Source organism: Pseudomonas sp. 20-5 (genome assembly GCF_056782835.1).
In genome coordinates this window covers 1,743,196-1,967,446 of sequence record NZ_CM165584.1, presented here as the reverse complement: position 1 = coordinate 1,967,446, position 224,251 = coordinate 1,743,196, and the positions used below count along the sequence as shown (strand labels likewise).

The window sequence follows — 224,251 nt, the reverse complement described above, 5'->3', positions numbered from 1 at the left end:
GGCGATATGTACCTGGAAACCAGCCTGCTGGGCTCCGACAGCGACCGGTAAACGGTGAGACATGAAGAAAGCCGGGTCGTTCACTATCATCAACAATACCGGCTTCATGCAAACTCCTCGATGCGTTTTACAAACATAACCTTCAAGCTCGTCAAGCTTTTCTTTTTACAAGAATGTCGCGATACAGACTCATGAAACGCTGAGAGGCACTGGCCATCGTGAAGTTCGAGTAAATCCTCTGTCTTGCAGCCTCACCAAGTGCCCGACGACCCTCGACATCCAACGCAATGAGATCCTCGATACCTTTGCCGAGCGCATTCGGATCCAAGGCCGGAACGACGACACCGTCGTTACCTAGCAAATAAGCCGCATCCCCCACATCAGTGGTAATACAAGGCAATCCCATGGCCATGGCTTCACCAAGAACATTGGGGAATCCCTCCGTGCGAGAATGCAGACAGAAGATATCCATGGCTTTCAGACACGAAGCTACATCTTGCCGCTCTCCAAGCAGGATGAAGCGCTCCGCATACCCGGTAGCTTCGATGAGGCGCTGCAATTCAGCATTGGAAGACAGCAGCTCCCGTCCCACCAAAAGAAACTTCAAGCGCGAATAACGTGGAGCCAGCAGACCGGCAGCTGCGACAAAGGAAGCATGATCCTTTACCGGGTGGAATCTGCCTAGACTGCCAATCACGATATCGCTGGCCTCTATACCAGATTCACTCCTGATAGCGGACCGCTGTTCGTCGGTCGCCTGCAGGCGAGTGAGATCGAAACCGTTGGGAATGACCAGCATCCTGCTTGCGTTGTAGCCAACAGCAATGTGTGAGCGCCTTGAGGCCTCGGCGGCGCAAACAATATATTTTGGCAAGAATCCGGATAGCCAGGCACACACCTTCCGTACCAGAACAGTCGTACTCTTGCCGCCCTCTTGAAGGTCGGTCGTGCGGACTCCCCATATAATCCCGCCAATACCGGCCATTCTGGCAGCCAATCCACCAAGAAGATCGGAATGATACATCCATGTTTGGACTATATCGGGCCTCCTTTCACGAAATATCCCTATCAGACGAAGGAGCACCCGAGGCATATCCCTCATCGAGGTCATGCCAAGCACATCAACAGATATACCAGCCTCAATCAGACCCTGCCCAAACTCACCAAGATCAGACAGTGAAATAATCGAATGTTCGAATTCACTGCCGCCATTTTGAGTCTCGATCAACCGCTTGAGCATTAGCTCAGCACCGCCGACTTTCTTCAGGCCGGCTATCACGTGGATAACTTTTACTGTGGTCATGACTCCAACCACGCTTGGAACATGAGAACACTCCAGAGGCGTCTTGAGTGGTCCCGCCTTCCCGCCAAGTGGTCGTTCCAGATCCTGCGTATCAACCTACTATCCAAATAACCTTCTTGCTGAAGGCGTCGCTCATCAAGCAGCGATTCAGCCCACTCTTTCAGAGGGCCTCTCAGCCAATCGGAGACAGGAACGGAAAACCCCTTCTTGGGCCGCTCTATGAGCTCTCGCGAAACATGCCTATACAAGACTTCACGAAGCAACCACTTTCCTTTTCCATTGCGAATCTTCATATGCAACGGCATGCGCCAAGCCAGTTCGAACACGCGATGGTCTATCAGTGGAACCCGGGTTTCCAGGCTGTTAGCCATCGCTGCTCTGTCTACCTTCACCAGAATGTCGTCAGGCATGTAGCCCTGAACATCCATGGCCATCATCCAGTGCTGGAACGAGTCCACCCTTGGCCATCTTTCTGGAGTATCCAATAGTGCCGTGTGACCCTTTGCACCTATGACCGGGTATTCGTGATTTCTCCAGTGACTGTTCAATCGATAGAAAAGCTCCTCGGCCGTCCTCGAAGCAAATACGTCACGCAGCTTCCCCAACTTGTCAGGTAAAGGTAAGTCCTGAGCAAAAGCCGATGCGAAACGCCGCATGGAATGAGGAAATCGCTCCAGCATGCGCCAGACACGGGGAGTAAACTGATAGGGATTGTAGCCGCCAAACAGTTCATCACCACCATCTCCACTCAGCGCAACAGTAACTTGCTGCCTGGCCAATCCACTGACAATCAAGGTTGGTATCTGCGAACTGTCACCAAATGGCTCACAGTAGATCTTTGGCAAAGATGGAATTACATCTAGAGCATCTTTTGAATTGACATAGAGCTCTGTATGATCGGTACCGATATGTTCTGCAACCGCCTTTGCGTAAACAGCCTCATCATACCCAGGCTCATCAAAGCCAATAGAGAATGTCCGTATAGGGCGTGAGGACTGCTGCTGCATCAGCGCCACGACCGTACTACTATCCACCCCACCGCTCAGAAAAGCTCCCAAAGGAACATCAGAGACCATCTGATCCGATATGCTAGTTCTCAACTGGCTTTCCAGAAGATCAACTGCCTCGGCATCCGTTCCCTGGAATGGATTGGAGAGAGCCTCTTCTATCGCGGCGTTCGCACTCCAATAGGCAGCAGGTTCGCAGGTCTCGTTCAATGAACGTTCCGATAGGACCAAATAGCTCCCTGCCCTTAGCTTCCCGATACCTTTATAAATACTATAGGGAGCCGGGACATAACCATATCGTAGAAATAGGGCCAAGGCATCTCTATCAATATCCCCCCTAAAAAGCGGATGTTCTTTCAGGGCCTTCAGTTCGGATGCAAAAAAAAGCACGCCATTCTGCCAGCCCCAATAGAGAGGCTTTTCGCCCATTCGATCACGAGCCAGAGTAATTGTTTTCTCCTGTCGATCCCACAAGGCCAGAGCGAACATACCCACGGTGAGCTTGAGGGTACTCTCCACGCCCCATTGGGCAAAGCATGCCAATAAGGTTTCGGTGTCCGATCCGCCACGCCAGGAATGTGTTACACCTGCCTCGCTCAGGCGAGCCCTAAGAGCCAGATGGTTGTATATCTCGCCATTGTAAATCAGCACATACCGACCACAGTCGGAGTGCATGGGCTGGCTGCCTGCGGGGGAAAGCTCCAGAACCGCAAGACGCGCATGGACAAGTATCGGGGCGCGCGGAGCCTCGTACCAAATCCCCGACTCATCCGGTCCACGATGATGTATGGCGGCAGCCATCTGCCGGGCCACACGTGCATTATCCCCTAGGAGAGTTCCCGTAATATTCCAGAAGCCAGCGATACCACACATCAAATCACCTCGTTCCCTTTCCAGGCGCTACCGAGCCAATGACCATTGCCCACAGGTCACAAACGACATCGAGAGAATAGTGCCTTTCGATAATATCTCTTCCATTTTGCCCTGCACGCACACGGGCTTCCGGATCTTTGACCAAAGCCGCAAGTGACTCATACCAGCCCTCGTCGTCCACCGCACCATATCCGATGAAGCCTCGGGCTAGAACATCGCGGTTCATACCATACTCGGAAACCACTACCGGCAAGCCACAGGCCATATAAAGCAACATTTTGTAGCTACACTTCCCCCTCGACCATAGATCATCGGCAAGAGGCATTATACCGATATCCATTCCGGCAATCGTTTCGACCTCATTGGTCTCTGTCCAGCGAATGAACTCAACCTTTTCGGCTGGAATGACCTTGAACTCGGGAGGACGGTCCGAAACGATCCTCAATTTCCATTCGGGGTGATCTCTGAACAGGTGGGACAGCGGGATTTCTATGTCATAAAGAAAGCGGTAGCCACCCGACGTGCCGGACCAGCCGATCACTCTATTCTCCCTGCGTTCCCTTCTGGGTGAAAAACGAAGAGTATCGACGCCCGTCGGAATGATCGTAGTCGGCCTACCGAACTGACCGAAGTAATCGGCCAGGTATTGATTGCCACACACGATATGGTCGACACGACGAGCAATCGAATTCGCGGCGATCCCCCTACGATGCAGCCATATTGCATCATCGACATCCAGAATTCTGGGCGCCTTGGTAAGAAACTCAAGAGTTGGAATTGTCGAGAGAAGCTCTCGTTGAAGGATCACAACGTCACTTCCGTAAGAGCCGATTACCTGAGGAAGGCGGTGAAGCAGTTCTCTCAGCAACCAAAGCGGGCGATCCAGTCGACGAGGCGGAGGATAGGCAGAGACCAGCGCTTCCGACATATGCATGTCGATACCTCGCGTGCCAAGCCCTTCGAGCAGAGCCTTCACGCGAAATCTCGAACTGGGAACGGATCTACCTTGGGTAAAAGCCCGAACCCGCACTGCTGGGAGCTCCGCTATCATGATTTACCCCTCCTTGATTCCTGGACACGCCTGTCCAACGGGAGATCGCAGTGCTCTGGGCACTCCCCACCAAACCGGGACCCATCCCCTCCAAACAGAAAGCAAGTCGGCATACTGCTTATCATCGAATTAGCTTGCTCTTCAGGAAAGTACGCATGCCAGATACATCAAGAGCAATCATTGCCGCCAAATAGACCCCTCCCCCCAAGACAACTTTCACAACCAGGCCAAAAAAAGCACTCTCCAAACTGAAGGATGCAACTGACACCGCCATCAACAGCACAGACAACGCAATTTTCATAGCATCTTTCCCCGGAAGGGCGGGCATTGGGAAAACACGTCGCCCCAAGAAGATACTAATTAGTATTGCAGAGGAAAACGCCATAACAGAAGATACCGCCGCGCCAACTACCCCAAACTCCGGAATAAGGATTAAATTAAACACAACATCAACCACTGCCGACACCGCCACTGTCACAACCTGCACTCGTGTAGCACTAGCCAATTGGAAAGAGTAGTCAAAGTAAAAAGATTTCAAGGCCCCCAGAAAAGCCGAAAGGGATATCAACGGAATTATCTTTAGGGCACCCTCACGAAACTCTTCGCCCATAATAGATCCTGAAATTTCCGGAGCCACCATGGCCAGGCCACAGGCAGCAGGCGAGACTACTGCAAAGATAAAAATAAAGGTCTTCCGCAGTTGGTCCTGTGTCTGTGGCAAGCCGCTCTTGGAAAGTTTCTCCATTACCAGCGGAAAAGCCGCCAGGTGAACGACAGAAGCCACTGTACCAACACTATATTGCGCTAGGTCATATGACACCGAGTAGACACCTACCGCGGCATCCCCCAGAAATGCCCCAATAAAGAAGCGATCAGACGCATTGACTATGAATGCAAAAAGGAAAGTAAGCGTCAGTGGTGCACCATAGGCAAACAACCTGGTTAACTGCTCCTTGTCTACCAACGCCCAACTGACTCCCCGCCACGCATCTTGGAAGAAAACGGTCGCCAGTACCAGAGACACAAGCGTACCCAGCAGCAAACCATCAACGCCAAACCCGAAATAAACAAGGAGAACACCGATAAAGAAGCTTCCAGCCCCTTTGATCAACAACATTTTCCCGTAGGTCAGCGGCTGCAAGATCGCATTTTGAATCTTCAGATTCAAATCATGCCAAGCCTGTGCCAGGCAAAGAAAACCGACCATATAATAAAGAATAGAGAAACCTATCTCTTCACGCCACTCCCAAAGCAGGAACGTGACGAATATGATAACGAGTGAAACAAGGAAGCTAATGGCCCTAGCCGTGCCAAGAAGCCTCGCCCGAGCTTGGTCATCACTACACTCAGGCAGATAACGACCAACCCCCAGCGCCACCCATTGCAAGAAAACCGTATTGAGGAAGCCAACAACTATAATTGTCAGCGAATAGACTCCATACTCACCCGGACTCAACAGACGAGTAAAAACGGAAAGACCGACAAGAGTCAATATTGCCGGAAAAGACTTGAACAAAAAATAAACCAGACTATGTTTTCCCAGCATACTTTTCTAAACCATAAAAAAGAGAAAACAATGAGTAAAAAATAAAAAAACAATCATAGAAAAAGTGCTCCGCGATGAAAATAGAGAATCACACGCCCCTAATATTGAGCACTTGGAGCACCAGGCGACTCTCAAAAGCAAAAATAGCGCCGCTCTTGGAAACGACGCTACTTTCATCCAAACGCACCAGAGTGAATATCATTTCAAAAACATGATGTACCAAGGCATGGCCAACGCCACACCTGCAGACACATCATATTTCGGCGCATACCCCAGCAGTTTGGCAGCCTTGCTGATATCAGCGAGAGAGTGACGTACATCCCCCTCCCTAAAATCACGATAAACAGGTTCCCGGTGATAGGACACACCGTTTTCGGCAAGGCCGTCGCGAAGCGCAAAGAACAACTGATTCAAACTCGTCCGCCCGCCAACAGCAATATTGTAAACTTGATTACGAGCATCAAGCCCCGCGGTTGCAGCAAGCAGATTGGCCTGAACGGTGTTTTCAATATAACAAAAATCCCGACTGGTCTCGCCATCACCGTTAATATAGACGTCATCACCCTGGATCATCGAAGAGGTCCATTTTGGTATGACTGCCGCATAGGCACCATTGGGATCCTGTCGACGACCGAACACATTGAAATAACGAAGCCCAATGGTCGAAAAGCCGTAGCAGCGCGAAAACACATCGGCATAAAGCTCATTCACATATTTGGTAACCGCATAAGGGGAAAGAGGCTTACCTATAGTATCCTCCACCTTCGGTAAACCGGGATGATCTCCATAGGTAGAGCTACTTGCCGCATAAGTGAAACTCTGCACCTTGGCATCTCTGGCTGCAATCAGCATATTCAAGAAACCATCGATGTTCGTTGCATTGGAGGTGATCGGATCGTTAATAGAACGCGGCACCGAACCCAAGGCAGCTTGATGTAAAACGTAATCAACACCTGCACAGGCGTTATTGCAATCATCCAGATTGCGAATATCACCTTGAATAAGTTTAAAATTTGACCATTGCTTCTCGCTAACCAAGGACCGCACTTCGTCCAGGTTCCGCTGATGACCAGTAGCAAAATTATCCAGGCCGACAACCTTCTGATCAAGTTTTAGCAAAGTTTCAAGAAGATTAGAGCCAATAAAGCCCGCCACACCTGTAATCAGCCAGACTTTCGGCTGCGCCGGCAATTCCTTTCTTAGCTCTTCATAACGACTCATCATATTCCCTCTCGTCTACTCACAAAGCTTACAACTGATCTTACAGGCGTAGATCAGACTGATCTTCATCGAGCAGATATTTCAGATCATAGAGAACATGCTCAGCCTTCCCTAACTTTCGTATATTTTCTGCGCCCATATTTTTGAATTCACTGTGCGCGACCGCAAGGATAATTCCATCATAAGCGCCATGGGATGGCGTACCGACTGGAGTAATCCCATACTCATGCATGGCATCTTCGGCGCTCACCCAAGGATCAAAAACATCAACCTGTATGTTGTATTCCGCCAACTCACGGACAATATCGACGACTTTGGTATTGCGGAGGTCTGGACAATTTTCCTTGAATGTAAGCCCCATAAGCAGAACGCGAGCACCGTCCACGTGGATACGACGCTTGAGCATAGCCTTGACCAGTTGCGAAACGACGTAGGCACCCATACCGTCATTCAAACGGCGGCCAGCCAGGATGATCTCTGGATGATAGCCAATACTCTGGGCTTTATGAGTCAGATAATATGGATCGACTCCGATGCAATGACCGCCGACTAGGCCCGGGCGGAACGGCATGAAATTCCATTTCGTGCCGGCAGCCTTGAGGACCGCCTCGGTATCGATACCCATTCGATTGAAAATGATGGCGAGTTCGTTGATCAGAGCAATATTGAGATCTCGCTGCGTATTTTCGATCACCTTGGCAGCCTCAGCGACTTTAATGCTGCTCGCCTTGTGAGTACCGGCAGTGATGATTTCTCTATACAGGGAGTCAACCAACTCCGCGATCTCCGGCGTAGAGCCGGAAGTGACCTTCTTGATCGAAGAGACCCGATGTTCCTTATCGCCGGGATTGATGCGCTCGGGGCTATAACCGGCGAAGAAGTCCTCGTTAAACCTCAGCCCGGAAAATTTTTCCAGAACAGGTACGCAGTCTTCTTCCGTCGCTCCCGGGTAAACGGTAGACTCATAAATTACAATATCGCCCTTCTTCAGAACCTTTCCGATGCTCTCCGAGGCCTTTACAAGAGGGGTGAGGTCGGGTTGCTTATGTTCATCAATAGGTGTAGGAACCGTCACAATGAAAACATTGCACTTTTGCAAGTCCTGAAGATTGAAAGTAAAGCTCAGTTCGGACGCTTCTTTCAACTCAGCCGCATCTACTTCAAGAGTAGAGTCAATGCCTTGCCGCAGTTCAGCGATTCGCCCCTGATTGATATCGAAACCGACAACGGTTCGTTTTTTACCAAATTCAACAGCAAGCGGAAGACCAACATAGCCTAGCCCAACAACTGCAACCTTCAGATCCTTCATTTAACGCGCACCTCACTTCATGTAAAACAGTTCTCAACCAAAATCCGATGGATTGAAAACTGAAAATCCCATTGACTATAAACTTCTGCCGACCCTACAAGCAAAAAACTCATGCAGCATCGACCGTGCGCCTAAACCCACCTCTCACCATAAGGATGGCTAGAGCCACCGCAACCCCCAAAAAACCACCAGCAAGCATGCTTAGGATAAGCACTATGCCTTTTCTTGGACGGACGGGATCATCTGGCACCTCTATCGTACCATCCTGACGAAAAACAGCGACTTTATCGAGATTCAGCGTCAGCCCCTCCAGAAGAGCATACTTCTCCTGCAAGCCTCGTAATGCGGGAATGAAAGGATCATCGGAGACACGATCTTGCAGCGTTTTTATTTCTGCCCGAATAGCCTTGGCACCACGCATGTACATCAGTCCGCCTTCCATGATGGAGGAAAGCTGTTGATCAACCTGCCCTTCTATCAACGGAGGATTTTCCAGCTTCAAGGCCTCCGCAACGCGCAACGCCTCTTTCAGTCGAGAGATACGATCTTCACGGCGAGCCTTCGCAGTTTCACGCAAGATGTCGATCTGTTGCTGTATATTGCGATTCTTCACTTGAAACTCGCGGCGTACTCCTTCTTGCATTTCCTGCATGGAACGCTTGACTGCAATTCCTATATATTTCTCGCCCCACTCCGCCGCCTGCAAAGGATCATGCCGCTCGATGACGACAGTGTAGCGCTCGCTATCCTCTTTGCTAGGCTTCTGAATAGTTACCGAATTCATGAGAAGCGCATAAAGCTGATCCCGCGAACCAACAGAAGCCCCCTCCTCCAAGGAAGGAATATATACATCTCGAAAGAACTGACGGCGAGTCTCTTCGGACTGGAGATTTCGCACGAAGATTGAATAGACACCATTTGCCGAAAACGCGGGAAGCCCGTTTTCCGATCTTCCCAAGTTGAAACCAGCTATATCGCTGAGTGAAGGAGGCAGCGTCGAGACACGAGCCTCATAGACGGGCTTGGTGATGAATAGATAAACAATAGCCAACAACACCGGCAACACTGCCAGCAAAGCAATCAGCCATCTCAGGGACCACAACCCACTCATAATCTCTATCAGATCGAACTCGCCGCTCTTGGCTTTATAGGAGGGAAAATTTTTTTCTGTCACAACGGATCCAATTCTTGGGTTAAGGAGTCATCATGCGGCAGCCCCCCTCCTGACGTGGAGATGCATCAGGAAGCTGCTGCATTTTGACAGCATGCTACGAGATTACAAGCCGCACGGTCGCGACCATCGACTCCAGGAGATAGGGATACGACGCAAACACCTTCAGCGCACCAATCGCTGATAACAGAGCCTAGCTCGCGATTCAGGATGCACGGACGTATGTTAGACAAGACAGTCAGAGATTAGTGCCCACAGCAGAAAAATGGGGTCAAGCAGGCCAGAGGATACCTTCCACGAGAGGTTACGACCCGCCGGCAGCAACCCTTTTCAGCAAGAAGAGACCCACTGCGGAGCTGGCACGCAATTAGTTCGGAAGGGACGAACTTATAGAGAGGTTGATTCAGAGCGAAGAGATTTTTGTCGACGCCCCCTCAAACGAAGCAATGCCCCACTCAACAACCCACCGAGCCCACCGAGGATGAAAGCCAGAGACACGAAGAGAGAAAGCGGACCGTCAGGAGTGTGCCACCCAAGGAAGGCAAGGCTGACGCTATTCTGATTTTCCAATACGAAAACCAGGACCACCAGCGCAACCACCAACACAAACACAGCAGTCAAAATCCGCCCGAGCCATTGCATTGAAAAAACCTCGTATCTGCCAGAGTCACTCCGGCTCGTTGACCCGATCCCGCAACTCCTTGCCCGGCTTGAAGTGCGGCACGAACTTGCCGTCGAGTCGTACCGACTCCCCGGTCTTGGGGTTGCGACCGACGCGCGGGGCGCGGTAGTGCAAGGAAAAGCTGCCGAAACCACGGATCTCGATCCGGTCCCCGGTCGCCAGGGCCTGGGACATTTGCTCCAGCATGGTCTTGATTGCCAACTCGACATCCTTCGCGGACAGTTGCCCCTGATGGGTAACGATCCGTTCGATCAACTCCGACTTGGTCATGGTTTTCCCTTCTTTTTCAAGCGGCTAGATCAGCTCAGGTCTCTTTTAGCATGCTGATCAGTCTTTGAACAGGTCCAAGAAGGGGAAAACGAAAAAGGGCGGCCTAGGCCGCCCTTTTTCATGATGGATCAGAGACTTAGCCCTGATTCTCCATCTGAGCACGGATCAGATCACCGATGGTGGTCGGACCAGCGCTTTCTACTTCCTGCTTACGCAGTTCTTTCATTGCGTCCTTCTCGTCGTCGACGTCCTTGGACTTGACGGAGAGGCTGATGACGCGGCTCTTGCGGTCGATGCTGATGATCTTGGCTTCGACTTCCTCGCCTTCCTTCAGGACGTTGCGCGCGTCTTCGACACGGTCACGGCTGATTTCGGAAGCCTTCAGGATACCTTCGATGTCGTCGCCCAGGCTGATGACAGCGCCCTTGGCGTCGACTTCCTTCACGGTACCGCGGACGATGCTGCCTTTCTCGTGCAGGGACGCGTAGTTGGAGAACGGATCGTCTTCCAGCTGCTTGATGCCCAGGGAGATGCGCTCGCGCTCCGGGTCGACCGACAGGATGACGGTTTCCAGCTCGTCGCCCTTCTTGAAGCGACGTACGGCTTCTTCGCCGACTTCGTTCCAGGAGATGTCGGACAGGTGGACCAGGCCGTCGATGCCGCCGTCCAGACCGATGAAGATACCGAAGTCGGTGATCGACTTGATGGTACCGGAGATACGGTCACCCTTGTTGAACTGGCTGGAGAAGTCTTCCCACGGGTTGGATTTGCACTGCTTGATACCCAGGGAGATACGACGACGCTCTTCGTCGATGTCCAGAACCTGAACTTCCACTTCGTCGCCAACCTGGACGACTTTCGACGGATGGATGTTCTTGTTGGTCCAGTCCATTTCGGAGACGTGTACCAGGCCTTCCACGCCCTCTTCCAGCTCGGCGAAGCAGCCGTAGTCGGTGAGGTTGGTGACGCGGGCCATGACGCGGGTGCCTTCCGGGTAACGCGCCTTGATGGCAACCCACGGGTCTTCGCCCAGTTGCTTCAGGCCCAGGGATACACGGTTGCGCTCGCGGTCGAACTTCAGGACCTTGACGTCGATCTCGTCGCCAACGTTGACGATCTCGGACGGATGCTTGATGCGCTTCCAGGCCATGTCGGTGATGTGCAGCAGGCCGTCTACGCCGCCCAGGTCCACGAACGCGCCGTAGTCGGTGAGGTTCTTGACGATACCCTTGACCTGCTGGCCTTCCTGCAGCGATTCCAGCAGAGCTTCACGCTCGGCGCTGTTCTCGGCTTCCAGGACGCTGCGGCGGGAAACGACAACGTTGTTGCGCTTCTGGTCGAGCTTGATGACCTTGAACTCGAGCTCTTTGCCTTCCAGGTGGGTGGTGTCGCGAACCGGACGCACGTCGACCAGCGAACCCGGCAGGAACGCGCGGATGCCGTTGACGTCGACGGTGAAACCGCCCTTGACCTTGCCGTTGATGACGCCCTTGACCACTTCGTCGGCAGCGAAAGCCGCTTCCAGAACAATCCAGCTCTCGGCGCGCTTGGCTTTCTCGCGGGACAGCTTGGTCTCGCCAAAGCCGTCTTCTACCGCGTCCAGTGCGACGTGGACTTCGTCACCCACCTTGATGGTCAGTTCGCCCTGTTCGTTGTAGAACTGCTCGACCGGGATGACGCCCTCGGATTTCAGACCGGCATGGACGGTGACCCAGTCACCATCGATGTCGACCACGATGCCGGTGATGATGGCACCCGGCTGCATGTCGAGGGATTTCAGACTTTCTTCAAAGAGTTCTGCGAAGCTTTCGCTCATGTTCATACCTGTAGTCAAAGGCCCGGAAGGGCCCGATTCCGCATCACCAGCCAATGCGGTCAAGTCATTAAATGAAGCCGCAGGACAATTTGCTGGTTTCCTGCTAGCTTCTGATTGCACTCCCGAATGGGAATGCCCAGTTGGGTTGTTCTGCGATGGCGCCAGGCAAGTCGGGAGGCAACCCTCGCCGCACCTGCAAAACGCCACAACATAAGGTCTGGAATATTAGCAACCAGGCCCTGTATCGTCAATTCCCGCGCCAAAACCTCAGACGTCCCAGCCCTGCCGCTCGCAGTGCCGGATGATCGTCTCGACCACCGCCTCGATGCTCATTTCGGTGGAGTCCAGCAGGATCGCGTCATCGGCCGGTTTCAGCGGCGCGACCGCGCGCTGGCTGTCGCGCTCGTCGCGCTCGCGGATTTCTTCCAGCAAGGCAGACTGGTCGACATCCGCGCCCTTCGCCTTCAACTGTAGGTAGCGTCGACGCGCACGCTCCTCCGCCGAGGCGGTGAGGAATATCTTCAGAGGCGCATCGGGAAATACCACGGTGCCCATGTCGCGGCCGTCGGCCACCAACCCCGGCGCTTCGAGGAACGCCCGCTGGCGCTGCAGCAACGCATCGCGCACGGCCGGTAAGGCGGCGACCTGTGAGGCGCCGGCACCGACCTGCTCGGTACGGATCACATCGGTCACTTCCTCGCCTTCGAGAATGATGCGCTGCCCATGGCTGCCATCGGCAGCGACGAACTGCACATCGAGGTGCGCAGCCAGGACCTTCAGCGCCTCTTCATTGGTCAGGTCGACACCATGGTTGACCGCGGCGAACGCCAACAGCCGATAAAGCGCCCCGGAATCCAGCAGGTTCCAGCCCAGGCGCCGGGCGAGCAGCCCGGCGACCGTGCCCTTGCCGGCGCCACTGGGGCCATCGATGGCGAGCATCGGTACAGCGCCGTTCATCAATTGTTCTCCACGGCGACCCGGATACCGGTCTGGGCACACAGGGCGAGGAAGTTGGGGAAGGAGGTGGCGACGTTGGCGCAGTCGTGGATGCGGATCGGCCCGCTGGCGCGCAGCGAAGCGACGCTGAAGGACATGGCGATACGGTGGTCGCCGTGCGCCCAGACTTCGCCGCCACCGAACGCACCACCCTCGATGACGATGCCATCCGGGGTCGGCTCGGCCTTCACGCCCAGGGCCTTCAGGCCGTCAGCCATGACCTGGATACGGTCCGACTCCTTGACCCGCAGCTCTTCGGCGCCACGCAGGACCGTGCGCCCCTCGGCGCAGGCGGCAGCCACGAAGAGTACCGGGAACTCGTCGATAGCCAGTGGCACCAGGTCCTCGGGAATGTCGATGCCCTTGAGCCGCGCGGAGCGCACGCGGATGTCGGCGACCGGCTCGCCGCCGACCTCGCGCTGGTTTTCCAGGCTCAGGTCACCACCCATCAGGCGCAGGATCTCGATGACGCCGACGCGCGTCGGGTTGATGCCGACGTGCTGCAGGACCAGTTCCGAACCTTCGGCGATACTGGCGGCAACCAGGAAGAAGGCCGCCGAGGAAATGTCGGCCGGGACCTCGATATGGGTGGCGCTCAACTTATGCCCGGATTCGACCTTGGCGGTGCTGCCCTCGACCTCCACCGGATAGCCGAAGCCGCACAGCATGCGCTCGGTGTGGTCGCGGGTCGGCGCCGGCTCGGTGACCGAGGTCTCACCCGCGGCGTAGAGCCCGGCGAGCAACAGGCAGGACTTCACCTGGGCGCTGGCCATCGGCATGTCGTAATGCATACCGGTGAGGCGCTGGCCGCCGCGAATGGTCATCGGCGGACGGCCTTCCGGCCCCGTCTCGATTACCGCGCCCATCTCGCGCAGCGGCTTGGCTACGCGATTCATCGGCCGCTTGGAAAGGGAAGCGTCGCCGGTCAGGGTGCTGTCGAACGGCTGGGCCGCCAGCAGACCGCTGAGCAGACGCATGGAAGTACCGGAGTTACCCAGGTAGATCGGCCCAGGCGGCGCCTTGAGGCCGTGCAGGCCAACGCCATGGACGGTGACGCGGCCGTTCTGCGGCCCCTCGATCACCACTCCCATGTCGCGGAACGCCTGGATGGTTGCCAGTGCGTCCTCGCCCTCGAGGAAGCCCTCCACTTCGGTGGTGCCTTCGGCCAGGGAGCCGAGCATGATCGAGCGATGGGAAATCGACTTGTCGCCCGGTACCCGGATGGTTCCGGACAGGCTGCCGCCCGGCTGGGCCAGATAAATCAGGTCGTTGTTGTGCATGGCGTCCACATAGGCCCGACGGGCCAGGATTTTGCTGAAATGCTCACGGGCTACCCGGGCGCGCGTGAAAACGCCCAACAACTGGTGCCCGTCCCCAGTGTCGACGGCCTCGCGCAGCGCGTCGAGGTCGTCACGAAAAACATCCAGTGTACGCAGCACCGCCTCGCGATTGGCGAGAAAGATGTCGTGCCACATCACCGGGTCGCTGCCGGCGATCCGCGTGAAATCACGGAAACCGCCGGCGGCATAGCGGAAGATCTCCAGGTTCTCGCTGCGCTTGGCCAGGGAGTCGACCAGGGTGAAGGCCAGCAGGTGAGGCAGGTGGCTGGTGGCCGCCAGAACCTCGTCGTGATGCTCGACCTCCATGTGCTCGACGTCCGCGCCCAGCGCGCGCCACAGGCTGTCGACCAGCGCCAGCGCGTCGGCATCGGTCTCCGCGGAGGGCGTGAGAATCACCTTGTGCCGGCGGAACAGGGTCGCCTTCGCCGCGGTCACTCCGCTCTGCTCGGAACCCGCGATCGGATGCCCCGGTACCAGGTACCGCGGCATCCCGCCGAACGCGACACGCGCGGCACGCACGATATTGCCCTTGGCGCTGCCAACGTCGGTCAATACAGCCTTGCCCAGGTCGAGCTTCGCCAGGTCAGCCAGCACCCGCTCCATCGCCAGGATCGGCACCGCCAACTGGATCACGTCGGCGCCGACGCAGGCGCGGCCAAGATCCTCCTCGCAACGGTCGACCACGCCGAGCTCCACCGCCAGGCGGCAAGACTCGGCATCCCGATCCACGCCGACCACTTCCCGGAACAACCCTTTGCTCCGCAACCCCTTGGCGAAGGAGCCGCCGATCAGGCCCAGCCCCACCACCACCAGGCGGCCCAGCTTAGGGGTCGACTGTTGCAGCGGCGTGACCTCAGTCATGCGCCAGCACCTTGCCCAGCGCCTGGAGGAAACGATCGTTCTCTTCCGGTAGCCCGATGGAGACGCGCAGGAAGGTCGGCATCCCGTAGCCAGCCACCGGACGCACGATCACACCTTCGCGCAGCAGCGCCTGGTAGACCGGACCGGCATCGCGAGCCAGATCCACGGCGATGAAGTTGCCCTTCGAGGGAATCCAGGACAGGCCCAACGCGTGGAAGCCATCCTCCAGCTGCGCCATGCCGGAATCGTTTAGGCGGCGACTCTGCGCCAGGTAGTCATGGTCGTCCAGCGCCGCGCAGGCAGCCGCCAGTGCCAGGCTATTGACATTGAACGGCTGGCGCACGCGGTTGAGCACATCGGCCACCGCCTTGCTCGAAAGCGCGTAGCCGACCCGCAGCGAAGCCAGGCCATAGGCCTTGGAGAAGGTCCGCGAGACCAGCAGGTTGGGGTGCCGCGCCAGGTAGTCCAGGCCATCGGGCAGCTCATCTCCCTCGGCGTATTCGATATAGGCCTCGTCCAGCACCACCAGCACCTCCGCCGGCACCTGGGCGAGGAACCGCTCCAGGGCGTCCGCACCGAACCAGGTCCCGGTCGGGTTGTTCGGGTTGGCGACGAACACCACGCGAGTTTGCCCATCGATGGCGGCGAGCATCGCTTCCAGGTCATGCCCCCAGGCGCGCGCCTTGACCGCCCGCCCCTCGGCGCCCACGGCCTGGGTGGCGATCGGGTAGACGGCGAAGGCATGTTCGCTGAACACGGCGTTCAGACCAGGCGCGAGGTAGGCACGGGCGACCAGGTCGAGAATGTCGTTGGAGCCGTTGCCCAGGGTCACCTGCGCCGCATCCACCGCGCAACGCTCGGCCAGCTTGCGCTTGAGTTCGAAACCGTTGCCGTCAGGATAACGGGTCAGTTCCGCCAGTTCGGCGCGGATAGCCTCCAGCGCCTTTGGGCTCGCACCCAGCGGGTTCTCGTTGCTGGCGAGCTTGACGATCGCCGCAGGGTCGATGCCCAGCTCGCGGGCCAGTTCGTCCACCGGCTTGCCAGGGACGTAGGGCGACAGCTTTTGCACCCCCGGCTGGGCCAGGGCAAGGAAATCGGACATGGATAGTTCAGCCTCGACGCGGGACGGGGCATTCATCGATGACCCGTCTCTTCGGAATGACAGCGCGCTCAGAGCACCGCTTTCGGATAGGAGCCCAGGACCTTCAGGGCGACGGCTTCCTGGCCGATCTTCTCCAGGACGTCCTTGATCAGCGGTTCTTTATGGTGGCCGACGAAATCGATGAAGAACACGTAGGTCCATTTGCCGCTGCGCGACGGGCGGGTTTCGATGCGGGTCAGGTCGATACCATTGTTGTGGAACGGTACCAGCAGCTCGTGCAGGGCCCCCGGCTTGTTGCGCATGGAAACGATGATCGAGGTCTTGTCGTCGCCGGTCGGCGGCACCTCCTGGTTGCCGATGATCAGGAAGCGCGTGGAGTTGTCCGGGCGGTCCTCGATCTTCTCGTGCAGCTTGCTCAGGTCGTACAGGCTGGCCGCCATGTCGCCGGCGATCGCCGCCGAATTCCACTCGCTCTTCACCCGCTTGGCCGCGTCGGCGTTGCTCGACACCGCCACCCGCTCGACGCTCGGGTAGTGCGAGTCCAGCCACTTGCGACATTGCGCGAGGGATTGGGCATGGGAATAGATCCGGGTGATGTTGTCGGTCTTGGTGGTTTCGCCGACCAGCAGGTGATGGTGGATACGCAACTCGACTTCGCCGCAGATCACCATGTCGTGCTCAAGGAAGCTGTCGAGGGTATGGTTGACCGCCCCCTCGGTGGAGTTTTCCACAGGCACCACGCCGAAGTTCACCGCGCCGGCAGCGACCTCGCGGAACACCTCGTCGATCGCCGCCATCGGCGTGCTGATCACCGCATTGCCGAAATGCTTGAGTGCCGCGGCCTGGGTAAAGGTGCCCTCGGGTCCGAGATAGGCCACTTTCAGCGGCTGCTCAAGCGCCAGGCAGGACGACATGATCTCGCGGAACAGCCGCGCGACCTCTTCGTTGTCCAGCGGCCCCTTGTTCAATTGCATGATGTGCTTGAGCACCCAGGCTTCGCGCTCGGGACGGTAGAACACCGGCGCCTCGCCCTCGCCCAGGGTCTGGGTCTTGACTCGCGCCACATCCTGGGCGCAACGGGCACGCTCGCTGATCAGCTCGAGCAACTTCTCGTCGAGGCTGTCGATGCGCAGGCGCAAGGCCTTGAGCTGGTCCTGGTCCGCCATCAGCCGTGCTCCTTCTCGAACTCCGCCATGTATGCGACCAGCGCCTCGACCGCGTCCAGGCCAAGGGCGTTGTAGATGGAAGCGCGCATGCCGCCGACCGAGCGGTGGCCTTTCAGGTTGAGCAGCCCGCGCGCCTCGGCGCCTTCCAGGAACGGCTTGTCGAGACGCTCGTCGGCCAGGCGGAACGGCACGTTCATCCAAGAGCGGGCGCTCGGCTGGATCGGGTTGGTGTAGAAGTCGCTGGCATCGATGGTCTTGTACAGCAGGTCCTTCTTGGCGCGGTTGCGCTGCTCCATCGCGGTCACCCCGCCCTGCTCCTTCAGCCATTCGAAGACCAGGCCGGACAGGTACCAGGAGTAAGTCGCCGGGGTGTTGTACATGGAACCGTTGTCCGCGGCGATCTTGTAGTTGAGCATGGTCGGACAGACGCTGCGGGCGCGGCCGAGCAGGTCTTCGCGAACGATCACCACCACCAGGCCGGACGGGCCGATGTTCTTCTGCGCCCCGGCATAGATCAGGCCGAAGCGGGACACGTCGAGCGGGCGCGAGAGGATGTCGGAGGACATGTCGGTGACCAGCGGCACGTCGCCGGTCTCGGGAATCCAGTCGAACTCGAGGCCGCCGATGGTCTCGTTGGAGGCGTAGTGCACATAGGCCGCGTCCTTGGTCAGCGTCCACTCGTTCTGACCCGGAATGGCGAAGTAGTCGTACTCCTTGGCGCTGGCCGCGACATTCACGGTGCCATAGCGACGAGCCTCCTCGATGGCCTTCTTCGACCAGATACCGGTATCGATATAGTCGGCGACGCCATCTTCGGGCAGCAGGTTCAGCGGAATCTCGGCGAACTGCTGGCTGGCGCCGCCCTGCAGGAACAGCACCTTGTAGTCCGAGGGAATGTCGAGCAGGTCGCGCAGGTCCTGCTCGGCCTTGCTGGCGATGGCCACGTAGTCATCACTACGGTGGCTCATTTCCATGACCGAAAGGCCCTTGCCCCGCCAGTCGAGAAGCTCGGCCTGGGCACGTTGCAGAACTGCGTCGGGAAGCGCCGCGGGACCGGCGCAGAAATTGAAGGCTCGCTTGCTCACATCCACTCTCGCTATAGGTAGGGCGGATAGCCGTGAGTTATCCGCCGAGGTCATCGGCCGGGCGGGCGCAGGCGCCCGCCCCGAGCCTTACTCTTCGTTGCCTTCCGCTTCCGCCGCGGGCTCGGACTCGGACTCGGCCGACTCGCCCAGAGATTCGGCAGCTTCCTCGCCCTCGGGCAGGTCCTCGTCATCTCCGCCCGACGGCTCCTGGACACGCTCCAGACCGACCAGTACCTCGTCGCTGGCGAGCTTGATCAGGGTTACGCCCTGGGTATTGCGGCCGGACAGGGAGACTTCGTCGACACGCGTCCGCACCAGGGTGCCCTGGTCGGAAATCAGCATGATCTCCTCGCCTTCCTGGACCTGTACCGCGGCGATCAGCGCGCCGTTGCGCTCGTTGGTGACCATGGCGATCACCCCCTGGCCGCCGCGGCCGCGACGCGGGAACTTGCTCAGCGGGGTACGCTTGCCGAAGCCGCGCTCGGAGGCGGTGAGGATCTGCGCCCCGGACTCCGGAATCAGCATGGAGATCAGCTGCTGCCCCTTGCCCAGGCGCATGCCACGTACGCCGCGGGCGTTGCGGCCCATGATGCGCACCACGCTCTCGGCGAAGCGGATCACCTTGCCGGCGCTGGAGAACAGCATGACTTCCTTGGCGCCATCGGTGATCGCGGCGGCGATCAGGGTGTCGCCCTCTTCCAGCTTGAGCGCGATCAGGCCGCTGCTGCGCGGACGGCTGAACTGCACCAGCGGGGTCTTCTTCACGGTACCGAAGGCGGTGGCCATGAAGATGTAGGCGCCGGTCGGCTCGGCCACCAGCTCGGCGGTCTCGCCCTCGACTTCCTCGACCTCGGCGGCCTCGACCACCTCGCCCTCGAGCACCGCGCCTTCGGCTTCGTCGAGGTCGTCATCGGCGCCGCCGTTCTGCTGCAGCGCCTCCAGGTCGATCTGCAACATCGCGGTGATCCGCTCGCCCTCGTCCAGCGGCAGCAGGTTCACCAGCGGCCGGCCACGCGCGGTACGCGAGGCTTCCGGAATCTCGAAGGTACGCAGCCAGTAGACCTTGCCCTTGCTGGAGAACAGCAGGAGGGTCGCATGGCTGTTGGCCACCAGCAGGTGTTCGATGTAGTCCTCGTCCTTCATCCCGGTGGCGGACTTGCCTTTGCCGCCGCGACGCTGCGCCTGGTAGGCGGCCAGCGGCTGGGACTTGGCGTAGCCGCCGTGGGAGATGGTCACCACACGGTCTTCCTCGGTGATCAGGTCGGCGATGGTCAGGTCGACCTGGGAAGCCACGATCTCGGTGCGGCGAGCATCGCCGAATTCGGCCTTGACCGCTTCCAGCTCCTCACGGATCACCTCCATCAGGCGCGCCGGGTTGGTCAGGATGCGGATCAACTCGCCGATCAGGTTGAGGATTTCCTGGTATTCGGAGAGCAGCTTCTCGTGCTCCAGGCCGGTCAGGCGATGCAGGCGCAGCTCGAGGATCGCCTGGGCCTGTTCCGGCGACAGGTAGTACTTGCCGTCGCGCAGGCCGTACTGCGGATCCAGGTCTTCCGGGCGACAGGCGTCGGCGCCGGCACGCTCGACCATCGCTTCCACCGCGCTGGACTCCCAGGCAGTGGCGATCAGGCGTTCCTTGGCCTCGGCCGGGGTCGGCGAACTCTTGATCAGCTCGATCACCGGGTCGATGTTCGACAGGGCGACCGCCTGGCCTTCCAGGATGTGCCCGCGCTCGCGGGCCTTGCGCAGCTCGTAGACGGTACGCCGGGTCACCACTTCGCGGCGGTGGCGGACGAACACCTCGAGCATGTCCTTCAGGTTCAGCGTGCGCGGCTGGCCGTCGACCAGGGCCACCACGTTGATGCCGAACACGCTCTGCAGCTGGGTCTGGGCATAGAGGTTGTTGAGGACCACCTCGCCCACCTCGCCGCGACGCAGCTCGATGACCACGCGCATGCCGTCCTTGTCGGACTCGTCGCGCAGCTCGGAAATACCCTCGATCTTCTTCTCTTTCACCAGCTCGGCGATCTTCTCGATCAACCGCGCCTTGTTCAACTGGTACGGCAGCTCGGTGATGATGATCTGCTCGCGACCGCCGCCCTTCTCCATCTCCTCGACGACGGCGCGGGCACGGATGTAGATGCGCCCGCGACCGGTGCGGTAGGCCTCGATGATCCCGGCGCGGCCGTTGATGATGCCGGCGGTGGGGAAGTCCGGACCGGGGATGTACTGCATCAGCTCATCGACGGTCAGGTCGGGGTTGTCCATCAGCGCCAGGCAGCCGTCGATCACTTCGCCGAGGTTGTGCGGCGGGATGTTGGTCGCCATACCCACGGCGATACCGCTGGAACCGTTGACCAGCAGGTTGGGAATCTTGGTCGGCATGACCGCCGGGATCTGCTCGGTGCCATCGTAGTTGGGCACCCAGTCGACGGTTTCCTTTTCCAGGTCAGCCAGCAGTTCATGGGCCAGCTTGGCCATGCGCACTTCGGTGTATCGCATGGCTGCGGCGTTGTCGCCGTCCACCGAACCGAAGTTGCCCTGGCCGTCTACCAGCATGTAGCGCAGCGAGAACGGCTGCGCCATGCGCACGATGGTGTCGTAGACCGCGGTGTCGCCGTGCGGGTGGTACTTACCGATCACGTCGCCGACCACACGGGCGGATTTCTTGTAGGGCTTGTTCCAGTCGTTGCCCAGCTCGCTCATGGCATAAAGCACACGGCGGTGCACCGGCTTCAGGCCGTCACGTGCATCCGGCAGGGCCCGCCCGACGATCACGCTCATCGCGTAGTCGAGATAGGACTGTTTCAGCTCGTCTTCGATATTGACCGGGAGAATTTCTTTGGCCAGTTCGCCCATGAGAAGCCTGGTTCCTTTTTCTGGTGGAACTTCGCCGCCTCGATCCTGAGGCAAACGAAGTAGGTCGGCGCATGCCCGAGCAGCGCCAACTCACTACAAATCAACGACTTGAGTCAAGGATTCGCGCACTCTCGAGGCCCCTCCGCGGGGCGCTCGAATAACCGTCGGAGCTTACCACAGCCCACGCCCCAGCCCAAGGCAAAGGCCCTGGCGGGGACGACCTCCAGTCGCCTCGTTCAATGCAGGCGCTTGCGGCTCATCAGGGCGGCCATGCGCTCGGCGTCGGGACGCTCGACGACGCCACGCTCGGTCACGATGGCATCGATAAGGTCCGCCGGGGTCACGTCGAATACCGGATTGTAGGCATCGACCTCGGCCGCCACCCGTCGCCCGCCGATTTCCAGCAGTTCGCGACCGTCGCGCTCTTCGATCGGGATGTCCTCGCCGCTCTCCAGGTTCATGTCGATGGTCGAACTCGGCGCCACCACCATGAAGCGCACGCCGTGGTGCATGGCGTTGACCGCCAGCTGGTAGGTGCCGATCTTGTTGGCGACATCGCCATTGGCGGTGATGCGGTCGGCGCCGACGATGACCCAGGTGATGTTTTCGGTCTTCATCAGGTGCGCGGCGGCCGAATCCACGTTCAGGCTGACCGGGATGCCTTCGTTGGCCAGCTCCCAGGCGGTCAGTCGCGAGCCCTGGAGCCAGGGCCGGGTTTCGTCGGCGTAGATGCGATTGACCAGGCCTTCCAGGTGCGCGGCGCGGATCACCCCCAGCGCGGTGCCGAACCCGCCGGTCGCCAGGGCGCCGGTATTGCAGTGGGTGAGGATGTTCTGCGGGCTGCCCTGCTGCTTGCGGATCAGCTCCATGCCCAACTGGGCCATGGTCAGGTTGGCCTCGCGGTCGCTTTCATGGATGGAGATCGCCTCGGCTTCCAGCACCGCCAGCGGCTGGTCGCCCTCTTTCATTCGCTCCAGACGGTCGCGCATGCGGTTCAGCGCCCAGAACAGGTTGACCGCCGTGGGTCGCGAGTCGGCCAGCAGGCGGAAGTCCTCCTCCAGCGCGGCGCGCCAGTCGCCGCCCTGCGCCAGGCGCGCGCGGGCGCCAAGGACGATGCCGTAGGCGGCGCTGATGCCGATGGCCGGCGCGCCGCGCACGACCATATCGCGAATGGCCTTGGCCACCTCGGCCGCCGACTCGTGTTCGAGCCAGACCTCCTCCTGGGGCAGCAGGCGCTGATCCAGCAACCGCAGCGTACCGTCCCGCCACTCGATCGCCTTGACCCGCTCGGCCGCCAGCAGTCGCTCTCGCATGCACACACCTCTCGCTGAATCACGGAAAAGCTGCGGATTATAACGAGCCCCAGCCGCGGACGCTCGGGTATACTTCCGGCTTCCCGCTCTGCGCCCAGGATGCGCCGCCATGCCCAACGTCCGTAACCCCTTCGACCTCCTCCTGCTGCCGACCTGGATCGTCCCCGTGGAGCCCGCCGGGGTGGTGCTGCGCGACCACGCGCTAGGCATCCGCGACGGCCAGATAGCCCTGGTCGCGCCGCGCGAGCAGGCCATGCGCCATGGCGCCACGGAAATCCGCGAATTGCCGGGCATGCTGCTCGCCCCCGGTCTGGTCAACGCCCACGGCCATTCGGCGATGAGTCTGTTCCGCGGTCTCGCCGACGACCTGCCGCTGATGACCTGGCTGCAGGACCACATCTGGCCGGCCGAAGGCCAATGGGTCAGCGAGGATTTCATCCGCGACGGCACGGAGCTGGCCATCGCCGAACAGGTAAAGGGCGGCATCACCTGTTTCTCCGACATGTACTTCTATCCACAGGCCATCTGCGGCGTGGTCCATGACAGCGGGGTACGCGCCCAGGTGGCGATCCCGGTACTGGACTTCCCGATCCCCGGCGCCCGCGACAGCGCCGAGGCGATCCGCCAGGGCATGGCGCTGTTCGACGACCTCAAGCACCACCCGCGCATCCGCATCGCGTTCGGCCCGCACGCACCTTATACGGTGAGCGACGACAAGCTGGAGCAGATCCTGGTGCTCACCGAGGAACTCGACGCCAGCATCCAGATGCACGTCCACGAGACCGCCTTCGAGGTGGAGCAGGCCATGGAGCGCAACGGCGAGCGCCCGTTGGCCCGCCTGCACCGCCTCGGCCTGCTCGGCCCGCGCTTCCAGGCGGTGCACATGACCCAGGTGGACGACGACGACCTGGCGATGCTGGTGGAAACCAACAGCTCGGTGATCCACTGCCCGGAATCCAACCTCAAGCTGGCCAGCGGCTTCTGCCCGGTGGAAAAGCTCTGGCAGGCCGGGGTCAACGTGGCCATCGGCACCGACGGCGCGGCGAGCAACAACGATCTCGACCTGCTCGGCGAGACCCGCACCGCGGCGCTGCTGGCCAAGGCCGTGTACGGCCAGGCCACCGCCCTCGACGCCCACCGCGCGCTGCGCATGGCCACCCTGAACGGCGCCCGCGCGCTTGGCCTGGAGCGCCTGATCGGCTCCCTGGAAGCCGGCAAGGCCGCCGACCTGGTGGCCTTCGATCTGTCCGGCCTGGCCCAGCAACCGGTCTACGACCCGGTTTCGCAACTTATCTATGCCAGCGGCCGCGACTGCGTGCGGCACGTCTGGGTCGGCGGCAGGCAACTCCTCGACGACGGCCGCCTGCTCCGTCACGACGAACAGCGCCTGATCGCCAGGGCCCGCGAATGGGGGGCGAAGATCGCCGCCAGCGACAGGTCCTGAACCGCGGCGGGCCGCCCCGCTGCGACAAACTGACATAGGAAGGCGAACCGCCGCCGGCCCCATCCCTCCGCCAAAGCTGGCAACATGAAGGATTGGATTCCGCCGCCGCGGCCCTTCCCCCAAAGGCTTCACTCTTCAACGGGAACGATTATGAGCAACGTCGACCACGCCGAGATCGCCAAATTCGAGGCACTGGCCCATCGCTGGTGGGACCGCGAGAGCGAGTTCAAGCCGCTCCACGACATCAACCCGCTGCGCGTCAACTGGATCGACGAGCGCGCCGGCCTGGCCGGCAAGAAGGTGCTCGACATCGGTTGCGGCGGCGGCATCCTCAGCGAAGCCATGGCCCAGCGCGGCGCCAGCGTCACCGGCATCGACATGGGCGAAGCGCCGCTCGCGGTGGCGCGCCTGCACCAGCTGGAATCCGGCGTCGCCGTCGACTACCGGCAGATCACCGCCGAGCAGATGGCCGAGGAAATGCCCGGGCAATTCGACGTGGTCACCTGCCTGGAGATGCTCGAACACGTGCCGGACCCGGCCTCGGTGATCCGCGCCTGCCACCGCCTGGTCAAGCCGGGCGGACAGGTATTCCTCTCGACCATCAACCGCAATCCCAAGGCCTACCTGTTCGCGGTGATCGGCGCGGAATACATCCTCCAGTTGCTGCCGCGCGGGACCCACGATTTCCGCAAGTTCATCCGTCCGTCGGAACTCGGCGCCTGGTCGCGCGAGGCCGGTCTCGAGGTCAAGGACATCATCGGCCTGACCTACAACCCGCTGACCAAGCACTACAAGCTGGCCAACGACGTCGACGTCAACTACATGGTCCAGACCCAGCGGGAGGCGTGAAGCGCATGCGGCTCAAAGCGGTACTGTTCGACATGGATGGCACCCTGCTCGACACGGCGCCGGACTTCATCGCCATCACCCAGGCCATGCGTGCCGCCCACGGCCTGCCGCCGGTGGACGAGCAACGGGTGCGCGACGTGGTCTCCGGCGGCGCGCGCGCGATGGTTGCCGCGGCCTTCGGCCTGTCGCTGGACAGCCCGGAAGTGGAACCCCTGCGCCAGGAGTTCCTCGACCGCTACCAGGAGCATTGCGCGGTTCTCAGCCGGCCCTACGACGGCATCCCCGAACTGCTCGCGGCGATCGAGAAAGCCGGGTTGATCTGGGGCGTGGTGACCAACAAGCCGGTGCGCTTCGCCGAACCGATCATGCAGCGCCTGGGCTACGCCGAGCGTTCCAGGGTGCTGGTCTGTCCGGACCACGTGACCCGCAGCAAGCCCGATCCCGAGCCGCTGCTACTGGCCTGTAGCCAGCTCGGCATCGATCCGTCGAGGGTGCTGTTCATCGGCGACGACCTGCGCGACATCGAATCCGGCCGCGACGCCGGGACCAAGACCGCGGCGGTGCGCTACGGCTACATCCACCCCGAAGACAACCCCGCGCACTGGGGCGCCGACGTGATCGTCGACCACCCGCGCGAACTCATCGACGTTCTCGACCGCGCGCTCTGCGACTGCTGATCCGCAGCGCCGCCGACAGACAACGACCCGCCGCCAGGCGGGTCATGCATTCAAAGGATTCGACATGTTCCAGTACTCCGCCCGCCCCGACCTGCTGAAAGACCGCGTGATCCTGGTCACCGGCGCCGGCCGCGGCATCGGCGCCGCCGCCGCCAAGACCTTCGCCGCCCACGGCGCCACCGTGCTGCTGCTGGGCAAGACCGAGGAGTACCTGAACGAGGTCTACGACGCCATCGAGGCCGCCGGCCATCCGCAGGCCGCCGTGATCCCGTTCAACCTGGAGACCGCCCAGCCGCACCAGTTCGAGGAACTGGCGGCAACCCTGGAGAACGAGTTCGGCCGCATCGACGGCCTGCTGCACAACGCTTCGATCCTCGGTCCGCGCTCGCCGATGCAGCAGATTTCCGGGGAGAACTTCATGCGCGTGATGCAGGTGAACGTCAATGCCATGTTCATGCTGACCACCGCCATGCTGCCGCTGATGAAGCTCTCCAGCGACGCCTCGATCATCTTCACCTCGAGCAGCGTGGGCCGGAAGGGCCGCGCCTACTGGGGCGCCTATTCGGTATCGAAGTTCGCCACCGAGGGCCTGATGCAGACCCTTGCCGACGAACTCGACGGTACCAGCGCGATCCGCGCCAACAGCGTCAACCCCGGCGCCACCCGCACCAGCATGCGCGCCCTCGCCTACCCTGGGGAAAACCCGCTGAACAACCCCACCGGCGAGGAGATCATGCCGGTCTACCTGTACCTCATGGGGCCGGACAGCGCCGGCGTCAACGGCCAGGCCTTCGACGCCCAGTGATTCCCCGGCAGCCTCGCCGCCCGGCGAGACTGCCCTGTCCTTCCCTTCCCTCTTCCCGTCCGGAACTTCCCATTCTTTTTGCATATTTTTCCCACTGAGTGGGAAAGTGGTTTCATTTTCCGGGAAATCGCCTTCACCCTGTGGGTCAAGGAGTTCCCATGTCGAAGCATTCCCCCACCGATCGCCTGCTGCAGATCCTCATTGCCCTCGGCCAGGCTCCCGAAGCCCTGTCTGCCAAGGAGCTGTCGCGGACCCTGGAGCAGCCGCTGAGCAGCACCTACCGGCACCTGAAGACCCTGTTGCGCTGGGGCCTGGCCGAAGAACAGGCCGGCCAGGGCCGCTACCTGCCCGGCCCGGCCTGCCTGCAACTGGCGAAGAAATTCGATCGCGAGGCCTCGCTGATCGGTCTCGCCAAACCGGAACTCAAGCGCCTGGCCGACCTGAGCCAGGAGAGCGTGGCGCTGATGGTGGCCAGCAATCAGCAGGCGATCTGCCTGGAACTGTTCGACAGTCCGCAGCCGCTGCGCTGCTGCTACCAGAAAGGGCTGGCGCAGCCGCTGTTGCATGGCGCCTCGGCCAAAGCCCTGCTGGCGCACCTGGAGGACGAACGGCGCGAGGAGCTGTACCTCGCCCAGGAACTCTCCGCCGAGCGTATCGACAAGCTGGAGCAGGAACTCCGGCTGATCCGCGAACAGGGCTACGCCGTCAGCCAGGGCGAGATCGACGAAGGCGTCTGGGGCATCAGCGTACCGCTGCTGGACAGCCGCCAGCGCCTGCACGGCGCCCTCAGCCTGATGGCCCCCGCCTTGCGCGCCCAGTCGCGCAGCGAACGCTTGCGGCAATGGACCCTCGACGCCGCCGCGCGACTTTCCGCGCGGCTGGACTGACCGACAGGAGTTTCGATGTACCCCGCCCCCGACATGAGCCTCTGGCAAGGCCGGATCGATAGCCAGGAAGGCGCCGACGCGCGGCGCTGGCACCAATGGATGCGTCCCTACACAGACGACGCCGAAGCGGCCAGCGTGCTGCTCGGTTTCGCCAGCGACGAAGGCGTGCGCCGCAACCAGGGTCGCCAGGGCGCGCGCCACGGACCGCCAGCCTTGCGTCGCGCGCTGGCCAACCTGGCCTGGCACGGCGAGCAAGCGATCTACGATGCCGGCGACATCGTCGCCGGCGACGATCTGGAAGCCGCCCAGGAATGCTACGCGCAACGCGTCGCCGACCTGCTAGCGCGCGGCCACCGGGTGGTCGGACTGGGCGGCGGCCACGAAATCGCCTACGCCAGCTTCGCCGGCCTCGCCCGCCACTTGAGTCGGCATGAGCGCCTGCCGCGCATCGGTATCCTCAATTTCGACGCGCATTTCGACCTGCGCCACGCCGAACGGGCCAGCTCCGGCACGCCGTTCCGCCAGATCGCCGAACTCTGCCAGGCCAGCGACTGGCCGTTCGCTTACTGCTGCCTGGGCATCAGCCGCCTGAGCAACACCGCGGCGCTGTTCGACCAGGCCCAGCGCCTGGGTGTGCGCTACCTGCTGGACCGTCAGTTGCAGCCGTGGAACCTGGAACGCAGCGAAGCCTTCCTCGACGGCTTCCTGCACTCCGTCGACCACCTCTACCTGACCGTTTGCCTCGACGTACTCCCGGCCGCCCAGGCGCCCGGCGTCAGCGCGCCCTCGGCGCACGGCGTGGAGATGCCGGTGGTGGAGCACCTGGTCCGCCGCGCCAAGGCCAGCGGCAAGCTGCGCCTGGCTGACATCGCCGAACTCAACCCGCAACTCGATAGCGACCAGCGCACCGCCCGGATCGCCGCGCGCCTGGTCGACAGCCTGGTCAACTGATCGCCCTTTCGCCCACACAACAACAATAGAGCCACGCCATGCCGACATTGCACCTGGACGCCCTGTCCACCACCGCCCTCGCCCTGCTCCTGCTCGCCCTCGGCAGCCAATTGAAGAAGCGCAGCCGCTGGCTGACACGTCTGTGCGTACCGTCGCCGGTGATCGCCGGCTTCGGCTTCGCCTTCCTGGTCTGGCTGCTCAGGGATCGCGGCTGGCTCGACATCGGCCTCGACACCAGCCTGCAGACACCCCTGATGGTGGCGTTCTTCACCACCGTCGGCCTCGGTGGCAGCCTCGGCCTGCTGCGCAAGGGCGGCAAGACCCTGCTGGTCTACCTGTCGGCCTGCTGGGCGCTGGCGATACTGCAGAACCTGATCGGCGTCGGCAGCGCCGGACTGCTCGGCCTCGACCCGTTGCTCGGGATCATGGCCGGCGCGGTGTCGCTGGAAGGCGGCTTCGGCGCGGCGGCGGCCTTCGGCCCGGTTGCGGAAGGGCTCGGCGCCCAGGGCGCGACCACCGTGGCGCTGGCCTCGGCCACCTTCGGCATGGTCGCTGGCGGGCTGCTCGGCAGCCCGGTGGCGCGCTGGCTGATCGAACGCAACCGCCTGCCGGTGCAGGCGGAAAGCGACAATCGGCTGGAAGCCCTCGGCCAGCAGGAGCGACGCCAGCATGCGGCGGCCACGCTGGACGGCAATCTCCTGCTGCGCCTGCTGACCTGCGTGCTGCTGGTGATGGTGCTCGGCTTCTGGCTCGGCGACGCGCTCGAGGAACGCCTGGGCCTGGTGCTGCCCAGTTATGTCGGGGCGATGTTCATCGCCATCGTCCTGCGCAACCTCGACGACCGTCTCGGCTGGCTGCGCATTCCGGACCACGCCGTCGGCACCCTGGGCGACGTCTGCCTGGGCATCTTCCTGACCATGGCGATGATGAGCCTGAAGTTCTGGGAGCTGGAGAACCTCGGCCTGCCGCTGCTCGGCGTACTGTTCATCCAGGTCGCGGTGCTGTTGCTGCTGACGATCTTCGTGCTGTTCCGCCTGCTCGGCCGCAACTACGACGCCGCGGTGCTCTGCGCCGGCTTCCTCGGCCACGGCCTGGGCGCCACGCCCAACGCGGTGGCCAACATGGGCGCGGTCTGCGAGCACTATCGGGTGTTCTCGCACAAGGCCTTCATCATCGTGCCCCTGTGCGGCGCGGTACTGATCGATCTCGTCGCCATCCCGGCGATCACCTGGTTCATCAACGCCTTCAGTTGAACCATGGCGGCGCTCCGCTAGCGGAGCGCCAGCTTTCCGACGAGCGCCTCGGCCACTCGCCAGCAAAACGCCATTATTCCGTCGAAATCTCTCCGAAATTCCTACAGAATGTGGAAACCATTCCTAGGAAAACCTGTCTGTGCCTCTGATTTCTCCGTTCTTCAGTTGGCTGGCACGAAACTCGCCTTAGCCCTACTGTCGCCGTCTTTCGCGCCAGAGGTTCCGCGCATGGCTCCTCCCAAGCAGTCCAATACCATCGATTTCGACGCCGCCAAGCAGAAGCGCGGCCCCCAGCCCGGCGGCAACGCCAGCGGGCCGCGCGCCAACAACCTGACGGAGTTGCGCCAGCAACTGACCCTACAGTTGCAGAGCAGCCTGGAGGCAGAGCGGATTCTCGGCCTGTTCTTCGAGGAAGTCCGCCAACTGATCCCGCTGGACGCCCTTGGCTACCGCCATCCGGGCTCCGACCTGCGCCTGGAGTTCGGCAGCAGCGCCAAGCATTCGGTGAGCTATCGCCTGAGCCATGACAGCGACTACCTCGGCGAACTGATCTTCCGTCGCCGCCAGCGCCTCGGCGAAGACGAACAACGGCAACTGGAGAGCCTGCTCGGCACCCTGCTGTTCCCGCTGCGCAACGCCCTGCTCTATCGCGCCGCGATCCAGACCGCCCTGCGCGACGCCCTGACCGGCACCGGCAACCGCATCGCCATGGACCAGGCGCTCGGCCGCGAACTGGAGCTGGCCCGGCGCAACCTGCAACCGCTCTCGGTGCTGATGCTCGATATCGACCACTTCAAGCGGGTCAACGACCACCACGGTCACGCGGTCGGCGACGAAGCCCTCAAGGCCGTGGCGGAAACCATCAAGGACCACCTGCGCAATGTCGACATGGTGTTCCGCTTCGGCGGCGAGGAATTCCTCGTCCTGCTGTCCAGCACGCCACTGCAGGCTGCCTGCATGGTCGGCGAACGCCTGCGCCAGGCGGTGGAGGAACTGGACTACCGGCACGCCGGCGAACCGCTGAAGCTGTCGATCAGCCTCGGTTGCGCCGACCTGCGGCCCGGCGAAGGCAGCGACGACCTGCTGCGACGGGTCGACGAGGCGCTCTACGAAGCCAAGCGCGACGGCCGCAACCGCCTGCGCTGCGCCTGAGGCTTGCCGACTCGCACACCCCGAAGCGCGGAGCGGGCGCATCGGGCGACGGCAGTAGCAACGGCTCTCACCGGCGCAGTCACGGTTTCCGCCAAGGTCCTGCCTCTTATGGCTGCGCCGGCTCGTCCGGGCCGCCATAGGCCTGGCGCAAGCGGACGCGCTTCTCCAGCAGCCAGCCGCTGGTTTCCTTGCCGTCTCGAGCCACGTACATGACGTTCAGCCACTCGCCGCTCGGCTTGTAGACAGTGATGAAGTCGCCGGGAATCACGAAGACCCCGGTGACACAGTCGGCACGCGGCGCGCTGTGGAAATAGGCGCGCCCCTTGTCGATCACCTCGCCCTCCAGCGGCGGACGGAAGTTGTCCTCGGGGCCGGCCGTCGCCTCGCCAAGGCTTGCGCAGCTCTGCGCCGCCATCGCCGCATCCGCGGCCAGCCCGGCGACGCTCCATAGCATGCAGAGCGCGATAGCCAGGATCCTGTGCATTTCACCACCTCCTTGTGTGCGGGCGACCATTAGACACCGATTCCCAGGCATGAAAAAGGCCCCCGAAGGGGCCTTTCCAGGGCGCTTTCCGCTCAGCGGCGGAAGCCCGGACGCATACCGTCGCCGGCCGGTTTCGGCCGCCGCTTGACCTGCGGCTTGCGGGCCGCCGGCTTGTCGCCCGGCGCGCTGGCCGGACGCTCGTCGCGCGGCTTGCTCGGGCGCGGCTTGCGGTTGCTCTCGCGGGGCCGCTCGGCAACCGGAGTGCCCTGCTCGCGCCCCTTGCGCTCGGCGCTCGGCTGCGGACCGCGCGCGGGACGCGAAGCCGGCGCGCGACGAGCGGCATTTTCGCCGTCCTCGCGCCGCGGCGCACGCTTGCGCCCGGCTTCCGGACGCTCGCTGCGCGCCAGCGGACGGGCCTGCTTGCGCTGCTGGCGTTCGGCCTTCTCGCGCGCCTTGGTGGTCATGCCCGGCAGGGCCACCGGCTTGAGGCCGACTTCCTCGCTGAGGATGTCGATCTCGCGCTGGTCCATTTCGCGGTAGCGGCCCATGGTCAGCTCGGAGGTCAGGAACACCGGGCCGAAACGCACCCGCTTCAGGCGGCTGACCACCAACCCCTGGGATTCCCACAACCGGCGCACCTCGCGGTTGCGGCCCTCCATCACTACGCAGTGGTACCAGTGGTTGAAGCCTTCGCCGCCCGGCGCCTGCTGGATATCGCTGAACTTGGCCGGGCCGTCCTCGAGCATCACGCCGTTGAGCAGGCGCTCGATCATCTCTTCGGTGACCTCGCCGCGCACCCGTACCGCGTATTCACGGTCCATCTCATAGGAAGGATGCATCAGGCGGTTGGCCAGTTCGCCATCGGTGGTGAACAGCAGCAGGCCGGTGGTATTGATGTCCAGGCGACCGACATTGATCCAGCGACCGGTGCGCAGGCGCGGCAGGCGGTCGAAGATGGTCGGGCGGCCTTCCGGATCGTCGCGGGTGCAGACCTCGCCTTCCGGCTTGTTGTAGATCAGCACGCGACGGACACTCTCGGCGGCCTCTTCGCGGCGGATCAGGTGGCCATCGACGGTGATAGCATCGTGGCTGTCGACCCGCTGGCCGAGGCTGGCCACGCTGCCATTGACGTTGACCCGGCCTTCGGCGATCCACACTTCTACGTCGCGCCGGGAACCGACGCCGAGACGGGCGAGGACTTTCTGCAATTTTTCCCCGACCGGTACGTGGGGATTCTCTGGGGTATCGTTCATCTGGGCACCTCCCGGTGTGGCTGGCAACGAATCGAAGGGCGCGCATCATACGCGCTTCGTCAGGACAAAGCACCGTCCCCGGGCGGAAACCCGGACAATCCCGCTAGACTAGGCCGGGTTCACCCACCCCGCCACCCGGAGGCCCCGGTGCACGACATCCCTCCCTTCAGCGGCGCCAAGCTGGCGCTGTTCCATGGCGACCACCTGGTCGTCTACAAACGCGACGAAAAACCCGGCATTCCCTTCCCCGGCTACTGGGACTTTCCCGGCGGCGGCCGTGAGGGCCTGGAGACGCCTGCCGAATGCGCCCTGCGCGAACTCGAGGAAGAGTTCTCCATCCGCCTGGAAGAACCTCGTATCGAATGGCAGCGACAGTATCCGAGCACCAGCGGCAGCGCGCCCTTCGCCTACTTCCTGGTGGCGCGCCTGGAGGACCGCGAGTTCGAGGCCATCCGCTTCGGCGACGAAGGACAATACTGGCGATTGATGGAGGTGGACGCCTACCTCGCGCATGCCATGGCCGTACCCTACCTGCAGAGCCGGCTCGGCGACTATCTGCGGGAACGCCGGCGCATCGGCGAATAACGCCGATGACGTTAGCCGTTCCATGCCCCGGATAATCCGGACGGCATAAAAAAACCCGGCCGAAGCCGGGCATGCCCAGGCGGGCAGTCTCAGTGTCTGCGGTGCTCGGCGAAGCGCTCCAGGGCTTCGCGGCTGAGGCGCTCGACCTGGGCCCAGTCGCCGCGGTCGACCACGGCCTTGGGCAGCATCCAGGTGCCGCCGACGCACATCACGTTGGGTACCGCCAGGTAGTCGGCGAGATTGTTCAGGCTGACGCCTCCGGTGGGGCAGAAGCGGATATCGGGGAATGGTCCCGAGAACGCCTTCAGCGCCGCCGGGCCGCCGCTGACTTCGGCGGGAAACAGCTTGAAGCGGCGGTAGCCATGGCGGTAGGCGAGCATGATCTCGGAAGCGCTGGCCACGCCGGGCAACAGCGGGACTTCGCTGTCCAGGGCGAAGCGCAGCAACTCGTCGGTGCAACCCGGGGTGACCACGAAGCTCGCCCCGGCCTTTTCCGCGGCGGCGAAGGTCTGCGGGTCGAGCACGGTGCCGGCGCCGATACGCAGGTGCGGGCGCTCCTCGCTGAGGCGCCGGATGGCGGTCAGCCCGTGCGTCGTGCGCAGGGTGATCTCCAGGGCGGTCAGGCCGCCGGCGGCGAGGGCATCGGCCATCGGCAGGATGTCCGCCTCGCGGTCGATGGTGATCACCGGGAGGATGCGCGCCTCCCGGCACAGCGTGTCGATGCGGGCGGTCTTCTGTTCAAGGTTGTGCATGGCTACAGCTCCGCCACTCAGGGGTACCAATGGATCGTCAGCGGCGCGCGGAGGAAGGCGCGAACCGGCATCCGCCGTTCGTCCTCGACCGCCAGCGCGGCGTTCAGGGTGGCCAGCTTGGACTGGCCCTGGATCGCCAGCAGCTGCACCTTCGCCGCCGCCAGCACGGCGCGCGGCAGGGTCAGGCGCTGGTGCGGCACGCTCGGCGCCCACATCGGCAGGCAACGGCGCGTCCCCTGGGGATCCATCGCCAGGTCCAGGCCAGGGCTGTTCGGGAACAGCGAGGCGGTATGGCCGTCGTCGCCCATGCCGAGGACCAGCACGTCGATCGGCAATGGCAGCTCGTGCAGGTGATGGTCGGCCAGCTCGGCCGCTTCCTCCAGGCTCGCCGCCGGCTGGTAGAGGCCGATGAAGCGCGCCTTCGCCGCCTCGCCACGGAGCAGGTGGCGGCGAACCAGGCCGGCGTTGCTATCGGCATGCGACTCCGGCACCCAGCGCTCGTCGGCCAGGCTGACGGTGATCCGCGACCAGTCCAGCGGCTCCTCGCTCAAGGCTTCGAGGAAGGCCACCGGACTGCGCCCACCGGACACCACCAGCAGCGCCTGGCCCTGCTCGGCCAGCGCCGAGCGCAACCGGCCGGCGACCTCGGCGGCCAGGCCGCGGGCCTGCTCGGCGGCGCTGCCCCAGACCTGCAGGCCGACGCCGGCCGGCAGCTTCAACTCAGAAATCGCCATACCAACTCCTCCCATCGCGGGCCACCAGGGCCACCGAGGCCACCGGCCCCCAACTCCCCGCCGGATACGGCTTGGGCGCTTCGCTCAGGCGTTCCCAGCCAGCGATCAGCTGGTCGCACCACTTCCAGGCGAACTCCACCTCGTCCTTGCGCACGAACAGGTACTGGTTGCCCTGGGTGACCTCCAGCAGCAGACGCTCGTAGGCATCGGGAATCCGCGCCGCGTGGTAGGTCTCGGAAAAACTCAGTTGCAGCGGGCCGGTACGCAATTGCATGCCCTTGCCCAGGCCCTGGTCCTTGGTCATCACTTGCAGGGAGATACCTTCGTCCGGCTGCAGGCGGATGATCAGCCGGTTGCTGATCAGCGAACGCTGCTCGGGAGCGAAGATGTAGTGCGGCGGCTCCTTGAAGTGGATGACGATCTGCGACAGCTTCTGCGGCATGCGCTTGCCGGTGCGCAGGTAGAACGGCACGCCCGACCAGCGCCAGTTGCGGATGTCCACGCGCAGGGCGACGAAGGTTTCCGCGTCGCTGTCGCGATTCGCATGTTCCTCCTCCAGGTAGCCCGGCACTGCCTTGCCGTCGCTGAAACCGGCGGTGTACTGCCCACGCACCACGCGCGAAGCCAGTTGTTCGGCGGGAATCGGCTCGAGGGCGCGGAGGACCTTGACCTTCTCGTCGCGAATGCTGTCCGCCGAAAGGTCGCTGGGCGGATCCATGGCGATCAGGCAGAGCAGTTGCAGCAGGTGGTTCTGCACCATGTCGCGCAGTTGCCCGGCCTGGTCGAAGTAGCCCCAGCGGCCTTCGATGCCGACCTTCTCGGCTACGGTGATCTCCACGTGGGAGATGTGGTTCTGGTTCCACTGGGTCTCGAAGAGGCTGTTGGCGAAGCGCAGGGCGATCAGGTTCTGCACCGTCTCCTTGCCCAGGTAATGGTCGATCCGGTAGATGCGGCTTTCCGGGAAGAACCGGGCGACTGCCTCGTTGACCTCGCGGGACGACTCCAGGTCATGACCGATAGGCTTCTCCAGCACCACCCGGGTGCGCTCGGCGAGACCGGCGGCGGCGAGGTTCTCGCAGATGCCGCCGAACACCGAGGCCGGCGTGGCGAAGTAGGCGACCAGCGGCAGTTCGTCATCCACCGCCTCGCGCAAGCCGACATAGGCCTGCGGGTCGAGGAAGTCCATGCTCAGGTAGTCGAGGCGTTCGCGGAAACGCTGCCAGACCACGTCGTCCCACTCCTTCGCCGGCACTGCCAGGCGCAGGCGCTGCTCCAGCGTCGCCAGGTGTTCGGCGGCAGCACCTTCGTCACGGGCCAGGGCCAGGACGCGGGTATCGCGGTGCAGCAGGTTCTCACGATCGAGTTGGTAGAGCGCCGGGAACAGCTTGCGCAAGGCGAGATCGCCCAGCGCACCGAACAGCGCTAACGTGCAAGGCAGAACGCGGACATCAGGCATTTGTTGTTACCAACCAAATATTGAGTGATATTGAGCCATCCACTGCGCAATTAAGACAAATATGTAGTAATTAAACAACATATTTTTCCCAGCCCGCCACGCTGTTGGTCGCATGGCGGCCTGACGTTAGGATAGGCGCCGCCGCCGGCCCTTCCCCGCCGGGCCGACAGAACACGAGGAACCCGGATGAAAAACCTGCTGGAGCAGATCCAGAGCCGCCTGGACGAACTGAACAAGGCGGAGCGCAAAGTCGCCGAGGTCATCCTGCAGAACCCGCAGCAGGCCACCCGCTTCAGCATCGCCGCCCTGGCCCAGGCGGCAGCGGTCAGCGAACCGACGGTGAACCGCTTCTGTCGCTCCTTCGGCATGAGCGGCTATCCGGAACTGAAGATCCAGCTGGCCCAGAGCCTGGCCAGCGGCGCTGCCTTCGTAACCCAGGCGGTAGCCGAGGACGACGGGCCGGAAGCCTATACGCGGAAGATCTTCAGCAACACCATCGCCTCCCTCGACAGCGCCCACAAGTTGCTCGACCCACGCGTCATCGACCGCGCCGTGGACCTGTTGATCCAGGCCCGGCAGATCCACTTCTTCGGTCTCGGCGCCTCGGCCTCGGTAGCGCTCGACGCGCAGCACAAGTTCTTCCGCTTCAACCTGGCGGTGAGCGCCCAGGCCGACGTGCTGATGCAACGGATGATCGCCTCGGTGGCGCATACCGGCGACCTGTTCGTGGTGATTTCCTATACCGGACGCACCCGCGAGCTGGTGGAGGTGGCGCACCTTGCGCGGGAGAACGGCGCCTCGGTGCTCGGCCTGACCGCCGCCGGCTCGCCGCTGGCCAGGGCCAGCACCCTGTGCCTGGACATCCCGTTGCCGGAAGACACCGACATCTACATGCCGATGACTTCGCGGATCGTCCAGCTCACCGTGCTCGACGTGCTGGCCACCGGAGTGACCCTGCGCCGCGGCGTGGACTTCCAGCCGCACCTGCGGCGGATCAAGGAAAGCCTGGTGCCGACCCGCTATCCCCTCGACGAGGACAACTGACCGCCCGCCTATTGCAGGCCGGCGGCGAGACTCAGGCGCATGCGTTCGCCGGGCGCCAGGATCAGCCCACCCGGGCGGTAGCCAGCAGCGCCGATACAGAGGAAGCGTTCCGCTTCGCCCGGCTCGACCTGCTCCACCGGGCGGCTGCCGGGGTGCCAGATCACGCTGCCGGCGCTGACGTTCTTGTCGATCCGCAAGCGGCGGTTCCAGCCGCCGTCCTCCAGCACCAGCGATCCGGGATGGTAGAGCACCTGCTTGACCGCGCCGCGCGGTATCCAGGTTCCCGGAATCCGCGAAGCGCCGCGCTGGCCGCGAGCCGACTCCAGCTCCATGCCGTGCACCACCACCCGGCTCAGCGCGCCGACCCGCCAGTAGGGCTGCAGGGCGAAGCTGAACAGGCAATCGTCGTCTTCCTCATGGTAGCTGCACAGCTCCAGCTCCAGGCGCTGGCCAAGGCGCGCATCGAGGCGCACGTGCCAGTCCTCCAGGTCCAGTTGCCAGCTCACCACCACCTTGCTTTCGTCGGCGTAGGCATCCAGCAGGCGCCATTCGCGTTGCCGCGCCCAGCCCTGCTGCGGCCATTCGCTGCCGTTCGGATGGCTGCCGAACCACGGCCAGCAGACCGGGATGCCGCCGCGCACCGGCGCACTGCTGAGGGCCGGCCATTCGCTGGCGCACCACAGCAACGGGCGTTCGCCCTGCGGCTGGAAATGCAGGAGCTGCGCCCCTTGCCGACTGAATACGGCCTGGCACAGCGGATGGTCGATCAACAGCAGATCGCGACGTTGGAAGCGTACCCAGTCGAACGGTCGCTTGGCCCGCATGGAATGAAAGAAACGCTGCAGCGGATGCTCAAGCATGTCCGATTGTCCTACCCTCTCCCCTTCCCGGAAAGCCCGGGCGTGCATCCGTGTAGTTTTACTACATTTCGCACGCAAGCCCCAAATGATCGGCACAGGAAAAGCGTAGTCGGTTTGTAACAGGCAGCCGGGAAGAGCGGTCGCCGGAAAAAAACGGCCCGCCCGAAACGCTCGGGCGGGCCCAGGCACAACACCGGAGCAGGCAACGCGACGGTCAGAACACCGTCTGGATCTTGATCCCCGCCACCAGCGCGTTGTCGACCTCGTCGACCCCGCCCGGCTGCTTGATGTATTGCAGGTTCGGCCGCACCGTCAGCCAGTCGGTCACATGCACCCCGTAGTACAGCTCGGCGTTGTACTCGGTGTCCTGCAGCGGCTGGTACAGCGGGTTGTCGTAATCGTCGATGCCGTTCACCTGGTTCACCAGGCGCTGGCGCTTCTTCACATCGTCGTTGACGTGGATGCGCGCGATGCCCAGGCCGATGTCGTCCTTCGGCCGCGCATCGAACGGACCCTTGTAGACCACCCCGAGCTGCTGATAGTTGTCCACCACGTTGGTCGCCTTGTCGTGGACCGTCAGGTTGGCGAACAGGCTCAACCCGCGCGAAGCATCGCCGTTGTGCGAAGTGACCTGCTGCTGCGCCACCACCCACCAGCCATGCTTGCTGCCGCGCGACTTGAAGTCGTTGCCGGTCAGCCCCTGCGGCTGGCCGTCGACGTCGTCGTAGACGTCATCGGCCTTCGCCGTGCTGTAGTAGTAGCCCAGCCGGTACTCGCCCGGCAGTTGCTCGGCGCCGACCTTCGGCTGCCAGATCAGCTCCACCGGCAGCAGCGCGCCCTTGGTCCCGCTGCCGCTCATCTTGAAGCCGTTGCCGGTCTCCAGGTTCGACGGGTTCTGCTCGTAGGCGCCGACCTGCACGTACCAGTCCGGCGCGAAGTTGTACTTCACCCGCAACGCCCACTGGCTGACCGGCCAGTTGTACCAGATGCTCCCCGCCCAGTTGCCCACCTGCGAGCCGCAGAAGGCCAGGTTCTGGAAATCGCAGGGGAAGCTGTTGAAGTCCTCGCCCTCGCCGAAACGGCCGAATTTCACGTCCAGCGCGCCGTCGAAGTACTGCTGCTTGAGCCACAGCTGGGTCAGCCGCCAGGTCTGCCCGCGGCCCCAGACCTCCTGCACCGAGCTGATGTGCCCGGCACGCGGGTCGCCGATGCGGTCGTTGGAAAGGTTCTTGCCATTGCGCTCGGTGACGGTGAACTGGAACTCGGTGGCCTTCCAGCCGAGGATCTTCTCCAGGTCCATGTGCACGCCCAGGGCGAACTGGTCGGTGTAGCGCCCGGTCTTGTCGTCGTCATAGCCGCCGTCGAGGTTGGCCGCCGCCTCGCCGACGTACTCCAGCTTGAAGTCGTAGCCCTTCTCCAGCAGCTCGGTGCGCTTGCCGCCCCAGTCGCCGAGCATCCATTTCGAGTTCGGGGAGAACGCCTCGGCGGCGTGCGCCGCGCTCCCCAAGCCCAGCGCTCCAAGGGCAAACAGGCAGCCAACGGTCCTGGCGGCCGGTCTGGTTTTCTTGTTCTTGTACATTTCCAGCGTCCTCGTGGTTGTGGTCTAGGCAGTACGAAAGGATTCAGGAGTTCTTCTGACGATTGCCGTTCAACGCGGTGACCTTCTCCGCTGCCGCGCCCGCCGTGCGCACGGCCACGCGCTCGCCGCTCTGCGCGTCGAACAGCAGGACCCGCGCGGGATCGAAGCGCAGGCTCATGCCGCTGCCCGCGGCCGGCGCGACGTCCGGCGCCAGGCGGCAACAGACCTTGACCTGGTTGACGGTGACGAAGACCAGGGTGTCCGGCCCGGTCGGTTCGAGCACCTCGACCTCGGTACGCAGGTCATGGGCAGCGCTGCCATCGCCCAGGGCGATCTGCTCCGGTCGTACGCCGAGGATCAGCTCGCGCCCCTCCTCCAGGCCGGGCTCCAGGCTCAGCGGCAGTTCGATACGGTCCTGGCCGCTATCGAGCAGGCCGGTCCAGCGTCCGTCCCGGCGCTGCAGGCGCAACGGAATGAAATTCATCGGCGGCGAACCGATGAAGCTGGCGACGAACAGGTTGGCCGGGTCGTTGTAGATCTGCTGCGGCGTGCCGAACTGCTGGATGACGCCGTCCTTCATCACCGCCACCTTGTCGCCGAGGGTCATGGCCTCGATCTGGTCGTGGGTGACATACACGGTCGTGGTCTTCAGCCGCTGGTGCATCAGCTTCAGCTCGGTGCGCATTTCCACCCGCAGCTTGGCATCGAGGTTGGACAGCGGCTCGTCGAACAGGTAGACCTTGGGCCGCCGCGCCAGCGCCCGGCCCATGGCCACCCGCTGCTGCTGGCCGCCGGAGAGCTGCGAGGGCTTGCGTTCGAGCAGGTGCTCGATCTGCAACAGCCTGGCCACCCGCGCCACCTCCTCGTCGATGGCGGCCTGGGGCATCTTGCGGATCTTCAGACCGAAGGCGATGTTCTCGCGCACGCTCATGGTCGGGTACAGGGCGTAGGACTGGAAGACCATGGCGATGTCGCGGTCCTTGGGGCTCATGCCGCTGATGTCCTGGCCGTCCACCAGGATCGCACCGCCGGTGATGCTCTCCAGCCCGGCGATGCAGTTCATCAGGGTCGACTTGCCGCAACCCGAGGGCCCGACGAGGATCAGGAATTCGCCGGAGTCGATCTTCAGCCGGATGTCCCTGAGGGTATCCGCCAGGCCGCTGCCGTAGCTCTTGTGCAGGTTGCGCAGTTCGAGGGTTGCCATGTTTCGTTCGTCTCCGGGGTCAGCGACCCGTCTCAGCCTTTCACGGCGCCGGCGGTGAGGCCGCGCACGAAGTACTTGCCGGCCAGTACGTAGACCACCAGCGTGGGCAGCGCGGCGATCATCGCCGCGGCCATGTCGACGTTGTATTCCTTGACCCCGGTGGTGATGTTCACCAGGTTGTTCAGGGCCACGGTGATCGGTTGCGAATCGCCGCTGGCGAACACCACGCCGAACAGGAAGTCGTTCCAGATCTGGGTGAACTGCCAGATCAGGCAGACCATCACGATGGGCGTGGACATCGGCAGCAGGATGCGCAGGAAGATGGTGAAGAAGCCGGCGCCGTCCAGGCGCGCGGCCTTGACCAGGGCATCCGGGATCGCCACGAAATAGTTGCGGAAGAACAGCGTGGTGAAGGCCAGGCCGTAGATCACGTGGACCAGCACCAGGCCACTGGTGGTATTGGCCAGGCCGAGCTTGCCGAGGGTGAAGGACATCGGCAGGAGGATCACCTGGAACGGCAGGAAGCAGCCGAACAACAGCGCGCCGAAGAACAACTGGGAACCGCGGAAGCGCCACATCGACAGCACGTAGCCGTTCAACGCGCCGATGAAGGTGGAGATCAGCACGCCGGGCACGGTGATCAGCACCGAGTTCCAGAAGAACGCGCCGACGCTGTCCCAGGCCTTGAGCCAGCCGATGACGGTGAAGGTGTCGGGCAGCGACAGCAGGTTGCCGGTGCGGATGTCGTCCGGCGTCTTGAAGCTGGTCAGCAGCATCACCAGCAGCGGCACCAGGTAAAGCACGCAGGCGCCCCAGAGGGTCAGGTGCACGGCCAGGCGGCTGACGCTGAAGCTCGGGTTCAGGGACGCGTCACGCATGGCGCTTGCCTCGCAGTTCGGAATACAGGTAAGGCACCACGATCGCCAGTACAGCGCCGAGCATCAGCATCGCGCTCGCCGCGCCGAGCCCCATCTGACCACGGGTGAAGGTATGCGCATACATGAACATCGCCGGCAGGTCGGAGGAATAACCCGGGCCGCCGGCGGTCATCGCCGCCACCAGGTCGAAGCTCTTGATCGCGATATGGGCGAGGATCATCAGCGCGCTGAAGAACACCGGGCGCAGGCTCGGCAGGACGATGCGCAGGTAGATGGTCGGCAGGCTCGCACCGTCGACCTGGGCGGCGCGCACGATGGCCGGGTCGACCCCGCGCAGGCCGGCGAGGAACAGCGCCATGACGAAGCCGGAGGCCTGCCACACGGCGGCGATCACCAGGCAGTAGACGACCCGCTCCGGGTCCACCAGCCAGTCGAAGCGGAAACCTTCCCAGCCCCAGTCGCGGAGCAGCTTGTCCAGGCCCAGGCCCGGATTGAGCAGCCACTTCCAGGCGGTGCCGGTGACGATCATCGACAACGCCATGGGATACAGGTAGAGGGTGCGGATGAAGCCTTCGCGGCGGATGCGCTGGTCCAGCAGCACTGCGAGGAACACTCCGAGCACCAGGCAGATGGCGATGAACGAGCCGCCGAAGAGCAGCAGGTTCTTGCTCGCCACCCACCAGCGGTCGTTGTCCCACAGGCGCTGGTACTGGCTCAGCCCGGCCCACTTGTAGCTGGGCATGAAGCGCGAGTTGGTGAAGGACAGCAGCAGCGTCCAGCCAATGTAGCCATACATGCAGAACAGCACCACGACCACGCTTGGCGCCAGCACCAGCTTCGGCAGCCAGCCTTGCAGGCGATCGAGTGGCGAGACGCGACGAGGCGCTACCGGAGCCGTGGGATAGACAGGGGAATTGGTCGCCATGCGTTTTCTCGCGTGCGAAGGAACCCACCCGTGCCGCTCGGCGGCACGGAGCCAGTCGGGAGGATCGAGCGGAGCCCTGGCCGGGATCCGCGCCAGGGACTTACTGCGCCGCCGCCTCGATGGCGGCCGCCAGTTGCTGGGCGGCCTTCTGCGGATCCGCGGCGGGGTCGTTGAAGAAGTTGGTCACCACGTCGAAGATCGCCCCCTGCACGTAGCTGGAAGCGGCCATGCTGTGGGCCATGCTCGGCACCAGGTTGCCGTCCTGGGAAGCCTGCTTGAAGTCCTTCATCGACTGCTGGGCGCAACTGTCGAACGGCGCCATGTCGGCGTCCAGGCGAACCGGGATGGAGCCCTTGTTGAGGTTGAAGTCCTTCTGGAAGGACGGGTCGAGCACGCTGCGCGCCAGGTCTTCCTGGGCCTTGCGGTTCTCCGCGTTGCTCAGCTTGAACATCACCAGCGAGTCGATGTTGTAGTCGAAGGCTTTCTGCGTGCCGGGGAACGGCAGGCACTGGTAGTCCTTGCCCGGCACCTTGCCGGCGGCGGTGAACTCGCTCTTCGCCCAGTCGCCCATGATCTGCATCCCGGCCTTGCCGTTGATCACCATCGCCGTGGCGGCGCTCCATTCGCGACCGGCGGCGTCGGCATCGACGTAGCCGCGGAGCTTCTTCAGCGCGGCGAACACCTCGACCATCTGCGCTCCGGTGAGGGTCGCCTTGTCCTGTTCGACGAAGGCCTTGCGATAGCCTTCCGGACCCATCTTGCTCAGCACCAGGTTCTCGAACACGGTGCCGTCCTGCCACGGTTGGCTGCCATGGGCCAGCGGCGTGAAACCGGCGGCCTTGAGCTTGTCGGCGGCGACGAACAGTTCGTCGAGGGTGGTCGGCGGGGTGGCGCCGGCCTTCTTGAACACTTCCGGGTTGATGTAGAGCCAGTTCACCCGGTGTACGTTGATCGGCACTGCTACGTAGTCGCCGTCGTACTTCATGATCTGCGCCACCTGCTTCGGCAGCAGGCTGTCCCACTTGCCTTCGGCGGCCACCGCGTTGAGGTCGGCGAGCAGGCCCAGTTCGCCCCACTCCTGGATATCCGGCCCCTTGATCTGCGCCGCGGCCGGCGGATTGCCGGACACCGCGCGGGTCTTCAGCACGGTCATCGCCGCCTCGCCGCCACCGCCGGCCACGGCGAAGTCCTTCCAGGTGTGGCCCTTGGCTTCGACCAGCTTCTTCAGGGTTTCGGCGGCGCGCTTCTCGCCGGCGGAGGTCCACCAGTGCAGCACTTCGACTTCGCCGGCCTGGGCCAGCAGCGGGGAGAGACAGAGGGAGGAAAGACAGATGACGGCAGAGAGGCGACGGATCGCATTCATGAGGAAAACCTTCTTCTTGTTATTCGGAGCAAGTCTGCGCTTGCAATGCTTCGAGTCTATTCAAGCGTTCCGCGTCGCGGGTAACGAAGCGATCCGGGTTTGTCACGGAGTGGTTACATTGGGATTGAGGCAGAGCAGGAAAATCTGGACTCGAACTCGGCAAGGCGGTTTCGCGACAGAAACCTCCTACAACACGAAAATGACCTCCAGCAGCACCTCCCTGCGCGGCAGCACCTTGTCGTTCCAGAAACGCAGTACCCTGGACCCCGGCTCTCCAGCCAGGCATCGGCCGGCGAACCCACATGCTGCCCACCATCCAGTTCGATCACCAGCATCCGCTCATGACAGACGAAATCGACGATGTACGGCCCGAGAACCTTCTGCCGACGAAACTTCAGCCCGAGCAATCGATGCCCGCGCAAACACTGCCATAGCGCCCGCTCCGCCTCTGTCTGCGGCTGCCGCAGAACACGGGAGAACCTCGTGCCTGCCCGCCTCGTTCAAGGGCCCGACAGGCCAGCCCATCACTCCAGCCCCAGGCGTGGCAAGCGCAGGCTGACCCGCAGGCCGCCCTCGCGACGGTTCTGCAAACTGACTTCGCCGCCATGGGTGTGCGCGATGTTGCGCGCAATGCCCAGGCCCAGCCCGTAGCCCTGCCCTCGCGGAGACAGGCGGAAGCGCGGCTCGAAGATCTGTTCCAGGCGCTGCTCGGGCACGCCGGGGCCGTCGTCGTCGACGTGCAGCACCACCGCTTCCGGCCCGTCCTCCAGGCTCAGGCGGGCGCGTTCGCCGTATTTCAGCGCATTGTCCAGCAGGTTGCCGATACAGCGCTTGAGCGCCAGGGGCTTGCCCGGATAAGGCTCCGCGGCGCGACCGACGACCTCCACCCGGCCATCGGCCAGGTAGGGCTCGGCGATGTGCTGGAGCAACAGGTTGAGGTCGACCGGCTCGACGTTCTCGTGGATATCGGTGTCCTTCACGCACTGCAGCGCACCCTTCACCAGCAGTTCCAGCTCGTCCAGGTCGCGCCCGAACTTCTCCTGCAAGCGCTCGTCCTCGAGGAGTTCTACCCGCAGGCGCAGGCGGGTGATCGGCGTGCGCAGGTCGTGGGAGATGGCGCTGAACAACTGCCCGCGCTCGTTCAGGTAGCGGTCGATGCGCTCATGCATGGTGTTGAAGGCGCGCGCCACCTCCACCAGTTCGCTGGCGCCGCGCTCCTCCAGCGCTGCCGACGGACGGCCCAGGGCCAGGTCGCGGGCGGCGCGCGCCAGGCGCTTGAGCGGACGGCTCTGCCAATGCATCAGCAAACCGGTGAAAAGCAGCAGCAACAGGCTGGTGAAAACGATCGAGAGCACCTGCTGCGGTTGCAGTCCCTCGGGTTCCAGGCTGACGTACGGCGCCGGCATCAGGCTGGCGATGTACAGCCACTCGCTGTCGCCGATGCGGATCTGGGTCACCAGCACCGGCGGGTTCACCGGCTCCAGGGTCAGCGCGTAGTGCGCCCAGGAACGCGGCAGCTCGTCGAGCTTCAGCGCGCCGTTGAACAGGCGCAGCTCGTCGGGACTGACGAATTCGACCTGCAGCTCGACCTCCTTGCCCAGGCGTTGGTGCAACACGTCCTGGACGATCTCCAGCACCGCCTGCTTGTTCGGCGTGTCCGGCAGGGCACGCATCTCCAGCGGCCGGTCGTTCAGCGAGACGAAGAAGCGCGTACCGCCCATGCTGCGCAACTGGTCGAGCACCAGCGGACGGTAGCCGAGCGGCAGGGAACGGAAGTAGCTGACGCTGGCCGCCATCGAGTAGGCCAGGCTGCGCGAGCTGGTGAGCAGGCCCTCGCGCTGGCTGGAGCGCAGGTGCGACAGCCAGAACAGGCTGGAAAGCCCTTGCGCGACCAGCACCGCGAGCAGGGTCAGGAGCAGCATGCGCCCGAGCAGCGAGCGCGGCACCGGCGACCAGCGCCGCCGTTCGCTCATGGCTGCAGGTGCGGCCGCACCTGCGCCGCCAGCAGGTAGCCACTGCCGCGCACGGTCTGGATCAGCCGCGGCGCCTTGCCGGTGTCGCGCAGGCGCTGGCGCAGGCGGCTGACCGCCATGTCGACGATGCGCTCCAGCGGCAGCACCTCGCGGCCGCGGGTGGCGTTGGCGATGGTGTCGCGGTCGAGGATCTGCTGCGGATGGTCGAGGAACAGCTTGAGCAGGGCGAAATCCGCGCCGCTGAGGAAGAACTCCTCGCCGTCCTCGTGGAACAGTCGGTGGCTGACCGTGTCCAGCCGCCAGTCCTCGAAAGCCAGTACGTCGCCACCGCGCACCTGGGTGAACTGCGCGCGGCGCAGCAGGGCCTTGATCCGCGCCAGCAGCTCGCGCGGGCTGAACGGCTTGCCCAGGTAGTCGTCGGCACCCAGTTCCAGGCCGATCACCCGGTCGGCCTCGTCGGAACTGGCGGTGAGCATGATGATCGGCATGCAGGCCAGGCGCTGGTGGGAGCGAATCCAGCGACAGAGGCTGAAGCCGTCCTCGTCCGGCAGCATCACGTCGAGGATCGCCAGGCTCGCCTCCTCCTCGCACAGCGCCTGGCGGAAGTCGGCGCCCCGCGAGACGCTGCGGACCTGGAAGCCGGCGCGGCTCAGGTAGGTCTCCAGCAATTCGCGGATTTCCTGGTCATCGTCCACCAGCAGGATCGATCGTCCGTTCGCGCTCACGAGGCTCCTCCTTATGCGGTTGCTCGACGCCGACTCAACCCTCGGCGTCCAGGGCCTGCTGCAGGGCGACCCCGGCGCCGAGCAGGCCCGGATGTTCGGCGGTCATGACCCACACCGGTACGTCCTGCAGGTAAGCGCCGCTAGTCTTGCCACGGCTGGCGAAGGCCTCGGCGAAGCCGCTGGCGATGAAACGCTCGAGGAAACGCGGGACGATGCCGCCGGTAATGTAGACGCCACCGAGCGCGCCGACGGTGAGCACCGCGTTGCCGGCGACCCGCGCCAGCCACAGGAAGAAGTGCTCCAGCACGGCGTCCGCCTGGGCGTCGCCGGCCATGGCCAGGGCACCGACTTCCGCCGCACTGCTCGCGCGTACGGCGACCCCGTCCAGGGCACAGCTGATTTCATAGAGGGCGAGCAGGCCGTTGCCGGACAGTGCGCGCTCGGCGGAGACATGTCCGTAGCGCGCCTGCAGGCCCTGCCAGAGCGCGAAGTCGCGCGGCGAAGTGACCGGCAGGTCGACGTGCCCGCCCTCGCAGGGCAGCACTTCCCAACGTCCCCCGCCCAGCGGCAGCAGGCTGCCGACGCCAAGGCCGGTGCCGGGACCGATGATCAGCCGGGCGCGATCCGCCTGGGCACTGCCGGCGCGGACCTGCACCAGCTCGTCCGCACCTAGCCGCGAGGCGGCCCAGGCCATGGTGCTGAAGTCGTTGACCAGCAGCAGGTGATCCAGCCCCAGCTCCTCGCGGAACGCGGCACGATTGATCACCCAGTGGTTGTTGGTGAAACGGAAATCGGCCGCCCCGACCGGACCGGCGCAGGCCAGGCAGACCGAGTCGATGTTCGCCACCGATTCGCCGATCCGCGCCAGGTAGTCGCGCACGGCCAGTTCAGGCCGCGGGTAGTCGGCGCAGGCGAGCACCTCGATGGATTCCAGGCGCTGCCCGCGCCAGAGCGCGAAACGCGCATTGGTGCCGCCGATATCGCCGACCAGGCCGAGGCCGCCGGCGCTTCTCTTGTTGTCGTTATTCATCGTCGTTGAACCGCAATGCCCCGCGCCAGGGCGGGACGGTCGGCAGATGTTGCCGGAGAGACAGCCGCCAGCCAAGCGCCGGCGGATATCGACCTATCAGAATCAGCGCCAGCCGTTGAGGCTCTCGGTAAAGCTGCAGGCGCCCTCTTCCGCGCTGCTCATGGCGTTGCGCATGAAGGCGAACAGCTCGCGGCCGCAACCGAGATTGCCGTCCTGCGGCGCCGGCTCCAGGCTGCGCGCCTGCCATTCGGCGTCGTCGACCAGCACCCGCAACTCGCCGTTCACCCCATCCACCCGCACCCGGTCGCCGTCGCGCAGGCGCGCCAGCGGACCGCCGGCGATGGCTTCCGGACTCACATGGATGGCCGCGGGCACCTTGCCCGACGCCCCGGACATGCGCCCGTCGGTGACCAGCGCCACCTTGAAGCCACGATCCTGCAGGACCCCGAGGAACGGCGTGAGCTTGTGCAGCTCCGGCATGCCGTTCGCCCGCGGGCCCTGGAAACGCACCACGGCGACCAGGTCGCGCTCCAGCTCGCCGGCCTTGAAAGCCGCGGCCAGGCTGGCCTGGTCGTGGAAGATCCGTACCGGCGCCTCGACCACCTGGTGTTCCGGCGCCACCGCCGAGACCTTCATCACGCCGCGACCGAGGTTGCCCTCCATCAGGCGCAAGCCGCCTTCGGCGGAGAACGGCTTGTCCAGCGGACGCAGGATGGCTTCGTCGAGACTCCGTTCCGGCCCTTCGCGCCAGACCAGCCGGCCATCCTCGAGGAACGGCTCGCGGGTGTAGCGGCGCAGGCCGGGGCCGGCGACGGTCTGTACGTCCTCGTGAAGCAGCCCGCCGTCGAGCAGTTGGCGGATCAGGAAGGACATGCCGCCGGCCGCCTGGAAGTGGTTGATGTCGGCCTGGCCGTTCGGATAGATGCGCGCCAGGGTCGGCACCACATGGGACAGCTCGGACATGTCCTGCCAGGTCAACTGGATGCCCGCCGCCTGGGCGATCGCCAGCAGGTGCAGGGTGTGGTTGGTCGAGCCGCCGGTGGCGAGCAGCGCCACCACCGAGTTGACGATGGCCTTCTCGTCGACGATCTCCGCCATCGGCACGTAGTTGCCGTTCTCGGGGGTCAGCCGGCTGGCCTGGCGTGCCGCTTCGCGGGTGAGTTCGTCGCGCAGGGGGGTGTTCGGGTTGACGAAGGAGGCACCGGGCAAGTGCAGGCCCATCACCTCCACCAGCAACTGGTTGGTATTGGCGGTGCCATAGAAGGTGCAGGTGCCGGGTGCATGGTAGGAGGCCATTTCCGAGGCCAGCAGCTCTTCGCGAGTGGCCTTGCCCTCGGCGAACAGTTGGCGCACCGCGGCCTTTTCCTTGTTGGAGATGCCGGTCGGCATCGGCCCGGCCGGGACGAACACGGTGGGCAGGTGGCCGAAGCGCAGCGAGCCGATCAGCAGGCCCGGCACGATCTTGTCGCAAACACCCAGGCACAGCGCTGCATCGAACATGTTGTGAGACAGCGCGATGGCGGTGGACATGGCGATCACGTCGCGGCTGGCCAGCGACAGTTCCATGCCCGGCTCGCCCTGGGTCACCCCGTCGCACATGGCCGGCACGCCGCCGGCGAACTGGCCGACCGAACCGATCTCGTGCAGCGCCTGCTTGATCAGCCCCGGAAAGCGCTCGAACGGCTGGTGCGCCGAGAGCATGTCGTTGTAGGCGGAAACGATGGCCACGTTGGCCTGGTTCATCAGCCGCAGGGTCTGCTTGTCGCTTTCGCCACAGGCCGCGACCCCGTGGGCGAGGTTGCCGCACGGCAGGGTGCCGCGGTGCGGCCCCTTGCTGGCCGCAGCCCGGACCATCTCGAGGTAGCGCTGGCGAGTGGCCGCGCTACGGGCCTGGATGCGGCGGGTGACTTCGAGCACACGAGGGTGCATGGCAGATTCTCCTACAGACTATCAATTGTTGTTTTTACAACATAATCATCGGTTGAAGGATGTTTACTTTTCTTTCTGGACGAAATGTAATGGTTTTTACCACAACAATAGAAAAGAGACGACCTCATTATGACTATCCGCCTGGCCATCAACGGCTTCGGTCGCATCGGCCGAAACGTTCTTCGCGCCCTGTATACCGGCCACTACCGCGAACAGTTGCAGGTAGTGGCGATCAATGACCTCGGCGACGCCGCGGTCAACGCCCACCTGTTCCAGTACGACAGCGTCCATGGACGCTTTCCCGGCGAGGTCGAGCACGATGCCGAAAGCCTGCGGGTGATGGGCGACCGCATCGCCGTCAGTGCCATCCGCAACCCGGCGGAACTGCCCTGGAAGAGCCTCGGCGTGGACATCGTGCTCGAGTGCACGGGGCTCTTCACCAGCCGCGACAAAGCCGCTGCCCACCTGCAGGCTGGCGCCGGCAAGGTGCTGATCTCGGCGCCCGGCAAGGACGTCGACGCCACCGTGGTCTACGGCGTCAACCACGAGGTGCTGCGCGCCTCCCATCGGATCGTCTCGAACGCCTCCTGCACCACCAACTGCCTGGCACCGGTGGCCCAGGTGCTGCATCGCGAGCTGGGCATCGAGCACGGCCTGATGACCACCATCCATGCCTACACCAACGACCAGAACCTCTCCGACGTGTACCACCCGGACCTGTACCGCGCACGTTCGGCGACCCAGTCGATGATCCCCACCAAGACCGGCGCCGCCGAGGCGGTCGGCCTGGTCCTGCCGGAACTCGCCGGCAAGCTTACCGGGCTGGCGGTGCGGGTGCCGGTGATCAACGTGTCGCTGGTCGATCTCACCGTGCAGGTGGCCCGGGATACCAGCGTAGACGAGGTCAACCGCCTGCTGCGCGAGGCCAGCGAGGGCTCTCCGGTGCTCGGCTACAACACCCAGCCGCTGGTGTCGGTGGATTTCAATCATGACCCGCGCTCGTCGATCTTCGACGCCAACCACACCAAGGTCAGCGGCCGGCTGGTCAAGGCGATGGCCTGGTACGACAACGAGTGGGGCTTCTCCAACCGCATGCTGGACAGCGCCCTGGCGCTGGCCGCCGCCCGCGACTGACGCGCCTCAGCGGAACTTGCGCCGACCGCGCGCCTGCAACGCCAGCAGGCGCAGGTCGGCCTCGGCGAGGATCAGTCGCTGCTCGGCCTTGTCCGCGCGCTTCCAGGCACGGATTTCCTGGCGCGTACGCCCGCAGCCACGGCACACGTCGGCATCGAACTCACAGATATTGATGCAAGGACTTTTCAAGCGTTCCCCCTTTTTCGGCGCGGACCGCAACCGGTCCTCGCCCGTCACTTCACGACAGGCGGCGGACCGGCGTCCAGGAGGGAATGACTATCGGGCCGATCGAGCGGCCCGCGGTCACTCGGCCTCGGCGTCGCGCAGGCTTTCGTAGGCAGGCGCGGCATAGATGCCGGCCTCGACGCAGAGCGCCATGACCCGCGGCAGGTCCTGGGTATAGACCAGCACCGCCTGCAACTCGTCGTCCAGCGGCTCGCTGAAATCCACCAGCACGTAGCCGCCCTTTTCCGGATACATGCTGCTCAGTTGCACCTGGATACGGTTGAGGGCGACCAGCGGCTCGGTCTTGAGCAACTGCTTCGGCTTGATGTTGAACGCCACGTCCTTGCCGAAGGAGGCGACGATCCGGGCGAACAGCTCGGCATAGGTATCGGCCTGGAACAGCACGATATCCGGCAGGCTACCGACCACCACCCACTCGCCGAGCGGGATCGGGAAGCTGTCGTCGTAGTTGATGTCCGGGTTGGCGGCGAGGAACCCTGCCGGATCGGAGTAGGCCTGGGCCGCCTCGTCGGCGATCCGCCGGATCTCCTCGGCGCCCATGCAGCCGGTGCTGATGAGGGTGATCAGTTCGTTCAGGGTCTCTTTCATGGGGAGTTCCAGGGTCGATGAAACGGAGCGGGCCAGCCTCGCCGGCGCGGCCGGATGAATTCTACAGGGTGGAACGACGGTCAGCGGCGCGGCCAGTCGTCGTCGGCGTCCAGTGCCTCGCGCTCCTCGCGCATGGCCTCCGCCAGGGCGCGCTCTTCGTCATCGGGATCGGCGCCCGCGACAGCCTCCGCGACGGCAGGCTCGACGGCTTGCTCCGCGACCACGGGAATCGGCCCAGCCGCTGGCTCGGCGGACTCGTCGCCCTGCTCCGAGGGCTCCGGAGGGTCGAGCAGGTCGTCGAAGTCGGTCTTCAGGCCCTGCTCCATCTCGTCCAGTTCCAGCAGCAGGCTGCGGAAGCTGGTTTCCTCGCGCGGTTTCTCCGGCTCGCCGGCCTCGCCCTCGATCTCCTCGAGGCTTTCCCCGGCCTCGGCGATGGCGCGATCGGCCAGGGCCTGGATCGAGGCGGGAATCGCATCCTCGTCGAGATCGTCGCGCGGCGGCTGCGCCGCGGGCGCCACTTCGACCGGCGGTTCCGGCTCGGGCTCCATCTCGCGCAGCGCCGACAGCGGCGGCAGCTCGTCGAGGCTCTTCAGGTTGAAATAATCGAGGAACGCCTTGGTGGTCGCCAGCATCGCCGGGCGCCCCGGCACCTCGCGGTAGCCAACGATGCGGATCCACTCCCGCTCCATCAGCGTCTTGACGATCTGGGTGTTCACCGCCACGCCGCGGATCTCCTCGATCTCGCCACGGGTGATCGGCTGGCGGTAGGCGATCAGCACCAGGGTTTCCAGGAGCGCGCGCGAATAGCGCTGCGGACGCTCCTCCCAGAGGCGGCCGACCCACGGCGAGAAACGCTCGCGAATCTGCAGGCGATACCCGGACGCGACTTCCTTCAGCTCGAAGGAGCGCCCCGCGCAGGACAGTGCCAGGATCGCCAGGGCGTCGCGGAACTGCCCCGGCTCCGGCCGCTCTGCCTCGTCGAACAGCTCGGCCAGGCGTTCCAGCGACAGCGGCTTGCCGGCCGCGAGGAGGATGCCTTCGAGCAGGGTGGCGAGTTCGTGGGGATCGGACAGGTTCATCGTCGCAACGGATACCGGAGCCAGGAAGAGGGAAAGATAGCGGAATCGGGCATGCAGCTTAACAGGCCACGGCAGGGAGCGAAGCCGGAAGCTCGGAAAAGGCGACCGTCCGCAGGGGGACGAACGGCCAGCGGCGCGGCGCGCTCACTCGAAATCGTCTTCCAGGGCTTCCTCCAGGGTTTCGCCTTCCTCCGCTTCGCGGGCTATCCGCAGGCGCACATGGATGGCGCCGAAAGCCTCGTTCTGCACCAGTTCCACCATCTGCTCCTTGACCAGTTCGAGGATCGCCATGAAGGTGACCACCACGCCGAGCTTGCCCTCCTCCAGGGTGAACAACTGGATGAAGGGCACGAAGGCGCCGCCTTTCAGGCGCTCCAGCACTTCGCTCATGCGTTCGCGGGTGGACAGTACCTCGCGGGTCACCTGGTGGCTCTCGAACAGGTCGGCGCGGCGCAGCATCTCGCCCATCACCAGCATCAGCTCCTGCAGCGCCAGCTCCGGCAGCAGCTTGCGCGCCCGCGCCTCGGGAGCAGCCACCGCCGGCACCAGCACGTCGCGGCCGACCCGGGGCAGTTCGTCGAGGTCTTCGGCGGCCTTCTTGAACCGTTCGTACTCCTGCAGGCGGCGGATCAGCTCGGCCCGTGGATCGTCCTCTTCCTCCTCGGCTTCCGCCGAGCGCGGCAGCAACATGCGCGACTTGATCTCCGCCAGCATCGCCGCCATCACCAGGTACTCGGCGGCCAGCTCCAGGCGCACCGCCTTCATCAGCTCGACATAGCCCATGTACTGGCGGGTGATTTCCGCCACCGGGATATCCAGGATGTCGATGTTCTGCTTGCGGATCAGGTACAGCAGCAGGTCGAGCGGGCCCTCGAAGGCCTCGAGGAAGACCTCCAGCGCGTCCGGCGGGATATAGAGGTCCTGCGGCAGCTCGGTGACCGCCTCGCCGTAGACCAGCGCCAGTTGCAGCGGCACCCGCTCGGCGGCGGGTTCGGCTGGAGGGGTGTCGGCGTTGGCCGGGTTATCGTCCTGCATCGCTAGGCTCGTGGTGGGCGGATTCGGGCGGCGCTCAGGCCGGCTGCATGAACGGCGCCGGATCGCCGCAACCCACGCGGATCACTTCGGGATCGGTGTCGGTCAGGCTGATCACGGTGGAAGCCTCGCCGCCGCCATAGCCCCCGTCCACGATCAGGTCGACCTGGTGTTCCAGCACCTGGCGCATTTCATAGGGATCGTTCAGCGGCTCGCCGCTGCCGGGCATGATCAGGCTCACGCTCATCAGCGGCTCGCCCAGCTCTTCCAGCAGCGCCCGGGCGATCGGGCAGTTCGGCACGCGCAAGCCGATGGTGCGGCGCTTGGGGTGCAGGAGCATGCGCGGCACCTCGCGGGTGGCGCTGAGGATGAAGGTGTAGGGACCGGGGGTGTGCGCCTTGAGCAGGCGGAACAGGCCGGTGTCGACCTTGGCATAGACGCCCAGCTCGGAAAGGTCGCGGCAGACCAGGGTGAAGTTGTGCTTGTCGTCCAGTTGGCGGATGCGGCGGATGCGATCCACCGCGGTCTTTTCGCCGATGCGGCAGCCCAGGGCATAGGACGAGTCGGTGGGATAGACGATCACCCCACCCTGGCGGACGATTTCCACCGCCTGCTTGACCAGCCGCGGCTGGGGATTTTCCGGATGGATCTGGAAGAACTGGCTCATTCGGCCCCCTTGGCTTCGGAATGACGTTCAGTATCGCGAAAATGCCTGGCGAAACGCGGCCACATGGCCGGAAGGTCCTCTGGAACCGCACGGTACATGCCCAGTTCGGACCAGTCGCCCGGCGCGTGGAAATCGCTGCCGGCGGTGACCATCAGGCCGAACTCGCGGGCCAGGATCGACAGGGTACCGACCTGTTCGGCCGGCTGCACGCCATTGACCACCTCGATGGCGTGTCCGCCGGCCTGGAGAAAGTCGGCGACCAGGCGCCGGCGCTTGGTCCGGGTGAAATCATAATGATACGGGTGCGCCAGGCTGATCCAGGCGCGCGCCTCGCGCAGGCAGCCGACCACTTCCTCCAGGGTCGGCCAGTGCTGCTTGACGTCTCCCAGCTTGCCGGCCCCCAGCCACTTGCGGAACGCGTCGGCGCGATCCTTGACCCAGCCGCCCTGGACCAGGAACTCGGCGAAATGCGGCCGCGCCGGCGCGTTGCCGCTGTCGCCCAGGGCCTGCTGGATCGCCCGCGCGCCCTCCAGCGCACCGGGCATACCCTTGGCCGCAAGCCGCCGGTCGATTTCCTCGGCGCGCGCCCAGCGGCCCCGGTGCAGGGCTTCGGTCGCCTGGCGCAGGGGAGCGGCGTCGAGGTCGAAACCGTAGCCCAGCACATGAATGGTGGCACCGCCCCAGGTGCAGGACAGCTCGACACCGTTGACCAGTTCGATACCGAGTCGAGCGGCCGCCTGGTGGGCTTCCGGCAGGCCTTCCAGGGTGTCGTGGTCGGTCAGCGCCAGCAGCCCGACGCCTTTCTCGTGGGCCCGCTGCACCAGGGCGGCGGGCGCGAGCACGCCATCGGAGGCGGTACTGTGGCAATGCAGATCGACACGCATGGCTGAATCCTGATTCCAGTGAAGAATGGTGATGAAGCAACGCCGATTCGCTGCCTCGCGGTATCGAGACGTACCGTTCATGGGTCCGGGGAGCCTGCTCCACCTGGCGAATGCGCCTGCGGCACAGGCCTGACGCATTCGGAAAGACAGGATGACTGTTTCAGAACATCCAGAGGTTGCTATTATGCCGTTTCAACCGTGTCCTGACTGCCACCATGAAGCAATTCATCGATTTCATCCCACTGATCCTGTTCTTCATCGTCTACAAGATAGACCCTCAGAACGTCGAGTTCGCCGGGTTCAATCTGAGTGGCATCTACGGCGCGACCGCGACCCTGATCCTCGCCTCGGTGATCGTCTACGGCGCCCTCTGGCTCAAGCACCGCCACCTGGAAAAGAGCCAGTGGTTCACCCTCGGCGCCTGCCTGGTCCTCGGCGGCCTGACCCTGGCCTTCCACGAGGACACCTTCCTCAAGTGGAAGGCGCCGCTGGTCAACTGGCTGTTCGCCCTGGCCTTCGCCGGCAGTCACTTCATCGGCGACAAGCCGATGATCCAGCGCATCATGGGCCATGCCATCCAGTTGCCGCAGGGCCTCTGGGTGCGCCTGAACATCGCCTGGGTGGTGTTCTTCCTGGTGTGCGGCTTCGCCAACCTGTACGTGGTCTTCACCTATCCGAACTTCTGGGTGGACTTCAAGGTGTTCGGCAGCCTCGGCATGACCTTGCTGTTCCTGATCGGCCAGGGCCTGTTCCTGGCTCGCCACCTGCACGACGCCGATACCGGCGAAAAGCCCAAGGACTGACATGCTCTACGCGATCATCGCCCGTGACATCCCCGCTTCCCAGGAACGCCGCCTGGCCAGCCGCCCGGCCCACCTGGCCCGTCTCGAACAGCTGAAGGAAGAAGGCCGCCTGGTACTCGCCGGCCCGCACCCGGCGATCGACAGCAACGACCCGGGCGCCGCCGGCTTCACCGGCAGCCTGATCGTCGCCGAATTCGATTCGCTGGCCGCGGCGCAGAGCTGGGCCGAGGCCGATCCCTACCGGGCCGCCGGGGTGTACGCCGAGGTGGTGGTCAAGCCGTTCAAGAAAGTCCTGCCCTGAGGCAGTCGCCGGGTACCGGCGGCCGGCCCGGTCGCCCTCCCGGCAAACGTTTTCGCACCGGACGCCGCTTTCCGGTGCCCGCCGCAGCGCAACCAGGCCGACCCGGCGCTTTCGCCAAGCCGGAAGGGCGAACCGGAAGACAGTGCAATCCGTCGCTTCATCGGTACAAGGAGTCATGATGCGTCCATCCGCTGCCCATTGCCTGCTGCTGAGCCTGGGAGCTTCCCTGGCCCTGGCCGAGGAACCCGCGCCGGCACCGATTCCAGCCGCGCAGCCTTCCATTACGCAGGCTACCGCCGAACTGGAGCGCCGCCTGGTGGAAACGGAACGCCAGCGCGACGAACTGGTCAGTCGTATGCGCCAGGAGAACCGCCAGTTGCGCGAGCAGCTGCAGGCGGCCCAGGCGCAGCGGCAACCGCCGCTGCTCACGGAAGAGCAGACCTGGTATGTCGCCGGCGCCGCCACGGCCCTGCTCGCGTTCGTCCTCGGTGCCCTGAGCCGCGGCCGCCGGCGACAGCGACGCGAATGGATCAATTGAGCGACACTCGATGAGCGAACTGCTGTTGATCGACGATGACCGGGAGCTCTGCGAGCTGCTCGGTACCTGGCTGGTCCAGGAAGGTTTCTCCGTGCGTGCCAGCCACGACGGCGCCCAGGCCCGTCGCGCCCTCGCCGAGCAGACACCGGATGCCGTGGTGCTCGACGTGATGCTGCCGGACGGTAGCGGCCTGGAACTGCTCAAGCAACTGCGCGGCGACCATCCCGACCTGCCGGTGCTGATGCTGTCCGCCCGCGGCGAGCCGCTGGACCGCATCCTCGGTCTGGAACTGGGCGCCGACGACTACCTGGCCAAGCCCTGCGACCCGCGCGAACTCACCGCACGGCTGCGCGCCGTGCTGCGGCGAACCCACCCGGCGCAACCCAGCGCGCAGATGCAACTGGGCGACCTGTCGCTGAACCTGACGCGCGGCGTGGCGCAGATCGACGGCCAGGAGATCAGCCTGACCCTTTCCGAAAGCCGCATCCTCGAAGCGCTCCTGCGCCAGCCCGGCGAGCCGCTGGACAAGCAGGCCCTGGCGCAACTGGCGCTGGGCCGCAAGCTGACCCTCTACGACCGCAGCCTGGACATGCACGTCAGCAACCTGCGCAAGAAGCTCGGCAGCCACCCCGACGGCAGCCCGCGCATCCTCGCCCTGCGCGGCCGCGGCTACTACTACAGCCACTGAGCGGGTTTCGTCAGCCCGCCGACACAAGGTCTTTACCCAAGCTTTACCCAGGGCTGACCGCGCTTGACCTTGACCTCCCTAGACTGGGCTCATCCGGTAAATGGCCGGACCCAGAAAGGAGAAACACCATGCGCAAGACGCTAACCGCCCTGTTCATCGCCGCCGCCCTGCCGACCTTCGCCATGGCCGCGCCCGCCGCCAACGACCTGCCCCCCCCGCCGATGGAAGGCGGCCACATGATGGGCCAGCACGGTCCCCGGCATGGCGGCCCGATGAAGGAACTGGACCTGACCCGCGAACAGCGCCAGCAGATGGGCAAACTGATGGGCGAACAAATGAAGGCCCGCCACGAGATCACCCAGCGCTACCTGGCCAAGCTGCCGGCGGCCGAGCAGAAGGCCCTGAAGGACGAACTCAAGGCCAGCCACGAGAAGACCCAGAAGGACATCCGCGCCCTGCTCACCCCCGAGCAGCAGAAGAAGTTCGACGAACTGCAGAAGAAGCGCGAGCAGCGCAAGGCAGAGTGGGCCGAATTCCAGCAATGGAAGGCCGACAAGAAGTCCAACTGACGTCCGAGCCACCGCTACCGGGTCCTCCGGTAGCGGTCTTCCGACCAGCCGGAATCGCATATCCTAGGGGTTTACCCTCGCGGCCGGCCCGACATGCGATTCAACAGGAAAACCATGCGTTCACTCTTCTGGCGAATCCTCGCCGCCTTCTGGCTGGCCCTGCTGCTGGTCGCCGGGCTGTCCATCCTGCTGGGTCGTGCGCTGAACCAGGACACCTGGATCATCGCCCGCCATCCTGGCCTGAAGGATCTCGCCGAGCAGTGGACCGCCCTCTACGAAGAACAGGGCAGCTACGCGGCCCAGGGCTTGCTGGAGCAACGCCGTCGCGACTACGGGATTTCCATCCAGGTGCTCGATGAAAGCGGCCAGCGCCTGGTCGACGGCACCTACCTGCCGCGCCCCCACCACCGCCCGCCGCGCACCAGCGACCGCAACCTGCCGCGCTTCCCCTGGCGCCAGCTGAGCCAGGAATACGTCAGCCCGCAGAGCAACCATACCTATCTGTTCATCTACCGCATCCCGCACCCGGAGCTGGAGGCCTGGCACCGCGGCAGCCTGCTCTGGCCGCTCAGCGCGCTGGGCATCGCACTGGTGGTGCTGACCCTGTTCAGCCTGCTGCTGACGCTGTCCATCACCCGTCCGCTGAACCGTCTGCGGCGCGCCGTGCACGACCTCGGCCAGACCGCCTACCAGAAGGACAGCCTGGCCCGCCTGGCGCGGCGCGGCGATGAACTGGGCACCCTGGCGCGCGATTTCAACCGCATGGGCGAACGCCTGCAAAGCCTGATCGGCAGCCAGCGTCAGTTGCTCCGCGACGTATCCCACGAACTGCGCTCGCCGCTGGCTCGCCTGCGCATCGCCCTGGCCCTGGCCGAACGCGCCGAACCGGAAGCGCGGGCGCAGATGTGGCCGCGCCTGGAACAGGAATGCGACCGCCTGGAAGCGCTGATCGGCGAGATCCTCGCCCTCGCCCGGCTCGACGCCGAACCCGGCGCGAGCCAACGGATCGCCCTGCTACCGCTGCTCCAGCGGCTGCGCGAAGACGCCCTGCTGCTGGCTCCGGAACAGGATATCCGCCTGGAGGTGGCGCCTGACCTGAGCATCGACGGCTGGCCGGACATGTTCGAACGCGCGGTAGACAACCTGCTGCGCAACGCCGTGCGCTTCAACCCCGTCGGCCAACCCCTGGAGGTGCGTGCCAGCAGCGCCGGCGACTACCTGCGCCTGAGCGTCCGCGACCATGGGCCAGGCATCGCCGCCGAACTGCAGGAGCAGTTGGGCGAGCCGTTCTTCCGCGCACCCAACCAGAGCAGCCCGGGACACGGCCTGGGCCTGGCCATCGCCCGCCGCGCCATCGAGCGCCACGGCGGGCACCTGCGCCTGGGCAACCATCCCGACGGCGGCTTCATCGCCACCCTCAGCCTGCCGCTACGGCGCAAGGCGACCGAATGACGCCGCGCCCAGATGAACAATTCCCCAGGAGCATCCGGCATGACTCTTCCCGCTTCGTTGTTCCTCGATGAACGCCCGCTCGCCCAGGCCATCGCGCCGCCGCCGGAACCTCCCGGCGACGAGCCGCAATCGCTGGTCCTGGCGGTCGAGCTGGGACAGGTCGCCCAGCAACTGCGGCATCGCTGGGCGCGCCTCGACCTGAACCTGCCGGAACGCGGCACCTGGCCGCTGGAAAGCTGGCGCCCGGCCTTGCACGAGGCGCTCTACGGCCTGCTCGGCGGCGCCGCGCAGGCCCGCCCGTGGCAGCGCATCACACTGAATCCGGCGCTGGACGCACGCCACGGCCGGCTGCGCCTGGACATCCTCGGCCAGGCGGAAGAAGGCTGGCGCTGGCTGCCGGCGGCCGTGGAAGCCGCCCGACGACTGGCCGGCTGGCAGGGCGGACGACTGCTCTGGCACGCCCAGGGCGCGTATTGGTGCGTACGCCTGCTGTTGCCGCTCAGCCCGGCCAGGCGCTGACGAAGGCCGTCGGGTCGAGTTCCGCCGGCGTGCGCAACTCGCCCATCGGCGTACCCAGGTAGACGAAGCCGATGATCCGCTCCTGCTCGCCGAGCCCCAGGCCGGCGTGCACCACCGGATCGGTGGCCATCTCGCCGGTCCGCCACATCGCCCCCAGTCCCTGGGCATAGGCGCCCAGCACCAGGCCGTGGGCGGCGCAGCCGGCAGCCAGCAGTTGCTCAGCGTGCGGCACCTTCGGGTGGTCCTGCAGGCAAGCGACCGCCACGACCAGCAGCGGTGCGCGCAGCGGCATGTTGCGGGCCTTGGCCAGCGCTTCCTCGGCGGCGTCCGGCTGGCGGCTCGCCAGGGCGCGGGCGTAGAGGTCGCCCAGGGCCCGGCGGCCTTCGCCCTCTACCAGGATGAAGCGCCAGGGCCGCAGTTGCCCGTGGTCCGGGGCACGCAAGGCGACCCGGAACAGCCGGTCGAGCTGCTCCGGCGAGGGCGCGGGATCGCTCAGGCGGGCGTGGGAAACGCGAGTGAGCAAGGCGTCGAGAGCCTCCATGGGCGAACTCCTGTCAGAAACGAAATCGCCATTGTAGACGCAATCACCAGGCTCACGCCCGCTCTCAGGCGACCCGTCCCGGCGCCAGGTGCGGCTGCAGCGGCGGGGTCAGCGGCGGCAGGCCGTAGGCGGCGCGCGCGGCATCGCAGGCCGGGTTGGGCTGGCCGTTGGCCCAGGCCGCCTCGAACTCGCGGCAGGTACTCGAGCGCTGCTCGTAGACGGTGCAGCGAACGCCGCAACCGACCTCGCCGAGCAGCCCGACGCAGCGTGCCGGCTTGTTCTCGGTACCGCTCATGGCAACCATCTGCGGGCTGATGCGGACGGTCAGTTCGTCGGGTACGACGCCACCTGCGGAACGGCACTCGCCCCAATAGAAAGACACACGAAAATGCGCACAGCAGGCGCCGCAGGTAAGACACGGATTGTCAGTGGACATGGTTGGCAGAACACCAGAGAAACCGGCGAGCGCCGGCGGGCGAAGCGAGATTCTAGCGATTTCGCGGCAGCTGTGAAGAGGGGTGCAGCGGCAGATTTACTCTCCGCGGACGGCTGGTAGAATGGCCGGTCCGCCACAGCCCAGAGCCCCACGATCCATGGCCTTGCCGACCCTACGTATCCTCGGTTTCATCATCGGCATCTTCCTGATCACTCTGGCCGCCAGCATGCTGGTCCCGATCCTGACCATGCTCGCCTTCGACCGTACCGAAGGCATCCAGGCATTCATCTGGTCCAGCGTCGCCACCTTCGTCACCGGCCTCGGCCTGGTCCTGCCGGGACGTCCCGAGCATGTCCACCTGCGCCCGCGGGACATGTACATGCTCACCGTATCGAGCTGGGTGCTGGTATGCATCTTCGCCGCCCTGCCGTTCGTCCTGCAGCAGCACATCAGCTACACCGATGCCTTCTTCGAAAGCATGTCGGGAATCACCGCCACCGGCTCCACCGTGCTCAGCGGGCTGGACGACATGTCCCCGGGCATCCTCATCTGGCGCTCTCTGCTGCACTGGCTGGGCGGCATCGGCTTCATCGCCATGGCCGTGGCGATCCTGCCGATGCTGCGGATCGGCGGCATGCGCCTGTTCCAGACCGAATCCTCGGACCGCTCGGAAAAAGTCCTGCCACGCTCGCACATGGTCGCCAAGTACATCGTCGCCACCTATGTCGGCATCACCCTGCTCGGCAGCCTGGCCTTCTGGGGCGCGGGCATGAGCCCGTTCGACGCGGTCAACCACGCCATGTCGGCGATTTCCACCGGCGGTTTCTCCACCTCCGACCAATCCCTGGCCAAGTGGAAGCAGCCAGCGGTGCACTGGACCGCGGTAGTGGTGATGATCCTCGGCAGCCTGCCATTCGCGCTCTACGTCGCCACCCTGCGCGGACACCGCAAGGCGCTGATCAAGGACCAGCAGGTCCGCGGCCTGCTCGGCCTGCTGCTGGTGACCTGGCTGCTGATGGGCACCTGGTACGCGGTAAACTCCAAGCTGCCCTGGATGGATGCTTTCCGCATCGTCGCAGTGAACGTCACCTCGGTGGTCACCACCACCGGCTTCGCCCTCGGCGACTACAGCATGTGGGGGCACTTCTCGATCATGCTGTTCTTCTACCTCGGCTTCATCGGCGGTTGCTCCGGTTCTACCGCCGGCGGTATCAAGATCTTCCGCTTCCAGGTCGCCTATACCCTGCTCAAGGCCAACCTCTACCAGTTGATCCATCCGCGCGCAGTGCTCAAGCAGAACTACAACGGCCATCGCCTGGACGAGGAAATCGTCCGCTCGATCCTGACCTTCTCGTTCTTCTTCGCGATCGTCGTCTGCCTGCTCGCCCTCGGCCTGTCGCTGATCGGCCTGGACTGGATGACCGCGCTCACCGGCGCCGCCAGTACCGTGGCCGGCGTAGGCCCGGGGATGGGGCCCATCATCGGCCCCTCGGGCAACTTCGCCAGCCTGCCGGACGCCGCCAAGTGGCTGCTGGCCGCCGGCATGCTGCTCGGTCGCCTGGAGATCATCACCGTGCTGGTCCTGCTGACCCCGGCGTTCTGGCGCCACTGAGCGCTCACGGGCCTGTCTGCAATGGCTCTACTCAGGGACTGAAAAGCCGGTGTAAGCTTCTGCACCATGACGACACAGCCGCAACCCGGCCACGTGAGCCTGGATAGCTCCACCCAGCCCGCCCGCGTCAGAGCCATAGGTGATTGGACGCTCGCCCACTACACGGCTCTGGAGCGCGAGGTGACGCGCCTGCGCAGCGAAGTGGCGGCCAACGCCAGCTTCGACCTGAGCCAACTGGGCGCCCTGGATACCGCCGGCGCCGCCCTGCTCGCCGAATTGCTCGGCGCCGAGCGCCTGGCCGACCTCGCCGAGCTGGAGCCCGGCCTGCCGCGCGAGCGCCAGGCCCTGCTGAAGACCGTCGGCCACGCCCTGCACGACTTCTGCGAGCCGGAGAAACCCAAGCCGCCAACCACCGCCATCGAACTGCTGGCTCGCATCGGTTGTGCCATGGAGACCTTCTGGCTGCACCTCAAGGCACTCCTCGGCTTCATCGGCCTGACCCTGGAGACCCTGTTCCGCAGCCTGGTCCGCCCGGCCAGTTGGCGGGTCACGCCGCTGGTGGCGAACATCGAGAAGAGCGGCCTGGACGCGGTGCCGATCATCGCCCTGCTGACCTTCCTGGTCGGCGCGGTGATCGCCTTCCTCGGCGCCACGGTGCTGGCCAACTTCGGCGCGACCATCTACACGGTCAACCTGGTGGTGTTCTCCTTCCTCCGCGAGTTCGCCGTGCTGCTCACCGCGATCCTCATGGCCGGCCGCACCGCCAGCGCCTTCACCGCGCAGATCGGCTCGATGAAGGCCAACGAGGAGATCGACGCGATCCGCGCCCTCGGCCTCAACCCCATCGAGCTGCTGGTGCTGCCGCGGGTGCTGGCGCTGCTGGTATCGCTACCGATGCTGACCTTCGTCGGCATGCTCTGCGGCATCGTCGGCGGCATGACCGTCTGCGCCTGGACCCTGGACATCCCGCCGGCGATGTTCCTGTCGATCATGGAGGACGGAATCGGCGTACAGCATTTCCTGGTCGGTATCAGCAAGGCCCCGCTGTTCGCCTTCCTGATCGCCGTGATCGGCTGCCTGGAAGGCTTCAAGGTCAGCGGCAGCGCCCAGTCGGTGGGCGAGCACACCACCACCAGCGTGGTCCACTCGATCTTCGTGGTGATCCTGCTCGACGCCCTCGCCGCGCTGTTCTTCATGGAGATGGGCTGGTGAACCAGGACAACCCGCAGGCGATCATCCAGGTCCGCGACCTGTGCAACCGTTTCGGCGCCCAGGCGGTCCACGAGCACCTCGACCTCGACGTCCGTCGCGGCGAGATCCTCGGCGTGGTCGGCGGCTCCGGCACCGGCAAGTCGGTGCTGCTGCGCAGCATCGTCGGCCTGCGCCGGCCGACCTCCGGCAGCGTGCGGGTGTTCGGCGAAGACCTGCTGCAACTGCCAGAGGAGCGCCGCTCCCTGGTCGAACGGCGCTTCGGCGTGCTGTTCCAGCAGGGCGCGCTGTTTTCCTCGCTTACCGTGGTGGAGAACGTCGCCCTGCCGCTGATCGAGAACGCCGGCCTGCCGCGCGCCGACGCCGAGCACCTGGCCCAGGTCAAGCTGGCCCTGGCCGGGCTACCGGCCAACGCCGGCGACAAGTATCCGGCCTCGCTTTCCGGCGGCATGATCAAGCGCGCCGCCCTGGCCCGCGCCCTGGCGCTGGACCCGGACATCCTGTTCCTCGACGAGCCCACCGCCGGCCTCGACCCGATCGGCGCGGCGGCCTTCGACAACCTGATCCGTACCCTGCGCGACGCCCTCGGCCTGACCGTGTTCCTGGTCACCCATGACCTGGACACCCTGTACACCATCTGCGACCGGGTCGCCGTGCTGTCGCAGAAGAAGGTCCTGGTGGTCGACACCCTGGAACGGGTCGCCGCCACCGACGACGCCTGGGTTCGCGAATACTTCCACGGGCCGCGCGGGCGCGCCGCCCACCAAGCCGCCGCCGTGCCGGAGAATCACTGAGATGGAAACCCGAGCCCACCATGTGTTGATCGGCCTGTTCAGCGTGATCGTGATCGGTGCCGCCCTGCTCTTCGGCCTGTGGCTGGCCAAGTCCGGCTCGGAGGGCAAGTTCAACTACTACGACATCGTCTTCAACGAAGCGGTCAGCGGCCTTTCCCAGGGCAGCTCGGTGCAGTACAGCGGGATCAAGGTCGGCGACGTGGCCTTCCTCCGCCTCGATCCGAAGGACCCGCGCAAGGTCTGGGCACGCATCCGCGTGGTGGCCAGCGCGCCGATCAAGCAGGACACCACCGCCAAGCTGGCGCTCACCGGGATCACCGGCACCTCGATCATCCAGCTCAGCAGCGGCACGCCCGCCAGCCCGATGCTGGAGGGCAAGGACGGGAAGATCCCGGTGATCGTCGCCACGCCCTCGCCGCTGACCCAGTTACTGAGCAACGGCGAAGACCTGATGGGCAACATCAACCAGCTCATCGCGCGCTTCAGCAACCTGCTCTCCGAGGAAAACACAGCGCGCATCAGCCGCACCCTCGACCATCTCGACCAGGCCACCGGCGCGCTCTCCGCCGAGCGCGAGAACGTCAGCGCGGTGATGCAGCAGTTGGCCCAGGCGAGCAGGCAGGCCAACGCCGCCCTGGCCCAGGCCAGCGAGTTGATGCGCAGCGCCAACGGCCTGCTCAACGAGCAAGGCAAGGGGATGCTGGAAAACGCCAACAAGACCATGGCTTCGCTGGAGCGCACCAGCGCCACCCTCGACCAGTTGATCAGCGAGAATCGCCACTCGCTGGACGGCGGCATCCAGGGACTCGCCGAGCTGGGCCCGGCGGTCAGCGAACTGCGCGATACCCTGGCGGCACTGCGCGGAATCAGCCGGCGCCTGGAAGAGAACCCGGCGAACTACCTGCTGGGCCGGGAAAAAACCAAGGAGTTCACCCCATGAGGCTCGCCCTTCGCCCGCTGCGTCGCCTGTCCCTGGCCGCCGGCCTGGCCGCGCTCGCCACCCTCGGCGCCTGCTCGATCCTGCCGGAGGCGCAGGTCCTCCAGGTCTACCTGCTACCGGTGCACAACCCTCCGGCCAGCGCCGCCGCGCGGCCGGTCGACTGGTCGCTGCGGATCGCCCGGCCGCGTACCAGCCTGGTGCTGGAGAGCCCGCGCATCGCGGTGCGCCCACACGGCGACGAAATCAGCGTGTACCAGGGCGCGCGCTGGAGCGATCCGGCGCCGTCGCTGCTGCGCGACCGTCTGATGCAGGCGTTCCAGGCCGACGGCCGGGTCCGCGGCCTGAGCAGCGACGACAGCAACCTGCAGGCCGATTTCGAACTGGGCGGCGACCTTCGCGCCTTCCAGACCGAGTACCCGAACGGCCAGGCCAGCGCGCTGATCCGCTACGACGCGCGCCTGGTGCGTACCGACGACAAGCGCGTGGTCGCCAGCCGGCGTTTCGAGGTCAGCCAGCCGGTGGATGGCAAGAAGGTCGCGGCGGTGGTCAGCGCCTTCGGCAAGGCCGGCGATACGCTGTCGGCCCAGGTTCTCGACTGGACCCTGCGCCAGGCCTCGGCGCAACCCGCCGTGCAACCCTGAAGCGTCCCGCCTGGCCTGGCGACTAGCCCGGGCGCTCCTGGCGGCGCGCCCGGTATTCGTTGGGCGTGCAGCCGAACCAGCGGCGGAATGCCCGGAAGAAATTGCTCGGATCGGCGAAACCCAGCAGGTAGGCGACTTCCAGCAAGGTCAGGCCGGGCTGCTGGAGATACTGTTCGGCCATATCCCGGCGCGTGTCGTCGAGCAGTTGCTGGTAGCTGGTGCCTTCTTCCTGGAGGCGCCGTTGCAAGGTGCGCTGCGACAGGTGCAGCGCCTGGGCCACCCGTTCGCGCTTGGGTTCTCCCTGCGGCAGCAGCCGGCACAAGGTCTGCCGGGTCAGATGGGTAATGCGGCTGGTACTGAAACGCGCCAGGTATTCGCCGGCGAAGCGATCGTGCAACTGGGCCAGCGCCTCGTTGGCCGAGGGTAGCGGCGTCTCGAGGTCGACGCGGGAAAACACCAGCGCGAACTCCTCGGCGTGAAAGCGCAGCGGCGCGCGGAACAGATCGACATAGGGTGCCAGCGGCTCGCGGGGCGCGCCGGGCAGCTCCACCGCCAGCGGGTCCAGCGACCGGCCGGTGATCCAGCGGACCATGTCCACCAGGTAGGCCAGCGAGCATTCGGCACTCTGCGGTGGCGCCGGCAGGCGATCGCCATGCACCGTGACGCCGATTCGATAGCCCTGCGGCGTGCGGCGGAAAGTCAGGTCGGACGCTTCCGCGATGATCCGCTGGTAGCGCTCCAGGCGCGCGAAGCCTTCCGCCAGGTTGCGGCTCGACATCAGCGCATAGCCGACGACGTGGAAAGCCGGGCGCCGGACCCGGGCGATGTTCAGGGCGATCGCCGGGTTGCCGCTGAGCGCCACCGCACGCTGCCACAGACGGCTCATGGCGTCCTGCGGGAAGCGCGCGTCGGGGTCCTGCAAGGCCTGGTAGTCGAGGCCCAGCTCGGCGAACAGCTGGCGTCCGTCGAGGCCTTCCAGCTCCAGGGCGAGGACGATGCCCTGGACCCAGCTGGACAAGGTTGTACGTTCCGGCATCGGTCTCTTCTTGTTCTGGCGGGAGGCACGCCGACCGTCGTCCGGCCTGGCGGCCCAAGGATACTAAACTGGCCCTGTATGTCATCCGCGACATCGTGCGGCCCGCACTACACTGCGCGGACACAACGAGAGGAGGCATTCCATGAGCAGCCCTGATGACGAGCGTTTCCACAGTTTCGCCGAGTTCTACCCCTACTACCTGCAGGAACACAGCAACGCGGTGTGCCGCCGCCTGCACTACGTCGGCAGCCTGCTGGTGCTGGCGGTGCTCTTCCACGCCGTGGCCAGCCAGCAGTGGCTATGGCTGCTGGCGCTGCCGCTGGTGGGCTACGGCTTCGCCTGGGTCGGCCACTTCGTCTTCGAGAAGAACCGCCCGGCCACCTTCAAGTACCCGCTGTGGTCGTTCATGGGCGACTGGGTGATGCTCAAGGACGCTTTCACCGGCCGCATCCGCTTCTGACCCATCCGCGCGGCTGGCCCCCGGGCCGGTCGCTCCCCCGGGACGACCGTCGGTCCCGGATCGGCGCGCTTTCCTGAACTATCGATCAGCTGTCACTGGCCGCCGCGCAAACGCTTGGTTAAGATTCCGCCAGCAACCTGGCCACCCGCCATTCCCCAGGCGGAAAGCTCACGAGGCCGAGCCGGGACGAAAATACACAGGGATCCTCTCCAGCGCATGAAGCCTACCCTCCCCGACCGCTCGCCGACGAGCCGGTCCGTCGCGTCCATGCGTGAATACTATTCGCGCGTGCTGGCCTATATCGCCTGTGGCGCCAGCATCGCGGCGGGAACCTACACCCAGTATTTCAGCTACGGCATCCTCTGGATGGTGCCCTATGCGCTGCTCTACCCGCACCTGGCGTACCACCTCGGCCAGCGCTTCCGCCAGCACGACCCGCGCAAGGTGACCCGCGCCCTGCTCGCGGTCGACGCCGTGCACTGTGGCCTGGGCATGGCGCTGCTCGGCTTCTCCGTGGTGCCCAGCCTGATGTTCCTGCTGGTGCTGAGCTTCACCGCGCTGGTCATCGGCGGCCTGCGCCTGCTCGGCATGGCCTTGCTGGTATCGGCCAGCAGCGCCCTGCTGGTCGCCGTGCTCGTCGCCCCGCCGCTGCTGGGCAATACCCCGGTCGAGGTGGCCGCGGTCAGCATCCTGTTCTGCGGACTGTACATCTGCATCACCGCCTTCTTCGGCCACCAGCAGGGCCTGCGCCTGGCCCAGGTGCGCCAGGAGATCGCCCGCGAGCAGGAAAAGGCCGCGCGGCTCGCGCGCAACCTGGCCAAGTACCTGTCGCCGCAGGTCTGGGAAATGATCTTCAGCGGCAAGAAGAGCGTGCGCCTGGAAACCCAGCGCAAGAAGCTCACCGTGTTCTTCTCCGACATCCGCGGCTTCACCGAGCTATCCGAGGAACTGGAAGCCGAGGCCCTGACCGACCTGCTCAACAACTACCTCAACGAAATGTCGAAGATCGCCCTCAAGTACGGCGGCACCATCGACAAGTTCGTCGGCGACTGCGTCATGGTGTTCTTCGGCGACCCCAGCACCCAGGGCGCGAAGAAGGACGCCGTGGCTGCGGTATCGATGGGCATCGCCATGCGCAAGCACATGAAGGTGCTACGCCAGCAGTGGCGGGCCCAGGGCATCACCAAGCCGCTGGAAATCCGCATGGGCATCAACACCGGCTATTGCACGGTGGGCAACTTCGGCGCCGACACGCGCATGGACTACACCATCATCGGCCGCGAGGTGAACCTCGCCAGCCGCCTGGAAAGCGCCTCGGAAGCCGGCGAAATCCTCATTTCCCACGAGACCTACTCGCTGATCAAGGACGTGATCATGTGCCGCGACAAGGGCCAGATCGCGGTCAAGGGCTTCAGCCGCCCGGTGCAGATCTACCAGGTGGTGGACTCGCGCCGCGACCTCGGCGCCGCGCCCAGCTACGTCGAGCACGAATTGCCCGGCTTCTCCATGTACCTGGACACCAACAACATCCAGAACTACGACAAGGAACGGGTCATCCAGGCCCTGCAACAGGCCGCCGAACGCCTGCGCGACAAGGTCATCCTCTAAGTTCGTCGAACGCCGCCGGCAGTTCGTCGCGCCATTCCGGCGCAGTCCGTGGGCCGCTCGCCTGCAGCGCCAGGAACTCCTCCGCCGAAACCCGCCAGGACTGCTCCCGCGCCCAGCGCCCGCAGGCCTGGCGATCCAGCGCCAGCGCCTGGCGGCAGGCTTCGCCAAGATCCTCGTGCATGACCCCGGTCACGCCCTGCTGCAATACATCCAGCGGCCCCGGCACGGCGAAGGCCGCCACCGGCACGCCACAGGCCAGGGCTTCGAGCATCACCAGGCCATAGGTATCGGTCAGCGAGGGGAACACCAGCACCGAGGCCGCCCGGTAGGCGTCGGCCAGCGCGCGGCCATGGCGGTAGCCGAGAAAACGCGCCTGTGGATAGCGCTGCTCCAGCGCCGCCCGCTGCGGGCCGTCGCCCACCAGCCATTTTTCGCCCGGCAGTTCGAGATCGAGGAACGCCTCCAGGTTCTTTTCCGTCGCCAGCCGCCCGACATACAGGAACACCGGCGGCCGCTCTTTCGCCGGAGGTGTCTCGGCGGGATGGAACAGTTCGGTATCGACGCCCTTGCGCCACAGCCGCAGGTGCTGGAAGCGCCAGGCGCAGAACTCGTCGCGCAGGCGCGGGGTGCTCACCAGCACCGCCCGGCTCGGCCGATGGAAGGTGCGCAGGAAGGCATAGCCCCAGGACAACGGCAGCCACGGACAGCGGTCACGCAGGTATTCGGGAAAGCGCGTATGGATCGCCGAGGTGAAGTCCAGGCCGCGCTTGCCCAGCCAGCGCCGCGCGGCCCAGCCGAGCGGCCCCTCGGTGGCCAGGTGCACGGCATCCGGGGCGAAGGCCTCGATCAACCCGCCGAGGCGCCAGAGGTTCCAGGCCAGGGGGATTTCCGGATAGCTGGGACAGGGCAGGCAGCGGAAGTCGGCGGGCGACAGCACCCGTACCTGGTGGCCCAGCAGTTCCAGCTCGCGCTGCAGGGCCAGCAGGCTGGTGACGACTCCGTTGACTTGCGGTAACCAGGCGTCGCTGACGATCAATAGCCTCATGCCGCCGGCTCGACCGCCGCGGCCTGCGCCGCCAGCCGCGCCTGCTCCTCGGCCAGGCGGTAGAGCTGGATGCTGCCGTCCCAGTGTTCGATCAGCGCCGTGCAGGACTCCACCCAGTCGCCGCAGTTGAGGTAATCGACGCCCTCGATGCGGCGGATCTCGGCATGGTGGATGTGCCCGCAGACCACCCCGTCGAGCCCGCGCTTGTGGCACTCGTGGGCGATGGCTTCCTCGAAGTCGCTGATGAAGTTCACCGCGGTCTTGACCTTGTGCTTGAGGTACGCCGACAGCGACCAGTAGCCGTAGCCCCAGCGCCGCCGCCAGTGGTTCAGCCAACGGTTGAGGAGCAGGGTGAACTCGTAGGCGGAATCGCCGAGGAACGCCAGCCAGCGGTGGTAGCGGGTGATCACGTCGAACTGGTCGCCGTGTATCACCAGCAGCTTGCGGCCGTCGGCGGTACTGTGCACCGCCTCGTCGACCAGGCGGATGTTGCCGAGGATCAGGCTCGAATAGCGGCGCAGGAATTCGTCATGGTTGCCGGTGACGTAGATCACCTCGGTGCCGCGCTTGCTCAGGGTGAGCAGGCGGCGGATCACGTTGGTGTGCGCCTGCGGCCAGTAGATGCCGCCGCGCAGCTTCCAGCCGTCGATGATGTCGCCCACCAGGTAGATGCGATCGGCGTGGTAGCGCTTGAGGAACGCCGCCAGGTGTTCGGCCTGGCAATCCCGCGTCCCCAGGTGGACATCCGAGATCCACAGGGTCCGGACCCGCTGCTTGCGGTTCGAGGTGAAGCGTTGCGCGGTGCTCATCGGCGGGTCTCCGACGGTGTTTTTCCGATCTTGGCCGGCGCCGGTGAAACGACTGTGACAGGCCGGCGACCGTTGCGTGACAGGGCCCGGCTGTCTGTCGCCGGCGCCAGCGGGTAGACTGGGCGCCTGCCTCCGGGAGCTTCGCCATGGGTTCGATCCTTTCCCTGCGCCACTACAGCCACGACCAGATCGTCCACAGCCATGACCATGCCCAATTGGTCCTGGGCCTCAGCGGCTGCCTCGACTTCGAGGTCGAGGGGCGCGGCAGCCGCGTGTTGCGGCAGACCTTCGCGGTGGTTCCGGCGCAAGCCCGGCATGCCTGCTCGAGTCCCTCCGGCAGCCGCTGCCTGGTCCTCGACCTGCCCTGCGACGGCAGCCTGCTGCTGGGCCTGGGCGAACACGCCGAAGCCGGCAGGCGGCTGTTCGAGCGACCGCAGGCGCTGTCGCTGACACCCGCCCAGGGCCAACTGGTGAACTGGCTGGCCAGCGGCCCGATCAACGACCCGGTGATCGCCCACCAGGGCGCCGGCCTGCTCCTCGCCAGCCTGGCCAGCGAGCGCCAGCCGCCGCGCCAGCAGCCCCGCCTGCCACTGGCCAGCCTCGACGCCTACCTCGACCGCCATGCCGCCCATCCGCTACAGGTAGCCGACCTGGCGCGGCTGGCCGGTCTTTCGGTGGCGCGCTTCCACAGCCTGTTCCTCGCCGAGACCGGACAGACGCCCATGGACTACGCGCGCAGCCGACGCCTGCACCAGGCCCACGAACTGTTGCTGGAGAGCAGCCTGGCGGTGGGCGAGATCGCCGCCCGGGTCGGCTACGCCTCGCAGAGCGCCTTCACCGCAGCGCTGGTCCGCGAGTTCGGCGTCACCCCGCGACAACTGCGTCGCGAGTCCCGCGACAAAACCGGCTAGCCGCACGACAGACAAATCCGTCACGACTCCTTACTCTCTGCCCATCGACAGAACAGGAGTCAGCATGGACATCATCGAATGGCAGGATTTCGAACGCGTCGAACTGCGCGTCGGCACCATCCTCAGCGCCGCTCCCAACCCCAAGGCACGCAAACCCGCCTATGTCCTCGAGGTCGACCTCGGACCGCTCGGCCTGCGCACCTCCAGCGCGCAACTGACCGCACACTACCAGGCCGAGCAACTGGTCGGACGCCAGGTCCTCTGCGTCTGCAACTTCGCTCCGAAGCAGATCGCCGGGGTGCGCTCGGAGGTCCTGGTCACCGGGGTCTACGATAGCGAGGACAAGGTGGTCCTGGCCGGCTTCGACAAGCCCCTGCCCAACGGTGCGCGCCTGGCCTGAAGGATCCCCATGAATCGACGTTCCGCCCTCGCCGCCCTGCACGGCGGCGCCCTCCTCTTCGGCCTGACCGGGGTGTTCGGCAAGCTGGCCAGCGCCTCCCCCGGGGTGATCGTGTTCGGTCGTGCGCTGTTCGCGGTGCTCGCCCTCGGCCTCTTCGCCCGCCTCGCGGGCCAGGCCTGGCGCGCCCTGGGACCCGCGCAATGGCTGCGCCTGGCGCTCTGCGGCCTGCTCCTGGCCGGCCACTGGGTGAGTTTCTTCATCGCCGTGAAGACCGCCGGCGTGGCCATCGCCACCCTCGGCTTCGCCAGCTTCCCGGCCTTCACGGTAATCCTCGAAGGGCTGCTCTTCCGCGAGCGCATTCATCTCGCGGAAGGACTGCTGGTGGTCCTGGTCAGCCTTGGCCTGGTGCTGGTCACGCCGAACTTCGACCTCGCCAGCGGCGCCACCCTCGGCCTGCTCTGGGCGATCCTTTCCGGCCTGCTGTTCGCCCTGCTGTCGCTGGCCAACCGTAGCAACAGCGGGCAGGTCGGCCCGGTGCAGGCGGCGCTCTGGCAGAACCTGGTAGTCGCCCTGTGCCTGCTGCCATTCGCGGTCGGCGAACTACCGGCGCTACCCGCTCTCGACTGGCTCTGGCTGGCCCTGCTGGGCGTCTTCTGCACCGGCCTGGCGCACAGCCTGTTCGTGGCCAGCCTGGCGGTGGTCAAGGCCCGCACCGCGGCACTGGTATTCGCCCTGGAGCCGGTCTACGGGATCGCCTTCGCCTGGCTGCTGTTCCATGAGACGCCGGGGCCGCGGATGTTCCTCGGCGGTGCCCTGATCATCCTCGCCATCGTGCTGTCGGCGCGCCTCGGTGCACGGGGCAGGAAAACCGCAGTCGGCGACGAACGAGGCGATCCCGAGCGCGCCTGAATCCGCCCCGGCCGTCACACCGGCAACCATCGAAAGTCCGCAGGGAATAAAAAAACCCGGTAGAACACGCGGGGGAAGGGGTTCGACCGGGTGCTGCGTCCAATCACCGGAGCGTTGGCAGAGGGACGCAAAGGGAGGTGTCGGTTTCCAGCGCCTGCCGCATCCGCTCACGGGCTCGCGCCAGGCCTTTCTCACGGAATTCCGGGCCCATGTTCATGCCCTCCGCGTGGATGAAGGTGACGTCGTGGATGCCGACGAAGCCCAGCACCTGGCGTAGATAGGGTTCCTGGTGATCGAGACCACCGCCGGCGTAGATCCCGCCGCGGGCGGTGAGAACGAAGGCGCGCTTGCCCTGTAGCAGGCCTTCCGGCCCTTGCTCGGCGTAACGGAAGGTCAGGCCGGCGCGCAGCACATGGTCGAACCAGCTCTTCAGGCTGCTGGGAATGGCGAAGTTGTACATCGGTGCCGCCAGCACCAGCACGTCCGCCATCCGCAACTCCTCGGTCAGGCGATTGGAACGCTCGAGGGCGCGCCTTTCCGCAGCGCTATGGCCATCACAGGGGGTGGTCCAGGCTCCCAGCAATAATTCATCGAGGTGCGGCAGCGGCTCGCGCGCCAGGTCGCGAACCTGGAAGCGATCAGCGGGATGCGCGATTTTCCAGTGGGAGATGAATTCCGCCGTCAGCAGGCGGGAAACCGAGCCCCGTTGGCGGGCACTGCTCTCGATAACCAGGACACGGGACATGACTCGACCTCCACCCACTGCGCTACAACGATGGAGGTGAGGGTAGAGAATGATTAATCGATTAAAAAGTTGAAAAAACCGCTGTTAAATATCGACCAGGTTGATTTATAAACAGGCACCACCTAGTCTTTCGGTGAGAGAACGCTCTATTTCGCGATCTTGCAGGTCAGCTTGATCCGCAACTTGATGATGTCGCGGCCGAACTGCGCGGTGAAGTTGCTGTTCTGCCCGGGCTGGATCACGCCCTTGCGCACTTTCGGGGTCTCCGGGCCGTTGCGGAACACCGCCGTGCACTCTGCCGCCTGGCCTCCCAGGTTGGTGAGAAGGATCGCGCCCATGTCGCGCCCGATGTCCTGGGTGCTGTAGGAGACCTCGGTGCCGTTGAGTTGCGGGTCGACCTCGATCGGATAGGCGAAAGCGGACAGGGGCAGCAGCGATAGTGCGAAACAGCAAAGCCTTTTCATGGCCGGACTCCCGGTAGCGACAGATGGAAAAATGGCAACACCCTGAAAACCACGGCATCCCGTACGTCAAGAGAATGGACAGCTACCCCGTACAGGACGCCGACGACACGATAAGCGAAGTCGCCCCTCCGGCGCACTCGTCATCGCCTGCCGGCCGCGGAAACGCCGGCGAGGCATCCCTGCATTCGAGGAGGCGGAAATGAAAGCGCCACGCGTAACCCTGGACCAATGGCGGACCCTGCAGGCGGTGGTCGACCACGGCGGCTTCGCCCAGGCCGCGGAAGCCCTGCACCGCTCGCAATCGTCGATCAGCTATACCGTGGCGCGCATGCAGGAACAGCTCGGCGTGCCGCTGCTGCGCATCGACGGACGCAAGGCGGTGCTGACCGAGGCCGGCGAAGTATTGCTGCGCCGTTCGCGGCAACTGGTCAAGCAGGCCGGGCAACTGGAGGAACTGGCGCACCACATGGAACAGGGCTGGGAACCCGAGGTGCGCCTGGTGGTGGACGCCGCCTACCCCACCGCGCGGATCGTCCGCTCGCTGTCCGCCTTCATGCCGCAGAGCCGCGGCTGTCGCGTGCTGCTGCGCGAGGAAGTGCTCTCCGGCGTCGAGGAAGCGCTGATCCAGGGCGCCGCCGACCTGGCGATCAGCGGCCTGATCATTCCCGGCCACCTCGGCGCCGACCTCAGCGTGGTCGAGTTCGTCGCCGTGGCCCACCCCGACCATCCGCTGCACCGCCTGCAACGCGAACTGACCCACCAGGACCTGGAAACCCAGATGCAGGTGGTGATCCGCGACAGCGGCCGGCTACAGCCGCGCGACCACGGCTGGCTGGGCGCCGAACAGCGCTGGACGGTGGGCAGCCTGGCTACCGCGGCGACCTTCGTCGGCAACGGCCTGGGCTTCGCCTGGCTGCCGCGACACATCATCGAGCGCGAACTGCAGAGTGGCCAGCTCAAGCCGCTGCCGCTGAGCCAGGGCGGCGTGCGGCAGAGCCGCTTCTACCTCTACACCAACAAGGAAAAGCCGCTCGGCCCGGCCAGCCAGATCCTCATGGAAATGCTCAAGTCGTTCGCCAACGTACCGCTCAACGCGCCCTTCGCGGCGCCCGAACCGGCCGCCGAGTGAACGCAGATGCCTGACTTCCAGCACCGCGACTGCACCCTCGTCTACGACGACCACCCCGGTCCCACCGAGCGCGCGCCGGTCCTGCTGCTGCACGGTCTCGGTTCGAGCGCCCGCGACTGGGAATACCAGTTGCCGGCCCTGCTGGGCCACTACCGCCTGCTGGTCCCGGACCTGCGCGGCCACGGCCGCTCCGGCAAGCCGCGCGGCGGCTACAGCATGGCCGGCTTCGCCGAGGACTGCGCGGCGCTGCTCGACCGGCTCGGCTGCGGCCCGGTACACCTGGTCGGCATCAGCATGGGCGGGATGATCGGCTTCCAGTTGGCCTGCGACCGACCCGACCTGCTGCGCAGCCTGACCATCGTCAACAGCACTCCGGAAGTCATCCCGCGCAAGCCTCGCGAACATCTGGAGGTGGCCAAGCGCAAGCTCCTCTCGCGCCTGCTCAGCCTGCGGACCATCGGCCGCGCCCTCGGCCGGCTGTTGTTTCCCAAGGCGGAACAGGCCGGGCTGCGAGAGAAGATCGAGGCGCGCTGGGCGGAGAACGACAAGCGCGCCTACCTGGCCAGCCTCGACGCGATCATCGGCTGGGGCGTGCAGGAACGATTGGCCGAGATCGCCTGTCCGACCCTGGTGATCAGCGCGGATCGCGACTACACGCCGGTATCGCTGAAGCAGGCCTATTGCGAGCGGATCGCCGACGCCCGCCTGGTGGTGGTGGAGGACTCCCGCCACGCCACGCCGATGGACCAACCCGAGATTTTCAACACCACCCTGCTCGGCTTCCTCGCCGATATCGATAAAACCAAGGAACAACCATGCTCAAACGTCTCCTGATCGCCGCCTGCACCCTGCTCTTCGCCGGTTCCCTGCTGGCCGCCACGCCTGCCGCCAAGCCGCACGTCCTGATCGCCACCAGCCTCGGCGAGATCGAGGTAGAACTCGATCCGGCCAAGGCGCCGATCAGCGTGAAGAACTTCCTCGAGTACGTCGACAGCGGCTACTACGACGGCACCCTGTTCCACCGCGTGATCCCGGGCTTCATGGTGCAGACCGGCGGCTTCAGCGCCGGCATGCAGGAGAAGAAGACCCGTGCACCGATCAAGAACGAGGCCGACAACGGCCTGCTCAACGAGCGCGGCACCCTCGCCATGGCCCGTACCGGAGTGGTCGATTCGGCCACCAGCCAGTTCTTCATCAACCTGACCGACAACGACTTCCTCAACCATGGTGCCCGCGACTTCGGCTATGCCGTGTTCGGCAAGGTGGTGCGTGGCATGGGCGTGGTCGACCAGATCGCCAAGGTTCCCACCACCCGCCGCAACGGCTTCGCCGACGTGCCGAGCGACGACGTGGTGATCCTGTCCGCCAAACGCCTCTGAGTCCAGCCGCAGGGGCTTGATCCGGCGGGCCCAGGACGGGCCCGCTCCAGAAGAGAGCCATCATGCTTTATCGTCGTTTCGAACGTCTGATCGACCCGTTCCGCAGTGCTTCCGAACGCATGCCGCCCAGCGAAGTGCTGCGTTTCTATGTCTACTTCCTGCGCCAGGTCTGGCCGGTGTTCCTGGCCCTGCTGGTGGTCGGCCTGATCGTCGCGCTGATCGAGGTGGCGCTGTTCAGCTACCTCGGCCGCATCGTCGATCTCGCCCAGAGCACGCCCAGCGCGGAGTTCTTCCGCGTGCACGCCAACGAACTGATCTGGATGGCGGTGGTGGCGCTGGTCCTGCGCCCGCTGTTCAACGCCCTGCACGACATGCTGGTGCACCAGAGCATCAACCCGAGCATGACCAACCTGATCCGCTGGCAGAACCACCGCTACGTGCTCAAGCAGAGCCTCGGCTTCTTCCAGAACGATTTCGCCGGGCGCATCGCCCAGCGCATCATGCAGACCGGCAACTCGTTGCGCGATTCGGCGGTGCAGGTGGTGGACGCCCTCTGGCACGTGCTGATCTATACCGTCAGCGCCCTGGTGCTGTTCGCCGAGGCCGACTGGCGCCTGATGATCCCTCTGGTGCTGTGGGTGTTCGCCTACGTCGGCGCCCTCGCCTACTTCGTTCCCCAGGTCAAGCGCCGCTCGGTGGAGGCCTCGGATTCGCGCTCGAAGCTGATGGGGCGGATCGTCGACGGCTACACCAACATCACCACGCTGAAGCTGTTCGCCCACACCCGCCAGGAAGAGGACTACGCCCGCGAAGCGATCGGCGACCAGACCCTCAAGTCGCAACGCGCCGGGCGCGTAGTGACCTCCATGGACGTGACCATCACGGTGATGAACGGCGTGCTGATCACCGGCACCACCGGCCTGGCCCTGTGGCTGTGGAGCCAGGAGCTGATCTCGGTGGGCGCCATCGCCCTGGCCACCGGGCTGGTGATCCGCATCAACAACATGTCCGGCTGGATCATGTGGGTGGTCGGCGGCATCTTCGAGAACATCGGCCAGGTCCAGGATGGCATGCAGACCATCGCCCTGCCGCGCAAGGTGGTCGACCGCGAGGACGCCCAGCCGCTGCGGGTAGAGCGCGGCGAGGTGGAGTTCGAGCACATCGCCTTCCACTACGGCAAGGGCAGCGGCGTGATCCAGGGTCTCGACCTGAAGGTCCGGCCCGGCGAGAAGATCGGCCTGGTCGGACCTTCCGGCGCCGGCAAGTCGACCCTGGTCAACCTGCTGCTGCGCCTGTACGACCTGGAGAGCGGACGCATCCTGGTCGATGGCCAGGACATCGCCGGGGTGACCCAGGAAAGCCTGCGCGCGCAGATCGGCATGGTCACCCAGGACACCTCGCTGTTGCACCGCTCGATCCGCGACAACCTGCTCTACGGCCGCCCCGGCGCCAGCGACGCGGAACTCATGGAAGCGGTGCGCAAGGCTCGCGCCGACGAGTTCATCCCGCTGCTCAGCGACGCCGAGGGCCGCCGCGGCTTCGACGCCCATGTCGGCGAACGCGGAGTGAAGCTCTCCGGCGGCCAGCGCCAGCGCATCGCCATCGCCCGGGTGCTGCTCAAGGACGCGCCGATCCTGATCCTCGACGAAGCGACCTCGGCGCTGGACTCGGAAGTCGAATCGGCGATCCAGGAAAGCCTGGAGACCCTGATGCAGGGCAAGACGGTGATCGCCATCGCCCACCGCCTGTCGACCATTGCGCGCATGGACCGCCTGGTGGTGCTGGACAAGGGCCACATCGCCGAAAGCGGCACGCATGCCGAGTTGCTCGCCCATGGCGGCCTCTATGCGCGCCTCTGGCAACACCAGACCGGCGGCTTCGTCGGCGTCGACTGAAGCCTCGGCACCGGGCGGCGGCTCGCGCCGCCCGGCCTGGGTGACCTTGTCAAAGGCTCTGCAACGGGCCTTTTCGCGGCAATCATCACCGCCGTCGATCTCGACTAGCACGCGCTTCGATTTTTTCCGCCAGCGAAACGGTGTTCTTATCGAACCCGTGCCCCGGCTCGATCCCGACGCCTGCCGCATCGTCCCCGTCCACCTGGCGTCGGCCACGGACGACCAAGGATGCCAGTGCTCGGTACCGGGGATTTCGCCCCATCGCTACGGAGAATCACAGAATGAAACTTGCCTCTGTCGTGTCCGCCGTCATCACCAGCCTCGCCCCCATGGCCTTCGCCCAGGACGTGGACAAGGACCCGGGCCGCGGCCTGCCGGTCGAGGAATACCACTACGGCATGCAACTGGACGTGAAGAATGTCCTGCACCGTACCGACAATTCGACCAGGACCGGCGTAGTGCCGGTGACCGTGGTCTACGAGGACCATAGCGGCGAGCTGCACAAGATCCGCTTCCTCGAATGGGGCGGCAGCACCAGCAACGGCTGAGCGGACGCCACGCCCTATCGTTCCGGCCCCCTTCAGGCCTGGCGGTAGGGCAACAGGCCGTGGGCCTCCTCGGCGTAGGCGCGCACACCCGCCCGCTCCTGTTCGAGGAACTGCGCCACGGCATCGCGCAGACCGGGATGCGCCAGGTAGTGCCAGGAGCGCGTCAGCACCGGCTCGAAACCGCGGATCAGCTTGTGTTCGCCCTGGGCGCCGGCGTCGAAGCGCGCCAGGCCGGCGCCGATGGCGAATTCCAGGCCCTGGTAGAAGCAGGTCTCGAAGTGCAGCCGGTCGAACTCGGCCAGGCATCCCCAGTAGCGCCCGTACAGGGTATCTCCAGCGACCAGGCTGAACGCCATCGCCACCGGCTTGCCACGCTGGTGGGCGAAGACCACACGGATCGCCTCCGGCATGCGCTCGGCCAGCAGGCCGAAGAACTCGCGGCTCAGGTAGGGATCGCGGTCGCGCACCAGGTAGGTGTTGGCGTAGCAGAGATAGACGAAATCCCACTCCAGTTCGGACAACTGGCCGCCTTCCCGCCATTCGAACTCGATGCCCTGTCCGCCGACCTGTTCGCGCTCCTTGCGCAGTTGCTTGCGCTTGCGCGAACTGAGGGCCTCGAGGAAGTCCTGGAAGTCCCGATAGCCGCGGTTGTGCCAGTGGTACTGGCAACCCAGGCGTTCGAGCCAACCGTCACGCGCGGCAAGCAAGGTGTCCGCCCGGGCGTCGGTGAAATTCACATGGATGCTCGACAGACCGCTCGCCTCGGCCTCCTCGCCAAGGGACGCGAGCAGCCCCTGCAACCCTTCGTCCTCGCCCAGCAGGCGCGCACCGGCGACCGGGGTGAAGGGCACCCCTACCAGCAGCTTCGGGTAGTAGCGGATACCGGCCCGCTGGCAGGCGTCGGCCCAGCTCCAGTCGAACACGTATTCGCCGTACGAGTGCGCCTTCACATAGGCCGGCAGCGCCGCGCACAGCCGCCCTTGCGGATCGCGCAGCACGCGATGAGCCGGGCGCCAGCCGGTAGCGGGCGTCACGCTGTGGCTGTCTTCCAGCGCGGACAGGAAAGCATGACGCAGGAATGGCTGGGCGGGAGGCAGCAAGGCGTCCCACTCGGCGGCGTCGATATCGGCAAGGGTGGCAAGCGTCTGGATCGGCATGCGCGCCAGTCTGGCGCGAGACGCAAGGCAAGTGAAGCCGGTCGATGGAAAAAAGCGCCCGGCGGACCCGCGATGAAACCGCCCTTCTCCAAGCGAAGGCTTCAATCCATCCTACGTAGAGCGCATAACGCCAACGGCGTTATCCGCCGATACCCCGCCGCAACGGCGGAGCGAAAGCTGGGAACCCTCCGCGTAGGGCGAATAACGCCGGAGGCGTTATCCGCCGATACCCGTCGGGACGGCGGACAACCACGACGGCATTCCCGATCGGGCCCTAGATCATGCCCAGCAGCAACAGGACCAACAGCACCACCAGCAATGCGCCGATGATCCCCGAGGGCCCGTAGCCCCAGTTGCGCGAATGAGGAAAGACCGGCAGGCCGCCGATCAGCAGCAGGATCAGGATGATCAGAAGAATCGTACCGAGACTCATGGGCGTCGCTCCTGTTCGGCTCATGGGGCAAAGGGCGGGAGATTCCGCCCTTGTAGTTCTCGACCCCCGCCGAGCAACGAAGATTCAATAAATCCGCGACCTCCAGCCTCAGTGGATGACCTTGGGCGCCGGCCCCTTGAGCAGACGCATGAACATCAGCGCCACCGCCTGGGCGTCGCCGAGGGCGGTGTGGCGACCGCTGACCGGCACATCCAGGGCCCGCGCCAGGGTGTCGAAGCGCAGGTCGATGTGTGCGTCGGGAAAATGCCGGCTGACCTTCCGGTGGTACAGCGACGAAATCTCGATGGAGGGGTTGTGCAACTGTCGGTCGAGGAGCTGGCGCAGGTGCCGGTTCAGCACGGCGACATCGAACGACAGATAGTAGCCCAGCAGCGGTCGGTCGCCGATGAACGCCAGCACCTGGCGCAGGGCCTGCTCCAGCTGCAACTGTCCCTCCAGGTCGGCGCGGCGCAGCTTGTGGATGCGGATCGACTCCGCATCCAGGCTCGGCGGCGGCTCGACGTAGAGTTCCAGGCGCTCGCCCATGACCAGTTTGCCGCGCCGCACCAGCACCGCGCCGATGCTGAGGATGTCGGCACGACGCGGGTCGAGGCTGGTGGTCTCGAGATCGAGGGAGATCACTTCCTCCGCCTCGACCGCCTCGTGCATCCACCAATACAGCCGGCGGCGCCAGCCCGGCCAGCGGCTGTCGGGCAACTTGACCATGGTGTTCATCGGGTCTCCAGGTGGAATTGACGGGCCACGCTCTGCTTGAACTTCTTCACCACATGCAGGCCGTAGCGCAGCATGTCGCGATCGTGGCGGCTCATGCCGCTGACGTCCAGGCCCTGCTGGCGACCGTCGCGTTGGCCGGCCAACTGGCGGGTCAGGCGCAGTTGCAGGAACAGCTCGAAAGACTCGCTAAGGTCGTCCGCCAGGCGTGCTTCGAGGACCTTGTGTCGCTTCAGCGCCTCGATCCGTGCCAGGGTCCCGCGGGTCTCCAGGCCTTCGCGCAGGGCCAGGGTGCGGATGCCGTGGACGATGGGGAAGATCCCGCCGCGCTTGAGATCGAGGCGGGCGTCCTGGGTTTTCAGCTGGCCGAGGAAGGTCAGCGGCGTATCGAATTGCAGGGCCGCCGCCGCGATATCCGCCAGCCAGCGCTCGCCGCCGTCGGCGAAACCGCGCAGTTGCCGACGCAACGGCTCGAACAGCTGCAGGTTGCCGGCCACCGGCCAGGCATCGGCCAGGATCGACAGGCGCAACAGCTGCTCCGGCTTGCCCTCCAGCAGCGTCCCGCGCAGCTCCGCCTGCCAGGCCGCCAGCGGCTTGCACCATTCCGGCCGACTGGCCATTACCCCTCCGGGACAGGGCGGATAACCGAACTCCAGCAAGGCCGCGCTGAAGCGCTGCATCATCGCCAGGGCCTGTTCCTGCGGCAGATCGTCGGCCAGGACCAGGGCATTGTCCTGGTCGGTCTTCAGCAACTGCTCGCCGCGTCCTTCGCTGCCCATCACCAGCAAGCAGCAGCGCCCGCGCAGGGTTGGCGGCAGCAACAATTCGAAAAGCCGTTCGAGCAATTGCTCGTTGAGCGCGCTGACCAGCTGCATGATGAAGCGCAGGCGGATACCGTTGCCGGCCAGGGTAGCGATCAGGGTGTCCAGGGTTTCCGCGCAGCGGCGCAGGTCGCCGAGGTCGTCGGCGCGGGCGATGCGCAGCGCCAGGACGTGGGAATGGGTGGAGAACAGGCTGAGCACCTGGGTCAGGTGCAACAGGCCGATCACCTGACCGTCCTCCGTGACCGCGACCCGCTCGATACGCTGGCGCGTCATGAGGATCATCGCGTCGAACAGGAAATCGCCCAGTTCGACGCTGGCCAGCGGACCATGGGCCAACGGCCCGATCGCCTCCAGCTCGCTGCGCCCGTCGCGGAAGTGCGCGCTCATGAGGTCGGTGCGGGTGACGATGCCGAGCTCGGGCCCGTCCCTCTCCAGCCGCACCAGCAGGGCATCGGCGCCGTGGCTCAATTGCAGGCGCGCGGCGTCGCCGAGGGACAGCGAGGCCTCCACCTCCAGCGCCGGCAGCAAGTGCTCGCGGGCGATGCGGGTAAGGATGAACTCGGCAAGGTTCTGCCCGTCGCGCTGGGCCAACTGGCGCTTGGCCGCCAGGTCGGCCTGGAAGAACCGGGCGAAACCCGGGTTCTCCCCGCACAACTGGTGGAAGCAACTGGCCGGCAGTTCGTAGACGATGCTTTCCTCGATCGCCAGGTAGCGATGCTTGCTGCTGCCGGAAAACAGCCCGCGGACGTCGAACAGGTCGTCCGCGGCGTACTGGGCGAACACTCGCCCGTCGTCGCCGCGCTCCTCGACCACGCCCTTGAGCAGGACGAACAGCCCGGGGACCGCCGAACCGGCCTCCAGCAAGGTTTCCCCCGGCGCGTAGTAGCCTACGCTGAGGGCCTGCTTGAGGGTCTCGCGCTGATGGGGACGCAACTGGTCGAAGGGCGGCGAGGCGAAGTTGAAACTGTCAGGCATGGCTCATCTCGCTGTAACCGGGACGCTGAAACGAAAGGCGGCGGACCGGAAATCCGGCCGCCGCCTCGGGCTACGTCTTCACGTAGCGCTTAGTGGGCCACCGCGCCAGAGGCGCCCAGGCCGGTCTGGGAACGGATGAACTGCGGGAAGAAGCGCGCCCGCTCCTCGTCGGCCGCCGCCGACTTGTCGGTGATGGAGAAGAACCAGATACCGACGAAGGCGACGATCATCGAGAACAGCGCCGGGTACTCGTACGGGTAGATGGCTTTCTCGTGGCCGAGGATCTGCACCCAGATGGTCGGGCCGAGGACCATCAGGCCCACCGCGGTGATCAGGCCCATCCAGCCGCCGATCATGGCGCCGCGGGTGGTCAGCTTCTTCCAGTACATGGAGAGCAGCAGCACCGGGAAGTTGCAGCTGGCGGCGATGGAGAAGGCCAGGCCGACCATGAAGGCGATGTTCTGCTTCTCGAAGAGGATGCCGAGCACGATGGCGACCACGCCCAGGGCCACGGTGGTCATCTTCGAGACCCGCAGCTCGTCCTTCTCGTTGGCCTTGCCGCCCTTGAACACGCTGGCGTACAGGTCATGGGAGACGGCCGAGGCCCCGGCCAGGGTCAGCCCGGCGACCACCGCGAGGATGGTGGCGAAGGCCACCGCCGAGATGAAGCCGAGGAACAGGCTGCCGCCCACCGCGTCGGCCAGGTGCACCGCCGCCATGTTGTTGCCGCCGATCAGGGCGCCGGTGGCGTCCTTGAAGTCCGGGTTGGTGCTGACCAGCAGGATCGCGCCGAAACCGATGATGAAGGTCAGGATGTAGAAGTAGCCGATGAAACCGGTGGCGTAGAACACGCTCTTGCGCGCTTCCTTGGCGTCGCTGACGGTGAAGAAGCGCATCAGGATGTGCGGCAGCCCGGCGGTGCCGAACATCAGCGCGAAGCCCAGGGAGAATGCCGAGATCGGATCCTTGACCAGGCCGCCCGGACTCATGATCGCCTCGCCCTTCGGATGCACCTTGATGGCTTCGGAGAACAGCGTGCTGACGTCGAAGTTGACGTGCTTGAGCACCATGATCGCCATGAACGAGGCGCCGGAGAGCAACAGCACGGCCTTGATGATCTGCACCCAGGTGGTCGCCAGCATGCCGCCGAACAGCACGTAGAGCACCATCAGGATGCCCACCAGGACCACCGCGACATGGTAGTTGAGGCCGAACAGCAGCTCGATCAGCTTGCCGGCGCCGACCATCTGCGCGATCAGGTAGAACGCCACCACCACCAGCGAGCCGCAGGCCGACAGGGTGCGGATCTGCTTCTGCTTGAGGCGGTAGGAGGCGACGTCGGCGAAGGTGTACTTGCCCAGGTTGCGCAGGCGCTCGGCGATGAGGAAGAGGATGATCGGCCAGCCGACCAGGAAGCCGATCGAGTAGATCAGGCCGTCGTAGCCGGAAGTGAAGACCAGCGCCGAAATACCCAGGAAGGATGCCGCCGACATGTAGTCGCCGGCGATCGCCAGGCCATTCTGGAAGCCGGTGATGCGGCCGCCTGCGGCATAGTAGTCGGCCGCCGAGCGGTTGCGCTTGGATGCCCAGTAGGTGATGCAGAGGGTCGCGCCGACGAAGGCGACGAACATGACGATGGCCGAGACGTTCAGCGGCTGGCGCTGCACGTCGCCGGTCAGCGCGTCGGCCCAGAGGGCCGGAGCGAAGGCCGCAAGACCGAGCGCGGCAAGGAGACGAGCGATCATTGCTGCGCCTCCTTGAGGATTTCCTGGTTCAGGCTGTCGAACTCGCCGTTGGCGCGACGCACGTACAGGCCGGTCAGGATGAACGCGGCAAGGATCAGTCCGACACCCATCGGGATGCCCCAGGTCACGGACGAATCGGGACTGATACGCGCGCCCAGCAGCTGCGGCTGGAAAGCGATCAGCAGGATGAATATCACGTAGAGGCCAAGCATGATCGAAGAAAGTATCCAGGCGAAACGCTCTCGCTTGGCCACCAACTCCTTGAAGCGCGGATTGGTATCAATCCGCTGGTAGATGCTGTCGTTCATTGTTTTTATCCTCACAGCGGGGTGACGCGGAATGTCGTCGATATCCACTGTAGGACGCTGGTGCAAGCGCTCCAGACGACTTTAGTCGTAGCGTTTCGCCAGCCGCTCTAGACCGGTATTCCCGGGCCTTCCGGCAGATTCCGGAGCCAGCCTTCGGCAAGGAAAAACGCCGTGCCCGGTTGCCCGGGCACGGCGTTCCCCGATCGAACCAGCCGTGCTACTGCACCCAGTCCTTGACCCGTCCCGGGTTGGCCGCCACCCACTGCTTCGCCGCATCCTCGGGTTTGGCGCCCTCCTGGATCGCCAGCATCACCTGGCCGACCTCGTTGCCATCCCTCCAGCCGAACTTCTTCAGGAACTCCCAGACCGGCTTGGCCTTGGCCTCCAGCGCCGGGTTGGCGACGGTGTCGACATGCTCGGTATCGCCATAGACCTTCTTCGGATCGTCGAGGAACTTCAGCTTCCACTTGGCGAACATCCAGTGCGGAATCCAGCCGGTCACCACCACCGGCTTCTTCTCGTTCTCGGCACGGGTCAGCTCGGCGATCATGCCGCTGCCGGAACTGGCCACCAGCTTGTAGTCGAGGCCATATTGCTTGATCGCCTCGTCGGTCTTGATCATCACCCCGGCGCCGGCATCGATACCCACCACGCGGCCGCCGAAAGCGTCCTTCTGCGCCTGGAGGTCGGCGATGCTGTTGGCGCTCACGTATTCGGGGACGATCAGGCCGATGCGTGCGTCCGGGTAGTTGATGGCAAGGTTGACCACCTTATCTTTCATCTTCTCGTAGTAGGCGCCGTGGGTGCCCGGCAGCCAGGCCGAGAGCATGGCATCGAGCTTGCCGCGCGCCACGCCCTGCCACATGATCCCCGCCGCCACCGGCATCAGCTTCACCTCGTAGCCGAGCTTCTCGCGGATCACCTCGGCGGCCACATGGGTGGTCGCCACGCTGTCCGACCAGCCGTCCACGTAACCGATGGTGATCACCGGCTTGTCCGCCGCGGCCGCCATCCCCACAGCCGCCGACATTGCCAGGCCCGCACTCCAGCACAACAGTCGTCGCATCATTCGCATCAGACGTACCCCTTGTTCTATGCCGACGGGGACGCTCCCCGGCGGTCGCGGCACTCTGCGGTGCCGCCGTCCATCATCGGCGCGCCCGGACGGCGGACTGCTCTGAGAACGACACCTATCGCACCCGATAACGACATGCCTCGAACTGCGCTGCGGCACGCTGCGGCACGCTGCGGATGTGCTCCGAGACAGTGCGATCGAAGCGCTCTATGCACTCGATTGGACAGGCCGATTTCCGCTTGGCCGAGCGCCTGGATAGGCTTTCGCCAAAGAGGAATGATTCTCGATCAAAGGAGAGCAGCCATGCTCAAGACCCTGACCTTCACCGTCATGCACTTCATCATCGCCTTCAGCGTGGCCTATGCGCTGACCGGCAGCATAGCGGTCGGCGGGCTGGTGGCGGCGGTCGAGCCGCTGTGCAACTCGGTCGGTTTCTACTTCCACGAGAAGATCTGGAAACGCTTCGAGAAAGACGGCGCGCCGCGCCCGGCTAGCGCCCATGGCTGGCTGCACCGCCACGCCTGAAGGGATATTCGCGAGGCACGGCAAGAGGCGGGAAAGACCGATTGGAACGCTGGCTGCAATAACCCACTGCACTACTGAGGCTTGCAGTTGTCATAGCGGCAGTATATTCACTCAGTACTTTTCCCTCGAAGGGATTCCCCCGATGCCCCACTTCCTCCGTTTCGCTGCCCTGCTCGGCGGCCTCGCCCTCGGTTGTGCCAATCTGGCGCAGGCCCGGGACGTGGACGCCGCGAGCTACGGCTATCCACTGACCAACCCGTTCGAGGCGACCATCGCCACCACGCCGCCGGAACTGCGTCCCGAGCTTCCGCACAGCGAGGACATCGACCAGAAGGACTACAGCCTGAAATTGCGCCCGGAGCGCGAGTTCGCCCTGCCGGACAACTTCTGGCCGGTGAAGAAGCTGCGCTACCGCCTGGCCCGCCAGGATCATGCGGCGCCGCTGATCTTCATCATTGCCGGGACTGGCGCCCACTACGCCAGCAGCTTCCCGGAATACCTGAAGAAGCTCTTCTACCAGGCCGGCTACCACGTGGTGCAGTTGTCCTCGCCGACCAGTTGGGACTTCATGGCCAGCGCCTCGCGCTTCGCCACACCGGGCTTTTCCAGCGACGACGCCGATGACCTGTACCGGGTGATGCAGGCGGTGCGCGCGCAGCAGCGCGACCTGCCGGTGACCGACTATTACCTCACCGGCTATAGCCTGGGGGCGCTGAACGCCGCGTTCGTCAGCCACCTCGACGAAAGCCGCCGGAGCTTCAACTTCAAGAAAGTGCTGCTGCTCAACCCACCGGTGAACCTCTACACCTCGGTGAGCAACCTCGACAAACTGGTGGAAACCCAGGTCAAGGGCATCACTGACTCGCGCACCTTCTACGAGGTGGTGCTGAGCAAGCTGACCCGCTACTTCCGGCAGAAAGGCTACGTCGACATCAACGACGCCATGCTCTACGACTTCCAGCAGTCAAAGCAACGCCTGAGCAACGAAGAAATGGCCATGCTGATCGGCACCTCGTTCCGCTTCTCCGCCGCCGACATCGCCTTCACCTCGGACCTGGTCAACCGTCGCGGCCTGATCACCCCGCCGAACTACCCGATCAACGAAGGCACCAGCCTGGAGCCCTTCTTCAAGCGCGCGCTACAGTGCGACTTCGAGTGCTACATGACCGAGCAACTGATCCCGATGTGGCGAGCCCGTTACGACGGCGGCAGCCTGACCCAACTGGTCAACCAGGTCAGCCTCTACAAGCTGCAGGACTATCTGCACGACAGCCCGAAGATCGCCGTGATGCACAACGCCGACGACGTCATCCTCGGCCCGGGCGACCTCGGCTTCCTCCGCCGAACCTTCGGCGAACGCCTGACCGTCTATCCCTATGGCGGTCACTGCGGCAACCTCAACTACAAGGTCAACGCGCAGGACATGCTGGACTTCTTCGCCACGCCCGCTGCCGGACAGACCCAGGTCGCCAGCGCGGCCCTCACCCAGCAGGCAGGAAACTGATCGATGAGCCGAACCGCACACTGGATGTTCGCCCTTCTGCTGAGCGCTGCCGCCAGCGCCCAGGCCGACGAGGCCGCCGCGCCGGCCGAACTGCCGCCACGCCAGCTCGACGGCGACGGTTTCAGCCGTCCACTGGACCAACTCAAGTTCAATCCTGGCCTGGATCAACGCGAATTCGAGCGCGCCACCCTCGACGCACTGAACATGTACGATCCCTGGGAATCCTGGAACCGCCGGGTCTACCACTTCAACTATCGCTTCGACGAGTGGGTGTTCCTGCCCGTGGTACGAGGCTACGAATACGTCACCCCGCACTTCGTCCGCAGCGGCGTGAGCAATTTCTTCGACAACCTCGGCGACGTGCCCAATCTGCTGAACAACCTCGCCCAATTGAAGGGCAAGGCGGCGATGGAAACCACCGCGCGGCTGCTGTTCAACACCACCTTCGGTGTGCTCGGCCTGTGGGACCCTGCGACCAGGATGGGCCTGCACAAGCGCAGCGAGGATTTCGGCCAGACCCTCGGCTTCTACGGCGTGGGCAGCGGCCCCTACCTGGTGCTGCCGATCCTCGGCCCGTCCAACCTGCGCGACACCGGCGGACTGGTGGTGGACTACGTCGGCGAATACCAGGTGAACTACCTCAACGTTCCCCAGGCCAGCGGCGACCACCCGGAGATCACCGCCCTGCGCGTGGTGGACAAGCGCTACAACACCAGCTTCCGCTACGGCCAGATGAATTCGCCGTTCGAGTACGAGAAACTGCGCTACATCTATACCGAGGCGCGCAAGCTGCAGATCGCCGAGTGAGACGAAGAACCGCCGCCCTGGTGCGGCGGTTTCTTTTTCTCAAAACAATCCAATAACTCGATAGGAATCACACAAAACTCGCATCCATATATCGAGCACAGAGGACTATCATCGAGCCATACACGAACCAGGAGGTTCCCATGACCCGCTACCGTGATGTCCTCGAACTGCATACCGGCCACCCCGCCTCCGATGGCGCCGGCGTCCGCCTGACCCGCGTGATCGGCGGCCCTTCCCCGGAACGCTTCGACCCGTTCCTGATGCTCGACCAGTTCGATACCCAGAACCCGGATGACTATGTCGCCGGTTTCCCTTCGCACCCGCACCGCGGCTTCGAGACCGTGACCTACATGCTCGAAGGGCGTATGCGCCACGAAGACCACCTCGGCAATCGCGGCCTGCTCAAGCCCGGCGGCGTACAGTGGATGACCGCCGCCCACGGCATCATCCACAGCGAGATGCCGGAACAGGTGGAAGGCGCGATGCGTGGCTTCCAGCTGTGGGTCAACCTGCCGGCGAAGAACAAGCTGGCCCCGGCCGGCTATCGCGATATCGAGCCGGAAGACGTGCCGCGCCTGGAAACCGCCGGAGGCGTGAAGGTCACGGTGATCGCCGGTCACTTCGACGACGGCCAGGCGCAGCAGATCGGCGCCGTGGAAAGGCCGGACACCGAGCCGCACTACTACGACCTGCAACTGCCTGCCGGCGGCCGCATCGCCCCGCGCCTGCCGGACGGCCATCGCGTGCTGCTGTACGTCTACGAAGGCAGCCTGACGGTGGAAGGCGAACGCCCGGTGGAAATCGCCACCAATCGCCTGGCTCGGCTGTCCGAAGAAGGGGAACTGAGCCTGCGCAGCGAAGCCGGCGCCCGGGTACTGGTGCTCGCCGGCAAGCCGTTGCGCGAGCCGATCGTCCAGTACGGTCCGTTCGTGATGAACAGCCGCGAGGAAATCGAGCAGGCGCTACGCGACTATCGCGACGGTGTCCTGGCCGTCTGAGCCGTGCGCGAGCCGCCCTTCGGGGCGGTTTTTTCCTTCCGCCTGTCCCGTCCTGAATAAGGTTTACCGCTCGATCCGCAGGAAGCGCTCCAGTTCCGCCCGCTTGCCCATCGCATCGTGGTAGCCCAGTTCGATCAGTTCGCTGCAATAGCCGCGCTCGAACAACAGGTAGCTCAATACCCCCGCCCCGCTGGCGCGGGTCGCTCCGGGACCGCGCAGGAAAAGCCGCAGCACCCGCGACAGCTCCCGGTAGTGCCGCGCGGCGATCTCGTCCAGCGGCCGGCTCGGCGACACCAGCAATACCTCCACCGGCTCCAGCCCACCCGCCTGGCGGCGCACCTCCGGCGCCACCAACTGGCCGATCTGGTTCATCCGCTGCAACTGCTCGATGTCGCCTTCCAGGCTGTCGATGAAGGTGCTGTTCAACAGGTGGGCGCCGATCTGCGCCAGGCTCGGCGGTCGGTCGGACGGCGGCAGGCCGGTCATGGCACTGTCGCCACCGGTGGCCGGGTTGCCGCTGACGCCGATCACCAGCACCCGCGTGGCGCCCAGGTGCAACGCCGGGCTGATGGGCGCCTGGGAACGCACCGCGCCGTCGCCGAAGTATTCGCGGTTGATCCGCACCGGCGGGAACAGCAGCGGGATCGCCGCGCTGGCCAGTAGGTGCCGAAGCTCCAGGCGGGTGGGAATGCCCAGGCGCCGATGGCGTACCCAGGGATCGATGGTCGCGCGCCCCTGGTAGAAGGTCACCGCCTGCCCCGACTCGTAGCCGAACGCGGTCACCGCCACCGCGCGCAACTGGCGCTGGCGCACCGCCGCATGAATCCCGGAAAAATCCAGCTCACGTGCCAGCAGCTCATGCAACGGCCGGTTGTCCAGCAACGCCACCGGCACCCGCCGCCCCAGGCCGAGCAGGCTATGGCCGAGGAAGCGCGAGGCCTGGCGGGTCACGCCCGGCCAGTCGCTGCGATAGACATGTTCGGTGCGGAATCCCTGCCAGACCGCGGTCAGGCGCTGGATCGCCTGGCGGAATTGCAGGGCGCCGCAAGCCAGGCCAACGGCGTTGATGGCGCCGGCGGAGGTACCGACGATGACCGGGAAAGGATTGCCGGCGCTGTCCGGCAGCAGGTCGGCGATGGCGGCCAGGACCCCGACCTGGTAGGCCGCGCGGGCGCCGCCCCCGGAAAGGATCAGGCCGGTGAGCGGCGGACGTGGGGCAAGGGGATCGGACACAGCGGGGCTTCCGTCATGAACTGCGGCGAGTATAGCCAGACCCCGCGCGCGTCCGGAATGCCCGTCCTCAGCGCTTGCGCCGTTTCGGATAGAGCTTGGCTTCGCCTGGCGGGCGGGTCTTGAAACGCCGGTGCGCCCACAGGTACTGCTCGGGCTGCTGGCGCACGCAGCGCTCGACCCACTGGTTGATCCGCAGGCAATCGGCTTCCTCGCTCTCGCCGGGGAAGTCCTCCAGCGGCGGGTGGATGGTCAGGCGATAACCGCTGCCATCGGCCAGGCGGCTCTGGGTGAACGGCAACACCCGCGCCCGGCCCAGGCGGGCGAACTTGGTGGTGGCGGTGACGGTGGCCGCCGGGATGCCGAACAGCGGCACGAACAGGCTCTGCTTGGCGCCGTAGTCCTGGTCCGGTGCGTACCAGATGGCGCGGCCGCCACGCAGCACCTTGAGCATCGAGCGCACGTCCTCGCGCTCGATGGCGGTGGCATCGAGGTTGTGCCGCTCGCGGCCACGGCGCTGGATGTAGTCGAACACCGGGTTGTCGTGCTCACGGTACATGCCGTCGATGGTGTGCACCTGGCCGAGCAGCGCCGCGCCGATCTCCAGGGTGGTGAAATGCAGGGCCATGAGGATCACCCCCTCGCCCTGCGCCTGGGCCTCGCGCAGATGCTCCAGGCCTTCTATATGGGCAAGACGGGCCAGGCGCGCCTTCGGCCACCACCAGCTCATGGCCATCTCGAAGAAGGCGATGCCGCTGGAGGCGAAGTTCTCCTTCAGCAGACGCTCGCGTTCGGCAGGCGACTTTTCCGGAAAGCACAGTTCGAGGTTGCGCGCGGCAATCTCGCGGCGCGAGCCGACCAAGCGGTACATCAGCGCCCCCAGGCCACGGCCGAGCATCAGCAGGACGGGATACGGCAACTGCACCACCAGCCAGAGCAGCCCCAGGCCGAACCAGAGCGGCCAGTAGCGGGGATGGAGGAAAGCGCTGGAGAAACGGGGGCGATCCATGGACGGTTCCGACGACGATCAAAGCCCGCCATTCTACCCTGCCCGCCGTCCCGGCGGGACGCCGCGTTGCCGATCGATGCCGCCCCGGCTATCTGCCACGCTTGCGGGCATCCGGCGTTCTCGTTATAAGTCCCTGCAATTCAACGACCGACAAGCCCCATGAGCCAAGCCGACCTCCTCGATCAAGACCCCGTATTCCAGCTCAAGGGCAGCATGCTCGCGGTGACCATCCTCGAACTGGCGCACAACGACCTGGCGAGGCTCGAACGGCAACTCGCCGACAAAGTGGCGCAAGCGCCCAACTTCTTCCGCGACACCCCCCTGGTCATGGCCCTCGACAAGCTGCCCGAAGGCGAAGGCCGCCTCGACCTGCCGGCGCTCCTCGAGGTCTGTCGCCGCCACGGCCTGCGCACCCTGGCGATCCGCGCCGGGCGCGAGGAGGACATTGCCGCCGCCCAGGCCCTGGACCTGCCGGTGCTGCCGCCCTCGGGCGCCCGCGAACGACCGCTGGACATCAAGGACAGCGCCCCGCGCAAGCCTGCCGAAGAGCCCAGCCCGAGCGCCGGTGAAGCCAGGCCCGAGCCGGCCAAGGCGGAAGAGAAGCCCGCCGAGCCCGTCAGCCGCCCGACCAAGGTGGTGAAGACCCCGGTGCGCGGCGGCATGCAGATCTACGCCGCCGGCGGCGACCTGATCGTGCTGGCCGCGGTCAGTCCCGGCGCGGAACTTCTCGCCGACGGAAACATCCATGTGTACGGCCCGATGCGCGGACGCGCACTGGCCGGCGTGAAAGGCGACGCCACGGCGCGAATCTTCTGCCAGCAGCTGGCCGCCGAACTGGTCTCCATCGCCGGTAACTACAAGGTCGCGGAGGACCTGCGACGCAGCCCGCAGTGGGGCAAGGCAGTGCACGTCAGCCTGTCGGGTGACGTGTTGAACATCACCCGCCTTTAACGGATACTGCCGCCACTTTCAGGGACCAGAATTCTTACGTTTTTCATTGGGGTGAATCACCTTGGCCAAAATTCTCGTAGTCACTTCCGGTAAGGGTGGCGTCGGTAAAACCACCACCAGCGCAGCTATCGGCACCGGCCTGGCCTTGCGCGGTTTCAAGACCGTCATCGTCGACTTCGACGTCGGCCTGCGTAACCTCGACCTTATCATGGGCTGCGAACGCCGCGTGGTGTACGACTTCGTCAACGTCGTCAACGGCGAGGCCACCCTCACCCAGGCCCTGATCAAGGACAAGCGCCTCGAAAACCTGCATGTCCTGGCCGCCAGCCAGACCCGCGACAAGGACGCCCTGACCAAGGAAGGCGTCGAGAAAGTCATGGCCGAACTGCGCAAGGATTTCGAATACATCATCTGCGACTCCCCGGCGGGCATCGAGAAAGGCGCCCACCTGGCCATGTACTTCGCCGACGAAGCGATCGTCGTGACCAACCCCGAGGTTTCCTCGGTACGCGACTCCGACCGCATGCTCGGCCTGCTGGCAAGCAAGTCGCAGCGCGCCGAGAAAGGCGAGGAGCCGATCAAGGAACACCTGCTGCTGACCCGCTACAACCCGGAGCGCGTCACCAAGGGCGAGATGCTCGGCGTCGACGACGTCGAGGAGATCCTCGCCATCCGCCTGCTCGGGGTGATCCCGGAATCCCAGGCCGTGCTCAAGGCGTCGAACCAGGGCGTGCCGGTGATCCTCGACGAGCAGAGCGACGCCGGCCAGGCGTACAGCGATGCGGTCGACCGCCTGCTCGGCAAGGAAATACCGCATCGATTCCTCGATGTGCAGAAGAAAGGATTCCTGCAAAGACTGTTCGGAGGACGTGAATGAGCCTTTTAGACTTCTTTCGCAGTCGGAAATCGCAGAACAGCGCTTCCATCGCGAAAGAACGACTGCAGATCATCGTTGCCCACGAACGTGGCCAGCGCGCACAGCCGGATTATCTGCCCCAGTTGCAGAAAGACCTGCTGGAAGTGATCCGCAAGTACGTACCGATCGACCAGGAGCAGATCCAGGTGGAACTGGAGAACCAGGGCAACTGCTCGATCCTGGAACTCAACATCACCCTGCCGGATCGTTGATTCGCCCAGGGTCCATACTGCGGCGGCCATTGGCCGCCGCAGTCGTTTCACCGAGCCTGCCCGCCAGGCTCCCTGCCGCCTCCCGGCGATGAGCCCGTTCGCTATGCCGCTGTCCCAGATCCGAATCGTTCACCAGGATGACGCCCTGCTGGTGGTCGACAAGCCCACCCTGCTGCTGTCGGTGCCCGGTCGCGCCGATGACAACAAGGACTGCCTGGTCACCCGCCTGCAGGAAAACGGCTATCCCGAGGCCCGCATCGTCCACCGCCTGGACTGGGAAACTTCCGGCCTGATGGTGCTCGCCCGCGACGCCGACAGCCACCGCGAGCTGTCCCGCCAGTTCCACGACCGCGAGACCGAGAAAGCCTATACCGCCCTTTGCTGGGGCCTGCCGGAACTGGACAGCGGGCGCATCGAACTGCCGCTGCGCTACGACCCGCCGACCAAGCCGCGTCACGTGGTGGACTTCGAGCACGGCCGCCACGCCCTGACCTTCTGGCGCGTGATCGAGCGTCATGAACGCTGGAGCAGGGTCGAGCTGACGCCGATCACCGGCCGTTCGCACCAGTTGCGCGTGCACATGCTCTCCATCGGCCATCCGCTGCTCGGCGACCGCCTCTACGCCAACCCCGAAGCCCTCGCCGCCCACGAACGCCTGTGCCTGCACGCCAGCCTGCTGTGCCTGACCCATCCGCAGAGCGGCGAACGCCTGCGCTTCGAGTCGCCGGCGCCGTTCTGAGCCTTCCCCGCCGCGTCCCGGCCCGCCGGGACGCCGCCCGCCGATTTCCGGTACCCCGTCTTGCCATACAACGACCAGCTTCCGCTTTTTCTGGCCGGCCCCGCCGCCAACGACCTGAACCCCGTCGGACAATACGATAGACTGCATGGATTGCCGTCCGGAGCCACTATGCGCGCAGAACTCAACCAGGGCCTGATCGATTTCCTCAAGGCCTCGCCCACGCCTTTCCATGCCACCGCCAGCCTCGCCCGCCGCCTGGAAGCCGCCGGCTACCGCCGCCTCGACGAGCGCGACGCCTGGCACACCGAAACCGGCGGCCGCTACTACGTGACCCGTAACGACTCGTCGCTGATCGCCATCCGCCTGGGCCGTCGCTCGCCCCTGGAAAGCGGCTTCCGCCTGGTCGGCGCGCACACCGACAGCCCCTGCCTGCGGGTCAAGCCGAACCCGGAGATCGCTCGCAACGGCTTCCTCCAGCTCGGCGTCGAAGTCTATGGCGGCGCCCTCTTCGCCCCCTGGTTCGACCGTGACCTGTCACTGGCCGGGCGCGTCACCTTCCGCGCCAATGGCAACCTGGAAAGCCGCCTGGTCGACTTCCGCAAGGCCATCGCGGTAATCCCCAACCTGGCCATCCATCTCAACCGCGCCGCCAACGAGGGTTGGCCGATCAACGCGCAGAACGAACTGCCGCCGATCATCGCCCAGCTGGCGCCGGGCGAGGCCGCCGACTTCCGCCTGCTGCTCGACGAACAGCTGCTGCGCGAGCACGGCATCACCGCCGACGTGGTACTGGACTACGAGCTGTCGTTCTACGACACCCAGTCCGCCGCGGTGGTAGGTCTCAACGACGAGTTCATCGCCGGGGCGCGCCTGGACAACCTGCTGTCCTGCCACGCCGGCCTGGAAGCCCTGCTCAACGCCGAAGGCGACGAGAACTGCATCCTGGTCTGCACCGACCACGAGGAAGTCGGTTCCTGTTCGCATTGCGGCGCCGACGGTCCGTTCCTCGAACAGGTACTGCGCCGCCTGCTGCCGGAAGGCGACGCCTTCAGCCGGGCGATCCAGCGCTCGCTGCTGGTCTCGGCCGACAACGCCCATGGCGTACACCCGAACTACGCCGACAGGCACGACGCCAACCATGGCCCGGCGCTGAACGGCGGTCCGGTGATCAAGATCAACAGCAACCAGCGCTATGCCACCAACAGCGAAACCGCCGGCTTCTTCCGCCACCTCTGCCAGGACAGCGAAGTGCCGGTGCAGAGCTTCGTGACCCGCAGCGACATGGGATGCGGCTCGACCATCGGCCCGATCACCGCCAGCCAGGTCGGCGTGCGCACCGTCGACATAGGCCTGCCGACCTTCGCCATGCACTCGATTCGCGAGCTGGCCGGTAGCCATGACCTGGCGCACCTGGTCAAGGTGCTCGGCGCCTTCTACGCCAGCAGCGAGCTGCCCTGAGCGCCAGCCGCGCTCACGCCCCGGGCATTCGCCCGGGGCCACTCAGGCGTGCGCAGCGTGCCATTCGCTGCGCAACAGCGTGTAGATCGCATGGTCGTGGGCACGCCCGGCGATGATCTCGTTGGCCCGGATCACTCCGTCGCGCCGGAAGCCCTGGCGCTCGGCGGCGCGCTGGCTGCGCAGGTTCTCGGTGGAACAGCGGATCACCAGGCGCTGCCGGTCGTAGCCAAGGAAACCCAGCTCGATCGTCTTCCCCAACGCCCTGGCCAGCAGCCCGCGCCCTTGCGCAGACGCCGCCAGCCAGTAGCCGATGCTGGCGCTGCGACTGTCCTCGGTGAAGTCGTGCAGGTCGATGACGCCGACCAGGCATCCGGATTCGACGATCCCGCAGCGGCAGCTCCTGCGCTCCGCCCACAACCGCTGGCCTTCGCCAATGAAACGGCGGGTATCGTCCACGCTCTGCGTCAGCGGCACCCACGGCATCCAGGGCGCCAGGTGCTCGCTGTTGGCACGTACCAGGCGGAACAGTTCCTCCGCGCGCGGCTGGTCGAGCAGCTCTAGGTGCAGGTCGGACGAAATCGGCAGTATGAACATGCGAGGGCTCCTTTTCCCGGAGCCCCATCCTCGCAGAAGGTGCCGCAGGTCGTCGACGCGTGGCGTTACTGCGGTACCTCGACGCTGATATGGATGGCGTCGTGGCGCCAGAACTCCAGGTCGCAGTCGATCAGCCGACCACGCTGGTCGCGGTTGATCCGGCTGATGCGCAGGGCCGGGCTGCCCACCGCCACCTTCAGCGGCGCCGCAGCCTCGGCATGCAGTGCGGTGGGCACCATGTCGAAACGCACCCGCCCATAGTGGATGCCGTACTCGCTGGCATAGAGTTCGGTCAGCGAGCGGGTCAGGTCGTGGCCGAGGATTCCGGGGAAGTACTGCGCGTTCAGGTAGTGCTCGACATACAGCACCAGCCGCCCGTCCACCCGCCGCGCCCGGCGGATCTGGTAGACGCTGGACAGCGCCGGCAGCTCCAGCAGCTCGCAGACCGCCGCGCTCGCCGGCATCTGCCGGGCCGACAGAACCTCGGTCGCCGGCACCCGGCCCTGTTCGCTGACCATCGCATGGAAGTGACTGCGGACCAGCGGGTTGTAGGCCAGCCGCTCGGGGGAGACGAACCAGCCGCGGCGCTCCTCACGGTAGATCAGGCCCTGCGACTCCAGTTGGATCAGCGCCTCGCGCAGGGTGATCCGGGTCGTCGCGAACAGCTCGCTGAGCTTGCGCTCGGCCGGCAGCTTGCCACCCGCCGGCAGCAGACCATGGCCGATCTGCTCGCTGAGCGCCCGGCAGATCGCCGTTACGGTGGGTAGCGCTTCGTCACGCATCGACAGCTTCCTTATTGGTCTAGTCCAGCCCCAACAAGGGGCATTTCCGCCGGCCCGCCCTGTGCCTCCGGCTCGTCCGATGCTAGGAAACCCAGATGACCGGGACGTGACAGGTACAAGACAACGGTCTTCCCGGAGGCGCCCGGCGCCCATGGAATCGAGGGCTTAAGCATGGTCTACGCTTCTGCGGATGCAAGCCGCGGCGATGCCAGGCGCGGCTAGCTGACATGAAACCGTCATCCAGCGGCTCTAGATTGGCCTGGGTCTTGCTGATCTAGACCACACCCGCGGCAGTCCCGCCCGAAGGAGCGTCGAGAACTCCCGAGGCTGCCCGACCGAACCTCTCGAACGAAGGAGCACCGAATGAAACGCATGCTTGCTTCATTGCTGGGAACCGCCATCGCCCTCGGCAGCGGCCTGGCGTTGGCCGCCGAAGCGGACCTGCAGGCGCTGGAACAGGCCGCGCGCAAGGAAGGCCAGGTCAACAGCGTCGGCATGCCCGACAGCTGGGCGAACTGGAAGGACACCTGGAAGGACCTTGAGAGCAAGTATGGGCTCAAGCACATGGATACCGACATGAGTTCGGCCCAGGAGCTGGCCAAGTTCAAGGCCGAGAAGGACAACGCCAGCGCCGACATCGGCGACGTCGGCGCCGCCTTCGGCCCCATCGCCGTGCAGCAGGGCGTCAGCCAGCCGTACAAGCCGAGCACCTGGGAACAGATCCCGGCCTGGGCCAAGGACCAGGACGGCCACTGGGCACTCGCCTACACCGGGACCATCGCCTTCATCGTCAACAAACAACTGGTGAAGGACGTACCGCACAGCTGGGCCGACCTGCTGCAGGGCAAGTACAAGGTCACCATCGGCGACGTCAGCGCTGCCGCCCAGGCGGTCAATGGGGTGCTCGCCGCGGCCATCGCCAACGGCGGCGACGAGAAGAACATCAAGCCGGGCCTGGAGTTCTTCGGCAAGATCGCCAAGCAGGGCCGCCTGTCGCTGACCAACCCGGTGATCGCCACCCTGGAAAAGGGCGAGGTCGAAGTCGGCATCGTCTGGGACTTCAACGGCCTCAGCTACCGCCAGCAGATCGACCCGGAGCGCTTCGAGGTTCTGATCCCCTCGGACGGCTCGGTGATCTCCGGCTACACCACCATCATCAACAAGTACGCCAAGCACCCGAACGCCGCCAAGCTCGCCCGCGAGTACATCTTCAGCGACGCCGGACAGATCAACCTGGCCAAGGGCAACGCGCGACCGATCCGCGCCGAGAGCCTGACCCTGCCGGACGACGTGAAGGCCCAACTGCTGCCCAACGAGCAGTACGCCAAGGCCCAGCCGATCAAGGACGCCAAGGCCTGGGAGGAAACCTCCAAGCGCCTGCCGCGGCAGTGGCAGGAAGCGGTGATCATCAACATGCAGTGACGCGGAGCGCGGCCGCCCTCCCCGGCGGCCGCCCCGCATCGACGGATACCCCGAATGCGCCACGACGTCATCCTCGTCCTGCTGGACGGCCTCAACCACAGCGTCGCCCGCGACTGCATGGGGCATCTCCAGGCCCTCTGCGGCGCCGGCCGCGGCCAGTCGTACCGCCTGGAATGCGAGTTGCCTTCGCTGTCCCGGCCGCTCTACGAATGCATCCTCACCGGAGTGCCGCCGATCGATAGCGGCATCCTGCACAACGACGTGGTCCGCCTGAGCCAGGAACAGAGCCTGTTCCACTACGCCCGCGCGGCCGGCCTGAGTACCGCGGCAGCGGCCTACCACTGGGTCAGCGAACTGTACAACCGCGCGCCGTTCGACCCGGCCCGCGACCGCCACACCGACGACAGCGCACTGCCGATCCAGCGCGGACACTTCTACTGGAGCGACCACTATCCGGACTCGCACCTGTTCGCCGACGCGGAAAGCCTGCGCCGCCGGCACGCACCGAACTTCATGCTGGTCCACTCGATGAACATCGACGACGCCGGGCACAGGCACGGCCTCGCCAGCCCCGCCTACCGCAACGCCGCGCGGCGCGCCGACGCACTGCTGTCGGAATACCTGCACCAGTGGCTGGCGGCCGGCTACCAGGTGGCGATCACCGCCGATCACGGAATGAACGAGGACCGCAGCCACGGCGGCATCCTCGAGGAGGAGCGCGAGGTGCCGCTGTTCGTCTTCGGCGACGCCTTCAGCCGCGACGACCTGGCGCAACCGCTGCAGACCGACCTCTGCGGCACGCTCTGCGAAATCCTCGGCGCCGCCCACGACAAACCCGTCTGCCGGGAGCTGCTCGCCCCATGAAACGACTCTCCGGCAAATGGCTGGCGCTGCTGTTCCTGCTGCCCTTCGCGGCGTTCTTCGTGATTTTCCAGATAGCGCCGCTGGCCTGGGTCGCGCTGAACAGCCTGAAGGCCAGCGACGCCTGGAGCCTGGCCAACTACCTCGAGCTGTTCGGCTCGCCCTTCTACCGCCAGGCGATCCGCCACAGCCTGGAGATCGCCGGCTGGTCGAGCCTGCTCGGCCTGCTCATCGCGGTGCTCGGCAGCCATTCGCTGCGCCACGTCGACAGCCGCCTGCGCGACTTCGTCATGGCCTTCTCCAACATGACCAGCAACTTCGCCGGGGTACCGCTGGCGTTCGCCTTCATCATCCTGCTCGGCTTCAACGGCGCGCTGACCCTGTTGCTCAAGCAGGCCGGCTGGATCGACGACTTCAATCTCTACTCGAAGACCGGCCTGATAATCCTCTACACCTATTTCCAGATCCCCCTCGGGGTGATGCTGCTCTACCCGGCCTTCGACGCCCTGCGCGAGGACTGGCGCGAGTCCGCCGCGCTGCTCGGCGCCAACGGCTGGCAGTACTGGCGACACATCGGCATCCCGGTGCTGACCCCGGCGCTGCTGGGCACCTTCGTCATCCTCCTGGCCAACGCCCTCGGCGCCTACGCCACGGTGTACTCGCTGACCACCGGCAACTTCAACGTGATCCCGATCCGCATCGGCGCGCTGGTCGCCGGCGACGTGTTCCCCGACCCGAACATGGCCAGCGCCCTGGCCATGGTGCTGGTCGGCCTGATGACCCTGATCACCCTGGTCCACCAATGGCTGCTGCGCAGGAGCTACCATGTCGCGCGCTGATCGACGTCCTGCCGCGCTCTACCATCGCCTGGTGGTCTGCGCGCTGTTCCTGATCCTGGTCCTGCCGCTGGCGGCGACCCTGCTCTACTCGCTGGCCACCCAGTGGTCGGCGACCCTGCTGCCGGACGGCCTGACCCTGAAGTGGTACCTGACGCTGTGGAGCGACCAGCGCTTCCTGCTGGCCTTCGCCCGCTCGCTGCTGGTCTGCTTCGGCGCCCTGGCGTTCAGCGTGTTGCTGATCCTGCCGCTGATGTTCGTCATCCACTACCACTTCCCGCGCCTGGACGGCGTGATGAACGTGCTCATCCTGCTGCCCTTCGCGGTGCCGCCGATCGTCTCCTCGGTGGGCCTGCTGCAACTCTATGCCAGCGGGCCGCTGGAAATGATCGGCACGCCCTGGGTGCTGGTCGGCTGCTACTTCACCATCGCCCTGCCGTTCATGTACCGGGCGATCACCAACAACCTGCAGGCGATCAACCTGCGCGACCTGATGGACGCCGCCCACCTGCTCGGCGCCAGCACCTGGAAGGCGGCGCTGCTGGTCGTGCTGCCGAACCTGCGCAAGGGCGTGATGGTGGCCCTGCTGCTGTCGTTCTCCTTCCTCATCGGCGAATTCGTCTTCGCCAACCTGCTGGTCGGTACCCGCTACGAGACCCTGCAGGTGTTCCTCAACAACATGCGCAACAGCAGCGGCCACTACACCAGCGCAGTGGTGGTCTCCTACTTCGTGTTCGTCCTGGTCCTGACCTGGGCGGCCAACCGACTGAACAAGGACAAGGCCTGATCATGTCGTTCGTCAGCGTCGAACAGCTCGACAAGAGCTACGGTGCCACCAGCATCTTCCGCGATATCGACTTCGCCGCCGCCCGCGGCGAGTTCGTCACCCTGCTCGGCCCCAGCGGCTGCGGCAAGTCCACCCTGCTGCGCTGCATCGCCGGGCTGACCGAGGTCGACAGCGGGCGCATCCTCATCGACGGCGAGGATGTGGTGCCTTTGCCGCCGCAGAAGCGCGGGATCGCCATGGTGTTCCAGAGCTACGCGCTGTTCCCCAACATGACCGTGCAACAGAACGTCGCCTTCGGCCTGCGCATGCAGAAGGTGCCTGCGACGGAACTGAAGCAGCGGGTCGCCGAAGCCATCGAACTGGTGGAGCTGGGCGAGTACGCCGCACGCTACCCGCACCAACTCTCCGGCGGCCAGTGCCAGCGCGTGGCGCTGGCCCGCTCGCTGGTGACGCGCCCGCGCCTGCTGCTGCTCGACGAGCCGCTGTCGGCCCTCGACGCGCGCATCCGCAAGCACCTGCGCGAACAGATCCGCCGCATCCAGCAGGAGCTGGGGCTGACCACGGTGTTCGTCACCCATGACCAGGAGGAAGCGCTGACCCTGTCCGACCGCATCGTCCTGATGAACGCCGGACGCATCGTCCAGAGCGGCGACGCGGAGACCCTCTACACCGCGCCGGAAAACGCCTTCGCCGCCGGCTTCATCGGCAACTACAACCTGCTCGACGCCGAACAGGCCAGCCGCCTGCTCGGCCAGCCCTGCGCGCAACAGGTGGCGATCCGCCCGGAATCCCTGCGCCTGGGCAACGAACCGAGCGAAGGCGTGCCGGCGCTGGTACGCTCGCACAGTCTGCTCGGCAACGTGATCCGTTACCGCGTCGAGGCCGCCGGGGTGGAGCTCACCGTCGACGTCCTCAACCGCAGCGCAGACCGCCTGTATCCGGCCGGCAGTCAGCTGACGCTGGTCATCGATCGCAACAGTATTCGAGAGGTAGCTTGATGAGCCTGGTGATCTTCGACCTGGACGAGACCATGATCCACGGCGACTGCTCCAGCCTGTGGAGCCAGCGCATGGCGAGTCTCGGCTGGGTCGACGAATCCTTCGTCCGCCGCGACGCCGAACTGATGGAGCAGTACGCCGAAGGCAAGCTGTCCATGGACCTGTACATGGACTACACCCTGCAACCGCTGATCGGTCGCAGCGTCGAGGAAGTCGAGCGGGAAGTGGAGGCCTACGTCGAGGAGGTCATCGAGCCGCTGATCTACAGCGACGCCTGCGCCTGCCTGGCGCGCCACCGCAGCGCCAACGACCGGGTGCTGATCGTCTCCGCATCCGGGGTGCACCTGGTCAAGCCGATCGCGGCGCGGATCGGCGTCGACGAAGTCCTCGCCATCGATCTCGAAGTGCTCGACGGACACTACACCGGCCGCACCCTCGGCACCCTCACCTATCGCGAAGGCAAGGTATTGCGTCTGCTCGACCTGCTGGAAGGAGACGATCGCCAACTGGCCGACGCCTGGTTCTATTCGGACTCGCGCAACGACCTGCCGCTGCTGAAGCTGGTCGGCCATCCGAACACGGTCAATCCGGACCCGACCCTGCTCGCCTACGCCAAGGAAATGGGCTGGCCGGTCAACGCCTGGCGCTGACAGGCTCGCTGCGAAAGCGCGAGCGGATCGCGCTTTCCATCGCGTCGCCGAAGCGGCCCTTCAGGCCAGCGACGGGTCCACCACCAGCACGACCTTGCCCTGCACCTGGTTGCTCGCCAACGCCTCGAACGCCGCCTCGGCGTCGCCGATCGGGAAGGTTCGCTCCAGCTGCGCACGGAGTTTCCCGGCGGAGAACAATGGCCAGACCTTCAACCCCAGCTCGGCGATCAACTGCGCCTTGAACTCGGCATCGCGGGTACGCAGGGTCGAGCCGGTCAACTGGATGCGTTTGCCTAGCAGTTGAGCCAGGTCCAGTTGCGCCTCGCGGCCGCCCATCAGGCCGATGATCACCCAGCGCCCGTCGCGCCGCAGCAACTCCAGGTTCAACCCGGCATAGCGGGCGCCGACCGGATCGAGGATCACGTCGAACGGGGCGAAATCGCGCAGCGATTCCAGGCTCTGCTTGCGCAGCACGCCGCCGGCGGCGCCCAGGGATTCGCAGTAGGCCAGGCGTTCGGCGGAACCGACGCTGACCCAGCAGGGGTTGCCGAACGCCTTGCACAATTGGATGCCGGCCGAACCGACGCCGCTGGCGCCGGCGTGCAGCAGCACTTTCTCGCCGGGCTGCAACGCCGCCAACTGGAACAGGTTCAGCCAGGCCGTGGCGTAGACCTCCGGAATCCCCGCCGCCTCCGCCAGGCTCAGCCCTGCCGGGACCGGCAGTACGTGGCGCGCGTCCACCACCACTTCCTCGGCCATGCCGCCGCCGGCGAGCAGCGCGCAGACCCGGTCGCCGACCTGCCAGGTGCTGCCCGCGCCCACCTCGCTGACCACACCCGCACACTCGAGCCCCAGCGCCGGGCTGGCGCCGGGTGGCGGCGGGTAGAGCCCGGCCTTCTGCAACAGGTCGGCGCGGTTGAGTCCGGCGGCCGCCACGCGGATGCGGATTTCGCCCTGACCGCAGGACGGGGCGGCGATTTCCGACCACTCGACACGACCTTCGATACCTTGCAATGCGTTCACGCTGCCTCCATAGTGGGGTTGTCACGGCCCGATCACCCAGAGTCGGGCTTTTTGCATTGCGCCAAGGGAACCCGGCGCCGGCTAATAAGGCCTAATATGCGTCATTACTCCGCGATCAGTCGAATCAGCATGAAGCGTTTTCTGCCCCGTACCGCCCTGTTGCTCCTCCTCGGCGCCAGTTCGCTGCCGCTGTTCGCCTCGACCGCCGTCTCCGTCGGCAGCGCCCAGAATTCCTGGGACAGCCTGCAGCCGGACCGCGAGCAGGTCATCGCCAGCCTCAACGTCGTGGAACTGCTCAAGCGGCACCACTACAACAAGCCGCCGCTGAACGATGAACGCTCGGCCAAGATCTACGACAGCTACCTGAAGATGCTCGATCCGGCGCGGATGTACTTCACCGCCGGCGACATCGCCGAGTTCGATCGCTGGCGCAACAGGTTCGACGACTTCCTCAAGAGCGGCGACCTCGATCCCGGCTTCGTCATCTACAAGCGCCACCTCGACCGCCTGAAAGGTCGGCTCGACTATGCCCTGGCGATGCTCGACAAGGGCGTCGACAAGATCGACTTCAGCGTCGACGAGAGCCTGCTGATCGACCGCGAAAAGGCCCCCTGGGCGAAGGACACCGCAGAGCTCGACGACCTCTGGCGCAAGAAGGTGAAGGACGAGGTCCTGCGCCTGAAGATCACCGGCAAGGACGACAAGGCGATCCAGGAACAGCTCACCAAGCGCTACAAGAACCAGCTGTCGCGCCTGAAGCAGACCCGCAGCGAAGACATCTTCCAGGCCTACATCAACGCCTTCGCCCAGTCCTACGATCCGCACACCCAGTACCTGTCGCCGGACAACGCGGAAAACTTCGACATCAACATGAGCCTCTCGCTGGAAGGCATCGGCGCGGTGCTGCAGAGCGACAACGACTACGTCAAGGTCGTACGCCTGGTGCCGGCCGGCCCGGCGGCGAAGAGCAAGCAGATCGCCACCTCCGACAAGATCATCGGCGTCGCCCAGGGCAAGGGCGAAATGGTCGACGTGGTCGGCTGGCGCCTGGATGAAGTGGTCAAGCTGATCCGCGGGCCGAAAGGTTCCCAGGTACGCCTGGAAGTGATTCCGGCGAGCAACGCGCCGAACGACCAGACCAGCAAGATCGTCGCCATCACCCGCGAGGCGGTGAAGCTGGAGGACCAGGCGGCGAAGAAATCCATCATCAAGGTCGACCACGAAGGCCGCAGCTACAAGCTCGGCGTGATCGACCTGCCGGCCTTCTACCTGGACTTCAAGGCCTACCGCGCCGGCGACCCGAACTACAAGAGCACCACCCGCGACGTGAAGAAGCTGGTCGCCGAATTGCAGAAGGACAAGGTCGACGGCATCGTCCTCGACCTGCGCAACAACGGCGGCGGCTCCCTGCAGGAGGCCACCGAGCTGACCGGCCTGTTCATCGACCAGGGCCCGACCGTACTGGTGCGCAACAGCGACGGCCGCGTCGACGTGCTCAACGACGACGAAGGCAAGGCCTTCTATACCGGCCCGCTGGCGGTACTGGTCAACCGTCTCTCGGCCTCCGCCTCGGAGATCTTCGCCGGCGCCATGCAGGACTACCACCGCGCGCTGATCCTCGGTGGACAGACCTTCGGCAAGGGCACCGTGCAGACCATCCAGCCGCTCAACCACGGCGAACTGAAGCTGACCCTGGCGAAGTTCTACCGAGTCTCCGGTCAGAGCACCCAGCACCAGGGCGTGATCCCGGATATCAGCTACCCGTCCATCGTCGACGACAAGGAAATCGGCGAAAGCGCCCTGCCCGACTCGATGCCCTGGGACACCATCCGCCCGGTGGTGAAGGACGAGGCCAACCCGTTCAAGCCGTTCCTCGCGCAACTCAAGGCCCAGCACGACGCGCGCACCGAGAACAACGCCGACTTCGTCTACGCCCGCGAGCGCCTGGCGCTGGCCCAGGAGCTGATGAAGGAGAAGACCGTCAGCCTGAACGAGGCCAAGCGCCGCGCCCAGCAGACCAGCATCGAGAACCGCCAGTTGGCCATGGAGAACGCCCTGCGCAAGTCCAAGGGCCAGGAGCCGCTGAAGGAACTCAAGCGCGAGGACGAGAACGCCCTGCCGGAAGAGGACGACAAGACCAAGCCGCAGGACGACGCCTACCTCACCGAGTCCGGGCACATCCTGCTGGACTACCTGAACCTCAACTCGGCGGTGGCCAAGCACTGAGTTCAGCGGGAGCGTCATAAAACAGTCATGGGACTGTCGTGAAATACGGGGCCGGTTGCACAACCGGCCCTTTTTCATTGCGACGAGAGCGTTCCATGACCGTCACCGAGCAGTTGAGCGCCCTGGACAGCATCCTGGCCCACGGCGACCTGCACTGCCTGTTCCAGCCCATCCTCTCGCTTTCCGAACGGCGCCTGGTCGGCTACGAAGCGCTGACCCGCGGTCCGTCCAACAGCCCGCTGCACTCGCCCCTGGCGTTGTTCGCCGTGGCCCGCCAATGCGGACGGCTGAGCGAACTGGAACTACTCTGCCGACAACGCGCCTTCAGCCGCTTCCGCGACATCCAGGGCGACGCCATGCTGTTCCTCAACGTCTCCCCGGAGTCCCTCCTCGAAGCCGGCCATCCGCCCGGCCGCACCCTGCAATTGCTGCAACAGCTGGGGATCTCGCCGAACCGGGTGGTGATCGAACTGACCGAACAGACCCCCATCGACGACTTCGACCTGCTCGACACCGCGCTGCACCACTATCGCGCCATGGGCTTCTCCATCGCCCTCGACGACCTCGGCGCTGGCTACTCCAGCCTGCGCCTGTGGTCGGAACTGCGTCCGGACTACGTGAAGATCGACCGCCACTTCGTCGACGGCATCCACCTGGACACCGTGAAACGCGAGTTCGTCGGCTCCATCCTGAAGATGGCGCGGGCCTCTCGCGCCCAGGTCATCGCCGAAGGCATCGAACTGCCCGAGGAACTCGCGGTACTTAGCGAGATGGGGGTCGACCTGGTGCAAGGCTATCTGTTCGGCCGCCCGCAGGAACACCCGGCGAGCGACGTACAACAGATGCTGCCCAGCGCTGACGCCCCCAGCCAGTCTTCCAGCGACGAGCACGGCGACCTGCGTGCGCTGCTGCTGGAACAGCGCGCGGTCGACGTTCGCACCTCGACCCAGGAAGTGGTGGAAATCTTCCGCCGCCAGGCCAACCTGAACTCCCTGGCGATCCTCGACGAAGAAGGGCGTCCCATCGGCATCGTCCATCGCCACGCGCTCACCGACGCCTTGCTCCGGCCCTTCGCCTGCGACCTGTTCCTGCGCAAGCCGATCAGCCGCCTGATGAGCGACGATTTTCTCGCCGTGGAACTCGGCCAGACCCTGCAGCAGGTCAGCCGCCTGCTGACCAGCCGCGCACGCCAGCGTATCGAGGAAGATTTCATCGTCACCCGCGGCGGGCACTATGCGGGCATGGGACGGGTGATCGACGTGCTCAGGCTGATCACCGAGGAAAAGCTCCAGCAGGCGCGGCACGCCAATCCGCTCACCTTGCTTCCCGGCAACGTGCCGATTCAGCAATGCCTCGAACGCCTGCTGCAACAAAGGCGCGAGGCGGTGATCTGCTACATCGACGTCGACAGCTTCAAACCCTTCAACGATCTCTACGGCTACGCCCGCGGCGACGAGGTCCTGCTGTGCCTGGCACAGTGCCTGAGCGAACGGATCGACCCGGGCAGCGACTTCGTCGGCCACATCGGCGGCGACGACTTCATGCTGGTGCTCGGCCCCGAGGACTGGCGCACACGGATCGACCGGTTGCTGGAAACCTTCCAGAGCCAATGCCGGCGCTTCTACAGCCGCGAGCACCTGGAAGCCGGCTGTTTCGTTGCGCACAACCGCCATGGCCAGCGCGAGGAGTACCCGCTGCTGTCATTGTCCGTCGGCGTGGTGCACCTACCGGCCGAAGCCTGCCAGGGAATGGATGCCGCGCACCTGGCGACGCTGGCCTCCGAGGCCAAGCGCCAGGCCAAGGCGGTGCCAGGCTACAGCCTGCACCTGATCGAGGCCGCCTGAACCGTTCGTTCAGCTAGAGACCGAGCGCGGACGCCCGTTGCGCATAGTGCTCGGCGCGCTCGCTGTCCGGCGCCAGGCCCGGGCCTCCATCGCGGTAGAGTTCCGCCAGCTTGCGCGCCGCCAGCGGGTGGCCCGCCTCTGCCGCTAGTGCCCAGTGGCGGCTGGCTGCCAGCGCGTCGGGCGCTTGCCGGCTGTCGCCCTTGAGCGCCTGCACGCCGAGCTGGTAGGCCGATTTCCCATCGCCCGCGCTGGCAGCCAGGCGCAGCAGGCGCAGGCCCTCCTCGCGTGCGCCGAAGCCCTGTCCACGGAACAGCAGCAGGTGACCGTAGAACGCCTGGGCGTCGCGGTGTCCGAGGTTGGCCATGCGCGAGAACTGCCCTTGCATCCACTGCCAGGCTCGCGGCTGCTTGACCAGCCAGGGCCAGCCCAGCAACTGCCGGGCCACGCCGTAACCGAGGCGGGCGCGCAGGCGCCAGATCCATTCAGAGTTCATCGGGATACTCGAATTCGAAGACACGGACCACTTCCGCCGCATGCCAGCCAGCCGCGGCCGGGCCGTCCGGCGGACCGGAAAAACGCCCGAGGCGCTCCACGCACTCGAAGAAACCGGTGCGCGGCAAGCGGCTTGCGCCCTGGCTGATGACCAGCGAACTGCGCAACGGACGCCCCGAGCGCGCATCCAGCGATGCCAGGTGCTCGAGAGCCGCGGTGAGGGTGGTCATCGCCGGAGTCGGCAGTTGCAGGCGCTCGATCAGCGCCCGGTAGGTGAGCAGATGACGCTGGCGACGCGCATCCTCGATTTCCAGCAGCAGGCTATCCCAGTGTTTACGGCTGATCAGCACACTCAAGGTCAGGCCCCCGTCGCTTTGCCCAGCACACGCTCCAGGGCGAACAGGATGGCCTCGCTGGCCTCGCGTTCGCCGCGTTCGATCATCGCCATGTAGGAAGGACTGATACCGACCTCCCGGGCCACCTGTTCCAGGCTCAGGCCGCGCGCCTCGCGGCGCTCCAGCAGACTCGCGGAAGGCGGCGCCGGCGCGGTCGTCTCCACCGCGACACTGGCGGCCGGGCGACCGGCGGCGGCCAGCAACGCCTGGTATTCGGCCCAGGGCAACACCGCGTATTCCGCCTCGCCGTCTCGCGTGATCACTTGGACATTCATGTCGGTCTCCTTGCAAGCCGCCATCTTATCAGGCACCGCGCCGCTGCGGACTGGCTATACTGCTGCCCTGGTCACACAGTCTGCCTGGTGGAGGAGCCCACGGGTGCGCCGGAGAAGTCTTGGTTTGTGCATCCTGCTGGGAGTCGGACAGGCCTTCGCCGGCGAGCTGCGCTGGGGCTTCAGCCCCGCCGACGGCATGCCCTATGTGGACATCGTCGATCACCAGCTGCAAGGCGGCTTCACCCGCCAGTTGGGGGAGCGGGTCGCGCAGCGGCTGGGATTGTCGCTGCGTTTCGTGGAAACGCCGAACCGAAGGATCGACGGCTTCATGGCCAGCGGACATATTCACGTGATCTGCAACTCCAACCCCGAATGGGATAGCAAACCCGAACGCTACCATTGGTCTCCTGCCCTCTTCGAAGAGCAGGACGTCCTGCTGCAGCGCGACGACCGTCCGGCGATCCGCGACTTCGCCGAGCTGCGCGGCAAGACCCTGGGTACAAGTCTAGGCTATGTCTACGCGGACGATCTCATGCAGGCCTTCGCTGCCGGGGAAATTCGCCGCGAAGATACCCGCGACCTGGCCAGTCGCGTGCAGATGCTCAAGCGTTCGCGCCTGGACGCCGCGGTGGACATGCGCCGCCCGCTGCTCTACCTGACGCGCCAGCATCCCGAGCTGGGCCTGAGCGTCAGTCCGCTGGTACTGCAGAGCTATCGGATGCACTGCATCTATGGCGGACAACTGCCGGTCCCCGTCGAAAGTATGGACCGGGTGCTCGACGAGATGGTCAGGGACGGCAGCATCGGGCGCCTGCTGGAAAACAGCCTGCAAGCGCCTCAGGAACCCTGAACGCGCTCCGCCCTGGGAGCCGGCAGCTCTCGCAGCGCCTGTTGCGTCTCGACGCCCTGGGCGTCGCGCCAGACCTTGAAGGCATCCAGCTCGGCCTGCCAGCGACGCACTACCCAGGCCAGGACGGCGAGATCGTCGAGCAGGCCGACACCGAAGATGAAGTCGGGAACGATATCCACCGGCGAAAGGAAATAGGCCAGCGCCGCGATCACCGAGAGCAACGCCTGGCGGCTGAGTCCGCGGTATTCGCCGCGAACCCAGGCCACCAGCAGTTCCTGCAGCAGGCGCAGGTCGCTCTTCACCAGCTTCAGGCGCGAGCGCTTGCGTGCTACCGCAATCAACAAGGCGGGCACCCGGCCACGGGCCAGGAAACGTTCCGCGATCCCCAGGTAACGACTGAATCCTCGTGGTGCATCCATCCTTCCACCTCGCTCAAGCGCTTGCCGCCGAGGCTCTCCGGGTTATCCACGCATACTGTGGATAACCTTGTGAACAGCCCCCCCTTCCGTCGGCGAGAAGCCCGTCGCTACAGGCTTTCCGACAGATCGGACACTTTTTAGACAATGCTCTAAAAGCATTGAAAATCAAGGGTTTGACCTAGCGCAACGGACAACCCGAGGTCAATACCGTAGGTCGGGTCGACGTGCGACAAATGTGTGCATAAGGGTAACACCGGCCGTGCCCTCGACCTGTTTTCAGACCCTCGCGGCAGCGCCTGGGTTCAGCCGAATCCGCAAATGAAAACGCCCCGTCATGGACGGGGCGTTTCATGCATCGCGGCGGAAAAATTACTTCTTCGCGTCCGCCTTGGCTTCGGGCTGCGCTGCGGCACCGGCCTCGGGCTCCGCGTCCGGCTTGGACGGATCCTTGATGCCGAGCAGTTCCATGTCGAAGACCAGTACCGAGTTGGCCGGGATCGCCGGGCTCGGGCTCTGCGCGCCGTAGGCCAGCTCGCTGGGGATGTACAGCTTGATCTTCTCGCCGACGTGCATCAGTTGCAGGGCTTCGACCCAACCCGGGATCACGCCGCTGACCGGCAGGTCGATCGGGCTGCCGCGCTCGATGGAGCTGTCGAAGACGGTGCCATCGGTCAGGCGGCCTTCGTAGTGGACGGTCACCACGTCGGTGGCCTTCGGTTGCGGGCCATCGGCCTTCTTCACGATTTCGTACTGGAGGCCGGAAGCGGTGGTGGTCACGCCGTCGCGCTTGCCGTTTTCCTCGAGGAACTTCTTGCCGGCCTTGGCGTTTTCGTCGCCGATGGCCGCCATGCGCTCCTCGGCACGTTTCTGCAGGAAGGCGAAGGCTTCGGTCAGCTCTTCATCGGTGAGCTGCTGCTTCTTCTTGCCGAGGGCGTCTTCGATGCCCTTGGCGACGGCTTTCGAATCCAGGTCGTCCATGCCTTCCTGGGACAGGCTCTTGCCCATGTTCAGGCCGATACCATAGGAAGCTTTCTGCGCCGGGGTCTTCAACTCAACGTTGGTCTGCGAATCGCAGCCGGAGAGAACCAGACCGACCAGTGCGATCGCTGCTGCCAACCGATGTTGTTTCATGCTGAGTCCTTTAATCTGTTCGCCGCTCGGGCATATTCGATGAAGCCGCGAGCTTAGCAGGCTGTCGCGACCAGTGGCTATGGGCAATAGGAACAGGTGCGCGCGGATAAGTTCAAGGCCGAACTTTCCGAAAAATGAAGGAGATAGCAGAACGAACGCGTGGAACGAGGACAGAAGAACAGCGGAAAGGAAGCGTCGAAAAACGTCGAATTATGAAGCGGGAAGGAAGCGCAAGAGATACAGCGAAGGAAGGAAATGGCGCAGCGGACGGGACTCGAACCCGCGACCCCCGGCGTGACAGGCCGGTATTCTAACCGACTGAACTACCGCTGCGCGTAACTTGCGAGATTGGTGGGTGATGACGGGATCGAACCGCCGACCCTCTGCTTGTAAGGCAGATGCTCTCCCAGCTGAGCTAATCACCCTTCACTCTCGAAGTGGGGCGCATTCTACGGAGCGATTCGCCCCCTGGCAAGCCCCTCGATGAAAAAAATTTTCTGCCGTTCCAAGGAGTTAGCGACGGACCGGGGTTGGCCTGAGCCGCCAGCGGCGGAATAATGGGTCCTTTGTGCCCGGAGAGAACGACCCCATGTGGTTCCGCAATCTGCTCGTCTACCGCCTCACCCAGGATCTGCAACTGGATGCCGATTCCCTCGAGAAAGCCCTCGGCGAAAAACCCGCCCGCCCCTGCGCCAGCCAGGAGCTGACCACCTACGGCTTCACCGCGCCGTTCGGCAAAGGCCCGGACGCACCGCTGGTACACGTCAGCCAGGACTTCTTCCTGATCTCGGCACGCAAGGAAGAGCGCATCCTGCCGGGCAGCGTCGTGCGTGACGCACTGAAGGAAAAGGTCGACGAGATCGAAGCCCAGCAGATGCGCAAGGTCTACAAGAAGGAACGCGACCAGTTGAAGGACGAGATCGTCCAGACCCTGCTGCCGCGCGCTTTCATCCGCCGCTCCAGCACCTTCGCCGCGATCGCGCCGAGCCTCGGCCTGATCCTGGTCGACTCGGCCAGCGCGAAGAAGGCCGAAGACCTGCTCTCGACGCTGCGCGAAGCGCTCGGCTCCCTGCCGGTACGCCCGCTGAGCGTGAAGGTCGCGCCGACCGCGACCCTCACCGACTGGGTCAAGACCCAGGAAGCCGCCGGCGACTTCCACGTGCTCGACGAATGCGAGCTGCGCGACACCCACGAGGACGGCGGCGTGGTCCGTTGCAAGCGCCAGGACCTGACCAGCGAGGAAATCCAGCTGCATCTCACCGCCGGCAAGCTGGTCACCCAGTTGTCCCTGGCCTGGTCGGACAAGCTGTCCTTCATCCTCGACGACAAGCTGGCGGTCAAGCGCCTGCGCTTCGAAGACCTGCTGCAGGAGCAGGCGGAAAAGGACGGCGGCGAAGACGCCCTCGGCCAGCTCGATGCCAGCTTCACCCTGATGATGCTGACCTTCGCCGAATTCCTTCCGGCGCTCTTCGAGGCCCTCGGCGGCGAAGAAATCCCCCAGGGCGTCTGACGCCCCGCTCTCCCGGCGGCGCCCGCCGCTGGGAGAGTCGCGCCCGGCATGGCAGACTGGCGGCCGTCCAATAACAAGGAAAGCCCATGCGTGCCCTGACCGCCCTGAGCCGTTTCGTCAGCGCCAGCTTCCCGTTCTGGGTCCTGCTGTTCGCCATCCTCGCCTTCTTCCGGCCGGCCTGGTTCCTCCCGCTCACCGTCGCCATCGCGCCGCTGCTCGGCCTGGTGATGTTCGGCATGGGCCTGACGCTCAAGGGCGAAGACTTCCGCGAGGTCGCCCGGCACCCCATACGGGTGCTGATCGGCGTGCTGGCCCAGTTCGTCATCATGCCCGGCCTGGCCTGGTTGCTCTGTCGCCTGTTGCAGTTGCCGGCGGAGATCGCGGTGGGCGTGATCCTGGTCGGCTGCTGCCCCGGCGGCACCGCTTCCAACGTGATGACCTGGCTGTCCCGTGGCGATGTCGCCCTGTCGGTGGCGATCACCTCGGTGACCACCCTGCTCGCCCCGCTGGTCACGCCGGCGCTGGTCTGGCTGCTGGCCTCGGCCTGGCTGCCGGTGTCGTTCGCGGCGATGTTCCTGTCGATCCTCCAGGTGGTGCTGGTGCCCATCGCCCTCGGCCTGCTGGCACAGCGCCTGCTCGGCGAGCGCACCCGACAGGTGGCGGAGGTGCTGCCGCTGGTCTCGGTATTCAGCATCGTGGTGATCATCGCCGCGGTGGTGGCCGCCAGCCAGGCGCGGATCGCCGAGTCCGGCCTGCTGATCATGGCCGTGGTGATGCTGCACAACGGCTTCGGCCTGTCGCTCGGCTATCTCACCGGCAAGCTGACCGGCATGCCGCTGGCACAGCGCAAGGCCCTTGCCATCGAAGTCGGCATGCAGAACTCGGGGCTCGGCGCGGCGCTGGCCAACGCCCATTTCTCGCCCCTGGCAGCGGTGCCCAGCGCGCTGTTCAGCGTCTGGCACAATCTCTCCGGTTCGCTGCTGGCCGCCCTGTTCCGGCGCATGGAAGATACGCCGCGTTGAACTGGGTCCCGGTCGGGAAGCCTTGTCCCGACCGATGAACCATGCAAAATACCGCACGCAGTGAGGACGACCTCACCACCCGCCTCCGGCCGGTGATCGAATGGGGACGGCCCCGCCACCCGTTGCCCTGGAGATCGCCATGTCCTGGATCATCCTGTTTTTCGCCGGCCTGTTCGAAGTGGGCTGGGCCGTTGGTCTGAAATACACCGAAGGCTTCAGCAAGCCGCTTCCCACGGTCCTCACGGCGCTCGCCATGCTGGTCAGCCTGGGCCTGCTCGGCCTGGCCATGAAGCACCTGCCGCTGGGCACCGCCTATGCCGTCTGGACCGGGGTCGGCGCGGTCGGCACGGTAATCGCCGGGATCGTCCTGTTCGGCGAATCCATGGCATTGCTGCGCCTGGCCAGCGTCGCGCTGATCGTCTGTGGACTGGTCGGCCTCAAGCTGAGCCATTAGACATCCATCGAATATGCTCCGAGGGGTATCGCTTTCCGCAGTTTTATCGCGTACTCTGCGACCACTGTGCTTGCTTGGGTCACAGTGAATCGTGACCTGGTGTGGTAGATCTCGGTCCGCTCATCGCCTCGGCTCCTCGTACTCTTTGCAACTCAGTACCTACCGGCTCGGATATTCCCGTCGCCGCAATCAACTTTGTTTCAGGAGTTACACCATGTCGAATCGTCAGAACGGCACCGTAAAATGGTTCAACGACGCCAAAGGCTTCGGCTTCATCACCCCGGAAAGCGGTAACGACCTGTTCGTTCACTTCCGTTCCATCCAGGGCACCGGCTTCAAGAGCCTGCAGGAAGGCCAGAAGGTTTCCTTCGTGGTCGTCAACGGCCAGAAAGGCCTGCAAGCCGACGAAGTACAAGTTATCTAACTTGTAGTTCGCCAAAAAAAGCCCCGGCATCGCCGGGGCTTTTTCGTTTCTGCGGATCGATCAACGAGCTTCGCCGCGCAAGCTCGTCACCCGCGCCTGCAGGTCGAGGCGCTCCACCGCCCCCGGCGCCACCGATTCGCCGGCCACCAGGCTTACCCGCGACCACAGGCGGCGGAAGAAGCCCTTGTTCGGGTCGCGGCTGAAGAAGCTGCCCCACAGGCCCTGCAGCGCCATGGGGATCACCGGAACCGGGGTTTCCTCGATGATCCGCTCGATCCCGGCGCGGAACTCATTCATCTCGCCGTCGGCGGTCAGCTTGCCCTCAGGGAAGATGCACACCAGCTCCCCGTCCCTCAGGTAGTCGGCGATGCGCTGGAAGGCGCGTTCGTAGATCCCTTCGTCCTCGTGGCGCGCCGCTATGGGCACCGCGCCGGCGGTGCGGAAGACGAAGTTGAGCACCGGCAGCGAGAAGATCCTGTAGTACATGACGAAGCGCACCGGCCGCCGGATCGAGCCGGCGATCAGCAGCGCGTCCACGTACGAGACGTGGTTGCACACCAGCACCGCCGCTCCCTCGTCCGGGATCGCCTCCAGGTTCACATGCCGGACCCGGTACATGGTGTGGCTGAGCAGCCAGACCAGGAAGCGCATGGTGAATTCCGGGACGATCTTGAAGATGTACACGTTCACCGCGACGTTCATCAGCGACAGGGCGAGGAACAGCTGCGGGATCGACAGCTTGGCGACGCTGAGGAAGAGGATCGAGACCAGCGCCGCGGCGACCATGAACAGGGCGTTGAGGATGTTGTTGGCGGCGATCACCCGGGCCCGCTTGTCTTCGTCGGTGCGCGCCTGGATCAGGGCGTACAGCGGTACGATGTAGAAGCCGCCGAAAATGCCGATGAACAGGATGTCGGCCAGCACCGCCCAGGTCTCATGGTGGCGCAGCACCGCCAGCCAGTCGTAGGGCGCCTCGCCTGGGGGAATGCCGCCGGCGTGCCACCAGAGGAGGATGCCGAAGACGGTCAGGCCGATCGAGCCGAACGGCACCAGGCCGATCTCCACCTTGCGACCGGAAAGCTTCTCGCACAGCATCGAGCCCAGCGCGATGCCCACCGAGAACACGGTGAGGATCAGGGTCACCACGCTTTCGTCGCCGTGCAGCCATTCCTTGGCGAAGGTCGGGATCTGCGTCAGGTAGACCGCGCCGAGGAACCAGAACCAGGAGTTGCCCACCAGCGAGCGCGAGACCGCCGGGCGCTGGCCGAGCCCCAGGCGGAGGATGCTCCAGGACTGGGCGAAGATGTTCCAGTCGAGCTTCAACCCCGGCAGCGCCGCCGCCGCTCGCGGAATGCCGCGGCTGGCCAGGTAGCCGCAGGCGGCCACCAGCACCACCGCGGTGGCCACCGCCGCCGCGTAATGCGCATGGGACATCAGCACGCCGGCGCCGATGGTGCCGGCCAGGATCGCCAGGAAGGTGCCCATCTCCACCAGCGCGTTGCCGCCGACCAGTTCGTCCTCGTGCAGGTGCTGGGGCAGGATCGAATACTTCACCGGGCCAAATAGCGCCGAGTGGGTGCCCATGGCGAACAGCGCGACGAACATCAGCGGCAGGCTGCCGAAGACGAAGCCGGCAGCGCCGACCAGCATGATGCCTACCTCGGCCAGCTTCAGCGCGCGCATCAGCGCGTCCTTGTTGTACTTCTCGCCGAACTGTCCGCCCAGTGCCGAGAACAGGAAGAACGGCAGGATGAACAGCAGTGCGCAGAGGTTGACCAGCAGGCTGCGGTCGCCGCTGACGCTGAGGTGATAGAGGATGGCGAGGATCAGCGACTGCTTGAAGATGTTGTCGTTGAAGGCGCCGAGCAGCTGGGTGATGAAGAACGGCAGGAAACGCCGCTTGCCCAGCAGGGCGAATTGCGAATGTTGGGTCATCGTCCTTGTTACCTTGCGTGGCCGCCGAAAGGAAGCCCGTCATCGATTGGACTGCATGGACCGCGGATCAGGCCACAGCGTTCCGATGGAAATTCCGCGCCCATCATAGAACAGGCGTCCGCGTTACCGCAGGACGCCTGTCGTCGGACGATGCGCCAAGTCGCATCCGAATATTCAGAAACCGACGCTGGCCTGCATGAACAGCGTTCGCGGCTGACCCACGTAGATTCCCGAATTGTTGTCGCTGGAGCGGGTGAAATACTGCTTGTCGAACAGGTTCTTCACCCCGAGTCCGAGCTTCAGGTTCGACGCCTGCGGGCCGAAGTCGTAGCCGACGCGGGCATTCCAGGTCACGTAGCCGGGAATGTCGCCGTACTGGCCGTCGGCGCTGGGCTCGGTGATGTAGTTGTGGGTGAAGTTGCCCTGGCTGTCGGTGCTCAGCCCTGGCGCGCGCTGCATGGACTGGGCGAAGGCGTCGAGGTTGTAGGTCCAGCGGTCGACCTCGTAGCGCACCCCGGCGGTGGCCACCTGGCGCGAGTAGAGCGGCAGGTCGCGCCCCTTGAAGGAGGGAATGTCGCCTTCGTAGGTGGCGCGGGTATAGGTGAGGCTGCCGTAGACCGACAGGCCGTCCAGGCGCGGATCGAGAGCGGCGAAGTCATAGTGGCCGGAAGTCTCGATGCCCTGGTGCTTGGTGGCGCCGAGGTTGGTCCAGCCGACGTCGTTGCTGACGTACTGCAGCTCGTCGTCGAAGTCGATGTAGAACAGCGTGATCTCGCCGCCCCAGCTGCCGTTGTCGTAGCGCGTGCCCAGTTCGTAGGTCTTGGCCTTCTCCGGCTCCAGGCCGGCGGCGGTATCGTTGCCGCTGCCGCCCTGGCCGAGCTGGAAGTACTGCAGGCTGCCGAACGATTCGGAGTAGTTGGCGAACAGCTTCCACTCGTCGCTCAAGTGATACATCAGGCTCAGCGCCGGCAGCGGTTCGTTGTAGTCCTTGCTGCGCTTCTTCTCCTGCACCGGCTTGCCGTTCAGGCCGAGCACCGGGCGGTCGCGCCAGTCGCTGTCGATCTTCTCGAAGCGGATGCCGGGGGTGATGGTCCAGTTGCCGACATCGATCTTGTCGTCGATGTAGAAGGCGCTGGCCTCGGTACCGCCGGTACGGTCCTGGTAGGTATGGCCGTCCGAGCCGGGACGCACGGTCGGCACATTGTCGACCAGGGCCAGCTGGCTGGCGCGCTCGTTCATCGCTTCCTTCAGGTAGCGGTAGCCGATGCCGACCTCCTGGGTGGTCGGGCCGGCGAAGAAGATCCGCGAGACCCGCGGCTCCACCGCGAACACATGGTAGTCGCGCGGGTACGAGGTGATGGTCCTGAGGTTGCGCGCGGCGATGCTGCTGCCGCGGAAACTGTCGCTGTAGTAGGTGAGCACCTCGAACTGGGTGAGGTCGTCGACCTGGCGGGTGTACTTCAGCGAGAAGTCCTTGCGCCGACCACGGAAATTGTCCCAGTCGCGTACCGACTGGAAGGGATCGTCGTCGTACTGCGCCTGGGTCAGGCCGCCCGGCATATCGGCGTAGGCGTCGTAGTAGTGGAAGTTGGCCGCCAACTGGTCGCTGTCGGTGAGCTGCCAATGGGTCTTGAGCAGCACGTCGTCGATATCGTTGTCGTTGTTGCCGTCGCGGTAGTCGGCGCCCTTCACCCCGGAATACAGCAGCGCCACGCCCAGGCCGTTGTCGGCGGTCCCGCCGAGGAACGCCTGGTTGAGCTTCTTCCAGCCGCCGTGGCCGGCATGCTCGATGGTGGTGCCGATTTCGCCGGAGAACTTCTCCGGAATCGCCCGGGTCACGAAGTTGATCACCCCGCCGACGTTCTGCGGGCCGTAGCGCACCGAGCCGGCGCCGCGCACGACGTCGATGCTCTCCAGGTTGCCGATGGACAGCGGCATCATCGACAGCTGCGGCTGGCCGTAGGGCGCCACCGCCGCCGGCACGCCGTCGATCATCACCGTCGAGCGCGGCGACAGGCGTGAAGTCAGGCCACGCACCCCGACGTTCAGGGAGATGTCGCTGCCGCCGGTACCGTTGTTGTCCTGCACTTGCACGCCGGGCACCTTGCGCAGCACGTCGCGGACGTTCTGCGCACCGCTCTCGAGCATTTCCCGACGACGCACCACGCTGCGCGCACCGGGATGGTTCTGCACCACCGCCTGGTCGGCTTCGCCCAGCCAGTCGCCGACCACGGTGACCGTGCCCAGCTCCTTGGCTTCCTCTTCGGCCTGCGCCGCCTGCATGGACACACCCAGCGCGATGGCGACGGCCAGGCGCGACAACGAACTCACGGACGACATCGAGGCTCCCCCAGGGACGCAGGAAAAAGTGGGGCGCAAAATTACGGCAAATCGTAAAGAACGTAAATACAAATGATTTGCAAATGTGAGCTTGACTTATTCGTAGATCGTCAAGGATGAGCGCGCGCAGGCCGAGCGGTATTCACCCGGTGCCACGCCGTAGGCCTGCTTGAACTGGCGACCGAGGTGGCTCTGGTCGGCGAAGCCCAGCTCCAGGGCCACCTCCAGCGGCGCCCGGCCGCTCTTGAGCAGTGCCCTGGCCTGCTCCAGGCGGCGCTGCCTGAGCCAGGCGTGGGGCGGCATGCCGGTGGCGCGACGGAAGACCCGGGCAAAATGGAACGGGGACAGATTGACCGCCGCCGCCAGTTCCTCCAGCGAAGGCGGATCGAGCAACCGCGCCGCCAGCAGTTCGCGGGCAAGGGCCACCGCCAACGGCTCCTGCCCGGCCTTCGGCGCTTCTGGCAGGCGGGCGTGGCGACGGAACAGGGCGAGCACCGTCTCGCGCCAGCGGGTCTGGGTTTCCAGGCTGTCGGCATGCTCGGCCAGCAGGCGGTGCAAGTGGACGAAGGCGCGTGCCAGGGGCTGGTCGTGGATCACGCTGTCGGCGAAGCGCGGCACGCCGCCATGATGGATTTCCAGCTCGTCGAGAATCCCGTCGATCTGTTCCATTTCCGGGTAGTAGCCGCGATAGAGCCAACCGGCATCATGGGCCTTGGAGCCGGTGTGCACTTCGTCGGGGTTGATCAGCACCATGCTGCCCAGCGGGGCCAGGTGCTCGCCGCCACGATGGCGGAAGCGCTGCGCGCCCTGCTCGATGATGACCAGGGCGAAGCTGCTGTGCACGTGCGGCGCGAAGCGCTGCTCCACATAGCGCGCGTGCAGCAGTTCGACGCCGCCCAGTTCGGCGGCGCGCCAGAAATGCGTGTGTTCTCCGCTCGTCTCGTCCGGCACTGCCGTCTCCTCGTTCGCCCGTCCGGACGGGCCGCCCAGCATACCGCAGGAGCGACGGAACCGGCTTCAGCCGGTGAAGCTGGCTTCCAGCACCGCCTTGACCTGCGGCCATTCGTGGTCGGTGATGCTGTAGACGAAGGTGTCGTCTAGCCGCCCGCCGGCCAGCCGCCGGTGGTTGCGCAGCACGCCCTCGCGCTGCGCGCCGAGCTTGTCGATGGCGCCCTGGGCGCGCAGGTTGCTCGCCGCCGTGCTGAGCTGCACGCGGACCATGCGCAGGTTGTCGAAGGCATGCTTGAGCATCAGGTACTTGATCATGCGGTTCAGGCCGCTGCCGTGCTGGGCCTGGTCGAGCCAGGTCCAGCCGATCTCGCAGGCCGGCAAGGCGGGAAGGAACTCGGCGAAGCGCGTGGTCCCGACCAGTTGCACGCCGAGGCGGACGGCGAGCGGCAACGCCCTGCCCTCGCGCTGCTCGGCGAGGCTCTGGCGGTACCAGTCCGGCCGCGTCGGTCCGTCCATGTACTGCAGCGCCTCGCGGTTGGCTTCGGCGAGGCTCACCAGCTCGGGAATGTCCGCTTCCACCAGCGGCTCGAGACGCAAGGCTCCGCGCTGCAGGGTGATCGGTAGCGGCTTGAACATGGGCGCCCTCCTCGACATCGACGCAAAACTCCGCTCCCATCAGAGCGTAGCGGCCGCGTTTAGTGCCGCAGCCGAAACCGGCTACGATGAACGGACAGCCGGCCGCCGGGGCCGTCCGCGCTCACGCAGCCCGGCACGCTACCAACTCCGCGCGTCCGGCTCAAGCATGCGTGCGACCTTGGTCGCAGGCGGCCTGACGCGCGGGCCGACAAGTGCGAAACTGGCGCGAAAGCAAGACCCCCGCCTCACGCCAGCTTCACGCGGGGACATCATCGGAGTTCGCATGTCGCTGTCCATCGGGCTGATCGCCGTGGTCGCCCTGGTCTACATGGCCATCCTGTTCGCCATCGCCTTCTATGGCGACCGTCGCCGCACCCCGCTCTCACCCCGCCTGCGTGCCTGGGTCTACAGCCTCTCCCTGGCAGTGTACTGCACCAGCTGGACCTTCTTCGGCGCGGTCGGCCAGGCCACCGACCAGCTCTGGTCGTTCCTGCCGATCTACCTCGGACCGGTGCTGCTGATGCTGTTCGCGCCCTGGGTGCTGCAGAAGATGATCATGATCAGCAAGCAGGAGAACATCACCTCCATCGCCGACTTCATCGCCGCCCGCTACGGCAAGTCGCAGGCGCTGGCGGTGGTGGTGGCGCTGATCTGCATGGTCGGCGTGCTGCCCTATATCGCCCTGCAACTGAAAGGCATCGTCCTCGGGGTGAACCTGCTGATCGGCTCCGGCGCCGACTCCACTGGTACCCGCGCCCAGGACACGGCGCTGATCGTGTCGCTGGTGCTGGCGCTGTTCACCATCGTCTTCGGTACCCGCAGCCTGGATGTCACCGAACACCACCGCGGCATGGTCCTGGCCATCGCCTTCGAGTCGCTGGTCAAGCTCACCGCCTTCCTCGCCGTGGGCATCTTCGTCACCTTCGGCCTCTACGACGGCTTCGCCGATCTCTTCTCCCAGGCCCGCGCCGCGCCGCAGTTGGCCGACTACTGGGAAGAGACCGTGCACTGGCCGGCGATGCTGCTGCAGACCGGCGTGGCGATGACCGCGATCATGTGCCTGCCGCGGCAATTCCACGTCACCGTGGTGGAGAACATCGAGCCGCGCGACCTCAACCTGGCGCGCTGGGTGTTCCCCATCTACCTGGTGCTGGCCGCGTTGTTCGTGGTGCCGATCGCCCTCGCCGGCCAATTGCACCTGCCCGCCGGGGTAATGCCGGACTCCTTCGTCATCAGCCTGCCGCTGGCCGAGGCGCACCCGGCGCTGGCCCTGCTGGCATTCATTGGCGGCGCCTCGGCCGCCACCGGAATGGTCATCGTCGCCAGCGTCGCGCTGTCGACCATGGTCTCCAACGACATGCTCCTGCCGTGGCTGCTGCGACGCCGGGAAAAGGACACCGAACGGCCCTTCGAGGCCTTCCGTCACTGGCTGCTGACCGTACGCCGGGTGAGCATCGCGGTGATCCTGCTGCTCGCCTACGTGGCCTACCGCCTGCTCGGCTCCAGCGCCAGCCTGGCGACCATCGGCCAGATCGCCTTCGCCGCCATCGCCCAGCTCGGCCCGGCGATGATCGGCGCGCTGTACTGGAAACAGGCCAACCGCCGCGGGGTCTTCGCCGGCCTCGCCGCCGGCTCGCTGCTGTGGGCCTATACGCTGGTCCTGCCGGTGGTGGCCAAGGGCCTCGGCTGGCCGCTGGAGCGCATCCCCGGCCTGACCTGGCTGGCAAGCAATCCCTTCGGCCTGCCGATCGAGCCGCTGACCCAGGGCGTGCTGATCTCGCTGGTCGGCAACTTCGCCCTGTTCGGCCTGGTCTCGGTGCTCTCGCGCACCCGCGTGTCCGAGCACTGGCAGGCCAGCCGCTTCATCGGCCAGGAGATCTCCCAGCGGCAGAACTCGCGCTTCATGCTCGCGGTGCAGGTGGAAGACCTGCTGATGCTCGCCGCGCGTTTCGTCGGCGAGGAACGCGCGCGGCAAAGCTTCATCCGCTTCGCCTACCGCCAGGGCAAGGGCTTCACCCCGAACCAGACCGCCAACAACGAGTGGATCGCGCACACCGAGCGCCTGCTCGCCGGGGTCCTCGGCGCGTCCTCGGCGCGGGCGGTGGTGAAGGCCGCCATCGAAGGGCGCGAGATGCAGGTGGAGGACGTGGTGCGGATCGCCGACGAAGCCTCCGAGGTGCTGCAATTCAACCGCGCCCTGCTGCAGGGCGCGATCGAGAACATTACCCAGGGCATCAGCGTGGTCGACCAGTCGCTGCGCCTGGTGGCCTGGAACCACCGCTACCTGGAGCTGTTCGAGTACCCGGACGGGCTGATCTACGTCGGCCGGCCGATCGCCGACATCATCCGCTACAACGCCGATCGCGGCCTGTGCGGGCCCGGCGATCCGGACATGCACGTGGCCAAGCGCCTGTACTGGATGCGCCAGGGCACTCCGCACACCTCCGAGCGGCTGTTCCCCAACGGCCGGGTCATCGAGCTGATCGGCAACCCGATGCCCGGCGGCGGCTTCGTCATGAGCTTCACCGATATCACCGCCTACCGCGAGGCCGAACAGGGCCTCAAGGGCGCCAACGAGTCGCTGGAACAGCGGGTCCAGGAGCGTACCCAGGAACTCTCGCAGTTGAACCAGGAACTCAGCGAGGCGAAGAGCAACGCCGAGGCCGCCAACCAGTCGAAGACCCGCTTCCTCGCCGCCGTCAGCCACGACCTGATGCAGCCGCTGAACGCCGCGCGGCTGTTCTCCGCCGCCCTCGCCCACCAGGACGCGCTGCCCGGCGAGGTCCGCGACCTGGTGCAGCACCTCGACTCGTCGCTGCGTTCCGCCGAGGACCTGATCACCGACCTGCTGGACATCTCGCGCCTGGAAAGCGGCCGGGTCAGCGCCGAACGCAACCCGTTCCCGCTGAACAACCTCTACGATGCCCTCGGCGTCGAGTTCAAGGCGCTGGCCCAGGAACAGGGCCTGCATTTCCGCCTGCGCGGCAGCCAGCTGCGGGTGGACAGCGACATCAAGCTGCTGCGGCGCATCCTGCAGAACTTCCTGACCAACGCTTTCCGCTACGCCAAGGGCCACGTGCTGCTCGGCGTCCGCCGCGAGGACGGCTACCTGCGCCTGGAGGTCTGGGACCAGGGGCCGGGCATCCCACCGGACAAGCAGAAAGTCATCTTCGAAGAGTTCAAGCGCCTGGACAGCCACCAGACCCGCGCGGAGAAAGGCCTCGGTCTCGGCCTGGCGATCGCCGACCGGCTCTGCAAGGTCCTCGGCCATCCGCTGGAAGTACGTTCCTGGCCGGGCAAGGGCAGCGTCTTCAGCGTCCGCGTACCGCTGGCGCGGCAGGCGCCGCCGGCCCTGGCCAACGGCCACAAGGCCGAACCGGCGCAGGCGCTGAACGGCGCCCAGGTGCTCTGCGTGGACAACGAGGACAGCATCCTCGCCGGCATGAACAGCCTGCTCAGCCGCTGGGGCTGCCAGGTCTGGACCGCGCGCAGCCGCGAGGAATGCGCCACGCTGCTGGACAGCGAGATGCGCCCGCAACTGGCGTTGATCGACTATCACCTCGACGACGGCGAGACCGGTACGCAATTGATGGCCTGGCTGCGCACGCGCCTGGGCGAGCCGGTGCCGGGGGTGGTGATCAGCGCCGACGCGCGGCCGGAACTGGTGGCGGAGATCCACGCCGCCGGCCTCGACTACCTGTCCAAGCCGGTCAAGCCGGCCGCGTTGCGGGCCCTGCTCAGCCGCCATCTGAGCCTGCGCTGAGCGGGCCTCAGTGACGGCGGATCAGCAGCGCACGGATCTGCTGCGCGGTCTCGCCGTCGACTTCCGCGAGCATCCGCACCTTGCCGGCTACCAGCGCCGCCAGCGGCGCTCCGTCTCGATAGAGCAGGCGGTTGCCGGTCACCGCCGGCACCCGTTCGCCGGGTAGCAGGCCGCCGACCAGGTTCAACGGATCGACTGCCGACACCACCAGCATCGCCCCATCCGGCGGTCGCTTGCGCACCTCGCGCAACAGGCCGACCGCTTCCGCCAAGGCGAACTGCTCGCCGGCCAGGCCGGCGATGAAGCGCCCGCCGCGAATCTCGCCGCGCGCTTCCAGGCGATGGTAGACGCGCAGCAACTCGCGCCACGGCGGCAGCCAGTCGGCCTCGCGCTCCAGCAGGCGCCAGGCGACCACCCCATAGCGCCGCAGCAAGGTCCGGGCGACATGTTCGAGAACCTCCGCCGGCAAACGCTGCCCCGCCTCTTCCGCCTTCGCCCGGCGCAGCGGCGCCCAGCGCCCGGCGTCCTGCATGCCGCCCGGCAGGCCGCGCGAGCGGCGCTCCTGGCGGCTGCGCTTGTCCGCCGGCATCAGCAGGGTGCGCAGCCCGGCGAAGCTGTCGGCGTTGACCCGGCCGACCGAGACCAGCTCGCCGAGGGCGTTCTCCAGCTCGCTGCGCAGCAGGTGGGCATCCTGGCTCAGTTCGTCGAAGAACGATGCACCCTGCTCGCGCAGCACCTCCAGTACCCTGGCCGCGCGCGGCGACAGTTCCGGCTCCGGCGCGTCGCGCTGCAGGACGCTCCAGAGCCCCAGCTCGCGGCGCGGCAGGAGCACGATCGGCGCGCTGCGCAGCGGACCGCCGGCGGCCTTGCTGCGTCCGGCCAGGCGCGCCCAGACGATGCGTCCGGAACGGCACAGCTGGTCCAGCCAATGGCTGGCGTAGTCGGCCACCCGCGCTGCCAGCAGTTCGCTTTCCCAGGCGGCCGCCGCGGCCTGGAAACCTTCCAGTTGCTCGACCACCGTAGCCAGGGACTCCGCTCCCCGGCCACGAGTGCCCGGCGCCAGGCGCTGCCAGTCGAACAGGAAACGCATGAAATCGGCGCGCTCCACCGGCTCGATTTCCCGGCGCAGGCGCTTCACCGTATAGCGATGGATGCGCGCCAGCAGATGGCGTTCGCACCACTCCTCTTCCGTCGCGCCAGGACTGAAGCGGCCACGCAGCACATAGCCTTCGCGCTCCAGGGCGGCCAACGCGTACTGCTGGTCGGCCAGGCCGATGCCCAGGTCGGCCGCCAACTGCCCGGCCGTGCGTGGCCCGAAGCCACCCAGGCGGGCGCGGGTCAGCTCCACGGTCGCCGCTTCCGCCGAGTCCGGCGGCGGATAGCCGCGAGGCGCCTGGAAAGCGTCGGGTACCTTCGCCGCGGGATGCACCAGGCGCATCGCCGGCAGGCGCTCCGCCGCCAGCCAGAGAGTGCTGCCTGCGCAGTCCAGGCGTCCGGCGCGGCGTTGCTCCGACAGTTGCGCAAGCCATTCCCCCCAGCCCGGATTGGCCTCGGCCTCGCCCGAGGTGAGGAAGCCCAGGCTGTTCAGCGCCTCATGCATCTCGTCGGCGTTGCGCGCTTCCGGCCAGGCCTCGCCACGCACCGCCTCGATCGCCTCAAGGTCCAGGGCGCCGAGGTCGTCGGCGGACTCGGGATCGCTCCAGCGGCGATTCTGTACCGCCTGGGTACGCCGCTCCTCCAGCGGCGCATCGTCGAGATAGGCGTAGGGACGCGCGGTGAGTATCTCCGCCGCCAACGCCGAAGGCGCCGGCAGGTCGCGCGCCAGCAAGTCCACCGCGCCGCTCTCCATGTCGCGCAGCAGGGCCAGCCAGCCCTCGCAATCCATCGCCTCGTGCAGGCAGTCGTCAAGGGTCTGCGCCACCAGCGGGTGATCGGGCACCTCGCGCTCGCCGACGATATTCTCCAGGCACGCCACCTGGTCGGGGAACACGCTGGCCAGCAGATCCTCGCTCTTCATCCGCAGCAGTTGCGGCGGCACCTTGCGACCGCCGGCATAGCGCGGCAAACCGAGCGAGGTGGTCAGGTTCCAGCGCCAGCGCACGCCGAACAGCGGCGCGTCGAGCACGGCCTGTACCAACAGGTGCTCGGCGCTCGCCGAATGCAGGTAGCGCCAGACCTCGTCGAGGGGAAAGCTGTGGCTGGTGGACAGCGAGAGGATGATCGCGTCTTCGGTGGCCGCCGCCTGCAGCTCGAAGTTGAAGCTGCGGCAGAAACGCTTGCGCAGCGCCAGGCCCCAGGCGCGGTTGAGGCGGCTGCCGTGGGGACTGTGGATGATCAGTTGCATGCCGCCGGATTCGTCGAAGAAGCGTTCCATCACCAGCCGCCGGCTCCCGGGCAGGCCACCCAGGGCCTGGCGGGCGCGGGCCAGGTACTCGACGATCTGCCGCGCGGCGCCATCGTCCAGCCCGAGGGTGGCGCCGAGCCAGGCGATGGCTGGCTCCAGCCGCTGCCCTTCCGGCAATGCCTGGCCTTCGCCGAGCAGCTCGTCGAGGGTGTCGCGCAGGCGCGCCACGCTGGCCGACAGCTCGTCGCTGCGCCCCGGCGCCTCACCCAGCCAGAACGGAATGTTCGGCGGCTGGCCCTGGGCGTCCTCGACCCGTACCCGTCCCGGCTCGATGCGGATGATCCGGTACGAGGTGTTGCCCAGCTGGAACACGTCGCCGGCCAGGCTCTCCACCGCGAAGTCCTCGTTGACCGTTCCCACCAGCAGGCCCTGCGGCTCCAGCAGCACGCTGTAGTCGCCGGTATCGGGAATGGTCCCGCCCGAGGTCAGCGCGGTCAGCCGCGCGCCACGGCGGCCACGGAGCAGGCCGTTGAGCGCATCGCGATGGAGATAGGCGCCGCGCACGCCGAGGCGTGAGTGGTAGCCCTCGGCAAGCATCCGCAGGACTTCGTCGAAGCGCTCGCGCTCCAGCCCGGCGTAGGGTTCGGCGCGGATCACCAGGCGATAGAGGTCGTCCTCGCGCCACTCCTGGCAGGCCACTTCGGCGACGATCTGCTGCGCCAGCACGTCCAGCGGCTGGCGTGGCAGCACCAGGCTGTCCAGCTCGCCACGGCGCACGCTGTCGAGCAGCGCCGCGCATTCCACCAGGTCGTCGCGGGAGGTCGGGAACAACCGGCCCTTGGGGGTGCCGCCGACACTGTGCCCGGAACGCCCGACCCGTTGCAGGAAGGCGGCGATGGAGCGCGGCGACGACAACTGGCAGACCAACTCGACGTCGCCGATATCGATGCCCAGCTCCAGCGAGGCGGTCGCCACCAGTACCTTCAATTGCCCGGCCTTGAGGCGCTGCTCGGCATCCAGGCGCAGCTCCTTGGCCAGGCTGCCGTGGTGGGCCGCCACCTGGCGGCTGCCGAGGCGTTCGGCGAGGAAGCGGGTGACCCGCTCGGCCATGCGCCGGGTGTTGACGAACACCAGGGTGGTGCGGTGCTCGCCGGCCAGGTGCGCCAGGCGGTCGTAGACCAGCTCCCAGGTGTCGTTGGACATCACCGCTTCCAGCGCCACCGGCGGTACCTCGATGCCCAGGTCGCGGGGGCGCGTATAGCCGATGTCGACGATCCGGCAGGCCGGATCGCGCGGATTGCCGCTGGCGCCGACGAGGAAGCGCGCGACCTTCTCGATCGGTTTCTGCGTGGCGGACAGCCCGATCCGCAGCAGCGGTCGCGGACACAGCGCCTGCAGGCGCTCCAGCGACAGCGCCAGGTGGCTGCCGCGCTTGCTGCCGGCCAGGGCATGGATCTCGTCGACGATCACGCTGCGCACCCCGGCAAGCATCTGCCGGCCCGACTCCGAGCCGAGCAGGATGTACAGCGATTCGGGCGTGGTGACCAGGATGTGCGGCGGGCGCTTGCGCATCGCTCCGCGTTCGACCTGCGGCGTATCGCCGGTGCGCACCGCGCTACGGATATCGACGTCGGGCAGGCCGAGACGCGCCAGTTCCTCGCGGATGCCAGCCAGCGGTTGCTCCAGGTTGATGCGGATGTCGTTGGACAGCGCTTTCAGCGGCGAGACATAGACCACCTGGGTAGCATCCGCCAACTCGCCGCCGGCGGCCAGCCCCTCCACCACCAGGGCATCGATGGCGGCGAGGAAGGCGGTCAGGGTCTTGCCCGAACCGGTGGGCGCGGCGACCAGGGTCGAAAGCCCCTCGCGGATCGCCGGCCAGGCCTCGACCTGGGCCGGCGTGGGCGCGGCGAAGTGGCGTTCGAACCACTGGCGGACGGCGGGATGGAACTCCGCCAGGGGCCGCGGAGCCGGCTCGGCGCGGCGGGCGGAAGAGGATGAAATAGGCATCATGCTCCGCACTATGGTGGCGCCGCGGGCGACTCACAAGCCCCGCCGATCGCCCGTCGGGCGCAGTTTCAGAGCCCGGCGACGAAACGGTCGAAGCGCTCGGCGTGCAGCGCTTCGCTGCCGTTCTCCTCGAGCAGCCGGCGAGCCTCGGCGGCCTTCGGCGTCTCGCCGCCGATCAGGCCGAGCAGGCGCTCGCCGCGCGGCGTGAGGACGAAGTTCTCGCCATTGCCGCCCTGCTCTTCCGGACGCGGCTCGATGAAGCCGCCCTCCAGCAGGATCGCCTCGTAGTCGGCGGCCTTCTGCTTCAACGCATCCATGTCGCCGACCCGCTGCCCGGCCTGGGAGCGTTCCTCGGCCAGGCGTTCGGCATGGGCGCGCGGGGCGAAGTTCTCATGGGCGGACTGCCGGACCTCCAGCAGCAACCGTTCGACCAGATCCCAATCGTGAGTCATGGCATACCTCCTGCGGCATAAGCAACGAGGGTCCTTCGCACCCTCTCTATGCGTGCGACCCGCAACCCGCCGCGAGGGTTCGAATCGGTCGCCGTCCGGCGTTGCGGCTGAACTTTGTCGGCTCGACCGGGCTCCACCGCTCAGGACCACCCCACAGGAGTACGCCATGAAACCGCTTTTCGCCCTCGCCAGCGCCTGCGCCTTGCTGGTCGCCACGCCGGTCTTCGCCTGTTCCGAAGCGGAGGCGGAAAAGATGGGCAAGGAAGTCGCCACCAAGGTCGCCTCGATCACCCAGAAGAACCCGCAACGGGCCAGGGAACTCAACGAGCAGTTGCGCCAGCGCCAGGAAGCCCGCTCGGAACAGAACCGGCCGAGCGATTGCGATGCCTACGCGCAGATGCTCAAGGAACTGGATCAGGAAAAAGGTGACGTACAGCGCAACACTTCGCAGTGATCCGCCGGTTCGGGGTCCGGCGCCCGTGACGGGCGCGCCACCCACCCCGCCTGAGTCACTGAGACAGGCGCGGGCCGAACAGCACGACGCTGGCACCGACCACGCACAAGGCCACGCCCAGCCAGTCGCTCCATAGCGGCCGCGAGCGCTCGACAAAAGCCAGCCAGAACAGCGACGCGGCGACGTAGATGCCGCCATAGGCGGCATAGGCGCGGCCGGCGTAGCTGGCCTCCACGCGGGTCAGCAGCAAGGCGAACAGGGTCAGGCTGAGCAGGCCGGGCAGCACCCACAGGGCGCTCTTGCCCAGCCGCAGCCAGAGATAGAAAGCGTAGCAGCCGGCGATCTCGCAGAACGCCGCGAGGACGAACCAGAAGTAGTTGATCACCGCCGCCCGCCCTCCCGCTCCCAGGCGCAGCGGACCTGCAGGTCGCTCTCCTGGGGGGTATGGAAGCCACGCTCGGACTCCCAGCGAAAGGTATGGCTGCCGTTCACTTCGGTCTCCAGGTGGACCACCGCGCTGGCCCAGTAGAGGCGCCTGAGCAACGCCTCGAACTGCTCGACCCACAGGCTCCACTCGTATTCGATGGCCTGGTAGCTGGCACCGAAGTGGATGATCTGGGTCTGGTAGAGCCCGGCCCCGGACTGCTCGCAGCGGCTGAACATCTCGCGTCCGAGGAACGGCCAGGCCTCGCCGCCCGGCAGGCTGTCCAGCACGCGGCGGTTGGCGGCACGACGCATGCGCCGCTCCATCGAATCGCCCGGCCAGTCGCGGATGCAGCCATAGACGATGGATTCAGACTCCACAGGGGTACTCCAGAACAGAACGGACTCGCAGAGGCAGCCTTCTAGCACAGGGCGCGAGGGCGGAAAAGCAAAAAGCCTCGCAAATGAGCGAGGCTTCTTGTGGGGTCCAACGTACTTCGGCAGGCAGGCCGGTGACTCAAGCTACTCGATCGCACCGCCTTGGGCAAGCACTATCTGCGCCGCACCGCAATGGTGCAAAGCCGCGCCCCTGCTGGCCTGCAGCCATTTCCACTCAGGCCTGGCGCTGACGCTTGGCCTGCATCTTGCCGGCCATCGCGGTCATCTCGTCATAGATCGCCTGGGGATTCTGCTGCTTGATCCTCCAGGCCATCCGCGCCTGCTCGTGGGGCAGGATCAGGAAACTGCCCTTGGCCACTTCGGCGTGGATGTAGTCGGCGATGTCGGCGGCGCTGATCGGCGAACTCTCCAGCAACTTGCCGACCTGGTGCTTCATCTCGGGGCTCGGGCCGCGGAAAGAGTCCAGCAGGTTGGTCTGGAAGAACGAAGGACAGACCACATGGACGCCGACCTCGACCAGCGCCAGCTCTACCAGCAGGCTTTCCGAAAGCGCCACCACCCCGGCCTTGGCCACGTTGTAGTTGCTCATCGCCGGGCCCTGCATCAACGCCGCCATCGAGGCGATGTTGACGATCTTGCCCTTGCTTCGCTCCAGCAACGGCAGGAAGGCCTTGCAGCCCTTGACCACGCCCATCAGGTTGATCGCGATCTGCCAGTCCCAGTCCTCCAGGGACAACTCGCCGAAGAAGCCGCCGGAGGCCACCCCGGCGTTGTTGACGATGACGTCGATGCCGCCGAACTTCTCCTCGCAGCTCTGCGCCAGCGCGGTCAGTTGACTGTAGTCGCGTACGTCGCAACGCTGGGTGAAGCCATCGCCACCCGCCTCGCGCACCAGTTTCAGGCTTTCCGCCAGGCCGGCCTCGTTGACGTCGGCCAGCGCCAGGCGCCAGCCGTCACGCGCCCAGCGCAGGGCGATTTCGCGCCCCAGCCCGGAGCCGGCACCGGTGATCATCATGCGGTTTTGCATAGGGGGTCCTGCCTTCCTGTTCGTGTGATGAAGGCCAGTGTAACCAAGGGTTTCAGCGCCCTCCGGCTAAATCAGGAAGCTGAATGCCTCGGGCAAACCCGGACATGCCGGGCCGCGCGAGGGGCTCAGGCGAGCAGCAGGACGCAGAGCTTGCCCAGGACCAGGGCGATGCCGCAGGAAACCAGCAGGTAGGAGGCGCCATCGAGACGCCGGCGGTACAACTGGGCGAAGGAACCCACGTGATGCTGCAGGACGAACATTCCCAGTGCCACCAGGATCGCCGGGATCAGGAAGACGAATTGCCAGAAGTGTTCGACCGCCAGCGTCGCTTCGCCGTCGTCCGCGAGCAGCAGGGCGCCCCCCAGCAACTGGCCCAGCAACAGCAGCCCCCCGACGCCAATACAGGCACGTCCCCAGCCGATCATCAGTCCCTCCCAGAGCGTTTCCGAGGGACCAGCATAGCCAGATGCCGCCATGCGATCTGTGCCCTGGGTCAAGCTGGGCGGCCCGCCCGGACATCCACCAGGCAATTTCATGACGCGGGTAACATCCTGCGGAAACGAGCCCCGCCCGCCGGACGGGGCCCGAGCGCCTCAGAACACGTACTGCAGGCGCATCACCAGGCCATCGCCGCTATCGTCGCCGTTGGCATTGCTGATCTTGTCGGTCTTCGCCTTGACGTAGTTGGCGGAAACCTTCACCGCCTCGTTGGCGTACCAGTTGACGCCCAGGGTATGGGTCTTGCCCTTGGCGTCGCCGACCTCGCGGGTGGCGCTGTCGACGACGATGTTGTCATCCTCGACCTTGATCGAGTCGTAGCGGTAGAACAGCTCCCAGGCGCCGATTTCCTTGTTCTCCGGCTTGATGGTGTCGAACTTGGCGCCGTCCAGCTTGTAGAGGCGCGGCTCGCCGGTGAGGGTGTAGGCCAGTTGCGCGTAATAGCCGGAGGCCTTGAGATCCTCGCGGTCGCGCTCGGCCTTGACCGTGCGCCGCAGGTACTCGGCCTGGGCCGAGAAGGCACCCAGCGCCCAGGCGCCTTCCAGGCCCCAGACCGAGTCGTCCTTCCACAGCCCCTCGACTGCCGAACTGCCGCCGAACAGACCGCGGTTGCCATTGCTGCCGGCATCGTTGCCGCCATTGGTGGAGACGCCGCGCATGCCCATGCGCGGGCGGATCCGGGTATCCACCGCGCTGTCCTCCAGGTCGCGATAGGCGTATTGCAGGCCCAGGTGCACCACGTTGCCCGGCTCGTGCAGCGGCGCGAACACGCCGCGCAGGTTGTAGCGCTTCACGCTGTCGCCGTCGGTATCGTTGTTGTTCTCGCTGAACACGCTGCCCGAGAGGAAAGCCATGCCGCCCACCACCGAGCTGGCCTGGATACCGGTACCGACGTTGTCGTTGACCCAGTCGGCGATGTCGTAGGTGAGGTTGCGCTCCAGCGCGGTGACCCATTTGGAGCTGGTGGCCTTTTCCAGGCCGAAGTCGGTGTAGAAGCGGCCGAACTTCAGGTTGACCGGGTTGAAGCCGGTATAGGTGACCGAAGCTTCGTCAAAGTAGCCGGCGCTGTCGTTGCCGACGTTGCGCGACAGGTCGTAGTTGATCTGGTACTTCCAGTCCCGGTAGACGGTGCCGCCGAACTCCAGGTAGGCGCGGCGGAAGTAGGCGGCATCGGCGGTATTGCCGTTGTTCGTGTAGTAGCCGTCGAAGCGGCCGTAGTCGGCCTGCAGGCGGCCGCCGAGCTTGAAGCTGAATTCCTTGTCGGTGGTGGCGACTTCGAGGCCGCCCTTGGTCTTGATCACGATGTCGGCACCGTCGGTGGTCACGGTCCCGGCCAGGCTCTGCGCGGAAATCGCCAGGCCCAGCAAACTCCAGGCAACACTGCTCCCCACCCCTTTGCACGAGTGTCTGCGAATCATCAGGTAAGTCCCCTGTTCGGATTTCGAATGGTCTTGAGCAGCGCGGAAACGGCCGGTTCTGTCGCCGGCCGGCGCTGCTGGAGGGGGATCATCTGGATGGGTTGTGACAGCGAGACTGCAAAGCGCGAAAGCTTTTGTGACAGGCAGCCGGATAGCGCCTGGATGAGGCCGTCGGATAAGGGCGCAGGCCTAGAGGCATCAGGTCCGGGCGACAGATGTAACAGTTTATTTCATATATTGCGGCAACCTTGCGAAGATTGCATGACTGCAATGAAAATCAAGAGTTTCTGCCGATAACCGTCTGGCTTTCGGATATTCCTGCCAGTACCTGCGGGTGGACCTGTAACGAAAGAAAGACCCGGTTGCAGGCTGCCAACATCGCCACAACCGGGTAAGGAAGCGATTAAAAAGACCTCGCCGGAGCGAGGCCGAAAACAGGAGCAGATCGTTGTCGCTTCTTAGAACACGTACTGCAAACGGGTCACGAAGCCGTCGCCGTCATCGTCGCCATTGTTGTTGGTGATCTTGTCGGTCTTCGCCTTGACGTAGGCCGCGCTGATCTTCACCGCATCGTTGACGTACCAGTTCACGCCCAGGTTGTGGGCCTTGGCCTTGGTGTCGCCGACTTCGCGAGTGGCGGTATCGGCGACCACGTTGTCGTCTTCCACCTTGATGTTGTCGTAGCGGTAGAACACTTCCCAGGCGCCGATTTCCTTGTTTTCCGGCTTGACGGAGTCGAACTTGGCACCTTCCAGCTTGTACTGGCGGGACTCGCCGGTCAGGGTGTAGGCCAGTTGCGCGTAGTAACCCTTGGCCTTGATGTCCTTGTAGGCGTTGTCATCGGCCTTCAGCTTGCGTGCCAGGTATTCGGCCTGGGCCGAGAACGGGCCCATCGCCCAGGCGCCTTCCAGGCCCCAGACGCTATCGTCCTTGTAGGAACCGGCCGGCGAGTTGGAGACACCGCCGAAGGTCGCGCGGTTGCCGTTGTCACCGGCGTCGTTGCCGCCGCTGGTGGCGATGCCGCGCATGCCCAGGCGCGGACGGATGCGCGAGTCGAAGGCGGTGTCGTCGAGGTCGCGGTAGGCATAGTTCACGCCGACATGGAGAACATTGCCGGCTTCGTGCATCGGCGCGAACACGCCGCGGAAGTTGAACTGCTTGACGCTGTCGCCGTCGCTGTCGTCGGCGTCCTTGGCGGATACGCCGGCGGACAGGTAGGCCATGTCGGCGAGGGTCGAGTTGACCTGGGCGCCCATGCCGTCCTGGTGGGTGTTGATCCAGTCGGCCAGTTCGTAGGCGGCGTTACGCTCGGGAGCGGTCACCCACTTGGAGCTGGTGGCCTTTTCCAGGCCGAAGTCGGGGTCGAAGCGACCGAACTTCAGGTTGACCGGGTTGAAGCCGGTGTAGGTGACCGAAGCTTCGTCGAAATAGCCGTTGTCGGAGCTGCCGGTGTTGTGCGACAGGTCGAAGTTGATCTGGTATTTCCAGTCCTTGTATGCGGTTCCGCCGAGTTCGATGAAGGCGCGGCGGAAGTAGGCGGCGTCGGCGGTGTTGCCATTCTTGGTATAGAAACCGTCGAAACGGCTGTAGTCGGCCTGCAGGCGACCGCCCAGCTTGAAGCTGAATTCCTTGTCGGTGGTGGCGACTTCGAGGCCGCCCTTGGTCTTGATCACGATATCGGCGCCGTCGGTGGTCACGGTGCCGGCGAACGCCTGGGCAGATACGGCCAGAGCCAGAGCGCTGGCAACGAAGCCGAGCGAGTGCTTACGGATCATCGAAGATTTCCCCTTAATGGTGTGTGCATTGGCAACACGCGAGTGCCTGGCTACAGCGCGCCCCTTGTTCCGCGCTGGCCGTAAGGCGGCCCCTTTGTGTTGGGGGGAATCTTGGCGATGGCAGATTGCAGCCAAATTGCATGGAGATAAATGTTTCATTACAGAGGAACTTTTTATCTCCAATGCGAATAACGCGAAAAGCCCTCTACTACGGGCCTTTCGGGTTATTCGATATGGGTAGAAAGCTCAGCGCAATTTTCGCGCAATCCAGAAGTCAGCAGAAAGCCACTTGCCGGCGCCGCCGAAGAACAGCGCGAGCAACATCACCAGGTAGGTCGCGGCGAACTCGATGCCGTTGTTGACGATGGCGAAGCTTCCGCTCGACGTCAGCCAGTCGTAGTTGCCGTATTCGCGCAGGATTTCCCGGGCCCGCGCCAGCTTCTCGCCGGCCTCCAGCACCTGGGCGTTGGCGAACGGCGCGGACGGATCGGCGATCGCCTGCCAGCCGTTCGGCCAGTGCACGGCGAAGATCGCCACCAGCATGGTCACCATCAGCGGCAGGCTGATCCAGCGCACGGCCAGGCCGCACAACAGCAGCACGGCGCCACCTGCCTCGCTCAGCGCGGCGAGCCAGGCCAGCAGTTCGGGAAACGGCAGGCCGAGTCCCCAGTCGGGATTGCCGAACCACTCGATGGTGGCCGGCATGTCCGCCAGCTTCTGGCAGCCGGCCATCCAGAACACCGGCGCCAGGTACAGGCGTAGCGCCAGCGGGGCGAGGAAATCCGCTCGACGGGTAACGTCGAGGGCATGCTGTAAACGCAGGAAGACAGTCTTCATCATCACTCCAGAGCGCCCTCGCCCATGAGGATGCCCTGGGCGTGCCAGTCCTCCAGCAAGGCGAAGGCATTTTCGAAATACTCCACGTCGGCGCTCAGGCCGCAGCTTCCGGCCAACTCGCGCAACAACGGCAGCAGCGCCACCGGCGCCTCGCCCTCCTCGCTCAGGCGCTGCGCGAGGCGATAGGCGAATGGCGACAGGTGCAGGAAGCGCACCCGCTCCGCCGGATCGCGCCAGACCAGCAGGCAGGTCGGCTCGGCCGGCGGCTCCATCGGCCGATGGCTCGGCCCCAGGCGATGGACCGGCCAGCGATAGGCCAGCGGCCAGGCCAGTGGCGACCACGACCAGGCCTGCGGCAGCGTCTCGACAGGCGCCTCGGCCAGCGACAGGGCCAGCTCGACCCACTCGTAGTGAGCCAGCTCCAGCAGGAAGGGCGGATCGCCCTCCTCCGCGCGGTAGCCGTCCTGCAGCCAGCCGATGAACTCCTCGCCCAATTGGCTGAAGTACGGTGTGCGGCAGCGATGCTCGCGCATGAAGGCACGCACCAGGCGATGCCAGCGCGGCTCGTCGAACAACTGGCGCAGGACCGGGAAACCGCTGCTGATGAAACCGTCCAGGTTGTTGAAGAACAGTTCCTCGTAGATCGCCATGCGCTCCGTCGCGATGCCGGGCGGCAAGGCCTGCTGCGGATCGCGGATACGTGCGGCGAAACGCCGTTGCAAGGTCGTGTGGTTCATGTGCCGTACCCCAGGCTGCGCAGTTGCGCTTCACCGCTGCGCCGCTGCAGCTCGCGGATGCGATCGGTTTCGGCATACAGCTCGCTCAGTGGCGGGAGGTTGAAATCGCGCTCCAGCAGCGTCGGGCGTTCGCCATGGCAGGCATAGGCATGTGCCAGCAGTTCCCAGACCGGATCGCAGACCGGCGCGCCATGGGTATCGATCTTCAGGCTGGCGCCCTGTTCGTCGTGCCCGGCCATGTGCAGGTAGGCGATCCTCCGGCTGGGCATCGCGGCGATGTAGGCGTGGGCGTCGAAACCGAAGTTGCAGGCGTTGACGTAGACGTTGTTGACGTCCAGCAGCAATTGGCAATCGGCTTCCTCCAGTACCGCGCGGACGAAATCGACCTCTTCCAGCTCGCCCGGCAAGCGCGCATACGCCGAGACGTTCTCGACGATCAACGGCCGCTCGAGGACGTCCTGTACCACCCGGACCCGTTCGGCGACCCGGCGCACCGATTCGTCGCTGAACGGTAGCGGCATCAGGTCGTAGAGCTGGCCGTCGTCGGCGCAGGCCGACAGGTGCTCGCTGTAGGCACGGATGTCATGCTGCTCGATGAAACCCTTGATCGCGCGCAGCAACGACATGTCCAGCGGGGCGTAGCCGCCGAGGTTGAGAGACAGACCATGGCAGAGGAACGGCAGGCGCTCGGTCAGCTCGCGGAACTGGCGGCCGAGACGGCCGCCGATGCCGATCCAGTTCTCCGGGGCGACCTCGAGGAAGTCGACCCGGACCTCATCGCCGGCGCCGAGCGGCTCCAGCAGCGCGCGACGCAGGCCTAGCCCGGCGCCGCTGACGAATTCCCGTTGCATGGTCCGTCTCCTCAGGCCTTACGACTTCTTCTTGTCGGCGCCGCAGTTGCCTTCGCCGGCCTTCTTCTCGCCACCGCAGGAACCTTCCTTGGCCTTGCGATCCGCACCGCAGCTGCCTTCATGACCTGCCTTGGAGGCTTCGCGCTTGCCCTTGTCGGCACCGCACTTGGCCTCGCCGCAGGAACCTTCCTTGGCTTTCTCGGCGGCAGCCACGCTGTAGCCGCTGCTCAGCTCCTGCACGGCGAAGGGATTCTGCGCGGCATGCGCGCCGACACTGGCTACGCCGAGCAGAGCAGCGCCGACGACGGAAGAAGCGAGGGAAATCTTTTTCATGGGTAACTCCTGAAGTTGGTAGCGGGCGCCGGTATGGCGTCCTCGCTCCAATGGACGGAGCACCCCTGGCGGCGTTACAGCGGAGTCAAAAAAAATTTCCCGTCCCTTTGCCTGAACTCAGGGATTGCCCCTGCTGGAGAAATATCGGTCGGCGATATTCGCCAGGTCCCAGGCGTTCTCCTCAACTTCGGATGCTCGCCCAGCGAAACGGATTGCCGCCCCTCCGTAGGGTGCATATCGCGCAGCGATATCCGCCAAGCCCAGCCACACTCCTCGACCTCGTCACGCGGAAGGGAGAGCCACCCATGCCAGGCCGGGTTCGGTTCGCCCACGCCAGATAGCGGAAACGAAAAAGCCGCCGCCCACGAATCGCGGGCGGCGGCTTGGTGTGGAGGATACCCCGGCTCAGCGCCGCGCGGCGTCCTTGCGCAATTCGGAGAGATGCGCGGCCAGACGGTCGAGTTCCGGCCCCTGCCCCTCCGGCAGATGGCGCACGGTCGCCTGGGTCAGGCGCATCTGGCGGATGAAGCGCCGGCAATGCCGGCACATGAGCAGGTGGCTGCGCACCGCCAGTTGTCCGCGGAAGTCCAGTTGCCCATCGAGAAAGTCGCTGGACCGGGCGACCAGTTCCTTGCAACTCAGCATTGGCCGGTCTCCTCGAAATGCTCCAGGGTGGCGAAGACCTTCAGGCGGGCGCGATGCAGCAGCACCCGGACATTGGAAAGCGTGATATCCAGGAGATCACGGATTTCCTCCAGCTCCAAGCCCTGGCGTTCGCGCAGGGTCAGCACGCTGCGCTGCAGCTCGGACAGACCGTTGAGGGTCTTGTCCAGGCAATCGCGCAGTTCGCCCTCGGCGAGCAGGGCTTCCGGCGAATCCTCGTGCCAGGCGTGCGGCGGCTGGCTCCAGTGACCGTCGGCGGCAAAGCGCTGGTCATCCACCGTACCATGGGGCCCCGGCAGGTCGTCGAGGAAAACTTCCCGGCGAACCTGGCGCAAGCGGCTCTTGGCGGTATTGGCGGTAATGGTCAGCAGCCAGGTCTTCAGGCTCGAACGCCCCTGGAACCCGTCCAGCCCGCGAACCGCCGCGAGCCAGGCGTCCTGCACCACTTCCTCGGTATGCGATCTGCCGATGATCGCCCAGGCCACGGCCCGCATGGCGCCCTGGTAGGCGCCAACCAGCTCGCGGAAGGCTCGCTGCTCGCCGGCCAGCAGGCGCGGCAGCAGCTCGGCGTCGGTAGGCGCCGCCACGATCAGTGTTTACGCAGGATCACGCTACCGATCGAGTAACCGGCGCCGAACGAGCTGAGCACCCCGATGGCGCCGCTGGGCAGGTCGTCCTGGTGCTTGTGCAGGGCGATCACCGAGCCGGCGGAACTGGTATTCGCGTAGCTGTCGAGGATCACCGGCGCCTCGTGCGCCTCGGCGTCGCGGCCGAGCAGCTTGCGGGTGATCAGCAGGTTCATGTTCAGGTTGGCCTGGTGCAGCCAGAAGCGCTTGACCTCGGCGACCTGGATTTCATTGGCCGCCAGGTGCTCGCCGATCAGCTCGGCGACCATCGGGCAGACATCCTTGAACACCTTGCGGCCTTCCTGGACGAACAGCTTGTCGCGCTTGCCGATACCGCTCTCGTCGGCGCGGTTGAGGAAGCCGAAGTTGTTGCGGATGTTGTTGGAGAACTGGGTCAGCAGCCTGGTGCTGACGATGTCGAACTGGTGCTTCGACACGGCCAGGTCGGCGCGCTCGACGATCACCGCGGTGCAGGCGTCGCCGAAGATGAAGTGGCTGTCGCGGTCGCGGAAGTTCAGGTGGCCGGTGCAGATCTCCGGGTTGACCATCAGGATCGCCCGCGCCTGGCCGGTCTGGATCGCGGTGGTGGCGGCCTGGATACCGAAGGTGGCCGAGGAGCAGGCCACGTTCATGTCGTAGCCGTAGCCCTGGATGCCCAGCGCGGCCTGCACCTCCACCGCGATCGCCGGGTAGGCGCGCTGCAGGTTGGAGCAGGCGACGATCACCCCGTCGATGTCGGCGGCGCTGCGGCCGGCACGCTGCAGCGCCTCCCTGGCGGCGGCCACGGCCATCTCGCAGAGGATCGACCACTCGTCGTTGCTGCGCTCGGGAAGGTACGGAACCATGCGCTGCGGGTCGAGGATGCCTTCCTTGTTCATCACGAAGCGGCTCTTGATGCCGGACGCCTTCTCGATGAACGCCGAGCTGGACTCGGCCAGCGCCTCCAGTTCGCCCTTGGCGATGGCCTCGGCGTGCTGGTCGTTGTACTGGCGCACGAAGGTATTGAAGCTCTCCACCAGCTCATCGTTGGAGATGCTGTAGGGCGGAGTATAAAGACCGGTTCCGCTGATGACGGCTTTATGCACAGTTGTTCCTCTTCTCTCGCTGGGCCGCCGTCGAACGGGGCCGATTAGGCATAGCGGTGCCCGCCTGGGGCCGGCACCGGAAACGGGTTCGCTCGCGGCGATGCCGGGCGCTCTACGAAAAGACGTTGGCGACGCGCTTTCGTACAGGGCCCGGGCAAGGTCGGCCATTGCGCAGTGTGCCACCGCCTCGCTTCGGCAAGCGCGCGCACCGCTCAGTGGTATCGAAGGCGCCAAGGATATTCCAGAGTGCGCGCCGGGCACAGCCGATAGGCGCACGATCGGTTTATTTTCCCCGTTTTCGCCACCGATATCCGTATCGAACTGTAAAGACGACGCAACCAGGCCGGCTTCCGGTCACAGCAGGCTGGCACCTTCCCACCCCAACCATCGATTGAATTTGCCAACCCGCCCCATAGGCAATGCTCAACAGCCCACCTCGACAAGGCCGCCTATCATTCGGCAAACCCGGTATTCACAAGGAAGCAGCCCCATGACCGATAGCCCTCGTCCAGAACTGGATATGGAAACCCAGGAGTTCGTCCACCAGCTGTTCGACCTGGCCCGCCAGGGCAACAGCCAGCGCCTCGAGCAACTGCTGCAACAGGGCCTGCCGCCGAACCTGCGCAACCACAAGGGCGACAGCCTGCTAATGCTGGCCAGCTACCATGGCCACGCCGACACGGTACGCCTGCTGCTGGCCTACAAGGCCGACCCGGACCTGCGCAACCTGGCCGGGCAGACACCGCTGGCCGGCGCTGCGTTCAAGGGCGACCTGGCGATGGTCGAACTGCTCCTCGCCGGCGGCGCCGACGTCGAGGGCGCCTCGGCCGACGGCAAGACCGCACTGATGATGGCGGCCATGTTCAACCAGGCCGAGGTCGCCGCCAGCCTGCTGGCCCACGGCGCCCGTCGTGACGCCCAGGACGCCGCCGGGCTGACGCCGCTGGCGGCGGCGCGGATGATGAATGCCGAGGCCACGGTCGCGCTGCTCAGCCGGCCCCACTGAGCCTCAATCCGCCAGCACCTCGGCCAGGCTGACGACCTGGCCGAAATGATGCTTCCACAGGCGCACACCCAGCTCCCCCGAGCGATCCAGCGAGGAGCCGAGCACCAGGTCGCCGATCAGGGTCGGTTGCAGGCCGGCGTCGAACAGGGCGAAGCCGGCGGCGAGCACGCAGGTGTCGGCCTGGATGCCGCATACCAGCACCCGTTCCGCTCGCAGCGCACGCAGATGGTCGACGAGTTCCGCCGTCGGCAGGTAGCCATGCTTGACGAAGACCCGGTCGGCCGCCACCAGGCAGGCATCGTCGAGCGGCGGTCGCCAGCCGAGCTGGCGCTGGAACGGCGTACGGGATTCGTCATGGCGCTCGACGCTGGCCACCGAGGGCATCCGCCCGAGCAGTTGGCCGATGCCTTCCAGCAGCCAGTCCGGCGGGGCGAAACAGGGTTGCACGTCGACGATCAGCAGGGCCTGGCGCATCGGTAGTCGGCTCCGGAACAACAGGCCAGGCATTCTAGCCCACTCCGCCCCGTCGCTCCGCGCTCCAGCGAAACTGGGCTAGCCTGAGGGAACCTTTCGACGGAGAGCCTTCATGCGCCCGATGTACGCCGTAGCGATCCTTTTCCTCCTGGCCGGCTGTTCCTCGGTTCCCGCCGAGAAGACCCGGGCGATCCCCGCCGAACGCCTGCTCGGCTACCAGCAACCGGTGAGCGGTGGCGGCCGGCTGGAAGTCCACCGCGACTATGGCTACCTGGGCGGCGGCTGCTACGTGGCGTTCCTTATCGACCGCCAGGTCGCCGCGCGCATCGGCGTCGGCGAGGAAGCCAGCTTCCAGGTGCCGGCGGGCGAGCATGTGGTCGGTATCGGCATCGATACCCAGGACGACACCCTCTGCGGCAAGGGCCTGCTGAACCGCGAGCTGAGAACCCGGATCGCCGCGGACGGCAACGCGCGCTTCCGCATCGTCAGCGAGGCCAGCAGCGGGTTCGACATCCGCGCCGAATGATCCGGGGCGACAGGTCGGCCGCGTTCGCCGGTCGAGGTTCAAAGCGATTCCATCAGGTCCTTGCCGCGCTGCAGCCAGCCCGGCGCCGAGCCGGGGCCCGGCGGTTGCGCCCGCTCCGTACCCATGTCCTGCAAGGCCTGCTTCGCCTCGGCGAGCCAGGCCGGGGTCGCCGCCGCGGGCGCCTGGGTGAGTTCGGCCTTGGCCACCAGCCCGGCCAGGCTGCCCAGGTCGCGCGCCTTGAGCGCCTCCACGGTCTGCTGAGCCAGCAGCACCTGCTGCAATGCGGGCGATTGCACCGCCGCGACCGCCAGCGGCGGCGGTGGCGGCAACTGGCCGATCTGCTCGACCTTGTCGCCAGGCTCGCGGGTGAAGGCCCGCAGGTTGTCCAGCGCCGCCCCGCCGACCATCGGCAAGGCGATCCCGGTCAGCGGGTCGAAGGCGCTGATCTCCGGCAGGCCGACCTTGCCGCTCAGCAGCGGACGCGCCAGCGATGGCAGGAACAGCCCGAGCAGCATCCGCGGATCGCGGCGCTTGACGCTGAGGCCGACGCTGGCCAGCATCACCCCGACGCCCACCACCCGCCCGGCGGTGGCCAGCACCGAGAGCCGCTTGTTCGACTCGTTATCGAAATGCACCAGGCGATAGCGGAAGTAGTCGGTGAAGGGTTCTCGCGGGCCTATCGCCGAAGTGTTCATGAACCAGGCGCGGGAGTCGTGCACCTGTTCGTCGAACAGCGCCACCAGCTTTTCCTGGCCCGGCGCCACCCGGTCGGGAGCGCTGAACAACTGGTGGTAGCGCGCGCTACCGTCGCGGTGGATCTGGCTGTATTCCTCGGCTTCGTCTTCCTCGTTGATCAGGAATACGGTGCCGCCGAGCAGCAGGTCGATCACTCCGCCCACCGTCATGCCGTCGTCGAGCACGCCCCAGTCGCCCTTGTAGTCATGGGCGAACTCGGCGGCGGCGCCGAGTAGTTGGCGCTGGTCCAGCGGCGGATCGAACTGCTTCTCCACCCGCAGGTCGCGCAGTTGGTCCTCGCCGCCGATCAGCGCCACGTTGCGATCCCACTCCGCCTGTTCGGCGGCGCTCATCGGCGGGAGCGGCTCGCCCTGCTGGGCGGCCGCGTACTCCCGGCTACGCCGCTTGTGCAGGGCCTCCCAGGCCTTCTGCTGGGCTTCCGGCATGTCCGGCGGGACATTGGCGAAGAACGCCTTGTTGCGCAGCCTGCCGGCATAGCGGTCGATGCGCCAGGCGGTGATCAACGCGGTCTCGCGACAGATCACCTCTTCCAGGGGGCCGGCCTTGGCCTGGGCCTGCCAGGCGTTGAAACGGGTGGCGAGTTCTTCGGAGACGCTGAACTCCGCTTCAATCTTGGGCACCATTACCCGCCACTCTTCATGAAAGTCTGGATGGACGGCAGGTGCTGGAACTTGCAAAGGAGCACCTGCCTCGAAAGCCTCCGCATACATATGCTGCAACGCTATCTGGGATAGTAGAAATTCCGAACCTCCCACAGCTTTCCCCTGGTTGCCGACGCCATAACCGCCACCAACATCCGAGTGAACACCAGGATAAGCATATTCCACCGTCCACTTCCGGTAGCAGGAGGGCCCCGTCCGACGTCCGTTGGCATCCATGTCACGACGGCGGATCGAATCGAGTGGAAAACTGGCACGCTGCTCATGACAGGAAACCAGATGCACGCAACGTTTCAGAAAAGAACAGTCTTCCGGCAGGATGGTCGGCAGGCACTGGGAGAGGGCCTCATCGGGCAGGCGCATGGTGTCATCGGCCCAATCCATATGCCCGGCAGCGAACGGCGCACTATCCGCCAGCCCAACTGCCGCCACGGTATCGAAAAGGCCGAGGAACTCGATCGAGATCGGCAGACCGGCAAAGCGATATTCCACCCGACCATCGGCATCGCTGACCCGGGTTAGCTCCTGCAGCCAGTTGGCAAAGGCTCGTGCTTCTGCCGCCCCACGGGAGAATCCGTAGACATACAAGCGCATGGCCAGGATATGCGGTTTCTGTCCAGAGTTCTGACGCTGTCGAAGCTTTTCTTCCAGTTCCTTGAGTTTTGGCTCCAAGGCAGTTCGGCGTTTTTTCTCGCCGTTTTCCAATAAACCACCAGTGAGCGTACTGACGGTCCAGTTAGTGGACATTTCTTCTACTAGGCCCTGAACCTCATTTAGTTTAAGCCTACTTTTTAATAAAGTATAGAAAAGAGCATCAACTAACTGAACCAGCCCCCAGTTTATTCGATTTTCGCCTCCCTCAGCACCAATTAATCCCATGTTTGAAGGCGTAAATTCTTTAATATCCGGAAACACCGTACCCACACCTGGGCAATAGTACTTAAAAATCCCCCTACTGTTTATATCATCGCCGCCCCCAATACTTGCATGAATTAGCCTAGCGACATTACTGCAAGATGGAGAAACCGATGAACCATCAGCCTTATCGTTATTATTAGTCCCATCAAAACCAAGTGTAATATGGATAGCTTTACAGCAAGGCGCACCACCGACTACGTCACCTTCAGAAAGCCTTTTTTGCTCTTGCGCCCTTGAAAAAACCCGTTCATCGCTCTGCTGCTTTAATATATTTTCTGATAATTTTTTAGAATCATAAATCAGGCGCCCTGCCACAGGATGGGCGGGTGCTATATGAAATCCAAAATTAGGCATCTTCCCACCTGCCTTCAGTTAGCCGGACATATCGTTGACTTTCTCATCTCGAAATAGGCCTTATCAGGATATTTTGGATGATTTGGCCCATAACAAGTCGTAGAAACAGCCACCTCGTCACACGGCAAGAAGTGCACCTGCAGCAAGCACACCTTTTCATCATACCTAGGCACATTCACAGTCGCCTTGTGACGGGTGTAACTTGAGGCATGCCTCAAATAATCACTCTCATCCAGCCGCCCATATTTATCTCGTTTTATAACGGCACGGGGATTTGGATCCTTCTCCCATTCCACAATAACTTTCAAATTTGGATTCCATCTCTTTGGAATTACCCCACAACAAACTTGACTACCATCTCCCTGATAAGGACCTAAGTTCGGTCCGCCAGCACCATTCACCGTGAATTCGTTAATCGCCGCCGGAGTATGGTTGTAACCCATGATAGGTGCAGACAGCACTTCAGGCCCAGCTTGGCATGCCACCAGCCCAAAGAAGGTGCTGAGAAAAACCACCAGCCCAATGGAATTTTTATTTCCCACACAGATCAAGCTCATCAACTTCTGCATGACATACCCCTCATATCAAAGCAACCTTTATTCGGATATTCAGGATGAAACGGCGTATAACAGGCAGCTGAAGTAGCAACCTTATCACATGGAAGAAAGTGTATTTTTAGCGAACAAACCCCCTTACTATCACAAGGAGGTATATCGACGGCTTCCTTATGACGAACATACAAGAGCCCATGCTCTCTCATACGTTTTCTCCAGCCATCTGAAAATATCTTTCCGGCCAGTCTTTATAAGCCCCTGGCTCAGGAACCACCTCCCACTCTACGGTTGCCTTCAAGCCCGACTTCCAAACTCTAGGAACGACACCACAACATACCTGCCCTGCTCCCCCTGAAATGGACCAAGGTTTAATCCGCCAGCACCATTTACACTGAATCTGTTAATAGCCGCCGAAGTATGGTTGTATCCTCCGATAGGAGTAGACACCATATCAGGGCCTGCCTGGCACGCTTGTAAAAACAAAAAACCTATCAGTAAAGCAATCAGCCAATCAGGTGTCCTTAACCCCTTTGCATTCAAGAGCTTTTGCATGAAGGCTCTCTCTTCTGAAAATACTTTCTATCTGGATACTCTGGATGCCCCTGGCTGTAATAGGTTGTTGAGACCGCGACCTGGTCGCACGGGAGGAAATGCTCCTGCAACAGGCATATTTTTTCACTATATCTAGGTATATCCACGATCATCTTGTGTCGGGTGTAGCTTGAGGCATGTCTCAAGTAATCATCTTTATCCAGCCGTCCATATCTATCTCGCCTTATAGCGGCGTGCGGTTTGGGATCTTTCTCCCATTCCACGACAGCTTTCAAATTTGGATTCCACTTCTTTGGAATCACTCCGCAACAAACCTGGCTACCATCCCCCTGATAAGGGCCTAAACGCGGTCCACCCGCCCCATTCACCGAAAACCAATTGATCGCCGCGGACGTATGGTTGTAACCCATCACCGGCGCCGCCAGCATGTCCGGCCCGCTCTGGCAGCCCGTGGCCAGCAGGGGCCCCGGAAGCAGGGCGGGAAGGCCGATGCCGCGCCCGTTCATGCGCGACTCGTTCCCGCCGGGGAAAAGCCGGGGCCGGGGGTCTGTTCGCGTAGCCATTGGGCGACGAAGGCATCGCGCTGGTCGAAGTCCTGCAAGCCCTGGCGGTCGGCGGCCAGGTGCGCCTGGACCAGATGCTGGAGCAGGCTTTCCTGGCTGCCCAGGCCATGCTCGCGGGGCAGCACGAAGTATTCGCGGCGGTAGGCTTCGGCCTCGCTCCAGGCGCGCAAGGCAGCGACCTGGTGCGCTTCCAGGCGGAGGGCCGCTTGCAGCGGCGGCGTCTCGTGGGCCTGGTAATGACCGGCCAGCGCCCTCGGCCGGCCGTCGCGGTCCAGCCAGTGCCAGCTGGAAACCGGGGCATGCAGGTAACGGCTCTGCCGGGGATCGAGCATGTCGCTGACGGCCATGAACAGGCCCGGCTCGTAGAAACGCAGTACGCCGCTGGAACGACCCTGGTTCCACTCGGCCTGGGTGCAGCTGCGCAGGTGCTCGCCCAGGCGCGGCAACGGCCAGGGGCTGAATAGAAGCATCAGGTGGCGGCGGCAGTCGATGCGTTCGAGCAGTTCGTCCAGCCAGGCCGCGTGGCCGTCTTCCAGGCGCAGCAGCAGCGGGCCCTCGTCGGCCAGGGCGGCCTCCGGGGTTTGCTCCAGCAATTTGAACAGCGCCGGAGGATCGCTTTGCCGCGCATGCTCGGCGAGCAAGGGATAGTCGTCCAGCCCGGTGGCATCGACCAATACATCGATGTGGGTCTGCAAGCCGCGATCGCGGGAGCGCTGCCACAGCTCGCGGGCCCAATGGCGGGGGTTCGGCGTCATCGCGGTTCCTCAGCGCTCGGCGAGCGCCTGGCCTCTTTTCTTCGCCTGTAGCAGGCACTCTTCGCAGACCGGTTGCCGCGGCGGCAGGTTGGCCGCGACCGCCTCGGGTGGCGCGCCGGAGCTGTCCTGGTCGGCCATGCCCGGCACCCGCGGCATCTTGATCGCGATCCCCGAGCCGCTTCCCGGCGCGCCGCCTGCATTGATCCGTGCCAGCGGGCCGCTGATGGCGATGCCGCTTGCGTCGAGCCGGATGAAGCTGCCGCCGGCCTTCACCGTCAGTTCGCTGTCGGCCTCGATCACCATCTTCTGCCCGGCCTTCAGGTGGATCTCGCGCCCGGCCCTGGCCAGGTAGGCACGACCGAGCTTCACGTGCTGGCTGTCGCCGACCGTCAGGTGGTCATCGGCCTTCAGCTCGACCTTGCGCTCTCCGTGCACGGTGTGATGCTCCTCGGCCTTGAACTCGCTGTAGCTGTTCGCCTCCACGGTGTCGTGGCGTTCGTGGCCGACGCGGATCTTCTGGTCATGCTCGATGTTCTCGTCCCAGTCGCGCTGGGCATGGACGAAGATCTGTTCCTGGCCCTTGCGATCCTCGATGCGAAGCTCGTTGTAGCCACCGCCGCCAGGGCTGCTGAGGCTCTTGAAGACGCTGCGGGTCTGGTTCGCCGGCAACTCGTAGGGCACCGGGTGAGCGGCGTGGTAGACGCAGCCGCTGACCAGCGGCTGGTCGGGATCGCCTTCGAGGAAGTCCACCAGCACTTCCATGCCGACCCGCGGAATGACGATGCCGCCATAGCCGTTGCCGGCCCAACCGCTGGCTACGCGCAGCCAGCAACTGCTCTTGTCGTCGCCCTGCCCCTCGCGGTCCCAGTGGAACTGCACCCTGACCCGGCCGTAGCGGTCGCAGTGGATTTCCTCGCCTGGCGGGCCGGTCACCACCGCGGTCTGGCTGCCCAGCACGCGCGGCTTCGGGTGCTCCAGCGGCGGGCGGAAGAACACCTCCCAGGGCGTGGCGAGGAAGCGGTTGCGGTAGCCCTGCTGGAAGTCGTCCGTGCTGGCCGACGTGTCGGAGGTAACGTTCTCTTCCAGCACCTGCGGCTGCTTGCCTTCGTGGAAGATTTCGCTGAGCAGCCACAGGTCGTTCCACTCCGCGCGCGGGTGCTCGGCGATCTCCAGGAAATGCCCGCTGACCAGCAGCGGCTGGTCGCTGCCCCCTTCGCCCAGGCGCCGGTCGGCGCGGTGCCGCTCCAGGGCGCGCTGGCTGAGCAGCTTGCCGCGCTGGCGATCGACGAAGCGACCGGGGTAGTCGTAGTCCTCCAGGTCCGGCTCGGCCGGGGCGTCGGCAGCGGGGCGATTGCCGGCCTCCAGCAGCAGCCGCGGCTTCTCGAAGTCGTAGTCGCGGCGAGTGGTGCGCGTGGTGCGGCTGGCCAGGCGCAGGCTGAAGCGCTTGATCACCGGTTCGTCGGCGACCAGCCCGCTGTCGTGCACGTAGGCGGTGGGACGGCCCAGGCGGGGGAACACCGTCTGGTCGTCGCCGAACACCAGCAGGTGCGCCTCGGCGCTGTGCCGGAAATGGAAATGGATGCCCTCTTCGGCACAGAGGCGCTGGACGAAATGCAGGTCGCTTTCGTCGTACTGCACACAGTATTCGCGCTCGGGATACCGGGTGCCGAGCTGGAAGCGGTAGGCGTCGGCGAGGATGCCGTGCTCCTCGAGGATCAGGGCGACGATCTGCGGCACCGTGAGGTGCTGGAAGATCCGCTGGTTGTTGCGCTGGGCGAGGTAGGCCAGATGCGGGACGAGGGTGAGGCGATAGCGGGTCAGGCGCTTTCCGGCATCGCCCTGGGCAGCGCCGTAGACCAGGCCGTGGACACCCTGGCCCTGCGGGGTGAAGGAGAGGAAGGCGGGCCGGTGGAGGAACGTTTCGAGGTCGAGGCCGGCGCGCTCTCCGACCAGTTCGAGTTCGAAACGGTAGGGGCGACTGATGCCTTCGTGGCCGTTGAAGGCGAGGACCTGCAGGTCATGGCGGAGGCCGTCGAGGCTGAGGCTGAAGTGGGTCTGGTTGGCCGGGTTGAACATCCGCTGTCCCCTGTTGCTCGAAAAACCTGCACGGCTGGCGTCCCTGTTCGCCGTGATCGATCCGAAGTGCGTGATCGCGCGGATGCTACGTCAAAAAAACTGTGCAAATTGTTGCGCACATCGCCGGAAAACCGCGGCGCGCCTGACCCTCGACAGTATGTAACAAAATATTTCAGAAAAATCCGACGAGCGAAGGACCGCCCCCGAACCGGGCCGGCCCATGCGCAATCAGCCTTGCAGACGCTGCGCCAAACGCTCCTGAAGTTGTGCGAGCACTTCCGGGTCGCCCTGCTTCGCCGCATGGATGCCGAGATTCTCGCCACTGAAGCGCGGGATGACGTGGAAATGGATGTGGAAGACCGTCTGCCCGGCGGGGGCGCCGTTGAACTGGGCGACCTGCACGCCGTCCGGCTGCACCTCCTCGACCAGGGCGCGGGTCAGGCGCTGGACCACGGCCATGACCTTGGCCAGGTTCTGCGCATCGATCTCGAGCAGGTTGCGCGCCTCGGCGTGCTTGGGAATCACCAGGGTATGCCCGTAGGACTGCGGGAACAGATCGAGGAAGGCGAGCACGTCCTCGTCTTCGTAGACCTTGTAGCAGGGAGCTTCGCCGCGAATGATCTTGGCGAAGATGTTCTGGGAATCGTAAACGCCGTGCAGACTCATGGAGGCTTTCCTTGAACGAACCGGAATAGACCTGCGCACCATACCGGCTCGCTCCCCGCTCGTCACGACGTGATGCGTCGCGCGCGCCACACACTTCGAAAGAAATTGTCACAAGCCCGTCATCACCCTTCCCTACTTTCGTAGCACTCGCCGGATGGCCCTGCCGTCTCGCACAGCCACCTCCTCAACATAGGGAAATGCGTCATGACCCCAGGTTATCCCCTCGCCCTCTCTCTTGCCGTCTCCATGGCCGTGCTCGGCAGCGCCTTGCCGGCCCAGGCGCGCCAGGACGATCCGTCGCTGTTCAACCGCCAGGCCCGTGGCGAACTCAGCGAGTACGGCGGCGCACGGCGCGTCGAGCAGGACCTGACCCAGGCCCTGAAGCAGTCGCTGTCGAAGAAGAAGGCGAAGAACGTGATCCTGCTGATCGGCGACGGCATGGGTGACTCCGAGATCACCGTGGCGCGCAACTACGCGCGCGGCGCGGGCGGCTACTTCAAGGGTATCGATGCGCTGCCGCTGACCGGTCAGTACACCCACTACTCCCTGCACAAGGACAGCGGCCTGCCGGACTACGTGACCGATTCCGCCGCCTCCGCCACCGCCTGGACCACCGGGGTCAAGTCGTACAACGGCGCGATCGGCGTGGATATCCATGAACAGCCGCACCGCAACCTGCTGGAGCTGGCCAAGCTCAACGGCAAGGCCACCGGCAACGTCTCCACCGCCGAGCTGCAGGACGCCACCCCCGCCGCCCTGCTCGCCCACGTCACCGCTCGCAAGTGCTACGGTCCCGAGGCCACCAGCAAGCAGTGCCCGAGCAATGCCCTGGAGAACGGCGGCGCCGGCTCGATCACCGAGCAGTGGCTGAAGACCCGCCCTGACGTGGTTCTCGGCGGCGGCGCCGCGACCTTCGCGGAAACCGCCAAGGCTGGCCGCTATGCCGGCAAGACCCTCCGCGCCCAGGCCGAAGCCCGCGGCTACCGGATCGTCGAGAACCTCGACGAGCTGAAAGCCGTGCGCCGCGCCAACCAGAAGCAGCCGCTGATCGGCCTGTTCGCGCCGGGCAACATGCCAGTGCGCTGGCTCGGTCCGACCGCCACCTACCACGGCAACCTGAACCAGCCGGCGGTGAGCTGCGAGGCGAACCCGAAGCGCACCGCCGACATCCCGACCCTGGCGCAAATGACCAGCAAGGCCATCGAGCTGCTGAAGGACAATCCGAACGGCTTCTTCCTGCAGGTCGAGGGCGCGTCCATCGACAAGCAGGACCACGCCGCGAATCCGTGCGGCCAGATCGGCGAGACCGTCGACCTCGACGAAGCCGTGCAGAAGGCCCTGGCCTTCGCCAAGGCCGATGGCGAGACCCTGGTGATCGTCACCGCCGACCACGCCCACTCCAGCCAGATCATCCCGCCGGAAACCGCCGCGCCGGGGCTGACCCAACTGCTCACGACCAAGGACGGCGCGCCGCTGGCGATCAGCTACGGCAACTCCGAGGAAGGCTCCCAGGAGCACACCGGCACCCAGTTGCGCATCGCCGCCTACGGCCCGCAGGCCGCCAATGTCACCGGCCTGACCGACCAGACCGACCTGTTCTTCACCATCCGTCGCGCACTGAACCTGCGCGACTGATCGGACCAGAACGAAAAAGGCGCGCCGGTTTCGACCGGCGCGCCTTTTTCATTTCGCGCGGTATCCCTGGAACTAGCCCTCGACCTGGCTCCACTGCTTGGCCAGGCGCTTGTCCGAGACCGGCAGCCGGGTTCCCAGTTGCTGGGCGAACAGCGAGACCCGGTACTCCTCCAGCATCCAGCGATACACCTGCAACTCGGCGTCGCGCTTGCCTTCCTGGGCGTGCTTGGCGAGGCGCGCCTGGTATTGCGCCCAGAGTTCGCCCAGCTCGCCGCTCCACACCCGGTCGCGCTGGACCTGGCCGGCGACCTTGTCCAGGCGCTGCTCGATGGCCTTGAGGTAACGCGGATACTCCTTCAACCACTCCAGCGGGGTGGCGCGGACGAACCCCGGATACACCAGGTTGGCCAGTTGGCCCTTGACGTCGTTCAGCGGCACGGTCATGGCCAGCTCGACCTTGCCCTTGAAGCGCTTCTGCAGGCCGTGCCAGAGCTTGAGGATATCCAGCACCAGGCGTGCCAGGCGCTCGGCGTGCTCGTTCCAGGCAGCGCGCTTGCGCTCGGCCAGCGCGGCCAGGGCGGCGCCGTCGCGCGGCAGGCTTTCGCCCTGCAGCACGCAACTGTCGAGACTGGCCAGGAGGATGTCCTCGACCAGCGCCTCGACCCGTCCCAGCTCGCGGTACAGCAGGCCCATCTCGGTCTGCCCCGGCAGCTTGGCGCGCAGGTACTTGGCCGGCTCGGCCAGTTGCTGCAACAGCAGTCGTTGCAGGGCGCGGCGGTGTTGGTAGTCGGCCTCGGCCTGGGTCGGGAAGCGCCCTTCCTTGACCTCGCCCTGCTCCTCCACCAGCGCCGGGTATACCGTCATCGACAATCCGGCGACCTTCTGCTGGGCCTTCTCGGCGACGCTGGCGAAGGCCTTGGCCTCCACCGGACGCTGCTGTTCCTTGTCGGCCTGGGGTATCGCCAGCGCCGCCTGGCTGGCTTCGGCGAAACGCGCGGTGAGTTCGGCCAGGTCGCGGCCCTCGCCGAGGAACTTGCCCTGGGCGTCGACCACCTCGATGTTCATCCGCAGGTGATCGTCCAACTGCGTCGCCGCCTCGGCCCAGGCCTCGTCGGCTACCCGCACGCCGGTCATGCGCTGAAGCTCGCGGCCCAGCACCTGCGGCAGCGAACCTTCGCCGAAGGTGATGCGCTCCAGGGCGGCGCGGACGAAGTCCGGTACCGGCACGAAGCTCTTGCGGATCGCCTTCGGCAGGTTGCGCACCAACGCCACCGCCTTGTCGTAGAGCAGGCCGGGCACCAGCCAGTCGATGCGTTCGGCCGGCAATTGCGGCAGCAGCGGCGCCGGTACCCGCACGGTGACGCCGTCGCGCGCGGTGCCGGGCTCGAACTGGTAGCTCAGCGACAGGTGCAGGTCGCCCAGGCTCAGGCGATCCGGGTACTGCGCCGCAGTGACTTCGCTGGCTTCGCGGGCCAGCACGTCTTCCTCGCGCATCAGCAGCAGGTCCGGCTGGTTCTGCCGCTCGCGGGCGTACCATTTCTCGAAACTGGCGGTCTGGTAGATATCCGCCGGCAGGCGCGCGTCGTAATAGGCGAACAGGGTTTCCTCGTCAGCCAGGATGTCGCGCCGGCGTGCCTTGGCTTCCAGCTCGTCGAGCTTTTCCAGCAACTGCCGGTTGGCGCTCAGGCACTTGGCGCGGCTGTTGATCTCGCCGCGCACCAGGCCTTCGCGGATGAACAGCTCGCGCGCCACCGGCGGGTCGATCGGACCGTAGTGCACCGGACGTCGACCGATGACGATGAGGCCGTAGAGGGTGACCTGCTCGAACGCCACCACCTGGCCGCGACGCTTCTCCCAGTGCGGCTCGAAGTGGTTGGTCTTGATCAGGTGCCCAGCCAGCGGCTCCAGCCAGTCCGGCTCGATCTTCGCGACCATTCGGGCGAACAGCTTGGTGGTCTCCACCAGTTCCGCGGCCATGATCCATTGCGGGCGCTTGCGAGCGATGCCGCTGGACGGATGGATCCAGAAACGTCGCTGGCGAGCGCCGAGGTAGTCGCCTTCCTCGGCCTTCTGCCCGATCTGGCTGAGCAGGCCGGACAGGATCGCTTTGTGGACCGCCGCGTAATCGATCCCCGGTACCTCGCGTTCGTTGTCGGCCGACGCGCCTTTCTTCGCCTCCGGCTTGCGCGCCTCGGCCTTGGCCGGACGCCCGAACGGCAGCTTCAGTTCGCGGCAGATCAGGGTCAGTTGGCGGTGGGCGTCGCGCCACTCACGCAGGCGCAGGTAGTTGAGGAAGTTCTTCCGGCACCAGCTGCGCAGGGCATTGGAACCCAGCGCCTGGCGCTGCTCCTCGAAGCCACGCCAGAGATTGATCAGCGCGGCGAAGTCGGAATCCGGGTCCTTCCATTGCGCGTGCGCCTGGTCGGCGGCCTGCTGCCGCTCCACCGGACGCTCGCGCGGGTCCTGCACGGACAGCGCGCTGGCCACCGTCAACACTTCCTCGAGGCTACCCTGCTGGGCCGCCTCCAGCAGCATGCGGCCCAGCCTCGGGTCGATCGGCAGGCGCGCCAGTTGGCGCCCCAGCGGGGTCAGCTGGCCTTCGCGGTTGACCGCCGACAGTTCCTGCAGAAGGGTGAAGCCGTCCTTGATCGCCTTGCCGTCCGGCGGCTCGATGAAGGGGAACGCCTCGATGTCGCCGAGGCGCAGGTGCAGCATCTGCAGGATCACCGCGGCCAGGTTGGTGCGGAGGATTTCCGGGTCGGTGAAGGCCGGACGCGCGTTGAAGTCCTCCTCGCTGTAGAGACGCACGCATATGCCCGGCTCGACCCGTCCGCAACGGCCCTTGCGCTGGTTGGCGCTGGCCTGCGACACCGCCTCGATGGGCAGCCGCTGGACCTTGGCGCGGTAGCTGTAGCGGCTGATCCGCGCGGTGCCGCTGTCGATCACGTAACGGATGCCCGGCACCGTCAGCGAGGTTTCCGCGACGTTGGTGGACAGCACGATCTTGCGTCCCGGGCGCGGCTGGAAGATCTTCTGCTGCTCGGCCGGGGTCAGTCGCGCGTACAGCGGCAGCACCTCGGTGTGGCGCAGGTTGGCCTTGCGCAGCATCTCCGCGGCGTCGCGGATCTCCCGCTCGCCGGGGAGGAACACCAGCACGTCGCCGGGCCGCTTGCCGACCTCGCGTTCGTGGGCGGCGATCTCGTCGAGGGCGGCGAGGATGCCCTGGTCCACCGACAGGTCGTCCTCGACCCGGTTGCCCTCCTCGTCGGTTTCCGCCGCCAGCGGCCGGTACCAGGTCTCCACCGGATAGGTGCGGCCGGAAACCTCGATCACCGGGGCGCCGTCGAAATGCCGGGAGAAACGCTCCAGGTCGATGGTCGCCGAGGTGATGATCAGCTTCAGGTCCGGACGCCGGTGCAACAGGGTCTTCAGGTAGCCGAGGAGGAAGTCGATGTTCAGGCTGCGCTCGTGGGCTTCGTCGACGATCAGAGTGTCGTAGCGCTCCAGGTAGCGGTCATGCTGGGTCTCGGCCAGGAGGATGCCGTCGGTCATCAGCTTGACCAGGGTGCTGTCGTCGCTCTGGTCCTCGAAGCGCACCTGGTAGCCGACCAGCGCGCCCAGCGGCGTACCGATCTCTTCCGCGACCCGCGTCGCCACGCTGCGCGCCGCCAGCCGACGCGGCTGGGTATGGCCGATCAGGCCGTGGATGCCGCGACCCAGCTCCAGACAGATCTTCGGCAACTGGGTGGTCTTGCCCGAGCCGGTCTCGCCGGCGATCACCACCACCTGGTGGGCGGCGATAGCGGCCTTGATCTCGTCGCGCTTGGCGGCGATCGGCAGGCTGTCGTCGTAGCGGATCGCCGGAACGCTGGCGCGCCGCGCCTCGACCTTGGCGCAGGAGGTCTGGAAGCGCTCGACCCACTGCGCCAGGCGCGCGTCGTCGGGCTGCTTGCGCAGTTCGTGGAGCTGCCGGCGCAAGCGGTGGCGGTCGCTGATCTGGGCCTGGTCGAGGCGCCGGACGAGTTGGTCAAGGGAAGGAGTCTGGTCGGTCATCTAGGCTTTTCGAATGCTGTGAGCGTGCCGCAGTCGCGGAGGACGGGAGAAGCTCCGGCCACTGCCGAGGCGAAAAATATTCGGAATTGTCGCAGATTTGAGCGGAAGAGGACGAATCCCGGTTAACGCTCGCTGCCGCGATACGGCCGACGCTGCTGGTGGGCGATGGCCCTCTCAGCGCCCCAGTCGCTTGAGCATCTCGGCCAGCGGCAGCGCATCGGCGGTGCCCGCTCGGCAGTCGGCGAGGCGATCCTCGGCCACTGGCGGCCATTGGCGCTCCACCTCGGGGCCGGCGCGATGCAGCAATGCCTGGGTCAGTTCCAGACGCCGGCTGATCGGCAGACGGCGTATTTCTTCGGCCAGGGCAGGATCGAGGCGGGCCATGGGGGGTTCCTCCGGCAGGTGATGCGCTGCCGGCACGTCCGCACAGGCCCGTTCACCCCGCAACCGACTGCCTGCAACGAAGAAGCCCCGCATCGGCGGGGCTTCTTCAGGCAACGGCGGACTTACTTCTGGCCCGCTTTCTTCAGCTCTTCGTCGCGCAGTTCGCGGCGCAGGATCTTGCCGACGTTGGTGGTCGGCAGGCTGTCGCGGAACTCCACGGCCTTCGGCCGCTTGTAGCCGGTCAGGTTGTCATGCATGTGCTGCATGACCTGTTCCTTGGTCAGGGTCGCCCCCGGCTTGACCACCACGAAGACCTTGATCGACTCGCCGGACTTCTCGTCGGGGATGCCGATCGCGGCGCACTGCAGGACGCCCGGCAGGGTCGCCAGCACGTCTTCCAGTTCGTTCGGATACACATTGAAGCCGGAGACCAGGATCATGTCCTTCTTCCGGTCGACGATGCGCATGTAGCCGTCTTCCTGGATGATCGCGATATCGCCGGTCTTCAGCCAACCATCGGCGTCGAGGATCTCGTCGGTGGCCTCCTGGCGCTGCCAGTAGCCCTTCATCACCTGCGGACCCTTCACGCAGAGTTCGCCGCGCTCGCCCAGGGGCACTTCCTGGCCGTCGTCGCCAATCACCTTGCACAGGGTCGAGGGCACCGGGATACCGATGGTGCCGACCTGGATGTTCTGGAACGGGTTGACCGATACCACCGGCGCGGTCTCGGTCATGCCGTAGCCTTCGCAGATGGCGCAGCCGGTGACCTCCTTCCAGCGCTCCGCGGTGGCCAGTTGCAGCGCCATGCCGCCGGAGAGGGTCAGCTTCAGCGCGGAGAAGTCCAGCTTGCGGAAGGTTTCGTTGTTGCACAGGGCGACGAACAGGGTGTTCAGGCCGACGAAGCCGGTGAACTTCCACTGGCCGAGGTCCTTGAGCATCGACGGCAGGTCGCGCGGGTTGGTGATCAGGATGTTGTGGTTGCCGGTGAGCATCATCGCCATGCAATGGAAGGTGAAGGCATAGATGTGGTACAGCGGTAGCGGCGCGATGAGGATCTCGCAGCCCTCGTTGAGGTTGGCGCCCATCAGCGCCTTGCACTGCAACATGTTGGCCACCAGGTTGCGGTGGGTCAGCATGGCGCCCTTGGCGACCCCGGTGGTGCCGCCGGTGTATTGCAGCACGGCGACGTCGTCGGCCTGCGGCGCGGCTTCCTGGAACGACTTGCCGGCGCCCCTGGCCAGCGCGTCGGTCAGCTTGGTGGCTTGCGGCAGGCTGTAGGCCGGCACCATCTTCTTGATGTGCTTGACCACGAAGTTGACGATGAAGCGCTTCAGCGGCGGCAGGATGTCGCCGACTTCGGTGACGATCACCTGCTTGACGCCGGTCTTCGGCAGTACGCCCTCGACCAGGTGGGCCATGTTGGCCAGGCAGACCACCGCCTTGGCGCCGGAGTCGTTGAACTGGTGTTCCAGTTCGCGCGCGGTGTACAGCGGGTTGGTGTTGACCACGATGAGGCCGGCGCGCATGGCGCCGAAGACCACGATCGGGTATTGCAGGACGTTGGGCAACTGGACGGCGATGCGGTCGCCGGGCTTGAGATCGGTGTGCTGCTGCAGGTAGGCGGCGAAGTCGCCGGACAGCTTGTACAGCTCGCCGTAGGTCAGGGTCTTGCCCAGGTTGGTGAACGCGGGCTTGGTGGCAAAACGTTGGCAGGACTCCTTCAGTACCGACAGGATGTTCGGGTACTGGTCGGGATTGATCTCGGCAGCAATACCCGCTGGGTACTTGTCCTTCCAGAAGTTTTCGATCATGGAAGCCCACTCCTAAGCAACAGCTAATCTTCACCGCTCATGGCGGCATCTTGTTGTGATCTGCTCGCTAACCCTGGACCCAGGGCTATTAGGCGCGCCGAGATTATCAGCTTTGCCAGAGGCAGACCAGCACCAAACATGACCCATTCGGTCAAAAAAATGACCGAGACATTAGTCTCGGTCACGGTCTTTCCTGTCCCCGGCAAATGCCCGTTTCAGAGCCTTGTAAGGCTATCAGGCGATTTCGCGCAGCTCACGACGGAGGATTTTACCCACAGGCGTCATCGGTAATGCATCCTTGAGCACAATCTGTCGCGGAATTTTGTATCCGGTGAGGTTTTCCTTGCAGTAGGCCTTGAGTTCCTCGACCGACAGGCTGGGGTCGCGGGCCACCACGAACAGCTTCACCGCCTCGCCGGACTTCTCGTCGGGAATGCCCACTGCCGCGCAACTGGCCACCTTCGGATGGGCCATCACCACGTCTTCGATCTCGTTGGGGTAGACATTGAAGCCGGAGACCAGGATCAGGTCCTTCTTGCGATCGACGATGCGCACGAAGCCGTCCTCGTCGATCACCGCGATGTCGCCGGTCTTCAGCCAGCCTTCGGCATCGAGAATCTCCTCGGTGGCCTCGGGACGCTGCCAGTACCCCTTCATCACTTGCGGACCTTTCACACAGAGTTCGCCACGTTCGCCGACAGGCAGCTCGTTGCCCTGCTCGTCGATCACCTTGAGCGCCGTGCCCACGACCGGTATCCCCACCGTACCCAGGCGTGCCTGCTCGCCGTAGGGGTTGGTGGTCACCACCGGCGAGCATTCGGTGAGGCCATAGCCTTCCACCACGGTGCAGCCGGTGACGCCCTTCCAGCGCTCGGCGGTGGCGCTGACCAGTGCGGTGCCGCCGGAGTTGGTGAGCTTCAGGTTGGAGAAATCGACGTCCTTGAACCCGGGGTGCTCCATCAGCGCGACGAACAGGGTGTTGAGGCCGAGCAGCGCGGAGAAACGCCACTTCTTCAGTTCCTTGACGAAACCGGGGATGTCGCGCGGGTTGGTGATCAGCACGTTATGGTTGCCGCTGACCATCATGCACATGCAGTTCGCGGTGAAGGCATAGATGTGGTAGAGCGGCAGCGGCGCGATCATCACCTCCTGCGCCTCCTTCATCAGCGGCAGGCCATCCTTGCCGAGCTGGGAAAGCTGGGCGTGGACCTGCAGCATGTTCGCCACCAGGTTGCCGTGGGTGAGCATCGCCCCCTTCGAGACCCCGGTGGTGCCGCCGGTGTACTGCAACACGGCGACATCCTCCAGGCCGACCCTGACCGGCTGCAGGGCATGGCCCTGGCCTTGCTTCAAGGCCTGCCTGAACGGCAGCGCCTGGGGCAAGCGATAATCGGGGACCATCTTCTTCACCGACTTCACCACGCTGTTCACCAGCCAACCCTTCAGCGCCGGCAACAGGTCGCCCATGCGCGCCTCGATCAGGTACTCGATCCGCGTATCCGGGAGCACTTCCTCGACCAGCTTGCCGAACACGTTCAGGTAGACCAGCGCACGCACGCCGGCGTCCTTGAACTGGTGGCGCATTTCGCGGGCGGTGTACAGCGGATTGGTGTTGACCACCACCAGCCCCGCGCGCAAGGCGCCGAACACCGCGATGGGATATTGCAGGACATTGGGCATCTGCACCGCGATGCGGTCGCCGGGCTGGAGATCGGTCTGTTTCTGCAGGTAGGCGGCGAAGGCGGCGGACAGACGATCGAGTTCGGCGTAGCTGAGCGTCACGCCGAGATTGCTGAAGGCCGGGCGGTCGGCGAATTTCTTGCAGGAGCGCTCGAAGACCTCGACCACGGAACGGTAGGCGGCGAAGTCGAGACTGTCGGGTACGCCGGCCGGGCGTTTGTCGTTCCAGAATTCAGGTTGCATTTATTCTTGTCCTCTTACCTGAGCGGGTCTGGCCCGCATGTGCGGGGCATCGGGCAACTTAGCAGTTGCGTCGGACAGCGCAAATACTCCTCCTGCCCTTATTGATAGTGTGAATCTCCAGCCTGTCGCTCTTCGCCGCCCGCCATTCCAGAGCGGCCCGTGCCCAAGGGTGGCGCTTTTCCGGGACGAAGCCGCGTACGCTGCTAGAATGCGCCGGAACGCGTCCGCCCGGCACAAGGAACGAACATGCCCGCCGCTGCCTACTGGCTCCCCGCCAGCGACGAAACCCCGCTGTACACCCGCCACTGGCCGAGCGCAACGGCCGTCGGCGCGGTGATGCTGTCCCACGGCATGGCCGAGCACGCCGGTCGCTACGAGCGTCTCGCCGCCGCGCTGAACGCTGCCGGCTACCACTTCTATGCGATCGACCAGCGCGGCCACGGCCGGACCGCCGAAGCCGACGAGCTGGGCCACTTCGCCGACCAGGGCGGCTGGGGCAAGGTGGTCGGCGACCTGGCCAGCCTGAACCACCATATCCGCCAGCAGCACCCGGAACTGCCGATCTTCCTGCTGGGCCACAGCATGGGCAGCTACATCTCCATGGCCTACCTGCTGCACCACAGCTGCAGCCTGCAAGGGGCGATCCTTTCCGGTTCCAACTACCAGCCGCAAGCGCTCTACCGGATCGCCCGCCTGATCGCCCGCTTCGAGCGCTGGCGCCAGGGGCCGCTGGGCAAGAGCGCGCTGATCGACTTCCTCTCGTTCGGCTCGTTCAACAAGGCGTTCAAGCCCAATCGCACGGCCTTCGACTGGCTCAGTCGCGATCCGCAGGAAGTCGACAGGTACGTGGCCGACCCGCTGTGCGGCTTCCGCTGCAGCAACCAGTTGTGGGTGGACCTGCTCGGCGGCCTGGCCGATATCACCCCGCCCACCCACCTGCGGCAGATCGATGCCGACCTGCCGCTGCTGATCATCGGCGGCGAACGCGACCCGGTCAGCCAGGGCAAGCGCCTGGGCGACCTGGCCGACGCCCTGCGCGGTGCCGGGCTGCGCCAGGTGACCCTGAAGACCTATCCCGAGGCCCGTCACGAGCTGTTCAACGAGAGCAACCGCGACGCGGTCACCCAAGACCTGATCGACTGGCTGGAACAGGCCCTGCGCCACCGCCGGGATCATTCGACAAAGGAGAGAACATGAGCCAGGTCCAGAACATTCCCTACGCCGAGCTAGAGGTCGGGCAAAAGGCCGAGTACACCAGCAGCATCGCCGAGCGCGACCTGCAGTTGTTCGCCGCAGTCTCCGGCGACCGCAACCCGGTGCACCTGGACGCCGCCTACGCGGCCACCACCCAGTTCAAGGAACGCATCGCCCACGGCATGCTCAGCGGCGCCCTGATCAGCGCGGCGATCGCCACCGTGCTGCCCGGCCCAGGCACCATCTATCTCGGCCAGACCCTGCGCTTCACCCGTCCGGTCAAGCTCGGCGACGACCTGAAGGTCGAACTGGAAGTCCTCGAGAAGCTGCCGAAGAACCGCGTGCGCATAGCCACGCGGGTGTTCAACCAGGCAGGCAAGCAGGTGGTCGACGGCGAAGCGGAGATCATGGCGCCGGAAGAGAAGCTCAGCGTCGAGCTGGCCGAACTGCCGCCGATCAGCATCGGCTGAGCGGCTTTCCCTATCGTCGGGCCATCCGGCCCGGCGGACTTGCCGGGCCGCCGCGCGCTGCTCTACCCTGTCCGCTGTCTTACCTCAATCACCAGGGATAACCGAAGGCACTCCACCGCCCGAAACCCCTTACCGGGAATCGGAGCCGCCATGGACCTTCGCTTGCTGTTGCTATCCCTGACCACCTTCGCCGCCGGCCTGGCGGAAAGCATCCTGATCGGCATCCTGCCGCCCCTGGCCGAAGACCTGCGGGTCTCCATCAGCCTGGCCGGCCAGCTCACCACCCTGTTCTCCCTCGGCTTCGCCCTCGCCGCACCGCTGCTCGGCTGGCTGACCCGGCGCATCGAACGCCGCCGCCTGCTGCTGGCGACCCTGCTGCTGTTCGCCCTCAGCAACGCGCTCGCCGCCCTCGCTCCGGGCTATCTCGGCCTGCTCCTGGCTCGCCTGGGAATGTCGGCCTGTTGCGGGCTGCTGATCGTCCTCGCCAGCCTGCTCGCCGCCGAGCTGGCCGCCCCGGCCCAGCGCGGCCGGGCGATCGGCCTGATCTTCATGGGCATCAGCGGTTCGCTGGTGTTCGGCGTGCCACTGGGCGTACAGATCAGCGACTGGTTCGGCTGGCGCTGGATCTTCGCCGGCATCGCGGTCTATTCGCTGCCCTTGTGCCTGCTGCTCTGGCGCTACCTGCCGCAACGCCAGGCCGGCGACCTGCCAGGCCGCGAAGGCTACCTGCGGCAGTTGCGCCAGCCCGCGCTGTGGCTCGCGCAACTGGTATCGATCCTGTTGCTCGGCGGGCACTTCACCCTGTTCGCCTATTTCACCCCGTACCTGGCGAGCATGGCCGGTATTCGCTCGCCCAGCGAGATCAGCCTGATCCTCCTGCTGATCGGCCTGGCAGCGCTGAGCGGCGGCTATATCGGCGGCTGGCTGGCCGACCGCCTCGGCCACCGGCGCGCCCTGCGTCTGGTACCGGCGGCCTTCGCCCTGGCGCTGGCGGCGGTGCCGCTGAGCCTGGGCAGCATCGGGTTCCTGCCGGTACTGATGGTCTGGAGCGCGATCAGCTGGATGATCTCGCCGGTGGTGCAGAGCTTCCTGCTGCGCAGCGATCCGGCCAGCGGTTCCGCCGGCGTCGCCCTGAACACCTCGGCCATGCACCTGGGCGTGGGCCTCGGCGCGGCGCTGGGCGGCCTGGTGGTGGCGGCACTGGGAGTCGCCGCGACGCCCTGGGTCGGCCTCGCCCTGGTGCTGGCGGCGCTGGCCTGCGCGCTTGGCGCCAGCACGCTGGATGGCGCCACGCAAGCGCTGCCGTTCAGTCCCCCTGCACGGTGACGCTGGCGGTCATCCCGGCGCTCAGGTGGACATCCGCCGGCACCTGGTCGAGGCGGATGCGCACCGGAATGCGCTGCGCCAGGCGCACCCAGTTGAAGGTCGGCTCGACATTGGCCAGCAACTGGCCGTCCGGCGTCGAGTTGCGGTCGGTGATACCGCTGCTGATGCTCTCCACCGTGCCGTCGATCGGCTGATCGCCGCTCATCAGGCGGACCTGGGCGCGCATGCCGACGCGGATGCCGGGCAGCTTGGTTTCCTCGAAGTAGGCGACCACATAGAAGGACTGCTGGTCGACCAACGCCATCACCGCCTGGCCCGCCGTGGCGTAGTTGCCCTGGGCCAGGCGCAGGTTGGTCACCTGGCCGTTGCGCGCGGCGCGCAGCTCGCTGCGCTTGAGGTTGAGTTCGGCGATCTTCACCTGGGCCAGCGCCTCCTGGTACTCGCTGCGAGCGATGGCGGCATTGATCTGGGCGTTTTCCTTGTCCTCGGCGCTGATCGCGCCGATGCCCAGGCGGCTGCGCCGGGCCGCCTCGTTCTGGCGCAACAGGTATTGCTGGTGACGGGTCTCGGCGACGGCGCGGGCCTGCTCCAGGTTGGCCTGGTAGCGTTCCTGGTCGATGCGCATCAGCACGTCGCCGACCTTGACCACCTGGTTGTCCTTGACCTCCAGGTCGGTCACCCAGCCGGATACGTCCGGCGCCACCACCACCACGTCGGCCCGCACCCGGGCATCGCGGGTCCAGGGCGAGAGCATGTAGTAGCGCCAGAGCCAGATGCCGGCGAGGACAGCGGCAGCGACCACCAGCAGGGTGACGACGACGCGAAGCGATGCACGCATGCGAATCTCCTTCTCGGGGCGACGATTCAGGTCGTAGCCGCCCAGGTAATGCCACTCAACATCAAAATGAACAGGGCGCAGTCGAACAGCGCCTCGTGCCAGACCCAGCGACGCAACGGCGTTTTCTGGATCAGCACCCGCAGCGCGGCGGTGGCCGCCAGCGCCAGCAGGGCATAGACGAACAGCGGGCTGAGGTAGACGCCGCCCCAGGCCGATTCATGCAGACTCATGGCTTTCCTCCTGATGGCACCACTGCTGCCAGGTGAACAGCAGTTGCGCCAGGGCCGCGCGCGCCAGGCGGCTGGCTTCGTCGTCGTGGCGAGCGTCACGCTCCAGGGCTTCGCGCAACGGCAGGCTGATCCGCTCCAGGCGGTCACTGCGCGGACCCGCGGGACCGGCCTCAAGCAGTTCGCCCAGTTCCCCGAGGAAGCGGTCGCGCGCCTTGCGCAGGACGCCACGGGCGCCTTCCAGGCAGGCCCGCAGGTGGATCAGTTCGTTACCCAGGTCGAGCGCCAGGAGGCCATCGTCCCAACGCCGCCGCTCCTGCTCCGGCAACAGGTTGGCGTGCCGCGCCAGGCGCAACAGGCGGTCGGCCATGCGCCCGCCGAACCAGTTCTCCGCCTGCGCCAGCGGGCGCCGGGTGAGGCGGCCGAGATCGACGCAGGTGGCGTCCAGCAGGCGTCGGGTCAGCCAGCCCGGACGCAAGGTCAGCAAGCGGAAGATCACCACCGCGAAGCCGACTCCGATCAGCACGCCCTGGGCGGAATTCAGCAGGGTCGCGAGGTTGTAGTCCATCTGGTTGCGCGGCGCGACCAGGACGATGAAGTGGATCGCGAACGAGGTGGCGGTGCCGGCGGTAACCGGTACGGCCATGCCCAGGGTGGCGAAGAACAGCGGCACGCCCATCGCCAGGCAGAGCAGCGGGAAGCCATTCCACTGCGGCAGCAGCCACTGGCTGACCAGCATCGCCGCCGGGATCGCGTAGACGATGCCGCGCAGGAAGCTCAGGCCGATGGCCACCGCGTTGTCGCGGTTGGCGAACAGGCTGCACACCACCGCCGCCAGCAGCATCGCGCCGGACGCCGCCGGCCACGCGGTATAGATCCAGTAGACCGACAGCCCGAGCAACGCCAGGGCGCTACGCGCGCCGTAGAACAGCGCCATCTGCAGGTCGCGGTGCCAGGACAGGGTGCCGGCGCTGCCCACCCGCCCCTCGACCTCGCCGCTGGCCACCGCGCGCATGCCCTTCTCGGCATTCACCGCCTTGAGCAGCAGCACCGAGCAGCGGGTCAGCAGGTAACGCTGGTCGTTGCTCCACTGCGGCTCGACCGCGACCTGCGCCAACTCCTCGCGCAGCGCCTGCATCGACGCCGGATCAGTTCCTTCCAGGGCGCTGGCCAGCGCGGCCAGCCAGCGCTCCACCCGGCGCTCTTCCTCTTCGCTCAGCCGCGCCCGTTGCCGGGCCACGCCGCGCGCGGTGCGCAACAGGCTGAGCAGGTCGCGCGAGAGCAACGCCAGGGCGCCGGCCCGGCGCCGCCCGCGCTCGCCTTCGAACCAGGCATGGTCGCGCTGCGCATCGACCTCGACGATCTTGCTCAGCGCGTTGAGCAGCCCCTGCGGCTGCCGCTGGCGCGGGTCGATCTCGCCGCGCGCGGCCTGCATGCCCAGCAGCCAGGTGGCGTGGGCCTGCTTGTCGAGGTTCTGCTCGACCCGCTGCGGCCAGAGGATCGCACTGACCGCCGAGGCGCAGATGATCCCCAGGCAGATCTCGGTACAACGCGCCACCGCCTGCTCGAAGACCAGCAGCGGCTGGTCCACCGCCGGCAGGCCAATGATCGCTACCGTATAGCCGGAAAGTACGAAGGCATAGGAAACGTGGTTGCGCAGGGAGGTCGAGGCCGCCGTGCAGAGCCCCAGCCAGAGCGAGATGGCCAGCAGGAACAACCAGGGCGCCTGGGCGAACAGCGCGATCATCAACACCGACATCGCGGTGCCGACCAGGGTGCCGAGCAGGCGGAACAAGCCCTTCGCCACCACCATGCCGGACAACGGCTGGGACACGATCAGCACGGTCATCAGCGCCCATTGCGGCTGCTCCAGGTCGAAGCGAAAGGCGCACCACAACGCCAGGCCGCCGGCCAGGAGCGTCTTGATGGCGAACTTGAGCGCCAGCGTCGAGGGTGCCAGGAACGGCTTCCAGTGAATGGGCACAGGGTCTTCCGAAACGGGGTCTACATCAGCATAGATAGCCGGCGAACGCCGAGGCGATATGTGCAGCCTATATTATTAGGCTGCTAACAATATCGTCCAGCGACATTCGTAGTATCCCGATCGCTGCGCCGGTGTTTTTCCAGGCGCAAAAAAAACGGGCGACCGAAGTCGCCCTAAGTGCCTTGCGTGCTCTGTGTATCCGGGAGGATCAGCCTTTGCGGCTATGGGAATCCTTCCAGATGAAGTAACCGACCCCACCGAAGAAAGCGACCATGAGGCCTACTGTAAGAATCCCTGCGAGAACCACTTCGTCGATGAACATGTTGATGGCCTCCAGTTGCCGGTTGGGTGTTGCTCGATGGGCTCAGATTAGCGAGGCGCGGCGGCGCAATATTGACCTGGATCAATCGCCCGGACGGGCTTTTTCGGCCAGGTGCATGACACTGACCCAGGTCAAGTTTCGCAGGAGGGAGAATGCGGTCGGACGCCGCAGATAACCGGGAAAAACCTGCCCGATCGCCGCACGTTGCCCGCAGGAATGCGCCGCCGGCGAACGCGGCGGCGGAGGCTTCAGCGCTTCTTCGGCTTGCCTTTCGGCTTCTTCCGCGGCTTGCCCAGCGGCAACACCTGTTCGAAGGCCTTGCGGACCTCCTGCAGGCGCTTCTCGTGCACGTCGTGGATGCGCTTGTCGCGCTCGGCGCTGAGGTCGATCACCTTGTCGTCGTCGTTCATGGCTGGGGGTACACCAGGCGGAAGGTCAGGTTCAAACGGGGCATGCAGGAGCGGCGGGTCTTCGCCACCTGATGTTGCCAATGATGCTGGGTTGCGCCGCGCATGACCAGCAGGCTGCCATGGGTCAGTTCCAGAGAGTGGGCGATGCGGGTCTGGCCCTTGCGCCGCAGGTCGAAGCGGCGGCTGCCGCCGAGACTGAGCGAGGCGACCAGCGGATCGCGGCGCAGCTCTGGCTCGTCGTCGCTGTGCCAGCCCATGGAGTCCTGGCCGTCGCGGTAGTAGTTCAGCAGCACGCCGTTGACCCGCTGGCCGACCTCGCGCTCCACGCGCTCGCGGATCTCGCCGAGCAACGCGGTCCATGGCAGCGGCCGGTGGACCTGGCCGGAATAACGGTAGGCGGCGTCAGGGTCGCCGTACCAGGCCACCAGGCGCGGGGTCGGATGCTCCTCGCCATGGATGCGCAGGATCGGCTGTTCCCAGGGCGTTTCCTGTTCCAGGCGCAACAGCCAGGCGCTCGCCAGCGGCGCATCCAGCCAATGCGGGAGATAGCGCAGGTCGGCGTCCGGCAGGGTCAGGGGTGCGTCGGCGAACAGGTCCATGGGCCGCAGGTTACTACGCCGCAAGGCCGCTGCTGAAGCCTGGAAAACCAGGGTTACACTTCGATGTCGATCAATTGTCCCTTGCGCGGCAGCTCGTCCGCCTGGGCGCTCTCCCCCGCCTCGTCAGCCGGCGCCTCGTCCCCCTCGTCGCTCCGCGCGTGCGCCTCGCCGCCCTGGCGGCGCTGGCGACGGCGGTATTCCTCTTCCAGCCAGCTTTCCTCGTCGCGCTCCTGGCGCAAGGCGACGCCATCGCTGCCCGCGCCAGCCTGGGTCGGCGCGACCGGCGGCGTGGCCGGACGGGGTTTGGGCGGGTCCTGCTGGACGGTGACCGGGATCAGGCCCTGGGGGATCGGCGGAAGCATGCAGGCAACCTCTCTGGGTAGTGCCGCGTCATGGGTTCTCGCAGCGTGCCGGTTTGCGGCGTTCTTCTACAAGGGTTATCGGTCGACCCGCCGCTCGACTTGAGAACCAGCCGCCAGGCGGTCGCTCCCGTACCGACGGACGGCTCTCCGACGAAGCCGTGGCGCAACACGCAATCCATCGCCAAGCGTCGCTCAACGCCACGCGTTGCGGTACCATACCCGGCTTTTTTGGGAGGTGGACATGGCGCAGTATCAACCGGGGCAACGCTGGATCAGCGACAGTGAAGCGGAATTGGGCCTGGGGACCATCCTGGCCCAGGATGGCCGCCTGCTCACCGTGCTCTATCCGGCGACCGGCGATACCCGCCAATACGCCTTGCGCAATGCGCCGCTGACCCGCGTGCGCTTCGCCCCCGGCGATGAAGTGACGCACTTCGAAGGCTGGAAGATGACCGTCCGCGAGGTCGAGGAAAGCGAAGGCCTATTGGTGTACCACGGCCTCACCGCGCAGAACGAGCAGCGCACCCTGCCGGAAACCCAGCTCTCCAACTTCATCCAGTTCCGCCTCGCCAGCGACCGTCTGTTCGCCGGACAGATCGATCCCCTGCCCTGGTTCTCCCTGCGCTACCACACTCTCGAACGCCGCAGCCAACTGCTCCAGTCCTCGCTCTGGGGCCTCGGCGGCGCCCGCGCCCAGCCGATCGCCCACCAGTTGCACATCGCCCGCGAAGTCGCCGACCGCATGGCGCCGCGCGTCCTGCTGGCCGACGAAGTGGGCCTGGGCAAGACCATCGAGGCCGGCCTGATCATCCATCGCCAGTTGCTCTCCGGCCGCGCCGGGCGGGTGCTGATCCTGGTCCCGGAAAACCTCCAGCACCAGTGGCTGGTGGAGATGCGCCGGCGCTTCAACCTGCAGGTGGCCCTGTTCGACAAGGAGCGCTTCGCCGAAAGCGATGCCAGCAATCCCTTCGAGGACACCCAGTTGGCCCTGGTCGCCCTGGAGTGGCTGAAGGAAGACGAACGCGCCCAGGACGCCCTGTTCGCCGCCGGCTGGGACCTGCTGGTGGTCGACGAAGCCCACCACCTGGTCTGGCACCAGGACCAGGTCAGCGCCGAATACGCGCTGGTCGAGCAACTGGCGGAGATCATTCCCGGCGTCCTGTTGCTCACCGCGACCCCGGAGCAACTCGGCCAGGACAGCCACTTCGCGCGCCTGCGCCTGCTCGATCCGAATCGTTTCCACGACCTCGAAGCGTTCCGCCGGGAGAGCGAGCAATATCGCCCGGTCGCCGAAGCGGTGCAGGAACTGCTCGACCACGGCAGTCTTTCCGCCGGCGCGCGCAAGGCCATCCACGGCTTCCTCGGCAGCGAGGGCGACGAGCTGCTGGCCAGCGTCGAGGGCGGCGATGAAGAAGCTCGCTCGCGCCTGGTCCGCGAGCTGCTCGACCGCCACGGCACCGGTCGCGTGCTGTTCCGCAACACCCGTGCCGCCGTGCAGGGCTTCCCCCAGCGCGAACTGCACGCCTATCCGTTGCCGATGCCGAGCCAGTACGAGGAATTGCCGGCCGGCGAACACCCGGACCTGTATCCGGAAGTGAATTTCCAGCAGCAGTGGGAAGACGGCGACGACAACAACCGCTGGTGGCGCTTCGACCCGCGCGTCGAGTGGCTGATCGATACCCTGAAGATGCTCAAGCAGTTCAAGGTCCTGGTCATCTGTGCCCACGCCGAGACGGCCCTCGACCTGGAAGACGCCCTGCGCCTGCGTTCGGGCATCTCCGCCACGGTGTTCCACGAAGGCATGAGCATTCTCGAGCGCGACCGCGCCGCCGCCTACTTCGCCGACGAAGAGTTCGGCGCCCAGGTGCTGATCTGCTCGGAAATCGGCAGCGAAGGCCGCAACTTCCAGTTCGCCCACCATCTGGTGCTGTTCGACCTGCCGGCCCACCCGGACCTGCTCGAGCAGCGCATCGGCCGCCTCGACCGGATCGGCCAGCGACACACCATCCAGTTGCACGTACCGCACCTGGAGAACAGCGCCCAGCAGCGCCTGTTTCAGTGGTACCACCAGGCGCTGAACGCCTTCCTCAATACCTGCCCCACCGGCAACGCCCTGCAACACGAGTTCGGCCCGCGCCTGCTGCCGCTGCTCGACGGCGGCGAGGACAAGGCCTGGGACGCGCTGCTCGCCGAAGGCCGCGCCCGTCGCGAAGCCCTCGAAGCGGAGCTGCACAGCGGTCGCGACCGCCTGCTCGAGCTGAACTCCGGCGGCGCCGGCGAAGGCGAGGCGCTGGTGGAGGCCATCGAGGAACAGGACGACGACTTCGCCCTGCCGATCTACATGGAGCGCCTGTTCGACGCCTACGGCATCCACAGCGAAGACCATTCGGAAAATGCCCTGATCCTCAAGCCAAGCGAGAAGATGCTCGACGCCGGCTTCCCCCTCGGCGACGACGAAGGCGTGACCATCACCTACGACCGTGCCCAGGCGCTGGCCCGCGAGGACATGCAGTTCCTCACCTGGGAACATCCGATGGTTCAGGGCGGCATGGACCTGGTGCTGTCCGGCTCGATGGGCAACACCTCGGTGGCGCTGATCAAGAACAAGGCGCTGAAGCCTGGCACCGTGCTGCTCGAACTCCTGTTCGTCAGCGAGGCCGTGGCACCGCGCGCCCTCCAGCTCGGCCGCTGGCTGCCGCCGCAGGCCCTGCGCTGCCTGCTCGACGCCAACGGCAACGACCTGGCCGGCCGGGTGTCCCTGGAAACCCTCAACGACCAGCTGGAAAGCGTGCCACGGGTCAGCGCCAACAAGTTCGTCCAGGCCCAGCGCGATGTGCTGGCCAAGCAGTTCGACGTGGCCGAGGGCAAGATCGTCCCGCGCCACGAGGAACGCGTGGCCAGGGCCAAGCAGCAGTTCGCCGCCGCCATGGACGAGGAACTGGCGCGCCTGACCGCGCTCAAGGCGGTCAACCCGAGCGTCCGCGACAGCGAGCTGGACAGCCTGCGCACCCAGCGCGAGGAAGGCCTGGCCCTGCTCGACAAGGCCTCCCTGCGCCTCGAGGCGATCCGCATCCTGGTCGCCGGCTGACGCCCGGCAACGGCTGCGCGAAACGAGAAGCCATGGGCATCCCCCATGGCTTCTTTCATTTCATTTCCAGCGAAGGCCGCAACGGCGGATGGCCGCGCGGCGACCGTTCGCCCCGTTCCCCGGCCCCCGCCGGGCCGCGAGCCGGGCGTCGCAGCGGAATCGCGACGGTCGCCCTGCGACTTATTGACCTCCGGCAAAGGTCCGCCGGCCGCGAGGGTCTACAGTGTCCTTGAAGTTTCAAGAACGCCCGGCGGGCGGACACTCACTCTGGAGGGACACCTTATGTACGATCGCATTCTGGTAGCCGTGGACGGCAGCCCGGTCTCCGACCGCGCCCTGGAAGAGGCCATCAAGCTGGCCGGCCTCAGCGGCGGCAAGCTGCGCGTCATCACCATCGTCGACAGCCCGCTGCGCCACCTTCCCGACTACGCGGTGTACTACAACCCCGAGCCGCTGCGCGAAGCCGCGCTGAAAGCCGCCGATGACGTCCTGGCCAAGGCCCGCGAGAAGGTCGAGGCGAGCAACGTCGAAGGCGCCACCTTCGATCGCGTCTGCCAGGAGCGCGCCAGCGAGGAAATCGCCGAGCGCATCGAGCTCGAGGCCCAGGCCAGCGATGCCGACGTGGTGGTCATGGGCACCCATGGTCGTCGCGGCATGCGCCGCCTGATGCTCGGCAGCGTGGCGGAAGGCCTGATCCGCGTGGCTTCGCGTCCGGTCCTGCTGGTCCGCGACAAATAAGGCGAAAGCCGACGAAAAAGGCCGTGGGGGGAATCCTCCACGGCCTTTTTTCTTTCAGCCCCCGTCGCTCACTGGGCTGCCCTGGGCGCGCGGCAACTGGCGAAGATGTCCAGCGCCGGCTGGTACAACGAAGTCTGTACGTCCAGCAGGCCGAGCACCGAGTGGAACAGGTTGTCGTGGCTCAGGTCCTTGTCGTCGCGCTTGCCGTCCAGGCAACTGCGCTGGATGCCCCAGTTGCCCAGCGCCTGCGGGGCGAACCACATGACCATCGGCACGTGGATCTGCGCCTGGGGCGCGATCGAATAGGGCGCCGCGTGCAGGTAGACGCCATTCTCGCCCAGCGACTCGCCGTGGTCGGACACGTAGATCATCGCCGTATCGCGCTTGTCGGCATTCCGCTTGAGCAATTCGATCACCTTCGTCAGGAAGTGGTCGGTATAGAGGATGGTGTTGTCGTAGACGTTCACCAGCTCTTCCTTGCTGCAACTGCCGAGCTGGTTGGTCCGGCATACCGGCTGGAAGCGCTCCATCTCCTTCGGGTAGCGCTCGTAGTACTCGGGACCGTGGCTGCCATCGGAGTGCAGGACGATGATGGCGTCGTCCTGCAGCCCGTCGATGTACTCCTGCAGGCCTACCAGCAGCGACTCGTCCAGGCAGTTCTTGCCGTCGCAGAACGGACTCGGCTGGGTCTTCGGGATGTCCCGGTTGGGCACCCGCAGGCAGGTGCCCTTGCAGTCGCTGTTGTTCTCCAGCCACAACACCTGCACGCCGGCACGCTGGAGAATGTCCAGCAGGCCTTCGTGGGTCTTGGCCTTCTTGTCGCTGTAGTCCTCGCGCGGGTACTGGGAGAACATGCAGGGCACCGAGACCGCGGTGGAAGTGCCGCAGGAACGGACCTGGGTGAAGTTGACGATGTCCTGCTTGCTCAGCTCCGGGTTGGTCTCGCGGGCGTAGCCGTTCAGCGAGAAATGATCGGCACGGGCGGTCTCGCCGACCACCAACACCAGCAGCGATTTCTTCTGTCGCTGCAGCGCAGCCGGCGCCTGGCGGGCGTCCAGGCCGATCGGCTCGACCACCAGGTGTTCCTTGATCACCAGGCGCTGCTTGGCGTACTTGCCCACCGCGTAGATGTAGTTGGTCGGGTTGATGAAGTGGGTCAGCTTGTCTTCCTCGCGGAAGATCGGGGCGTAGGTGGAATAGAAGCTGCCTACCATTACCGCGACGATCAGCAGGCAGCCGAGCAGCGTCAGGATCTTGTTCAGCAGGCCGCGGAAGAACGGCCGGTAGCGTACCGGCCAGAGCCAGATCAGCAGCGAAGGCAGGACACCGAGCAACAGCAGATAGCCGAGCAGGGTCGGGTTGACCAGGTCGCCGGCCTCGGTGGCGTTGGTCTCGAAGACGTTCTGCACCATCACCGTGTCGATGCTGATGCCGTAGCTGCCCATGAAGTAGGTCGCGCCGGCCGAGCACAGGGCGACCAGGGTCAAGGCCGGCTTGAGCAGCGGGCGGAAGGAAACCAGGGTCAGCAGGAGCGTGAAGGCGGCCCACAGGAACGCCGCGAACGAGGCGAAGAACGCGAAGCCCTTCAAGCCTTGCAGCGGCACCAGGCCATGCAGGGCCTTCCAGGTCGCCGCGTTGTAGAACACCACCAGAACCAGCGCGAACAGCATCACCAGCCGGGTCGAACCGATAGCCGGCAAGAAACGCTTGATACCCCCACCCATTGAAGCAACTCCTGAAACGTAACGGACCGCCGCCCCCCCCCGTGGCGGGGCGCCCGAACTCTATCGGGCGCCTGGTCAAAATTTCGTGAAGCCTCGCGAGCCCTCGCGGGCGCAGCGATCATGCCCGTGGCGATGGAGCCGGAACAAGCTCAGCTATGCCTTTTCTCCCCGGGAAAATGCCGAAACCGGCCGTATGTCGGCGGCCAGCGACTTCCTTCCATGCCGACCTTGCAGGTGGCTCCCGCTATCTATACTGGAAGCACAATGCCACCCCCAGCCCGCACCCGCGCCGTCCGCGGGTTTTCCGTGTCCAGGGAGACACCGCTATGGATTGGCAAGGCCTGCGCTTCCTCGGAGAGTCTCCCGTCGACGGCTACGTGCTGCAGAACTGCACCTATTCGCCATCGCTGGTGGCGCTCGCCTTCCTCGTCGCCTGCCTCGCCGGGTACACGGCACTGGACATGGTCGAGCGGGTCGGCAACAGCCTGAGCCACCCGCGCCTCTGGCAATGGATCGGGGCGTTCTGCCTGGGCAGCGGCATCTGGGCCACGCATTTCGTCGCCATGCTCGCGTTCCACGCGCCGATCGCCCTGCGCTACGACCTGCCGATCACCGGCCTGTCGCTGCTGATCGCCGTCGCCGCCTCGTACCTGGCGATGTACATGACCGCCCGCCCGCGCTTCGGCCTGCTGCCCTGCCTGCTCGCCGCCTGCTGCATCGGCCTGGGCATCGCTGCCATGCACTACACCGGGATGGCGGCGATGCGCTCGGTGGCCACCCAGTACTACCAGCCATCGCTGTTCGCCCTTTCGGTACTGATCGCCATCGGCGCCGCCTTCACCGCCCTCGCCGCGGTCCCCTACCTGCGCGGCCGGCGCAGCGCGCGCTACCGCTACATGAAACTGATCGCCAGCCTGCTGCTGGCCGGCGCCATCGCCGCCATGCATTTCACCGGGATGGCCGCGCTGGTGCTCAGCGTACCCGCCGGCACGCCGCTGGAACTGCAAGCCAGCGCCGACTCGCTGCGCCTGGGCTGGCTCACCGGAGTGCTCGCCAGCGCCATCGCCGCCTGCGGCATCTGGGCCGCATGGTCGGAGAAACAACGGGAGCGCCGGCTCAGCGAAAACAGCCGGGTCAACGCCCTGCTCAACCAGCTCGACCACGCCCACGCCTCGCTGCGCCAGATGGCTCGCTACGACAGCCTGACCGGCCTGCAGAACCGCACGGCATTCAACGAAGTGTTCGTCCAGCACCTGGAGAATTGTCGCCTGAGAGGCAAGGGCCTGGCGGTGATGTTCCTCGACCTCGATCACTTCAAGCGGATCAACGATTCCCTCGGCCACGACTCTGGCGACCAACTGCTGAAGATCGTCTCCGAACGCATCCGCAGCGTGTTGCGCGATAGCGACGTGGTGGCGCGCTTCGCCGGCGACGAGTTCTGCGTGCTCGCCGACCTCACCCAGGACCACGAGGCGCACATCCTCTCGCAACGCCTGATGCAGAAGATGAAGGAACCCATCGCCCTGGACGGGCGCACCCTGGTGATGACCGCCAGCGTCGGCGTCAGCCTCTACCCGAACGACGGCGAGCAGTGCGAGGAGCTGCTGAAGAACGCCGGCCTGGCCCTGCACCAGTCCAAGGCCTGCGGGCGCAACAACGCGCAGTTCTTCAGCCGGCAACTGCTGGTGCGGGCGACCCAGGAACTGCAGATGGAGGAGGAACTGCGCCAGGCCCTGCGCGACGACCAACTGGAGCTGCACTACCAGCCGATCCTCGCCCTCGCCGACGGCGAGGTACACCAGTTGGAGGCATTGGTGCGCTGGCGCCATCCGACCCAGGGCCTGCTCGGTCCGGACCGATTCATCGGCCTGGCCGAAGCCAACGGCATGATCGACCAGCTCGACGACTGGGTGCTGCGACGCGCCTGCCGCGACCTGCGCAGCCTGCACCTGGCCGGCCACGAACGGCTGCGGGTGGCGGTCAACTGCTGCGCCAGCAATCTCGGCCGGGCCAGCCTGGTCGACGAAGTCCGTCATGCGCTGGAGCAGGCCGGGCTGGCGGCGTGCTTCCTCGAACTGGAGGTGACCGAGGACGCGCTGATGTACAACATCGACCAGACCATCCCGCTGCTCGAACGCCTCCGCGAGCTGGGCGTCAGCCTGTCGATCGACGACTTCGGCACCGGCTATTCGTCGCTCGCCTACCTGCGGCGCCTGCCGCTGGACGCGCTGAAGGTGGATCGCTCGTTCATCATGGACATCCCCGCCTCGCAGCGGGACATGGAAATCGCCCAGGCGATCATCGCGATGGCCCAGAAGCTCCATCTGAAAGTCGTCGCCGAGGGCGTGGAGACTCCGCAGCAACTGGCGTTCCTGCGGGAGAACCATTGCGAGCTGGTGCAGGGCTACCTGTTCAGCCGGCCGCTGCCGCTGGCGGCCCTGGAAGAGTTCCTCCGCGCCTACCGCTTCGACGCCGCGCCGCCGCTGCGCAGCCTGAACCAGGCCTGAGGTTCACTCGACGGCGGTCCGGTATTGCTCCACCAGGGTCGCCGGATCGCGTTCGAGATAGCCCTGGCTGCCGTGCAGACGCATCAACTGCGCGGCCAACCCGCTCATCGGGGTGGCCGCGCCTTGCTCGCGGGACAGCTTCACCGCGGTATCGAGATCCTTGAGCAGGGTCCGTACGTGCCACTTGACCGGCTCGTAACGGCTCTCGGCCATTTGCGGGGCGAGGATCTGCAACGGCTTCGAGTCGGCGAAGCCGCCCGCCAGCGCCGGAGCGACCAGGCTGGCGTCGACCCCGGCCCGCTCCGCCAGCGCCACCACTTCGGCGATCACCAGGGCGTTGCAGGCAACGATCATCTGGTTGCAGACCTTGGTCACCTGCCCGGCGCCCACCTCGCCCATGCGCGTCAGGCGCTGGCCAAGCCGGGAGAGGACCGGCCGCAGGCGTTCGATATCCGCTGCGCGTCCGCCGGCCATGATCGCCAGGCTGCCGCTTTCCGCGCCCGGCGTGCCGCCGGAGACCGGCGCGTCGACCCAGCGCACGCCGCAGCGCGCCTCCAGCTCGGCGGCCATCTCGCGGGTGGCGGCCGGCTCGGCGCTGGAGAAATCCACCAGCAACTGCCCGGGCCTGGCGTTCTCGACGATGCCGCCGGCGCCGAACACCACTTCACGCACCGCCGCGGTATCGGCCAGGCAAAGCATCAGGATTTCCGCGTCGGCGGCCAGTTCGGCCGGGACCTCGACGGCTTTCGCGCCCTCGGCCGCGAGCAACTCGCGTTTGCCCGGCGAACGGTTCCACACCGCCAGCGGATAGCCGGCGGCCAGCAGCCGGCGGCACATGGGCACGCCCATCAGGCCGAGACCGGCGAAGGCAAGGGAAGGCAGGGAAGCGGACATGGCGAACTCCAATACGCAGCGAATGGGCACGGGGAGCGCCATATTACCCGCGAGGCGCCGGCGAGCAACGCCGCGACGGCTGCCCAAGCGGGCCGCGCACCACTATACTCCCCGGGTTTTTTCCGCCATTGAACCGGAGAACTCTCCCATGTTGAAACGCTCCCTGGCGCTCGCCGCCGGCATCGCCCTGTCCCTGTCCGCCGCGCTCGCCCACGCCGAAACCCTGAAAGAACTCAAGGTCTCGGCGATCCCCGACGAGGCGCCCACCGAGCTACTGCGCAAATTCAAGCCGCTCGGCGCCTATCTGGAGAAGCAACTCGGCATGCCGGTGAAGTTCGTCCCGGTGGCCGACTACGCCGGGGTGGTCGAGGCGCTGGCCGCCGACCGCCTGGACATGGCCTGGCTGGGCGGCTTCACCTTCGTCCAGGCGCGGCTGAAGACCGGCAACGCCATTCCCCTGGTGCAGCGCGAGCAGGACCAGCAGTTCACCAGCAAATTCATCACGGCCGATCCCCAGGTGAAATCCCTGCAGGACCTGAAGGGCAAGACCTTCGCCTTCGGCTCGGTCTCCTCCACCTCGGGCAGCCTGATGCCGCGCTACTTCATGCAGAAGGACGGCATCGTCCCCGAGCAGTTCTTCTCCCGCGTCGCCTACTCCGGCGCCCACGACGCCACCGTAGCCTGGGTCCAGGCCGGCAAGGTCGACGCCGGCGTGCTGAACGCCTCGGTCTGGCAGAAGCTGGTGGACAGCGGCAAGGTCGATACCGCCAAGGTCAAGGTCTTCGCCACCACGCCGACCTACTACGACTACAACTGGACCGTGCGCGGCAACCTCGACCCGGCCCTGGCCGAGAAGATCAAGCAGGCCTTCCTCGCCCTCGACCCGGCGAAACCGGCCGACAAGGAGATCCTCGACCTGCAGGCCGCCAGCCGCTTCATCGAGACCAATCCGGACAACTACAAGGGCATCGAGGAGTCCGCACGCGCCGCCGGCCTGCTGAAGTGAGCCTGAGCCTCGACGGCGTGGACCTGGTCCACGCCGACGGCCAACGCGCCCTTGCCGACATCCGCCTGCGCCTGGCCGCTGGCGAACGGGTGGCCCTGATCGGACCTTCCGGCGCCGGCAAGACCAGCCTGCTGCGGGTGCTCGCCAGCCAATGGCGGCCCAGCGTCGGCCGTGTCGAACTGCTCGGCGAGGAGCCCTGGGCGCTATCCGCCGCCGCCCGCCAACGCCTGCGCGCGCGCATCGGCCTGGTCCACCAGGCACCGCCGCTGCCGCCACGGCAACGGGTGGTCAGCGCGGTACTGGCCGGGCGCCTCGGCCAGTGGCCGCTATGGAAGAGCCTGGTCAGCCTGGTCTATCCGCTGGACCGCGCCGGCGCCCACGACGCCCTGCAACGCCTGGATCTCGGCGACAAGCTGTTCCAGCGCTGCGACCAGCTTTCCGGCGGCCAGTTGCAGCGGGTCGGCATCGCCCGGGTGCTCTACCAGCGCGCCGAGCTGATCCTCGCCGACGAACCGGTCTCGGCCATGGACCCGGTGCTCGCCGGCCATACCCTGGCCCTGCTCAACCGCGAGGCCGCCGCGCGCGGCAGCACCCTGCTGGCCAGCCTGCACGCGGTGGACCTGGCGCTGCAACACTTCCCCCGGGTGATCGGGCTGCGCGCCGGACGCATCGCCTTCGACCTGCCCGCCGGCGAAGTCGACCGCGCCGCGCTGGACGCCCTCTACGCCAACGAACAACTGCAGGCCGAGCGCGCCAGCCCGGCCGGCGAACCCGCCGTGGTGCACATCCCACGATGCTGAACGCCGCTTCTCCGCCGCGCGACCCCGCCGCCCTGCCGCGCCTGCTGCTGACCCTGGCCGCGTTGCTGCTGCTCTGGCCGGGGCTGCGCCTCAGCGAACTGGATATCCCCGCCCTGTTCAGCGGCGACAACGCGCGCACCATGGGCGGTTTCCTCGCCGGCTTCTGGCCGCCGGCACACGATCCCGGGTTCCTCGCCCTGCTCGGCCGCGCCACCCTGGAAACCCTCGCCATCGCCACCGCCGGCATGGCCCTGGCCTGGCTCCTGGCGTTTCCCGCCGCACTGCTGGCGACCCGCGCCCTGTCGCTCTCGGCACTGCCGCGCGGCGGCCTGCCGGCCTGGTGGGCACGGGCACTGCGCTGGCCGGTGCGCGGCCTGCTGATCCTCCTGCGCAGCGTGCCGGAAATCGTCTGGGCGCTGCTGTTCGTCCGCGCCGTGGGCCTGGGCCCCACCGCCGGGGTGTTGGCCATCGCCATCACCTATGCCGGCATGCTCGGCAAGGTCTACGCGGAAATCTTCGAGTCGGTGGATCCGCGCCCCACCCGCGCCCTGCTGCTGGGCGGCGGATCGCGGCTGGCGGCGTTCGCCTACGGGGTGCTGCCGAACGCCGCCGGGGAAATGATTTCCTACACTGTCTATCGCTGGGAGTGCGCGATCCGTGCTTCGGTGGTGATGGGCTTCGTCGGCGCCGGCGGCCTCGGCCAGCAGATCGACCTGTCGCTGCGGATGTTCGCCGGCGGCGAGGTTGCCAGCATCCTGCTGACCTTCCTCCTGCTGGTCCTCCTCGCCGACCTGCTGAGCCGCTTCCTGCGCGGGAGGCTGGCATGAGCCGGACCTGGCGCCTGCTGCTCTGGCCGCTGCTGGTGGTGGCCGCGGTGGGCGCCTCGTTCGCCTATCTGGACATGGACACCGCAGGTCTTTTCAGCGGCAAGGGACGGGGCCAGATGGCCGCCTACGCCAGCGAGTTCTTCCCGCCCGACCTGTCCGCTCCGCACCTGCGGGCGATTGGCCGGGGGCTGCTGGAAACCCTGGCCATGTCGGCCATCGGCACCCTGCTGGCGGCGCTGCTCGGCCTGCTCTTCGCGCTGCCGGCGGCAGGTCGCTTCGGCGTGCCGGCGCAGAGCCTGGCGCGACTCCTGCTCAATGCGCTGCGCGCGGTGCCGGAGCTGGTCTGGGGCGCGCTGATGGTGCTGGCGGCCGGGCTCGGGCCGAACGCCGGGACCCTCGCCCTGGCGCTGCACACCGGCGGCGTGCTCGGCCGGCTGTTCGCCGAAGCCCTGGAGAACACCCCGGCGCAGCCCGCCGAGGCCTTGCGCCTGGCCGGCAGCGGACGCCTCGCGGCATTCGCCTATGGCACCCTGCCGGGGGTCTGGCCGCAACTGGTGGCCTATACCCTGTACCGCTGGGAGAACAATATCCGCATGGCCAGCGTGCTCGGCTTCGTCGGTGCCGGCGGGCTCGGGCAGATGCTCTATTTCAGCCTGAGCCTGTTCCAGCAGGCCCAGGCCGCCACGGTGATCCTGGCCATGCTGGTCCTGGTGCTCGGGGTCGACAGCCTGAGCGCCTGGGCGCGGCAGCGCTGGGTCAGCCAATAGGAAGACGCGCCGCCGCGCCCGTTCGAGGAAATTTACGAAGCCCGCCGAAGATCGGGCATCATCGGTGCTCGGAGCCATCAGGGAGGCACCCCGCCTCCAGGTGTCCAGGGAGAGGAAGGAACCATGCGCAAACCACTGCTATCCGCATTACTGCTGGGCCTGCTGGCCCTCGGCGGCTGCAGCCTGCCCCAACAGCAGGCCGGCGCGCCGACCGAGCAGCGGCTCGGCACCCAATGGGGCGAAGGCGTCGCCTCGCCGGTCACCTCGGTGGCCCTGCGACGTCTATCGGAGCAACCGGTCGATCGCCGCCAGGTGTTCTACAGCGCGAGCCGCTTCGATGGACGTGCCATCAAGGAACTGCCCCTGGCCAAGGGCAGGGTGGGCTTCGCCGTACTCGACGAGGATGGCGGCAAGTTCGACCTCGTGCAGCACCGCAGCACCCTGCAATTGCAGGGTCGTGAAGGCCAGCGCTACCGACTGTGGCTGAACAACCTCGGCAACGCGACCTACGAGGTGGTCTCCACGGTAGACGGCCTGGACGTGCTCAACGGCCAGCCGGGCAGCCTGAAGAACCGCGGCTATGTGCTGGAACCGGGCGAGAGCCTGGTGATCGAGGGCTTCCGCAAGAACGAACGGGAAGTCGCGGCGTTCCGCTTCGCCAGCCCCGACGATGCCTACGCCAGCAACAGCGCGGCCGGCGACAGCCGCAACCTCGGCGTGATCGGCGTGGCCCTGTTCGAGCTGGACGCTCCGGCCAGCGGTCGCGAGGCGCCGGCCGACGGACCGCAGGCATTTCCCGCCGACGCCCGGAACGGCGGCGGCTACGCGCCGCCACCACGCTATCGCGACTGAGGCATCTTCACGAAAACTGCGCGGCGGCGTTCCTTCATAAGCAATCCATCTCACAGGAGCCGCCGATGAACCGCTTTTCACTGCCCCGCCCCGACGCACGCCAGTGCGTCGCCGGCCTGGGTTTCTCCGCCCTTCTGCTGCTGGCCTCCTCGGCCAACGCCGCCGCCTGCCGCGACATCACCAGCGTGCAGCAAAGCGCCGACGCCACGCGCAATACCTCGATGGGCGGCCACGTGACCCAGCACATCTACGGGATGACGCCGCCGTCCGGCTCGTCGCAGAAAGACAAGACCCTGTTCAAGTCGAGAGGCAACTACGACGCGGCCTGGCGCCAGTACGGATACATCGACAATCCGGTGGCCTGCAGCGGCAACAGCAAGTTCCAGGTGGTTTCCCTGGAGAAGCTGCACATGGGCAAGATCGATGCCTACTCCTGCAAGCAGGCCGACGGCCAGGGCGCCTGCACGCGCTGGGATACGTACATGGCCAAGGAGATTTCGTACGGTTTCGTCCTGAAGGACGGCAAGTGGATCCTCAATACCCTCTACCCGGTTCCCCTCGACTAGGGCGCAGGCCGTCCGCGCCGGCCGCCCCATTGCAGGGAGCCGGCGCGGCCGTCCGGGTCAGAAGGTCAGCGTGCCCAGGCCCATGCCCGGGTCGCTGAAGCCGGAGCGACCATCTTCCATGCGACCGCTGAAACGCCGCAGGAAGCTGTCCGCCCCCTGCGCGCTGACGCTGAAGTCGTACCAGTTGCCGCTGCTGCGCAGCGAATAGCGGACTTCCCGGCGCTGTCCCGGCGGCACGTTGACGGTACGCCGCTCGCCCTGGCGATAGACGTTGTCCTTGACCGTCAGCTTGACCGGATGGCGGCCACGGTTGATCAGTTGCACGCGCAGGTTGCCGAACAGCGGCTCGTAGTCGATCCGCACTTCCGGCAGCGGCGCCTTGCGCTCCGCCAGGTCGCGCCGCAGGTTGCCGCGAAAGACCCGGAGGAAACCGTTCGGACCGTGCACTTCCAGGTGGTAGTCGCCGCTGGCGTCGCCCTGGAAGCTGTCGTGCAGGCGCTTGCGCGCGCCGACGGTGTAGCGTTTCGGCGGGCTCTCGCTGTCGAGCAGGTCGAACACCTGGAACACCGCGCCGGCCTTGCCGGTGTTGGCGAAGGTCAGGCTCAGCGCATCTCCGCCGCTGCGGTAGCGCGCATGCACGCCCAGCTCGTAGGGCAAGGCGCGGGCCGGACGGATGCCCATTTCCTGCTTGGGCATGGCGGCCACCGCCGGCGGCTTCGGCTTCGGCAGCTTGATCTGGCTGGCGACGATGGCGTCGGCCTGGCTGGTGTCGGGCAGTTCGGGGAACGGCTCGTTGTTCGGGTTGGCGAAGTTGAACGCCGAGGTCAGGTCGCCGCAGACGGCACGACGCCAGGGACTGATATTCGGCTCCATGACCCCGAAGCGCTGCTCCAGGAAGCGGATCACCGAGGTGTGGTCGAACACCTGGGAGTTGACCCAGCCGCCCTTGCTCCACGGCGAGATCACGTACATCGGCACCCGCGGGCCGAGGCCGTAGGGCTGGTTGCGATAACGGATATCGCCCTTGGTGTGCCATTCGAGGGTGGCGTCGGCGGTGGTCTTGCCGCGCAGCGTGCCGTCCTTGTTCAGGCTCGGCGCGGCCGGCGGGGCGACGTGGTCGAAGAAGCCGTCGTTCTCGTCGAACATCACCAGCAGCGCGGTCTTGCTCCAGACCTCCGGGTTGGCGGTCAGCGCGTCGAGTACCCAGGAAGTGTACTCGGCCCCCCAGATCGGGCTGGACGGGCCGGGGTGTTCGGAGTACTTGGCCGGGGCGACGATCCAGGACACCTGCGGCAGGCTGTTGGCCAGCACGTCGCGCTTCAGCGCATCGAGCTTCCAGGTGCTCAGGCCGTTGACGATCAGCGGCGAGTCAGGCGCCGCGGCGCGGTACTGGCGGAAGCCGATCAGCGGGTTGTCGGAGAAGTTGTCGGCCATGTCCTGGTAGACCCGCCAGGTGATGCCGGCAGCCTGCAGGCGCTCGGGATAGGTGGTCCAGGTGTAGCCCTGCTCCACCGGGCCGTTGCTGTCGTGGTCGTTGGTGGTTACCGGACCACCGTGCTGGCCGAGCGGGTCGTTGGTGCCGGTCCAGAGGAACAGCCGGTTGGGGTTGGTGCCGCCCTGGAACGAGCAGTGATAGGCGTCGCAGATGGTGAAGGCGTTGGCCATCGCGAACTGGAAGGCGATGTCCTGCTCCTTGTAGTAGCCCAGGGAACGCTCGGTCTTGGCCGGCAGCCACTTGTCCATGCGCCCTTCGTTCCAGGCCTGCTGGGCGTCCGGCCAGGTGTGCGGGGTGCCGTCGACGCGCTGGGCGCTGGTGGTGCTGGTGTCGAAGTGGTAGGGCAGGATCTCGCCCTTGCTGCCCTTCTGGTGCCAGACCCGCTGGCCATCGGGCAGCGGGATCGCCATGCGGTCGCCGAAGCCGCGGACGCCCTTGAGGGTGCCGAAATAGTGGTCGAAGGAGCGGTTCTCCTGCATCAGGATCACCACGTGCTCGACGTCCTTGAGGTTGCCATGCCGGCGGTGCGCGGGAATCGCCAGGGCCGCCTGGATGCTCGACGGCAGCATGCTGGTGGCGACGGTGGCGCCGACCGTACCGGCGGCCAGGCGGATGAAGCTTCTTCTGCTTTTCGAAATCATCGGGGGACTCACCAGGTCAGGGTGTGGCACAGGGCTGCCGAGCGCATCCATGACGCCCGCAGGCTCACTCGGCAGCAAGCTGTTCGAACCCCGACGACGCTAGTGAGGGAAAAAGACGCTTTGGTTTCAACACGCTTTGCAACAACTATTCATGCCAACTTCATCACAATTTGAGATCAAGATTTTGGTCTAGGCCAGATTCCACTTGACAGCCTTCGCCGGCACTCTCCTCACGCTCTTCCCCGCCATTGCAGGAGCAATACCCCCGCCACCACCAGCGCCAGGCCGAGATAGCCCTCCCAGGACAACCGGCGCACCGGGAAACCGGCCCAGCCGAACTGGTCGCAGAGCGCCGAGACCAGCATCTGCCCGGCCACCACGCACGCGATGAAAGTGGCGGCACCCAGGCGCGGCGCGACCAGGATCGCCACCGTCAGGTAGGCCGCGCCGAACAGCCCGCCGAGCCAGCTCCACCAGGGCGCGCCGCCGAGGCTGGCGGTAGCCGGCAGCGGCACCCGCACCAGCAGCAGGCCCAGGCTGACCACCCCGAGGCTGACGCCCAGCGAAGTCAGGCTGGCGCTCAGCGGATGGCCGAGCAGGCGCCCGAGCAAGGCGTTGCTGCCGGCCTGCAGCACCACCATGCCGCCCACCGAAACTGCCATCAGTACCATCAGATAATTGGGCATGCTGATTCTCCTCCTCCGGCGCTTGCCTCTGGAGCAGAGTTTTTGCTATCCACTTCGCGAATGGAAATCGATAGTTGGTACACCTTCCATGCAGCAGATTCATGACCTACGCCGTATCGACCTCAACCTGCTGGTGGTGCTCGACGCGCTCCTCAGCGAGCGCCACGTGTCCCGCGCGGCGCAGCGCCTGGCCATGTCGCAGCCGGCGGTCAGCCACGCCCTCGGGCGTCTCCGCGAACTGTTCGGCGATCCACTGCTGGTGCGGGTGAAAAGCCGCATGCAGTTGACCAGCCTGGCGCTGGAGCTGGCGCCGAAGCTCCAGGCCAGCCTCGACCAGGTACGCGGGGTGATCGGCGGGCCGACCTTCGAACCGGTGCGCAGCCGACGCCACTTCCGCCTGGGCATGTCCGACTACGGCGCCTGGGTGGTGCTGCCGGCGCTGCTGCGCCAGCAACAGGCGCTGGCGCCCGGGGTGAGCTTCGGGATAGTCCAGGAACCGCGCCTGGAAACCGCCCGGCAGGTCGCCGAAGGACAGCTGGACTGCGCGCTGGGGGTATTCCCCCTGCTTCCGGAGGGCGTGCGCGCCAGGCGCCTGTTCGAGGAGCGTTTCGTCTGCGTCTGTCGGCGCAGCCTGTTCGACCGCCCCGACGGCCTGTCCCTCGACCGCTACCTGGCGGCCCGCCACGTGCGCGTCTCGCTACAGGACAACCCGGCCGAGGAAGTCGACAGCGCCCTGGAAAAACGCGGCCTGCGCCGGCAGGTGGCGCTGACCCTGCCGCACTTCACCGTGGCCCCGGCGCTGCTGGCCGGCACCGACCTGGTACTGACCATCGCCGAACGCACCCTCGAAAGGTTGCGGCTACCCGAGGAACTGGCGCTCTGCGAGCCGCCGCTGGCGATCCCGCGCTTCGACTATGTGCAGATCTGGCGCGGCGACGCCGAGCGCGAAGCGGCCGGCGCCTGGCTGCGGGAACAGATCCAGGCGGCGGCGCGGAAGATCTGAAGAAGAGTCAGGAAGGCTTTTCCAGCTTGCGCAGCATCTCGCCGACACGCTCGCCGAGCATTTCGTTGGCCGACAGCTTGAGGCCGCGCGCCAGTTCCACCTGGACCACGTGTTCCGCCAGCGGGCGCAGGCGCAGGAACACCTTGGCCAGCTCCTGCAGGTCCGGCGCCCCGGGCAGCAGGTCGGTGCCGCGGTCGTCCACCAGGTGGGTGACGATCAGGCGGACGATCCCCGCCGCCAGATGCTCGGTGTCGCTGCGCAACTCGCCGAGTTGATCGAGCAGCGCCTCCAGCGGGATGCCGCTGCGGTACAGTTCCAGCCCGGCCTGGAACAGCCGTGGACTGGGGATCTTCATGCGCTCGCCGTCGAACAGCAGCAGGCCCAGCGCCTGGGCCTTGTCGATCACCCGGTCGTTCAGTTCGTCGCCGAAGATCGCCTGGAGTTCGTCGAAGCCGATGCTGCCGGGCGTCTCCAGGTTCCACTCGCCGATGATCGCCTGGTCCAGGCCGAGCACATGGTCGAGGTCGCGGCCCTGTTCCCAGGCTTCCAGCAGTTCCTTGATGTTGGCGCTGGAATAGCCGCGCTCGAGCAACTGGCTGATCAGCCGCAGGCGCTTGAGATGACTGTCGAAATACACGCCGACCCGGCCGCGCCGCTCCGGCGGCGGCAGCAGGCCGCGGTCCTGGTAGGCGCGTACGTTGCGCACGCTGCTGCCGGCCGCGCGAGCCAGTTCGTCGACGCTGTATTCGCGGGCATCCTCGGCGGACGGCTGCTCGCCACGTTGCAGCAGGCGCTGCAGAAGGGTCAGGGGTGTGCTCATGGAGGCGGATCATAACGAGGCCCGCCGAACGGCCACAACCTCCGGGGGCGCAACGCTCTTTGCCGGCGTCCGGATGCGCGGGCGCCAACCAAAGACTGGACTCGTCGGTCAGCCGCTTCTCCGGCACCACCGCCAAAACCCGGGGGAAACGTCCCGAGCCTTCTGCCCCGGGCCTTCCGGCGCCGGTAGCAAGTGCCGTAACACCGGCGTGAAGAGACTTCCCAGGGCTGGCGCAACGCCTGCTTATGGGCCAGCATCAACCATGACATCAATCAATGTCACAATAACGACAAGCCAGCCTGGAGAGAGCCATGTCCCAAGGCGCCTGGGTACCCACTCCCGACGATCTCGATCACTTCCGCCAGGTCCAGCGACTGGCCTATACCTGCTGCGAAACCATCCACGGCGAACTGCGCGCCGGCATCAGCGAGAGGGAAGCCGCGGCGCTGATGAAGACCTGGCTGCAGGATCATGGCGTCGACGACTGGTTCCACCAGCCCTTCGCCTGGTTCGGCAGCCGCACCTCGTTCAAGGGCTTCGACGGCCTGCGTCATCTCGGTGGCTTCAACCTGGCCTTCTACCCCGGCAAGCAGCGCCTGGAGGAAGGCATGCCGTTCATCCTCGACTGCGCGCCGACCCTCGGCGCCTATACCGCCGATGTCGGCTACTCCGGCGCACTAGGCCACAACCTGTTGCAGGAGCGGCTGATGGACGACCTGCTGATACACCGACGCACCATCCTTGACCTGGTCCGCGAACGGCGCCCCCTGGCCGAAATCAGCCAGGCGGTCGACCGGCTCTGCGTGATCCAGGGCACCCTGCCACGGCACAAGGCCTATCCCTTCGAAGTGCTCGCCCATCGCGTGGAAAAGCTCGGCAACCGCCGCGGTCCCTCGGTGGCGCGCTTCGGCGTGCGCAACCTGTACACCCTGACGCGCAACGCGCTGGTCACCGGCAAGCGCGAAGGCTGGTCGCCGCTGTGGTCCAGCGGCAAGCGCTCCGAGCACCCGCCGACGCCCGGTCTCTGGGCGGTGGAACCGCACCTGGGGCTACGCGGGGTGGGCGCCAAGTTCGAAGAACTGCTGGTGGTCACCGAAGACGACGCCTACTGGCTCGACGACGACCTGCCGCACGTCCGCCGCTGGCAGGCGCGCGGCCTGCTGCCGCAAGCACGGGAGGCCGCATGAACGCGCTCCTCGCCCTCCCCGACCTGCAGCCGGAACGCCTGTTCGTGCAATCCGGCGACGTGCGCCTGGCGGTTCATTGCTGGGGCGCGCCGGACAACGGCAAGCCGACGCTGCTGATGGTGCATGGCTACCCGGACAACCACGAGACCTGGCTGCCGCTGATCCGCCAACTGGCCGGGCGCTACCGCATCGTCGCCTACGACGTGCGTGGCGCCGGCGCTTCGGACAAGCCACGCTGGAGCCGCGACTACCACCTGCAGCGGCTCAGCGAAGACCTGCAGGCGGTGATCCGCGCCACCAGCCCGGACCGCCCGGTACACCTGCTGGCCCATGACTGGGGCTCGATCCAGACCTGGGAAAGCGTCACCGATCCGCAGTGCCGACCGCTGATCGCGTCCTATACCTCGATCTCCGGGCCCTGCCTGGACCATGTCGGTTTCTGGATGCGCGAACACCTCAGGCAGCGCAGTCCGAAGGCCCTGAAAGCGGTATTCGGCCAGTTGCTCCACTCCTGGTACATCGCCTTCTTCCATACCCCCGTCGTACCCGAGCTGCTCTGGAGCGCCGGCCTGGTCCGGCTCTGGCCGCAGTTCCTGAAGCACGCCGAAGGAGTCCGCCATCCGCAGGTCAACCCGACCCAGGCCAGCGACGGCCGGCACGGGGTCAAGCTGTACCGCGGCAACTTCATCCGCAGCCTGTTCCGTCCGCGCAAGCGCCACACCGAAGTGCCGGTGCAACTGATCGTACCGACCCGCGACCGTTACGTCGGCGCCCAGCTGTTCCAGCACCTCAGCCTGTGGGCGCCACGCCTGTGGCGGCGCGAGGCGAGCGTCGGCCATTGGCAACTGCTGGCCGAGCCGGAGCAACTGGCCGGCTGGCTCGGCGAGTTCATCGACGCCCAGGAAACCGGCGAGTCGCCGCCGGCCCTGCAACGCGCCCAGGTCCGGCCCGACGCGCGCTCGATGAGCGGCAAGCTGGTGGTGGTCACCGGCGCCGGCGGCGGCATCGGCCGTTCGACCCTGCTCAGCTTCGCCGAGCGCGGCGCCAGCCTGCTCGCCGCCGATCTCGACCTGGAAGCCGCCGAACGCAGCGCCGAACTGGCCCGCGCCCTTGGCGCCACGGCCCATGTCTACCAGGTCGACGTCGGCGATACCCAGGCCATGGAGACCTTCGCCGAGTGGGTGCGCGACACCCTCGGAGTCCCGGATGTGGTAGTCAGCAATGCCGGCATCGGCATGGCCGGACCGATGCTCGACACCTCGCCCGCGGAATGGGAGCGCCTGCTGCGGGTCAACCTGTGGAGCGTGATCGACGGCTGCCGCCTGTTCGGCCGGCAGATGATCGCGGCGAACAAGCCGGGGCACCTGGTCAATGTCGCCTCCGGCGTGGCCTTCGCGCCGTCGCGCAACTACCCCGCCTACGCCACCAGCAAGGCCGCGGTACTGATGCTCAGCGAATGCCTGCGGGCGGAACTGGCCGGACGTTCGATCGGAGTCACCGCGGTGTGCCCGGGCTTCGTCGATACCGGCATTGTCCAGGCCACCCGCTTCGTCGGCATGGACGCCGAACGCCAGGCGCGGCGCCAGGCGAAGATCCAGCGCTTCTACAAGCGACGCCGGCTCAGCCCGGACACCGTCGGGGAAAAGCTGGTGCGCGCCGTGGAGCGCAACAAGGCGGTGGTCTCGGTGGGCAGCGAGGTGCACCTCGGCGCCCTGCAATGGCGCTTCGCGCCCTGGGCCACGCGGTTTCTCGCGCGCTTCGACCTGACTTCCTGAGAGCCTGCCATGAGCGAATTCCACCACAAGCTGGTCCAGCGCAAGGTCCGCTTCGACTTCAGCGATACCCCCCTGCACTGGGTTCCCGGCGAAGCGGAAGCGTCCCAGGTGATGAACGTCCTGCACATGCTCCTGCCTTCCGGCGAACTGTGGTTCTGCCGCCTCTACAACAAGGCCCTGCCGCTGGTTAGCGACGCCCGCCTGCGCGACGACGTGCAGGGTTTCATCCGCCAGGAAGCGATGCATTCGCGGGCCCACGACGGCGCGATCCAGCGCTACCTGAGCAGGTTCGACATCGACTCCAAGCCGTTCACCGACAAGATGGATTTCCTTTTCGAACGCCTGCTCTGCGACTACCCGCTGGGGCAGAACCGCCTGACCCGCGCCCTCGACGGCTGGTGGCTGCGCCAGCGCTGCGCGATCATCGCCGCGGTGGAGCATTTCACCTGCGTGCTAGGCAAGTGGGTGCTGGAGGCCCGGGAGCTGGATCGCCGCGGCAGCGACCCGGTGATGCTCGACCTGCTGCGCTGGCACGGCGCCGAGGAAGTAGAGCACCGCAGCGTCGCCCACGACCTGCACGTGCATCTGGGCGGCAGCTTCGTCACCCGGCAACTGACCATGCTGTTGGTCATCGCGATACTGGTCTACCTGCTCGCCGACGGCACCCGCACCCTCCTCGACCAGGACCCGAGCCTGCGCGGCGCCAAGCGCCAGGGATTCCTACGAACCTGGTGGCGGCTCGGCAAGCAGGGCCTGCTGCCGAACCTCGCGCGCACCTTCCGCGACGTCGCCCGTTACTTCAATCCCTGGTACCACCCCGAGCACGAGGCGAATACCCAGGAAGCCCTGGAATACCTGGCCAACTCGCCGGCGGCCCGGCGCGCGGCGAACGCCTGAAAACAATTCACTGGAAATACCGGCAAGCGCCGCGGAAGCTGGAACTTTCCCGGCGCTTGTCCATTGTTACGTCAGGGCGAGAGGCCGGCAGACGGAAGGTAATTTCCGTAAGCCTGAAAAATGTCGCTCGATAGAATGATTGAAAATAACGGGCGCGCGACGTGAGACTTTGCAAAAGCCTGCCATTCTTGCTGATGGCATTTTGAAAGCAAGCAAAATAAAAGTAAGAAAAGTTACCCTATCGATCGGAAATTAAAGAAAGAAAAGCGAGCGAGAAGAGAATCGGGAAATACGCTCTTCGCGCCCGCCTTCGTATTTATCCGGCCTGCGGAAACTCACTGGCCAGGCAGCGTGATCTCCCGTTCCGAAACGATGATCTTATTGACCAGGCCGTACTGCACGGCCTCCTCCGCGTTCAGCCAGAAGTCGCGCTCGGTGTCGGCGCTGATCTTTTCCGGCGTCTGCCCGGTGGCTTCGGCGAAGATCCGGTCGAGGCGTTCCTTCATCCGCACGATCTCGCGGCGGTAGATCTCGATGTTGCTCGCCGGCCCCTGGATGCCGCCCGACGGCTGGTGCAGGAGGAAGCGGGTATTGGGCAGCGAATAGCGGTTTTCCTTGTCCGCCGCGGCATAGATCAGCGCGCCGGCGCTGGCAACGCTGCCGGAACCGATCATGATGACCTTCGGTGTGATGAAGCGGATCGCGTCGAAGATCATGTCGCCGGATTCGACGTGGCCACCCGGGGAATTGACGAACATGTAGATCGGATCGTCGCTGATCGAGGCGAGGATGTGCAGCTGCTGGACGACGTCCTTGGCCATCTTCTCGTCGACCCCGCCGGTGACGAACACCTTCCTGACCTTGAGCGCGTACTCCATCAGCTTGGCGCCGATGGCGCCGTGGGAGTCGCCGCCTTCGCGGTCCTTGTCATCGGTTTTCATGCAACCTCCTGGAACTGTTGGTAATCCATCCGGCAAACCTTTCAGGGCATGCGTTCGTTGTTCGCCAGGGCGCGGATATATATCCGTTAATGCGCCTCTTCCGAGCGGCCCATTATGCATCAGCCAGACACTTTCGAAAGGCTTGCTTCAACTTCGAAAAGACCGGCGAAGGTAATCTCGTGAAGCATAGCCATGCAGGGCCGCGACGCACGTTTCCCGGAACCTAACAGATTTGTAAGTTGCCTCGTAAATACCTACCAGAATTAACAGTTAACAACGCGATTACCCTGCAAGAATTAACAGCTATTTCTTCGAGCCTGCCAAAAGTAATAGTACACCCCGCTCTTGCTTCGGGTGCCGCCGCTTCCCTGCCAACCACGCTGGCTACGGCGCGCTGAAACGTCGACGGGTGGAACCTGTCCGGCGAGGCGTGCGGTGCCCGTGTTCACCGAATCGATGGATTGTTGAAGAGGACGCAGGGATGGTTCGTTTCGCTCGCTTGCCGCTATCGCCCTACCAACGGGACATCTGGGTCGCCGCCGCGCAGTTTCCGGAACTCGACCAGTACACCATCTTCAGCTACGACCGCTTCACTGGCGAGGTTGATACCCAGGCCCTGGAACGGGCGCTGCTGCAGGCGGCGCGAGACACCGAGGCGTTCCGCCTGCGCCTCGGCGAGACGGACGGTACGCCGTACCAGTGGCTGGACGCGGATGCCGAGTTCGAGGCGCGCCACGTCGACCTGCGCGCCGACCGCGACCCCGAGGCCGCCGTGCGATCCTGGCTGCGCGACGCCTTCCGCCACGCCTACCCGCTGGACGGCCGCAGCCTGGTGGACCTGGCCCTGCTGCATAGCGACCAGGCGCTCTACGTCTACGTGCGCACCCACCATATCGTCAGCGACGCCTGGGGCCTGCAGCTATTCCTCAGCCGGGTGCGCGCCGGCTACCTGGGCGAGCTAGGCGAGCCACAGGCGCAGATGCCGACGGCTTCCCTCCTGGCGCAGCTCGAGACCGACGACTACTCCGGTTCGGAACAGTACCGCGGCGACCGCGCCTATTTCGCCGAGGCCCTGGAGGGCCTGGAGCCGGCCCTCTTCACCCGCAGGCGCCCGGCCGGGCTGCGCCGCACCGCGCGCCACAGGCTGACGCTGGAACGCACACTGCTCGATGCGATCCGCGATCGTGGCGAATCGCCCTTCCTGTTCCTCTCCGCCGCCGTGGCGCTGTACCTGGCGCGGATCCACCAGAACGACGACGTGGTCCTCGGCGTACCGGTGTTGAACCGCGCCGACCGCGCGGCCAAGCAAGTGGTCGGGCACTTCGCCAATACCCTGCCGCTACGCATCCGCACCGCGCCGGAACAGACCGTCGACGAATTCCTGGCGCAGTTGCGCGAGGCGACCCGGACGCTGCTGCGCCACCAGAAGATGCCCCTCGGCGACCTGTTGCGCGGCGCCTCGCCACTGTTCGACACCACCCTTTCCTACATGCGCTGGCCCGCCGCCCAGGCGATCCCGAACGCCAGCGTCGAGACCGTGGCGCAAACCCACGCCCATGACCCGGACGCGCTGGCCATCTGGGTCTCCGAGTTCGACGGGCACAGCGACGCGCAGGTGGATTTCGAATACGCCTGCGATGTGTTCGACGCCGACTTCCCCATGGACGCCGCGGCGCGGCATATCGAAACCTTCCTGCGCGCCCTGGTGGAGGGCGGCGAGCGCCGCCTCGGCGAACTCGATCCGCTGTCGGCCGCCGAGCGCGAGGAACTGATCCACACCCGCAACGCCACCGACCAGGCATTCCCCGAGCAGGCTACCCTGCCCACGCTGTTCGCCGAGCAGGTGGCGCGCACCCCGCAACGCACCGCGCTGCTGGAAGCCGACGGCGGCACGCTCAGCTATGCCGAGCTGGACGCCAAGGTCCAGGCCGTGGCCGACGCCCTGCGCGCAGCGGGTGTGAGGACCGACGAGCGGGTAGCGCTACTGGTCGCCCGCGGTCCCCACCTGCTGCCGGCGATCCTTGGCGTGCAGCGCGCCGGCGGCGCCTATGTGCCGATCAATCCCGACCATCCCCTGGAGCGCGTCCGCCTGCTGTTGGAAGACTGCGGTGCCCGCGTGGTGCTGGTGGACGAGCGCGCAGCGACACTCGGCGAGAGCCTCGGCGAGACGCGCGTGCTGCACCTCGAACGCCTGCCGCAGAGCACCGGCGACCTGCCGGCGGCCAACGTGGCGCCCGGCGACCTGGCCTATGTCATCTATACCTCCGGTTCGACCGGCATGCCCAAGGGCGTCATGGTCGAGCACCGCTCGGTGGTCAACCGCCTGAACTGGATGCAGCGTCGTTATCCGATCGGCGAACGCGACGTGCTTCTGCAAAAGACTCCGGTGACGTTCGACGTATCCGTCTGGGAGCTGTTCTGGTGGAGCTTCACCGGCGCCCGCCTGTCGCTGTTGCCGCCCGGCGCCGAGAAGGACCCGCGGGAAATGCTGCGGAGCATCCAGCGCGACGCGGTCACGGTCATCCACTTCGTGCCGTCGATGCTGACGCCGTTCCTCGACCTGCTCGACGGCGACCCGACCGCCCGCGCGGCGGCAAGCTCGCTGCGCCTGGTGTTCTGCAGCGGCGAAGCCCTCGCGCCGTTGCAGGTCGCGCGCTTCCGCCGGCTGTTCGGCGACGCCGTGCGACTGGTCAACCTGTACGGACCGACCGAGGCCACCGTCGACGTGTCCGACCATGAATGCGCCAGCGACAACCCCACGCGGGTCCCGATCGGCCGGCCGATCGACAACCTGCGCCTGTACGTCCTCGACCGCGCGCTCAGGCCGCAGCCCCTCGGCGCCGTCGGCGAGCTATATATAGGAGGCGTCGGCGTCGCCCGCGGCTACCTGAACCGGCCGGAGCTGAACGCCGAGCGCTTCCTCGCCGACCCCTTCGTCGCCGGCGGCCGTCTCTACCGTACCGGCGACCTGGCCCGCTGGCTGGCCGACGGCAACCTCGAATACCTCGGCCGCGCCGACGACCAGGTGAAGATCCGCGGCAACCGGGTCGAACCCGACGAAGTACGCGACCGCCTCGCCGCGCTTCCCGGCGTACGCGACGCCGCGGTCGTGGCACGCGATTCGGCGGTACGCGGCACGCACCTGGTCGGCTACTACGTGGCTGCGGCGGAACTCGACCCCGGTCAATTGCGCGCCGGACTTTCGGCGACGCTGCCGGACTTCATGCTGCCAGCCTTCTTCGTGCGCATCGACAGCCTCCCGCTCAGCGCCAACGGCAAGCTCGACCGCCGGCAACTGCCGGCACCGCCGGAACAGGTGGCGGCGGTTGCGCCGCGCACGGCGACCGAGGCCGAACTGGCGGCGGTGTGGGCCGATGTCCTCGGCGTGGCGGAGGTCGGCGTGCACGACGACTTCTACGCCCTCGGCGGCGACTCGATCCTGATGCTGCGCATCCGCGCCGCCGCACAGCGGCGCGGCCTGGGCTTCGAACTCGCCGACCTGATGCGCAACCCGACGGTGGCGGGCCTCGCCGAGCGCCTGGTGCGTCCGCTCGCGGAGCGAAGCTACCAGCCCTTCGAACTGGTTTCCGAAGTCGACAAGCCGCGCCTGGAAGGGCTGGAGGACGCCTTCCCGACCAGCCGGCTGAGTCTCGGCCTGCTCTTCCATAGCCGCCAGCGCCCCGACTCGTCGGTCTACCACGACGTGTTCCACTACCGCTTCGACCTGGCCTGGGACGAAGCCGCGTTCCGCCACGCGCTGGACCGGGTGGTCGCCGCCTATCCCGCGCTGCGTTCGTCGTTCGACCTCAGCGGTGCATCCGAACCGCTGCAACTGGTGCATACCCAGGCGCGCAGCGAACCGCTGATCCTGGACCTGCGCGGCAACCCGGAGGCCGGGACGGTGCTCGACGAGCACATCCGCCAACGCCGCTTCCATCGCTATTCGCTGCAACAGCCCGGGCTGTTCCTGTTCGCCGCGTTCGTCCGCGAGGACGGCCTGGACCTGGTGTTCAGCTTCCACCATGCGATCCTCGACGGCTGGAGCGTGGCCAACCTGATCGTCGCGCTGGTCGCCGCCTACCGTGGCGAGCCGCTGCCGGGCCCCGCGCCGGCGCTGGCCTGCCATGTCCGCGAGGAGCTGGCCGCGCTGGCTTCGCCGGCCGCCGTGGGGTACTGGACCGGGCTGCTGGAGGGCGCGAGGATGACCCGCCTCGACGGCTTCGGCGCCCACGAGCCGCAAGCCGCGCAAGGTCCGGCCAGCCATCGCGAAGCGCTGCCGGACGGGCTGCTCGAACGACTCAAGGCCACTGCGGCGCAACGCGGACTGCCGTTGAAATCGCTGCTGCTCGCCGCCCATTGCCTGACCCTGCATCTGTTCTCCCGCAGCGACAGCGTGGTCACCGGCGCGATCAGCAACGGCCGCCCCGAACTGCCCGACGCCGACCGCATGGTCGGCCTGTTCCTGAATACCGTGCCGGTCCGCTCGGAGATTGCCGGGCATAGCTGGATCGAGGTAGCCGATGCGCTGTTCCGCCAGGAGCGCGACGGACACGCCCATCGCCGCTATCCGCTCAGCGCCATCCAGCAGATCGTCGGCGACGAACTGAGCAGCGCCTTCAACTACGTCAACCTGCATGTCCTCGAACCGCTGTGGCAACTGCGCGACTTCCACGTCTGGGAAGAAACCAACTTCGCCCTGCTGGTCAACGTGATCGCCACGCCCAGCGACGGCATGTACCTGCGCATCGACAGCGACGGCCGCGGTATCAGCCGCAGCCAGGCCGCGCTGATCGGCGCGACCTTCGTCGAGCTCCTGTGGCGCCTCGCCGAGCATCCCGACGAAGCCGCCGACTTCGCCTTCCTCGCCCCTCGCCGCGACGCCGCTTCCCAGCCCGAGCCGCTGGTCGACGTCGTCAGCCTGTTCGAACGCCAGGTCGAGGCGCTGCCGGGCAGCGCCGCGCTGGCCTTCGAGGAGCAACGCTGGACCTATCGCGACCTCGACCATGTGGCGCGCTGCGTGGCCACCCGCCTGGTCCGCGCCGGCGCGCGCCGCGGCGATGCGATCGGAGTGGCGCTGAACCGTTCGCCGGAGATGATCGCGACGATCTGGGGCATCCTGCGCGCCGGCCTGGTCTGCGTGCCGCTGGACGTCAGCTATCCCGCGCAGCGCCTGGCGCTGATCCTGGAGACAGCACAGCCGTTCCGGGTGGTCGCGCATCCCGAGCACGCCCATGTCGCCGCGGCGGAACGGGTGCTGCCGGTAGAGGAACTGGTCGCCGACATCGAGCCCGAGACCTTCGCCGCGCCGCAGCTCGACGAGCTGGCCATGCTGCTGTTCACCTCCGGTTCCACCGGGCGGCCGAAGGGCGTCGAGCTTAGCCATCGGATGTGGGCCAACTACACCCAGTGGCAATTGCGCGTCGCCAGCGGCGTACCGGGGCTGCGCACCCTGCAGTTCGCGCCGCTGAGCTTCGACATGGCCTTCCAGGAGATCTTCTCCACGCTGTGCGGCGGCGGCGAGCTGCAACTCATCTCCAACCGCGAGCGGATGGACCCCTCCGCGCTGCTGCATGTCCTCGAACGCCGCCAGGTCCAGCGCGTGCTGTTGCCCTTCGTCGCCCTGCAACGCCTCGCCGAGGCCTCCAACACCCTGGGCGTACGCCCCGGCGCCCTGCGCGTGGTGGTGTCCTCCGGCGAGCAGTTGCGCATCACCGAAGACGTCCGCGCGTTCTGCGCGGCGATGCCCGGGCTGCTGCTGGAGAACCAGTACGGTCCCACCGAGACGCACCAGGTCACCTACCACTCGCTGAGCGGCGATCCGGCGCACTACCCGGACCTGCCGCCGATCGGCCGGCCGCTGGACGGGGTCGAGGTGCAGGTGCTCGACGCCGCGCTGCGCCCGGTACCGGTCGGCGTTACCGGCGAGCTGTACTTCGGCGGCGACTGCCTCGCGCGCGGCTACCACCGCGCCCCCGAACTCACCGCCGAGCGCTTCGTCGAACATCCCTGGCGCCCCGGCGCCAGGCTCTACCGCACCGGCGACCTCGGGCGCATCCTCGGCAACGGCGAGATCGTCTGGCTCGGCCGCGCCGATACCCAGGTCAAGGTCCGCGGCTTCCGCATCGAGCCGGCCGAGGTCGAGCTGGCGATCATGCGCCAGGCCGAGCGCCAGCCGGGCCTGCGCGGCGCGGCGGTGGTGGCTCGCGAGCGCCAGGGCAACGATGCATTCCTCGCTGCCTTCCTGCTCGGCGAGCCCGAGGCGGTGGATCTCGCCGAACTGAAGCAGGCACTGCGCAGCGAACTGCCGGAACACATGGTGCCGGCACACTTCGCCTGGGTCGACGGCTTCGCCCTCACCCCCAGCGGCAAGCGCGACGACGCCGCCCTGCGCGCACTGCCGCTGGAGCACGGGACGAACATCGAGTACCTGGCCCCGCGCGACGACTACGAGCGCACCCTGGCCGGACTCCTCGGCGAGTTGCTGGATCGTCCCCGGGTAGGCATCCGCGACAGCTTCTTCGACCTCGGCGGCACCTCGCTCAGCGCGATGCGCTTCATGCTGCTGATCGAGAAGCGCTATGGCGTCGACTTGCCGATGGCCGCGCTGATCGAGACGCCGACCGTGGAGGGCCTGGCCGAACGCCTGCGGGAACGCTCGGCGGTGCGCGCCTTCGACCCGCTGGTACCGATCCGTGCCGGCGGCAGCCGCCCGCCACTGTTCCTCGTCCACCCGCTCGGCGGCCACGTGCTCTGCTACCTGCCGCTGGTCCGCGCACTGCCGCCGGACCAGCCGGTATATGCCCTGCAGGCGGCCGGCACCGGCCAGGGCAGTACGCCGCTGGCGGTCCTCGAGGACATCGCCGCCAGTTACCTCGCGGCGATCCGCCGGGTGCAGCCGGAAGGCCCCTATTACCTCGGCGGCTGGTCGTTCGGCGGCTTCGTCGCCTACGAGATGGCCCGGCAACTGCGCGCGCTCGACCCGCAGGCGGTCGCCCAACTGATCGTGCTCGACTCCATCACCGTCGACCGCAACCACGCCGGCAGCGCCAGCGACGAAGCCCTGCTGCTGTTCTTCTACTGGGAACTGGTCTGGTTCGAGCGCAGCGACGAGGAGGTCGAGCCGCTGCCTGAAGGCGCGAGCCTGGAGCAGAAACTCGACCACATCGTCGAACGCGCCATCGAGGCCGGCGTACTTCCCGCCGGCACCCCGCGCGCCACCGTGCAGCGGCTCTACGAGCTGTTCCGGGCGAGCTGGCAGGCACTCATCGGCTATCGCCCGGAAGTCAGCGACCAGGACATGACCCTGCTGCGCGCGGACGGCCCGCTGCCGCTGGCGCTGAAGCCGATGCACGACGCCGCCGGCACCCACTACGGCGACCCGAAGAACGGCTGGCAGCACTGGACCAGTGGCCGCCTCGATGTGATCGACGTCCCCGGCGACCACCTGGTGCTGATGAAAGAACCCTATGTCGAGACGGTCGCGGCAGAGATCGCCGCGTTGCTCGAACCCTCCACCTCCAGCGAACGGACCCGCCCATGAGCAGACACCCCCTGAAGATCGTCATCGCCGGCGCCGGCATCGGCGGGCTCGCCGCGGCCGCCTGCCTGAAGGCCGCCGGCTTCGAGGTCGAACTCTACGAGCGGGCCAGGGAGCTGCGCGCGGTCGGCTCGGCGCTGTCGCTGATGCCCAACGCGCTGACCGCCCTGGAGAGGGTCGGCGTGCGCCCTGACCTTACCCGCGCCCAGGCCTTCGACTCGCTGCGGTTCCTCACCCGGCGCGGGCGACCGATCCGCGCCATCGACTTCGGCGGCCTGGCCCGTCAGCTCGGCCAGCCGAGCCTGGCGATCCACCGCGCGAGCCTGCAGCAGGCGCTGCTGGAACAGGCCCGCGACTGCCGCATCGAACTGGGCGTGAGCGCCACCGGCTACCTGCGCCACGCCGACGGCGAAGGCGTCACCGTACTCTGCAGCGACGGCCGCGAAGTGCACGCCGACGTGCTGATCGGCGCCGACGGCTTCAACTCGGCGATCCGCGCCACCATGACCGGCCCGGAGCGTCCCACCGACTGGCACTACGTGATCTGGCGCGCCACGCCGGCGTTCCGCCATCCGAAGGTGACGCCGGGCTACGTCGCCCATTACTGGGGCCGTGGGCAGCGCTTCGGTCTCGCCGACATCGGCGAAGGCAACGTCTATTGGTGGGGCACCCGCAACATGCCGGCCGAACAGGCGAAGGACTGGCGCGGCGGCAAGGCGGGCATCCAGCGCCTCTACGCCGGCTGGGCCGACGAAGTGCAGGCGGTCATCGAGGCGACCCCGGAGGCCGACATCAGCAGCCTGCCGGCCCAGGACCGACCGTTCCTGGAGCGCTGGGGCGACGGCCCGGTGACCCTGCTCGGCGATGCCGCGCATCCGATGCTGACCAGCCTCGGCCAGGGCGCCGCCATCGCCATCGAAGACGCCGCGGTGCTGGCCCACTGCCTGGCCACCATCGACGACCCGCAAGCCGCCCTGCGCGCCTACGAGAACCGCCGTCGCGACCGCGCCAGGGCGATGGTCGAGACCTCGCGGGCGCTGAGCCGCATCGAGCAGTTGGAGCATCCGCTGCGCACCGTCGCCCGCGATCTCTACTTCCGCTTCGCTCCGGAGCGAACCTTCGCCCGGCAGAACGAACTGGCACTGACCTTCCCAGGAGTCGAATGATGGCCGAGATACGACGCCCGCTGTCCGCGGTGGAACGCTGGTACTGGCTCAGCGACCAGTTCTCCGCGCTGAACGTGATTTCCCGGGTGCGGGTCCATGGCCGGTTGTCCATCGACGACCTGCGCCGCGGCCTCGACGCGCTGCAGGCGCGGCATCCGCTGCTGCGCGCGCGGATCGAGCACGATGCCGGGCTCGATCCGCGCTGGGTGCCCTGCGAGCGGCCCATCCCGCTGCGCGAGGTGTGCGGCGGCGGCGAGGAGCAATGGCTGCGGGAAATCAACGAGCGCGAATTGCCGGAACGCATCGATCCGGACAGCGGGCCACTGATCCGTACCGTGGCGATCGCCACCGACGCCGGCGCCCACGACCTGCTGGTCGTGGTACCGCACATCATCGCCGACGGCACTACCGTGCTGACCCTCGCCGAACAATGGCTGACCCTGGCCGCCGACCCCGCCGCGCAACCCTGGACCGCCAGCGCCCTGCCGCCGGCGGAGGATCTGCGTCCGCGCCGCTTCACCGGCGACGAAGGCGCGGCGCGCCTGGCCGAGCAGACCGCCCAGGACGAAGCGCTGGTCGGCCGCCACCGCCCGGGCCGGATCGAGCCGAGCAACCCGGTGCCGCTGGAAGCGCGGCGTACCCGCCTGCTCCACCGGGAGCTGGACGGCGCGCAGCTGGAACAGCTGCAACGACGCGCCCGCGAACACGGCACCACGGTACACGGCGCGCTGACCGCGGCGCTGGCCATCGCCGCCGGCCACGACCACCAGCGCCGCCCTAGCCACATCGCCATCGGCTCGCCGATCGACTTCCGCGACGAACTGGAGCCGCCGGTGCGCCCCGACGAAGTAGGCACCTACGTCGCCACGGTACCGGTGGTGCTGGACATCGCCCGGCCGTTCTGGGAGGTCGCCCGCGCGCTCACCGACGACCTCGGCGAACGCCGTCGCCAGGGCCATCATTTCAACCTGGTCACCCTGGTCGCCAGCGCTGCGCCGCGCTGCATGGCCGACGCGCGGCCATTCATGGCCTTCATGGAAGCCGAAGGGCCGATCAACCTGTGCTCCTCCAACATCGGTCGCTATCCGTTCCCCGAGCGGATCGGCGCCTTGCGCCTCTCCGACGCGCAGTTCCTCACCGGCATCTCGGTGAACGGCTACTTCGTGGCCGCCATCAACTCCAGCCATGGCCGGCTGTTCTGGAACTTCACCTATATCGACGAAGCGGTCCCCGGCGAACGCGCCGAACGCCTGGCCGAAGATTGCCTGGGCACCCTGCTGTCGGCGATCCACGCCCCCCAACGATCCGCCCTCGAGGAGCAATGACATGTTATTCACCAGCAAACCTCTCTCGCCCCAGGGCCGCCACGTACTGATCACCGGCGCCTCCAGCGGCCTCGGCCGGGAAACCGCGCTGCACCTGGCCGAACAGGGTTTCCAGGTGATCGCCGGGGTGCGCCGCCAGGAGGATGGCGAGCGCCTGGCGAACGCCTGCCCGTCCGGCCGGATCAGCACGCTGCTGATCGATGTCACCGACGAGGAATCCATTGGCCGGGCCGCCGCGCAGGTGGCGGAGAAAGTCGGCGATACCGGGCTCTGGGGCCTGGTGAACAACGCCGGGATCTGCATTTCCGCGCCGCTGGAATGCGTCTCCAGCGACCTGCTGCGGCGCCAGCTGGAAGTCAACCTGATCGGCCAGCTCGCGGTGACCCGGGCGATCCTGCCGCTGCTGCGCCGTGGCGGCGCGGCGCGCCTGGTGAACGTCACCTCGGGCCTCGGCTCGGTCGCCATTCCCTACCTGGGCGCCTACTCCGCCGCGCAGTTCGCCAAGGAGGGAGTGAGCGACGCCCTGCGCCGCGAGCTGGCACCCATGGGCATCCAGGTCTCGGTGGTCAGCCCCGGGGCGATCTGGACGCCGATCTGGGGCAAGATCGCCAGCGAGGGCGAGCGCGCCCTGGCCGACGCCCCCGACGCCGTCGCCGACCTCTATCGCGATACCTACCTGCGCTTCCTCCAGGCCAACGAGGACGGCGCGCGCAACAGCGCGACCAAGCCCGCCGATGTCGCCGCCGCGGTGCATGCCGCGCTCACCGCGGCCAAGCCGCGGACCCGCTACCGGGTCGGCGCCGACGTGCGCCGCGGTACCCTGCTGGCGCGGCTGCTGCCCGATAGCGTGATCGACGGGATGTTCCGCCCCATCGTCACCGCCGCCCCGGCGGCGAAGGAGGAGCAACGTGCCTGATCGCAAACTGAGACTGGGCGAGGAACTGATCTCGCCACTGCACGCGCTCTACGACGGCCTGCAGGTGGACGGCGCGCCGCGTCCCGCGCATCGCGCCGCCGAGCATCCGGTGTGGGTGGTGACGCGCTACCGCGACGCGCGCAAGGTCCTCAACCATCCGGGCGTCCGCCGCGACGCCCGGCAGGCCGCCGAACTCTACGCGAAGCGTACCGGCAGCCCGCGCGCGGGGATCGGCGAGGGACTCAGCCACCACATGCTCAACCTCGACCCTCCGGACCATACCCGCCTGCGCTCGCTGGTTGGCCGCGCGTTCACCCCGCGCCAGGTGGAGCGCCTGCAACCGCATATAGAACGGATCACCGAGGCATTGCTGGACGCCATGGCCGGCCGCGAACAGGCCGACCTGATGGCCGACTTCGCGATCCCGCTGACCATCGCGGTGATCTTCGAGCTGCTGGGCATTCCCGAGGCCGAGCGCGAACACGCCCGCCAGTCCTGGGAGCGCCAGGCGGAACTGCTGTCGCCGGAGGAGGCCCAGGCCCTGGCCGATGCGCAGGTCGACTACCTGCGCGTGCTGCTCGAGGCCAAGCGCCGGCAGCCGGCCGACGACGTCTACAGCGGGCTGGTGCAGGCCGCCGACGAGAGCGGCCAGTTGAGCGAAGCGGAACTCGTCTCCATGGCCCACCTGCTGATGATGAGCGGCTTCGAGACCACCATGAACATGATCGGCAACGCGCTGGTCACCCTGCTGGTCAACCCGGAGCAACTGGCGTTGCTGCGGGCGCAGCCGGAACTCCTGCCCAACGCCATGGAAGAACTGGTCCGCCACGACAGTCCGGTGCGCGCCTCGATGTTGCGCTTCACCGTGGAAGACGTGGAACTGGACGGGGTCACCATTCCCGCCGGCGAATACATCCTGGTCTCCAACCTGACCGCCAACCACGATGCCGAGCGCTTCGACGATCCCGACCGCCTCGACCTCACCCGCAACACCGATGGCCATCTCGGCTACGGCTTCGGCGTGCACTACTGCGTCGGCGCCTCGCTGGCCCGGCTGGAGGGGCGGATCGCCATCCAGCGCCTGCTCGCGCGCTTCCCCGACCTCCAGTTGGCGGTGCCCCACGCGGAGCTGCAGTGGCTGCCGATCACCTTCCTCCGCGCCCTGATCAGCGTGCCGGTGCGCACCGGATGCAGCGCCCCGGCGAACACCGCCTCCCACGCCAACCCGATCGAGAGGATCGCCCAATGAATGCCAAGGAAATTCTTGTCCACAGCCTGCGCCTCCTGGAAAACGGCGATGCCCGTGGCTGGTGCGACCTGTTCCATCCGGAAGGCGTACTCGAATTCCCCTACGCCCCGCCGGGCTGGAAGACCCGCTTCGAGGGCCGCGAAACCATCTGGGCGCACATGCGCCTGTTTCCCGAGCACCTGACCGTGCGCTTCACCGACGTGCAGTTCTACGAGACCGCCGACCCCGACCTGGCCATCGGCGAATTCCATGGCGACGGCGTGGCCACCGTTTCCGGCGGCAAGCTGGCGCAGGACTACATCTCGGTGCTGCGCACCCGCGACGGACAGATCCTGCTCTACCGCGACTTCTGGAATCCGCTGCGGCACCTCGAGGCCCTGGGCGGGGTCGAGGCCGCCGCCAAGATCGTCCAGGGAGCCTGAGCCATGCCGCGCGCCGCCGTGGTCTGCGGCCTGGGCAGCTACCTGCCCGAGGCCGTGCTCAGCAACGACATGCTCGCCGCCGAGCTGGACACTTCCGACGCCTGGATCAGCAGCCGCACCGGCGTGCGCCAGCGGCATATCGCCGGCGACCTCGGCAGCGGCGACCTGGCCCTGCGGGCGGCCTCCGCCGCGCTCGCCTCGGCGGGGCTGGAGCGAGTCGATGCGGTGGTGCTGGCAACCAGCACCGGCGACTTCTGCTGCCCGGCCACCGCGCCCAGGGTCGCGGCGCGCCTGGGGTTGGTCGGCGCGCTCGCGTTCGACCTGTCCGCCGCCTGCACCGGCTTCGTCTACGGCCTGGCCAGCGTCGGCTCGCTGATCAGCGCCGGGCTGGCGGACAGCGCGCTGCTGGTCGGGGTGGACACTTTCAGCCATACCCTCGACCCCGCCGATCGCTCGACCCGCGCACTGTTCGGCGACGGCGCCGGAGCGGTGGTGCTGCGTGCCGGCGATGCCGAGGAAGAAGGCGCGCTGCTGGCCTTCGACCTCGGCAGCGACGGCCACCAGTTCGACCTGCTGATGACCCCCGCCGTCAGTCGCGCCGAACGCAGTTCCGGACAGGCCTCCAACTACTTCCGGATGGACGGCAAGGCAGTGTTCGGCCAGGCGGTGACGCAGATGAGCGACTCGGTGCGGCGGGTGCTCGACCGGGTCGGCTGGCAAGCTTCGGACCTCCATCACCTGGTCCCGCACCAGGCCAACACACGCATTCTCGCGGCGGTCGCCGACCAGCTCGACCTTCCCGTCGAGCGAGTGGTGAGCAACATCGCCGAGGTGGGCAATACCGTCGCCGCCTCGATTCCCCTGGCCCTGGCCCACGGCCTGCGCCAAGGCATCCTGCGCGACGGCGGCAACATGGTCCTCACCGGTTTCGGTGCCGGACTGACCTGGGGTTCGGTCGCCCTGCGCTGGCCGAAGATCGTTCCGACAATGGACTGAAGAGGGAAGAACAATGCCCAACGACATGGAAGACCATCTCCTCACCGTGCTCAGCGTCGCCAGCGGCGTGCCGAAGGAGGAAATCAGCCGGGACAGCAGGATGGAAGACCTGGCTTTCGATTCGCTGGTGGTCAGCGAGCTGTCGCTGAAGCTGCGCAAGGAGTTCGGCGTCACCGGGGTCGACGACGAACTCGACCTGCTGGAAACGGTGGACGAACTGTTCCAGCTGGTCGAGAAGCACCGCGCCGCCTGAGGCCAGCGAACGCCGGCGTTCCGTCGCTTCTCTGCCAGGCGAAGGCGGTGCCGGGACATGGGAACGCGCATCGCCTTCGATCAACCAACACCAGAGCGAGATTCGCTGGAGGAAGAGGTGAGTCAGAACATGGATCTCACGATCGGGACGCATCGGGAGTCGGCTTTCTACGAGCTGGAGTTCGGACCGAGGACGATAATGACCCTGGCCAACTTTCCGGACGACGTGCTGCCGTTGTTGCAAATGGAAAGCCTGATGACCTTCGAGGCGATGGCCTACCTGCGCTGCGACGCACTGGTCGAGCTAGGCTGCTACGACGGCCGGGCGCTGGAAATCGCGCGCCTGCTCAATGCCCGCTATCTCGGCGTCGACCTCGACCAGCGGGCGATCGAGACGCTGCGCACGCGGATCGAGCGCGAGGGCATGAGCGATCGCGCGGACACGGTGGTCGACGACATCCTCAACCACACCAGGCGCGGTGCCTCGGTCGGCTCGCGCGCGCTGTACCTGCTGCCGTTCAACCTGCTGGGCAACTTCCGCGAGCCGAAACGGCTGCTCGACTCCCTCGCCGAGCGCAGCGTGGCGGCGGTGGTCTCGGTGTTCGGCGACAGCGCCGAGGCCACCCGAGTCCGCCAGAGCTACTACCGCCGTTGCGGGGTGCAGGGCCTGGAGTTGCACACGCGGGACGACGGCACCGTGTTCACCGGCAGCGACGGCTTCTACTCGCGCTCGTATTCACGCGCCTGCCTCCACGCCCTGCTCGCCGAGTGCGGGCTGACCGTGGTGCGCAGCGCTTCGAACCTGTTCGCCCACTGCGTGACGGTGCTGCCCGAAGGCGCCGACCAGGGCTTCGGTTCGTCGGCGGCATGAGTCACCGTCGTGCATTCATCGCGCGGCCACGGCACGGGCAGGTCGCCGTGGCTCGCTTCATCGTCGTCTGAACCGCTCGGGAGCTGGAAACATGCCTTTGATTGTCTACGTGCTCGGTGCCGCGATCTTCGCCCTGACCACCAGCGAATACATGGTCGCCGGGCTGATGCCGGCGCTGGCCGCCGAATTCGGCGTGTCCTTCGCCGCGATCGGCTACCTGGTCACCTTCTACGCCGGTGCGATGGCCGTCGGCGGCCCGCTGTTGACCACCGCCCTGCTCCGGGTGCCGCGCAAGAACGCCCTGCTCGGCCTGATCGCGCTGTTCGTGGTCGGCCAGGTCATCGGCGCCCTGGCGCCGGGCTATGCGGTGATGGTCGCGGCGCGACTGGTCACCGCGGTCGCCGCCGCGGCCTTCTTCGGCGTGGCGCTGACCGCCTGCGCCGAACTGGTCGAAGGCAACCAGTTCGGCCGCGCGTCGTCGCTGGTGCTCGGTGGCCTGATGGTCGGAACCGTGCTCGGCCTGCCCGTCGCCACCTGGCTGGGCGAATGGTACGGCTGGCGCGCGAGCTTCTTCGCGGTGGCGCTGGTGGCGGTGCTGGTCGGCCTGCTGGTGTTGCAGCTGATGCCGGCGATCCCGGGGTCGGCGGGCAGCGGCTCGCTGCGCGAGGAACTGAAGGTGTTCAGGAACGCCCATCTATGGTGGGTCTACGCCACCAGTCTGCTGCTGATCGGCGCCACCTTCGCCGGCTTCACCTATTTCGTGCCGATCCTCACCGAGGTCAGCGGCTTCTCCGCCTCGACCGTACCGCTGCTGCTGGTGGTCTACGGCCTGGCGACGCTGGTGGGCAACAACATCGTCGGCCGCCTGGCCGACCGCCATACCATCGCGGTCCTGGCCTTCGGCCTGCTGGCGGCCATCGCCGCGATGGTGGCCTTCGCCCTGTTCGGACAGGTTCCGGCGGTGGCGGTGGCGGCGCTGGTGGTGATCGGCCTGACCGGGGTGTCGATGAACCCGGCGCTGGTGACCCGCGGCGCACGTGTTGGCCATAACAACATGCTGGTCAACTCGGTGCACACCGCCTGCATCATGCTCGGCGTGATGGCCGGTTCCTGGATCGGCGGCCTGGGCATCGCCGGCGGATTCGGCCTGCAGGGCGCGCTCTGGGTCGGCGCGGCCCTCGGAGTACTGGCGCTGCTGACCCTGCTGCCGGAGCTGCGCTTCGCCCGCGCCCCGGTAGGCGGGGCACTGGGCCGCTGAGCAGGATCCCTCAGGCGCTGCGCGCCAGCCAGCTGCAGTAGCCGGCGACGCCCTCTTCCAGGCTCTGGAAATCGTCGCGGTAGCCCGCCTCGCGCAGCAGCTCCAGGTCGGCGCAGGTATGGCTCTGGTAGCGCGCCCGCAGCGACTCGGGGAACTCGCGGTAGCCGAGCAGGCCGCTTTCCACGGCCTGTTGCAGCGACAGGGGCGGCTGGTCGGCGTTGGCGCGGACGCTATTGATCACCGCCAGGGCGACCTCGTTGAAGGTCCGTGCCTGGCCGCTGCCGAGGTTGAAGATTCCCGAACGCTGCGGATGGTCGAGGAAATGCAGGTTTACCCGCGCCACGTCCTCCACCGCGACGAAGTCGCGCAGGTGGCCGCCGGGCGGGAAGCCGCCGTGTTCGCCGAACAGTTCGACCCGCCCGTCGCGGCGCAATTGCTGGTAGCAGTGGTAGGCCACCGAGGCCATCCGCCCCTTGTGTTCCTCGCGCGGCCCGTAGACGTTGAAGTAACGCAGGCCGACCACCTGGCTGCGCGCCTGCGGCAGCGCCCGCCGCACACGCTGGTCGAAGAGGAACTTGGAATAGCCGTAGACGTTCAGCGGCCGCTCGTACTGGCGCGCCTCGCGGAAGGTCCGGCCGGCGCCGTAGACCGCCGCCGACGAGGCGTAGAGGAACGGCACGCCGAGTTCCAGGCTGCTTTCCAGCAGGCGGCAACTGTAGCGGTAGTTGTTCTCCATCATGTAGCGGCCATTGCTTTCCAGGGTACTGGCGCAGGCGCCCTGGTGGAACAGCGCGCGGACCGTGCCGAAGTCGCCGCGGGCGTAACGCTCGAGGAAGTCGTTCTGGTCCAGGTAGTCGGCGATATCGGCGTCCGCCAGGTTGCGGAACTGCTCGCCGTCGGTGAGATCGTCCACCGCGATGATGTCGGTCTCGCCGCGCCGGTTCAGCGCCTGCAGCAGATTGCTGCCGATGAAGCCGGCGGCGCCGGTGACGATGATGCTCATGGGCACTCCCTTCGACAGGATGAATGCCCCCAGGCTATGCCTATGCGCCGTGCCGCCCGTTGACCTGCAACAAGCCATGGGCGGACGGCAGCGGTTCAGCGGGAAGGACGATCGTTGTGACCGAGGTCGCGTTGCGGGTCGATGCGGTCACGAACCCGCTGCTTGAGCGCCTTGGCCTCGGGGAAGCCGCCGTCGGCCTTGCGCTCCCAGACCTGCACGCCGTCGCAGGTGATGCGGAAGACGCCACCGGTTCCGGGCTCCAGGCAGACTTTTCCGAGATCGTCGGCGAAGGTGCTGAGCAGTTCCTGGGCCAGCCAGGCGGCACGCAGCAGCCACTGGCACTGGGTGCAATAGGTGATGACGATTTCGGGCTTGGCGGTGGGCATGTCGGCGGCTCAGGGGAAACGGTCGCGCCTATAATAGCCGCCTTTTCACCCGGCTCCGGATCGTTCTCATGCGCCGCCTGCTGCTCGTACTGCTGCTCCTGCTTCCCCTGTCCGCCCTCGCCGCGGAGGCCCGGCCGAAGATCGGTCTGGTCCTCTCCGGCGGTGCCGCCCGCGGCCTGGCCCATATCGGCGTGCTCAAGGCCCTCGACGAACAGGGCATCCAGATCGACGCCATCGCCGGCACCAGCATGGGCGCGGTGGTCGGCGGCCTGTACGCCTCCGGCTACACCCCCGCCGAACTGGAGCGCATCGCCCTGGAGATGGACTGGCAGCAGGCGCTGTCCGACGCGCCGCCGCGCAAGGACGTGCCGTTCCGGCGCAAGCAGGACGACCGCGACTTCCTGGTCAAGCAGAAGATCAGCTTCCGCGACGACGGCACCCTCGGCCTGCCGCTGGGGGTGATCCAGGGCCAGAACCTGGCGATGGTGCTGGAAAGCCTGCTGGTGCACACCAGCGACAACCGCGACTTCGACAAGCTGGCGATCCCCTTCCGCGCCGTCTCCACCGATATCGCAACCGGCGAGAAAGTGGTGTTCCGCAAGGGCCACCTGCCCCAGGCGATCCGCGCCAGCATGTCGATCCCCGCCGTATTCGCCCCGGTGGAGATCGACGGCAGGCTGCTGGTGGATGGTGGCATGGTCGACAACATCCCGGTGGACGTGGCGCGCGACATGGGCGTGGACGTGGTGATCGTGGTCGACATCGGCAACCCGCTGCGCGACCGCAAGGACCTGAGCACCGTGCTCGACGTGATGAACCAGTCGATCACCCTGATGACCCGGAAGAACTCCGAAGCCCAGCTGGCCACGCTCAAGCCCGGCGACGTGCTGATCCAGCCGCCGCTGTCCGGCTACGGCACCACCGACTTCGGCCGCGTGCCACAACTGATCGACGCCGGCTACCGCGCCACCACGGTGCTCGCCGCGCGCCTCGCCGAGTTGCGCAAGCCGAAGGACCTCAACAGCGAAGCGCTCGACGTGGCGCGCACGCCGAACCAGCGCAAGCCGGTGATCGACGCGATCCGCGTGGAGAACAACTCGAAGGTCAGCGACGAGGTGATCCGCCACTACATCCGCCAGCCGCTCGGCACGCGCCTCGACCTCGGCCGCCTGCAGGACGACATGAGCACCCTCTACGGCCTCGACTACTTCGACCAGGTGCAGTACCGGGTGGTCAAGGAGAAGAAGCTCAACACCCTGGTGATCCACGCCACCGGCAAGAAAGGCGGCACCGACTTCCTTCGCCTGGGCCTCAACCTGTCCGACGACATGCGCGGCGAAAGCACCTTCAACCTCGGCGGCAGCTACCGCATGAACGGCCTCAACCGGCTCGGCGCCGAGTGGCTGACCCGGGTCCAGCTCGGCGACCGCCAGGAACTCTACAGCGAGTTCTACCAGCCGCTCGACGTCGGCTCGCGCTACTTCGTCGCGCCCTTCCTGTTCCACGAGGCACAGAACGTCGACGTCACCGAGGACAACGACCCGCTGCTGCGCTATCGCCTGGAGCGCTACGGCTACGGCCTCAACGTCGGCCGGCAGATCGCCAACAACGGCGAAATCCGCCTGGGCGCGGTGCAGGCCTACGGCAAGGCCGACGTGCGCATCGGCGACCCGAGCCTGCCGGACATCGACTTCACCGAGGGCTACTACGAACTGAAGTACTCGTTCGATACCGTCGACGACGTCAATTTCCCCCACGAGGGCGAGGAGATCGGCCTGACCATGCGCCGCTACGACAAGTCCCTCGGCTCGGACGACAGCTACCGGCAGTGGGACCTGCGGCTGAACAAGGCGCTCAGCTTCGGCGCCGACACCTGGGTGTTCGGCGGCGGCTACGGGCGCACCCTGGACGACGCCGAGGTGGTCACCTCCAGCTTCACCCTCGGCGGCGCCCGCGAGCTGTCGGGCTTCCGCCGCGACGCGCTGTCCGGGCAGAACTACAGCCTGGGACGGATCGTCTATTACCGGCGCCTCACCGAACGTTCCTTCCTGCCGCTGGACTTCCCGCTGTACCTGGGCGGCAGCATCGAGCGCGGACGCATCTGGAACAACGACAACGAATACGACAGCGGCTACATCAACGCCGCCAGCCTGATGATCGGCTTCGATACGCCGCTGGGGCCGCTGACCTTCAGCTACGGGATCAACGACGAGAACTTCAAGGCGTTCTACCTGAACCTCGGGCAGAACTTCTGAGCGGAGTTCAGGCGATCAGCGCCAGCAACTCGCGCGCCTCGGCCTTCTGCCACGGGTCGCCGTGCGCCACCACCAGGCGCAGGATGCGGCTGGCCTGGTCGAGATCGCCGCTGTCGATGCAGGCACGGGCCCGGTCCAGGCTGGCCGAGGCCTCCTCCGGCGGCACCGTGGCCAGCTCCGGCTGGTCGAGTTCGAGGTGTTCGTACTCGGCGACATCCGGCAGTTCATGGAGATTGCTCTCGAACGCCAGGGGCTCCTCCTCCGCCGGTTCCGCCTTGCCGGCAGCGGCGCGGCGCGGCAGGTCGGGGTTGTCCAGGGGATTCTCCAGGGCGCCCCAGTCGAGATCGAGATCGAGGTTGAGGTCGCCGAAGCCGTCGGCGCCCGAGGTCGCATCCGGTTGCTGCAAAACGGGCGGCTCGGCCAGCGGCAGGTCGCTCCAGTCGTCGTCCTTGGTTGTTGCCGCCGGCGTCTCGGTCGCCGGCATCTGTAGCAGCGCCGGGTAGCGTCCGCGCAACTCGTCGATGGCCTCCGGGTTGCCGCCACTGGCCAGGGTTTCCTCGGCCAGCGCGTCGAAGCCGGCCGCATCGCCCAGCTCAGCCAGCACCAGCAACAGCTTCATCCGCGCGCTCAGGCGCTGCGGCTGCTCGGCGAGTACCTGACGCAGCAGGTCGCGGGCCTGTCCGTAGCGACCGTAGGCGATATAGATGTCGGCGCCGTCCAGCTTGTCCGCCGCAGCCATGGCGGCGCGCGGAGCGGCGGCCGGAGCAGGCGGAGGAGACGGCGGCGGGCTGGAGGGAGCGGCGACCGGCGGCCTGGCCTGTTCCTCGACCTTTGCCGGCGCCGGTGCGGCCGCCGGGGGGCGCGGCGCACGCCGCAGCGGCAGGTTCAGGGCGACCCGGCGCTTCGGTTCGACCGCCGGGACAGGAGCCTCTTCGCGGCGGCGACGCAACAGCAATACGCCGAGCAGGGCGAGGACCAGCAGCAGGACGATCATCCAGCGCCAGTGCTGCGAGTCCGTCAGCGTTTCAACCGGTTGCGCAACCGAAGGCGCGGCCGCGGCGGGCGGCGGCGCCGCGGGCCGCACCGCCTGGCGCCGGGCCAGTTGCTGTTGCAGTTCGGCGACCTGGCGATCGCGCTGCTGCAGTTGTTCCTGCAAGGCCTGCAACTGGCGTTGCAGATCGTCCATCCGCTGGCTCAGTTCCTCCCGTTGCCGGGCCAGCGCCTCGGCCTCGGCATCCGCCTGGCGCTGCGCCTCGACGAGAGCCGCCGGAGCGTTTTCCACCACGGCGGCATCGGCTGGCGGCAGGACTTCCACGGCCGCCTCCTTCAAGGCGCCGGGCGCGCCTCGCTCCGGCTGGTAGCCGGCCGGCAGGCGCAGGCGCGCGCCGGCCTTGAGCCGGTGCCGGTCGGCATTGACGAAGGCCTGCGGATTGAGCTGGTACAGGGCCTCCATGAGTTGCGCGCGATCGGCGTTGCCGGCACCACGCAGGCGTCCGCTGATGGCCCAGAGGTTGTCGTTGGGGCGAGCCAGGTATTCGTCGCCCGGCTCCAGCAGTGCCGGGTCTACGACGACCGCGGCACTACGCGGCGCAGGCACCGGCGTCGAGGATTGCCGCTGCGGCTCGATCCCGCTGCGCGCGGCCGGAAGCATGCGCGGCGTATAACCGAGCGGATCGAGCAGTACGGTGAATTCGCGGACGATGCGGCCGTTGGGGCGGGCCACCTCCACCAGGAAATTCAGGTAGGGCTCCTGCACCGGTCGGCTCGAGGACACATGGATGCGATTGCCACCGCGCCCCTGGAGCACCGGACTGAAACGCAGCTCGTTGAGGAACTGCAAGCGTTCCACCCCGGCCGCGGCGAAGACGTCGGCGCCCGCCAGGCGGACCTCGATATCGTCCGCGCCGAGATCGCCGACGTCGAGCAGTTCGATATCCGCATCCAGCGGCTGGTTGAGCGCCGAATGCAGGGTGATGTCTCCCACTCCCAGGGCGCTCGCCTGCCCGGCCAACAGGCACGACCAGGCACACAACATGACACGCAAGGCTTTACCGGGCATTCCGTTCTTTTCTCCGCACTTCGAGCACACAGCCGGCCAGCGGTCGACTGCTACATCTATTTCACGTTAGCCCGAATTTCGCCCCGTACAGGGCTGGACGCACCACATGGCGCAAGACATGGCTTTTTGCCATCACTGAATAGAGGAATGCCGTGGAAACGGTCAAGATTTTTCGTCAGAAAACCGACGAAAACCTCTGTAGAGGGCTTTCGGACGAAAGCCCAGGAGGTGATGCCATAAAAATGGCGATTCTAGCGGAATTTCGTGACGCAGTGCTCAGCGCTTTTCCAGGTTCGCCAGGATTCGCAAGAGCACCTGCTGGCACAGCGCCTGCTCGGACTCGTCGATGCCGGTCAGTACGTCGTTGCGAACGCTGGCGGCGATGGCCTCGATATCGGCGATCAGCACATCGGCCTTGGGCGTCAGCACGATGTGCTTGGCCCGCCGGTCCTCCGCCACCGCCAGGCGCCGTACCAGGCCCTGGGACTCGAGGCCGTCGAGCAGCCGCGCCAGGGTCGGGCCTTCGACCCCGACCGATTGGGCCAACTCGCGCTGGGTGGGCGAATCGCGATGGCGCGCCAGATGCAACAACACCAACCAGCGCGCCTGGGACAGGCCGAGGTGACTGAGGCGGCGGTCGAGTTCAGCGCGCCAAGCACGGGAAGTCTGGGCTAGCAAGGTGCCGAAATAGTGCTTGTCTGTCTGAGCCATAGGAAAAAGGAGGTCCGATATTTCATTTGACTAATTATTAGTCGGCTAATAATGCCCGTCCAATTTCCCCCCGTACAATGACAAATTGTCGCACGATATGCCCAGGCCAGGCCCTGTCTACCACTTCGCGTACTGGTCCTCGACGAAGCCCCAGAGCCGCTCGATCCTCACCTCGGCACGACCTCGCGGACGCAGCACACCGCTGAAACAACCGAATATCTGCTTGAAGTTGCTCGCCAGCAGACCGAGGTTCAGCCGCTCCTGATGCATGCCGTGAGCCTCGAAGCGCAGCTCCACCTGGCCATCGTATGAACGGATGGTCCAGGGCCGCAGCGGCTGGTCACGGTCGAAGTCGAAGCGCACGCTGTCGACCTTCAGCAGTTCGCCGTCCAGCCAGTAGCAGTTCTCGGTGAAGCTGGTCTCGTTGACCCCGCACGACAGGTTCAGGCCGACCCGCAAGCCGTCCGCCTCGCCGGACAGGCAAGCCCAGTTCCAGAAGGTTTCCGGGCGCATGTAGCCCGCCGACCAGTCGTGATGGGCGAAGGCGTCCAGCGCCTGCAGGTCGTGGTCGCCGAGGGCGCTGCGCACGTCGCCGCGACAGCGCACGCCGGCCACCTTCTGCGCGTAGACCCAGCCGTTCACCGCGGTCGGCGTACACAGGCACATCGGCTGGAAGCTCGGCGCCTCCTCGCTGAAGCAGGCGTCGATGCGGGTGCCATCGTCGAGTTCCACCAGCAGGCGTTTCTCCCGGTGAGCCATACGGTTCTCCAGGCGTAGCAGGTTGCGCCCCTGGCGCAGTTCGCAGACGCCGTCGTCCGGGGTCTGGGAAAACCGGGTTCCGAACCCCAGCGGCAGCTTGAAGCGCCGCTCCAGCATGCGTCCGCTGGAAGGCTGGTAGAGGTAGACGAAGCCGACGCCAAGCAAGCTCAGCTGAGCCAGGGCGCAGCCGCCGATCAGCTCCGGGCTGATCAGGCCAAAGTACTGGAACTGATGGAAGCGTCGCCATTTGCCCAGGGCCCCCACGCGCCGGCCCATCGGCGAACGGAAGTCGAAATCGCGGTAATTGATGTGCTGCGGGGCACTCGGGAAGATGCCGTAGTGCGGTTGGCCGTTGGCCTGGATCAAGCGCTGCATGGGGTCCGTCCGGAAGTCGTCTCGCGGTGGGGCCGGCAGCTCTGCGAAGAGCGGCCGTGCCTGGCATTTTTTCCTGTCGAACCTAGCATTCGCCGCCTCGTCCCGCAGTCACCGGCGGCGCCAGCCACAGGGACAAAATCGGCCATGGACTCAGGCCACCACCTGGTTGCGGCCGAACGCCTTGGCTTCGTAAAGCGCGCGATCGGCATGCTCGTAGAGATCGTAGAGACGCTTCAGGTCGTTGCCCGGGGTCGGCCACAGGCAGGACACGCCGACCGACAGGGTCACTTCGCGCGCCGTGTCCGACGCCTCGTGCTCCATGCGCAGCGCCTGCACCTGTGCGCGCAGCGCTTCCGCGCGCAGCCTCGCCTCGTGCTCGTTGGCGCCGTACAGCAACAGGGCGAACTCTTCGCCGCCCAGGCGCACCGCCATGTCCAGCGGACGCCTGGCATTCGCCTCGAACACCGCGCCGATGCGCTGCAGGACCGCATCGCCGGCCTGGTGTCCGTAGCGGTCGTTATAGGCCTTGAAATGGTCGACGTCGCAAAGCAGCAGCGCCAGGGTCTTCTGTTCGCGCTGGGCCTGGCGCCAGAGGCGGTCGAGGTGCTGGTTGAAGCTGCGCCGGTTGTGCAGGCCGGTCAGGCTGTCGTGGTCGGCCATCACCCGCAACAGGCGGCTGATGAGGAAATGCTCGCGCGACTTGAACTCCAGCAGGTAGCAGCCGACCGCGCCGATCAGGTTACCGAACAGCAGGAACAGCAGGTTGTTGCCCAGCGGCTCCTGGGTACCCGCCCACCACTCGAAACCCAGGTAGGCGAGCAGCACGACCAACGCACAGCTCAATGCCTGCGACAACCGCAGGCCGGCGAGGAAATAGGCGGCGAAACTGACCAGCAGCAGGCCTTCGTAGGGATAGCCGGGATCCGCCCGATGCGCCAGGCCGACCACCGCCGCCGCACCGACGCCAAGGGCGAGGACGCAGGCGATGCTCAGCGGCACCATCAGCTGGATGTGCCGGCGCAGCATGATCAGGCAGCCGCAGACCAGTAGCAGGACCAGCACGCCAAGGCGCACCGCCAGTACGCCCCACAGCGGGGGACCAGCGAGGATCAGCAGGTCGATGCCGATGAACGCCAGCCAGACGAGCATGCCGACGCTGAGGGCGATGCGTTTCAGCGCGAAGCTGTCCTCCAGCATGTAGCGCCGGTAGTCACGCTCCAGTTCGGGAAGGAAACGCAGACCGCGGAAACCGCGGTTCAATTGGTCGGCATAGAGGTTGGAACGGGAGTCGTCCAACCGGTCCTTCTGTGTCACGCACACCTCTTCTCTTGGAGGGCTTGGCGTCACAGTAGACGCTTGCGAAGGACGTCACAAGATTGGCGTCAGAAAATACCGGCAAATGGCCATATCACGACTCCAGTTCCACCTGCAGGGCGGCGCGCACGCAGTGCAGCACGCCACTCGGCACCCGCTTGCCGAAACGCTCCTCCAGCGCCGCCACCGGCGGCAGTTCGCCGTCTTCCTCGAGGAAGGCGTCCTGGATTTCGCCGAGGAGTTCCTCGGGCAGATCCAGCGCCTGCTCCAGGCTCACCTGCTGACCGGCGATGGCCTCGGCGAGCATCGCGTAGACGTTCTTCTCGCTGCAATTGAGCTGGCGGGCTATCTGCGCCGGGGTCATCCCCGCACAGGCCAGGCTGGCCAATTCGTGGCGCAGGTCCTGCGGCGGCGCGGCGGGCGCCGCCGGCGAGTCGGTGAGGACATCGAGGAAGGCCTGGCCGTAGCGCTCCAGCTTGCGCGCGCCGACCCCGCTGACCTGGGCCATGTCGGATAGCGAGCGCGGCTGGCTGCGGAGCATTTCCAGCAGGGTCGCGTCGGGGAAGATCACATAGGGCGGCACCGAATGCTCTTCGGCCAGCTTGCGCCGCAGCGCGCGCAGGGCCTCCCACATTTCCCGCTCTTCGCTGCGCACCAATTGGCTGGCGGCGCTGGCGCCGCCGCTGGAGGAGCCCTTGGCGCGCTGTGGTTTGAGGTCGCGGCGCAGCTCCAGCCGCACCTCGCCCCGCAGCAGCGGACGACAGGCCTCGGTCAGGCGCAGGCCGCCGAAGCCGTCCAGGTCGACGTCGGCCAGGCCGCGCGCGACCAACTGGCGGAACAGGGTCCGCCATTCGTCTTCGCCACGCCCCTTGCCGATCCCGAACACCGCCAGGTGCTGGTGGCCGAGACTGCGGATCTTCTCGGTCTCGCGGCCGAGCAGGATATCCACCAGATGGCCGACGCCGTAGCGCTGGCCGCTGCGGTAGATCGCCGACAGCGCCTGGCGCGCGGATTCGGTGGCATCCCAGGTTTCCACGCCGTCCACGCAGTTGTCGCAATGCCCGCAGGGCTGCGGCATCTCCTCGTCGAAATAGGCCAGCAGCGCCTGGCGCCGGCAACGGGTTTCCTCGCAGAGCGCCAGCATGGCTTCCAGCTTGTGCCGCTCGACGCGCTTGTGCCGCTCGTCGCCCTCGGAACTCTGCATCATCTGCCGCAGCAGCAGGACGTCCTGCAGGCCGTAGGCCATCCAGGCGTCGGCCGGCAGGCCATCGCGGCCGGCGCGGCCGGTTTCCTGGTAATAGGCCTCGAGGCTCTTGGGCAGGTCGAGGTGGGCGACGAAACGCACGTTGGGCTTGTCGATGCCCATGCCGAAGGCGATGGTCGCCACCATGATCAAGCCTTCCTCGTTGAGGAAGCGCTTCTGGTGGTGGGCACGCAGTTCGTTGGACAGTCCGGCGTGATACGGCAGCGCGGGGAAGCCCTGGTTGCCGAGGAATTCCGCGACCTCCTCGACCTTCTTCCGCGACAGGCAGTAGACGATGCCGGCATCGCCGCGCCGCTCGGAGAGGAAGCCGAGCAACTGCTTGCGCGGCTGCTCCTTGGGCACGATGCGGTAGAAGATGTTCGGCCGGTCGAAGCTGGAGAGGAACTGCTCGGCGTTCTGCAGGTGCAGGCGCTGGATCATCTCCTCGCGGGTACGCATGTCCGCGGTGGCGGTCAGGGCGATCCGCGGCACCTGCGGGAACAGCTCGGCAAGCTGGCCGAGCTGCAGGTATTCGGGACGGAAGTCATGGCCCCATTGCGACACGCAGTGCGCTTCGTCGATGGCGAACAGGCCGACCGGCAGTCGTTGAAGGAAGGCCAGCATGCGCGGCTGGACCAACCGCTCCGGTGCCAGGTAGAGCAGCTTGATCTCGCCACGCTGCAGGCGCTCGGCGATGTCCCGCTGCTGCTCGGGGTTGAGGGTGGAGTTCAGCGCCACCGCCGGCACGCCGAGTTCGTCCAGCGTGGCGACCTGGTCCTCCATCAGCGCGATCAGCGGCGACACCACCACCGTCAGGCCTTCGCGCAGCAGCGCCGGGACCTGGAAACACAGGGACTTGCCACCGCCGGTGGGCATCAGTACCAGCGCATCGCCACCCTCGGCCACCCGCTCGATGATCCGTGCCTGGTTGCCACGGAAGGCGTCGTAACCGAAAACGTCTTTGAGGATGCGTAGGGCTTGCTCGCGCATGAAGGACTCCAAATCGAGCGGCGCATTATACGCCAGGGAGGCTCGATCGGGCCGGTACCTTGTCGCCGGAAAGGACGAAAACCTCAGCGATAGCGCTGACGTTCCTGTTTGAAAAGGATGCGGACGATGGCGAATTCGCGCTCCATCTGTTCGATCAGCGCCGGCGCCCGTTGCAGGTCGCCGCGCCTGGCGCTTTCCTCCAGCTCCTTGCAGTAGTCGGCGAGGAGTACCGCGCCCATGTTGCTGCTGCCTCCCTTGAAGCTGTGTGCGGTATGCCGCAAAGCCTGGGCATCGCCGGCCTGGAGGGCGGCATGCAGGCTGCGCAGGCGCTCCTCGGAGTCGAGCACGAAGGTATCCAGCAGGACCGGATATTCGTCCTCCATGACCTCCTGCAGCGAAGCCAGAACACGATCATCGAGATGCGGCGCGGACATTCGATCGCTCCCTGAAGTCGACTTCCGATGCCCTACCCATTAGGAGCACCGCGACGAAAGCGCGATTATGCCTGAGGCGACCAGAAAAACTCCACGGACACCACCTTTCCGTCGGCCGACCACTGGCAACGATCGGACAATTCGCGGATCAGGCGCAAACCCCTGCCGCAGAGGCGTTCCTGGCGCTCCACGGCATTCAGCGCGCGCTCCACGTCGAAACCTTCGCCGCTGTCCTCGACCCGCACCAGCAGACGCCCCCCCGCGCCATGCGGCGCCAGGTCCAGGTGCAGTCGCACGTAGCCGTCGCGCAAGGCCTGCAGGCGGCTGACCCGCTCCTGGTAATAGCGGGCGAATCCCGCCGCGTCGCTCTTCATCGTCGAATCGAGGCCGATGACGCCATGTTCCAGGGCGTTCGAATAGAGTTCGGCGAGCACCGTATACAGCGCGCCGCCGCGCGCGCGCAGGTCGTGGACCTCGAGCAGCAGTTGCAGCACATGGGGCAGCGGGTTGAAATGCTTGAGGGTTTCGGCGCGGAATTCGAAGCTCACCGACCAGTCCAGCGGACTGCTCACGCCGCTATCGGAAAACGCCAGCGGCGGGCATTGCAGGCCGCTATCCGGCTGCAGCCGCACTTCGAGCATGCTCACGTCGTCCTGCACCGCGCCGCGGAACTGCGCCAGGCTGCGCTGGATCTCGTCGAACAGCGCGGACGGCTGGCGATTGCGCTCGAACAGCTGGAGCAGCCGCGCCTCGCCGAACATCTCGCCAGCCTTGTTGCTGGCCTCGAGGACCCCGTCGGAAAACAGGAATATCCGATCTTCGATATCCAGCGGATAGGTTTCGCAACGGTCGCTGAACGCCGCCGGTTCGAGGATTCCCAGCGGCAGGTGGCGGGACACCAGGGCGACCCGCTCGCCGCTGGCGGCGCGCAGCAGGTAGCCGTCCGGCAAGCCGCCGTTCCAGACCTCCACCAGTTCGCGCTGGAAGCTCAGGTTGAGCAAGGTGGCGCAGCAGAACACGCCGACCGGCAGGATGCGCTTCAGCTTGGCGTTCATCTCGCGGAGGATGTCGGCCATCGGATAGCCCTTGGCGGTCATCCCGTAGAACACCTCGGCCAGCGGCATCGCGCCGATCGCCGCCGGCAGGCCGTGGCCGGTGAAGTCGCCGAGCAGCACGTGCATGCCGCCGGACGGCTTGTAGGCGGCCAGCAGCAGGTCGCCGTTGAACAGCGCGAGGGGCGATTGCAGGTAGCGCACGTTGCTGGCGTTCAGGCAGCCGGAATGGGCCACCTTGTCGAACACCGCCTTGGCCACCCGCTGTTCGTTGAGCAGGTGCTCGTTGTGCCGGACGATCAGGTCGCGCTGCTCCAGCACCGTTCGTTGCAGCAGGTGCAGACGTCCCATGGCGTTGATCTTGGCTTCGAGGATCACCCGGTTGTACGGCTTGGAGAGGAAGTCGTCGCCGCCCGCCTCCAGGCTCTGCACCAGCGCCTCGGTTTCGCTGAGGGAGGTGAGGAAGATGATCGGCACCAACTCCTCGCCGGCCTGCTGCTTGATCCGCCGGGCAGCCTCGAAGCCATCCATCACCGGCATCATCACGTCCATCAGGACCAGTTGCGGCCGCTCGGTCTCGAACAGCGCCACCGCCTCCAGGCCGTTGCCGGCGGTCAGCACGCGATGCCCCTGGCGGCTGACGATGGTCGACAGCAGCAGGCGGTCGGCCGCGTTGTCCTCGGCGATGAGAATCGTCAGGCTCTCGATCCGCGCCGCCGGGGGATTCATCTCAGCTGATCTTGAACAACTGCTCGAAGTTGGAGATGGCGAGGATCTTGCGCACTTCCGGGCTGCAGTTCGCCAGGCTGATCTGCGCGTTCTCGCCGCCGGCGTGGTCGCGCAGCAGCAGGAGCATGCCGAGGGCCGAGCTGTCCAGGTAAGTGGCGTTGCGCAGGTCGACGACATAGCGTCGCGGAGTGATCGCGACGCGCTCGTAGGCGTCGCGGAAATCCTGATGGGCCCCGAAGTCGAAGCGCCCCTGGATCTGGATGGTCAACTCTTGCCCATCGGCCGAGGGCAGCGCAGTGATGGCCATGGAAGTCTCCTGGTAGGCGTGGCGGATCGAGGGAAGGCTTGAATCATGTAAGCAGTTCCCCGGCAAAGCGGCAACTTGCCGGATCACCTGACTATCAGAAATATCTGTCAATACAACTAGATCGCGCAGTCCTAAACTGCCCCGCTCCGAGCCAGCCGTCCTGTGCCGAGCGGGCTGCGACGGCGCCGCCGCGCGTGGCGCTCGGAGCCTGGGCAGTGGGCGAAAGTCTCGTCCCACCTGCCCGTCCCAAGCGGACCCGCGCCAGGCTGCCAGGTCACCCCCGGCGCAACCTGGCGCGGGTCCGCTTCCTTGCGCTACTTGGCCCGGTAGATGATGCCCGGGCTGCACTGCACCATCTGGTAGTGGTCGGGCAGGTTGTTCAACGCCTCGGAGGCGCCGAGGAACAGGTAGCCGCCAGGCTTGAGCGTGCCATGGATGCGCAGCAGGATGTCGCGCTTCACCTCGGCGGAGAAATAGATCAGCACGTTGCGGCAGAACACCATGTCGAACTTGCCGAGGCTGGCGTAGCTGTCCAGCAGGTTCAGGGCACGGAACTCGACGCGGCTGCGGATCGCCGGCTTGACCGCCCAGCGCCCCGGTCCCTTGGCGTCGAAATAGCGTTGCAGACGCTCCGGGGACAGACCGCGGCCCATCGCCAGGGTGTCGTATTCGCCGGCCTTGGCGGCGGTGAGCATCGACCCCGACAGGTCGGTGGCGACGATCTGCACGCCCGCCTTCAACTGCCCCAGGTTGGTCTTCTCGAACTCGTCGATGGCCATCGACAGCGAGTATGGCTCCTGGCCTGACGAACAGGCCGCCGACCAGATCCGCAGGCGCTGCCCGCCGTTGGCCTTGATCAGTTCGGGAAGAACCCGCTGCTTGAGCACCTCGAACGGGTAGGTATCGCGAAACCACAGGGTCTCGTTGGTGGTCATCGCGTCCACCACCATCTCGCGCAGGCCGCCGCGCTGGGTCTGGATGCGCTGCACCAGCTCTCCCAGGCTCTTGATGCCCTGCTGCTCCATCAGCTTGTTCAGCCGGCTCGAGACCAGGTACTGCTTGTTGCTGCCCAGCACAATGCCGCAGGTCTTCTCGAGGAAGACCCTGAACAACTCGAAATCCGCATTAGCTGCCGACACGCATAAGCCTCTTCGCCCTGGGCGACCGGAACGCAGCCGGTCGCCCGTATTCACATTGTTGTCGAGGGCCGATCGCTCAGCCCGCGTCCACCGCCTTGATCCGCTCCACCACCCGCGCCGCCAGATCGTCCGGACGGAACTTGGCGAGGAAGTCGTCCGCACCGACCTTCTTCACCATCGCCTGGTTGAAGACCCCGGACAACGAAGTATGCAAGAGAATGTGCAGTTTCTGCAGGCGGGGATCGCTACGGATTTCCGCCGTCAGGGTATAACCGTCCATTTCCGGCATTTCGATGTCGGAGATCAGCATCAGCAGCTCGTCTTCCGGACGCCGTCCCTCGGAGAGCATGTTCTGCAGGTACTCCAGGGCCTGGCGCCCGTCGTTGAGCGCGGTCATTTCCACGCCGACCGCCTCCAGGCAACGGATTACCTGCTTGCGCGCCACCGACGAATCGTCCACCACCAGCACCCGCTTGGTCACCGCGCGGCTCTGGGTCTCGGCGTCCACCACTCCGTGGGACACTTCCTCGGACGTCGGTGCGACCTCCGCGAGCACTTTTTCCACGTCGATGATTTCCACCAACTGCTTGTCCACCCGGGTCACCGCGGTCAGGTAATGCTCGCGGCCGGCGCCCTTGGGTGGCGGATGGATCTCTTCCCAGTTCATGTTGACGATGCGCTCCACCGAGCGCACCAGGAAGCCCTGCACCTTGGTGTTGTACTCGGTGATGATCGCGAAGCTGTTGGTCAGGTCCTGCAACCCGCGGCGGCCGGTGGCCAGCGCCAGGTCGAGGATCGGAATGGTGCCTCCGCGGATGTTCGCCACCCCGCGCACCACCGGGCTGGACTTGGGCATCACCGTCAGGCGCGGGCACTGCAACACCTCTTTCACCTTGAACACGTTGATGCCGTAGAGCTGGTTGCCGTCCAGGCGGAACAGAAGCAGCTCCAGACGGTTCTGTCCGACC

General features: G+C 65.9%; 209 protein-coding genes and 2 tRNA genes (2 of these 211 running past the window's edge). 87 read left to right on the top strand and 124 right to left on the bottom strand.

What is annotated here, in order from left to right:
* The 18 genes from AC1RB9_RS09235 to mtnA all read right to left on the bottom strand — a co-directional run.
* Positions 1-108 carry the beginning of a glycosyltransferase family 4 protein gene (locus AC1RB9_RS09235; protein WP_003452711.1) on the bottom strand. It extends 1,023 nt beyond the left edge of the window, so the window shows 108 of its 1,131 coding nt (coding positions 1-108); the start codon lies at positions 106-108; its stop codon lies beyond the left edge, outside the window.
* A gap of 43 nt (positions 109-151) precedes the next feature.
* Positions 152-1,303, bottom strand: coding sequence for a glycosyltransferase family 4 protein (locus tag AC1RB9_RS09230; RefSeq protein ID WP_003452713.1), 1,152 nt, complete (start codon positions 1,301-1,303; stop codon positions 152-154).
* Entirely contained in the window at positions 1,300-3,183 is a 1,884-nt protein-coding gene (asnB, locus tag AC1RB9_RS09225) for an asparagine synthase (glutamine-hydrolyzing) (protein ID WP_023082221.1), read from the bottom strand. The genes AC1RB9_RS09230 and asnB overlap by 4 nt, the downstream gene beginning before the upstream one ends.
* A gap of 4 nt (positions 3,184-3,187) precedes the next feature.
* Positions 3,188-4,159, bottom strand: a complete 972-nt coding sequence (locus tag AC1RB9_RS09220) for a glycosyltransferase family 4 protein (RefSeq protein ID WP_169787782.1) — start codon at positions 4,157-4,159, stop codon at positions 3,188-3,190.
* Positions 4,160-4,355: 196 nt separating this feature from the next.
* Positions 4,356-5,780 (bottom strand): lipopolysaccharide biosynthesis protein, encoded by a 1,425-nt coding sequence (locus tag AC1RB9_RS09215; protein ID WP_003452719.1) that lies wholly within the window; start codon positions 5,778-5,780, stop codon positions 4,356-4,358.
* A 198-nt stretch (positions 5,781-5,978) separates the two neighbouring features.
* Positions 5,979-7,001 carry an NAD-dependent epimerase/dehydratase family protein gene (locus AC1RB9_RS09210; RefSeq protein WP_003122249.1) on the bottom strand — a complete coding sequence of 341 codons (1,023 nt, stop codon included), beginning with the start codon at positions 6,999-7,001 and terminating at the stop codon, positions 5,979-5,981.
* Positions 7,002-7,041: 40 nt separating this feature from the next.
* Positions 7,042-8,310, bottom strand: coding sequence for a Vi polysaccharide biosynthesis UDP-N-acetylglucosamine C-6 dehydrogenase TviB (tviB, locus tag AC1RB9_RS09205; protein ID WP_003122248.1), 1,269 nt, complete (start codon positions 8,308-8,310; stop codon positions 7,042-7,044).
* 109 nt (positions 8,311-8,419) lie between these two features.
* Positions 8,420-9,484 carry an LPS O-antigen chain length determinant protein WzzB gene (locus tag AC1RB9_RS09200; protein WP_003452742.1) on the bottom strand — a complete coding sequence of 355 codons (1,065 nt, stop codon included), beginning with the start codon at positions 9,482-9,484 and terminating at the stop codon, positions 8,420-8,422.
* 384 nt (positions 9,485-9,868) lie between these two features.
* Positions 9,869-10,123 (bottom strand): lipopolysaccharide assembly protein LapA domain-containing protein, encoded by a 255-nt coding sequence (locus AC1RB9_RS09195; RefSeq protein WP_003452745.1) that lies wholly within the window; start codon positions 10,121-10,123, stop codon positions 9,869-9,871.
* Positions 10,124-10,148: 25 nt separating this feature from the next.
* Entirely contained in the window at positions 10,149-10,433 is a 285-nt protein-coding gene (ihfB, locus tag AC1RB9_RS09190) for an integration host factor subunit beta (RefSeq protein WP_003091441.1), read from the bottom strand.
* A 136-nt stretch (positions 10,434-10,569) separates the two neighbouring features.
* Positions 10,570-12,249, bottom strand: coding sequence for a 30S ribosomal protein S1 (gene rpsA, locus AC1RB9_RS09185; protein WP_003091442.1), 1,680 nt, complete (start codon positions 12,247-12,249; stop codon positions 10,570-10,572).
* 267 nt (positions 12,250-12,516) lie between these two features.
* Positions 12,517-13,206 (bottom strand): (d)CMP kinase, encoded by a 690-nt coding sequence (gene cmk, locus AC1RB9_RS09180; RefSeq protein ID WP_003091443.1) that lies wholly within the window; start codon positions 13,204-13,206, stop codon positions 12,517-12,519.
* Complete coding sequence (locus AC1RB9_RS09175) at positions 13,206-15,446, bottom strand: bifunctional prephenate dehydrogenase/3-phosphoshikimate 1-carboxyvinyltransferase (protein WP_003452751.1); 2,241 nt, start codon at positions 15,444-15,446, stop codon at positions 13,206-13,208. Before AC1RB9_RS09175 ends, cmk begins: the two co-directional genes overlap by 1 nt.
* A complete protein-coding gene (hisC, locus tag AC1RB9_RS09170; RefSeq protein WP_003115433.1) occupies positions 15,439-16,548 on the bottom strand; it encodes a histidinol-phosphate transaminase in 1,110 nt (369 codons plus the stop codon). The genes AC1RB9_RS09175 and hisC overlap by 8 nt, the downstream gene beginning before the upstream one ends.
* 68 nt (positions 16,549-16,616) lie before the next feature.
* Positions 16,617-17,714 (bottom strand): prephenate dehydratase, encoded by a 1,098-nt coding sequence (gene pheA / locus AC1RB9_RS09165; RefSeq protein ID WP_003091446.1) that lies wholly within the window; start codon positions 17,712-17,714, stop codon positions 16,617-16,619.
* Positions 17,714-18,799, bottom strand: coding sequence for a 3-phosphoserine/phosphohydroxythreonine transaminase (serC, locus tag AC1RB9_RS09160; RefSeq protein ID WP_003111764.1), 1,086 nt, complete (start codon positions 18,797-18,799; stop codon positions 17,714-17,716). The genes pheA and serC overlap by 1 nt, the downstream gene beginning before the upstream one ends.
* Before the next feature lie 87 nt (positions 18,800-18,886).
* Positions 18,887-21,658: a DNA gyrase subunit A gene (gene gyrA, locus AC1RB9_RS09155; RefSeq protein ID WP_003091448.1), complete on the bottom strand. Its 2,772-nt coding sequence runs from the start codon at positions 21,656-21,658 to the stop codon at positions 18,887-18,889.
* A gap of 236 nt (positions 21,659-21,894) precedes the next feature.
* Positions 21,895-22,971 (bottom strand): S-methyl-5-thioribose-1-phosphate isomerase, encoded by a 1,077-nt coding sequence (gene mtnA / locus AC1RB9_RS09150; protein WP_003091449.1) that lies wholly within the window; start codon positions 22,969-22,971, stop codon positions 21,895-21,897.
* A gap of 109 nt (positions 22,972-23,080) precedes the next feature.
* Between mtnA and AC1RB9_RS09145 the strand changes: the two genes are divergently transcribed.
* From AC1RB9_RS09145 to AC1RB9_RS09110, 8 genes are all read left to right on the top strand, one after another.
* On the top strand, positions 23,081-24,415 hold the full coding sequence (locus tag AC1RB9_RS09145) for a TRZ/ATZ family hydrolase (protein WP_003091450.1): 1,335 nt from the start codon (positions 23,081-23,083) through the stop codon (positions 24,413-24,415).
* Positions 24,416-24,565: 150 nt separating this feature from the next.
* On the top strand, positions 24,566-25,264 hold the full coding sequence (gene ubiG / locus AC1RB9_RS09140) for a bifunctional 2-polyprenyl-6-hydroxyphenol methylase/3-demethylubiquinol 3-O-methyltransferase UbiG (RefSeq protein ID WP_003122245.1): 699 nt from the start codon (positions 24,566-24,568) through the stop codon (positions 25,262-25,264).
* Positions 25,261-25,941, top strand: a complete 681-nt coding sequence (mupP, locus tag AC1RB9_RS09135) for an N-acetylmuramic acid 6-phosphate phosphatase MupP (protein WP_010895650.1) — start codon at positions 25,261-25,263, stop codon at positions 25,939-25,941. Before ubiG ends, mupP begins: the two co-directional genes overlap by 4 nt.
* A 64-nt stretch (positions 25,942-26,005) precedes the next feature.
* On the top strand, positions 26,006-26,746 hold the full coding sequence (locus AC1RB9_RS09130; protein WP_003091453.1) for a YciK family oxidoreductase: 741 nt from the start codon (positions 26,006-26,008) through the stop codon (positions 26,744-26,746).
* Between the two features lie 158 nt (positions 26,747-26,904).
* The gene (locus tag AC1RB9_RS09125; RefSeq protein ID WP_003452774.1) at positions 26,905-27,633 is read left to right on the top strand and encodes an IclR family transcriptional regulator; all 729 of its coding nucleotides are present in this window, start codon (positions 26,905-26,907) and stop codon (positions 27,631-27,633) included.
* Positions 27,634-27,648: 15 nt separating this feature from the next.
* A complete protein-coding gene (hutG, locus tag AC1RB9_RS09120; RefSeq protein WP_003452776.1) occupies positions 27,649-28,584 on the top strand; it encodes a formimidoylglutamase in 936 nt (311 codons plus the stop codon).
* Positions 28,585-28,622: 38 nt separating this feature from the next.
* Positions 28,623-29,837 (top strand): sodium/glutamate symporter, encoded by a 1,215-nt coding sequence (gene gltS / locus AC1RB9_RS09115; RefSeq protein WP_003105930.1) that lies wholly within the window; start codon positions 28,623-28,625, stop codon positions 29,835-29,837.
* Between the two features lie 228 nt (positions 29,838-30,065).
* On the top strand, positions 30,066-30,989 hold the full coding sequence (locus AC1RB9_RS09110) for a GGDEF domain-containing protein (RefSeq protein ID WP_003452779.1): 924 nt from the start codon (positions 30,066-30,068) through the stop codon (positions 30,987-30,989).
* Positions 30,990-31,095: 106 nt separating this feature from the next.
* Here AC1RB9_RS09110 and AC1RB9_RS09105 read toward each other — a convergent pair whose 3' ends face one another.
* Together AC1RB9_RS09105 and rluB are read right to left on the bottom strand one after the other, a co-directional pair.
* Positions 31,096-31,473, bottom strand: coding sequence for a hypothetical protein (locus AC1RB9_RS09105; RefSeq protein WP_003452781.1), 378 nt, complete (start codon positions 31,471-31,473; stop codon positions 31,096-31,098).
* A gap of 92 nt (positions 31,474-31,565) precedes the next feature.
* Entirely contained in the window at positions 31,566-32,726 is a 1,161-nt protein-coding gene (rluB, locus tag AC1RB9_RS09100) for a 23S rRNA pseudouridine(2605) synthase RluB (protein WP_003113439.1), read from the bottom strand.
* A 147-nt stretch (positions 32,727-32,873) separates the two neighbouring features.
* On the opposite strand from rluB, the gene AC1RB9_RS09095 reads away from it, so the two are divergent.
* Entirely contained in the window at positions 32,874-33,311 is a 438-nt protein-coding gene (locus AC1RB9_RS09095; RefSeq protein WP_003452789.1) for an NUDIX hydrolase, read from the top strand.
* Between the two features lie 89 nt (positions 33,312-33,400).
* On the opposite strand, the gene AC1RB9_RS09090 is transcribed toward AC1RB9_RS09095, so the two are convergent.
* The 3 genes from AC1RB9_RS09090 to zwf are packed head-to-tail and all read right to left on the bottom strand — an operon-like array spanning position 33,401 to position 36,253.
* On the bottom strand, positions 33,401-34,063 hold the full coding sequence (locus AC1RB9_RS09090) for a bifunctional 4-hydroxy-2-oxoglutarate aldolase/2-dehydro-3-deoxy-phosphogluconate aldolase (RefSeq protein WP_003119711.1): 663 nt from the start codon (positions 34,061-34,063) through the stop codon (positions 33,401-33,403).
* Between the two features lie 17 nt (positions 34,064-34,080).
* Positions 34,081-34,797, bottom strand: coding sequence for a 6-phosphogluconolactonase (gene pgl / locus AC1RB9_RS09085; RefSeq protein WP_003113441.1), 717 nt, complete (start codon positions 34,795-34,797; stop codon positions 34,081-34,083).
* Positions 34,784-36,253: a glucose-6-phosphate dehydrogenase gene (gene zwf / locus AC1RB9_RS09080; protein ID WP_003143528.1), complete on the bottom strand. Its 1,470-nt coding sequence runs from the start codon at positions 36,251-36,253 to the stop codon at positions 34,784-34,786. Before zwf ends, pgl begins: the two co-directional genes overlap by 14 nt.
* 186 nt (positions 36,254-36,439) lie before the next feature.
* Here zwf and AC1RB9_RS09075 point away from each other — a divergent pair, with 186 nt between their 5' ends.
* Positions 36,440-37,297 (top strand): MurR/RpiR family transcriptional regulator, encoded by an 858-nt coding sequence (locus AC1RB9_RS09075; protein WP_003091466.1) that lies wholly within the window; start codon positions 36,440-36,442, stop codon positions 37,295-37,297.
* A gap of 8 nt (positions 37,298-37,305) precedes the next feature.
* Here AC1RB9_RS09075 and AC1RB9_RS09070 read toward each other — a convergent pair whose 3' ends face one another.
* The 11 genes from AC1RB9_RS09070 to edd form a co-directional block, all read right to left on the bottom strand.
* Positions 37,306-38,157 carry a D-hexose-6-phosphate mutarotase gene (locus tag AC1RB9_RS09070; RefSeq protein WP_003112064.1) on the bottom strand — a complete coding sequence of 284 codons (852 nt, stop codon included), beginning with the start codon at positions 38,155-38,157 and terminating at the stop codon, positions 37,306-37,308.
* Positions 38,158-38,371: 214 nt separating this feature from the next.
* Positions 38,372-39,736 (bottom strand): carbohydrate porin OprB, encoded by a 1,365-nt coding sequence (gene oprB, locus AC1RB9_RS09065; RefSeq protein ID WP_003116413.1) that lies wholly within the window; start codon positions 39,734-39,736, stop codon positions 38,372-38,374.
* Positions 39,737-39,779: 43 nt separating this feature from the next.
* Positions 39,780-40,940: an ABC transporter ATP-binding protein gene (locus AC1RB9_RS09060; protein ID WP_003452792.1), complete on the bottom strand. Its 1,161-nt coding sequence runs from the start codon at positions 40,938-40,940 to the stop codon at positions 39,780-39,782.
* A gap of 32 nt (positions 40,941-40,972) precedes the next feature.
* A complete protein-coding gene (locus AC1RB9_RS09055; protein ID WP_003452794.1) occupies positions 40,973-41,818 on the bottom strand; it encodes a carbohydrate ABC transporter permease in 846 nt (281 codons plus the stop codon).
* A complete protein-coding gene (locus tag AC1RB9_RS09050; protein ID WP_003091471.1) occupies positions 41,811-42,743 on the bottom strand; it encodes a carbohydrate ABC transporter permease in 933 nt (310 codons plus the stop codon). Before AC1RB9_RS09050 ends, AC1RB9_RS09055 begins: the two co-directional genes overlap by 8 nt.
* 100 nt (positions 42,744-42,843) lie before the next feature.
* Positions 42,844-44,106, bottom strand: coding sequence for an ABC transporter substrate-binding protein (locus tag AC1RB9_RS09045; RefSeq protein ID WP_003091472.1), 1,263 nt, complete (start codon positions 44,104-44,106; stop codon positions 42,844-42,846).
* Between the two features lie 113 nt (positions 44,107-44,219).
* Entirely contained in the window at positions 44,220-44,573 is a 354-nt protein-coding gene (locus tag AC1RB9_RS09040) for an endonuclease domain-containing protein (protein WP_306822262.1), read from the bottom strand.
* A gap of 57 nt (positions 44,574-44,630) precedes the next feature.
* Positions 44,631-46,052, bottom strand: a complete 1,422-nt coding sequence (gtrS, locus tag AC1RB9_RS09035) for a two-component system sensor histidine kinase GtrS (protein ID WP_481864888.1) — start codon at positions 46,050-46,052, stop codon at positions 44,631-44,633.
* Between the two features lie 23 nt (positions 46,053-46,075).
* Entirely contained in the window at positions 46,076-46,804 is a 729-nt protein-coding gene (gene gltR / locus AC1RB9_RS09030) for a two-component system response regulator GltR (RefSeq protein ID WP_003091475.1), read from the bottom strand.
* Positions 46,805-46,838: 34 nt separating this feature from the next.
* Positions 46,839-47,834 (bottom strand): glucokinase, encoded by a 996-nt coding sequence (locus tag AC1RB9_RS09025; RefSeq protein WP_003114838.1) that lies wholly within the window; start codon positions 47,832-47,834, stop codon positions 46,839-46,841.
* Positions 47,835-47,936: 102 nt separating this feature from the next.
* Positions 47,937-49,763 carry a phosphogluconate dehydratase gene (edd, locus tag AC1RB9_RS09020; RefSeq protein WP_003091478.1) on the bottom strand — a complete coding sequence of 609 codons (1,827 nt, stop codon included), beginning with the start codon at positions 49,761-49,763 and terminating at the stop codon, positions 47,937-47,939.
* A 129-nt stretch (positions 49,764-49,892) separates the two neighbouring features.
* Here edd and gap point away from each other — a divergent pair, with 129 nt between their 5' ends.
* Entirely contained in the window at positions 49,893-50,897 is a 1,005-nt protein-coding gene (gene gap / locus AC1RB9_RS09015; RefSeq protein ID WP_003091480.1) for a type I glyceraldehyde-3-phosphate dehydrogenase, read from the top strand.
* Positions 50,898-50,903: 6 nt separating this feature from the next.
* Here the strand turns inward: gap and AC1RB9_RS09010 are convergent, their stop codons facing one another.
* The 6 genes from AC1RB9_RS09010 to AC1RB9_RS08985 form a co-directional block, all read right to left on the bottom strand.
* Positions 50,904-51,086 carry a DUF1289 domain-containing protein gene (locus tag AC1RB9_RS09010; protein ID WP_003091481.1) on the bottom strand — a complete coding sequence of 61 codons (183 nt, stop codon included), beginning with the start codon at positions 51,084-51,086 and terminating at the stop codon, positions 50,904-50,906.
* A 114-nt stretch (positions 51,087-51,200) separates the two neighbouring features.
* A complete protein-coding gene (locus AC1RB9_RS09005; protein ID WP_003452801.1) occupies positions 51,201-51,731 on the bottom strand; it encodes a hypothetical protein in 531 nt (176 codons plus the stop codon).
* An 80-nt stretch (positions 51,732-51,811) separates the two neighbouring features.
* Positions 51,812-52,810 (bottom strand): SMC-Scp complex subunit ScpB, encoded by a 999-nt coding sequence (gene scpB / locus AC1RB9_RS09000; RefSeq protein ID WP_003114835.1) that lies wholly within the window; start codon positions 52,808-52,810, stop codon positions 51,812-51,814.
* A 144-nt stretch (positions 52,811-52,954) separates the two neighbouring features.
* Positions 52,955-53,707: a segregation and condensation protein A gene (locus AC1RB9_RS08995; protein ID WP_003130486.1), complete on the bottom strand. Its 753-nt coding sequence runs from the start codon at positions 53,705-53,707 to the stop codon at positions 52,955-52,957.
* A 172-nt stretch (positions 53,708-53,879) separates the two neighbouring features.
* On the bottom strand, positions 53,880-54,509 hold the full coding sequence (locus tag AC1RB9_RS08990) for an L-threonylcarbamoyladenylate synthase (protein WP_003091486.1): 630 nt from the start codon (positions 54,507-54,509) through the stop codon (positions 53,880-53,882).
* Complete coding sequence (locus AC1RB9_RS08985; RefSeq protein ID WP_003114833.1) at positions 54,506-55,393, bottom strand: PHP domain-containing protein; 888 nt, start codon at positions 55,391-55,393, stop codon at positions 54,506-54,508. Before AC1RB9_RS08985 ends, AC1RB9_RS08990 begins: the two co-directional genes overlap by 4 nt.
* Before the next feature lie 215 nt (positions 55,394-55,608).
* Between AC1RB9_RS08985 and AC1RB9_RS08980 the strand changes: the two genes are divergently transcribed.
* The 7 genes from AC1RB9_RS08980 (at position 55,609) to AC1RB9_RS08950 (ending at position 60,263) form a co-directional block, all read left to right on the top strand.
* Positions 55,609-56,196 carry a septation protein A gene (locus AC1RB9_RS08980; protein ID WP_003091488.1) on the top strand — a complete coding sequence of 196 codons (588 nt, stop codon included), beginning with the start codon at positions 55,609-55,611 and terminating at the stop codon, positions 56,194-56,196.
* Position 56,197: 1 nt separating this feature from the next.
* Positions 56,198-56,497, top strand: coding sequence for a YciI family protein (locus AC1RB9_RS08975; RefSeq protein WP_003091489.1), 300 nt, complete (start codon positions 56,198-56,200; stop codon positions 56,495-56,497).
* Between the two features lie 175 nt (positions 56,498-56,672).
* Positions 56,673-57,035, top strand: a complete 363-nt coding sequence (locus AC1RB9_RS08970; RefSeq protein WP_003114832.1) for a hypothetical protein — start codon at positions 56,673-56,675, stop codon at positions 57,033-57,035.
* A 10-nt stretch (positions 57,036-57,045) separates the two neighbouring features.
* Complete coding sequence (locus AC1RB9_RS08965) at positions 57,046-57,723, top strand: response regulator transcription factor (RefSeq protein WP_003091491.1); 678 nt, start codon at positions 57,046-57,048, stop codon at positions 57,721-57,723.
* Positions 57,724-57,851: 128 nt separating this feature from the next.
* The gene (locus AC1RB9_RS08960) at positions 57,852-58,292 is read left to right on the top strand and encodes a Spy/CpxP family protein refolding chaperone (protein ID WP_003114831.1); all 441 of its coding nucleotides are present in this window, start codon (positions 57,852-57,854) and stop codon (positions 58,290-58,292) included.
* A gap of 114 nt (positions 58,293-58,406) precedes the next feature.
* Positions 58,407-59,744 carry a sensor histidine kinase gene (locus AC1RB9_RS08955; protein WP_003114830.1) on the top strand — a complete coding sequence of 446 codons (1,338 nt, stop codon included), beginning with the start codon at positions 58,407-58,409 and terminating at the stop codon, positions 59,742-59,744.
* 39 nt (positions 59,745-59,783) lie between these two features.
* Positions 59,784-60,263, top strand: coding sequence for a hypothetical protein (locus AC1RB9_RS08950; RefSeq protein ID WP_003452808.1), 480 nt, complete (start codon positions 59,784-59,786; stop codon positions 60,261-60,263).
* Here the strand turns inward: AC1RB9_RS08950 and AC1RB9_RS08945 are convergent.
* Together AC1RB9_RS08945 and AC1RB9_RS08940 are read right to left on the bottom strand one after the other, a co-directional pair.
* Complete coding sequence (locus AC1RB9_RS08945; protein ID WP_003114828.1) at positions 60,244-60,804, bottom strand: nitroreductase family protein; 561 nt, start codon at positions 60,802-60,804, stop codon at positions 60,244-60,246. The genes AC1RB9_RS08950 and AC1RB9_RS08945 overlap by 20 nt on opposite strands.
* 64 nt (positions 60,805-60,868) lie before the next feature.
* Positions 60,869-61,240, bottom strand: a complete 372-nt coding sequence (locus AC1RB9_RS08940) for a YkgJ family cysteine cluster protein (protein WP_003114826.1) — start codon at positions 61,238-61,240, stop codon at positions 60,869-60,871.
* Between the two features lie 157 nt (positions 61,241-61,397).
* Here AC1RB9_RS08940 and AC1RB9_RS08935 point away from each other — a divergent pair, with 157 nt between their 5' ends.
* From AC1RB9_RS08935 to AC1RB9_RS08915, 5 genes are all read left to right on the top strand, one after another.
* Positions 61,398-62,852, top strand: coding sequence for a TrkH family potassium uptake protein (locus tag AC1RB9_RS08935; RefSeq protein WP_003452812.1), 1,455 nt, complete (start codon positions 61,398-61,400; stop codon positions 62,850-62,852).
* Positions 62,853-62,918: 66 nt separating this feature from the next.
* On the top strand, positions 62,919-64,064 hold the full coding sequence (locus AC1RB9_RS08930; protein WP_003452815.1) for an MlaE family ABC transporter permease: 1,146 nt from the start codon (positions 62,919-62,921) through the stop codon (positions 64,062-64,064).
* A complete protein-coding gene (locus AC1RB9_RS08925) occupies positions 64,061-64,855 on the top strand; it encodes an ABC transporter ATP-binding protein (RefSeq protein WP_003114823.1) in 795 nt (264 codons plus the stop codon). Before AC1RB9_RS08930 ends, AC1RB9_RS08925 begins: the two co-directional genes overlap by 4 nt.
* A gap of 1 nt (position 64,856) precedes the next feature.
* A complete protein-coding gene (locus AC1RB9_RS08920; RefSeq protein ID WP_003114822.1) occupies positions 64,857-65,795 on the top strand; it encodes an MlaD family protein in 939 nt (312 codons plus the stop codon).
* Positions 65,792-66,436, top strand: a complete 645-nt coding sequence (locus AC1RB9_RS08915) for an ABC-type transport auxiliary lipoprotein family protein (RefSeq protein ID WP_003109195.1) — start codon at positions 65,792-65,794, stop codon at positions 66,434-66,436. Before AC1RB9_RS08920 ends, AC1RB9_RS08915 begins: the two co-directional genes overlap by 4 nt.
* A gap of 22 nt (positions 66,437-66,458) precedes the next feature.
* On the opposite strand, the gene AC1RB9_RS08910 is transcribed toward AC1RB9_RS08915, so the two are convergent.
* Positions 66,459-67,472: an AraC family transcriptional regulator gene (locus AC1RB9_RS08910; protein WP_003158340.1), complete on the bottom strand. Its 1,014-nt coding sequence runs from the start codon at positions 67,470-67,472 to the stop codon at positions 66,459-66,461.
* A 142-nt stretch (positions 67,473-67,614) separates the two neighbouring features.
* Here AC1RB9_RS08910 and AC1RB9_RS08905 point away from each other — a divergent pair, with 142 nt between their 5' ends.
* Together AC1RB9_RS08905 and AC1RB9_RS08900 are read left to right on the top strand one after the other, a co-directional pair.
* Entirely contained in the window at positions 67,615-67,932 is a 318-nt protein-coding gene (locus AC1RB9_RS08905) for an Mpo1-like protein (protein ID WP_003114819.1), read from the top strand.
* Positions 67,933-68,148: 216 nt separating this feature from the next.
* Positions 68,149-69,540 (top strand): protein CyaB, encoded by a 1,392-nt coding sequence (locus AC1RB9_RS08900; protein WP_003124349.1) that lies wholly within the window; start codon positions 68,149-68,151, stop codon positions 69,538-69,540.
* Here AC1RB9_RS08900 and AC1RB9_RS08895 read toward each other — a convergent pair.
* Both AC1RB9_RS08895 and AC1RB9_RS08890 read right to left on the bottom strand, forming a co-directional pair.
* The gene (locus tag AC1RB9_RS08895) at positions 69,530-70,585 is read right to left on the bottom strand and encodes a glycosyltransferase family 4 protein (RefSeq protein WP_003114817.1); all 1,056 of its coding nucleotides are present in this window, start codon (positions 70,583-70,585) and stop codon (positions 69,530-69,532) included. The two genes, AC1RB9_RS08900 and AC1RB9_RS08895, sit on opposite strands and share 11 nt — an antisense overlap.
* Positions 70,582-71,394: a UDP-2,3-diacylglucosamine diphosphatase gene (locus AC1RB9_RS08890; RefSeq protein WP_003091510.1), complete on the bottom strand. Its 813-nt coding sequence runs from the start codon at positions 71,392-71,394 to the stop codon at positions 70,582-70,584. Before AC1RB9_RS08890 ends, AC1RB9_RS08895 begins: the two co-directional genes overlap by 4 nt.
* Positions 71,395-71,540: 146 nt before the next feature.
* Here AC1RB9_RS08890 and AC1RB9_RS08885 point away from each other — a divergent pair, with 146 nt between their 5' ends.
* From AC1RB9_RS08885 to AC1RB9_RS08875, 3 genes are all read left to right on the top strand, one after another.
* Positions 71,541-72,305 (top strand): helix-turn-helix domain-containing protein, encoded by a 765-nt coding sequence (locus tag AC1RB9_RS08885; RefSeq protein WP_003114816.1) that lies wholly within the window; start codon positions 71,541-71,543, stop codon positions 72,303-72,305.
* A 64-nt stretch (positions 72,306-72,369) separates the two neighbouring features.
* Entirely contained in the window at positions 72,370-72,705 is a 336-nt protein-coding gene (locus AC1RB9_RS08880) for a tRNA-binding protein (protein WP_003109191.1), read from the top strand.
* A 9-nt stretch (positions 72,706-72,714) separates the two neighbouring features.
* Positions 72,715-73,614 (top strand): DMT family transporter, encoded by a 900-nt coding sequence (locus AC1RB9_RS08875; protein ID WP_003116401.1) that lies wholly within the window; start codon positions 72,715-72,717, stop codon positions 73,612-73,614.
* Positions 73,615-73,717: 103 nt separating this feature from the next.
* Here the strand turns inward: AC1RB9_RS08875 and azoR3 are convergent, their stop codons facing one another.
* Entirely contained in the window at positions 73,718-74,359 is a 642-nt protein-coding gene (gene azoR3 / locus AC1RB9_RS08870; RefSeq protein WP_003114814.1) for an FMN-dependent NADH-azoreductase AzoR3, read from the bottom strand.
* Between the two features lie 146 nt (positions 74,360-74,505).
* A complete protein-coding gene (locus AC1RB9_RS08865) occupies positions 74,506-74,823 on the bottom strand; it encodes a hypothetical protein (RefSeq protein ID WP_003091533.1) in 318 nt (105 codons plus the stop codon).
* A gap of 199 nt (positions 74,824-75,022) precedes the next feature.
* Here AC1RB9_RS08865 and AC1RB9_RS08860 point away from each other — a divergent pair, with 199 nt between their 5' ends.
* The 5 genes from AC1RB9_RS08860 to AC1RB9_RS08840 all read left to right on the top strand — a co-directional run bounded on the left by AC1RB9_RS08860 (position 75,023) and on the right by AC1RB9_RS08840 (position 79,774).
* Complete coding sequence (locus AC1RB9_RS08860) at positions 75,023-75,952, top strand: PA3225 family LysR-type transcriptional regulator (RefSeq protein ID WP_003091534.1); 930 nt, start codon at positions 75,023-75,025, stop codon at positions 75,950-75,952.
* A 6-nt stretch (positions 75,953-75,958) separates the two neighbouring features.
* Positions 75,959-76,786 carry an alpha/beta fold hydrolase gene (locus AC1RB9_RS08855; protein WP_003119699.1) on the top strand — a complete coding sequence of 276 codons (828 nt, stop codon included), beginning with the start codon at positions 75,959-75,961 and terminating at the stop codon, positions 76,784-76,786.
* Positions 76,768-77,331: a peptidylprolyl isomerase PpiA gene (gene ppiA / locus AC1RB9_RS08850; protein WP_003114812.1), complete on the top strand. Its 564-nt coding sequence runs from the start codon at positions 76,768-76,770 to the stop codon at positions 77,329-77,331. Before AC1RB9_RS08855 ends, ppiA begins: the two co-directional genes overlap by 19 nt.
* 62 nt (positions 77,332-77,393) lie before the next feature.
* On the top strand, positions 77,394-79,226 hold the full coding sequence (locus tag AC1RB9_RS08845) for an ABC transporter ATP-binding protein (protein WP_003109184.1): 1,833 nt from the start codon (positions 77,394-77,396) through the stop codon (positions 79,224-79,226).
* Positions 79,227-79,507: 281 nt separating this feature from the next.
* Positions 79,508-79,774 (top strand): DUF2790 domain-containing protein, encoded by a 267-nt coding sequence (locus tag AC1RB9_RS08840; protein ID WP_003091540.1) that lies wholly within the window; start codon positions 79,508-79,510, stop codon positions 79,772-79,774.
* Between the two features lie 32 nt (positions 79,775-79,806).
* Here the strand turns inward: AC1RB9_RS08840 and AC1RB9_RS08835 are convergent, their stop codons facing one another.
* From AC1RB9_RS08835 to AC1RB9_RS08805, 7 genes are all read right to left on the bottom strand, one after another.
* Positions 79,807-80,931, bottom strand: a complete 1,125-nt coding sequence (locus AC1RB9_RS08835) for a GNAT family N-acetyltransferase (protein WP_003114811.1) — start codon at positions 80,929-80,931, stop codon at positions 79,807-79,809.
* A gap of 274 nt (positions 80,932-81,205) precedes the next feature.
* Complete coding sequence (locus AC1RB9_RS08830; RefSeq protein WP_003109182.1) at positions 81,206-81,364, bottom strand: DUF3309 family protein; 159 nt, start codon at positions 81,362-81,364, stop codon at positions 81,206-81,208.
* Between the two features lie 108 nt (positions 81,365-81,472).
* Positions 81,473-82,099 carry a 3'-5' exonuclease gene (locus AC1RB9_RS08825; RefSeq protein ID WP_003114810.1) on the bottom strand — a complete coding sequence of 209 codons (627 nt, stop codon included), beginning with the start codon at positions 82,097-82,099 and terminating at the stop codon, positions 81,473-81,475.
* Positions 82,096-83,895, bottom strand: a complete 1,800-nt coding sequence (locus tag AC1RB9_RS08820; protein ID WP_003116398.1) for a CBS domain-containing protein — start codon at positions 83,893-83,895, stop codon at positions 82,096-82,098. The genes AC1RB9_RS08825 and AC1RB9_RS08820 overlap by 4 nt, the downstream gene beginning before the upstream one ends.
* An 89-nt stretch (positions 83,896-83,984) precedes the next feature.
* Entirely contained in the window at positions 83,985-85,640 is a 1,656-nt protein-coding gene (locus tag AC1RB9_RS08815; RefSeq protein ID WP_003091546.1) for a cation acetate symporter, read from the bottom strand.
* Complete coding sequence (locus AC1RB9_RS08810; protein WP_003091547.1) at positions 85,637-85,948, bottom strand: DUF485 domain-containing protein; 312 nt, start codon at positions 85,946-85,948, stop codon at positions 85,637-85,639. Before AC1RB9_RS08810 ends, AC1RB9_RS08815 begins: the two co-directional genes overlap by 4 nt.
* Before the next feature lie 217 nt (positions 85,949-86,165).
* Positions 86,166-87,023, bottom strand: coding sequence for a glycine betaine ABC transporter substrate-binding protein (locus AC1RB9_RS08805; protein WP_003452840.1), 858 nt, complete (start codon positions 87,021-87,023; stop codon positions 86,166-86,168).
* A gap of 303 nt (positions 87,024-87,326) precedes the next feature.
* Here AC1RB9_RS08805 and AC1RB9_RS08800 point away from each other — a divergent pair, with 303 nt between their 5' ends.
* The 4 genes from AC1RB9_RS08800 (at position 87,327) to AC1RB9_RS08785 (ending at position 90,857) form a co-directional block, all read left to right on the top strand.
* Positions 87,327-87,548, top strand: coding sequence for a DUF2061 domain-containing protein (locus AC1RB9_RS08800; protein ID WP_003091551.1), 222 nt, complete (start codon positions 87,327-87,329; stop codon positions 87,546-87,548).
* A gap of 142 nt (positions 87,549-87,690) precedes the next feature.
* Complete coding sequence (locus tag AC1RB9_RS08795) at positions 87,691-89,052, top strand: alpha/beta fold hydrolase family protein (RefSeq protein ID WP_003114807.1); 1,362 nt, start codon at positions 87,691-87,693, stop codon at positions 89,050-89,052.
* A gap of 3 nt (positions 89,053-89,055) precedes the next feature.
* The gene (locus tag AC1RB9_RS08790) at positions 89,056-89,859 is read left to right on the top strand and encodes an MlaA family lipoprotein (protein WP_003114806.1); all 804 of its coding nucleotides are present in this window, start codon (positions 89,056-89,058) and stop codon (positions 89,857-89,859) included.
* 140 nt (positions 89,860-89,999) lie between these two features.
* Positions 90,000-90,857: a pirin family protein gene (locus AC1RB9_RS08785; protein WP_003452844.1), complete on the top strand. Its 858-nt coding sequence runs from the start codon at positions 90,000-90,002 to the stop codon at positions 90,855-90,857.
* Positions 90,858-90,920: 63 nt separating this feature from the next.
* Here AC1RB9_RS08785 and AC1RB9_RS08780 read toward each other — a convergent pair whose 3' ends face one another.
* Both AC1RB9_RS08780 and AC1RB9_RS08775 read right to left on the bottom strand, forming a co-directional pair.
* The gene (locus tag AC1RB9_RS08780; protein ID WP_003091575.1) at positions 90,921-92,090 is read right to left on the bottom strand and encodes a patatin-like phospholipase family protein; all 1,170 of its coding nucleotides are present in this window, start codon (positions 92,088-92,090) and stop codon (positions 90,921-90,923) included.
* Between the two features lie 67 nt (positions 92,091-92,157).
* A complete protein-coding gene (locus tag AC1RB9_RS08775; protein WP_003158335.1) occupies positions 92,158-93,096 on the bottom strand; it encodes a lipid A biosynthesis lauroyl acyltransferase in 939 nt (312 codons plus the stop codon).
* A gap of 159 nt (positions 93,097-93,255) precedes the next feature.
* On the opposite strand from AC1RB9_RS08775, the gene minC reads away from it, so the two are divergent.
* From minC to AC1RB9_RS08750, 5 genes are all read left to right on the top strand, one after another.
* On the top strand, positions 93,256-94,047 hold the full coding sequence (gene minC, locus AC1RB9_RS08770; RefSeq protein WP_003114802.1) for a septum site-determining protein MinC: 792 nt from the start codon (positions 93,256-93,258) through the stop codon (positions 94,045-94,047).
* A 61-nt stretch (positions 94,048-94,108) separates the two neighbouring features.
* Positions 94,109-94,924, top strand: a complete 816-nt coding sequence (gene minD, locus AC1RB9_RS08765) for a septum site-determining protein MinD (RefSeq protein ID WP_003091579.1) — start codon at positions 94,109-94,111, stop codon at positions 94,922-94,924.
* The gene (gene minE / locus AC1RB9_RS08760; RefSeq protein WP_003091581.1) at positions 94,921-95,175 is read left to right on the top strand and encodes a cell division topological specificity factor MinE; all 255 of its coding nucleotides are present in this window, start codon (positions 94,921-94,923) and stop codon (positions 95,173-95,175) included. The genes minD and minE overlap by 4 nt, the downstream gene beginning before the upstream one ends.
* Positions 95,176-95,278: 103 nt before the next feature.
* Positions 95,279-95,914 (top strand): RluA family pseudouridine synthase, encoded by a 636-nt coding sequence (locus AC1RB9_RS08755; RefSeq protein WP_003114801.1) that lies wholly within the window; start codon positions 95,279-95,281, stop codon positions 95,912-95,914.
* Between the two features lie 168 nt (positions 95,915-96,082).
* The gene (locus AC1RB9_RS08750; protein ID WP_003452849.1) at positions 96,083-97,372 is read left to right on the top strand and encodes a M18 family aminopeptidase; all 1,290 of its coding nucleotides are present in this window, start codon (positions 96,083-96,085) and stop codon (positions 97,370-97,372) included.
* A 42-nt stretch (positions 97,373-97,414) separates the two neighbouring features.
* Here the strand turns inward: AC1RB9_RS08750 and AC1RB9_RS08745 are convergent, their stop codons facing one another.
* Both AC1RB9_RS08745 and AC1RB9_RS08740 read right to left on the bottom strand, forming a co-directional pair.
* Positions 97,415-97,966: a GNAT family N-acetyltransferase gene (locus tag AC1RB9_RS08745; protein WP_003114799.1), complete on the bottom strand. Its 552-nt coding sequence runs from the start codon at positions 97,964-97,966 to the stop codon at positions 97,415-97,417.
* Positions 97,967-98,031: 65 nt separating this feature from the next.
* Positions 98,032-98,748, bottom strand: coding sequence for a UTRA domain-containing protein (locus tag AC1RB9_RS08740; RefSeq protein WP_003091585.1), 717 nt, complete (start codon positions 98,746-98,748; stop codon positions 98,032-98,034).
* 363 nt (positions 98,749-99,111) lie between these two features.
* Here AC1RB9_RS08740 and AC1RB9_RS08735 point away from each other — a divergent pair, with 363 nt between their 5' ends.
* From AC1RB9_RS08735 to AC1RB9_RS08710, 6 genes are read left to right on the top strand one after another with little or no spacing between them, the layout of a single operon-like run.
* A complete protein-coding gene (locus AC1RB9_RS08735; protein ID WP_003091586.1) occupies positions 99,112-100,170 on the top strand; it encodes an ABC transporter substrate-binding protein in 1,059 nt (352 codons plus the stop codon).
* Positions 100,171-100,224: 54 nt separating this feature from the next.
* Positions 100,225-101,034, top strand: coding sequence for an alkaline phosphatase family protein (locus AC1RB9_RS08730; RefSeq protein WP_003114798.1), 810 nt, complete (start codon positions 100,225-100,227; stop codon positions 101,032-101,034).
* The gene (locus AC1RB9_RS08725) at positions 101,031-101,870 is read left to right on the top strand and encodes an ABC transporter permease (RefSeq protein ID WP_003091588.1); all 840 of its coding nucleotides are present in this window, start codon (positions 101,031-101,033) and stop codon (positions 101,868-101,870) included. The genes AC1RB9_RS08730 and AC1RB9_RS08725 overlap by 4 nt, the downstream gene beginning before the upstream one ends.
* Positions 101,857-102,654, top strand: coding sequence for an ABC transporter permease (locus AC1RB9_RS08720; protein WP_003091589.1), 798 nt, complete (start codon positions 101,857-101,859; stop codon positions 102,652-102,654). The genes AC1RB9_RS08725 and AC1RB9_RS08720 overlap by 14 nt, the downstream gene beginning before the upstream one ends.
* A 2-nt stretch (positions 102,655-102,656) precedes the next feature.
* Positions 102,657-103,652, top strand: a complete 996-nt coding sequence (locus AC1RB9_RS08715) for an ABC transporter ATP-binding protein (protein WP_003162228.1) — start codon at positions 102,657-102,659, stop codon at positions 103,650-103,652.
* Positions 103,652-104,302, top strand: a complete 651-nt coding sequence (locus AC1RB9_RS08710) for an HAD family hydrolase (protein WP_003091591.1) — start codon at positions 103,652-103,654, stop codon at positions 104,300-104,302. Before AC1RB9_RS08715 ends, AC1RB9_RS08710 begins: the two co-directional genes overlap by 1 nt.
* A gap of 60 nt (positions 104,303-104,362) precedes the next feature.
* Here the strand turns inward: AC1RB9_RS08710 and AC1RB9_RS08705 are convergent, their stop codons facing one another.
* Positions 104,363-105,325 (bottom strand): NAD(P)H-quinone oxidoreductase, encoded by a 963-nt coding sequence (locus AC1RB9_RS08705; RefSeq protein WP_003119687.1) that lies wholly within the window; start codon positions 105,323-105,325, stop codon positions 104,363-104,365.
* A 129-nt stretch (positions 105,326-105,454) separates the two neighbouring features.
* Here AC1RB9_RS08705 and AC1RB9_RS08700 point away from each other — a divergent pair, with 129 nt between their 5' ends.
* Positions 105,455-107,551, top strand: a complete 2,097-nt coding sequence (locus AC1RB9_RS08700; RefSeq protein WP_003091593.1) for a carboxy terminal-processing peptidase — start codon at positions 105,455-105,457, stop codon at positions 107,549-107,551.
* Between the two features lie 95 nt (positions 107,552-107,646).
* The gene (locus AC1RB9_RS08695) at positions 107,647-109,395 is read left to right on the top strand and encodes a bifunctional diguanylate cyclase/phosphodiesterase (RefSeq protein WP_003452866.1); all 1,749 of its coding nucleotides are present in this window, start codon (positions 107,647-107,649) and stop codon (positions 109,393-109,395) included.
* A 13-nt stretch (positions 109,396-109,408) separates the two neighbouring features.
* On the opposite strand, the gene AC1RB9_RS08690 is transcribed toward AC1RB9_RS08695, so the two are convergent.
* The 3 genes from AC1RB9_RS08690 to AC1RB9_RS08680 are packed head-to-tail and all read right to left on the bottom strand — an operon-like array spanning position 109,409 to position 110,557.
* Positions 109,409-109,888 (bottom strand): SEL1-like repeat protein, encoded by a 480-nt coding sequence (locus AC1RB9_RS08690; RefSeq protein WP_003114794.1) that lies wholly within the window; start codon positions 109,886-109,888, stop codon positions 109,409-109,411.
* Positions 109,878-110,243 carry a hypothetical protein gene (locus AC1RB9_RS08685; RefSeq protein WP_003114793.1) on the bottom strand — a complete coding sequence of 122 codons (366 nt, stop codon included), beginning with the start codon at positions 110,241-110,243 and terminating at the stop codon, positions 109,878-109,880. The genes AC1RB9_RS08690 and AC1RB9_RS08685 overlap by 11 nt, the downstream gene beginning before the upstream one ends.
* A gap of 2 nt (positions 110,244-110,245) precedes the next feature.
* On the bottom strand, positions 110,246-110,557 hold the full coding sequence (locus AC1RB9_RS08680) for a helix-turn-helix domain-containing protein (RefSeq protein WP_003114792.1): 312 nt from the start codon (positions 110,555-110,557) through the stop codon (positions 110,246-110,248).
* Positions 110,558-110,660: 103 nt separating this feature from the next.
* On the opposite strand from AC1RB9_RS08680, the gene AC1RB9_RS08675 reads away from it, so the two are divergent.
* Positions 110,661-111,407 (top strand): substrate-binding periplasmic protein, encoded by a 747-nt coding sequence (locus tag AC1RB9_RS08675; protein ID WP_003119685.1) that lies wholly within the window; start codon positions 110,661-110,663, stop codon positions 111,405-111,407.
* Here AC1RB9_RS08675 and AC1RB9_RS08670 read toward each other — a convergent pair.
* From AC1RB9_RS08670 to AC1RB9_RS08655, 4 genes are all read right to left on the bottom strand, one after another.
* Positions 111,395-111,826 (bottom strand): YkvA family protein, encoded by a 432-nt coding sequence (locus tag AC1RB9_RS08670; protein ID WP_003114790.1) that lies wholly within the window; start codon positions 111,824-111,826, stop codon positions 111,395-111,397. The two genes, AC1RB9_RS08675 and AC1RB9_RS08670, sit on opposite strands and share 13 nt — an antisense overlap.
* A gap of 369 nt (positions 111,827-112,195) precedes the next feature.
* On the bottom strand, positions 112,196-112,957 hold the full coding sequence (gene bamJ, locus AC1RB9_RS08665; protein ID WP_003091600.1) for a BamJ family beta-barrel-assembly machinery protein: 762 nt from the start codon (positions 112,955-112,957) through the stop codon (positions 112,196-112,198).
* Positions 112,958-113,213: 256 nt separating this feature from the next.
* Positions 113,214-113,290: transfer RNA gene (locus AC1RB9_RS08660), tRNA-Asp, on the bottom strand.
* Positions 113,291-113,306: 16 nt separating this feature from the next.
* A tRNA-Val gene (locus tag AC1RB9_RS08655) sits at positions 113,307-113,382 on the bottom strand.
* Positions 113,383-113,546: 164 nt separating this feature from the next.
* On the opposite strand from AC1RB9_RS08655, the gene rdgC reads away from it, so the two are divergent.
* The 4 genes from rdgC (at position 113,547) to AC1RB9_RS08635 (ending at position 116,367) form a co-directional block, all read left to right on the top strand.
* The gene (rdgC, locus tag AC1RB9_RS08650; protein ID WP_003452882.1) at positions 113,547-114,467 is read left to right on the top strand and encodes a recombination-associated protein RdgC; all 921 of its coding nucleotides are present in this window, start codon (positions 113,547-113,549) and stop codon (positions 114,465-114,467) included.
* Between the two features lie 86 nt (positions 114,468-114,553).
* Entirely contained in the window at positions 114,554-115,489 is a 936-nt protein-coding gene (locus tag AC1RB9_RS08645) for a bile acid:sodium symporter family protein (RefSeq protein WP_003452887.1), read from the top strand.
* 139 nt (positions 115,490-115,628) lie between these two features.
* Positions 115,629-115,943 (top strand): quaternary ammonium compound efflux SMR transporter SugE, encoded by a 315-nt coding sequence (gene sugE, locus AC1RB9_RS08640; protein ID WP_003091603.1) that lies wholly within the window; start codon positions 115,629-115,631, stop codon positions 115,941-115,943.
* Between the two features lie 214 nt (positions 115,944-116,157).
* The gene (locus tag AC1RB9_RS08635; RefSeq protein ID WP_003091604.1) at positions 116,158-116,367 is read left to right on the top strand and encodes a cold-shock protein; all 210 of its coding nucleotides are present in this window, start codon (positions 116,158-116,160) and stop codon (positions 116,365-116,367) included.
* A gap of 60 nt (positions 116,368-116,427) precedes the next feature.
* On the opposite strand, the gene AC1RB9_RS08630 is transcribed toward AC1RB9_RS08635, so the two are convergent.
* From AC1RB9_RS08630 to AC1RB9_RS08615, 4 genes are all read right to left on the bottom strand, one after another.
* A complete protein-coding gene (locus tag AC1RB9_RS08630) occupies positions 116,428-118,302 on the bottom strand; it encodes an MFS transporter (RefSeq protein WP_003091605.1) in 1,875 nt (624 codons plus the stop codon).
* Positions 118,303-118,476: 174 nt separating this feature from the next.
* Positions 118,477-120,642 carry a TonB-dependent receptor family protein gene (locus tag AC1RB9_RS08625; RefSeq protein WP_003115567.1) on the bottom strand — a complete coding sequence of 722 codons (2,166 nt, stop codon included), beginning with the start codon at positions 120,640-120,642 and terminating at the stop codon, positions 118,477-118,479.
* Positions 120,643-120,738: 96 nt separating this feature from the next.
* Complete coding sequence (locus AC1RB9_RS08620; protein ID WP_003452889.1) at positions 120,739-121,593, bottom strand: helix-turn-helix transcriptional regulator; 855 nt, start codon at positions 121,591-121,593, stop codon at positions 120,739-120,741.
* A gap of 66 nt (positions 121,594-121,659) precedes the next feature.
* Positions 121,660-122,247 carry a GNAT family N-acetyltransferase gene (locus AC1RB9_RS08615; protein WP_012613851.1) on the bottom strand — a complete coding sequence of 196 codons (588 nt, stop codon included), beginning with the start codon at positions 122,245-122,247 and terminating at the stop codon, positions 121,660-121,662.
* A gap of 265 nt (positions 122,248-122,512) precedes the next feature.
* Between AC1RB9_RS08615 and AC1RB9_RS08610 the strand changes: the two genes are divergently transcribed.
* Positions 122,513-125,992, top strand: a complete 3,480-nt coding sequence (locus AC1RB9_RS08610) for a PAS domain-containing hybrid sensor histidine kinase/response regulator (RefSeq protein ID WP_003117605.1) — start codon at positions 122,513-122,515, stop codon at positions 125,990-125,992.
* Positions 125,993-125,999: 7 nt separating this feature from the next.
* On the opposite strand, the gene AC1RB9_RS08605 is transcribed toward AC1RB9_RS08610, so the two are convergent.
* The gene (locus AC1RB9_RS08605) at positions 126,000-130,346 is read right to left on the bottom strand and encodes a DEAD/DEAH box helicase (RefSeq protein ID WP_003158328.1); all 4,347 of its coding nucleotides are present in this window, start codon (positions 130,344-130,346) and stop codon (positions 126,000-126,002) included.
* 68 nt (positions 130,347-130,414) lie between these two features.
* Positions 130,415-130,798 (bottom strand): hypothetical protein, encoded by a 384-nt coding sequence (locus tag AC1RB9_RS08600; RefSeq protein WP_003091614.1) that lies wholly within the window; start codon positions 130,796-130,798, stop codon positions 130,415-130,417.
* 166 nt (positions 130,799-130,964) lie between these two features.
* Here AC1RB9_RS08600 and AC1RB9_RS08595 point away from each other — a divergent pair, with 166 nt between their 5' ends.
* Entirely contained in the window at positions 130,965-131,252 is a 288-nt protein-coding gene (locus AC1RB9_RS08595) for a hypothetical protein (RefSeq protein ID WP_003091615.1), read from the top strand.
* 55 nt (positions 131,253-131,307) lie between these two features.
* Here the strand turns inward: AC1RB9_RS08595 and AC1RB9_RS08590 are convergent, their stop codons facing one another.
* The 13 genes from AC1RB9_RS08590 to AC1RB9_RS08530 form a co-directional block, all read right to left on the bottom strand.
* A complete protein-coding gene (locus tag AC1RB9_RS08590) occupies positions 131,308-131,637 on the bottom strand; it encodes a YnfA family protein (RefSeq protein WP_003111657.1) in 330 nt (109 codons plus the stop codon).
* On the bottom strand, positions 131,634-132,056 hold the full coding sequence (locus tag AC1RB9_RS08585) for a hypothetical protein (RefSeq protein WP_003091617.1): 423 nt from the start codon (positions 132,054-132,056) through the stop codon (positions 131,634-131,636). The genes AC1RB9_RS08590 and AC1RB9_RS08585 overlap by 4 nt, the downstream gene beginning before the upstream one ends.
* Before the next feature lie 232 nt (positions 132,057-132,288).
* Positions 132,289-133,101 carry an SDR family oxidoreductase gene (locus AC1RB9_RS08580; protein ID WP_003091619.1) on the bottom strand — a complete coding sequence of 271 codons (813 nt, stop codon included), beginning with the start codon at positions 133,099-133,101 and terminating at the stop codon, positions 132,289-132,291.
* Positions 133,102-133,226: 125 nt separating this feature from the next.
* Positions 133,227-133,526, bottom strand: a complete 300-nt coding sequence (locus tag AC1RB9_RS08575) for a hypothetical protein (protein WP_003091621.1) — start codon at positions 133,524-133,526, stop codon at positions 133,227-133,229.
* Between the two features lie 168 nt (positions 133,527-133,694).
* Positions 133,695-135,017: an outer membrane porin OprP gene (oprP, locus tag AC1RB9_RS08570; protein WP_003122437.1), complete on the bottom strand. Its 1,323-nt coding sequence runs from the start codon at positions 135,015-135,017 to the stop codon at positions 133,695-133,697.
* 458 nt (positions 135,018-135,475) lie between these two features.
* Positions 135,476-136,792 carry an outer membrane porin OprO gene (gene oprO, locus AC1RB9_RS08565; RefSeq protein ID WP_003104423.1) on the bottom strand — a complete coding sequence of 439 codons (1,317 nt, stop codon included), beginning with the start codon at positions 136,790-136,792 and terminating at the stop codon, positions 135,476-135,478.
* A 246-nt stretch (positions 136,793-137,038) separates the two neighbouring features.
* The gene (locus AC1RB9_RS08560) at positions 137,039-137,629 is read right to left on the bottom strand and encodes an HvfX family Cu-binding RiPP maturation protein (RefSeq protein WP_003143472.1); all 591 of its coding nucleotides are present in this window, start codon (positions 137,627-137,629) and stop codon (positions 137,039-137,041) included.
* Positions 137,630-137,631: 2 nt separating this feature from the next.
* A complete protein-coding gene (locus AC1RB9_RS08555; protein ID WP_003114075.1) occupies positions 137,632-138,366 on the bottom strand; it encodes an HvfC family RiPP maturation protein in 735 nt (244 codons plus the stop codon).
* On the bottom strand, positions 138,363-139,217 hold the full coding sequence (locus AC1RB9_RS08550; RefSeq protein WP_003104429.1) for an HvfB family MNIO-type RiPP peptide maturase: 855 nt from the start codon (positions 139,215-139,217) through the stop codon (positions 138,363-138,365). The genes AC1RB9_RS08555 and AC1RB9_RS08550 overlap by 4 nt, the downstream gene beginning before the upstream one ends.
* Positions 139,218-139,235: 18 nt before the next feature.
* Entirely contained in the window at positions 139,236-139,550 is a 315-nt protein-coding gene (locus tag AC1RB9_RS08545) for an HvfA family oxazolone/thioamide-modified RiPP metallophore (RefSeq protein ID WP_003091625.1), read from the bottom strand.
* Between the two features lie 405 nt (positions 139,551-139,955).
* Positions 139,956-140,195 (bottom strand): anti-sigma factor family protein, encoded by a 240-nt coding sequence (locus tag AC1RB9_RS08540; RefSeq protein WP_003091627.1) that lies wholly within the window; start codon positions 140,193-140,195, stop codon positions 139,956-139,958.
* Positions 140,189-140,800, bottom strand: a complete 612-nt coding sequence (locus AC1RB9_RS08535; RefSeq protein ID WP_003104434.1) for an RNA polymerase sigma factor — start codon at positions 140,798-140,800, stop codon at positions 140,189-140,191. The genes AC1RB9_RS08540 and AC1RB9_RS08535 overlap by 7 nt, the downstream gene beginning before the upstream one ends.
* A 2-nt stretch (positions 140,801-140,802) precedes the next feature.
* Complete coding sequence (locus AC1RB9_RS08530; RefSeq protein ID WP_003104436.1) at positions 140,803-141,924, bottom strand: beta-ketoacyl-ACP synthase III; 1,122 nt, start codon at positions 141,922-141,924, stop codon at positions 140,803-140,805.
* Positions 141,925-142,414: 490 nt separating this feature from the next.
* Between AC1RB9_RS08530 and AC1RB9_RS08525 the strand changes: the two genes are divergently transcribed.
* Positions 142,415-142,930, top strand: a complete 516-nt coding sequence (locus AC1RB9_RS08525; protein WP_003091630.1) for an ankyrin repeat domain-containing protein — start codon at positions 142,415-142,417, stop codon at positions 142,928-142,930.
* Positions 142,931-142,933: 3 nt separating this feature from the next.
* Here AC1RB9_RS08525 and AC1RB9_RS08520 read toward each other — a convergent pair whose 3' ends face one another.
* A complete protein-coding gene (locus tag AC1RB9_RS08520) occupies positions 142,934-143,437 on the bottom strand; it encodes a cysteine hydrolase family protein (protein WP_003143462.1) in 504 nt (167 codons plus the stop codon).
* Between the two features lie 79 nt (positions 143,438-143,516).
* Between AC1RB9_RS08520 and AC1RB9_RS08515 the strand changes: the two genes are divergently transcribed.
* On the top strand, positions 143,517-143,930 hold the full coding sequence (locus tag AC1RB9_RS08515; RefSeq protein WP_003091632.1) for a hypothetical protein: 414 nt from the start codon (positions 143,517-143,519) through the stop codon (positions 143,928-143,930).
* Positions 143,931-143,968: 38 nt separating this feature from the next.
* On the opposite strand, the gene AC1RB9_RS08510 is transcribed toward AC1RB9_RS08515, so the two are convergent.
* The 9 genes from AC1RB9_RS08510 to AC1RB9_RS08470 form a co-directional block, all read right to left on the bottom strand.
* On the bottom strand, positions 143,969-146,617 hold the full coding sequence (locus AC1RB9_RS08510; protein WP_079275398.1) for a T6SS phospholipase effector Tle1-like catalytic domain-containing protein: 2,649 nt from the start codon (positions 146,615-146,617) through the stop codon (positions 143,969-143,971).
* Positions 146,618-146,631: 14 nt separating this feature from the next.
* On the bottom strand, positions 146,632-147,186 hold the full coding sequence (tli1a, locus tag AC1RB9_RS08505) for an immunity protein Tli1a (protein ID WP_003452902.1): 555 nt from the start codon (positions 147,184-147,186) through the stop codon (positions 146,632-146,634).
* Entirely contained in the window at positions 147,174-147,377 is a 204-nt protein-coding gene (locus AC1RB9_RS08500) for a DUF3304 domain-containing protein (RefSeq protein WP_079275399.1), read from the bottom strand. The genes tli1a (AC1RB9_RS08505) and AC1RB9_RS08500 overlap by 13 nt, the downstream gene beginning before the upstream one ends.
* Positions 147,374-147,544, bottom strand: coding sequence for a DUF3304 domain-containing protein (locus AC1RB9_RS08495; RefSeq protein ID WP_221885854.1), 171 nt, complete (start codon positions 147,542-147,544; stop codon positions 147,374-147,376). Before AC1RB9_RS08495 ends, AC1RB9_RS08500 begins: the two co-directional genes overlap by 4 nt.
* The gene (locus tag AC1RB9_RS08490) at positions 147,466-147,723 is read right to left on the bottom strand and encodes a DUF3304 domain-containing protein (protein WP_079384150.1); all 258 of its coding nucleotides are present in this window, start codon (positions 147,721-147,723) and stop codon (positions 147,466-147,468) included. The genes AC1RB9_RS08495 and AC1RB9_RS08490 overlap by 79 nt, the downstream gene beginning before the upstream one ends.
* A complete protein-coding gene (tli1a, locus tag AC1RB9_RS08485) occupies positions 147,708-148,229 on the bottom strand; it encodes a Tli1a family immunity protein (RefSeq protein WP_053092451.1) in 522 nt (173 codons plus the stop codon). The genes AC1RB9_RS08490 and tli1a (AC1RB9_RS08485) overlap by 16 nt, the downstream gene beginning before the upstream one ends.
* On the bottom strand, positions 148,226-149,041 hold the full coding sequence (gene tla1 / locus AC1RB9_RS08480) for a toxin Tle1 chaperone Tla1 (RefSeq protein WP_003107607.1): 816 nt from the start codon (positions 149,039-149,041) through the stop codon (positions 148,226-148,228). The genes tli1a (AC1RB9_RS08485) and tla1 overlap by 4 nt, the downstream gene beginning before the upstream one ends.
* 9 nt (positions 149,042-149,050) lie before the next feature.
* Entirely contained in the window at positions 149,051-151,117 is a 2,067-nt protein-coding gene (locus tag AC1RB9_RS08475) for a type VI secretion system Vgr family protein (protein WP_003452905.1), read from the bottom strand.
* Positions 151,118-151,345: 228 nt separating this feature from the next.
* Positions 151,346-151,783, bottom strand: a complete 438-nt coding sequence (locus AC1RB9_RS08470) for an HIT family protein (protein ID WP_003105490.1) — start codon at positions 151,781-151,783, stop codon at positions 151,346-151,348.
* A gap of 204 nt (positions 151,784-151,987) precedes the next feature.
* Here AC1RB9_RS08470 and phoA point away from each other — a divergent pair, with 204 nt between their 5' ends.
* Positions 151,988-153,418: an alkaline phosphatase gene (gene phoA, locus AC1RB9_RS08465; protein ID WP_003112133.1), complete on the top strand. Its 1,431-nt coding sequence runs from the start codon at positions 151,988-151,990 to the stop codon at positions 153,416-153,418.
* 72 nt (positions 153,419-153,490) lie between these two features.
* Here the strand turns inward: phoA and hrpA are convergent, their stop codons facing one another.
* The 4 genes from hrpA to fadD2 form a co-directional block, all read right to left on the bottom strand.
* Positions 153,491-157,471, bottom strand: coding sequence for an ATP-dependent RNA helicase HrpA (gene hrpA / locus AC1RB9_RS08460; RefSeq protein WP_003452907.1), 3,981 nt, complete (start codon positions 157,469-157,471; stop codon positions 153,491-153,493).
* A 174-nt stretch (positions 157,472-157,645) separates the two neighbouring features.
* Entirely contained in the window at positions 157,646-157,855 is a 210-nt protein-coding gene (locus tag AC1RB9_RS08455; RefSeq protein ID WP_003105496.1) for a hypothetical protein, read from the bottom strand.
* Between the two features lie 122 nt (positions 157,856-157,977).
* A complete protein-coding gene (gene fadD1 / locus AC1RB9_RS08450; RefSeq protein ID WP_003091643.1) occupies positions 157,978-159,666 on the bottom strand; it encodes a long-chain-fatty-acid--CoA ligase FadD1 in 1,689 nt (562 codons plus the stop codon).
* 234 nt (positions 159,667-159,900) lie between these two features.
* Positions 159,901-161,589, bottom strand: a complete 1,689-nt coding sequence (gene fadD2, locus AC1RB9_RS08445; protein WP_003091644.1) for a long-chain-fatty-acid--CoA ligase FadD2 — start codon at positions 161,587-161,589, stop codon at positions 159,901-159,903.
* A gap of 246 nt (positions 161,590-161,835) precedes the next feature.
* On the opposite strand from fadD2, the gene AC1RB9_RS08440 reads away from it, so the two are divergent.
* From AC1RB9_RS08440 to AC1RB9_RS08430, 3 genes are all read left to right on the top strand, one after another.
* Positions 161,836-162,786 carry an alpha/beta hydrolase gene (locus AC1RB9_RS08440; RefSeq protein ID WP_003115465.1) on the top strand — a complete coding sequence of 317 codons (951 nt, stop codon included), beginning with the start codon at positions 161,836-161,838 and terminating at the stop codon, positions 162,784-162,786.
* Positions 162,783-163,253, top strand: a complete 471-nt coding sequence (locus AC1RB9_RS08435; protein WP_003117593.1) for a MaoC family dehydratase — start codon at positions 162,783-162,785, stop codon at positions 163,251-163,253. Before AC1RB9_RS08440 ends, AC1RB9_RS08435 begins: the two co-directional genes overlap by 4 nt.
* A 150-nt stretch (positions 163,254-163,403) precedes the next feature.
* Positions 163,404-164,579, top strand: coding sequence for an MFS transporter (locus AC1RB9_RS08430; protein WP_003117592.1), 1,176 nt, complete (start codon positions 163,404-163,406; stop codon positions 164,577-164,579).
* Here the strand turns inward: AC1RB9_RS08430 and AC1RB9_RS08425 are convergent.
* The 7 genes from AC1RB9_RS08425 to AC1RB9_RS08395 all read right to left on the bottom strand — a co-directional run bounded on the left by AC1RB9_RS08425 (position 164,560) and on the right by AC1RB9_RS08395 (position 169,321).
* On the bottom strand, positions 164,560-165,417 hold the full coding sequence (locus AC1RB9_RS08425; RefSeq protein WP_003091654.1) for an efflux RND transporter periplasmic adaptor subunit: 858 nt from the start codon (positions 165,415-165,417) through the stop codon (positions 164,560-164,562). The two genes, AC1RB9_RS08430 and AC1RB9_RS08425, sit on opposite strands and share 20 nt — an antisense overlap.
* Before the next feature lie 26 nt (positions 165,418-165,443).
* Complete coding sequence (locus AC1RB9_RS08420) at positions 165,444-165,647, bottom strand: DUF1656 domain-containing protein (protein ID WP_003091655.1); 204 nt, start codon at positions 165,645-165,647, stop codon at positions 165,444-165,446.
* A complete protein-coding gene (locus AC1RB9_RS08415; protein WP_003107446.1) occupies positions 165,634-167,628 on the bottom strand; it encodes an FUSC family protein in 1,995 nt (664 codons plus the stop codon). Before AC1RB9_RS08415 ends, AC1RB9_RS08420 begins: the two co-directional genes overlap by 14 nt.
* Positions 167,629-167,836: 208 nt before the next feature.
* The gene (ccoM, locus tag AC1RB9_RS08410) at positions 167,837-167,950 is read right to left on the bottom strand and encodes a cytochrome c oxidase subunit CcoM (RefSeq protein WP_003091657.1); all 114 of its coding nucleotides are present in this window, start codon (positions 167,948-167,950) and stop codon (positions 167,837-167,839) included.
* Positions 167,951-168,198: 248 nt separating this feature from the next.
* A complete protein-coding gene (locus AC1RB9_RS08405) occupies positions 168,199-168,360 on the bottom strand; it encodes a hypothetical protein (RefSeq protein WP_003091659.1) in 162 nt (53 codons plus the stop codon).
* A complete protein-coding gene (locus tag AC1RB9_RS08400) occupies positions 168,357-168,959 on the bottom strand; it encodes an alpha-ketoglutarate-dependent dioxygenase AlkB family protein (protein ID WP_003115462.1) in 603 nt (200 codons plus the stop codon). Before AC1RB9_RS08400 ends, AC1RB9_RS08405 begins: the two co-directional genes overlap by 4 nt.
* A 53-nt stretch (positions 168,960-169,012) precedes the next feature.
* A complete protein-coding gene (locus AC1RB9_RS08395) occupies positions 169,013-169,321 on the bottom strand; it encodes a hypothetical protein (RefSeq protein ID WP_003091664.1) in 309 nt (102 codons plus the stop codon).
* A gap of 235 nt (positions 169,322-169,556) precedes the next feature.
* On the opposite strand from AC1RB9_RS08395, the gene rapA reads away from it, so the two are divergent.
* Together rapA and AC1RB9_RS08385 are read left to right on the top strand one after the other, a co-directional pair.
* The gene (rapA, locus tag AC1RB9_RS08390) at positions 169,557-172,409 is read left to right on the top strand and encodes an RNA polymerase-associated protein RapA (RefSeq protein ID WP_003119658.1); all 2,853 of its coding nucleotides are present in this window, start codon (positions 169,557-169,559) and stop codon (positions 172,407-172,409) included.
* A gap of 282 nt (positions 172,410-172,691) precedes the next feature.
* Complete coding sequence (locus AC1RB9_RS08385) at positions 172,692-173,147, top strand: universal stress protein (protein WP_003091672.1); 456 nt, start codon at positions 172,692-172,694, stop codon at positions 173,145-173,147.
* 68 nt (positions 173,148-173,215) lie between these two features.
* Here AC1RB9_RS08385 and AC1RB9_RS08380 read toward each other — a convergent pair whose 3' ends face one another.
* On the bottom strand, positions 173,216-174,871 hold the full coding sequence (locus AC1RB9_RS08380) for a phosphoethanolamine transferase (RefSeq protein WP_003452908.1): 1,656 nt from the start codon (positions 174,869-174,871) through the stop codon (positions 173,216-173,218).
* Between the two features lie 326 nt (positions 174,872-175,197).
* Between AC1RB9_RS08380 and AC1RB9_RS08375 the strand changes: the two genes are divergently transcribed.
* Positions 175,198-177,378, top strand: coding sequence for a putative bifunctional diguanylate cyclase/phosphodiesterase (locus tag AC1RB9_RS08375; protein WP_003117586.1), 2,181 nt, complete (start codon positions 175,198-175,200; stop codon positions 177,376-177,378).
* A gap of 3 nt (positions 177,379-177,381) precedes the next feature.
* On the opposite strand, the gene AC1RB9_RS08370 is transcribed toward AC1RB9_RS08375, so the two are convergent.
* Positions 177,382-178,272: an NAD(P)-dependent oxidoreductase gene (locus AC1RB9_RS08370; RefSeq protein WP_003113156.1), complete on the bottom strand. Its 891-nt coding sequence runs from the start codon at positions 178,270-178,272 to the stop codon at positions 177,382-177,384.
* Between the two features lie 148 nt (positions 178,273-178,420).
* Between AC1RB9_RS08370 and AC1RB9_RS08365 the strand changes: the two genes are divergently transcribed.
* The 6 genes from AC1RB9_RS08365 (at position 178,421) to AC1RB9_RS08340 (ending at position 183,090) form a co-directional block, all read left to right on the top strand.
* On the top strand, positions 178,421-179,278 hold the full coding sequence (locus AC1RB9_RS08365; RefSeq protein WP_003113155.1) for a putative selenate ABC transporter substrate-binding protein: 858 nt from the start codon (positions 178,421-178,423) through the stop codon (positions 179,276-179,278).
* Positions 179,275-180,078, top strand: a complete 804-nt coding sequence (locus AC1RB9_RS08360) for a phosphonate ABC transporter ATP-binding protein (RefSeq protein ID WP_003117585.1) — start codon at positions 179,275-179,277, stop codon at positions 180,076-180,078. Before AC1RB9_RS08365 ends, AC1RB9_RS08360 begins: the two co-directional genes overlap by 4 nt.
* On the top strand, positions 180,072-180,905 hold the full coding sequence (locus AC1RB9_RS08355; RefSeq protein WP_003452909.1) for a PhnE/PtxC family ABC transporter permease: 834 nt from the start codon (positions 180,072-180,074) through the stop codon (positions 180,903-180,905). The genes AC1RB9_RS08360 and AC1RB9_RS08355 overlap by 7 nt, the downstream gene beginning before the upstream one ends.
* Positions 180,902-181,672 (top strand): phosphonate ABC transporter, permease protein PhnE, encoded by a 771-nt coding sequence (gene phnE, locus AC1RB9_RS08350; protein ID WP_003452927.1) that lies wholly within the window; start codon positions 180,902-180,904, stop codon positions 181,670-181,672. Before AC1RB9_RS08355 ends, phnE begins: the two co-directional genes overlap by 4 nt.
* Positions 181,673-181,795: 123 nt before the next feature.
* Positions 181,796-182,524: a hypothetical protein gene (locus AC1RB9_RS08345; RefSeq protein WP_003160761.1), complete on the top strand. Its 729-nt coding sequence runs from the start codon at positions 181,796-181,798 to the stop codon at positions 182,522-182,524.
* Between the two features lie 65 nt (positions 182,525-182,589).
* Positions 182,590-183,090: a hypothetical protein gene (locus AC1RB9_RS08340; RefSeq protein ID WP_003113150.1), complete on the top strand. Its 501-nt coding sequence runs from the start codon at positions 182,590-182,592 to the stop codon at positions 183,088-183,090.
* 57 nt (positions 183,091-183,147) lie between these two features.
* On the opposite strand, the gene AC1RB9_RS08335 is transcribed toward AC1RB9_RS08340, so the two are convergent.
* Both AC1RB9_RS08335 and AC1RB9_RS08330 read right to left on the bottom strand, forming a co-directional pair.
* Positions 183,148-185,226, bottom strand: coding sequence for a phosphocholine-specific phospholipase C (locus AC1RB9_RS08335; protein ID WP_003117582.1), 2,079 nt, complete (start codon positions 185,224-185,226; stop codon positions 183,148-183,150).
* A gap of 230 nt (positions 185,227-185,456) precedes the next feature.
* A complete protein-coding gene (locus tag AC1RB9_RS08330; RefSeq protein WP_003091697.1) occupies positions 185,457-185,912 on the bottom strand; it encodes a DMT family transporter in 456 nt (151 codons plus the stop codon).
* Between the two features lie 88 nt (positions 185,913-186,000).
* Here AC1RB9_RS08330 and AC1RB9_RS08325 point away from each other — a divergent pair, with 88 nt between their 5' ends.
* Positions 186,001-186,915: a LysR family transcriptional regulator gene (locus tag AC1RB9_RS08325; protein WP_003113148.1), complete on the top strand. Its 915-nt coding sequence runs from the start codon at positions 186,001-186,003 to the stop codon at positions 186,913-186,915.
* 7 nt (positions 186,916-186,922) lie between these two features.
* Here the strand turns inward: AC1RB9_RS08325 and AC1RB9_RS08320 are convergent, their stop codons facing one another.
* Complete coding sequence (locus tag AC1RB9_RS08320; RefSeq protein ID WP_003452933.1) at positions 186,923-187,735, bottom strand: MerR family transcriptional regulator; 813 nt, start codon at positions 187,733-187,735, stop codon at positions 186,923-186,925.
* A gap of 311 nt (positions 187,736-188,046) precedes the next feature.
* Between AC1RB9_RS08320 and AC1RB9_RS08315 the strand changes: the two genes are divergently transcribed.
* From AC1RB9_RS08315 to AC1RB9_RS08305, 3 genes are read left to right on the top strand one after another with little or no spacing between them, the layout of a single operon-like run.
* Entirely contained in the window at positions 188,047-188,922 is an 876-nt protein-coding gene (locus tag AC1RB9_RS08315) for a M24 family metallopeptidase (protein ID WP_003143425.1), read from the top strand.
* On the top strand, positions 188,919-190,697 hold the full coding sequence (locus tag AC1RB9_RS08310; protein ID WP_003452938.1) for an SDR family oxidoreductase: 1,779 nt from the start codon (positions 188,919-188,921) through the stop codon (positions 190,695-190,697). The genes AC1RB9_RS08315 and AC1RB9_RS08310 overlap by 4 nt, the downstream gene beginning before the upstream one ends.
* A gap of 9 nt (positions 190,698-190,706) precedes the next feature.
* The gene (locus AC1RB9_RS08305; protein ID WP_003113144.1) at positions 190,707-191,594 is read left to right on the top strand and encodes a metal-dependent hydrolase; all 888 of its coding nucleotides are present in this window, start codon (positions 190,707-190,709) and stop codon (positions 191,592-191,594) included.
* 335 nt (positions 191,595-191,929) lie between these two features.
* On the opposite strand, the gene AC1RB9_RS08300 is transcribed toward AC1RB9_RS08305, so the two are convergent.
* Complete coding sequence (locus AC1RB9_RS08300) at positions 191,930-192,535, bottom strand: ATP-dependent Clp protease proteolytic subunit (RefSeq protein ID WP_003091706.1); 606 nt, start codon at positions 192,533-192,535, stop codon at positions 191,930-191,932.
* Between the two features lie 481 nt (positions 192,536-193,016).
* Here AC1RB9_RS08300 and AC1RB9_RS08295 point away from each other — a divergent pair, with 481 nt between their 5' ends.
* From AC1RB9_RS08295 to AC1RB9_RS08250, 10 genes are all read left to right on the top strand, one after another.
* Positions 193,017-200,075, top strand: a complete 7,059-nt coding sequence (locus AC1RB9_RS08295) for an amino acid adenylation domain-containing protein (protein WP_003452942.1) — start codon at positions 193,017-193,019, stop codon at positions 200,073-200,075.
* Complete coding sequence (locus AC1RB9_RS08290) at positions 200,072-201,238, top strand: FAD-dependent oxidoreductase (protein WP_003091709.1); 1,167 nt, start codon at positions 200,072-200,074, stop codon at positions 201,236-201,238. The genes AC1RB9_RS08295 and AC1RB9_RS08290 overlap by 4 nt, the downstream gene beginning before the upstream one ends.
* Positions 201,235-202,563, top strand: coding sequence for a condensation domain-containing protein (locus AC1RB9_RS08285; protein ID WP_073657680.1), 1,329 nt, complete (start codon positions 201,235-201,237; stop codon positions 202,561-202,563). The genes AC1RB9_RS08290 and AC1RB9_RS08285 overlap by 4 nt, the downstream gene beginning before the upstream one ends.
* Position 202,564: 1 nt before the next feature.
* The gene (locus tag AC1RB9_RS08280) at positions 202,565-203,479 is read left to right on the top strand and encodes an SDR family NAD(P)-dependent oxidoreductase (RefSeq protein ID WP_003106196.1); all 915 of its coding nucleotides are present in this window, start codon (positions 202,565-202,567) and stop codon (positions 203,477-203,479) included.
* Positions 203,472-204,728 carry a cytochrome P450 family protein gene (locus AC1RB9_RS08275; protein WP_003106199.1) on the top strand — a complete coding sequence of 419 codons (1,257 nt, stop codon included), beginning with the start codon at positions 203,472-203,474 and terminating at the stop codon, positions 204,726-204,728. Before AC1RB9_RS08280 ends, AC1RB9_RS08275 begins: the two co-directional genes overlap by 8 nt.
* A complete protein-coding gene (locus AC1RB9_RS08270; protein WP_003091711.1) occupies positions 204,725-205,150 on the top strand; it encodes a nuclear transport factor 2 family protein in 426 nt (141 codons plus the stop codon). The genes AC1RB9_RS08275 and AC1RB9_RS08270 overlap by 4 nt, the downstream gene beginning before the upstream one ends.
* 3 nt (positions 205,151-205,153) lie before the next feature.
* Positions 205,154-206,146 carry a beta-ketoacyl-ACP synthase III gene (locus AC1RB9_RS08265; protein ID WP_003091712.1) on the top strand — a complete coding sequence of 331 codons (993 nt, stop codon included), beginning with the start codon at positions 205,154-205,156 and terminating at the stop codon, positions 206,144-206,146.
* 13 nt (positions 206,147-206,159) lie between these two features.
* Positions 206,160-206,399 (top strand): acyl carrier protein Acp3, encoded by a 240-nt coding sequence (acp3, locus tag AC1RB9_RS08260; protein WP_003106204.1) that lies wholly within the window; start codon positions 206,160-206,162, stop codon positions 206,397-206,399.
* A gap of 117 nt (positions 206,400-206,516) precedes the next feature.
* Positions 206,517-207,269: an SAM-dependent methyltransferase gene (locus AC1RB9_RS08255; protein ID WP_003119643.1), complete on the top strand. Its 753-nt coding sequence runs from the start codon at positions 206,517-206,519 to the stop codon at positions 207,267-207,269.
* A gap of 91 nt (positions 207,270-207,360) precedes the next feature.
* Positions 207,361-208,527, top strand: coding sequence for an MFS transporter (locus tag AC1RB9_RS08250; RefSeq protein ID WP_003106206.1), 1,167 nt, complete (start codon positions 207,361-207,363; stop codon positions 208,525-208,527).
* A 10-nt stretch (positions 208,528-208,537) separates the two neighbouring features.
* On the opposite strand, the gene rfaD is transcribed toward AC1RB9_RS08250, so the two are convergent.
* Positions 208,538-209,530 (bottom strand): ADP-glyceromanno-heptose 6-epimerase, encoded by a 993-nt coding sequence (gene rfaD / locus AC1RB9_RS08245; RefSeq protein WP_003452944.1) that lies wholly within the window; start codon positions 209,528-209,530, stop codon positions 208,538-208,540.
* 95 nt (positions 209,531-209,625) lie between these two features.
* The gene (locus AC1RB9_RS08240; protein ID WP_003091717.1) at positions 209,626-209,916 is read right to left on the bottom strand and encodes an Rdx family protein; all 291 of its coding nucleotides are present in this window, start codon (positions 209,914-209,916) and stop codon (positions 209,626-209,628) included.
* A 68-nt stretch (positions 209,917-209,984) separates the two neighbouring features.
* On the opposite strand from AC1RB9_RS08240, the gene plpD reads away from it, so the two are divergent.
* Positions 209,985-212,171, top strand: coding sequence for a patatin-like phospholipase PlpD (plpD, locus tag AC1RB9_RS08235; RefSeq protein ID WP_003113139.1), 2,187 nt, complete (start codon positions 209,985-209,987; stop codon positions 212,169-212,171).
* 7 nt (positions 212,172-212,178) lie between these two features.
* Here the strand turns inward: plpD and AC1RB9_RS08230 are convergent, their stop codons facing one another.
* From AC1RB9_RS08230 to AC1RB9_RS08185, 10 genes are all read right to left on the bottom strand, one after another.
* Complete coding sequence (locus AC1RB9_RS08230; RefSeq protein ID WP_033873611.1) at positions 212,179-214,230, bottom strand: motility hub landmark protein FimV; 2,052 nt, start codon at positions 214,228-214,230, stop codon at positions 212,179-212,181.
* Positions 214,231-214,506: 276 nt separating this feature from the next.
* Positions 214,507-214,941, bottom strand: a complete 435-nt coding sequence (locus tag AC1RB9_RS08225) for a MarR family transcriptional regulator (RefSeq protein WP_003091721.1) — start codon at positions 214,939-214,941, stop codon at positions 214,507-214,509.
* A 117-nt stretch (positions 214,942-215,058) separates the two neighbouring features.
* Entirely contained in the window at positions 215,059-216,075 is a 1,017-nt protein-coding gene (locus AC1RB9_RS08220; RefSeq protein WP_003098754.1) for a DUF2804 domain-containing protein, read from the bottom strand.
* A 150-nt stretch (positions 216,076-216,225) separates the two neighbouring features.
* Positions 216,226-217,395, bottom strand: a complete 1,170-nt coding sequence (locus AC1RB9_RS08215; RefSeq protein WP_003119637.1) for a GGDEF domain-containing protein — start codon at positions 217,393-217,395, stop codon at positions 216,226-216,228.
* An 88-nt stretch (positions 217,396-217,483) separates the two neighbouring features.
* Complete coding sequence (recQ, locus tag AC1RB9_RS08210) at positions 217,484-219,622, bottom strand: DNA helicase RecQ (protein ID WP_003091724.1); 2,139 nt, start codon at positions 219,620-219,622, stop codon at positions 217,484-217,486.
* Positions 219,623-219,705: 83 nt separating this feature from the next.
* The gene (gene htpB, locus AC1RB9_RS08205) at positions 219,706-220,056 is read right to left on the bottom strand and encodes a two-component system sensor histidine kinase HtpB (RefSeq protein ID WP_003452948.1); all 351 of its coding nucleotides are present in this window, start codon (positions 220,054-220,056) and stop codon (positions 219,706-219,708) included.
* 65 nt (positions 220,057-220,121) lie between these two features.
* Positions 220,122-221,837 (bottom strand): two-component system response regulator HsbR, encoded by a 1,716-nt coding sequence (gene hsbR, locus AC1RB9_RS08200; RefSeq protein WP_003098751.1) that lies wholly within the window; start codon positions 221,835-221,837, stop codon positions 220,122-220,124.
* 1 nt (position 221,838) lies between these two features.
* Positions 221,839-222,144, bottom strand: a complete 306-nt coding sequence (hsbA, locus tag AC1RB9_RS08195) for an anti-anti sigma factor HsbA (protein WP_003091727.1) — start codon at positions 222,142-222,144, stop codon at positions 221,839-221,841.
* 314 nt (positions 222,145-222,458) lie between these two features.
* Entirely contained in the window at positions 222,459-223,283 is an 825-nt protein-coding gene (cheR, locus tag AC1RB9_RS08190) for a protein-glutamate O-methyltransferase CheR (protein ID WP_003091728.1), read from the bottom strand.
* A gap of 76 nt (positions 223,284-223,359) precedes the next feature.
* Positions 223,360-224,251: the 3' portion of a chemotaxis protein CheV gene (locus AC1RB9_RS08185; RefSeq protein ID WP_003098747.1), read on the bottom strand. Its footprint extends 41 nt past the window's final position; only the last 892 of its 933 coding nucleotides appear in the window; its start codon lies beyond the right edge, outside the window — the gene reads right to left on this strand; its stop codon occupies positions 223,360-223,362.

Excerpts from the sequence above, each read along its gene's own strand:
- AC1RB9_RS09230 (WP_003452713.1), bottom strand. The coding sequence starts at position 1,303 with ATGACCACAGTAAAAGTTATCCACGTGATAGCCGGCCTGAAGAAAGTC.
- asnB (WP_023082221.1), bottom strand. The coding sequence starts at position 3,183 with ATGTGTGGTATCGCTGGCTTCTGGAATATTACGGGAACTCTCCTAGGG.
- AC1RB9_RS09215 (WP_003452719.1), bottom strand. The coding sequence starts at position 5,780 with ATGCTGGGAAAACATAGTCTGGTTTATTTTTTGTTCAAGTCTTTTCCG.
- AC1RB9_RS09210 (WP_003122249.1), bottom strand. The coding sequence starts at position 7,001 with ATGAGTCGTTATGAAGAGCTAAGAAAGGAATTGCCGGCGCAGCCGAAA.
- tviB (WP_003122248.1), bottom strand. The coding sequence starts at position 8,310 with ATGAAGGATCTGAAGGTTGCAGTTGTTGGGCTAGGCTATGTTGGTCTT.
- AC1RB9_RS09195 (WP_003452745.1), bottom strand. The coding sequence starts at position 10,123 with ATGCAATGGCTCGGGCGGATTTTGACTGCTGTGTTTGTGTTGGTGGTT.
- ihfB (WP_003091441.1), bottom strand. The coding sequence starts at position 10,433 with ATGACCAAGTCGGAGTTGATCGAACGGATCGTTACCCATCAGGGGCAA.
- rpsA (WP_003091442.1), bottom strand. The coding sequence starts at position 12,249 with ATGAGCGAAAGCTTCGCAGAACTCTTTGAAGAAAGTCTGAAATCCCTC.
- cmk (WP_003091443.1), bottom strand. The coding sequence starts at position 13,206 with ATGAACGGCGCTGTACCGATGCTCGCCATCGATGGCCCCAGTGGCGCC.
- AC1RB9_RS09175 (WP_003452751.1), bottom strand. The coding sequence starts at position 15,446 with ATGACTGAGGTCACGCCGCTGCAACAGTCGACCCCTAAGCTGGGCCGC.
- hisC (WP_003115433.1), bottom strand. The coding sequence starts at position 16,548 with ATGTCCGATTTCCTTGCCCTGGCCCAGCCGGGGGTGCAAAAGCTGTCG.
- pheA (WP_003091446.1), bottom strand. The coding sequence starts at position 17,714 with ATGGCGGACCAGGACCAGCTCAAGGCCTTGCGCCTGCGCATCGACAGC.
- gyrA (WP_003091448.1), bottom strand. The coding sequence starts at position 21,658 with ATGGGCGAACTGGCCAAAGAAATTCTCCCGGTCAATATCGAAGACGAG.
- mtnA (WP_003091449.1), bottom strand. The coding sequence starts at position 22,971 with ATGCGAGAGCGACTGCTGGCGGCCGAGCGGGTCAAGGCGATCGAGTGG.
- AC1RB9_RS09145 (WP_003091450.1), top strand. The coding sequence starts at position 23,081 with ATGCCCAACGTCCGTAACCCCTTCGACCTCCTCCTGCTGCCGACCTGG.
- ubiG (WP_003122245.1), top strand. The coding sequence starts at position 24,566 with ATGAGCAACGTCGACCACGCCGAGATCGCCAAATTCGAGGCACTGGCC.
- AC1RB9_RS09130 (WP_003091453.1), top strand. The coding sequence starts at position 26,006 with ATGTTCCAGTACTCCGCCCGCCCCGACCTGCTGAAAGACCGCGTGATC.
- AC1RB9_RS09125 (WP_003452774.1), top strand. The coding sequence starts at position 26,905 with ATGTCGAAGCATTCCCCCACCGATCGCCTGCTGCAGATCCTCATTGCC.
- hutG (WP_003452776.1), top strand. The coding sequence starts at position 27,649 with ATGTACCCCGCCCCCGACATGAGCCTCTGGCAAGGCCGGATCGATAGC.
- gltS (WP_003105930.1), top strand. The coding sequence starts at position 28,623 with ATGCCGACATTGCACCTGGACGCCCTGTCCACCACCGCCCTCGCCCTG.
- AC1RB9_RS09110 (WP_003452779.1), top strand. The coding sequence starts at position 30,066 with ATGGCTCCTCCCAAGCAGTCCAATACCATCGATTTCGACGCCGCCAAG.
- AC1RB9_RS09105 (WP_003452781.1), bottom strand. The coding sequence starts at position 31,473 with ATGCACAGGATCCTGGCTATCGCGCTCTGCATGCTATGGAGCGTCGCC.
- rluB (WP_003113439.1), bottom strand. The coding sequence starts at position 32,726 with ATGAACGATACCCCAGAGAATCCCCACGTACCGGTCGGGGAAAAATTG.
- AC1RB9_RS09090 (WP_003119711.1), bottom strand. The coding sequence starts at position 34,063 with ATGCACAACCTTGAACAGAAGACCGCCCGCATCGACACGCTGTGCCGG.
- pgl (WP_003113441.1), bottom strand. The coding sequence starts at position 34,797 with ATGGCGATTTCTGAGTTGAAGCTGCCGGCCGGCGTCGGCCTGCAGGTC.
- zwf (WP_003143528.1), bottom strand. The coding sequence starts at position 36,253 with ATGCCTGATGTCCGCGTTCTGCCTTGCACGTTAGCGCTGTTCGGTGCG.
- AC1RB9_RS09075 (WP_003091466.1), top strand. The coding sequence starts at position 36,440 with ATGAAAAACCTGCTGGAGCAGATCCAGAGCCGCCTGGACGAACTGAAC.
- AC1RB9_RS09070 (WP_003112064.1), bottom strand. The coding sequence starts at position 38,157 with ATGCTTGAGCATCCGCTGCAGCGTTTCTTTCATTCCATGCGGGCCAAG.
- oprB (WP_003116413.1), bottom strand. The coding sequence starts at position 39,736 with ATGTACAAGAACAAGAAAACCAGACCGGCCGCCAGGACCGTTGGCTGC.
- AC1RB9_RS09060 (WP_003452792.1), bottom strand. The coding sequence starts at position 40,940 with ATGGCAACCCTCGAACTGCGCAACCTGCACAAGAGCTACGGCAGCGGC.
- AC1RB9_RS09055 (WP_003452794.1), bottom strand. The coding sequence starts at position 41,818 with ATGCGTGACGCGTCCCTGAACCCGAGCTTCAGCGTCAGCCGCCTGGCC.
- AC1RB9_RS09050 (WP_003091471.1), bottom strand. The coding sequence starts at position 42,743 with ATGGCGACCAATTCCCCTGTCTATCCCACGGCTCCGGTAGCGCCTCGT.
- AC1RB9_RS09045 (WP_003091472.1), bottom strand. The coding sequence starts at position 44,106 with ATGAATGCGATCCGTCGCCTCTCTGCCGTCATCTGTCTTTCCTCCCTC.
- AC1RB9_RS09025 (WP_003114838.1), bottom strand. The coding sequence starts at position 47,834 with ATGAATAACGACAACAAGAGAAGCGCCGGCGGCCTCGGCCTGGTCGGC.
- edd (WP_003091478.1), bottom strand. The coding sequence starts at position 49,763 with ATGCACCCTCGTGTGCTCGAAGTCACCCGCCGCATCCAGGCCCGTAGC.
- gap (WP_003091480.1), top strand. The coding sequence starts at position 49,893 with ATGACTATCCGCCTGGCCATCAACGGCTTCGGTCGCATCGGCCGAAAC.
- AC1RB9_RS09005 (WP_003452801.1), bottom strand. The coding sequence starts at position 51,731 with ATGAAAGAGACCCTGAACGAACTGATCACCCTCATCAGCACCGGCTGC.
- scpB (WP_003114835.1), bottom strand. The coding sequence starts at position 52,810 with ATGAACCTGTCCGATCCCCACGAACTCGCCACCCTGCTCGAAGGCATC.
- AC1RB9_RS08990 (WP_003091486.1), bottom strand. The coding sequence starts at position 54,509 with ATGAGCCAGTTCTTCCAGATCCATCCGGAAAATCCCCAGCCGCGGCTG.
- AC1RB9_RS08985 (WP_003114833.1), bottom strand. The coding sequence starts at position 55,393 with ATGCGTGTCGATCTGCATTGCCACAGTACCGCCTCCGATGGCGTGCTC.
- AC1RB9_RS08980 (WP_003091488.1), top strand. The coding sequence starts at position 55,609 with ATGAAGCAATTCATCGATTTCATCCCACTGATCCTGTTCTTCATCGTC.
- AC1RB9_RS08975 (WP_003091489.1), top strand. The coding sequence starts at position 56,198 with ATGCTCTACGCGATCATCGCCCGTGACATCCCCGCTTCCCAGGAACGC.
- AC1RB9_RS08970 (WP_003114832.1), top strand. The coding sequence starts at position 56,673 with ATGATGCGTCCATCCGCTGCCCATTGCCTGCTGCTGAGCCTGGGAGCT.
- AC1RB9_RS08965 (WP_003091491.1), top strand. The coding sequence starts at position 57,046 with ATGAGCGAACTGCTGTTGATCGACGATGACCGGGAGCTCTGCGAGCTG.
- AC1RB9_RS08960 (WP_003114831.1), top strand. The coding sequence starts at position 57,852 with ATGCGCAAGACGCTAACCGCCCTGTTCATCGCCGCCGCCCTGCCGACC.
- AC1RB9_RS08955 (WP_003114830.1), top strand. The coding sequence starts at position 58,407 with ATGCGTTCACTCTTCTGGCGAATCCTCGCCGCCTTCTGGCTGGCCCTG.
- AC1RB9_RS08950 (WP_003452808.1), top strand. The coding sequence starts at position 59,784 with ATGACTCTTCCCGCTTCGTTGTTCCTCGATGAACGCCCGCTCGCCCAG.
- AC1RB9_RS08945 (WP_003114828.1), bottom strand. The coding sequence starts at position 60,804 with ATGGAGGCTCTCGACGCCTTGCTCACTCGCGTTTCCCACGCCCGCCTG.
- AC1RB9_RS08940 (WP_003114826.1), bottom strand. The coding sequence starts at position 61,240 with ATGTCCACTGACAATCCGTGTCTTACCTGCGGCGCCTGCTGTGCGCAT.
- AC1RB9_RS08935 (WP_003452812.1), top strand. The coding sequence starts at position 61,398 with ATGGCCTTGCCGACCCTACGTATCCTCGGTTTCATCATCGGCATCTTC.
- AC1RB9_RS08930 (WP_003452815.1), top strand. The coding sequence starts at position 62,919 with ATGACGACACAGCCGCAACCCGGCCACGTGAGCCTGGATAGCTCCACC.
- AC1RB9_RS08920 (WP_003114822.1), top strand. The coding sequence starts at position 64,857 with ATGGAAACCCGAGCCCACCATGTGTTGATCGGCCTGTTCAGCGTGATC.
- AC1RB9_RS08915 (WP_003109195.1), top strand. The coding sequence starts at position 65,792 with ATGAGGCTCGCCCTTCGCCCGCTGCGTCGCCTGTCCCTGGCCGCCGGC.
- AC1RB9_RS08910 (WP_003158340.1), bottom strand. The coding sequence starts at position 67,472 with ATGCCGGAACGTACAACCTTGTCCAGCTGGGTCCAGGGCATCGTCCTC.
- AC1RB9_RS08905 (WP_003114819.1), top strand. The coding sequence starts at position 67,615 with ATGAGCAGCCCTGATGACGAGCGTTTCCACAGTTTCGCCGAGTTCTAC.
- AC1RB9_RS08900 (WP_003124349.1), top strand. The coding sequence starts at position 68,149 with ATGAAGCCTACCCTCCCCGACCGCTCGCCGACGAGCCGGTCCGTCGCG.
- AC1RB9_RS08895 (WP_003114817.1), bottom strand. The coding sequence starts at position 70,585 with ATGAGGCTATTGATCGTCAGCGACGCCTGGTTACCGCAAGTCAACGGA.
- AC1RB9_RS08890 (WP_003091510.1), bottom strand. The coding sequence starts at position 71,394 with ATGAGCACCGCGCAACGCTTCACCTCGAACCGCAAGCAGCGGGTCCGG.
- AC1RB9_RS08885 (WP_003114816.1), top strand. The coding sequence starts at position 71,541 with ATGGGTTCGATCCTTTCCCTGCGCCACTACAGCCACGACCAGATCGTC.
- AC1RB9_RS08880 (WP_003109191.1), top strand. The coding sequence starts at position 72,370 with ATGGACATCATCGAATGGCAGGATTTCGAACGCGTCGAACTGCGCGTC.
- AC1RB9_RS08875 (WP_003116401.1), top strand. The coding sequence starts at position 72,715 with ATGAATCGACGTTCCGCCCTCGCCGCCCTGCACGGCGGCGCCCTCCTC.
- azoR3 (WP_003114814.1), bottom strand. The coding sequence starts at position 74,359 with ATGTCCCGTGTCCTGGTTATCGAGAGCAGTGCCCGCCAACGGGGCTCG.
- AC1RB9_RS08865 (WP_003091533.1), bottom strand. The coding sequence starts at position 74,823 with ATGAAAAGGCTTTGCTGTTTCGCACTATCGCTGCTGCCCCTGTCCGCT.
- AC1RB9_RS08860 (WP_003091534.1), top strand. The coding sequence starts at position 75,023 with ATGAAAGCGCCACGCGTAACCCTGGACCAATGGCGGACCCTGCAGGCG.
- AC1RB9_RS08855 (WP_003119699.1), top strand. The coding sequence starts at position 75,959 with ATGCCTGACTTCCAGCACCGCGACTGCACCCTCGTCTACGACGACCAC.
- ppiA (WP_003114812.1), top strand. The coding sequence starts at position 76,768 with ATGCTCAAACGTCTCCTGATCGCCGCCTGCACCCTGCTCTTCGCCGGT.
- AC1RB9_RS08845 (WP_003109184.1), top strand. The coding sequence starts at position 77,394 with ATGCTTTATCGTCGTTTCGAACGTCTGATCGACCCGTTCCGCAGTGCT.
- AC1RB9_RS08840 (WP_003091540.1), top strand. The coding sequence starts at position 79,508 with ATGAAACTTGCCTCTGTCGTGTCCGCCGTCATCACCAGCCTCGCCCCC.
- AC1RB9_RS08835 (WP_003114811.1), bottom strand. The coding sequence starts at position 80,931 with ATGCCGATCCAGACGCTTGCCACCCTTGCCGATATCGACGCCGCCGAG.
- AC1RB9_RS08830 (WP_003109182.1), bottom strand. The coding sequence starts at position 81,364 with ATGAGTCTCGGTACGATTCTTCTGATCATCCTGATCCTGCTGCTGATC.
- AC1RB9_RS08825 (WP_003114810.1), bottom strand. The coding sequence starts at position 82,099 with ATGAACACCATGGTCAAGTTGCCCGACAGCCGCTGGCCGGGCTGGCGC.
- AC1RB9_RS08820 (WP_003116398.1), bottom strand. The coding sequence starts at position 83,895 with ATGCCTGACAGTTTCAACTTCGCCTCGCCGCCCTTCGACCAGTTGCGT.
- AC1RB9_RS08815 (WP_003091546.1), bottom strand. The coding sequence starts at position 85,640 with ATGATCGCTCGTCTCCTTGCCGCGCTCGGTCTTGCGGCCTTCGCTCCG.
- AC1RB9_RS08810 (WP_003091547.1), bottom strand. The coding sequence starts at position 85,948 with ATGAACGACAGCATCTACCAGCGGATTGATACCAATCCGCGCTTCAAG.
- AC1RB9_RS08805 (WP_003452840.1), bottom strand. The coding sequence starts at position 87,023 with ATGCGAATGATGCGACGACTGTTGTGCTGGAGTGCGGGCCTGGCAATG.
- AC1RB9_RS08800 (WP_003091551.1), top strand. The coding sequence starts at position 87,327 with ATGCTCAAGACCCTGACCTTCACCGTCATGCACTTCATCATCGCCTTC.
- AC1RB9_RS08795 (WP_003114807.1), top strand. The coding sequence starts at position 87,691 with ATGCCCCACTTCCTCCGTTTCGCTGCCCTGCTCGGCGGCCTCGCCCTC.
- AC1RB9_RS08790 (WP_003114806.1), top strand. The coding sequence starts at position 89,056 with ATGAGCCGAACCGCACACTGGATGTTCGCCCTTCTGCTGAGCGCTGCC.
- AC1RB9_RS08785 (WP_003452844.1), top strand. The coding sequence starts at position 90,000 with ATGACCCGCTACCGTGATGTCCTCGAACTGCATACCGGCCACCCCGCC.
- AC1RB9_RS08775 (WP_003158335.1), bottom strand. The coding sequence starts at position 93,096 with ATGGATCGCCCCCGTTTCTCCAGCGCTTTCCTCCATCCCCGCTACTGG.
- minC (WP_003114802.1), top strand. The coding sequence starts at position 93,256 with ATGAGCCAAGCCGACCTCCTCGATCAAGACCCCGTATTCCAGCTCAAG.
- minE (WP_003091581.1), top strand. The coding sequence starts at position 94,921 with ATGAGCCTTTTAGACTTCTTTCGCAGTCGGAAATCGCAGAACAGCGCT.
- AC1RB9_RS08755 (WP_003114801.1), top strand. The coding sequence starts at position 95,279 with ATGCCGCTGTCCCAGATCCGAATCGTTCACCAGGATGACGCCCTGCTG.
- AC1RB9_RS08750 (WP_003452849.1), top strand. The coding sequence starts at position 96,083 with ATGCGCGCAGAACTCAACCAGGGCCTGATCGATTTCCTCAAGGCCTCG.
- AC1RB9_RS08745 (WP_003114799.1), bottom strand. The coding sequence starts at position 97,966 with ATGTTCATACTGCCGATTTCGTCCGACCTGCACCTAGAGCTGCTCGAC.
- AC1RB9_RS08740 (WP_003091585.1), bottom strand. The coding sequence starts at position 98,748 with ATGCGTGACGAAGCGCTACCCACCGTAACGGCGATCTGCCGGGCGCTC.
- AC1RB9_RS08735 (WP_003091586.1), top strand. The coding sequence starts at position 99,112 with ATGAAACGCATGCTTGCTTCATTGCTGGGAACCGCCATCGCCCTCGGC.
- AC1RB9_RS08730 (WP_003114798.1), top strand. The coding sequence starts at position 100,225 with ATGCGCCACGACGTCATCCTCGTCCTGCTGGACGGCCTCAACCACAGC.
- AC1RB9_RS08725 (WP_003091588.1), top strand. The coding sequence starts at position 101,031 with ATGAAACGACTCTCCGGCAAATGGCTGGCGCTGCTGTTCCTGCTGCCC.
- AC1RB9_RS08720 (WP_003091589.1), top strand. The coding sequence starts at position 101,857 with ATGTCGCGCGCTGATCGACGTCCTGCCGCGCTCTACCATCGCCTGGTG.
- AC1RB9_RS08715 (WP_003162228.1), top strand. The coding sequence starts at position 102,657 with ATGTCGTTCGTCAGCGTCGAACAGCTCGACAAGAGCTACGGTGCCACC.
- AC1RB9_RS08710 (WP_003091591.1), top strand. The coding sequence starts at position 103,652 with ATGAGCCTGGTGATCTTCGACCTGGACGAGACCATGATCCACGGCGAC.
- AC1RB9_RS08700 (WP_003091593.1), top strand. The coding sequence starts at position 105,455 with ATGAAGCGTTTTCTGCCCCGTACCGCCCTGTTGCTCCTCCTCGGCGCC.
- AC1RB9_RS08695 (WP_003452866.1), top strand. The coding sequence starts at position 107,647 with ATGACCGTCACCGAGCAGTTGAGCGCCCTGGACAGCATCCTGGCCCAC.
- AC1RB9_RS08690 (WP_003114794.1), bottom strand. The coding sequence starts at position 109,888 with ATGAACTCTGAATGGATCTGGCGCCTGCGCGCCCGCCTCGGTTACGGC.
- AC1RB9_RS08680 (WP_003114792.1), bottom strand. The coding sequence starts at position 110,557 with ATGAATGTCCAAGTGATCACGCGAGACGGCGAGGCGGAATACGCGGTG.
- AC1RB9_RS08670 (WP_003114790.1), bottom strand. The coding sequence starts at position 111,826 with ATGGATGCACCACGAGGATTCAGTCGTTACCTGGGGATCGCGGAACGT.
- bamJ (WP_003091600.1), bottom strand. The coding sequence starts at position 112,957 with ATGAAACAACATCGGTTGGCAGCAGCGATCGCACTGGTCGGTCTGGTT.
- rdgC (WP_003452882.1), top strand. The coding sequence starts at position 113,547 with ATGTGGTTCCGCAATCTGCTCGTCTACCGCCTCACCCAGGATCTGCAA.
- AC1RB9_RS08645 (WP_003452887.1), top strand. The coding sequence starts at position 114,554 with ATGCGTGCCCTGACCGCCCTGAGCCGTTTCGTCAGCGCCAGCTTCCCG.
- sugE (WP_003091603.1), top strand. The coding sequence starts at position 115,629 with ATGTCCTGGATCATCCTGTTTTTCGCCGGCCTGTTCGAAGTGGGCTGG.
- AC1RB9_RS08635 (WP_003091604.1), top strand. The coding sequence starts at position 116,158 with ATGTCGAATCGTCAGAACGGCACCGTAAAATGGTTCAACGACGCCAAA.
- AC1RB9_RS08630 (WP_003091605.1), bottom strand. The coding sequence starts at position 118,302 with ATGACCCAACATTCGCAATTCGCCCTGCTGGGCAAGCGGCGTTTCCTG.
- AC1RB9_RS08625 (WP_003115567.1), bottom strand. The coding sequence starts at position 120,642 with ATGTCGTCCGTGAGTTCGTTGTCGCGCCTGGCCGTCGCCATCGCGCTG.
- AC1RB9_RS08615 (WP_012613851.1), bottom strand. The coding sequence starts at position 122,247 with ATGTCGAGGAGGGCGCCCATGTTCAAGCCGCTACCGATCACCCTGCAG.
- AC1RB9_RS08610 (WP_003117605.1), top strand. The coding sequence starts at position 122,513 with ATGTCGCTGTCCATCGGGCTGATCGCCGTGGTCGCCCTGGTCTACATG.
- AC1RB9_RS08605 (WP_003158328.1), bottom strand. The coding sequence starts at position 130,346 with ATGCCTATTTCATCCTCTTCCGCCCGCCGCGCCGAGCCGGCTCCGCGG.
- AC1RB9_RS08600 (WP_003091614.1), bottom strand. The coding sequence starts at position 130,798 with ATGACTCACGATTGGGATCTGGTCGAACGGTTGCTGCTGGAGGTCCGG.
- AC1RB9_RS08595 (WP_003091615.1), top strand. The coding sequence starts at position 130,965 with ATGAAACCGCTTTTCGCCCTCGCCAGCGCCTGCGCCTTGCTGGTCGCC.
- AC1RB9_RS08580 (WP_003091619.1), bottom strand. The coding sequence starts at position 133,101 with ATGCAAAACCGCATGATGATCACCGGTGCCGGCTCCGGGCTGGGGCGC.
- AC1RB9_RS08575 (WP_003091621.1), bottom strand. The coding sequence starts at position 133,526 with ATGATCGGCTGGGGACGTGCCTGTATTGGCGTCGGGGGGCTGCTGTTG.
- oprP (WP_003122437.1), bottom strand. The coding sequence starts at position 135,017 with ATGATTCGCAGACACTCGTGCAAAGGGGTGGGGAGCAGTGTTGCCTGG.
- oprO (WP_003104423.1), bottom strand. The coding sequence starts at position 136,792 with ATGATCCGTAAGCACTCGCTCGGCTTCGTTGCCAGCGCTCTGGCTCTG.
- AC1RB9_RS08560 (WP_003143472.1), bottom strand. The coding sequence starts at position 137,629 with ATGAAGACTGTCTTCCTGCGTTTACAGCATGCCCTCGACGTTACCCGT.
- AC1RB9_RS08555 (WP_003114075.1), bottom strand. The coding sequence starts at position 138,366 with ATGAACCACACGACCTTGCAACGGCGTTTCGCCGCACGTATCCGCGAT.
- AC1RB9_RS08550 (WP_003104429.1), bottom strand. The coding sequence starts at position 139,217 with ATGCAACGGGAATTCGTCAGCGGCGCCGGGCTAGGCCTGCGTCGCGCG.
- AC1RB9_RS08545 (WP_003091625.1), bottom strand. The coding sequence starts at position 139,550 with ATGAAAAAGATTTCCCTCGCTTCTTCCGTCGTCGGCGCTGCTCTGCTC.
- AC1RB9_RS08540 (WP_003091627.1), bottom strand. The coding sequence starts at position 140,195 with ATGCTGAGTTGCAAGGAACTGGTCGCCCGGTCCAGCGACTTTCTCGAT.
- AC1RB9_RS08525 (WP_003091630.1), top strand. The coding sequence starts at position 142,415 with ATGACCGATAGCCCTCGTCCAGAACTGGATATGGAAACCCAGGAGTTC.
- AC1RB9_RS08520 (WP_003143462.1), bottom strand. The coding sequence starts at position 143,437 with ATGCCTGGCCTGTTGTTCCGGAGCCGACTACCGATGCGCCAGGCCCTG.
- AC1RB9_RS08515 (WP_003091632.1), top strand. The coding sequence starts at position 143,517 with ATGCGCCCGATGTACGCCGTAGCGATCCTTTTCCTCCTGGCCGGCTGT.
- AC1RB9_RS08510 (WP_079275398.1), bottom strand. The coding sequence starts at position 146,617 with ATGCCTAATTTTGGATTTCATATAGCACCCGCCCATCCTGTGGCAGGG.
- tli1a (WP_003452902.1), bottom strand. The coding sequence starts at position 147,186 with ATGCAGAAGTTGATGAGCTTGATCTGTGTGGGAAATAAAAATTCCATT.
- AC1RB9_RS08500 (WP_079275399.1), bottom strand. The coding sequence starts at position 147,377 with ATGAGAGAGCATGGGCTCTTGTATGTTCGTCATAAGGAAGCCGTCGAT.
- AC1RB9_RS08490 (WP_079384150.1), bottom strand. The coding sequence starts at position 147,723 with ATGCAAAAGCTCTTGAATGCAAAGGGGTTAAGGACACCTGATTGGCTG.
- tli1a (WP_053092451.1), bottom strand. The coding sequence starts at position 148,229 with ATGAACGGGCGCGGCATCGGCCTTCCCGCCCTGCTTCCGGGGCCCCTG.
- tla1 (WP_003107607.1), bottom strand. The coding sequence starts at position 149,041 with ATGACGCCGAACCCCCGCCATTGGGCCCGCGAGCTGTGGCAGCGCTCC.
- AC1RB9_RS08475 (WP_003452905.1), bottom strand. The coding sequence starts at position 151,117 with ATGTTCAACCCGGCCAACCAGACCCACTTCAGCCTCAGCCTCGACGGC.
- AC1RB9_RS08470 (WP_003105490.1), bottom strand. The coding sequence starts at position 151,783 with ATGAGTCTGCACGGCGTTTACGATTCCCAGAACATCTTCGCCAAGATC.
- phoA (WP_003112133.1), top strand. The coding sequence starts at position 151,988 with ATGACCCCAGGTTATCCCCTCGCCCTCTCTCTTGCCGTCTCCATGGCC.
- hrpA (WP_003452907.1), bottom strand. The coding sequence starts at position 157,471 with ATGACCGACCAGACTCCTTCCCTTGACCAACTCGTCCGGCGCCTCGAC.
- AC1RB9_RS08455 (WP_003105496.1), bottom strand. The coding sequence starts at position 157,855 with ATGGCCCGCCTCGATCCTGCCCTGGCCGAAGAAATACGCCGTCTGCCG.
- fadD1 (WP_003091643.1), bottom strand. The coding sequence starts at position 159,666 with ATGATCGAAAACTTCTGGAAGGACAAGTACCCAGCGGGTATTGCTGCC.
- fadD2 (WP_003091644.1), bottom strand. The coding sequence starts at position 161,589 with ATGCAACCTGAATTCTGGAACGACAAACGCCCGGCCGGCGTACCCGAC.
- AC1RB9_RS08440 (WP_003115465.1), top strand. The coding sequence starts at position 161,836 with ATGCCCGCCGCTGCCTACTGGCTCCCCGCCAGCGACGAAACCCCGCTG.
- AC1RB9_RS08435 (WP_003117593.1), top strand. The coding sequence starts at position 162,783 with ATGAGCCAGGTCCAGAACATTCCCTACGCCGAGCTAGAGGTCGGGCAA.
- AC1RB9_RS08430 (WP_003117592.1), top strand. The coding sequence starts at position 163,404 with ATGGACCTTCGCTTGCTGTTGCTATCCCTGACCACCTTCGCCGCCGGC.
- AC1RB9_RS08425 (WP_003091654.1), bottom strand. The coding sequence starts at position 165,417 with ATGCGTGCATCGCTTCGCGTCGTCGTCACCCTGCTGGTGGTCGCTGCC.
- AC1RB9_RS08420 (WP_003091655.1), bottom strand. The coding sequence starts at position 165,647 with ATGAGTCTGCATGAATCGGCCTGGGGCGGCGTCTACCTCAGCCCGCTG.
- ccoM (WP_003091657.1), bottom strand. The coding sequence starts at position 167,950 with ATGTTCATCGACGAAGTGGTTCTCGCAGGGATTCTTACAGTAGGCCTC.
- AC1RB9_RS08405 (WP_003091659.1), bottom strand. The coding sequence starts at position 168,360 with ATGAACGACGACGACAAGGTGATCGACCTCAGCGCCGAGCGCGACAAG.
- AC1RB9_RS08400 (WP_003115462.1), bottom strand. The coding sequence starts at position 168,959 with ATGGACCTGTTCGCCGACGCACCCCTGACCCTGCCGGACGCCGACCTG.
- AC1RB9_RS08395 (WP_003091664.1), bottom strand. The coding sequence starts at position 169,321 with ATGCTTCCGCCGATCCCCCAGGGCCTGATCCCGGTCACCGTCCAGCAG.
- AC1RB9_RS08385 (WP_003091672.1), top strand. The coding sequence starts at position 172,692 with ATGTACGATCGCATTCTGGTAGCCGTGGACGGCAGCCCGGTCTCCGAC.
- AC1RB9_RS08380 (WP_003452908.1), bottom strand. The coding sequence starts at position 174,871 with ATGGGTGGGGGTATCAAGCGTTTCTTGCCGGCTATCGGTTCGACCCGG.
- AC1RB9_RS08375 (WP_003117586.1), top strand. The coding sequence starts at position 175,198 with ATGGATTGGCAAGGCCTGCGCTTCCTCGGAGAGTCTCCCGTCGACGGC.
- AC1RB9_RS08370 (WP_003113156.1), bottom strand. The coding sequence starts at position 178,272 with ATGTCCGCTTCCCTGCCTTCCCTTGCCTTCGCCGGTCTCGGCCTGATG.
- AC1RB9_RS08365 (WP_003113155.1), top strand. The coding sequence starts at position 178,421 with ATGTTGAAACGCTCCCTGGCGCTCGCCGCCGGCATCGCCCTGTCCCTG.
- AC1RB9_RS08355 (WP_003452909.1), top strand. The coding sequence starts at position 180,072 with ATGCTGAACGCCGCTTCTCCGCCGCGCGACCCCGCCGCCCTGCCGCGC.
- phnE (WP_003452927.1), top strand. The coding sequence starts at position 180,902 with ATGAGCCGGACCTGGCGCCTGCTGCTCTGGCCGCTGCTGGTGGTGGCC.
- AC1RB9_RS08345 (WP_003160761.1), top strand. The coding sequence starts at position 181,796 with ATGCGCAAACCACTGCTATCCGCATTACTGCTGGGCCTGCTGGCCCTC.
- AC1RB9_RS08340 (WP_003113150.1), top strand. The coding sequence starts at position 182,590 with ATGAACCGCTTTTCACTGCCCCGCCCCGACGCACGCCAGTGCGTCGCC.
- AC1RB9_RS08335 (WP_003117582.1), bottom strand. The coding sequence starts at position 185,226 with ATGATTTCGAAAAGCAGAAGAAGCTTCATCCGCCTGGCCGCCGGTACG.
- AC1RB9_RS08330 (WP_003091697.1), bottom strand. The coding sequence starts at position 185,912 with ATGCCCAATTATCTGATGGTACTGATGGCAGTTTCGGTGGGCGGCATG.
- AC1RB9_RS08325 (WP_003113148.1), top strand. The coding sequence starts at position 186,001 with ATGCAGCAGATTCATGACCTACGCCGTATCGACCTCAACCTGCTGGTG.
- AC1RB9_RS08320 (WP_003452933.1), bottom strand. The coding sequence starts at position 187,735 with ATGAGCACACCCCTGACCCTTCTGCAGCGCCTGCTGCAACGTGGCGAG.
- AC1RB9_RS08315 (WP_003143425.1), top strand. The coding sequence starts at position 188,047 with ATGTCCCAAGGCGCCTGGGTACCCACTCCCGACGATCTCGATCACTTC.
- AC1RB9_RS08310 (WP_003452938.1), top strand. The coding sequence starts at position 188,919 with ATGAACGCGCTCCTCGCCCTCCCCGACCTGCAGCCGGAACGCCTGTTC.
- AC1RB9_RS08305 (WP_003113144.1), top strand. The coding sequence starts at position 190,707 with ATGAGCGAATTCCACCACAAGCTGGTCCAGCGCAAGGTCCGCTTCGAC.
- AC1RB9_RS08300 (WP_003091706.1), bottom strand. The coding sequence starts at position 192,535 with ATGAAAACCGATGACAAGGACCGCGAAGGCGGCGACTCCCACGGCGCC.
- AC1RB9_RS08295 (WP_003452942.1), top strand. The coding sequence starts at position 193,017 with ATGGTTCGTTTCGCTCGCTTGCCGCTATCGCCCTACCAACGGGACATC.
- AC1RB9_RS08290 (WP_003091709.1), top strand. The coding sequence starts at position 200,072 with ATGAGCAGACACCCCCTGAAGATCGTCATCGCCGGCGCCGGCATCGGC.
- AC1RB9_RS08285 (WP_073657680.1), top strand. The coding sequence starts at position 201,235 with ATGATGGCCGAGATACGACGCCCGCTGTCCGCGGTGGAACGCTGGTAC.
- AC1RB9_RS08280 (WP_003106196.1), top strand. The coding sequence starts at position 202,565 with ATGTTATTCACCAGCAAACCTCTCTCGCCCCAGGGCCGCCACGTACTG.
- AC1RB9_RS08270 (WP_003091711.1), top strand. The coding sequence starts at position 204,725 with ATGAATGCCAAGGAAATTCTTGTCCACAGCCTGCGCCTCCTGGAAAAC.
- AC1RB9_RS08265 (WP_003091712.1), top strand. The coding sequence starts at position 205,154 with ATGCCGCGCGCCGCCGTGGTCTGCGGCCTGGGCAGCTACCTGCCCGAG.
- acp3 (WP_003106204.1), top strand. The coding sequence starts at position 206,160 with ATGCCCAACGACATGGAAGACCATCTCCTCACCGTGCTCAGCGTCGCC.
- AC1RB9_RS08250 (WP_003106206.1), top strand. The coding sequence starts at position 207,361 with ATGCCTTTGATTGTCTACGTGCTCGGTGCCGCGATCTTCGCCCTGACC.
- rfaD (WP_003452944.1), bottom strand. The coding sequence starts at position 209,530 with ATGAGCATCATCGTCACCGGCGCCGCCGGCTTCATCGGCAGCAATCTG.
- AC1RB9_RS08240 (WP_003091717.1), bottom strand. The coding sequence starts at position 209,916 with ATGCCCACCGCCAAGCCCGAAATCGTCATCACCTATTGCACCCAGTGC.
- plpD (WP_003113139.1), top strand. The coding sequence starts at position 209,985 with ATGCGCCGCCTGCTGCTCGTACTGCTGCTCCTGCTTCCCCTGTCCGCC.
- AC1RB9_RS08230 (WP_033873611.1), bottom strand. The coding sequence starts at position 214,230 with ATGCCCGGTAAAGCCTTGCGTGTCATGTTGTGTGCCTGGTCGTGCCTG.
- AC1RB9_RS08225 (WP_003091721.1), bottom strand. The coding sequence starts at position 214,941 with ATGGCTCAGACAGACAAGCACTATTTCGGCACCTTGCTAGCCCAGACT.
- AC1RB9_RS08220 (WP_003098754.1), bottom strand. The coding sequence starts at position 216,075 with ATGCAGCGCTTGATCCAGGCCAACGGCCAACCGCACTACGGCATCTTC.
- recQ (WP_003091724.1), bottom strand. The coding sequence starts at position 219,622 with ATGCGCGAGCAAGCCCTACGCATCCTCAAAGACGTTTTCGGTTACGAC.
- htpB (WP_003452948.1), bottom strand. The coding sequence starts at position 220,056 with ATGTCCGCGCCGCATCTCGATGATCGTGTTCTGGCTTCGCTGCAGGAG.
- hsbR (WP_003098751.1), bottom strand. The coding sequence starts at position 221,837 with ATGAATCCCCCGGCGGCGCGGATCGAGAGCCTGACGATTCTCATCGCC.
- hsbA (WP_003091727.1), bottom strand. The coding sequence starts at position 222,144 with ATGGCCATCACTGCGCTGCCCTCGGCCGATGGGCAAGAGTTGACCATC.